The sequence below is a fragment of the Mycobacterium sp. ENV421 genome (assembly GCF_002887815.1).
In the GTDB taxonomy this organism is placed as follows: Bacteria; Actinomycetota; Actinomycetes; order Mycobacteriales; family Mycobacteriaceae; genus Mycobacterium.
The window spans coordinates 55585-284625 of the sequence record NZ_PDHO01000002.1 but is presented as its reverse complement, the minus strand read 5'-3'; the positions used below and the strand labels follow the sequence as shown (position 1 = coordinate 284625).

213 protein-coding genes, 3 tRNA genes, 1 other RNA gene and 2 pseudogenes (2 of these 219 cut by a window edge) are annotated in these 229041 nt (G+C 67.4%); 117 read left to right on the top strand and 102 right to left on the bottom strand.

The genetic code is table 11. The annotated features are described in order from the left end of the window. Nucleotides 1-1231, top strand: partial view of a sensor histidine kinase gene (locus tag CRM90_RS03605; RefSeq protein WP_233209144.1) — the 3' portion only. It extends 305 nt beyond the left edge of the window; only the last 1231 of its 1536 coding nucleotides appear in the window; the start codon falls outside the window, past its left edge; it ends in the stop codon at nt 1229-1231. Here CRM90_RS03605 and CRM90_RS03600 read toward each other — a convergent pair. Further along, a complete protein-coding gene (locus tag CRM90_RS03600) occupies nt 1186-1509 on the bottom strand; it encodes a type II toxin-antitoxin system VapB family antitoxin (protein ID WP_102805617.1) in 324 nt (107 codons plus the stop codon). The genes CRM90_RS03605 and CRM90_RS03600 overlap by 46 nt on opposite strands. Before the next feature lie 184 nt (nt 1510-1693). On the opposite strand from CRM90_RS03600, the gene hrcA reads away from it, so the two are divergent. The 3 genes from hrcA to CRM90_RS03585 are packed head-to-tail and all read left to right on the top strand — an operon-like array spanning nt 1694 to nt 4662. After that, entirely contained in the window at nt 1694-2731 is a 1038-nt protein-coding gene (gene hrcA, locus CRM90_RS03595; RefSeq protein WP_036344462.1) for a heat-inducible transcriptional repressor HrcA, read from the top strand. Nucleotides 2732-2757: 26 nt separating this feature from the next. Further along, nucleotides 2758-3900, top strand: a complete 1143-nt coding sequence (dnaJ, locus tag CRM90_RS03590; RefSeq protein WP_102805616.1) for a molecular chaperone DnaJ — start codon at nt 2758-2760, stop codon at nt 3898-3900. 3 nt (nt 3901-3903) lie between these two features. Continuing rightward, nucleotides 3904-4662 (top strand): 16S rRNA (uracil(1498)-N(3))-methyltransferase, encoded by a 759-nt coding sequence (locus CRM90_RS03585; RefSeq protein ID WP_102805615.1) that lies wholly within the window; start codon nt 3904-3906, stop codon nt 4660-4662. 3 nt (nt 4663-4665) lie between these two features. On the opposite strand, the gene CRM90_RS03580 is transcribed toward CRM90_RS03585, so the two are convergent. Then, nucleotides 4666-5817: a LuxR C-terminal-related transcriptional regulator gene (locus CRM90_RS03580; protein WP_502693222.1), complete on the bottom strand. Its 1152-nt coding sequence runs from the start codon at nt 5815-5817 to the stop codon at nt 4666-4668. Between the two features lie 144 nt (nt 5818-5961). On the opposite strand from CRM90_RS03580, the gene CRM90_RS03575 reads away from it, so the two are divergent. The 6 genes from CRM90_RS03575 (at nt 5962) to era (ending at nt 11461) form a co-directional block, all read left to right on the top strand. Then, the gene (locus CRM90_RS03575) at nt 5962-7200 is read left to right on the top strand and encodes a cytochrome P450 (protein WP_102805613.1); all 1239 of its coding nucleotides are present in this window, start codon (nt 5962-5964) and stop codon (nt 7198-7200) included. Then, a complete protein-coding gene (locus tag CRM90_RS03570) occupies nt 7197-7607 on the top strand; it encodes a nuclear transport factor 2 family protein (RefSeq protein ID WP_102805612.1) in 411 nt (136 codons plus the stop codon). The genes CRM90_RS03575 and CRM90_RS03570 overlap by 4 nt, the downstream gene beginning before the upstream one ends. 81 nt (nt 7608-7688) lie before the next feature. Next, complete coding sequence (locus CRM90_RS03565) at nt 7689-8705, top strand: PhoH family protein (protein WP_502693221.1); 1017 nt, start codon at nt 7689-7691, stop codon at nt 8703-8705. 11 nt (nt 8706-8716) lie between these two features. Beyond that, the gene (gene ybeY / locus CRM90_RS03560) at nt 8717-9253 is read left to right on the top strand and encodes an rRNA maturation RNase YbeY (RefSeq protein WP_036344468.1); all 537 of its coding nucleotides are present in this window, start codon (nt 8717-8719) and stop codon (nt 9251-9253) included. After that, complete coding sequence (locus tag CRM90_RS03555; RefSeq protein ID WP_102805611.1) at nt 9250-10542, top strand: hemolysin family protein; 1293 nt, start codon at nt 9250-9252, stop codon at nt 10540-10542. The genes ybeY and CRM90_RS03555 overlap by 4 nt, the downstream gene beginning before the upstream one ends. Beyond that, nucleotides 10535-11461 carry a GTPase Era gene (era, locus tag CRM90_RS03550; RefSeq protein WP_102805610.1) on the top strand — a complete coding sequence of 309 codons (927 nt, stop codon included), beginning with the start codon at nt 10535-10537 and terminating at the stop codon, nt 11459-11461. Before CRM90_RS03555 ends, era begins: the two co-directional genes overlap by 8 nt. Here era and CRM90_RS03545 read toward each other — a convergent pair. After that, entirely contained in the window at nt 11458-12909 is a 1452-nt protein-coding gene (locus tag CRM90_RS03545; protein ID WP_102805609.1) for an amidase, read from the bottom strand. The genes era and CRM90_RS03545 overlap by 4 nt on opposite strands. Nucleotides 12910-12973: 64 nt before the next feature. Between CRM90_RS03545 and recO the strand changes: the two genes are divergently transcribed. The 3 genes from recO to CRM90_RS03530 are packed head-to-tail and all read left to right on the top strand — an operon-like array spanning nt 12974 to nt 15054. Continuing rightward, nucleotides 12974-13795 (top strand): DNA repair protein RecO, encoded by an 822-nt coding sequence (gene recO, locus CRM90_RS03540; RefSeq protein WP_036344473.1) that lies wholly within the window; start codon nt 12974-12976, stop codon nt 13793-13795. Beyond that, the gene (locus CRM90_RS03535) at nt 13761-14669 is read left to right on the top strand and encodes a decaprenyl diphosphate synthase (protein ID WP_051660448.1); all 909 of its coding nucleotides are present in this window, start codon (nt 13761-13763) and stop codon (nt 14667-14669) included. The genes recO and CRM90_RS03535 overlap by 35 nt, the downstream gene beginning before the upstream one ends. Nucleotide 14670: 1 nt before the next feature. Further along, the gene (locus CRM90_RS03530; RefSeq protein ID WP_102805608.1) at nt 14671-15054 is read left to right on the top strand and encodes a hypothetical protein; all 384 of its coding nucleotides are present in this window, start codon (nt 14671-14673) and stop codon (nt 15052-15054) included. 91 nt (nt 15055-15145) lie between these two features. Here CRM90_RS03530 and CRM90_RS03525 read toward each other — a convergent pair whose 3' ends face one another. Then, nucleotides 15146-15553 (bottom strand): Fur family transcriptional regulator, encoded by a 408-nt coding sequence (locus tag CRM90_RS03525; RefSeq protein ID WP_102805774.1) that lies wholly within the window; start codon nt 15551-15553, stop codon nt 15146-15148. An 11-nt stretch (nt 15554-15564) separates the two neighbouring features. Further along, nucleotides 15565-15870 (bottom strand): ArsR/SmtB family transcription factor, encoded by a 306-nt coding sequence (locus CRM90_RS03520; protein WP_102805607.1) that lies wholly within the window; start codon nt 15868-15870, stop codon nt 15565-15567. Nucleotides 15871-15969: 99 nt separating this feature from the next. On the opposite strand from CRM90_RS03520, the gene CRM90_RS03515 reads away from it, so the two are divergent. Next, nucleotides 15970-17394 (top strand): glycine--tRNA ligase, encoded by a 1425-nt coding sequence (locus CRM90_RS03515; RefSeq protein ID WP_199189760.1) that lies wholly within the window; start codon nt 15970-15972, stop codon nt 17392-17394. A 7-nt stretch (nt 17395-17401) separates the two neighbouring features. On the opposite strand, the gene CRM90_RS03510 is transcribed toward CRM90_RS03515, so the two are convergent. Then, nucleotides 17402-19402 carry a TPM domain-containing protein gene (locus tag CRM90_RS03510; RefSeq protein ID WP_102805605.1) on the bottom strand — a complete coding sequence of 667 codons (2001 nt, stop codon included), beginning with the start codon at nt 19400-19402 and terminating at the stop codon, nt 17402-17404. Between the two features lie 44 nt (nt 19403-19446). On the opposite strand from CRM90_RS03510, the gene CRM90_RS03505 reads away from it, so the two are divergent. From CRM90_RS03505 to CRM90_RS03495, 3 genes are read left to right on the top strand one after another with little or no spacing between them, the layout of a single operon-like run. Further along, entirely contained in the window at nt 19447-20715 is a 1269-nt protein-coding gene (locus CRM90_RS03505) for a deoxyguanosinetriphosphate triphosphohydrolase (protein WP_102805773.1), read from the top strand. A 9-nt stretch (nt 20716-20724) separates the two neighbouring features. Beyond that, nucleotides 20725-22653, top strand: a complete 1929-nt coding sequence (gene dnaG, locus CRM90_RS03500) for a DNA primase (RefSeq protein ID WP_102805772.1) — start codon at nt 20725-20727, stop codon at nt 22651-22653. A gap of 55 nt (nt 22654-22708) precedes the next feature. Next, nucleotides 22709-23020: a DUF7155 family protein gene (locus CRM90_RS03495; RefSeq protein ID WP_102805604.1), complete on the top strand. Its 312-nt coding sequence runs from the start codon at nt 22709-22711 to the stop codon at nt 23018-23020. Nucleotides 23021-23099: 79 nt separating this feature from the next. Here the strand turns inward: CRM90_RS03495 and CRM90_RS03490 are convergent, their stop codons facing one another. Further along, a complete protein-coding gene (locus tag CRM90_RS03490; protein ID WP_102805603.1) occupies nt 23100-23348 on the bottom strand; it encodes a hypothetical protein in 249 nt (82 codons plus the stop codon). 151 nt (nt 23349-23499) lie between these two features. Between CRM90_RS03490 and CRM90_RS03485 the strand changes: the two genes are divergently transcribed. Further along, nucleotides 23500-23572 (top strand) — tRNA-Asn (locus CRM90_RS03485). A gap of 729 nt (nt 23573-24301) precedes the next feature. On the opposite strand, the gene CRM90_RS31545 is transcribed toward CRM90_RS03485, so the two are convergent. Next, the gene (locus CRM90_RS31545; RefSeq protein WP_502693220.1) at nt 24302-24595 is read right to left on the bottom strand and encodes a hypothetical protein; all 294 of its coding nucleotides are present in this window, start codon (nt 24593-24595) and stop codon (nt 24302-24304) included. On the opposite strand from CRM90_RS31545, the gene CRM90_RS03480 reads away from it, so the two are divergent. Further along, entirely contained in the window at nt 24573-27326 is a 2754-nt protein-coding gene (locus CRM90_RS03480) for a sensor domain-containing protein (protein ID WP_502693219.1), read from the top strand. The two genes, CRM90_RS31545 and CRM90_RS03480, sit on opposite strands and share 23 nt — an antisense overlap. Here CRM90_RS03480 and CRM90_RS03475 read toward each other — a convergent pair. From CRM90_RS03475 to CRM90_RS03460, 4 genes are all read right to left on the bottom strand, one after another. After that, a complete protein-coding gene (locus CRM90_RS03475; protein ID WP_102805601.1) occupies nt 27226-27489 on the bottom strand; it encodes a cytochrome C oxidase subunit IV family protein in 264 nt (87 codons plus the stop codon). The genes CRM90_RS03480 and CRM90_RS03475 overlap by 101 nt on opposite strands. Further along, a complete protein-coding gene (locus tag CRM90_RS03470; protein WP_102805600.1) occupies nt 27489-28064 on the bottom strand; it encodes a cytochrome c oxidase subunit 3 in 576 nt (191 codons plus the stop codon). The genes CRM90_RS03475 and CRM90_RS03470 overlap by 1 nt, the downstream gene beginning before the upstream one ends. Continuing rightward, nucleotides 28061-28717 (bottom strand): hypothetical protein, encoded by a 657-nt coding sequence (locus tag CRM90_RS03465; protein WP_102805771.1) that lies wholly within the window; start codon nt 28715-28717, stop codon nt 28061-28063. The genes CRM90_RS03470 and CRM90_RS03465 overlap by 4 nt, the downstream gene beginning before the upstream one ends. Before the next feature lie 98 nt (nt 28718-28815). Continuing rightward, on the bottom strand, nt 28816-30732 hold the full coding sequence (locus CRM90_RS03460; protein WP_102805599.1) for an acyl-CoA dehydrogenase family protein: 1917 nt from the start codon (nt 30730-30732) through the stop codon (nt 28816-28818). 102 nt (nt 30733-30834) lie between these two features. Between CRM90_RS03460 and CRM90_RS03455 the strand changes: the two genes are divergently transcribed. After that, nucleotides 30835-31563: a VIT1/CCC1 transporter family protein gene (locus CRM90_RS03455; RefSeq protein WP_102805598.1), complete on the top strand. Its 729-nt coding sequence runs from the start codon at nt 30835-30837 to the stop codon at nt 31561-31563. Between the two features lie 16 nt (nt 31564-31579). Next, nucleotides 31580-32467, top strand: coding sequence for a bestrophin family protein (locus CRM90_RS03450; RefSeq protein ID WP_102805597.1), 888 nt, complete (start codon nt 31580-31582; stop codon nt 32465-32467). 28 nt (nt 32468-32495) lie between these two features. On the opposite strand, the gene CRM90_RS03445 is transcribed toward CRM90_RS03450, so the two are convergent. Both CRM90_RS03445 and CRM90_RS03440 read right to left on the bottom strand, forming a co-directional pair. Continuing rightward, nucleotides 32496-33710 (bottom strand): MFS transporter, encoded by a 1215-nt coding sequence (locus CRM90_RS03445; RefSeq protein WP_102805596.1) that lies wholly within the window; start codon nt 33708-33710, stop codon nt 32496-32498. A 17-nt stretch (nt 33711-33727) separates the two neighbouring features. Next, nucleotides 33728-34204 (bottom strand): MarR family winged helix-turn-helix transcriptional regulator, encoded by a 477-nt coding sequence (locus CRM90_RS03440; RefSeq protein WP_102805770.1) that lies wholly within the window; start codon nt 34202-34204, stop codon nt 33728-33730. Between the two features lie 136 nt (nt 34205-34340). On the opposite strand from CRM90_RS03440, the gene CRM90_RS03435 reads away from it, so the two are divergent. Next, nucleotides 34341-36407, top strand: coding sequence for a DUF2232 domain-containing protein (locus CRM90_RS03435; RefSeq protein ID WP_102805595.1), 2067 nt, complete (start codon nt 34341-34343; stop codon nt 36405-36407). Beyond that, a complete protein-coding gene (locus CRM90_RS03430) occupies nt 36404-37228 on the top strand; it encodes a CbiQ family ECF transporter T component (RefSeq protein ID WP_233209142.1) in 825 nt (274 codons plus the stop codon). The genes CRM90_RS03435 and CRM90_RS03430 overlap by 4 nt, the downstream gene beginning before the upstream one ends. Here the strand turns inward: CRM90_RS03430 and CRM90_RS03425 are convergent. The 3 genes from CRM90_RS03425 to CRM90_RS03415 all read right to left on the bottom strand — a co-directional run bounded on the left by CRM90_RS03425 (nt 37225) and on the right by CRM90_RS03415 (nt 40277). Beyond that, complete coding sequence (locus CRM90_RS03425; RefSeq protein WP_102805594.1) at nt 37225-38499, bottom strand: ABC transporter substrate-binding protein; 1275 nt, start codon at nt 38497-38499, stop codon at nt 37225-37227. The two genes, CRM90_RS03430 and CRM90_RS03425, sit on opposite strands and share 4 nt — an antisense overlap. A 109-nt stretch (nt 38500-38608) precedes the next feature. After that, a complete protein-coding gene (locus tag CRM90_RS03420) occupies nt 38609-39421 on the bottom strand; it encodes a carbohydrate ABC transporter permease (protein WP_199189759.1) in 813 nt (270 codons plus the stop codon). After that, entirely contained in the window at nt 39408-40277 is an 870-nt protein-coding gene (locus CRM90_RS03415) for a carbohydrate ABC transporter permease (RefSeq protein WP_102805767.1), read from the bottom strand. The genes CRM90_RS03420 and CRM90_RS03415 overlap by 14 nt, the downstream gene beginning before the upstream one ends. Nucleotides 40278-40327: 50 nt before the next feature. Here CRM90_RS03415 and CRM90_RS03410 point away from each other — a divergent pair, with 50 nt between their 5' ends. From CRM90_RS03410 to CRM90_RS03400, 3 genes are read left to right on the top strand one after another with little or no spacing between them, the layout of a single operon-like run. Further along, nucleotides 40328-41845 (top strand): TldD/PmbA family protein, encoded by a 1518-nt coding sequence (locus tag CRM90_RS03410; RefSeq protein ID WP_102805593.1) that lies wholly within the window; start codon nt 40328-40330, stop codon nt 41843-41845. Beyond that, complete coding sequence (locus CRM90_RS03405; RefSeq protein WP_102805592.1) at nt 41842-43203, top strand: metallopeptidase TldD-related protein; 1362 nt, start codon at nt 41842-41844, stop codon at nt 43201-43203. Before CRM90_RS03410 ends, CRM90_RS03405 begins: the two co-directional genes overlap by 4 nt. A 7-nt stretch (nt 43204-43210) precedes the next feature. Further along, on the top strand, nt 43211-44053 hold the full coding sequence (locus CRM90_RS03400) for a carboxymuconolactone decarboxylase family protein (protein ID WP_102805591.1): 843 nt from the start codon (nt 43211-43213) through the stop codon (nt 44051-44053). Here the strand turns inward: CRM90_RS03400 and CRM90_RS03395 are convergent. Further along, a complete protein-coding gene (locus CRM90_RS03395; protein WP_102805590.1) occupies nt 44035-45060 on the bottom strand; it encodes a threonine aldolase family protein in 1026 nt (341 codons plus the stop codon). The genes CRM90_RS03400 and CRM90_RS03395 overlap by 19 nt on opposite strands. 76 nt (nt 45061-45136) lie before the next feature. Here CRM90_RS03395 and CRM90_RS03390 point away from each other — a divergent pair, with 76 nt between their 5' ends. Continuing rightward, entirely contained in the window at nt 45137-45634 is a 498-nt protein-coding gene (locus CRM90_RS03390; RefSeq protein ID WP_102805589.1) for a GAF domain-containing protein, read from the top strand. A gap of 56 nt (nt 45635-45690) precedes the next feature. After that, nucleotides 45691-45764: transfer RNA gene (locus CRM90_RS03385), tRNA-Ile, on the top strand. A 120-nt stretch (nt 45765-45884) separates the two neighbouring features. Here CRM90_RS03385 and CRM90_RS03380 read toward each other — a convergent pair. After that, nucleotides 45885-46040, bottom strand: coding sequence for a hypothetical protein (locus CRM90_RS03380; RefSeq protein WP_102805588.1), 156 nt, complete (start codon nt 46038-46040; stop codon nt 45885-45887). 154 nt (nt 46041-46194) lie between these two features. After that, nucleotides 46195-46425 (bottom strand): microaggregate-binding protein 1, encoded by a 231-nt coding sequence (gene mbp1, locus CRM90_RS03375; RefSeq protein ID WP_102805587.1) that lies wholly within the window; start codon nt 46423-46425, stop codon nt 46195-46197. Between the two features lie 182 nt (nt 46426-46607). Here mbp1 and CRM90_RS03370 point away from each other — a divergent pair, with 182 nt between their 5' ends. Continuing rightward, on the top strand, nt 46608-47750 hold the full coding sequence (locus CRM90_RS03370) for a zinc-binding dehydrogenase (protein WP_102805586.1): 1143 nt from the start codon (nt 46608-46610) through the stop codon (nt 47748-47750). A gap of 134 nt (nt 47751-47884) precedes the next feature. Continuing rightward, the gene (locus tag CRM90_RS03365; RefSeq protein WP_102805585.1) at nt 47885-48508 is read left to right on the top strand and encodes a cupin domain-containing protein; all 624 of its coding nucleotides are present in this window, start codon (nt 47885-47887) and stop codon (nt 48506-48508) included. A 64-nt stretch (nt 48509-48572) separates the two neighbouring features. Here CRM90_RS03365 and CRM90_RS03360 read toward each other — a convergent pair whose 3' ends face one another. The 6 genes from CRM90_RS03360 to CRM90_RS03335 all read right to left on the bottom strand — a co-directional run bounded on the left by CRM90_RS03360 (nt 48573) and on the right by CRM90_RS03335 (nt 60649). After that, nucleotides 48573-51944, bottom strand: coding sequence for an ATP-binding protein (locus CRM90_RS03360; protein WP_102805584.1), 3372 nt, complete (start codon nt 51942-51944; stop codon nt 48573-48575). Further along, the gene (locus tag CRM90_RS03355) at nt 51937-52641 is read right to left on the bottom strand and encodes a DUF4194 domain-containing protein (RefSeq protein WP_102805583.1); all 705 of its coding nucleotides are present in this window, start codon (nt 52639-52641) and stop codon (nt 51937-51939) included. The genes CRM90_RS03360 and CRM90_RS03355 overlap by 8 nt, the downstream gene beginning before the upstream one ends. After that, nucleotides 52638-54116, bottom strand: coding sequence for a DUF3375 domain-containing protein (locus tag CRM90_RS03350; protein ID WP_102805766.1), 1479 nt, complete (start codon nt 54114-54116; stop codon nt 52638-52640). The genes CRM90_RS03355 and CRM90_RS03350 overlap by 4 nt, the downstream gene beginning before the upstream one ends. A 218-nt stretch (nt 54117-54334) precedes the next feature. Next, nucleotides 54335-57202 carry an MMPL/RND family transporter gene (locus CRM90_RS03345; protein WP_102805582.1) on the bottom strand — a complete coding sequence of 956 codons (2868 nt, stop codon included), beginning with the start codon at nt 57200-57202 and terminating at the stop codon, nt 54335-54337. Between the two features lie 30 nt (nt 57203-57232). Then, nucleotides 57233-60094 carry an MMPL/RND family transporter gene (locus CRM90_RS03340; RefSeq protein ID WP_102805581.1) on the bottom strand — a complete coding sequence of 954 codons (2862 nt, stop codon included), beginning with the start codon at nt 60092-60094 and terminating at the stop codon, nt 57233-57235. Nucleotides 60095-60262: 168 nt separating this feature from the next. Further along, nucleotides 60263-60649, bottom strand: a complete 387-nt coding sequence (locus tag CRM90_RS03335) for a DUF2237 family protein (RefSeq protein ID WP_102805580.1) — start codon at nt 60647-60649, stop codon at nt 60263-60265. Between the two features lie 88 nt (nt 60650-60737). On the opposite strand from CRM90_RS03335, the gene CRM90_RS03330 reads away from it, so the two are divergent. Beyond that, entirely contained in the window at nt 60738-63440 is a 2703-nt protein-coding gene (locus CRM90_RS03330) for an AAA family ATPase (protein WP_102805579.1), read from the top strand. A 123-nt stretch (nt 63441-63563) separates the two neighbouring features. Then, a complete protein-coding gene (locus CRM90_RS03325; protein ID WP_142391317.1) occupies nt 63564-64709 on the top strand; it encodes a hypothetical protein in 1146 nt (381 codons plus the stop codon). On the opposite strand, the gene CRM90_RS03320 is transcribed toward CRM90_RS03325, so the two are convergent. The 4 genes from CRM90_RS03320 to CRM90_RS03305 all read right to left on the bottom strand — a co-directional run bounded on the left by CRM90_RS03320 (nt 64706) and on the right by CRM90_RS03305 (nt 68479). Beyond that, nucleotides 64706-65434, bottom strand: a complete 729-nt coding sequence (locus CRM90_RS03320) for a TVP38/TMEM64 family protein (RefSeq protein ID WP_102805577.1) — start codon at nt 65432-65434, stop codon at nt 64706-64708. The two genes, CRM90_RS03325 and CRM90_RS03320, sit on opposite strands and share 4 nt — an antisense overlap. Continuing rightward, the gene (locus tag CRM90_RS03315) at nt 65435-66247 is read right to left on the bottom strand and encodes an acyl-CoA thioesterase (RefSeq protein WP_102805576.1); all 813 of its coding nucleotides are present in this window, start codon (nt 66245-66247) and stop codon (nt 65435-65437) included. After that, nucleotides 66244-66735: a winged helix-turn-helix transcriptional regulator gene (locus tag CRM90_RS03310; protein ID WP_102805575.1), complete on the bottom strand. Its 492-nt coding sequence runs from the start codon at nt 66733-66735 to the stop codon at nt 66244-66246. The genes CRM90_RS03315 and CRM90_RS03310 overlap by 4 nt, the downstream gene beginning before the upstream one ends. Nucleotides 66736-66820: 85 nt before the next feature. After that, complete coding sequence (locus CRM90_RS03305; RefSeq protein ID WP_102805574.1) at nt 66821-68479, bottom strand: glycoside hydrolase family 183 protein; 1659 nt, start codon at nt 68477-68479, stop codon at nt 66821-66823. A gap of 321 nt (nt 68480-68800) precedes the next feature. Here CRM90_RS03305 and CRM90_RS03300 point away from each other — a divergent pair, with 321 nt between their 5' ends. After that, the gene (locus CRM90_RS03300; RefSeq protein ID WP_102805573.1) at nt 68801-69085 is read left to right on the top strand and encodes a hypothetical protein; all 285 of its coding nucleotides are present in this window, start codon (nt 68801-68803) and stop codon (nt 69083-69085) included. Here CRM90_RS03300 and CRM90_RS03295 read toward each other — a convergent pair. Next, nucleotides 69069-69542, bottom strand: coding sequence for an SRPBCC family protein (locus tag CRM90_RS03295; RefSeq protein WP_102805572.1), 474 nt, complete (start codon nt 69540-69542; stop codon nt 69069-69071). The genes CRM90_RS03300 and CRM90_RS03295 overlap by 17 nt on opposite strands. Nucleotides 69543-69633: 91 nt before the next feature. On the opposite strand from CRM90_RS03295, the gene CRM90_RS03290 reads away from it, so the two are divergent. Further along, nucleotides 69634-70779, top strand: a complete 1146-nt coding sequence (locus CRM90_RS03290) for a phosphotransferase family protein (RefSeq protein ID WP_102805571.1) — start codon at nt 69634-69636, stop codon at nt 70777-70779. Here the strand turns inward: CRM90_RS03290 and CRM90_RS03285 are convergent. The 3 genes from CRM90_RS03285 to CRM90_RS03275 form a co-directional block, all read right to left on the bottom strand. Continuing rightward, nucleotides 70763-71050 carry a hypothetical protein gene (locus tag CRM90_RS03285; RefSeq protein ID WP_102805570.1) on the bottom strand — a complete coding sequence of 96 codons (288 nt, stop codon included), beginning with the start codon at nt 71048-71050 and terminating at the stop codon, nt 70763-70765. The genes CRM90_RS03290 and CRM90_RS03285 overlap by 17 nt on opposite strands. Nucleotides 71051-71192: 142 nt before the next feature. Beyond that, nucleotides 71193-74081, bottom strand: coding sequence for an MMPL/RND family transporter (locus CRM90_RS03280; RefSeq protein ID WP_102805569.1), 2889 nt, complete (start codon nt 74079-74081; stop codon nt 71193-71195). Continuing rightward, the gene (locus CRM90_RS03275) at nt 74078-74509 is read right to left on the bottom strand and encodes an MmpS family transport accessory protein (RefSeq protein ID WP_102805568.1); all 432 of its coding nucleotides are present in this window, start codon (nt 74507-74509) and stop codon (nt 74078-74080) included. Before CRM90_RS03275 ends, CRM90_RS03280 begins: the two co-directional genes overlap by 4 nt. Nucleotides 74510-74845: 336 nt before the next feature. Between CRM90_RS03275 and CRM90_RS03270 the strand changes: the two genes are divergently transcribed. Together CRM90_RS03270 and CRM90_RS03265 are read left to right on the top strand one after the other, a co-directional pair. Further along, nucleotides 74846-75184, top strand: coding sequence for a DUF732 domain-containing protein (locus CRM90_RS03270; protein WP_199189758.1), 339 nt, complete (start codon nt 74846-74848; stop codon nt 75182-75184). Between the two features lie 5 nt (nt 75185-75189). After that, nucleotides 75190-75645: an SRPBCC family protein gene (locus CRM90_RS03265; RefSeq protein WP_102805566.1), complete on the top strand. Its 456-nt coding sequence runs from the start codon at nt 75190-75192 to the stop codon at nt 75643-75645. Here CRM90_RS03265 and CRM90_RS03260 read toward each other — a convergent pair. The 6 genes from CRM90_RS03260 to CRM90_RS03235 are packed head-to-tail and all read right to left on the bottom strand — an operon-like array spanning nt 75642 to nt 81770. Continuing rightward, nucleotides 75642-76382 (bottom strand): SDR family NAD(P)-dependent oxidoreductase, encoded by a 741-nt coding sequence (locus tag CRM90_RS03260; RefSeq protein ID WP_102805565.1) that lies wholly within the window; start codon nt 76380-76382, stop codon nt 75642-75644. The two genes, CRM90_RS03265 and CRM90_RS03260, sit on opposite strands and share 4 nt — an antisense overlap. Before the next feature lie 15 nt (nt 76383-76397). Further along, nucleotides 76398-76847: a RodZ family helix-turn-helix domain-containing protein gene (locus CRM90_RS03255; protein WP_102805564.1), complete on the bottom strand. Its 450-nt coding sequence runs from the start codon at nt 76845-76847 to the stop codon at nt 76398-76400. A 12-nt stretch (nt 76848-76859) separates the two neighbouring features. Further along, nucleotides 76860-78452, bottom strand: coding sequence for a dipeptide ABC transporter ATP-binding protein (locus CRM90_RS03250; RefSeq protein WP_102805563.1), 1593 nt, complete (start codon nt 78450-78452; stop codon nt 76860-76862). Continuing rightward, nucleotides 78449-79306, bottom strand: coding sequence for an ABC transporter permease (locus tag CRM90_RS03245; protein WP_102805562.1), 858 nt, complete (start codon nt 79304-79306; stop codon nt 78449-78451). The genes CRM90_RS03250 and CRM90_RS03245 overlap by 4 nt, the downstream gene beginning before the upstream one ends. Continuing rightward, nucleotides 79303-80244: an ABC transporter permease gene (locus CRM90_RS03240; RefSeq protein ID WP_502693225.1), complete on the bottom strand. Its 942-nt coding sequence runs from the start codon at nt 80242-80244 to the stop codon at nt 79303-79305. The genes CRM90_RS03245 and CRM90_RS03240 overlap by 4 nt, the downstream gene beginning before the upstream one ends. After that, a complete protein-coding gene (locus CRM90_RS03235; protein ID WP_102805561.1) occupies nt 80244-81770 on the bottom strand; it encodes an ABC transporter substrate-binding protein in 1527 nt (508 codons plus the stop codon). Before CRM90_RS03235 ends, CRM90_RS03240 begins: the two co-directional genes overlap by 1 nt. Nucleotides 81771-82099: 329 nt before the next feature. On the opposite strand from CRM90_RS03235, the gene crtI reads away from it, so the two are divergent. From crtI to CRM90_RS03210, 5 genes are all read left to right on the top strand, one after another. Next, entirely contained in the window at nt 82100-83623 is a 1524-nt protein-coding gene (gene crtI, locus CRM90_RS03230; RefSeq protein ID WP_102805560.1) for a phytoene desaturase family protein, read from the top strand. A 2-nt stretch (nt 83624-83625) separates the two neighbouring features. Further along, the gene (locus CRM90_RS03225) at nt 83626-84546 is read left to right on the top strand and encodes a phytoene/squalene synthase family protein (protein ID WP_102805559.1); all 921 of its coding nucleotides are present in this window, start codon (nt 83626-83628) and stop codon (nt 84544-84546) included. A 129-nt stretch (nt 84547-84675) separates the two neighbouring features. Continuing rightward, nucleotides 84676-85401, top strand: coding sequence for a class I SAM-dependent methyltransferase (locus CRM90_RS03220; protein ID WP_102805558.1), 726 nt, complete (start codon nt 84676-84678; stop codon nt 85399-85401). Further along, the gene (locus tag CRM90_RS03215) at nt 85398-86933 is read left to right on the top strand and encodes an FAD-dependent oxidoreductase (protein WP_102805557.1); all 1536 of its coding nucleotides are present in this window, start codon (nt 85398-85400) and stop codon (nt 86931-86933) included. The genes CRM90_RS03220 and CRM90_RS03215 overlap by 4 nt, the downstream gene beginning before the upstream one ends. Next, on the top strand, nt 86930-87925 hold the full coding sequence (locus tag CRM90_RS03210) for a Rieske (2Fe-2S) protein (RefSeq protein ID WP_102805556.1): 996 nt from the start codon (nt 86930-86932) through the stop codon (nt 87923-87925). The genes CRM90_RS03215 and CRM90_RS03210 overlap by 4 nt, the downstream gene beginning before the upstream one ends. On the opposite strand, the gene CRM90_RS03205 is transcribed toward CRM90_RS03210, so the two are convergent. Next, complete coding sequence (locus CRM90_RS03205) at nt 87922-88857, bottom strand: NADP-dependent oxidoreductase (protein WP_102805555.1); 936 nt, start codon at nt 88855-88857, stop codon at nt 87922-87924. The genes CRM90_RS03210 and CRM90_RS03205 overlap by 4 nt on opposite strands. 93 nt (nt 88858-88950) lie before the next feature. Here CRM90_RS03205 and CRM90_RS03200 point away from each other — a divergent pair, with 93 nt between their 5' ends. The 3 genes from CRM90_RS03200 to CRM90_RS03190 all read left to right on the top strand — a co-directional run bounded on the left by CRM90_RS03200 (nt 88951) and on the right by CRM90_RS03190 (nt 92382). Continuing rightward, the gene (locus CRM90_RS03200; RefSeq protein ID WP_036344552.1) at nt 88951-89445 is read left to right on the top strand and encodes a MarR family winged helix-turn-helix transcriptional regulator; all 495 of its coding nucleotides are present in this window, start codon (nt 88951-88953) and stop codon (nt 89443-89445) included. A 44-nt stretch (nt 89446-89489) separates the two neighbouring features. After that, the gene (locus CRM90_RS03195) at nt 89490-90560 is read left to right on the top strand and encodes an NAD(P)H-dependent amine dehydrogenase family protein (protein WP_102805554.1); all 1071 of its coding nucleotides are present in this window, start codon (nt 89490-89492) and stop codon (nt 90558-90560) included. 97 nt (nt 90561-90657) lie between these two features. Beyond that, on the top strand, nt 90658-92382 hold the full coding sequence (locus tag CRM90_RS03190; protein ID WP_102805553.1) for an Hsp70 family protein: 1725 nt from the start codon (nt 90658-90660) through the stop codon (nt 92380-92382). On the opposite strand, the gene CRM90_RS03185 is transcribed toward CRM90_RS03190, so the two are convergent. Both CRM90_RS03185 and CRM90_RS03180 read right to left on the bottom strand, forming a co-directional pair. Then, nucleotides 92379-93482, bottom strand: coding sequence for a class I SAM-dependent methyltransferase (locus tag CRM90_RS03185; protein WP_102805552.1), 1104 nt, complete (start codon nt 93480-93482; stop codon nt 92379-92381). The two genes, CRM90_RS03190 and CRM90_RS03185, sit on opposite strands and share 4 nt — an antisense overlap. Before the next feature lies 1 nt (nt 93483). Then, on the bottom strand, nt 93484-93723 hold the full coding sequence (locus CRM90_RS03180) for a DUF1049 domain-containing protein (protein ID WP_102805551.1): 240 nt from the start codon (nt 93721-93723) through the stop codon (nt 93484-93486). Nucleotides 93724-93824: 101 nt separating this feature from the next. Between CRM90_RS03180 and CRM90_RS03175 the strand changes: the two genes are divergently transcribed. Further along, nucleotides 93825-94547 carry an SHOCT domain-containing protein gene (locus tag CRM90_RS03175; RefSeq protein WP_233209141.1) on the top strand — a complete coding sequence of 241 codons (723 nt, stop codon included), beginning with the start codon at nt 93825-93827 and terminating at the stop codon, nt 94545-94547. 11 nt (nt 94548-94558) lie between these two features. Beyond that, entirely contained in the window at nt 94559-95713 is a 1155-nt protein-coding gene (locus CRM90_RS03170) for a zinc-binding dehydrogenase (protein WP_102805550.1), read from the top strand. Here CRM90_RS03170 and CRM90_RS03165 read toward each other — a convergent pair. Both CRM90_RS03165 and CRM90_RS03160 read right to left on the bottom strand, forming a co-directional pair. Continuing rightward, entirely contained in the window at nt 95710-96333 is a 624-nt protein-coding gene (locus CRM90_RS03165) for an MBL fold metallo-hydrolase (RefSeq protein ID WP_102805549.1), read from the bottom strand. The two genes, CRM90_RS03170 and CRM90_RS03165, sit on opposite strands and share 4 nt — an antisense overlap. Then, entirely contained in the window at nt 96330-97415 is a 1086-nt protein-coding gene (locus CRM90_RS03160; RefSeq protein ID WP_102805548.1) for an S-(hydroxymethyl)mycothiol dehydrogenase, read from the bottom strand. Before CRM90_RS03160 ends, CRM90_RS03165 begins: the two co-directional genes overlap by 4 nt. 69 nt (nt 97416-97484) lie before the next feature. On the opposite strand from CRM90_RS03160, the gene CRM90_RS03155 reads away from it, so the two are divergent. Further along, nucleotides 97485-98492: a tetratricopeptide repeat protein gene (locus CRM90_RS03155; RefSeq protein WP_142391316.1), complete on the top strand. Its 1008-nt coding sequence runs from the start codon at nt 97485-97487 to the stop codon at nt 98490-98492. Here the strand turns inward: CRM90_RS03155 and CRM90_RS03150 are convergent. Further along, the gene (locus CRM90_RS03150) at nt 98479-99330 is read right to left on the bottom strand and encodes an MBL fold metallo-hydrolase (protein WP_102805546.1); all 852 of its coding nucleotides are present in this window, start codon (nt 99328-99330) and stop codon (nt 98479-98481) included. The two genes, CRM90_RS03155 and CRM90_RS03150, sit on opposite strands and share 14 nt — an antisense overlap. A gap of 70 nt (nt 99331-99400) precedes the next feature. On the opposite strand from CRM90_RS03150, the gene CRM90_RS03145 reads away from it, so the two are divergent. From CRM90_RS03145 to CRM90_RS03135, 3 genes are all read left to right on the top strand, one after another. After that, nucleotides 99401-100003: a TetR/AcrR family transcriptional regulator gene (locus CRM90_RS03145; protein WP_102805545.1), complete on the top strand. Its 603-nt coding sequence runs from the start codon at nt 99401-99403 to the stop codon at nt 100001-100003. 10 nt (nt 100004-100013) lie between these two features. Next, complete coding sequence (locus CRM90_RS03140) at nt 100014-100841, top strand: serine hydrolase domain-containing protein (protein WP_102805544.1); 828 nt, start codon at nt 100014-100016, stop codon at nt 100839-100841. A gap of 108 nt (nt 100842-100949) precedes the next feature. Beyond that, the gene (locus tag CRM90_RS03135) at nt 100950-101462 is read left to right on the top strand and encodes a DUF3145 domain-containing protein (RefSeq protein ID WP_036344566.1); all 513 of its coding nucleotides are present in this window, start codon (nt 100950-100952) and stop codon (nt 101460-101462) included. Between the two features lie 18 nt (nt 101463-101480). On the opposite strand, the gene CRM90_RS03130 is transcribed toward CRM90_RS03135, so the two are convergent. Then, on the bottom strand, nt 101481-102920 hold the full coding sequence (locus tag CRM90_RS03130; RefSeq protein ID WP_233209140.1) for an HNH endonuclease signature motif containing protein: 1440 nt from the start codon (nt 102918-102920) through the stop codon (nt 101481-101483). Between the two features lie 83 nt (nt 102921-103003). Here CRM90_RS03130 and CRM90_RS03125 point away from each other — a divergent pair, with 83 nt between their 5' ends. Further along, nucleotides 103004-103438 (top strand): SRPBCC family protein, encoded by a 435-nt coding sequence (locus CRM90_RS03125; RefSeq protein ID WP_102805542.1) that lies wholly within the window; start codon nt 103004-103006, stop codon nt 103436-103438. Here the strand turns inward: CRM90_RS03125 and CRM90_RS03120 are convergent. Both CRM90_RS03120 and CRM90_RS03115 read right to left on the bottom strand, forming a co-directional pair. Then, nucleotides 103435-104337 (bottom strand): diacylglycerol kinase, encoded by a 903-nt coding sequence (locus CRM90_RS03120; protein WP_102805541.1) that lies wholly within the window; start codon nt 104335-104337, stop codon nt 103435-103437. The two genes, CRM90_RS03125 and CRM90_RS03120, sit on opposite strands and share 4 nt — an antisense overlap. After that, complete coding sequence (locus CRM90_RS03115) at nt 104334-105911, bottom strand: FAD-binding oxidoreductase (RefSeq protein ID WP_102805763.1); 1578 nt, start codon at nt 105909-105911, stop codon at nt 104334-104336. Before CRM90_RS03115 ends, CRM90_RS03120 begins: the two co-directional genes overlap by 4 nt. 50 nt (nt 105912-105961) lie before the next feature. On the opposite strand from CRM90_RS03115, the gene CRM90_RS03110 reads away from it, so the two are divergent. The 3 genes and pseudogenes from CRM90_RS03110 to CRM90_RS03100 form a co-directional block, all read left to right on the top strand. Continuing rightward, on the top strand, nt 105962-106543 hold the full coding sequence (locus CRM90_RS03110; protein WP_102805540.1) for a TetR/AcrR family transcriptional regulator: 582 nt from the start codon (nt 105962-105964) through the stop codon (nt 106541-106543). Continuing rightward, entirely contained in the window at nt 106540-108078 is a 1539-nt protein-coding gene (locus tag CRM90_RS03105; protein WP_102805539.1) for a glycerol-3-phosphate dehydrogenase/oxidase, read from the top strand. The genes CRM90_RS03110 and CRM90_RS03105 overlap by 4 nt, the downstream gene beginning before the upstream one ends. Nucleotides 108079-108156: 78 nt before the next feature. Next, nucleotides 108157-109509, top strand: a pseudogene (locus CRM90_RS03100) (amino acid permease); the annotation flags it as partial. Between the two features lie 119 nt (nt 109510-109628). Here the strand turns inward: CRM90_RS03100 and CRM90_RS03095 are convergent. Next, a complete protein-coding gene (locus CRM90_RS03095; protein ID WP_102805762.1) occupies nt 109629-110711 on the bottom strand; it encodes an aldo/keto reductase in 1083 nt (360 codons plus the stop codon). A 118-nt stretch (nt 110712-110829) separates the two neighbouring features. Here CRM90_RS03095 and CRM90_RS03090 point away from each other — a divergent pair, with 118 nt between their 5' ends. Then, nucleotides 110830-111708 (top strand): AraC family transcriptional regulator, encoded by an 879-nt coding sequence (locus tag CRM90_RS03090; RefSeq protein ID WP_102805537.1) that lies wholly within the window; start codon nt 110830-110832, stop codon nt 111706-111708. On the opposite strand, the gene CRM90_RS03085 is transcribed toward CRM90_RS03090, so the two are convergent. From CRM90_RS03085 to aceE, 7 genes are all read right to left on the bottom strand, one after another. Next, complete coding sequence (locus tag CRM90_RS03085) at nt 111709-113130, bottom strand: acyl-CoA carboxylase subunit beta (protein WP_102805536.1); 1422 nt, start codon at nt 113128-113130, stop codon at nt 111709-111711. It abuts the gene before it with no gap. Nucleotides 113131-113184: 54 nt separating this feature from the next. Next, complete coding sequence (gene kasB, locus CRM90_RS03080) at nt 113185-114447, bottom strand: 3-oxoacyl-ACP synthase KasB (protein ID WP_286145611.1); 1263 nt, start codon at nt 114445-114447, stop codon at nt 113185-113187. 33 nt (nt 114448-114480) lie between these two features. Next, on the bottom strand, nt 114481-115731 hold the full coding sequence (kasA, locus tag CRM90_RS03075) for a 3-oxoacyl-ACP synthase KasA (RefSeq protein ID WP_102805535.1): 1251 nt from the start codon (nt 115729-115731) through the stop codon (nt 114481-114483). Next, nucleotides 115728-116024, bottom strand: a complete 297-nt coding sequence (acpM, locus tag CRM90_RS03070) for a meromycolate extension acyl carrier protein AcpM (RefSeq protein WP_005144687.1) — start codon at nt 116022-116024, stop codon at nt 115728-115730. Before acpM ends, kasA begins: the two co-directional genes overlap by 4 nt. A gap of 109 nt (nt 116025-116133) precedes the next feature. Beyond that, the gene (locus CRM90_RS03065) at nt 116134-117054 is read right to left on the bottom strand and encodes an ACP S-malonyltransferase (protein WP_102805534.1); all 921 of its coding nucleotides are present in this window, start codon (nt 117052-117054) and stop codon (nt 116134-116136) included. 151 nt (nt 117055-117205) lie between these two features. Continuing rightward, nucleotides 117206-118489 (bottom strand): PucR family transcriptional regulator, encoded by a 1284-nt coding sequence (locus CRM90_RS03060; RefSeq protein WP_102805533.1) that lies wholly within the window; start codon nt 118487-118489, stop codon nt 117206-117208. Between the two features lie 63 nt (nt 118490-118552). Next, entirely contained in the window at nt 118553-121342 is a 2790-nt protein-coding gene (gene aceE / locus CRM90_RS03055) for a pyruvate dehydrogenase (acetyl-transferring), homodimeric type (protein ID WP_102805532.1), read from the bottom strand. A 148-nt stretch (nt 121343-121490) separates the two neighbouring features. On the opposite strand from aceE, the gene CRM90_RS03050 reads away from it, so the two are divergent. The 4 genes from CRM90_RS03050 (at nt 121491) to CRM90_RS03035 (ending at nt 123115) form a co-directional block, all read left to right on the top strand. After that, entirely contained in the window at nt 121491-122060 is a 570-nt protein-coding gene (locus CRM90_RS03050) for an Rv2240c family protein (RefSeq protein WP_233209139.1), read from the top strand. An 83-nt stretch (nt 122061-122143) separates the two neighbouring features. Then, nucleotides 122144-122572, top strand: a complete 429-nt coding sequence (locus CRM90_RS03045; RefSeq protein ID WP_102805531.1) for a DUF3052 domain-containing protein — start codon at nt 122144-122146, stop codon at nt 122570-122572. After that, nucleotides 122569-123027 (top strand): peroxiredoxin, encoded by a 459-nt coding sequence (locus CRM90_RS03040; RefSeq protein ID WP_102805530.1) that lies wholly within the window; start codon nt 122569-122571, stop codon nt 123025-123027. Before CRM90_RS03045 ends, CRM90_RS03040 begins: the two co-directional genes overlap by 4 nt. Before the next feature lie 13 nt (nt 123028-123040). Then, a tRNA-Val gene (locus CRM90_RS03035) sits at nt 123041-123115 on the top strand. Nucleotides 123116-123247: 132 nt separating this feature from the next. Here CRM90_RS03035 and CRM90_RS03030 read toward each other — a convergent pair. The 3 genes from CRM90_RS03030 to CRM90_RS03020 form a co-directional block, all read right to left on the bottom strand. Then, a complete protein-coding gene (locus tag CRM90_RS03030) occupies nt 123248-123976 on the bottom strand; it encodes an MBL fold metallo-hydrolase (protein WP_102805529.1) in 729 nt (242 codons plus the stop codon). Further along, the gene (locus CRM90_RS03025) at nt 123973-124800 is read right to left on the bottom strand and encodes an alpha/beta fold hydrolase (protein ID WP_233209138.1); all 828 of its coding nucleotides are present in this window, start codon (nt 124798-124800) and stop codon (nt 123973-123975) included. Before CRM90_RS03025 ends, CRM90_RS03030 begins: the two co-directional genes overlap by 4 nt. Nucleotides 124801-124880: 80 nt before the next feature. Continuing rightward, the gene (locus CRM90_RS03020) at nt 124881-125567 is read right to left on the bottom strand and encodes an HD domain-containing protein (protein WP_102805527.1); all 687 of its coding nucleotides are present in this window, start codon (nt 125565-125567) and stop codon (nt 124881-124883) included. A 100-nt stretch (nt 125568-125667) separates the two neighbouring features. On the opposite strand from CRM90_RS03020, the gene CRM90_RS03015 reads away from it, so the two are divergent. The 3 genes from CRM90_RS03015 (at nt 125668) to CRM90_RS03005 (ending at nt 127919) form a co-directional block, all read left to right on the top strand. Then, complete coding sequence (locus tag CRM90_RS03015) at nt 125668-126627, top strand: GlxA family transcriptional regulator (protein ID WP_102805526.1); 960 nt, start codon at nt 125668-125670, stop codon at nt 126625-126627. Nucleotides 126628-126870: 243 nt separating this feature from the next. After that, nucleotides 126871-127254: a VOC family protein gene (locus CRM90_RS03010; RefSeq protein ID WP_102805759.1), complete on the top strand. Its 384-nt coding sequence runs from the start codon at nt 126871-126873 to the stop codon at nt 127252-127254. A 65-nt stretch (nt 127255-127319) separates the two neighbouring features. Next, complete coding sequence (locus CRM90_RS03005; RefSeq protein WP_102805525.1) at nt 127320-127919, top strand: hypothetical protein; 600 nt, start codon at nt 127320-127322, stop codon at nt 127917-127919. Here CRM90_RS03005 and CRM90_RS03000 read toward each other — a convergent pair. Continuing rightward, nucleotides 127916-128596: a FadR/GntR family transcriptional regulator gene (locus CRM90_RS03000; protein WP_102805524.1), complete on the bottom strand. Its 681-nt coding sequence runs from the start codon at nt 128594-128596 to the stop codon at nt 127916-127918. The genes CRM90_RS03005 and CRM90_RS03000 overlap by 4 nt on opposite strands. Nucleotides 128597-128663: 67 nt before the next feature. Here CRM90_RS03000 and CRM90_RS02995 point away from each other — a divergent pair, with 67 nt between their 5' ends. Together CRM90_RS02995 and CRM90_RS02990 are read left to right on the top strand one after the other, a co-directional pair. After that, complete coding sequence (locus tag CRM90_RS02995; protein ID WP_233209156.1) at nt 128664-129863, top strand: CynX/NimT family MFS transporter; 1200 nt, start codon at nt 128664-128666, stop codon at nt 129861-129863. Nucleotides 129864-129901: 38 nt separating this feature from the next. Beyond that, the gene (locus tag CRM90_RS02990) at nt 129902-130831 is read left to right on the top strand and encodes an NAD(P)H-dependent flavin oxidoreductase (protein WP_102805522.1); all 930 of its coding nucleotides are present in this window, start codon (nt 129902-129904) and stop codon (nt 130829-130831) included. Here the strand turns inward: CRM90_RS02990 and CRM90_RS02985 are convergent. Further along, nucleotides 130818-131921, bottom strand: coding sequence for an NAD(P)H-dependent amine dehydrogenase family protein (locus CRM90_RS02985; RefSeq protein ID WP_102805521.1), 1104 nt, complete (start codon nt 131919-131921; stop codon nt 130818-130820). The two genes, CRM90_RS02990 and CRM90_RS02985, sit on opposite strands and share 14 nt — an antisense overlap. Before the next feature lie 116 nt (nt 131922-132037). Between CRM90_RS02985 and CRM90_RS02980 the strand changes: the two genes are divergently transcribed. From CRM90_RS02980 to CRM90_RS02970, 3 genes are read left to right on the top strand one after another with little or no spacing between them, the layout of a single operon-like run. Beyond that, nucleotides 132038-133018 carry an LLM class flavin-dependent oxidoreductase gene (locus CRM90_RS02980; RefSeq protein ID WP_102805758.1) on the top strand — a complete coding sequence of 327 codons (981 nt, stop codon included), beginning with the start codon at nt 132038-132040 and terminating at the stop codon, nt 133016-133018. Further along, on the top strand, nt 133015-134082 hold the full coding sequence (locus tag CRM90_RS02975; protein ID WP_102805520.1) for an NAD(P)H-dependent amine dehydrogenase family protein: 1068 nt from the start codon (nt 133015-133017) through the stop codon (nt 134080-134082). The genes CRM90_RS02980 and CRM90_RS02975 overlap by 4 nt, the downstream gene beginning before the upstream one ends. Nucleotides 134083-134094: 12 nt before the next feature. Beyond that, complete coding sequence (locus tag CRM90_RS02970; RefSeq protein ID WP_102805519.1) at nt 134095-135291, top strand: cytochrome P450; 1197 nt, start codon at nt 134095-134097, stop codon at nt 135289-135291. A gap of 2 nt (nt 135292-135293) precedes the next feature. Here the strand turns inward: CRM90_RS02970 and CRM90_RS02965 are convergent, their stop codons facing one another. Further along, nucleotides 135294-136523 carry a TetR/AcrR family transcriptional regulator gene (locus tag CRM90_RS02965; RefSeq protein WP_102805518.1) on the bottom strand — a complete coding sequence of 410 codons (1230 nt, stop codon included), beginning with the start codon at nt 136521-136523 and terminating at the stop codon, nt 135294-135296. Between the two features lie 135 nt (nt 136524-136658). Between CRM90_RS02965 and CRM90_RS02960 the strand changes: the two genes are divergently transcribed. The 5 genes from CRM90_RS02960 (at nt 136659) to CRM90_RS02940 (ending at nt 142097) form a co-directional block, all read left to right on the top strand. Beyond that, a complete protein-coding gene (locus tag CRM90_RS02960) occupies nt 136659-137567 on the top strand; it encodes an SDR family oxidoreductase (RefSeq protein ID WP_102805757.1) in 909 nt (302 codons plus the stop codon). 28 nt (nt 137568-137595) lie between these two features. Continuing rightward, entirely contained in the window at nt 137596-139044 is a 1449-nt protein-coding gene (locus CRM90_RS02955; protein ID WP_102805756.1) for an aldehyde dehydrogenase family protein, read from the top strand. A gap of 12 nt (nt 139045-139056) precedes the next feature. Further along, nucleotides 139057-140325, top strand: a complete 1269-nt coding sequence (locus CRM90_RS02950) for a cytochrome P450 (RefSeq protein ID WP_102805517.1) — start codon at nt 139057-139059, stop codon at nt 140323-140325. Continuing rightward, the gene (locus CRM90_RS02945; RefSeq protein WP_102805516.1) at nt 140322-141203 is read left to right on the top strand and encodes a mycofactocin-coupled SDR family oxidoreductase; all 882 of its coding nucleotides are present in this window, start codon (nt 140322-140324) and stop codon (nt 141201-141203) included. Before CRM90_RS02950 ends, CRM90_RS02945 begins: the two co-directional genes overlap by 4 nt. A gap of 129 nt (nt 141204-141332) precedes the next feature. Continuing rightward, a complete protein-coding gene (locus CRM90_RS02940) occupies nt 141333-142097 on the top strand; it encodes a spirocyclase AveC family protein (protein ID WP_102805755.1) in 765 nt (254 codons plus the stop codon). On the opposite strand, the gene CRM90_RS02935 is transcribed toward CRM90_RS02940, so the two are convergent. Beyond that, a complete protein-coding gene (locus CRM90_RS02935; protein ID WP_102805515.1) occupies nt 142085-143530 on the bottom strand; it encodes an aldehyde dehydrogenase in 1446 nt (481 codons plus the stop codon). The two genes, CRM90_RS02940 and CRM90_RS02935, sit on opposite strands and share 13 nt — an antisense overlap. An 89-nt stretch (nt 143531-143619) precedes the next feature. Continuing rightward, nucleotides 143620-143856: a hypothetical protein gene (locus CRM90_RS30195; RefSeq protein WP_142391315.1), complete on the bottom strand. Its 237-nt coding sequence runs from the start codon at nt 143854-143856 to the stop codon at nt 143620-143622. Between CRM90_RS30195 and CRM90_RS02930 the strand changes: the two genes are divergently transcribed. Continuing rightward, the gene (locus CRM90_RS02930; protein ID WP_102805514.1) at nt 143855-145297 is read left to right on the top strand and encodes a glycoside hydrolase family 183 protein; all 1443 of its coding nucleotides are present in this window, start codon (nt 143855-143857) and stop codon (nt 145295-145297) included. The genes CRM90_RS30195 and CRM90_RS02930 overlap by 2 nt on opposite strands. Here the strand turns inward: CRM90_RS02930 and CRM90_RS02925 are convergent. The 3 genes from CRM90_RS02925 to CRM90_RS02915 are packed head-to-tail and all read right to left on the bottom strand — an operon-like array spanning nt 145288 to nt 148255. Then, a complete protein-coding gene (locus CRM90_RS02925; protein WP_102805513.1) occupies nt 145288-145689 on the bottom strand; it encodes a VOC family protein in 402 nt (133 codons plus the stop codon). The two genes, CRM90_RS02930 and CRM90_RS02925, sit on opposite strands and share 10 nt — an antisense overlap. Before the next feature lie 23 nt (nt 145690-145712). Continuing rightward, entirely contained in the window at nt 145713-147422 is a 1710-nt protein-coding gene (locus CRM90_RS02920; protein WP_102805512.1) for an amidohydrolase, read from the bottom strand. A 17-nt stretch (nt 147423-147439) separates the two neighbouring features. Further along, nucleotides 147440-148255 carry an oxygenase MpaB family protein gene (locus CRM90_RS02915; protein ID WP_102805754.1) on the bottom strand — a complete coding sequence of 272 codons (816 nt, stop codon included), beginning with the start codon at nt 148253-148255 and terminating at the stop codon, nt 147440-147442. A gap of 45 nt (nt 148256-148300) precedes the next feature. Here CRM90_RS02915 and CRM90_RS02910 point away from each other — a divergent pair, with 45 nt between their 5' ends. Then, the gene (locus tag CRM90_RS02910; RefSeq protein WP_102805511.1) at nt 148301-149263 is read left to right on the top strand and encodes a cobalamin biosynthesis protein; all 963 of its coding nucleotides are present in this window, start codon (nt 148301-148303) and stop codon (nt 149261-149263) included. On the opposite strand, the gene CRM90_RS02905 is transcribed toward CRM90_RS02910, so the two are convergent. From CRM90_RS02905 to CRM90_RS02895, 3 genes are read right to left on the bottom strand one after another with little or no spacing between them, the layout of a single operon-like run. Continuing rightward, the gene (locus CRM90_RS02905; protein WP_102805510.1) at nt 149217-150035 is read right to left on the bottom strand and encodes an SURF1 family cytochrome oxidase biogenesis protein; all 819 of its coding nucleotides are present in this window, start codon (nt 150033-150035) and stop codon (nt 149217-149219) included. The two genes, CRM90_RS02910 and CRM90_RS02905, sit on opposite strands and share 47 nt — an antisense overlap. Further along, the gene (locus tag CRM90_RS02900) at nt 150035-150535 is read right to left on the bottom strand and encodes a low molecular weight protein-tyrosine-phosphatase (RefSeq protein ID WP_102805509.1); all 501 of its coding nucleotides are present in this window, start codon (nt 150533-150535) and stop codon (nt 150035-150037) included. Before CRM90_RS02900 ends, CRM90_RS02905 begins: the two co-directional genes overlap by 1 nt. After that, complete coding sequence (locus CRM90_RS02895; RefSeq protein ID WP_199189756.1) at nt 150528-151199, bottom strand: HAD-IA family hydrolase; 672 nt, start codon at nt 151197-151199, stop codon at nt 150528-150530. Before CRM90_RS02895 ends, CRM90_RS02900 begins: the two co-directional genes overlap by 8 nt. A gap of 44 nt (nt 151200-151243) precedes the next feature. Between CRM90_RS02895 and CRM90_RS02890 the strand changes: the two genes are divergently transcribed. From CRM90_RS02890 to CRM90_RS02880, 3 genes are read left to right on the top strand one after another with little or no spacing between them, the layout of a single operon-like run. Continuing rightward, nucleotides 151244-152392, top strand: coding sequence for a Nif3-like dinuclear metal center hexameric protein (locus tag CRM90_RS02890; RefSeq protein ID WP_102805753.1), 1149 nt, complete (start codon nt 151244-151246; stop codon nt 152390-152392). Then, nucleotides 152389-153120, top strand: a complete 732-nt coding sequence (locus tag CRM90_RS02885) for a zinc ribbon domain-containing protein (RefSeq protein ID WP_102805507.1) — start codon at nt 152389-152391, stop codon at nt 153118-153120. The genes CRM90_RS02890 and CRM90_RS02885 overlap by 4 nt, the downstream gene beginning before the upstream one ends. A 2-nt stretch (nt 153121-153122) precedes the next feature. Next, nucleotides 153123-154208, top strand: coding sequence for a bifunctional RNase H/acid phosphatase (locus tag CRM90_RS02880; RefSeq protein WP_102805506.1), 1086 nt, complete (start codon nt 153123-153125; stop codon nt 154206-154208). A gap of 1 nt (nt 154209) precedes the next feature. On the opposite strand, the gene CRM90_RS02875 is transcribed toward CRM90_RS02880, so the two are convergent. Then, nucleotides 154210-154779: a helix-turn-helix domain-containing protein gene (locus tag CRM90_RS02875; RefSeq protein ID WP_102805505.1), complete on the bottom strand. Its 570-nt coding sequence runs from the start codon at nt 154777-154779 to the stop codon at nt 154210-154212. Nucleotides 154780-154827: 48 nt separating this feature from the next. On the opposite strand from CRM90_RS02875, the gene CRM90_RS02870 reads away from it, so the two are divergent. Further along, nucleotides 154828-155448, top strand: a complete 621-nt coding sequence (locus CRM90_RS02870; RefSeq protein ID WP_199189755.1) for a class I SAM-dependent methyltransferase — start codon at nt 154828-154830, stop codon at nt 155446-155448. A gap of 19 nt (nt 155449-155467) precedes the next feature. Next, an RNA gene (gene rnpB, locus CRM90_RS02865) (RNase P RNA component class A) lies at nt 155468-155870 on the top strand. Nucleotides 155871-155880: 10 nt separating this feature from the next. On the opposite strand, the gene CRM90_RS02860 is transcribed toward rnpB, so the two are convergent. From CRM90_RS02860 to CRM90_RS02845, 4 genes are read right to left on the bottom strand one after another with little or no spacing between them, the layout of a single operon-like run. Then, a complete protein-coding gene (locus tag CRM90_RS02860) occupies nt 155881-157401 on the bottom strand; it encodes a CYTH and CHAD domain-containing protein (protein WP_102805503.1) in 1521 nt (506 codons plus the stop codon). Nucleotides 157402-157436: 35 nt separating this feature from the next. Next, complete coding sequence (locus tag CRM90_RS02855) at nt 157437-159437, bottom strand: 5-oxoprolinase/urea amidolyase family protein (RefSeq protein ID WP_102805502.1); 2001 nt, start codon at nt 159435-159437, stop codon at nt 157437-157439. Further along, nucleotides 159434-160045, bottom strand: coding sequence for an urea amidolyase associated protein UAAP2 (locus CRM90_RS02850; RefSeq protein WP_102805501.1), 612 nt, complete (start codon nt 160043-160045; stop codon nt 159434-159436). Before CRM90_RS02850 ends, CRM90_RS02855 begins: the two co-directional genes overlap by 4 nt. Continuing rightward, a complete protein-coding gene (locus CRM90_RS02845) occupies nt 160042-160776 on the bottom strand; it encodes a DUF1989 domain-containing protein (protein ID WP_102805500.1) in 735 nt (244 codons plus the stop codon). Before CRM90_RS02845 ends, CRM90_RS02850 begins: the two co-directional genes overlap by 4 nt. 150 nt (nt 160777-160926) lie before the next feature. On the opposite strand from CRM90_RS02845, the gene CRM90_RS02840 reads away from it, so the two are divergent. Both CRM90_RS02840 and CRM90_RS02835 read left to right on the top strand, forming a co-directional pair. After that, nucleotides 160927-161535: a TetR/AcrR family transcriptional regulator gene (locus tag CRM90_RS02840; RefSeq protein ID WP_102805499.1), complete on the top strand. Its 609-nt coding sequence runs from the start codon at nt 160927-160929 to the stop codon at nt 161533-161535. A gap of 10 nt (nt 161536-161545) precedes the next feature. Further along, nucleotides 161546-162328: an enoyl-CoA hydratase/isomerase family protein gene (locus CRM90_RS02835; protein WP_102805498.1), complete on the top strand. Its 783-nt coding sequence runs from the start codon at nt 161546-161548 to the stop codon at nt 162326-162328. Here the strand turns inward: CRM90_RS02835 and panB are convergent. Next, nucleotides 162325-163167: a 3-methyl-2-oxobutanoate hydroxymethyltransferase gene (gene panB / locus CRM90_RS02830; protein WP_102805497.1), complete on the bottom strand. Its 843-nt coding sequence runs from the start codon at nt 163165-163167 to the stop codon at nt 162325-162327. The genes CRM90_RS02835 and panB overlap by 4 nt on opposite strands. A 173-nt stretch (nt 163168-163340) precedes the next feature. Between panB and CRM90_RS02825 the strand changes: the two genes are divergently transcribed. From CRM90_RS02825 to CRM90_RS02795, 7 genes are all read left to right on the top strand, one after another. Further along, nucleotides 163341-164735, top strand: a complete 1395-nt coding sequence (locus CRM90_RS02825; protein WP_102805752.1) for a WS/DGAT/MGAT family O-acyltransferase — start codon at nt 163341-163343, stop codon at nt 164733-164735. 58 nt (nt 164736-164793) lie between these two features. Further along, entirely contained in the window at nt 164794-166338 is a 1545-nt protein-coding gene (locus tag CRM90_RS02820; RefSeq protein WP_102805751.1) for an alpha/beta hydrolase, read from the top strand. Nucleotides 166339-166420: 82 nt separating this feature from the next. Then, nucleotides 166421-167962, top strand: a complete 1542-nt coding sequence (locus CRM90_RS02815; protein ID WP_502693218.1) for an alpha/beta hydrolase — start codon at nt 166421-166423, stop codon at nt 167960-167962. Nucleotides 167963-168020: 58 nt separating this feature from the next. Continuing rightward, nucleotides 168021-169361: a type I glutamate--ammonia ligase gene (gene glnA / locus CRM90_RS02810; RefSeq protein WP_102805496.1), complete on the top strand. Its 1341-nt coding sequence runs from the start codon at nt 168021-168023 to the stop codon at nt 169359-169361. 56 nt (nt 169362-169417) lie between these two features. Further along, a complete protein-coding gene (locus tag CRM90_RS02805; protein WP_102805495.1) occupies nt 169418-172396 on the top strand; it encodes a bifunctional [glutamine synthetase] adenylyltransferase/[glutamine synthetase]-adenylyl-L-tyrosine phosphorylase in 2979 nt (992 codons plus the stop codon). Nucleotides 172397-172422: 26 nt separating this feature from the next. Further along, entirely contained in the window at nt 172423-173049 is a 627-nt protein-coding gene (locus CRM90_RS02800) for a PaaI family thioesterase (protein ID WP_102805494.1), read from the top strand. Further along, nucleotides 173046-173906, top strand: coding sequence for a TIGR03619 family F420-dependent LLM class oxidoreductase (locus CRM90_RS02795; RefSeq protein WP_102805749.1), 861 nt, complete (start codon nt 173046-173048; stop codon nt 173904-173906). Before CRM90_RS02800 ends, CRM90_RS02795 begins: the two co-directional genes overlap by 4 nt. 27 nt (nt 173907-173933) lie before the next feature. Here CRM90_RS02795 and CRM90_RS02790 read toward each other — a convergent pair whose 3' ends face one another. Beyond that, entirely contained in the window at nt 173934-174230 is a 297-nt protein-coding gene (locus CRM90_RS02790) for a helix-turn-helix transcriptional regulator (RefSeq protein WP_102805493.1), read from the bottom strand. Nucleotides 174231-174378: 148 nt separating this feature from the next. On the opposite strand from CRM90_RS02790, the gene CRM90_RS02785 reads away from it, so the two are divergent. The 4 genes from CRM90_RS02785 to CRM90_RS02770 are packed head-to-tail and all read left to right on the top strand — an operon-like array spanning nt 174379 to nt 179386. After that, complete coding sequence (locus CRM90_RS02785) at nt 174379-175863, top strand: proton-conducting transporter transmembrane domain-containing protein (RefSeq protein WP_158248977.1); 1485 nt, start codon at nt 174379-174381, stop codon at nt 175861-175863. Next, the gene (locus CRM90_RS02780) at nt 175860-178424 is read left to right on the top strand and encodes a DUF2309 domain-containing protein (protein WP_102805491.1); all 2565 of its coding nucleotides are present in this window, start codon (nt 175860-175862) and stop codon (nt 178422-178424) included. Before CRM90_RS02785 ends, CRM90_RS02780 begins: the two co-directional genes overlap by 4 nt. Beyond that, nucleotides 178421-178744, top strand: coding sequence for a P-II family nitrogen regulator (locus tag CRM90_RS02775; RefSeq protein WP_102805490.1), 324 nt, complete (start codon nt 178421-178423; stop codon nt 178742-178744). The genes CRM90_RS02780 and CRM90_RS02775 overlap by 4 nt, the downstream gene beginning before the upstream one ends. A 30-nt stretch (nt 178745-178774) precedes the next feature. Then, on the top strand, nt 178775-179386 hold the full coding sequence (locus CRM90_RS02770; RefSeq protein WP_102805489.1) for a carbonic anhydrase: 612 nt from the start codon (nt 178775-178777) through the stop codon (nt 179384-179386). A gap of 4 nt (nt 179387-179390) precedes the next feature. On the opposite strand, the gene CRM90_RS02765 is transcribed toward CRM90_RS02770, so the two are convergent. Together CRM90_RS02765 and glnA (CRM90_RS02760) are read right to left on the bottom strand one after the other, a co-directional pair. Then, on the bottom strand, nt 179391-179822 hold the full coding sequence (locus tag CRM90_RS02765; RefSeq protein WP_102805488.1) for a DoxX family protein: 432 nt from the start codon (nt 179820-179822) through the stop codon (nt 179391-179393). A 122-nt stretch (nt 179823-179944) separates the two neighbouring features. After that, nucleotides 179945-181381 (bottom strand): type I glutamate--ammonia ligase, encoded by a 1437-nt coding sequence (glnA, locus tag CRM90_RS02760; protein ID WP_102805487.1) that lies wholly within the window; start codon nt 181379-181381, stop codon nt 179945-179947. Between the two features lie 179 nt (nt 181382-181560). Here glnA (CRM90_RS02760) and CRM90_RS02755 point away from each other — a divergent pair, with 179 nt between their 5' ends. Together CRM90_RS02755 and CRM90_RS02750 are read left to right on the top strand one after the other, a co-directional pair. Next, nucleotides 181561-182025, top strand: a complete 465-nt coding sequence (locus CRM90_RS02755; RefSeq protein ID WP_102805486.1) for an RDD family protein — start codon at nt 181561-181563, stop codon at nt 182023-182025. 35 nt (nt 182026-182060) lie between these two features. After that, on the top strand, nt 182061-183344 hold the full coding sequence (locus CRM90_RS02750; RefSeq protein WP_102805485.1) for an HNH endonuclease: 1284 nt from the start codon (nt 182061-182063) through the stop codon (nt 183342-183344). Here CRM90_RS02750 and CRM90_RS02745 read toward each other — a convergent pair whose 3' ends face one another. From CRM90_RS02745 to sucB, 6 genes are read right to left on the bottom strand one after another with little or no spacing between them, the layout of a single operon-like run. Then, nucleotides 183345-185141 (bottom strand): amidohydrolase, encoded by a 1797-nt coding sequence (locus CRM90_RS02745; protein ID WP_102805484.1) that lies wholly within the window; start codon nt 185139-185141, stop codon nt 183345-183347. It abuts the gene before it with no gap. Between the two features lie 19 nt (nt 185142-185160). Continuing rightward, nucleotides 185161-185913 carry a DUF4191 domain-containing protein gene (locus CRM90_RS02740; protein WP_102805483.1) on the bottom strand — a complete coding sequence of 251 codons (753 nt, stop codon included), beginning with the start codon at nt 185911-185913 and terminating at the stop codon, nt 185161-185163. A gap of 42 nt (nt 185914-185955) precedes the next feature. After that, on the bottom strand, nt 185956-186888 hold the full coding sequence (gene lipA / locus CRM90_RS02735; RefSeq protein ID WP_102805482.1) for a lipoyl synthase: 933 nt from the start codon (nt 186886-186888) through the stop codon (nt 185956-185958). Beyond that, nucleotides 186885-187544: a lipoyl(octanoyl) transferase LipB gene (gene lipB / locus CRM90_RS02730; RefSeq protein WP_102805481.1), complete on the bottom strand. Its 660-nt coding sequence runs from the start codon at nt 187542-187544 to the stop codon at nt 186885-186887. The genes lipA and lipB overlap by 4 nt, the downstream gene beginning before the upstream one ends. Before the next feature lie 13 nt (nt 187545-187557). After that, entirely contained in the window at nt 187558-188478 is a 921-nt protein-coding gene (locus CRM90_RS02725) for a TIGR01777 family oxidoreductase (RefSeq protein ID WP_102805480.1), read from the bottom strand. 4 nt (nt 188479-188482) lie between these two features. Continuing rightward, nucleotides 188483-190249: a 2-oxoglutarate dehydrogenase, E2 component, dihydrolipoamide succinyltransferase gene (sucB, locus tag CRM90_RS02720; RefSeq protein ID WP_102805479.1), complete on the bottom strand. Its 1767-nt coding sequence runs from the start codon at nt 190247-190249 to the stop codon at nt 188483-188485. A gap of 165 nt (nt 190250-190414) precedes the next feature. On the opposite strand from sucB, the gene CRM90_RS02715 reads away from it, so the two are divergent. Together CRM90_RS02715 and CRM90_RS02710 are read left to right on the top strand one after the other, a co-directional pair. After that, nucleotides 190415-190750 (top strand): oxidoreductase, encoded by a 336-nt coding sequence (locus CRM90_RS02715; protein WP_102805478.1) that lies wholly within the window; start codon nt 190415-190417, stop codon nt 190748-190750. Continuing rightward, entirely contained in the window at nt 190750-192498 is a 1749-nt protein-coding gene (locus tag CRM90_RS02710; RefSeq protein WP_102805477.1) for an SDR family oxidoreductase, read from the top strand. The genes CRM90_RS02715 and CRM90_RS02710 overlap by 1 nt, the downstream gene beginning before the upstream one ends. On the opposite strand, the gene CRM90_RS02705 is transcribed toward CRM90_RS02710, so the two are convergent. Next, entirely contained in the window at nt 192495-194018 is a 1524-nt protein-coding gene (locus CRM90_RS02705) for a leucyl aminopeptidase (protein ID WP_102805476.1), read from the bottom strand. The two genes, CRM90_RS02710 and CRM90_RS02705, sit on opposite strands and share 4 nt — an antisense overlap. Before the next feature lie 40 nt (nt 194019-194058). On the opposite strand from CRM90_RS02705, the gene gcvT reads away from it, so the two are divergent. Together gcvT and CRM90_RS02695 are read left to right on the top strand one after the other, a co-directional pair. After that, entirely contained in the window at nt 194059-195162 is a 1104-nt protein-coding gene (gene gcvT, locus CRM90_RS02700) for a glycine cleavage system aminomethyltransferase GcvT (RefSeq protein WP_199189754.1), read from the top strand. A 23-nt stretch (nt 195163-195185) separates the two neighbouring features. Next, nucleotides 195186-196292 (top strand): branched-chain amino acid aminotransferase, encoded by a 1107-nt coding sequence (locus CRM90_RS02695; RefSeq protein WP_102805474.1) that lies wholly within the window; start codon nt 195186-195188, stop codon nt 196290-196292. Here the strand turns inward: CRM90_RS02695 and CRM90_RS02690 are convergent. From CRM90_RS02690 to CRM90_RS02670, 5 genes are all read right to left on the bottom strand, one after another. Next, a complete protein-coding gene (locus CRM90_RS02690; protein ID WP_199189769.1) occupies nt 196285-198039 on the bottom strand; it encodes a BCCT family transporter in 1755 nt (584 codons plus the stop codon). The two genes, CRM90_RS02695 and CRM90_RS02690, sit on opposite strands and share 8 nt — an antisense overlap. A gap of 155 nt (nt 198040-198194) precedes the next feature. Then, nucleotides 198195-198950 (bottom strand): adenosylcobinamide-GDP ribazoletransferase, encoded by a 756-nt coding sequence (locus tag CRM90_RS02685; RefSeq protein WP_102805472.1) that lies wholly within the window; start codon nt 198948-198950, stop codon nt 198195-198197. 3 nt (nt 198951-198953) lie between these two features. Then, nucleotides 198954-200003: a nicotinate-nucleotide--dimethylbenzimidazole phosphoribosyltransferase gene (gene cobT / locus CRM90_RS02680; RefSeq protein ID WP_102805471.1), complete on the bottom strand. Its 1050-nt coding sequence runs from the start codon at nt 200001-200003 to the stop codon at nt 198954-198956. Then, nucleotides 200003-200530, bottom strand: coding sequence for a bifunctional adenosylcobinamide kinase/adenosylcobinamide-phosphate guanylyltransferase (locus tag CRM90_RS02675; protein ID WP_102805470.1), 528 nt, complete (start codon nt 200528-200530; stop codon nt 200003-200005). Before CRM90_RS02675 ends, cobT begins: the two co-directional genes overlap by 1 nt. Before the next feature lie 13 nt (nt 200531-200543). Beyond that, nucleotides 200544-201197, bottom strand: a complete 654-nt coding sequence (locus tag CRM90_RS02670) for a DUF3043 domain-containing protein (RefSeq protein WP_199189753.1) — start codon at nt 201195-201197, stop codon at nt 200544-200546. Between the two features lie 23 nt (nt 201198-201220). On the opposite strand from CRM90_RS02670, the gene CRM90_RS02665 reads away from it, so the two are divergent. Together CRM90_RS02665 and CRM90_RS02660 are read left to right on the top strand one after the other, a co-directional pair. Then, nucleotides 201221-202276, top strand: coding sequence for a glycerate kinase family protein (locus CRM90_RS02665; protein ID WP_102805468.1), 1056 nt, complete (start codon nt 201221-201223; stop codon nt 202274-202276). Nucleotides 202277-202370: 94 nt separating this feature from the next. After that, nucleotides 202371-202736, top strand: coding sequence for a HesB/IscA family protein (locus CRM90_RS02660; RefSeq protein WP_102805467.1), 366 nt, complete (start codon nt 202371-202373; stop codon nt 202734-202736). A 30-nt stretch (nt 202737-202766) separates the two neighbouring features. Here CRM90_RS02660 and CRM90_RS02655 read toward each other — a convergent pair whose 3' ends face one another. Next, a complete protein-coding gene (locus CRM90_RS02655) occupies nt 202767-203408 on the bottom strand; it encodes an Rv0361 family membrane protein (RefSeq protein ID WP_199189752.1) in 642 nt (213 codons plus the stop codon). Nucleotides 203409-203555: 147 nt separating this feature from the next. Here CRM90_RS02655 and CRM90_RS02650 point away from each other — a divergent pair, with 147 nt between their 5' ends. Next, a complete protein-coding gene (locus CRM90_RS02650) occupies nt 203556-204530 on the top strand; it encodes a carbohydrate kinase family protein (RefSeq protein ID WP_102805747.1) in 975 nt (324 codons plus the stop codon). Here CRM90_RS02650 and asnB read toward each other — a convergent pair. Beyond that, on the bottom strand, nt 204527-206458 hold the full coding sequence (gene asnB, locus CRM90_RS02645; protein ID WP_102805466.1) for an asparagine synthase (glutamine-hydrolyzing): 1932 nt from the start codon (nt 206456-206458) through the stop codon (nt 204527-204529). The genes CRM90_RS02650 and asnB overlap by 4 nt on opposite strands. 103 nt (nt 206459-206561) lie before the next feature. Between asnB and ctaC the strand changes: the two genes are divergently transcribed. The 4 genes from ctaC (at nt 206562) to CRM90_RS02625 (ending at nt 209772) form a co-directional block, all read left to right on the top strand. After that, a complete protein-coding gene (ctaC, locus tag CRM90_RS02640) occupies nt 206562-207647 on the top strand; it encodes an aa3-type cytochrome oxidase subunit II (protein ID WP_051660205.1) in 1086 nt (361 codons plus the stop codon). 10 nt (nt 207648-207657) lie between these two features. Beyond that, nucleotides 207658-208077, top strand: a complete 420-nt coding sequence (locus CRM90_RS02635) for a cytochrome c oxidase subunit 4 (protein ID WP_036344649.1) — start codon at nt 207658-207660, stop codon at nt 208075-208077. A gap of 172 nt (nt 208078-208249) precedes the next feature. Then, on the top strand, nt 208250-209080 hold the full coding sequence (locus CRM90_RS02630) for an MmpS family transport accessory protein (protein WP_102805464.1): 831 nt from the start codon (nt 208250-208252) through the stop codon (nt 209078-209080). Beyond that, entirely contained in the window at nt 209080-209772 is a 693-nt protein-coding gene (locus CRM90_RS02625) for a DUF2561 family protein (protein WP_102805463.1), read from the top strand. The genes CRM90_RS02630 and CRM90_RS02625 overlap by 1 nt, the downstream gene beginning before the upstream one ends. A gap of 162 nt (nt 209773-209934) precedes the next feature. On the opposite strand, the gene qcrB is transcribed toward CRM90_RS02625, so the two are convergent. Genes qcrB through ctaE form a run of 4 tightly spaced genes read right to left on the bottom strand, consistent with a single transcriptional unit; the run spans nt 209935 to nt 214245 of the window. Beyond that, the gene (qcrB, locus tag CRM90_RS02620; protein WP_102805462.1) at nt 209935-211629 is read right to left on the bottom strand and encodes a cytochrome bc1 complex cytochrome b subunit; all 1695 of its coding nucleotides are present in this window, start codon (nt 211627-211629) and stop codon (nt 209935-209937) included. Continuing rightward, entirely contained in the window at nt 211626-212780 is a 1155-nt protein-coding gene (gene qcrA, locus CRM90_RS02615) for a cytochrome bc1 complex Rieske iron-sulfur subunit (RefSeq protein ID WP_102805746.1), read from the bottom strand. Before qcrA ends, qcrB begins: the two co-directional genes overlap by 4 nt. After that, nucleotides 212777-213622: a cytochrome bc1 complex diheme cytochrome c subunit gene (qcrC, locus tag CRM90_RS02610; protein WP_102805461.1), complete on the bottom strand. Its 846-nt coding sequence runs from the start codon at nt 213620-213622 to the stop codon at nt 212777-212779. The genes qcrA and qcrC overlap by 4 nt, the downstream gene beginning before the upstream one ends. 11 nt (nt 213623-213633) lie before the next feature. After that, nucleotides 213634-214245, bottom strand: a complete 612-nt coding sequence (gene ctaE, locus CRM90_RS02605) for an aa3-type cytochrome oxidase subunit III (RefSeq protein WP_036344655.1) — start codon at nt 214243-214245, stop codon at nt 213634-213636. 112 nt (nt 214246-214357) lie between these two features. Here ctaE and trpD point away from each other — a divergent pair, with 112 nt between their 5' ends. Further along, the gene (gene trpD / locus CRM90_RS30870; protein WP_158248976.1) at nt 214358-215440 is read left to right on the top strand and encodes an anthranilate phosphoribosyltransferase; all 1083 of its coding nucleotides are present in this window, start codon (nt 214358-214360) and stop codon (nt 215438-215440) included. On the opposite strand, the pseudogene CRM90_RS02595 reads toward trpD, so the two are convergent. Next, nucleotides 215378-217189: pseudogene (locus CRM90_RS02595) on the bottom strand (DEDD exonuclease domain-containing protein); the annotation flags it as partial. The gene trpD and the pseudogene CRM90_RS02595 sit on opposite strands and share 63 nt — an antisense overlap. Before the next feature lie 138 nt (nt 217190-217327). On the opposite strand from CRM90_RS02595, the gene CRM90_RS02590 reads away from it, so the two are divergent. The 5 genes from CRM90_RS02590 to CRM90_RS02570 all read left to right on the top strand — a co-directional run bounded on the left by CRM90_RS02590 (nt 217328) and on the right by CRM90_RS02570 (nt 221568). Further along, nucleotides 217328-217549: a hypothetical protein gene (locus tag CRM90_RS02590; protein WP_102805459.1), complete on the top strand. Its 222-nt coding sequence runs from the start codon at nt 217328-217330 to the stop codon at nt 217547-217549. 177 nt (nt 217550-217726) lie between these two features. Next, entirely contained in the window at nt 217727-218899 is a 1173-nt protein-coding gene (ripC, locus tag CRM90_RS02585) for a peptidoglycan hydrolase RipC (protein WP_102805458.1), read from the top strand. A gap of 82 nt (nt 218900-218981) precedes the next feature. Next, nucleotides 218982-219746: a basic secretory family protein gene (locus CRM90_RS02580; RefSeq protein WP_233209136.1), complete on the top strand. Its 765-nt coding sequence runs from the start codon at nt 218982-218984 to the stop codon at nt 219744-219746. A gap of 11 nt (nt 219747-219757) precedes the next feature. Further along, nucleotides 219758-220906: a glycosyltransferase family 4 protein gene (locus CRM90_RS02575; protein ID WP_102805456.1), complete on the top strand. Its 1149-nt coding sequence runs from the start codon at nt 219758-219760 to the stop codon at nt 220904-220906. 11 nt (nt 220907-220917) lie between these two features. Next, entirely contained in the window at nt 220918-221568 is a 651-nt protein-coding gene (locus CRM90_RS02570; RefSeq protein ID WP_233209135.1) for a cutinase family protein, read from the top strand. Between the two features lie 120 nt (nt 221569-221688). Here the strand turns inward: CRM90_RS02570 and CRM90_RS02560 are convergent, their stop codons facing one another. Next, nucleotides 221689-222174, bottom strand: a complete 486-nt coding sequence (locus CRM90_RS02560) for a hypothetical protein (protein ID WP_199189749.1) — start codon at nt 222172-222174, stop codon at nt 221689-221691. 36 nt (nt 222175-222210) lie between these two features. Further along, complete coding sequence (locus CRM90_RS02555) at nt 222211-224010, bottom strand: AMP-dependent synthetase/ligase (protein ID WP_102805453.1); 1800 nt, start codon at nt 224008-224010, stop codon at nt 222211-222213. 65 nt (nt 224011-224075) lie between these two features. Here CRM90_RS02555 and CRM90_RS02550 point away from each other — a divergent pair, with 65 nt between their 5' ends. From CRM90_RS02550 to CRM90_RS02530, 5 genes are all read left to right on the top strand, one after another. Next, nucleotides 224076-224465: a polyketide cyclase / dehydrase and lipid transport gene (locus CRM90_RS02550; RefSeq protein ID WP_102805452.1), complete on the top strand. Its 390-nt coding sequence runs from the start codon at nt 224076-224078 to the stop codon at nt 224463-224465. Nucleotides 224466-224559: 94 nt separating this feature from the next. Further along, nucleotides 224560-224994 (top strand): SRPBCC family protein, encoded by a 435-nt coding sequence (locus CRM90_RS02545; protein WP_083122818.1) that lies wholly within the window; start codon nt 224560-224562, stop codon nt 224992-224994. Continuing rightward, complete coding sequence (locus CRM90_RS02540) at nt 224995-226248, top strand: ArsA family ATPase (protein ID WP_102805451.1); 1254 nt, start codon at nt 224995-224997, stop codon at nt 226246-226248. Continuing rightward, nucleotides 226245-226610 (top strand): hypothetical protein, encoded by a 366-nt coding sequence (locus CRM90_RS02535; protein ID WP_102805744.1) that lies wholly within the window; start codon nt 226245-226247, stop codon nt 226608-226610. The genes CRM90_RS02540 and CRM90_RS02535 overlap by 4 nt, the downstream gene beginning before the upstream one ends. Nucleotides 226611-226716: 106 nt before the next feature. Continuing rightward, nucleotides 226717-227460 carry a lysophospholipid acyltransferase family protein gene (locus CRM90_RS02530; RefSeq protein ID WP_102805450.1) on the top strand — a complete coding sequence of 248 codons (744 nt, stop codon included), beginning with the start codon at nt 226717-226719 and terminating at the stop codon, nt 227458-227460. Here the strand turns inward: CRM90_RS02530 and CRM90_RS02525 are convergent. Next, complete coding sequence (locus tag CRM90_RS02525) at nt 227402-228685, bottom strand: glycosyltransferase 87 family protein (protein ID WP_102805449.1); 1284 nt, start codon at nt 228683-228685, stop codon at nt 227402-227404. The two genes, CRM90_RS02530 and CRM90_RS02525, sit on opposite strands and share 59 nt — an antisense overlap. 148 nt (nt 228686-228833) lie before the next feature. Here CRM90_RS02525 and CRM90_RS02520 point away from each other — a divergent pair, with 148 nt between their 5' ends. Further along, on the top strand, nt 228834-229041 hold the 5' end (the start) of the coding sequence (locus CRM90_RS02520; protein WP_233209153.1) for a hypothetical protein. 608 nt of this gene lie beyond the right edge of the window; only the first 208 of its 816 coding nucleotides appear in the window; the start codon lies at nt 228834-228836; its stop codon lies off the right edge, out of view.

The window sequence follows — 229041 nt, the reverse complement described above, 5'->3', positions numbered from 1 at the left end:
GATGCTGCGCGACGACCGGGTGGTGTACGCCAGCGCGTTCACCGATGGTGAACCCGTCCCCGCTCCGCCGGACGCACTGCGCGCGTTGGAGACGATCAACTGGGCCGGCGGCGATCCGCAGACCGTCGAACTCGGCGACATGGGGTCGCATCGGGTCGGGCACCGGGATTTCCCGGGCGGCGAGCGGCTGGTGTCGGCGGTGTCGCTGGATCTGGCGAACAAGACCGTCGCCGGCAAAGGCCTGACCGTGGTGATCCTGGTGGTCGTCGCTGTGGCGCTCACCGCGTTGGGCACGATGATCGTGGTGAACTACGCGTTGCGGCCGTTGCGGCGCGTCGCGGACGTCGCCGCCAAGGTTGCCGCCCTTCCCCTGGATCCCACCGACTACCGGATCACCGCCCGGGTGAGCCCGGCCGACACCGACCGGGCCAGTGAGGTCGGGGTCGTCGGGCATACCCTCAACCGGCTGTTGACCAATGTCGATTCCGCGCTCGGCGATATCGCGGCCTCCGACCGCCGAACCCGCCAATTCCTCACCGACGCCAGCCATGAACTGCGCACACCGCTGGCCGCGATCCTCGGCTACGCCGAACTGACCCGCCAGGACAGCGACTTGCTGCCGCCGACCACCGAGTACGCGCTGGCCCGCATCGAGGCGGAGTCACGCCGGATGGCGTCCCTGGTGGCCGACCTGCTGCTGCTGTCGCGGCTCGACGAGGGCGGTGACCTGGAGCTCGAAGACCTCGACCTGTGCGACGTGGTCGCCGACGCGGTCAACGACGCCGCGGTGAGCGCGCCGGATCATCACTTCATGATCGACCTGCCCGACGAGGCGATCTGGGTTCGCGGCGACCGCGCCCGGTTGCATCAGCTGCTGGCGAACCTGCTCGGCAACGCGCGGGTGCACACCCCGGCGGGAGTCACCGTCAACACATCGCTCACCAGGGGCGGCGACGGGCGGGTGCAGCTTGTCGTCAGCGACGACGGTCCCGGTATTCCCGAGGAGATCATGCCCAACCTGTTCGGCCGGTTCGTCCGGGCGGACAAGTCGCGGTCGCGCGAGCTGGGCTGCAGTGGGTTGGGGCTGGCGATCGTCCTGTCGATCGTGGAAGCACACGGCGGCACGGTGAACGCGCAATCCCGCCCGGGCAGAACTCAATTCACGGTGAGCCTGCCGGCCGCCGGTCAGCTGGCCGAGAACTGGTCGGCGACGCCGTCGTCCATGTCGTAGACCCGGGCGTGCAAGACCGTGCGATTACGCAGCGCGGCCCGGACCGCCCGGTGCAGGCCGTCCTCGAGGTAGATCACGCCGCGCCACCGGACCGCGTGCGGGAAGAGGTCGCCGTAGAACGTCGAGTCCTCGGACAGCAGGCGGTCCAGTGCCAGCACCGTCGTCGTGGTGACCAACTCGTCGAGGCGGATCTGTCGCGGCGGAATCTGCGACCAGTCGCGGTAGGAGAGGTTGTGCTCGGGGTATGGCTTGCCGTCCCGAACGCCTTTGAAGATCATCGGGCCGTCGTCCCTGCCGGCCGACCCCGCACCACCATTCGAGCAAGGCTAGTCGCTGGAGGCCCCAACGTCAGCGGTGGGCGAACATCCGTGCGCGCGGCCCGAGTCGGTGGCACTCCGCGTCCGTGGGTGCTAATTGTGCTGTTGGTGTCCGTAAAATGGAGACGACTTGGAGGTGTACCAGATGGGAAGTGCTGACGACCGTCGCTTCGAGGTGCTCCGTGCGATCGTCGCCGACTTCGTGGCGACCAAGGAACCGATCGGTTCCAAAGCCCTCGTCGACCGCCACAACCTGGGGGTATCCAGCGCAACGGTGCGCAATGACATGGCGGTACTGGAAGCCGAGGGCTACATCACCCAGCCCCACACGAGCTCCGGGCGAGTGCCCACCGAGAAGGGCTACCGCGAGTTCGTCGACCGCATCGACGACGTCAAACCGCTGTCGGGCTCCGAGCGCCGAGCGATCCTCCAGTTCCTGGAATCCGGCGTCGACCTCGATGACGTGCTGCGGCGTGCGGTGAAGCTGTTGGCCCAGCTGACTCGGCAGGTCGCGATCGTCCAGTACCCGACGCTGTCGACCTCGACGGTGCGGCACCTGGAAATCGTGGCGTTGACGCCGGCCCGGCTGCTGATGGTGGTGATCACCGACTCGGGCCGGGTCGACCAGCGCATAGTCGAGTTGGGCGACACCATCGACGACCACCAGCTGTCCCAGTTGCGCGAATTGCTCGGGCAGGCGTTGGAGGGCAAGCGGCTGGCGGCGGCGTCGGTTGCGGTCGCCGACCTGGCTGCGCGGCTGGATGGGTCGGGCGGCCTCGGCGATGCCGTCGGCCGGTCGGCCACGGTGCTCCTCGAGTCGTTGGTGGAGCACAATGAGGAACGTCTGCTGATGGGCGGCACCGCCAACCTGACCCGCAACACCGCCGACTTCGGGGGATCGCTGCGCTCCATCCTCGAAGCCCTCGAGGAACAGGTCGTGGTGCTTCGCCTGCTGGCCGCGTCACAGGAAGCGGGTAAGGTCACGGTGCGCATCGGCCAGGAAACCGAGGCCGAGCAGATGGCCGGAACGTCGGTCATCAGCACGACCTACGGCAGCTCGGGCACCGTGTACGGCGGCATGGGTGTTTTGGGACCCACCAGAATGGACTATCCGGGAACTATCGCCAACGTCGCAGCTGTTGCGATGTACATCGGCGATGTCCTAGGACACCGAGCCGGCTAGCCGGCGGGGAATTCGAAAGGTCAACAGTGGCACGGGATTACTACGGCTTGCTCGGGGTGAGCAAGGGCGCCAGCGATCAGGAGCTCAAGCGCGCCTATCGAAAGCTGGCCCGCGAATACCATCCCGACGTCAACCCTGACGAAGAGGCCCAGCACAAATTCAAGGAGATCAGCGCCGCCTACGAGGTGCTCTCCGATCCGGAGAAGCGGCGCATCGTCGACCTGGGCGGCGACCCGCTGGAGGGCGCCGCGGCGGGAGCCAACGGGTTCAGTGGCTTCGGCGGTCTGGGTGATGTGTTCGAGGCGTTCTTCGGCGGCGGCGGTGCGGCGCGCGGCCCGATCGGCCGGGTGCGGCCCGGTTCGGACTCGCTGCTGCGAATGCGCCTGGATCTGTCGGAGTGCGCGACCGGGGTCACCAAGCAGGTGACCGTTGACACCGCGGTGCTCTGTGATGTGTGCCAGGGCAAGGGAACTCACGGCGACTCCACGCCCGTCGCCTGTGACACCTGCGGCGGACGCGGCGAGGTGCAGACGGTGCAGCGTTCGCTGCTGGGTCAGGTCATGACCTCCCGGCCCTGCCCGACCTGCCGCGGCGTCGGCGAGGTCATTCCCGATCCCTGCCATCGGTGCGCCGGCGACGGACGAGTGCGCGCCCGCCGCGACATCAGCGTGAAGATTCCGGCCGGTGTCGGTGACGGCATGCGGGTTCGGTTGGCCGCACAAGGTGAGGTCGGCCCGGGTGGCGGCCCGGCGGGCGATCTGTACGTCGAGGTCCACGAGCAGCAGCACGACATCTTCGTCCGCGACGGCGACGACCTGCATTGCACCGTGTCGGTGCCGATGGTCGACGCCGCGCTCGGCACCTCCGTCACCGTCGACGGCATCCTCGACGGGCTGACCGAGATCGCCATCGCGCCGGGCACCCAACCCGGTTCGGTGACCACGCTGCGCGGGCACGGTATGCCGCATCTGCGGTCCGGGGTCCGGGGTGACCTGCACGCGCACATCGAGGTGACGGTGCCCGGCAAGCTCGACGCCCGGGCCAAGGAACTACTCACCGAGTTCAAGACCCGCAGCCACGCCGAACCCGAGGTCAAATCCACGCACGCGGTGGCCGGCAACACCGGCGGACTGTTCAGCCGGCTCCGCGAAACATTCAGCGGCCGTTAGGCGTTGGCCGACACACTGTTTTTCGCCGACGCCATTCCGGTGGTGGGGCAGCGTGCTGTCATCGACGGTGACGAGGGTTTCCACGCCGCGACGGTCCGGCGCATCCGGCCCGGCGAAAAGCTCGTCCTGTCCGACGGTGACGGGACGATGGCTCGCTGCGAAGTGGACCAGACCAGCAAGCGCGGGTTCTCGGCCCAGGTGTTGGAGCGCTGGACGCTCCCGCGTCCGCTCCCGCCGGTGACCGTCGCGCAGGGGATTCCGAAATCGGAGCGTTCGGAACTGGCGATCGAGCTGGCCACCGAGGCCGGTGCCGACGACTTCGTCGCCTGGCAGGCCGACCGGTGTGTGGCGCGCTGGGACGGCGAACGGGCTGAGAAGGGCCTACGCCGGTGGCGGGCGGTGGCGCGGTCGGCGGCGCGGCAATCGCGGCGAGGCTACATCCCACCTATCGACGGCCCGGTCGCGACGGCCGCGCTGGCCGACCTGGTCGCCCAGCGGGTCGGGGCCGGCGGACTGGTCCTGGCGCTGCACGAATCGGCCGACCGTCCCCTGGCGGAACTGCCGGTGGCCCAAGCGGATTCGATCATGTTGATCGTGGGTCCCGAAGGTGGGATCAGCGACGCCGAACTCCACAGGCTGGCAGACGCGGGGGCAACCGCGGTCCGGTTGGGTCCGACGGTGCTGCGCACCACGACGGCCGCGGCGGTGGCCCTCGGCGCGTTGGGTGTGCTGACCGGGCGCTGGTCGGATCAGCGTCAGTAGCGGTCAGGCCGGCTCGGGCCGGGCTGCCAAGCGCGCGTAGATCGACGCCGCCTCGGCGCGGTTACTGGCATGCAGCTTCCGAAGTACCCGCTTCACATGGGATTTCACCGTGCCGGGGGTGATCACCAGTTCGTCGGCGATCTGCTGGTTGGTGCGCCCGTCGGCCATCAGTCGCAGCACCTCGGCTTCGCGGCGGGTCAGCATCTCGTGCACCCGCGATTCCACTTCCGCCAGCCGGCGGCTGGCCGTGCTGCGCTCGGCGGGCTCGACTTTGCGCAGTTCCAGGTCGGCGTCCTGGAGGGCTTGGGCGGCCTGCTCGGCGGTGGCCAGCGCGTTACGCACGTCGGCGTGCTGGCGGCGCATCCGCTCCATCAGCACGGTTCGTTCGAAGGCGTAGCCGAATCCCTCGGCGAACGCCCACACGGTGTCGCGGTCGATCTCGTCGACGGTGCGCCCGGAGTACAACCGGTCGGCGTGCAGGAAGCCGATCACCCGTCCGGTCGGCATCACGGGTGCCGCGACGTAGGAGTGGGTCAGCGAGAAGTCGATGATCGGTCGGTTGACGCGGGGATCGTTGCGGGCGTCGCGCACGATTTCCGGTGCGTGCCTGCGGATCATCTGCGTCTCGAGGAGCATGTGGTCCAGCGGCGGGGCGACCGACTGGGCGAACGCGACCATCTTCTCGGCGCCCTCGGCGTCGTCACCGAAGTAGGCCGACTCCATCACCATCTTGCCCTCGTGCACCCGGAACAGGACCGCGCGGTCGAAGCCGCACGACTCGACCAGTTCGCGCGGCGCGCGGTCGACGATCTTGGCGACCTCGTCGATGCCGCGCAGTTTCGACAAGCCTTCCTGCACGCGCAGCAACGCCAGCGTCCGGCGCCGGGCGCTGTCCTCGATCAGCTGGCGCTCCAGCAGGGACAGGTCCAGTACGGCTTCGAGCGCGGCGAGCGCGTGTTCGTCGCCGAGCGCTTCGAGCGCTTCGCGGACCAGGGTGGCCTGCGCGTCGACCGTGTCGGCGACGGCTCGGACCGGGTCGTCGGCAGGTTCGACGATCCCGAGCCGGCAGGCCTCGTCGTAGCGGCGGGAGACCGCACTGACCGGCGGGGCTTTGGATGCCCAACCGGGGTGGTTGCCGTCGGTCAGCGCGGTCACAGGCAGACAGTCGGTGGGAGTGGTCACAGTGAGGCGATGCTCTCACCGCGATCGGGGCCGTGGTGGCAAAACCGCTCGGTCGGGAGCGCAACTGACCTCCATCGGGAGATCGACCAGGCTCATACGAGCAATGAGGCTGTTCGCATGACCTCGACGACCGCCTCTGCCCTGCATCTGCTCACCACCCCGGAGGGGATCGCGAACCCCTACCCGCTCTACGAGCAACTGCGCGATTCCTCGCCGGTGGCGGGGTATCGGGACTGGCCGCCGGGCACGGTGCCCGGCGCCGACGAACCGGTCACCGCGTGGGCGCTGTTCCGCTACGACCAGGTGCTCGCGGCGGCGCGGGACAGCGAGACGTTCTCGTCGCGTGATCCCATCCAGGAGGCGTCGTCGGCTCCGAGCCTGATGCTGGTCAACACCGACGCGCCCGCGCACACCGCCGAACGCAAACTGGTCAGCCAGGCGTTCTCGCCGCGGCGCATCCGGCGGCTCGAGAACTGGCTGGACCAATTGGTGCCGCTTCTGCTCGCCGAGTTCGACGACCGCACCGGCGACGGGGATCGCGACGTGATGGAGTTCGCCGACGAGGTGCCCACCCGGGCGATGGTGCGGCTGCTGGGTCTTCCCGAAGGCGACCACGTCCGATTCAAGAACTGGGCCAACGCGTTCATGCTGTCGTCGACGATGACTCCCGAGGAGCGGATGGCCAGCAACTTCGAGATGGTCACGACGTTCACTGAGCGCGTCACTGAAAAGCTTGCGCACGTTGATGATTCGCAGGACATCGAGGATGCCGAGGACCTGATCTCGGCGCTGCTGCGGGCCGAGCTCGACGGTCAGCGGCTCACCCCGGAGCAGGTGGTGCGGTTCTGCGTCACCCTCGTGGTCGCCGGCAGCGAGACGACGACCTATCTCATCGGCAGCGTTCTCGACGCGATGGCGCGGGAACCCGCGGTCACCGCCAGGCTGCGGGCCGACCGTTCGTTGCTGAGCACGTTCATCGAGGAGGTCGCGCGGCTCACCGGGCCGAACCGGCTGTTCCGCATCGCGACCCGCGACGTCGAGATCGACGGCGCCACGATCCGCAAAGGGGAGTGGGTGGCATTGTTCTTCGGCTCGGCCAACCACGACCCGGCCGTGTTCGAAGATCCGGCACGCCTGGATCTGGACCGGCCCAACATCCGTCAGCATCTGGCGTTCGGCCACGGTCTGCACTTCTGCCTCGGTGCGCCGCTGGCCCGGCTGGAGGTGTTGTCGATCGTCAATGCGGTGCTGGACCGCTACTCGGTGATCGGCCTGTCCGAGGAGCCAGCCGAGCGGCAGACCGCCAGCCTGCTCACCCACGGCTTCGTCCGTCTGCCGATGCAGCTGAGCCGATGAGCGAGACCCTCAACATCGCCACCACCCGGGCCATCTACGCCGCGGTTCCGGCCGGTGACCTGGCGACGGCGCTGAGCCATATGGATCCGGACGTCCGGATCACCTACTACGGCAGTGCCGCCATCCCGTACGCCGGGGACTATCACGGCATCGAGGCTGCGGGAGAATTCTTCAGCACCGTCGGCGCCCACATCGAGATCGTGGCGATGGAGCCGTGGCTGTTCATCGGCGACGGCGACAACCTGGCGGTCTGGGGTCACCAGAAGTTCCTGCGCACGGCCACCGGGCACACCTGGGAGTCGGAGTTCGCCCACATCATCACGCTGCGCGACGGCAAGTGGCTGCACTTCCGCGACTTCATGAACTCGGCGCTGACCCATCAGGCGTTCACCCAGACTGTGGGTTAACCAGTGGGAGGTGCGGCGCTCGGACGGTAAACTGGTGTTTTCGACCTAACCGGAACCCAGGAAGCAGGCTTCGAAGACCACGTGACGCCCCGCGAGACGACCGCTGCCTCGCAAGTGCGCAGCAGCATGACTGTTCCGCCCGACCTCGTCGTGGGCCTGCTGGGTTCCGCTGACGAAAATCTGCGCGCACTCGAACGCAGCCTGTCGGCCGATGTTCATGTCCGAGGCAACACCGTCTCCCTGTCCGGTGAGGCGGCCGACGTCGCGATGGCCGAACGGGTGATCTCCGAACTCATCGCTGTTGTGGCCGGTGGTCAGTCGCTGTCCCCGGACGCGGTCCGTCGCAGCGTCGGGATGCTCGCCGCGGCGGACAACGAGTCACCGGCCGAGGTGCTGACGCTGGACATCCTGTCCCGCCGCGGTAAGACGATTCGGCCCAAGACGCTCAACCAGAAGCGCTACGTCGACGCCATCGACGCCCACACGATCGTGTTCGGCATCGGTCCGGCGGGCACCGGCAAGACCTACCTGGCGATGGCCAAGGCGGTCAACGCGCTGCAGACCAAGCAGGTCACGCGGATCATCCTGACCCGGCCCGCGGTGGAAGCCGGTGAGCGCCTTGGGTTTCTGCCCGGCACGCTGACCGAGAAGATCGACCCGTACCTGCGTCCGCTCTACGACGCGCTGCACGACATGATGGACCCCGCCGCCATCCCGAATCTGCTGAGCACCGGGGTGATCGAGGTCGCGCCGCTGGCATTCATGCGTGGCCGCTCACTCAACGACGCGTTCATCATTCTCGATGAGGCGCAGAACACCACCGCCGAGCAGATGAAGATGTTCCTCACCCGGCTGGGGTTCGGCTCCAAGATCGTGGTCACCGGTGACATCACCCAGGTCGACCTGCCCGGCGGCGCCAAGTCCGGTCTGCGGGCGGCGATGGATGTGCTCGACGGCATCGACGACATCCATTTCGCCGAACTCACCAGCGCCGACGTGGTGCGCCACCGCCTGGTGTCGGAGATCGTCGACGCCTACGCCAAGGCCGAGCAGCCGGCGCTGATGAACCGCTCCCAACGTCGCTCGACGCGGCGCTAGGGGCATCTCACATGACCATCGAGGTATCCAATGAATCCGGCCTCGACGTTTCCGAAGAGGAACTGATCAGCGTCGCGCGCTTCGTGATTCGTCGTATGGACGTCAATCCGGCCGCTGAGCTGTCGATGGTGTTGCTGGACACCAACGCGATGGCCGACCTGCACATGCGCTGGATGGACCTGCCCGGCCCCACCGACGTGATGAGCTTCCCGATGGACGAGCTCGAGCCCGGCGGGCGCCCGGATGCGCCCGAACCGGGGCCGTCAATGCTCGGTGACATCGTGTTGTGCCCGCAGTTCGCCGCCGATCAGGCCACCGCCGCCGGTCACAGCCTCGGTCAGGAACTGGCGCTGTTGACCGTGCACGGCGTGCTGCATCTGTTGGGCTACGACCATGCCGAGCCGGACGAGGAAAAGGAGATGTTCGACCTGCAACGCACCCTGCTCGAAGAGTGGGTGGCCGAGCAGGTCGAGGCATACCACCAGGATCGGCAGATCGAGAAGGACCGTCGACTGCTCGACAAGTCACAGTTCTTCGACGAACCGTGACGGGCTGGAGTGCGCTGCTCGGTGCGATCGCCCTGATAGCGCTGGGCGGTTTGTTCGCCGCGATCGATGCCGCCATCAGCACCGTGTCGATTGCTCGGGTCGAGGAGCTGGTGCGCGACGAGCGACCCGGCGCCCTGCGGCTGGCCAGGATCATGGCCGAGCGGCCGCGGTACATCAATCTCGTTGTGCTGCTGCGCATTGCCTGCGAGGCCGCCGCGACGGTCTTGCTGGTCGCTTTCCTGTGGGATGACCTCGGGCTGACCTGGGGCCTGGTGGCGGCGGCCGGCATCATGACGGTGGCCAGCTTCGTCGCGATGGGGGTGGGCCCGCGCACCATCGGCAGGCAGAACGCCTACACCATTGCATTGACGTCGGCCGTTCCGCTGCAGGCGATCTCGGTTCTGCTCACTCCGATCAGCAGGCTGCTGATCGTGCTCGGCAATGCGCTGACCCCGGGCCGCGGCTTCCGCAACGGACCGTTCGCCTCCGAGATCGAGCTGCGTGAGGTCGTCGACCTGGCTCAGCAGCGCGGCGTGGTGGCCGACGACGAACGCCGAATGATCCAGTCGGTGTTCGAACTCGGCGATACCGCCGCACGTGAGGTGATGGTGCCGCGCACCGAGATGGTGTGGATCGAGAACGACAAGTCCGCCAGCCAGGCGACGTCGCTTGCGGTGCGCAGTGGTTATTCGCGCATCCCGGTGATCGGGGAGAACGTCGACGATGTGGTCGGCGTCGTCTATCTCAAAGATCTTGTGCAGCGCACCTATTACTCCTCGGACAGCGGCCGCGGCACCAAGGTGGCCGACATCATGCGCCCGGCGGTCTTCGTCCCGGACTCCAAACCGCTCGACGAGTTGCTGCGCGAGATGCAGCGCGACCGCAACCACATGGCCTTGCTGGTCGACGAGTACGGCGCCATCGCCGGCCTGGTCACCATCGAGGACGTCCTGGAGGAGATCGTCGGCGAGATCGCCGACGAGTACGACACCCGCGAAGTGGCGCCCGTCGAAGAGTTGGGCGACAACAAGTTCCGGGTGTCGGCCCGCCTGCCGATCGAGGACGTTGGCGAGCTTTACGACATCGAGTTCGCCGACGATCTCGACGTCGACACCGTTGGCGGTCTGCTGGCCCTCGAGCTCGGCAGGGTGCCATTGCCCGGCGCCGAGGTGGTCTCGCATGGGCTGCGTCTGCAGGCTGAAGGTGGCCGCGACCACAGAGGGCGGCTTCGTATCGGCACCGTGCTGGTCAGCCGGATCGAGCCGGAAGGAAGCGACGAGGATGACTGACGCTGCGCAGAGTGAATTCCGGTCCGGCTTCGTCTGCTTCATCGGCAGGCCCAACACCGGCAAGTCGACGCTGACCAATGCGCTCGTCGGCACCAAGGTGGCGATCACCTCCAACCGGCCGCAGACCACCCGGCACACCATTCGCGGCATCGTGCACCGCCCGGCTTTCCAGATCGTTCTGGTCGACACGCCGGGTCTGCACCGCCCGCGCACGCTGCTGGGCAAGCGGCTCAACGACCTGGTCCGCGACACCTACTCCGAAGTGGATGTCATCGGGCTGTGCATTCCCGCCGACGAGAACATCGGGCCGGGTGATCGATGGATCTACGAACAGATCCGCGACGTCGCACCCCGTACAACGCTTGTCGTCATCGTCACCAAGATCGACAAGGTGTCCAAGGAGCGGGTGGCCGAACAGTTGATCGCCGTCCACGAACTGGTCGGCGACACCGCGGCTGAGATCGTGCCGGTGTCGGCGACGAGGGGAGACCAGGTCGACATCCTCATCGATGTGCTGGCCGGCCAGTTGCCGCCCGGCCCGGCGTTCTACCCCGACGGGGAGCTCACCGACGAGCCCGAAGAAGTGTTGATGGCCGAGCTCATTCGCGAGGCCGCACTGGAAGGGGTGCGCGACGAGTTGCCGCACTCCCTGGCGGTGGTGATCGAGGAGATCGAAGAGCGGCCCGACCGCCCGGCGGATGATCCGTTGATCGATGTGCACGCCGTGCTGTATGTCGAGCGGGACAGCCAGAAGGGCATCGTCATCGGCAAGGGTGGCGCTCGGCTCAAAGAGGTTGGGACGGTGGCCCGTACGCAGATCGAGAAGCTGCTCGGCACCAAGGTCTATCTCGATCTGCGGGTCAAGATCGCCAAGAACTGGCAGCGCGACCCCAAACAGCTTGGCCGGCTGGGGTTTTAGCTCTCGGTGGGCACCGGGGTGTTCCACCAGATCTCGGGTTGCTTGCTGGCCCACCCGTTGATGGCTTCCAGCTCGGCTGCCAGGGAGATCAGCAGCGGCTCACTGTTGGCCGGGCCCATCAGCTGCACGCCGATCGGCAGGCCCTCGGAGGTGAAGCCGGCCGGAACACTGATCGACGGCCAACCGAGCAGATTCCACGGGAACGTCACCGGGCACGCCGCGATCATCGCGCGGTCGGTGCCCATGGGTCCGAGGCGGTCGAACGTGCGGGCCGGGGGAGGCGGCTGCGCAGTCGTCGGTGCCAGCACGACGTCGACGGAGCGGAAGATCTGCCCGACGCGGCGGTGCAGCTTCGGCTCGCTGGCGCGGGCTCGGCGCAGCATCGAGCCAGACAGCAGCCGGCCCATCCGCATGTTGGACTCGGTGCGGGGGTCGAAGGCGACATCGTCACCAAGGCGGTCGGCCCACTCCAGCAGTCCGGCGGTGGACCGGGGCAGGAACGTCAGCGGCAGCCGCAAGCCGTAGTTGGGGTTGCCCGCCATCACGGTGTGGCCCAGCAGGCCCAGCTGCTCGGCGATCCCGCTGAGCGCGACCCTGATCTCGGGATGCAGCCTGGCGGGAAAGAAGGTGAACGGAAAGCGGGTCGACAGCGCGATCTTCAACGGACCCGGCGCGGCCCCGACGGAGTCGGTCATCCGTACCGGCGGTGGCTTGAACGGGTCGTCTTCGTGGTTCCCGGAGGCGGCGTCGAGCACGAGCGCGGCGTCGGCGACCGTCCGGGCCAAAACCCCGTTGACGGTGATCCCGTTGAACGGGTCATGGACCGGCCAGGTCGAGATGCGGCCGCGCTGCGGCTTGATGCCCACCAGGTGGGTCCAGGCGGCCGGCACCCGGACGCTGCCCGCGCCGTCGGATCCGATGGCCGCGGCGACCAGGCCTGCCGCGACGGCGGCGGCGCTGCCGCCCGACGAGCCACCGGGAGTGTGCTTCCGCGACCAGGGGTTACGGGTATGGCCGAAGGCGGGGCCGCTGGTGAACGGCCATTGGCCCAGTTCGCAGCAGTTGGTCTTGCCGACGATCACCGCGCCCGCCTCGCGCAGCCGGCGGACCACTTCGGAGTCGTGTGTCGCGGGGCGCACTGGTCCGGCGGTTCCGAAGGAGGTCGGCACCCCGGCGATGTCGACGTCGTCCTTGACTGCGATGGGAATGCCCAGCAGCGGGGCCTGCTCCCCGGCGGCGCGCCGTCGATCGGCGTCGGCGGCATCGGCGAGTGCCGATTCGGTCAGCACCACCCGGAAGGCGTTGAGCGTGGATTGGCTGGCGGTGATCGCACGCAGCGACCGGCGGGCCAGTTCGGTGGACGTGACCGTGCCGCTGGCCAACTGATAGAGCTGCTCACCGATGGTCGGAAACCGCGGTGGCCTGCCCAGACTCCGGTGAGCTGTCATGGCGACGTCGAGACTAACGGCGCGCGTCCGCGGTTATGTCGCAATGCGGTGGGAAACTAGTCGGATGCGGTTGTATCGGGATCGGGCGGTCGTGCTGCGCCAGCACAAGCTCGGTGAAGCCGACCGCATCGTCACCTTGCTGACCCGCGATCACGGTCTGGTCCGCGCGGTTGCCAAGGGCGTGCGCCGTACCCGCAGCAAATTCGGTTCCCGGCTGGAGCCGTTCGCCCACATCGATGTGCAGCTGCACCCCGGTCGCAACCTGGACATCGTCACCCAGGTGGTGTCGATCGACGCCTTCGCCACCGACATCGTCAGCGACTACGGCCGCTACACCAGCGCCTGCGCGGTCCTGGAGACCGCCGAGCGGCTCGCCGGAGAGGAACGCGCCCCGGCGCCGGCGCTGCACCGGCTCACAGTCGGGGCGTTGCGGGCGGTGGCCGACGGTGCCCGCAGCCGCGAGCTGGTCCTGGACGCCTACCTGCTGCGGGCCATGGGGATCGCCGGCTGGGCGCCGTCACTGACCGAATGTGCCCGCTGCGCGGCGCCGGGACCGCATCGAGCGTTCCACATCGCCGCTGGTGGCAGCGTCTGCATGCATTGCCGTCCGTCCGGCTCGACGACGCCGCCGCAGGCGGTGCTGGATCTGATGTCGGCGCTGCACGACGGCGATTGGGAACTTGCGGAGGCCTCGACGCCGTCGCATCGCAGCCACGCCAGCGGCTTGGTGGCTGCGCATCTGCAGTGGCATCTGGAACGCCAGCTGCGCACTTTGCCGCTGGTGGAGCGTGTCTACCGGCGGGCCGCTGACCACGGGATGGAGATGTTCAGGCAGGATGAGCCATATGGCGATGAACCGGGTGACCAGCTCGTGGCGGGGGGCTGAGCGCAGGCGGAAAGAGACCTTTCCGCAGCTGCCCCCGGCGCCCGACGACTACCCGATGTTCCCGGACACCTCTGTGTGGCCGGTCGTGTTTCCCGAGCTGCCGCCCGCGCCGGACGGCGGCCCGCGCCGGCCGCCCCAGCACACCTCCAAGGCCGTGCCGCCGGCGATCCCGGCCACCCAGATGCCCAAGCACGTGGCTGTCGTGATGGACGGCAACGGGCGATGGGCCACGCAGCGCGGGTTGAGCCGCACCGAGGGCCACAAGATGGGCGAGGCGGTGCTGATCGACATCACCTGCGGAGCCATCGAGATCGGTATCCAGCACCTGTCGGTGTACGCGTTCTCCACGGAGAACTGGCGGCGCAGTACCGAAGAGGTGCGGTTCCTGATGGGCTTCAATCGCGAGGTGGTGCGCCGGCGCCGGGAGAACCTGGATGCCATGGGCGTCAACATGCGCTGGGTGGGGTCGCGGGCGCGGATGTGGCGCAGCGTGATCAAGGAATTCGATATCGCCGAGAACATGACGGTCGGCAATGACGTCATCACGGTGAACTACTGCGTGAATTACGGCGGGCGGGCCGAAATCGCCGAAGCGGCAAAGCAAATCGCGCGTGATGCGGTCGCCGGCCGGGTCGACCCGGAACGGGTGAACGAGGCCACGATCACCGAGCACCTACACCGGCCCGACATTCCTGACGTCGACCTGTTCATCAGGACGTCGGGGGAGCAGCGGGCAAGCAACTTCATGCTGTGGCAGGCCGCGTACGCCGAGTACGTGTTCCAGGACAAACTGTGGCCCGATTACGACCGCCGCGACCTGTGGGCGGCGTGCGAGGAGTACGCCGAACGCAACCGGCGTTTCGGCCGGGCCTGAGATGGGACTCGACACCCGGTTGGCCGATGCACTGAGCGCGGTCGTGCCGGTCGAGGTGGAGCCGGACGGTGCGCTGACGGTGCGCTATGAAGGGACCTTCGCCTCGCTGCGGACGGTCACCATTGCCGAGGACATCGAGATGGTGTCGGTGACGCAGGTGCTCGGGTGGGATCTGCCGGCGACTGCCGACCTTCGCAAACATGTTGCCGCGCAAGCACAGTCGACGATGCTGGGGACGGTGACGCTCGTTGAGTCCGGCAAAAAGGGCGACATCATGCTGCGCTACAACTTTCCCGGCGATGGCCTGGCGGACCATGCGCTGCAGACTCTGGTGCTGATGGTGCTCGCCGGCGGGGCTGATGCCCGTCGCGCGCTCGTCGACTAGGTGTCAGGCGCCCTGCCGAGATCGACACCAGCGCGGGAAAGTTCGAGTAGGTCCCACGCTGACGTCGATGTCGGCGCGCTCGTCCACTAGCTCAGCCGCGGCACTGCTCGCAGGTGCCGAACAACTCGATTGTGTGGCTGACGTCTGAAAAGCCATGCTCGGCAGCCACTTCCGCAGCCCAGGCTTCGACTTCGCGACCACTGACCTCCACCGCCGCACCGCAACTGCGGCACACCAGGTGATGATGATGGTCCGCGCCGGCGCAGCGCCGGTAGACCGACTCCCCGTTATCGGTGCGCACCATGTCCACCAGATCGGCCGCCGACAGTGACTGCAGCGTCCGGTACACCGTGGTCAGCCCGATGTTCTCGCCCCGGCGGCGCAGCTCGTCGTGCAACTCCTGCGCCGAGCGGAACTCGTCGACGGTGTCGAGCAGCGCGATGATGGACGCCCGCTGTCGAGTGGCGCGCACCCCGCCCGCGCCGGCGCGCGGACGGATGTCTGCCCCGGTCACGAGTGCTCCTCGCCGGCGTGGCTGATGGCGGCGACGATGATCTCGGCCAGGTGCTCATCGACCAGCCGGTACATCACTTCCCGCCCGGATCGCTCGCCGGCGACCACTCCCGCGGCCTTGAGGATTCGCAGGTGCTGGCTGACGAGAGGCTGCGGGACGTCGAGGGCGTCGACGAGCTCGTGCACGCACCGTCGGGATTCCCGCAATTGCAGGACGATCGCTATACGCACCGGGGCGGCCAGCGCGCGCAGCAGCTCACCGGCACGTTCCAGCAGCGCGGCATGGTCGGTGGCGGTGGTCATGGAACACCTCCCCGTTATTGGAAACCATTTCCAGTTGGCTCATACTTTTCCATGCACGATCACGCATGTCAAAAGGTTCGGTGCTGAGGTCGCTAGGCTATGGGGCTGTTGTCCGTTCACAGAACAGGAGTCGCACCCACCGTGGCGTCCATCATCGATTCCGTCGTCAACCTGGCCAAGCGTCGTGGCTTGGTCTATCCAGCCGGCGAGATCTACGGCGGGACCAAATCGGCCTGGGACTACGGCCCACTGGGTGTGGAGCTCAAGGAGAACATCAAGCGGCAGTGGTGGAGGTCGGTGGTGACCGGCCGCGACGACGTCGTCGGTCTGGACAGTTCGATCATCCTGCCGCGCGAGGTGTGGGTCGCCTCCGGTCACGTTGAGGTGTTCAACGATCCGCTCATCGAGTGCCTCAACTGCCACAAGCGTCACCGCCAGGATCACCTGCAGGAGGCGTACGCGGAGAAGAAGGGCATAGCGGACCCCGAATCGGTTGCCATGACCGAGATCGTCTGCCCGGACTGCGGCACAAAGGGCCAGTGGACCGAGCCCCGCGAATTCAACATGATGCTGAAGACCTACCTCGGGCCGATCGAAGCCGAGGAGGGCATGCACTACCTGCGCCCGGAAACCGCGCAGGGCATCTTCGTGAACTTCGCCAACGTGGTGACCACCTCGCGTAAGAAGCCGCCGTTCGGCATCGGCCAGATCGGCAAGAGCTTCCGCAACGAGATCACCCCCGGCAACTTCATCTTCCGCACCCGCGAGTTCGAGCAGATGGAGATGGAGTTCTTCGTCGAGCCGGCCACCGCACCCGAGTGGCACCAGTACTGGATCGACACCCGGCTGCAGTGGTACATCGACCTCGGCATCAACCGCGACAACCTGAGGCTCTTCGAGCACCCCAAGGAGAAGCTGTCGCACTACTCGGCGGGCACCACCGACATCGAGTACAAGTTCGGCTTCCAGGGCAACCCGTGGGGTGAGCTCGAAGGCATCGCCAACCGCACCGACTTCGACCTCAAGACGCACTCGCAGCATTCCGGCACCGACCTGTCGTTCTACGACCAGGCCGCCGACACCCGCTACGTCCCGTACGTCATCGAACCCGCAGCGGGACTTACCCGTTCGTTCATGGCGTTCCTGGTCGACGCGTACGCCGAGGACGAGGCGCCGAACGCCAAGGGCGGGGTCGACAAGCGCACGGTGCTGCGGCTGGACCCGCGGCTGGCGCCGGTGAAGGCCGCGGTACTACCGCTGTCGCGGCACGCCGACCTCAGCCCGAAGGCCAAGGATCTGGCCGCGGAATTGCGCAAGAACTGGAACATCGAGTTCGACGACGCCGGTGCGATCGGCCGCCGCTATCGCCGCCAGGACGAGATCGGCACGCCGTACTGCGTGACGGTCGACTTCGATTCTCTGGAGGATCACGCGGTGACCGTCCGCGAGCGCGACCAGATGACGCAGGAGCGCATCGGGATCGACTCGGTGGTCGACTACCTGGCCACCCGGTTGAAGGGCTAGAAGCGGCCTAGAAACGGCCGCCGCCGCCCAGCATCCCGCCGCCGTCGGAGCCGCCTGACGATCCGCCGAAGGTCGTCGACGACCATCCGCCGCCACCGCCGAAGCCGCCGCGCATACCGCCGGACAGGATGTTGCCGAGGATGATGCCGCCGATGACGGCGCCCATGTTCGACGAACCGCCAACGCCGCCATAGTGATTCATATAGGTGCGCTGCGCCGACTGCACATCGTTGTTGGCCAGTTGCTGAGCTTGGGCAGCCAGCATCGACGCACCATTGGCATGCGCGATCGCCTCGGCGACGTTGGTCTTCCGTTTGGCCTGTGCGGCCTCGAGTTGACGCACCGCCTCGTTGAGGCGGGTGCGCGCCTCGGGCCCGACGCTGCCGCGGCGGGTGTCGACGTAGTCCGCCACCGAACGCACCCGCGACTGCGCGGTGAACAGCGCCTGGTCGTAGGACCGGCCCAGCCGTTCGGCGTTCTCGCGTTCCTCTGCCACGCTCGCCAGTAGCCGGTCCAGATCGGCGTCGGCCTGGGTCAGCTGGGTGAACGCCCCCAACGGGTCGGCAGATCCGTTGGTCTGTGCCGCGGCCACCGCCGCGACCGCGGCGTCGCGGGCGGCCGTCAGCTCGGCGGTGTTGGACAGTCCGCCCTGGGTCAGCTGAGCCACGGCCTGGTTGATGCCCTGCTGGGTGTCGGCGATCGCCGCCGGCAAGGTCGCGACCGCACGCCTGATGTCGCTGGCCGCGCTGTCGACCGCGTCGAGCATCGAACTGGCCTGCTGCAGAGCGGCTTCCGCGCCGCGCACGCAATCGACCAATTCGATCTGCTCGCCGGCGACCGGTTTGGCCACCAGCTCGCGGGCCCGGCTGATCGAGTGGTCGGCGAAGTCCAGCCGTTCCTTGGCGGCAGCAGCGTTGCGCGCCACCGAAGCCAGCGCCGACTCGGCGAACTCGGTGTGCAGCTGGGTCAATGTGCCCTCGGCGGGATCGATGCGGGCGCTGACGTCGACCAGCTTCTGGGTCAGTATGTCCAGCCGGTCGGGCGCGTTGATGACGAGATCGCGCAGCTGATGGAACGCCTGGTTCTGGGCGTCCAGCTCGCGGTTGGCCCGCGCGGCGGCGACGACCACCCGGGTGAGCAGATCGCGGCGCTGGGCCGGGGTTTCGGGCACCGCGTCGTCGAGTTGCTGGCGCACGTTGAACGCCTGCTGCAGGGTGGCCTTGGCGTTCTCGACGGCGCGAACGAATGGTTGCGTCTGCTGCTCACCGAATTCCTCTTGCGCCAAGGTCAATTCGTTGGAGCTGGTGCGCACGGCATTGTCGACGTCGACGACGATCGAGCGGGACAACTCGTCGAGGGCGTCGAGTGGAACCGAGGCCAGGGCATTCGGATCGGTGGGGTCGACCCTCTTGGCGGCGGCCACCTCGGCCTCGTGCCGCTTGCGCCGGCGCTGTCGGCTCCACACCAGCAAGACCACGACCGCCAGCACGATGACGCCCAGGATGATCACCAGCGGCAGTAGCGAGGAGCCGCCGGCGCCGGTGGTGGTCTTGGCCGCCAGGCCGTCGGCCGCCGCGATCGCGGCGCCCGCCCAGTCGCCGTTGTGCAGGGCGGGCTCGATCTTGTCGTGGCGCAGGTCGTCGATCTTCGCGCCGCCGGCCGCCGCGGTGGGTACCAGGAAGGCGTAGGAGCGCTGCCCGGTCGCGACCGCCAGGATCGCGTCCTGGTTGCTCAGATCGCTGGCCTGGCGGGTTTCCTCGGTCCAGCCCACCGCGCTCTTGGGGGCGAAGGAGTCGACGAAGACCACCCACAGCCGCACGTTCCGCTCGCGGTAGAGGGTGTCGACGGCGTTCTGCACGCTGGCCAGTTGGCCGCCGGCCAGGACGCCGGCGTTGTCGGTGACGTAGTCCGGCAGCCGGAACGGTGGCTCGGCCGTCGCGGCGGGTGCCACCAGAGCGGCGGTGGCCAGGATGGCCGCGAGCAGGCTGAACAGACGAGCGAGGCGCATGACCGTCAAATGTAGTAGGGCCGGTGCTGGCAGACTGTGCGTCGGTGACGACGAATGAGCACGGCCACTACGACGAGGCCGACCGTGAGCGGGTGGTGCACGAGCCGCCGAAGACTGCCGGGCTACCCGGCACGTCGACGGAGCACCGCACCGACTTCGCTCGCGACCGTGCGCGCGTACTGCACTGTGCCGCTCTTCGCAGGCTGGCCGACAAGACTCAGGTGGTCGGTCCGCGGGAGAGTGAAAACCCGCGCACCAGGCTGACGCATTCGTTGGAGGTCGCCCAGATCGGGCGGGGGATGGCGCTGCCGCTGGGATGCGACGCCGACCTGGTGGACATGGCCGGCCTGGCGCACGACATCGGCCATCCGCCGTACGGCCACAACGGGGAACGCGCGCTCGACGAGTTCGCGGCCGCCTGCGGCGGCTTCGAAGGCAACGCCCAAAACTTCCGCATCCTGACCCGCATCGAGCCGAAAGTGCTTGATGGACACGGTCGCAGCGTCGGGCTGAACCTGACCCGCGCGGGCCTGGACGCCGTCACCAAGTATCCGTGGTTCCGTGAACCGGGCGTGCGCAAATTCGGCTTCTACGAAGACGACCGGGCGCTCGCCGAGTGGGTGCGGGGCGCCGCGCCGTCGCGACGACCGTGCCTGGAATCCCAGGTGATGGACTGGGCCGACGACGTGGCCTACTCCGTGCACGATGTCGAAGACGGAGTGGTGTCGGGCCGCATCGACCTGCGGGTGCTGGCCGATTCCGACGCCGCGGCCGCGCTGGGCGCGCTGGGGAAGTCCAGCACGATCGCCGCCGCCGACCTCGAGGCTGCTGCCCAGCGGTTGTCCCAGCTGCCGGTGGTCGCCGGCGTCGGTAAATATGACGGCACGCTCGGGGCCTCGGTGGCACTCAAACGGCTGACCAGTGAACTGGTCGGCCGGTTCGCCTCGGCGGCAGTTCGGCTGACCCACGAGGTCGCCGGGCCGCAGCCGCTGGTGCGCTACCAGGCCGATCTGCAGGTGCCCGCGACGGTCCGCGCCGAGGTTGCGCTGCTCAAGACGCTGGCGCTGCAGTTCATCATGTCCGACCCGCGGCACCTGGAACTGCAGGCGCAGCAACGGGAACGGATCCACCGGGTGGCGAGCTGGCTGCTCGACGGCGCGCCGGCGACACTCGATCCGGTGTTCGCTCCGGAGTTCACCGCTGCCGCTGACGACGCGGCGCGGATGCGTGTCATCGTCGACCAGCTCGCCTCGTACACCGAAGGCCGGGTGGAGCGCATCGACGCGCACATCGCCGGTGGACCCGCGTCCTAGACTGTGCCGATGACGACAGCGGTGAGCGGAGGTGGAGACCGCAAGGGTCGGATCTCCGACCGCGACATCGCCGCGATCCGTGACCAGGTCCGCATCGAAGACGTCGTCGGCGACTACGTGCAGCTGCGCCGGGCCGGTGCCGATTCGATGAAGGGCCTGTGCCCGTTCCACGACGAGAAGTCGCCGTCGTTCCATGTGCGGCCCAATCACGGTCATTTCCACTGCTTCGGCTGCGGCGAGGGCGGCGACGCCTACGCCTTCATCCAGAAGATCGAGCACGTCAGCTTCGTCGAGGCCGTGGAAATGCTCGCCGACCGCGTCGGCTACACGGTGACCTACAGCGGCGGCGGAACCAGTGTGCAGCGCGATCGTGGCAGCCGGAGCCGGCTGATCGCCGCCAACGCCGCCGCGCAGGAATTCTATGCTGCCGCACTGGAATCCGAGGAAGCGGCGCCCGCGCGGCAGTACCTCACCGAGCGCAATTTCGATGCCGCGTCGGCCCGCCAGTTCGGCTGCGGGTTCGCGCCGTCGGGCTGGGATTCGCTGACCAAGCATCTGATCCGCAAGGGCTTCGAATTCAAGGAGCTCGAAGCCGCCGGGCTGTCGCGGGAGGGCCGACGCGGGCCGATGGACCGCTTCCACCGCAGGCTGTTGTGGCCGATCCGCACCGCCAGTGGCGAGACCGTCGGCTTCGGCGCCCGCCGGATCTTCGCCGACGACCAGATGGAAGCCAAGTACGTCAACACCCCCGAGACCGTGCTCTACAAGAAGTCGAATGTGTTGTTCGGCATCGACCTGGCCAAGCGCGATATCGCCAAGGGACATCAGGCCGTCGTCGTCGAGGGCTACACCGACGTGATGGCCATGCACCTGGCCGGTGTCACCACCGCGGTCGCGTCCTGCGGCACCGCGTTCGGCGACGAACACCTGTCGATGTTGCGGCGGCTGATGATGGACGACAAGTTCTTTCGCGGCGAGCTGATCTACGTCTTCGACGGTGACGCGGCCGGCCGCGCGGCCGCGCTCAAGGCGTTCGCCGGCGAGCAGAACCTCGCCGGGCAGAGCTTCGTGGCGGTTGCTGCCGACGGAATGGACCCGTGTGATCTGAGGCTGGCGCAGGGCGACGGCGCGCTGCGCGACCTGGTGGCGCGGCGCACGCCGCTGTTCGAGTTCGCGATCCGCACGGCACTGGCCGAGCTCGATCTGGAATCCGCCGAGGGCCGGGTGGCGGCGTTGCGCCGCTGCGTGCCGATGGTCGCCCAGATCAAGGACCCCACGCTGCGCGACGAGTACGCCCGTCAGCTCGCCGGCTGGGTCGGTTGGGACGACGTCGCCCAGGTGATCGCACGGGTGCGGGAGGAAGCCGGTCACAAACCGGGGGGCCGCGACAACAAACGCGCCGCTCCCGCCCGCACCAAGGTCACCGAAGCCGGGGCCCGGCGTCCTGACCCGCGCGACCCGACGCTGTGGCCGCAGCGTGAGGCGCTCAAAGCCGCCCTGCAGTACCCGGCGCTGGCCGGCCCGGTGTTCGACTCGCTGACCGTGGAGAGTTTCACCCACCCCGGCTACGCGGCGGTGCGGATCGCGATCGAGGCCGCCGGGGGCACCTCGTCGGGCATCGTCGGCGGCCAGTGGATCGATACCGTGCGCGAACGGGCCGGCGCGCCGCTGACCGAAGGCTTGATCACCGAGCTCGGAGTCGAGGCGATCCGGGTCGAGGAGGAAGAGAAACTGCCGCGGTACGTCGGCAGCGTCCTGGCCCGGCTGCAGGAGGTCTGGGTGGGCCGTCAGGTCGCCGAGGTCAAGTCCAAGCTGCAGCGAATGTCGCCGGTGGAGCAGGGCGACGAATACCACGCATTGTTCGGCGACCTGGTCGCGTTGGAGGCGTATCGGCGCAGCCTGCTCGAACAAGCCAGCGGTGATGACCTCACTGCGTGAAAACTCACCTCGGGTTATGGTTAACGTGCTGCCTGTCTCCGGCGAAAGGTCAAATATGACTACCGCGAACTCTCGTGCCCGGCGTATCGCCACCTTCGGTGCGCTTGCCGTGGCTGCGGCAGCGGTGCCGGCATTGGCCGCTCTGACTGCCCCGACCGCTTCGGCGAACCCCGGCGGCACCTGCCTGGCCTGGTTCGGTTCGCGCGGCGACGGGCAGTGCCTGTCGTACTCGAACAACAACGTCAGCATCGGCACGCCGCAGTTCGGTGTCTACGGTCCTGACGCGGGCTCGATGCCCGGTGGCGGAATCGGTGTGAGCACCGGCCCGCTGCTGCCGGGTCAGACCATCAGCATCCCGCTGGGCTGAGCGCCACGTCAGGTCGCGAGATCGACCTGAGGGCTGTGATTTTTCGCGATTGATGACCGTGAGGTCTATGTCGTCGTGCCTACTTCTCCGACCGCTGTGGTTCCACCACGGTGGTGTTGGCGTCGATCTCGGTGAGCGTGACCATCTTCGGGTCCGGATCCGGTGACACCCGGTCGGCGAGCTTGCGGCGGCCTGCGTCGAGCACAGTTTTGGTGGCGGGATTCTCGGTGATGGCGCGGTAGGTGCCGACGATCTGCTCGTAGCGCTTACGGCCCGCTTTGGTGCCCAACACATAACCCACGCCGAGCACGGCCAGATACTGGATCACTGCATTCCCTTCCTGAATCCTCGCGCCTCCATCCTGCCTGACGTACCTGTGTTGGCGCTCGCCCGCCGGTTTGGCATCCGGGGTCCCCGGTAAGCTAGAGTCACTCTCCGGTCCGCATCAGCGCGCAAGCGTTCACGCGGGCAGCAGATAGTCCCCTGTAGCTCAATTGGCAGAGCTTCCGACTGTTAATCGGACGGTTCTTGGTTCGAGTCCAAGCGGGGGAGCAGAGTTTGGCCCCAACTCCGCAGGCATACGCGGTAGGCCTTTCGTTTCCGGGCAGTTCCTCGCTGTGCTTGCGAGTGTGCCTCAGCTGCAAGCAGATTCACTAGTTCGTTGGGTAGCGGCAGCCCACGTCGCGACCCGGCATGCCGAACCGAACGGATATTTGCCATCCGGCCGTCGGTGTCGGAGTATCCGCGGGGCTGGGGTGCGGGCGAATACCGCCTATTGATCTGCAAGTTCTGATCCGAATAGCGGCCCGTGGCTGCATGCTTGATGGGGGGATTGGTCATAGGGGGTGCGATGGCTCGAGTTGTGCGATCCGCGGCAGTCCTCTGCGTGTTTGCTGTCGCATATGCCATGTCGGTTTTGCTCGGTCGTGCCACACGGGTGGGCGGTGAAGTCTCGCTGTTGTGGCCGGCTGCGGCCGTGGCGATCATCTGGTTGCTCGCAGCACGCAAATACGGGCGGCGTGCCTGTCTGTTGAATGTCGCGATGCTGGGTGTCGCGAACTTCGGCACCAATATGGCGACCGGCGCCACGTTCGAGCTCAGCCTCTGGTTCGTGGTGGTCAACATTGTGTTAGGTGTGGTGACGGCCGCGATCCTGAGCCATGGGCGCGATGAGGTCGTCCTCCGTGACCCCGCCGATCTCGCACGACTGGTCGTGGCGGTCACTTGCGGAACCATCTCCGCGGCCGCGGTGGCCACCGTGTACATGGCAGCCGTCATGCATCAACCGACACTGCAGACTTTTGCTCTCTTCGCGGTGCGTAACGGCGCCACGGCGCTGCTGGGCGTGGCCATCTGGCTGCGAGTGCGTGACGTCACCTGGACACGGCCGCGCTGGTCGCTGGTCGGCGTGGTGGAGGCACTGCTGGTCGGGATTGGTGTGGTGGGTGTCTTCGTATGGACCTTCTGGACGAATAGCGGCGTGCCACTGGCTTTCTTGACTCTGCTGCCCGCGGTGTGGGTGGCGTTGCGATACAGCACCACGACGAGCACCGTGTTCCTGCTGCTTGCCGGCATCTGGATCGTCTACGCCACACTTCTCGACCGAGGCGTTTTCATCGTCCCGAACATTCAGACACGTGCCTTGCTGGCTCAGGCGCTGGTCGGCAGCCTCACAACGGTGGTGCTGGCGTTGGCGCTGTACCGCGACTCGCGCGTGCGCCTCATCTCGCAACTGGAGGTCGCGCGTGATCAGGCGGATAGCGACTCCGAACTGTTCGGCGCCGTGTTGGACAGCATTCACGACGGCGTACTGCTGATCGATCCTTCGGGCGAGGTCGTTTTGGAGAATGCGCGGGCGTCCAATTCGGGCATCGTCGGCGAGGTCGTCGCTGCGGCTCGGGTCGGCACCATCGGCCAAAAAGGGAACCTCGGCGCGGTGGGCTGCGAGCCCCGTGACGTGGTGGTCGCCGCCGAAGAATCCCGAGTGGTCGAGCTCACCACGGCCCCTCTGGTGCGACGGTCGCTGTTTCAGGTCGTCGCTTTTCGGGACGTGACCGAAGAACGGACGAATGCGCGGTCGCTTGCCGAGGCGCGCGACCTGTTTGCCGGAGTCCTGGACGCGGCGTCCGAGCAAGCAATCATCGGTACCGATCCGGATGGGCACATCACCGTCTTCAACAACGGCGCGGAGCGGCTGCTGGGGTGGACCGAATCGGAGATGCTCGGTCGCACGCCGATGGATTTCCACTACGTCCCTGAAGTCCGTGCCAGGGCTGCCGAACTCGGGATCCCAATGGGTTTCCAGGTGTTCGTGCGCAACGTCACGCCCGAGCACGCGGAGATTCGCGAATGGACATACGTGCGACGTGATGGCCGCACGGTGACCGTCAGCCTGGCCGTTTCACAAATGGTCAACGAGGATGGCGGCTGCGGGGGATACATCGGCGTGGCTACCGACATAACCGAACAGAAAGCCGCCAAGCAGGCGCTTGGTGAAAGTGAGGAGCGGTTCCGGCTGGCGTTCGACACCGCCCCGATGGGCATGTTCATGTTCGAAATCACACCGCGGCGCGATGGACGTATCACCCGATGCAATCAGGCGATGGCGGACTTCCTCGGCCGCTCGACGGCCGAGGTGCTTGAGACCGCGGTGACCGACCTGATCGAAGACCAGCGCACCGCCGGGGCGCCCGGACTGGGATCACTACTCGCGATGCGTGCCGGCCAGCAGTTCGAAGCCGAGACTGCATTCCGGCGGGCGGACGGCGCAACAGTGTGGGGCGCGATCTCGGCGTCGGTCATCGGGCCCGCGGGGTCTGGCTCGTACGGGATGTGCTTGGTCGAAGACATCACCAGCCGCAAGCGGGTTGAGGCTGAATTGCAGTACCTAGCTCTGCACGACCAGTTGACCGGACTGGCCAATCGAGCGTTGTTCGTGGATCAGGTAGAGCAGGCTCTGGCGGCGGTGGACGGCACTGCTTCCAGCCGGGTGGGGCTGATATTTCTCGACCTGGACGGGTTCAAGACTGTCAACGACACCTGGGGTCATGCGCAGGGTGACAACGTGCTGAAGAAGGTGGCAGGGCGGATTGCGGCCTCCATCCGGCGGGGGGATGTCGCCGCGAGACTCGGTGGCGACGAGTTCGCTGTGCTGTGTCCGGGCGTTGCCGACGTCACAGAGCTCGACGAGGTGGGTAAACGCATCCGAGAGAGCCTGCACCAGCCCCTTGGATTGGCCGACGGCACGAGTTACGACCAGCTCTCGCTGAGCGCCGGCGCGGTGATCGCCCAGCCGGGATGCACCGCAGAATCGCTTCTTCAGCGCGCCGATCTGATGATGTACCAAGCAAAGAGGTCGGGCAAGGATCGGGTGGCGATCGGTGACCCGTTACAGGAGGCAGCCATACTGCGCAGCCTTCAGCTGACGCGCGACCTCGAGCAAGCCCTCCATCTGGAGCAGTTCGAAGTTCATTTCCAGCCGATTGTGAACCTTGGTAGTGGCGAACGCGTTGCCGCCGAGGCCCTTCTGCGCTGGAAGCATCCGCGCTGGGGGTTGCTCACTCCGGAGGTGTTCTTGGATCTTGCCGAAACATCCAGTCACATGCCGGCGATCGGGCGTTATGTCCTCAACGAGGCGTGCTCGCAGGCGGCCGGATGGTCGGGGGGGATGGCCGCCGCCGCCGTCCACGTCAATGTCTCGCCCCGAGAACTGGCGGACGGTAACTTCCGGGTGGGCGTGATTGATGCGCTGCGCAAGAGTGGACTCGCTCCGCAACGGCTCGTTCTCGAACTGACCGAGAGCCACGCGGGGCAAATCGCCGAGTCAGCCAAAGCCGATCTGGAGGACCTTCGCCGAGTCGGTATGCGCATCGCGATTGACGATGTCGGCACCGGGTTCAGCAGTCTTGCCAGGATCGTCGCCCTGCCACTGGACATCCTCAAGATCGACAAGCAATTCACCGTTGGGCTCCTTGAAGACCTGCGCTGCGAGGCAATCACCAGAGCGGTGGTCGGCCTCGGCAAGAGTCTGGGCCTCGACGTGATCGCCGAGGGCATCGAGCGATGGGAACAACGCGATGCACTCGTGGAGTGGGGGTGCGAGCTGGGTCAGGGATTCTTGTTCGGAGATCTCGACACCACACCTGGCTGCGAAGCAAGCGTCCGACTCGTGAGCGGACGAGGTGCGATTGAGCCGGAATGCAGCATCACAGCCACAGATACAGGCCGGACAGCAGCGCCCACAACGCCACGCAGTAGACCTCGAAGGCCACCCGCAGCGGGATCGGGGCGTGCCGCAATTCCATGAAGTCCAGGCCCACCAGCCGCACCTTGATCGCCGCGATCGCCAGCACCGCGACAGCCACCAGCGAGCCGGTGCCGTGGTCGGCCCCCAGCGCGAACGACGCCAGCGTGGCGGCGACCAAAATCAGCCAGCTCACGCCTGCCCGGTTACGCATCAACTGCAGCATCAGCTCACCAGGTACAGGAGCGGGAACAGGACGATCCACAGCAGGTCGACCAGGTGCCAGAAGCAGCCGCCGCCCTCGATGACGGCCAGCCGGGTCGCCGACAGCTCATCGCGGCGCGTCTGGGTGAACATCAGTGCCAGCACCAGGATGCCGATGCAGACGTGCAGCAGGTGCAGTCCGGTCAGGATGAAGTAGTACAGGTAGAAGTGGTTGACGCCCGCGGTGTGCCCGTCGTGCACCAGCAGGACGTACTCGGTCACCTTCAGCGCCACGAACACCACACCGCACCCGGCCGCGATCACCAGTGCCCGCGCGGCGACGGCACGAGCCCCGGTGCGCAGACCGCCGATCGCCGCCACCACGAACAGCGAGCTGGTCAGCAACACCAGGGTGTTGACCAGTCCGATGTTGACGTGCAACGTCTTGCGGGCCGCGTCGAAAACCTCTGGCGCTTTTGATCTTTCGACCATGAACGTGGCGAAGAAGGCGGCGAACACCAGCATGTCGCCGAGCAGGAAGACCCAGGTGCCCTGTTCGCCAGGGATGCGACGGCTGGCGGTAGAGCCCGCCGTCATGCTTGTTCGGCGCGTTGCTGCGCCTTTATCCCACGGTTCAGCACGTAGGTGGTGCTGAACATCCACACCGTCAGCGCCAGTCCCGGGATGTAGAACGCGAACACCCCGTGCCAGGCCAGCGGGCCGTCGTTGAACACCACGACAACGCAACCCGGCAGCGACAGCAGCGCCACCCACAGGTTGAGGTAGCCGTACCAGCGGGGAAACGTCTGCGGTTCGGTGCTGTCGATGAACGACGCGATCGCCAGTGTGATGTTCTGCATGATGATCGTGCCGACGATGCCGATGAACATCAGCCAGAACACGTCGTTGAGCGCCTGGGTGATCTCCGGCGACCTGCTCTCGGGCCGAAATGCCGCTGCGGCCAGCACGAGGAACGGGAACAGCAGGGCGGGAACGAATATCGTCGCCGCGAACAACTGCGTCATCGACAACATGCCCCAGCGTCCTTCGACGCGGCGGATCCGCAGCACGATGGTGGCCAGGAACGGCAGGGCGATCACCGACGTCAGCAGGCAGCCGGCGATACCGATGCGGATCCAGATCTTGTGGTCGGTGAAGAAGTCGGCGACCTCCGTCGGCGACCACACCGGCGAGATCGGCGGGAACAGCCGCGCCAACCCCGACATGCAGGTGCCATACAGCACGATCATGATCGTTCCGCACCATGCGCCGATGCGCTGCAGCGTGAGCTCCACGGCCGCGACCTTACCGAGTCACACCCGCGGTTTTGTCAAAAATGTCAAAACTGTTAGTCGAGGATGTTCTCCGGGTGCAGCATCTCCGCGTACCGCAGCTGTTCGGGAATCCCGAATCCGTCCACCAGCAGCTCGGCGTGCGGTCGAAGATCGCGGCAGCGTTGGTTGATGCCGCGGGTCACGGCCTTGGCCCGTTCGGTGGACAGGAACCGGTGCTCGATGAACCACGCCTTGTCGTCCTCGATCACCGACAGGGCGTACAGGTCGCACACCATGCCGAGGATGTTGCGGGCGTCCTCGTCCTCGCAGGCGTCGATACCGGCGACGAAGGCCTCGAGCACGATCCGGTCGATGTGCGCCTTGGCGGTGTGCAGCACATGATCCTGCACGGAATTGAAGGCGTCGAACGCCGACATCTCCTTGGATTTGCGTTGCAGCCGGCGTGCCACCGATGCGAGCAGGTACTCCTCGCGGTCCTCGAACATCTTGACCTGGGTGCCGCGGTTGAACAGGCTGCCTTCCTCCTCGTTGTCCTGGCGGGAATCGAGGATGGTCTGCATGATCGTCTCGGCCGCAGTCCTTTTCAGCACGCGGTCGCCGGCGAAGTTGGCGGCGAAGCGCACCCACTCCACCGGGCTCATACCCTTGATGTCATCGGCGTAGGCGGTCAGCAGTTCCTTGGCGACCAGTTGGGTCAGCACATGGTTGTCGCCTTCAAAGGTGGTGAAGACGTCGGTGTCCGCGCGCAGCGCGATCAGCCGGTTCTCCGCGAGATAGCCTGCGCCACCGCATGCTTCGCGGGCCTCCTGGATGGCGGTGCTGGTGTGCCAGGTGTTGGCCGCCTTGAGCCCGGCCGCCCGGGATTCGAGCTCGCGCTGCTCCTCGGCGTCGGGGTTGTCCGAGGTCTGCAGGTCGTGCAACCGGGCCACCAACTCATTCTGGGCGAACTGCAACGCATAGGAGCGGGCGATCAGCGGGAACAACCGGCGCTGGTGCACCAGGTAATCCATGATCAGCACTTCGCCGTCGTCATCGGGTGCGCTGAACTGCTTGCGCTGCAAGGCATATCGCACCGCGATATCCAGGGCCACCCGGCCGGCGGCCGCCGCGCTGCCGCCGACGGTGACCCGGCCGCGGATCAGGGTGCCCAACATGGTGAAGAAACGCCGGTTCACGTTCTCGATGGGGGAGGAGTAGGTGCCGTCCGCGGCGACGTCACCGTATTTGTTCAGCAGGTTGTCGCGCGGGATGCGCACGTTGTCGAACATGATGCGGCCGTTGTCGACGCCGGGGAGGCCGCCCTTGTAGTGGCAATCCGAGGTGGTGATGCCGGGCAGGTCGTTGCCGTCCTCGTCCCGAAGCGGAACGACGAAACAGTGCACACCGTGTGATTCGCCTCCTGTGATCAGCTGCGCGAAAACCGCTGATACTTTGGCGGTTTCGGCCGCGCCCCCGATGTAGTCCTTGCGCGACGTCGGCGTGGGGGAGTTGATCACGAACTCTTGGGTCGCCGGATCGTAGGTGGCGGTGGTCTCCAACGCCTGGACATCACTGCCGTGCCCGGTCTCGGTCATGCCGAAGCACCCCATCAGGTCCAGGTCGATGATGCGCTGCACGTAGGCCTTGTGGTGGCGTTCGGTGCCGAGGTTCTCGACGGCGCCGCCGAACAGGCCCCACTGCACGCCCGCCTTCACCATCAGTGACAGGTCGGACATCGCGAGCATCTCGATGCGAGTGACGGCTGCTCCCACATCACCGTTGCCGCCGTGCTCCTTGCGGAAGCCGTCTTCAGCGGCGCCCTTGGCTGCCATGATCTTCATCTGCTCAGCCACCTTCGCGCGGGCGATGGCGGTGTTGGGCGTGTAGTGCGGCCGGAAGACTTCGGTGGAAAGTTCGCCTCGCACGGCGTTCTTGACGTCTCGCCAACGGCCGTCGAGCGCGTTCCGGAGGTGCTCCGCAGTGGTGGTCATGGCATGAAGGTATCCGCGCAGCGCATTTGGCAAACGCGGATGTGGCAAACACAGGCCAACCTCAGTGGATGTGACTCGAGGGGCTGGCGTTCAATGGCGCGTATGACCGAGTCCGAGGGGGTCCCCGCATCGGGACACCTGCCCCACGACATCGATCACTCCCATCCCGACGTCACCGGAGGCTGGCTGCGTGCGGCGACCTTCGGGGCGATGGACGGATTGGTCTCCAACAGCGCGCTGATCGCCGGCGTCGCGGCCGGCGCCGGGGCGCACACCGTGGTGCTCAGCGGCGTCGCCGGATTGCTCGCGGGCGCATTTTCGATGGCGCTGGGCGAATATACGTCCGTCACCACCGCCAACGAACAGATCGACTCCCAGGTCCGCATCGAACGGCGCTCGTTCGAGCGGCATCCGCACGCCGAACGGGACGAACTGGTGTCGATGTTGATGGACATGGGGATGTCGGAGGCCACCGCGCGGCAGGCCACCGAGGAGATTCATCGCGATGAGGACCAGGCGGTGCACTTCCACCTGTCCCAGGAGCTCGGCGTCGACCCGCGGGATAAGCCGTCCCCGGTGATCGCGGCGGTCTCCTCGTTCGTGATGTTCGCCCTGGGTGCGATCGTCCCGCTGCTTCCGTATCTGTTCGGTTCGGAGAAGTTGTGGCTGGGTCTGGTGTGCAGTGCAGTCGGCCTGTTGGTGGCCGGTGCGGTGGCCGCAAAATTCACCAAGGGCTCGATGTGGCTCGGCGCCGGACGACAATTGGCGTTCGGTGCCATCGCGATCGCCGCCACCTATGCGGTCGGAAATCTCGTCGAAGCCGCCTTGTGAGCAATACGCTGACGCGGTGATTCGTAGCGTCGGGAAGCTCGGCCCACTGAAGGTCTCCGGCCTGGTGTGGTGGCAGATGCGCTGGGATCTGCTGGCGATCATCGTGGTGGCCGCGATCTTGATCCCCATTCCCGACCCCACCCAGATCGATTACGCCGCGGCGGTGCTGTCGGTGTTGGGTATCGGTGCTTCGGTGTTCATCGGTTTCCGCAACACCACCGCCTACAACCGGTGGTGGGAGGCCCGAACGCTGTGGGGCAACGTCATCATCAACTCGCGTGCCACCGACAACACGCTGTGCTCGGTGGACTCCGGCTCCCCGGAGATGGCGGATGTGCTGAGCCGGATGCGTCGTCGGCAGGTGCGTTATGCCTGGCAGCTCGCCGCGGATCTGCGCAAGATTCCAGCGGTGGCGGGCGTCGCTGATCTGACACCGGAAGATCCCGCCGACATCGGCGCCACCGAATTGATGACCCGCCAGGCGGTCGACATCCAAACCCTTTCGGCGAACGGACATATCGACAACCAGGCCCGCGTGATGCTGATGAGCGTCAACACCGCTCTGGTGGCTGCCCAGAGCGGCCTGGAACGCATCCGCAATGAGCCGATCCCGCTGCAATACGAGGTCTTCGTCCGCGGACTGGCCTGGTTCTTCGCGATCATGGCGTTCAGCAGGCTGGACGGCTCGTCACACCCCTACGCGGGGGTGATCATCGGCCTGCTGCTGATGGCGGTCTTCATCGGCGCCGAACGCCTCGGGCACTTCATCGAGCAGCCCATGCAGAACGGAATCTTCGACATCTCGATGTACCGGTTCTGCGGCGTCATCACCGGCGACCTGTTGGGCAGGGACCATTCGCTGGCTCAGCCCAGGGAAAGCGCGAAGGCCACCATCTGGATGTGAGCGCCCACGGCGTTGAGCGACAACGGTTTCAGCTGTCGCTGCCGATGGTCACCGCGGTGGCCTGCTCGGTGATCTCCTCGACGTCATCTTCGCCGGAAGCGTCGATCCCACTCAGGTGGCGTGCGGTCAGCGCCAGCACCCCGGCGCCGAGCAGCACCGCGCCGGCGCCGACCCAGAACGGCAGGTGCACGCTGACCCGCTCACCGAGCACGCCGGCCAGCCACGGTGCGACGGCGGCGCCGCCGAACCGCATGAAGCTGTAGGCGGCCGAGGCGACACCGCGTTCGACGGGCGCAGCCTTCATGACCGTTTCGGTGATCAGCGTGTTGTTGATGCCGATGAACAGGCCGGCGATGACCACACAGGTGGCCAGGATGGCCTTGTTGTCGGTGCCGACGGCCATCACGACCAGCAGCGCCGAGAAACACAGCAGATTCAGCAGCAGCACCCGGACGGTGCCGAAACGGTGCTGCAACCGGGGTGCCACCACCACCGAGGTGAAGGCGAGGCACAGACCCCAGCCGAAGAAGATGAGCCCGATCTCGTGCGCGTTCATGTCGAGTGGGAACGGGGTGAACGCCAGCAGCGTGAAGAAGCCGAAGTTATACAGAAGCGCGGTGACCGCGACCCCGAGCAGGCCCCGGTGCCGCAGCGCGCGGAACGGGTCGGCCAGCGTCGTCATGCGCTGCGGGCGGGGCGTCTCGGGCAACAGCAGCGCCGTCACCACCAGGGCGATGGCCATCAGCACCGACACCCCGAAAAATGGTCCACGCCAAGAGATTCCACCCAACACGCCACCGACCAGTGGGCCAACCGCGATGCCGAGCCCCAGTGCGGCTTCGTAAAGGATGATCGCCTGGGCAACCGAGCCGCGCGCGGAGTTGACGATGGTGGCCAGCGCGGTCGCGATGAACAGCGCATTGCCCAGTCCCCACAGTGCGCGCCAGCCGACGATGCCCATCACGGTGTCGCTCATCCCGGCGAGTCCGGCGCCGGCGATGATGATCACCAGACCGAGCAGCAGCGTGCGCTTCGGGCCGATACGGCTTGACACCACGCCGGTGACCAGCATCGCCACACCCATGACGGCCATGTAGCTGGTGAACAGCAGCGACACCTGCGACGGTGTGGCATTGAGATTGTCGGCGATCGGTTTCAGGATCGGATCGACGAGTCCGATTCCCATGAACGCGACGACGGATGCGAACGCAACGGCCCAGACGGCCTTGGGTTGGCGCCACATGAGTGGCTCACTCCTAACTACTTCGGTGACGTGTCGAGGTCGTCGAGCAGGCGATGCAATGCACCGACGGCAGTCGACAGGATTTCGCGGTCCTCGTCCGAGAGGCGCTCGATGCGCGGATCGATCACCGCGGCGCGGTCGGCGCGGACCTGGGTGAGCATTGTCTTGCCCTCAGGGGTGATGCGAATACGGACCGCACGCGCATCGTCGGGATCGGGGGTGCGGGCCACCAAGCCGGCATCCTCGAGACGACGGACCTGCGTGGTCATCGTCGGCTGCGAGCAGTGGTCGAGCTCGGCCAGATCGGAGATGCGGGCCTCGCCCTGGTCGTCGATCGTGCTGAGCAGCCGGGCCTGCGCCCACGGCAGCGGCAGCCGGATCCGCTGGGTGGCCAGCCGGTTGAGCCGGGCGACGACGGTGAGCAGCTCAGACCCCAAGCCCGTGTGCGACGTGGACGCGGCGCCGGGGTGCTCCTGGGTGGGCGTCGGACTCATACCGACCATATTTACATAGAAATACTATGTTGTCGCCCGGCCGGCCGGTGTCATTTCTCACAGCTTTCCCACAGGCGGCCCTGGCCGCGGCAGGCCGAGACCCCGAGCAGCCCCAGGCGGCTGGCAGAATCAGGTGATGACCGCGACGAGACCGGAGGCCCCTGCGCAGCAGCCCTCCCGCCCGTCGCTCGATGGCCGTCGAACAGGATCGCTGTCACCCGTCGAGATGGCGCAAGCCTCCGTGATGGCCGCGCTGGCCGCCGCCTTGGCGATCATCTCCGTCGTCGTGCCGTTCGCCGGGGGACTCTCGCTTCTCACCACAGTGCCGATGGGACTGCTGGGTTACCGGTACCGCCTGCGGGTGTTGGTCGCGTCGACGGTCGCGGCGAGTGTCGTCGCCTTCCTCATCGCCGGTGTCAGCGGGCTCATGGTGGTGGTCAACTGCGCCTACGTCGGTGGGTTGGCCGGCATCATGAAGCGCCGCGGGCGGGGCACCCCGACGGTGATCGCGGTGGGCCTGGTGGCCGGTGTGGTGTTCGGTCTTTTCATCATCGCCGCATTGACCGTGCTGGTACGGCTGCGCACGCTGACGTTCGAGGCGATGACGGCCAACTTCGACGGCGTGGTGTCGGTGATGTCGCGCTTCGAGCCGTTCCGGCCTGCCGCCGAGGACGCGCGGCACATGTTCGGCGTCGCCCTGCAGTATTGGCCGGCACTGCTGATGGTCTACGCGATGTTCTCGATCATGGTCGTCACCCTGGTCGGGTGGTGGGCGCTGTCGCGGGTGCTGGACCGCTTGCGCGGCATCCCCGATGTGCACAAGCTCGAGCCGCCCGACGAATCCGGGCCGGTCGCACCGGTTCCGGTGCGCCTGGTCGACGCCGGGTTCCGGTACCCCAACGCCGCGCGCGACGCGCTGCGGCCCGTGAGCTTGTCGGTCGACGTCGGCGAGCACGTGGCGATCACCGGCGCCAACGGCTCCGGCAAGACCACGCTGATGCTGCTGCTGGCCGGACGGAACCCCACCTCCGGCGTGATCGAGCGGCCCGGTGCGATCGGACTGGGTAAACCGGGCGGGACTGCGGTGATCCTGCAGCACCCCGAAAGTCAGGTCCTGGGAACGCGAGTCGCCGACGACGTGGTGTTCGGACTGCCGCCGGGGACGCACACCGATATTCCGGCGCTGCTCGACGAAGTCGGCCTGACGGGCATGGAGGAGCGCGACACCGGCGGACTGTCCGGCGGCGAGTTGCAGCGGCTCGCGGTGGCCGCCGCGCTGGCCCGCACGCCGTCGATGCTGATCGCCGACGAGGTCACCAGCATGGTGGACCAGCGCGGCCGGGAGGCATTGCTGAACGTGCTGTCCGGTCTGACCGAACGCCACCGGATGGCGTTGGTGGCGATCACCCATTACAACAACGAAGCCGATACCGCCGACCGGATCGTCGATCTCACCGAGTCGCTGGACAACACCAACATGGTCGAAAGCGCCGCCGCGCCGACGGCGACGACCAGTGCTGCACCGCGCGCCGCGGAACCGGTGTTGCAGCTCGACCATGTCAGCCACGAATACGCTGCGGGTACACCGTGGGCCAAGCCCGCGCTGACCGATGTCAACTTCACCGTCCACGAGGGCGACGGCCTTCTCATCCACGGCGGCAACGGTTCTGGCAAGTCGACCCTGGCCTGGATCATGGCGGGCCTGACCACGCCGACGTCCGGCGCGTGCCTGGTGCGTGGGCGCCCGGCACCCGAGTGTGTCGGCGAGGTGGCGATCGCTTTCCAGGCCGCCCGGCTGCAGCTGATGCGCAGTCGTGTCGACCTGGAAGTTGCGTCCGCAGCCGGCTTTTCGCCCCGCGACACAGCCCGGGTGCACGCCGCGCTGGCCAAGGTCGGCCTGGATGCCTCATTGGCCGGGCGTCGCATCGACCAGCTCTCGGGCGGACAGATGCGCCGAGTGGTGATCGCCGGGCTGCTGGCGCGCTCGCCGCAGGCACTGATTCTCGACGAGCCGCTGGCCGGCCTCGACGCGGCCAGCCAGCGCGGGCTGCTGCGGCTGCTGAGCGATCTGCGCCGCAACAGCGGATTGACCGTCGTGGTGATCTCACATGATTTCGTGGGCCTCGAGGAGCTGTGCCCACGCACTCTGCACCTGCGCGACGGTGTGCTCACCACCGCGCCGACCGCGGAGGAAGTGTCGTGACGACCGCGCGCCAGCCCCGCCCGGTGGTGCTGTTGCGTCCGGTGCCGGGCACGTCACCGATCCACGAGCTGTGGGCCGGCACCAAACTGGTTGTGGTCCTCGGTTTCTCGGCACTGTTGGCGTTCTATCCGGATTGGGTGCCGATCGCTCTGGTCGCGATCCTCATCGGCACCGCGATCCGGATGGCCCGCATCCCGCGCGGTGTGCTGCCGTCAGTACCCAAGTGGCTGTGGTTATTGCTGCTGCTCGGCGCGGTGACCGCGACGCTGGGTGGTGGAGCGCCGGTGCTGCATCTGGCGTCCCACGCCTTTGAACTCGGTGGGCTGCTGAAGTTCGTGCGCATCACCGTGGTGGCGATCGTGCTGCTGGCGTTGGGGATGATGGTGTCGTGGACGACGAACGTCGCCGATATCGCGCCAGCGGTGGCGCGACTGGGCAGGCCGCTGAAATTCTTCCGCATCCCGGTTGACGACTGGGCGGTGGCTCTTGCCTTGTCGCTGCGGGCATTTCCGATGCTGCTCGACGAGTTCCGGTTGCTCTACGCCGCGCGACGGCTGCGGCCCCGCCCGGTGCTGACCAGTCGGCGGGCCCGGCGCCGGCGGTGGGCCATCGAGATGGTGGACCTGATGTCGGCGGGCGTCACAGTGGCGCTTCGGCGCGCTGACGAGATGGGTGACGCGATCACTGCGCGCGGCGGGACCGGCACGATCTCGGCGGCGCCGTCGGGGCCCAAGCGCGCCGACTGGGTGGTCTTGGCGATCTCCGCGCTGGTGTGCGTGGTGTCGGTCGGCCTGCAGGTGACGGTGCTCGCCGCTATCTAGCGCGACGCCGCGGTGTTGGCCGCCTCCTGGGCGCCGGCCAGTGCATCCGCGACGGGTGTTCTGCCCAGGAACATTTGGTCGAAGTACGGCTTGATCGCCTGATACCCGGCGGCGAAGCCCGATCCGCCCGGCGCGGCGATGCGCGGGCCGTCGAGCACCCGGAAGAACGGCGTCACGTCAACGCCCTTCGCTGACCAGTAGTCGAAGTACTCCTGCTGGGCCGGCAGCACCGCCGGGATGGCGGCGCCGTGGCGGCCGACATAGGAGTTGCCGCGTTCGCTGCCCAGCCAGGCCAGTACCTCGCGCACCGCGTCGGGGTGACGGCTGACGGGATTGCCCGCGGCGACAATGCCGTTGGTCACGCTGACCCGTCCCGCCGGTCCGGCCGGCAACATCGCCACGCCCCAGCGGAACGTCGCCCGCTCGGCGACCTGGGCCAGGTTGTAAGTGCCCGACTGGAACAGCGCCATCCGCCCGGATAGAAACTGGTTGCGGGAGAAGTCGCCGTTGTCGTTGGTGTCCGACGCGGGCGGGGCGACCCGATCGGTGTTGATCAGCCCGACGACATAGCGGAACGCGGTGGCGGCCTGCGGGTTGTCGAAGGCGAACCGGTCGCCGTCGGAGAACACCCCGCCCGCCGAGCCGATGTAGTTGAGGTAGATGGCCTGTAAGTCGTTGGCGGCGTTGTACGCCCACTGCCTGCCGTGGGTGAGGCGCTTGAGTAGGGGCCGCAGGGTGTCGACGCTCGGGTCGGGATCCCAGCGCAGCGAGTTCAGTGCGGCGGTGTCGACGCCGTCGGCGACCAGCAGATCGGCGTTGTAGTACAGGGCGATTCCGGCGTCGGTCAGTTGCGGCACGCCCCACAGTGCGCCGCCCCGGGTGAATTGAGCGGTGACCGACCGGTCCCAGTCCGGGCTCGGCGTCACCGACATCAGCCGGTGGTTGTCGGCGTATTCGGCGAAGTTCGCGTTGTTGAGCCAGAAGATGTCGTCGGCGCCGCCGCCTGCGACGTCGGTCCGCAGGGTGGTGAAGTAACTGGCGTAGGGGACGACGTTGGTGCGCACCTCGATGTCCGGGTGTGTACGGCTGAATTCGGTGAAGGACTCGGCGTAGGCGGCCGCCACCTGCGGATCCCAGAGTCGCACGGTGACCACGGTCGTGCCCGACGGTTCGCCTGTGCGGCCCAGCACCAGGGCCGCGGAGACCAGCACCACGGCGACCGCGATCAGCCCGGCCAGCATTCGGGTGGAGAACCGTGGCGGCCAGCTCATTTGGTCACACCCTCGTCGAGATCGACACCAGGGTTGTGAAATCGGCTCGACCGCAGCCATGACGTCGATCTCGGCGGGTGGGGCCATCTCATTGGCGAGGGCGGCCAGCTCATTTCAGCCCGGTGACGACGATCGAGCGGACGATCTGGCGTTGGAACGCCAGGAACAGCGCGATCAGCGGAACGATCGCCACCGTCGTCGCCGCCATCACCAGCGTCCACTGGGCGTTGTACTGGGTCTGCAACCCCGCGGTCGCGACGGTGAGCACCCGCCAGGTGCCGCCGCTGGTGATGACCAGCGGCCACATGAACGAATTCCATTGACTGACAACGGTGATCAGGGTCAGGGTCACCAGGATCGGCTTGCTAGCCGGCAACACCACGTGTACAAGGACGTCGAGGGTGTTGGCCCCGTCCAGCCGGGCGGCGTTGACCAGGTCGGCGGGGATGCCGCGAAAGTACTCGCGCAGCAGGAAGATCGCGTAGGGGGAGCCGAACACGAACGGCAACACCAACGCCCAGAACGTGTTCCGCAAGCCCAGCTCGGCCATCATCAGATACAGCGGCACCACGGTCACCGTGCCGGGGACCATCAGCGTCGCGATGTAGATCCAGAACATGGCGTCGCGGCCGGTGAACTCCAGGCGGGCGAATGCGTAAGCGGCCAGGACCGAGAACGTCAGCTGCGCCAGTGTGATGATGGCCGTCATCAGCGCTGTCACCGCCAACGCCCGGCCGAATCCGGCATCGCCCAACGCGCTGTAGTTGGCCAACGTCGGCGGGCTCGGTAGCGATAGCGGAGTGCCGGTGGCGAACTGCTGCGCCGAGGTGAACGACGTCAACAGGCCCAGCCCGAACGGGGCCAGGGTGATCACTGCACCGGCCAGCAGACCCAGGTAGATCAACGCGTTACGTGAGGTCATAGCTGATCCGCCGCCGGAAGTAGAGGTGCTGGACGATCGTTGCGCCGACCAGGATGACGAACAGCACCAGCGCCATCACCGCTGCCCGGCCGATCGCGGCGGCGCCGAACGCCTCGGCATAGATTCGGTGCGCCACCAGATCGGTGCGCCCGGCGGGCCCGCCACCGGTCAGCGCGTACACCGTGTCGAACACCTGCGCCGCGCTGACGACGCCGGTCACCGAGACGAAGAACAATGTCGGTCGCAGCATCGGCAGCGTGATGTGCCAGAACCGCTGCCAGCTCGTCGCGCCGTCGAGGCGGGCCGCGGCGTGGATTTGCGGCGGAATCGCCAGGATCCCGGCCAGGAAGAACAGCGTCACGTAGCCGACGTTCATCCACACCGTCACCGCGGAGACGACCGGCAACGCCAGCCCGGGATCGGTCAGCCACTCGACGCGATGCCCCAACACGGTGCTGACGGCTCCGTCGGTCGGCGCCAGGATCCAATGCCACAGCACCGCGACCGCCAGCGGCGAGCACACCCACGGCACCACGTACACGGTGCGGAACACGCCGCTACCCGGCAGCTCGCGGGACAACAGCGCCGCGGCGACCAGACCCAGCACGATCTGCACCGGAACCACGATCGCAATGAACGCCAGCGTCACCAGCAGGGAGTTGCCGAAGCCGGCGTCGGTGAGCACCGAACGCCAATTGTCCAGCCCCACATAGCGGATGGGCCCCAGCAGATCCCAGCGGTGCAGGCTCAGCCACACCACCACCAGCATGGGCAGCAACAGGAAGCAGACGACCCCGAACAGGCTCGGTGCGAGCAGCGCGTACCCCAGCAGGGTCGAGCGCACACGCCGAGTCATCACCTTGGCCATTAAAGCGGGTCACCGAGCCGCCCGTTACCGTGTAGCACGTGAGTCCTCGCGACGTTGACGCCGACTTTCTGGCCCTGCCGCGCCATGCGCTGGCCGACGCTGCCCTGTCGGCGGCTCGTGCCGCCGGCGCCAGCTACGCCGATCTGCGGATCCACGCGATCACCAGCGAGGTGGTCCAGCTGCGCGACGGCGAGCTGCAGAGCGCGGTCACCGACCGCGAGATCGGGCTGGCTGTGCGGGTGATCGTCGACGGAACCTGGGGGTTCGCCTCGCACGCCGAGCTTGCGCCCGAGGTCGCCGCGGACACCGCACGCCGCGCAGTCCAGGTCGCCACCACGCTTGCGCTGCTGAACGCCGAGCGCATCGAGTTGGCGGCCGAACCGGTCTACAGCGATGTGACGTGGGTGTCGAATTACGGAATCGACCCGTTCACCGTGCCGACCGCCGACAAGATCGCTCTGCTGGGGGAGTACTCGGGTCGTTTAATGGCGTCGGACGGGGTGGATCACGTCTCGGCGATGGTGATGACCGTCAAGGAGCAGACGTTCTACGCTGACACCTTCGGCTCGTCGATCACCCAGCAGCGGGTGCGGCTGCAGCCGGCGCTGGACGCGGTGGCCGTCGACGCGGCGGCCGGCAGCTTCGAGTCGATGCGCACGCTGGCCCCGCCGACCGCCCGCGGCTGGGAGGCGGTGGCCGGCGACGAGGTCTGGAACTGGAGTACCGAACTGGCCGAGCTGCCCAGCCTGCTCGCCGAGAAGACCAAGGCGCCGACGGTGGTGGCGGGGCCGACCGATCTGGTGATCGACCCCACCAACCTGTGGCTGACCATTCACGAATCCATCGGCCACGCCACCGAATACGACCGAGCGATCGGCTACGAAGCCGCCTACGCGGGTACCTCGTTCGCCACCCCGGACAAGCTGAACACGATGCGCTACGGCTCGCCGGTGATGACGGTGACCGCTGATCGCACTGTCGAATACGGTTTGGCCACAATTGGATACGACGACGAGGGAGTGGCCGCCCAGAGCTGGGATCTGGTGCGCGACGGCATCTTCGTCGGCTACCAACTCGACCGGGTGTTCGCGCCGCGGCTGGGCCACGCCCGGTCCAACGGCTGCAGCTATGCCGACTCCCCACACCACGTCCCGATCCAGCGGATGGCCAACGTCTCGCTGCAGCCCGGCGCCGAGGATCTGAGCACCGAGGACCTGATCTCCCGGGTCTCGGACGGCATCTACATCGTCGGCGACAAGTCCTGGTCGATCGACATGCAGCGCTACAACTTCCAGTTCACCGGCCAGCGGTTCTACCGGATCCGCGACGGACGGCTGGACGGCCAGCTGCGCGACGTGGCGTATCAGGCCACCACCACCGATTTCTGGAATTCGATGGAAGCCGTTGGCGGGCCGCAGACTTGGCGTCTCGGCGGGGCGTTCAACTGCGGCAAGGCCCAGCCCGGTCAGGTGGCCGCCGTCAGCCACGGCTGCCCGTCGGCGTTGTTCCGCGGGGTGAACGTGCTCAACACGCGCGAGGAAGCGGGCCACGCATGATCCCCGCCCAGCAGGTCGTCGAGTTGGCATTGCAGGCCGCCACCGTCGACGAGACGATCGTCATCGTCACCGATCGGGCCGAGGCCTCGCTGCGGTGGGCGGGGAACTCGATGACCACCAACGGTGTCTCGACCACCCGGTCGACCACCGTGATTTCGATTGTCCGCAAAGGTGATACGTCGCATACCGGCGCGGTCCGCAGCAGCGACGTCAACCCCGCGGCGATCGCGATGTTGGTGGCCGCCGCCGAACACGCCGCCCACGCCGCTCCCGACGCCCGCGACAGTGCGCCGCTGCTGACCGGCAGCGGCACCCCGGACGACTGGAACGAGTCGATTGCGGAGACCGGGGCCGAGGTGTTCGCCGATGTCGCCGAATCACTGTCGGGCGGGTTCGGGCGCACCGACCGGTTGTACGGCTACGCCCACCACGTCGTCGAGACGACGTTTCTGGCCACCTCGACCGGGATCCGCCGCCGCTTCACCCAGCCCACCGGAACCGTCGAGATCAACGCCAAACGCGACGGTGCCAGCGCGTGGGCGGGCATCAGCACGCCATGGTTCACCGAGGTGCCCACCGACACGCTGCTCGACGATCTGGCGATGCGACTCGGCTGGGCCAATCGGACCGTCGAGCTGCCGGCCGGCCGCTACGAAACCCTGATGCCGCCGTCCGCGGTGGCCGACATGATGATCTACCTCGGCTGGTCGATGGACGGTCGCGGCGCCCAGGAGGGCCGGACGGCGTTGTCGGCTCCCGGCGGTGGAACGCGGGTCGGGGAGCGGCTCACCGAACTGCCGCTGACGATGTACTCCGATCCGTTCGCACCGGGACTGGAGTGCGCGCCGTTCGTCGCGGCCACCAGCGGTTCGGAGACGATCTCGGTCTTCGACAACGGGCTCGACATCGGGCGGGTGGACTGGATCCGCGACGGCGTCATCAACGCGCTGGCCTACCCGCGGGCGGCGGCCGCCGAGTTCGGGACGTCGGTCGCGGTGCCGGCCGACAACCTGCTGATGACCGGCGGCAGCGCCGACTTGGCGGACATGGTGGCATCCACCGAGCGCGGGCTGCTGCTGACCACGCTGTGGTACATCCGCACCGTCGATCCGACCACCCTGCTGCTGACCGGGTTGACCCGCGACGGGGTGTACCTGATCGAGGACGGCGAAGTCACCGGGGCGGTCAACAATTTCCGCTTCAACGAGAGCCCGCTGGATCTGCTGCGGCGCGCCACCGAGGCCGGGGTGCCCGAGCAGACGTTGCCCCGCGAGTGGGGCGACTGGGCGACCCGCGCGGTGATGCCGACGCTGCGAATCCCCGACTTCCACATGTCGTCGGTGAGCCAGGCGCAATAATCGGCAGATGGCCGATGATCTCGACGCTGTCCTGACCCAGCTGGTGGTGCAATCACCGGCCGACCTGCAGCGGCTGGTGGGGTTGATCCGCACCACCTGTGGGGACACCCTCTCGCTGACTCCGCTGCCCGCGCAAACCCCGCTGAGCGCGCCCGAGTCGGACGCCGAGAAGGTGGTGGCCGAGTTCGCCGAGCAGTTCAGCGTCGATGTGTCGGCGATCTCCGATCGCCAGCGGGAGGCGTTGACCGGTGCGCTGGGTGCGGCGAGCTTCGCGGCGGTGATCCAGATGTTCTTCGCCGATTTCCTGCCGCGGGTGCGCACCGGGTTGGAGGTGCTCGGGTTGCCGGTCGGCTGGGTGCCCGACGTACCGGTGTGGGATCCGAGCATCGACGCCGGTGACGTGTTGTTCAACCAGCTGCTGCCCGGGGTGGCGCGGCTGCGGTCGCTGGACCCGGTCACCACCGAGGTGGTGCGGCTACGCGGAGCTGTCGCGCACAACTGCCGGCTGTGCAAATCGCTGCGGGAGAGCAAGGCCCTGGACGCCGGTGGCAGCGAATCGATGTACGACGACATCGAGCACTTCGAGTCTTCCGAGCTGCTGACCGATGCGCACAAGGCGGCGCTGCGCTACGCCGACGCGCTGATCTGGTCGCCGGCGCGGATCAGTCCGGCGGTGGCTTCCGGTGTGCGGGAGCACTTCTCGCAGGAGCAGGCCCGCGAGCTGACGCTGGACGTGATGCGCAATGCCAGCAACAAGATCGCGGTGTCGTTGAAAGCCGATCAGGCCCGCGTCGAGGAGGGCACCGAGCGCTACCTCATCGACGAGGACGGTCAGACCGTCTTCGCCTGAGCAAGCGCCGCCAAGGCCGCATCGACGTCGGTGTCGGTGGTCGCCCACGAACAGACGAACCGGGCGGCGGGCTTGTGCGGGTCGGGGACGTGCACGGCGAAGTGTTGTCGCACGGCCGCCAACGCGTCGGCGGGCAGGTCGACGAACACTTCATTGGCATCGGTGGCCGACGCCAGGCGCAGGCCGAGTGCGGTCAAGCCTGAACTGAGCTTGCCGGCCATGGCATTCGCGTGGGCGGCCGTGTCGAGCCAGGCGCCGTCGGTCAGCATGGCCTCGAATTGCGCTGCGACATAGCGGTGTTTGCTGGCCAGGTGGCCGATCTGCTTCTGGACGAACTCGATACCGGTGAAGTGTTCGGGGCGTCGCACCAAGACCGCGTCGCCGAACAGCATGCCGTTCTTGGTACCGCCCACCGTGACGATGTCGGCGTCACCGACAGCATCCAGCGGCGAGACATTCAGGGCTGCAATCGCATTGGCAACTCGGGAGCCGTCAACATGGACCAGCAGGTCGAGGTCGTGCGCGTGGTCGACGAACTCTGCGATCGCCTCGGGCTGCCAGACGCGGCCGTTCTCGGTGGACTGGGTGATGGTGACGATGCGTGGTTGGGAGTGGTGCACCTCGCCGCGGCGGGTGATGCGGCGATCCAGGAGTGCCGGGTCGATGAGGCCGTCCTCGCTGGGCAGCGCGACGAGGCTGGCGCCGGACACCCGCACCGGACCGCCGGCCTCGTCGAGCAGGCTGTGGGCGACGTCGCTGCAGAGGATTTCATGCCAGGGCCGTACGGCGGCCGTCAGCGCGATGATGTTCGCGCCGGTGCCGGTGAAGGTGAAAAGTACATCGGCGCCGGGGGAGTCGAAGACGTCCCGGATCCGCTCGGCCGCGCGGTGAGTGATGGGGTCACCGCCGTAGGACATGACAGCGCCGTCATTGGCGGCCTGGATCGCCTCGAGCGCCCGAGGGTGTGCGGGAGCGGCGTTGTCGGAGGCGAAAGCGCTGGAAGGCATCGGCACAGTACCCATCGTGCACCTCGCCGTGAGTGAAAGTGTTGCCGCCCGCTGCGCGCGCCGGGAGACTGGTGCCATGTCTGATGCCGAACCCCACAAGACGGACACCACCGCGGGGCTCTCACCGCTGGCCGGTCAACTGGAAAAGATCGCTGAGCAGCTCGGGGTGAAGTCGGTTCTGGTGATGCGCTCCGAGCCCGATTCGATGGTGGTGGCGGCGACTGCCGGTGAGGCCACCAAGCACTACACGGTGGGGGCGGCCGGCAAGAAGGCCCGTGACGATGGTTCCCGGGTGCCGCTGTACTGCGAGAAGGTGGTCGACGCTGACAGCCCGCTGTTCGTGCGCGATTCGCGCGAGGATGCGACGTTCGCCGGCAATGAGGACGAGACGGAGTTCGGCCTGCACAACTATCTGGGCCTGCCGGTGCACGACGCGTCGGGGACTGTGGTGGGCACGGTCTGCGTGCTCGACGATTCCTCGCGCGAGTACACCGACGAGCAGCGCGAGCAGCTCGCGGCGTTCCGCGGTGATGTCGAAGCGGTACTGCGCAACGACGGCACCGCACTGGGCTGAGGCCGACCAATCTGCCTCGGAGCGAGGCGGACATGCGACGATAGGGTCCGCACCAGGGGGCGGTAGCTCAGTTGGTTAGAGCCGTGGACTCATAATCCATTGGTCGCGGGTTCGAGCCCCGCCCGCCCTACTTCAGTAAGTGCCTTGACATGACGATGTCCCGAGACACCCGTCAAAGGTGTCTCGGGACATCAGAAGTCATTCAGTGCCTCCGGATTACCGGCGGCTCGAAAGGCGCCGCGATGCGGCGCTAGAACCAGACTTTTCGTCCCCCGACCGGGCGCCCGACTGCTCCGAGGATCCACAGCACGAGGCCGACTACGACGAGGATGCCACCGATTGTGTAGAGGATCGATAGGCCGGTGAAGTAGCCGATCAGAAGGAGGATGATGCCGAGGATAATCATGTTTCATCCGTTCATAGAGCGTGTGTAGCGATGTAGTACTGCGCCTAGGGAATTGCCGGATCTGTCATTTTCAAACCGGGCGCCCAAACAGCCGTCGGGGATGCGTTGTGCGGCAAACCTCGGCGGCACAACGCATCCCCGCGTCACAGCTGAATTACTCGGCGGCCTTCTGGCGAGCCTCGGCGGCCTGCTCCGCGGTGCGGGCGGCCTCGGCTTCGGCTTCCTTCTTGGCTACATCGCGCGCGGCATCGGCTTTGTCCTGCTGAGCGCGGCCTTCTTCACGCAGATCGTCCTTGTCGGTGACGATGCCGATGACTTCCTTGGCCTTGCCCTTGACGTCTTCGACGACGCCTTTGACGGCTTCTTCGGGTCCGCTGTCGCCCATAATCGTTCCTTCCGTTCAGGTCAGGTGTACAGCGCTGTGTACCCGCCATCAGCGAAGGTTCAATCGTCAACTTCTGTGACGCCGCGCACCGTCGTGATCGTGAATCGGCGGAAGGTTCCGGCCGGCGTTGGACGTTCCTATGATCTGAACCGTTGATCGTCACCAGAAAAGAGGCACCCCTAATGGTCGAAAATCTGCCCGACAAAGCTCTCGAGCTGCGTTCGCTGGTGACGTCCGACGGCAAACTCGAACTCTCGTTGCAGGACGTCGACGTCCCGTCGCCCGGCGACAACCAGGTGCTCGTGCGGGTCGAGGCCGCGCCGATCAACCCGTCAGACTTGGGCCTGCTGATCGCGACCGCGGACATGAGCACCGCGGCCGTGACCGGCACACCAGAACGTCCCGTCGTCACCGCATCACTACCGGAGCGCTCCCTTGCCGGCCTGGCCGCGCGACTCGACAAGTCCCTCCCGGTGGGCAATGAGGGCGCGGGCACCGTGGTGGCCGCCGGGTCATCCGAAGCGGCTCAAGCCCTCATCGGCAAAACCGTCGGCGTCGCGGGCGGCGCGATGTACTCCCAGTATCGAGTGGTGGACGCACCGATGTGTCTGGTCCTGCCCGACGGTGCCACGGCGCGTGACGGGGCGTCGTCGTTCGTCAACCCGCTTACGGCGCTCGGAATGACGGAAACCATGCGGCGCGAAGGACATTCGGCACTCGTGCACACCGCGGCCGCATCAAACCTGGGGCAGATGCTGGTCAAGATCTGCCAGAAAGACGGCATCCCACTGGTCAACATCGTCCGTAAGCCCGAGCAGGAACAGCTACTTACCTCGCTCGGCGCCGAGTACGTCCTCAACTCGACGTCGCCGTCGTTCACCACCGATCTGGTGGAGGCACTCAAGGCGACCTCGGCGACCCTGGCGTTCGATGCCACCGGCGGCGGGACGCTCGCGAGCGACATCCTCAACGCCATGGAGGCGTCGGCGAGCGCGAAAGCGGGCGAATACTCCCGGTACGGATCGGATGTCCACAAGCAGGTCTATATCTACGGCGCACTCGACACCAGTCCGACCGTGCTGACGCGAAACTTCGGGATGTCGTGGGGGATCGGTGGCTGGCTGCTGACCCCGTTTCTCGCCACCGCCGGCGCCGAGACGATCGGCCGGTTACGCGCACGGGTGGCCGCGGAGCTCACCACAACTTTCGCCAGCAGCTACACCCGTGAGGTGTCACTCGCCGGAATGCTCCAGCCGGACGCGTTCACCGAATACGTCAAGCGGGCGACGGGGGAGAAGTTCCTGGTAACCCCACACAACGGCTGATCCCTAACGAATAAGTCAAATAATCGCAGGCCGGCGGTCAGGCTCGTTTAGGCTGCCCTTTGGCCCTCCGCCGGGGTGTGGCCGGAGGGGAGTTCGCTGTCATGGACCCTGTACGCACGCGAGCAATCGTCCGAGTGACGGCAGCCGCCGTGGCGCTCGGACTGGTTGTCGCCGGATGCGGTAAGGATGAGGAGAAGTCGTCGCCGACGACGAGCACCACGACATCCACGACGACGTCGACCACCACCGCTGCCGAAACGACCAGTGCTGAAGCCACCACGCCGGCCGGTACCCCGGACTACGCGACGCTGCTGGTGAAGCCGGCCGACATCCCGCAGGTGGGCAACACCCCGTGGGCCGGTGACGCACCCAAGGTGACGCTGACGCCGGCGCCGCTGGACGTCTCGCAGACCTACACCTCCGGTACCGACGCCATCAACATCTCGGTGATCGTCAGTGACAACCCCTCACAGGCCGCGACCGGTTTGACCGGCGCCGCGAACAGCGTGCCCAGTCAGGTGACCGGCTCCCCGGTGCCGCTGCCCGCGGTCACCCCGGATGCCACCGTCACGATCGGCACCTCGGTGGACGGCAAGTCGGCGATGGCCGCCCTGCTCTTCACGGTCGAGCGCACCGTCGTGGTGGCGATCTTCAGCAGCGCACCGGGTGACCTCAACCCGGTGCCGCAGGACTTCGTTGAAGCCGTGGGCAAGGCTCAGGTCGCGGCGATCCAGGAGAACCTGCCCAACCTGAAGTAACTCAGCACCAACGGCAAAGAGGTCAGGGGCGTTGCGCCCCTGACCTTTTTGCGGGCCGCGACCGCTACACCCCGGCCGGCACCCGGTCACGCGCGGCCGAACTCCGCATCTCGGCACGCAAGGTCGTGAAGTCCGAGATCGTCTTGGACACCACGGTCGCCACCGGGCGGGCGTTGCGGCTGGTGGCCTCGGTCTTGGACACCATGATCACGCTGTCGATGTAGGGCTGAATCGTGGTGGCGTTCTGCACCGTGGCCACGATGACGAGCTGGAAACCGAACTTGCGAAAGGCCTGCAGCGCCTGCTGGGCGAACTGCGGGTCCGACTTCGAGAAGGCCTCGTCGAGCATCAACTGCGCGAAAACCGGCTTGTTGTCCGAACTCTCAGGGCTCGCCAGGTTGAAGCTCAGTGCCCCGGCGAGACAGAACGCCATCAGCTTCTCCTGCTCGCCGCCGGAGTTGTCGCCGGCGTTGCTGTGCGTGCGGATCAGCTCCTCGGTGCGGACATCCCACTCAGCGCAGTCGAAGGTGAACCGGTTGCGGACGTCCAGCGCGTCGCGGGTCCACGCCTTGTCCTCCGGCGCCGTCGACGCCAGTCGGTTGCGCAGCCGCAAGATATCGGCGTACTGATCCAGGATCGCCTGCTTGTCACCCAGGCCCACCTCGGCGATGCGCCGCGAGATCGCCCGAACGATTTCGGTCAGCTCTGCCACCGCGGTCAGGCTGCGTGGCGTGGCCCGCAGCGTCAGCCGGGTACCGCTGTTGAACTCGACCGCGCCCAGGCCGGTGTTGACCCGGTCGATCTGCTCGCTGATCCGCCGGGCCTCCTGCTCGGCCACCCGGTGCAGCGTGAGGATCGCGTCAGGCGCCTGCTCGGTGACCAAGCGCATCATCCGCTCGTAAGCATCGGGCAGTTCGCGCTCGTCGATGTGCCGGCACAGCGCCACGTAGTCGTGCACCCGCTCGTCGAACACGTCGCTGTCGTTGGGAATGGCATCGGGGAACGCGGTGTCGAAGGTGTTCAGGATGCGAGCCAGCTCATCGTATGAGCGCCTGCGACTTTCGCGCAGCTGCTCGCGCTCACGGCGAATCGTGTTGAACACGGCCTCGCGGTGCGGCTCGGGATTGAGCACCTCCAAGGCCACCGGCACGAGGGCGGCGTAGCGGTTCAGCAGCTCGGTCAGCGGTTCGGAGACGAACGCGGGCGCCAGCCGGTCCTGTAGTTCCAGCAGCTGGGTGCGCCGGGCGTCCAGATCGTCGCGGCGGGTCTGAATGGCCCCGCGACGCGTCATCAGCGTCTGGATCTCCTCCCAGCACTCGTCGGCGCGCGCGGTCAGCGCCTCGATGTCCGGGTTGTCCGCTAGTAGGAGCTCGAACTGCTCGCGCAGCCGGTCGGCGTGCCCGTCGGCGGTATCGCTGTCGACCTGGTTCCACTGCGGGAACTGCTCGCAGATCGCCTTGCACGCCGCTGCCCGATCCCGCCACTGCTGACGCTGCGCGGCGATCTCGTCGGCCTTGCGGCGCGCCTGTTGGTACAGCTCTTCGGCATTGGCGAGGTCGACGGTCAGCGCGTCGATCTTCGCCCGAACGTCGCCCTGGTAGATGTAGTCGGCCTGTTTGAGCGGACGACGGTCATCCTTGATGGCCAGCCGCTCGGAGTCCTTGTACAGGCCGGTGTCAGTGACCGCGCGGCGGAACCGGGAGAACACATCCGGGGTGTCCACGCAGATGTGGTCGCCCGCGGCGGCGATGACGTCGGCGGCCTCGGCCGCGCACGGATGCGTCGGATCGACCACGAATAGCTTGCCGGCCAACGTGTTCGGCTCGGCGTCAACCGGTTCGGCGCCGACCAGCGAGGCGCGGACGTGGTGCAGCTGCAGCCGTCCGCCCATGTTGGTTTCGTTGACGAATCGCAGCACCGCCGAATACCGGTCATCGGGCACCAGCAGCCGCAGACCCACCCCGCGCAGCACCTTTTCCACGGCCACTCGCCACCGGCTCTGATCGGGACGCAGATCCATCAGCTCGGCGATGTACGGCAGCTCGCCGGGGTCGACACCGACTGCAGCGCAAATGTGTTCACGCATGGTGATCGCAAACTCCGGCAGCGCCGAGCCGACGTGTTCGACGCGCTTGAGCTCCTTGGCGGCGTCATCGCGGGCGATGCGGGCGGCCTTCTGCGCGTATTCGGCATCGGTGGAGGCTTCCCGGCCCCGGTCGAGTTTGGCCAGCAGCTCGGTGACCTCGGTGGCGAGTTCCTCACGCAGATTCCAGAATTCGTCGGCGGTGTCCGGGACGTCGATGTCCTGGGCGGCCAGCATCGCCTCGTAGGCCGCCCGGCGCCGCGACACCTGTTCGGCCTGTGCCTCCGCGCCGGCCACCTGGGACTGCAACGGTCCCAGGCTGGCGCTGGATCCGCTGATCTGCGCATTGAGCGAATCACCCTCGGCCTTGGCGAGATTCAGCTGGCGGGTGACGTCCTCGTACTCGTTGCCGAGCTGGTCGATGGTGGCGTCCAGCGACTGGATCTGCGGCCTGCATTGCGTGAGCCGGACATGGTCGGTGTAGGCGCGGACCATCGGCTGATCCACCAGATCGATGATGCCCAGATCGGACGACTCCGAGGCGTAGCGCTGCTGGATCTTCTCGATGTCGCCGAGGATCTTGCGCTTCTTCTGGGCGACGGCCAGCAGCTCGCGGGCCTCCACCAGCGGGTCGATCTGCTTGAGTGCCTCGGGTAGCCGGGTCAGACTGCTTGGTTCGTCGAGCATGAATTCGCGCACGAACTGTTCCAGGCCGCCAACGCTTTTCAGCGATTTCGCCTTGCCGAGCAGCTGCTGAGCGGCGTCGGAGGCGCGGATGCCGATCGTGGCGTACAGCTGGGCGAGGTATTGCGACTCCACCTTGGTGGAGAATCGCCACTCGTCGTCCTTGAACACTCCGGAGTCGAAACGCCCTGCCGCCCAGCGGTTACAGACGTCCTCGATGTCGCGGTCGCCGTCGGCCAGCACGAACCGGCTCGACGAGTCCGAGCGGGACTCCCCGGTCAGCCATTTCAGTACCAGGCCGGTGACCGTGCGCCCGGTGTTGCTGCGGTAGCTGACGGCGATGGCCGACCATGCCGTGCCGTCGCCGCGTAAGTACATCACCTTGCTGGCGCCGCCGTCGCTGCGCTGACCCCACGCCCCGCGCACATACTTGTCGACCGTGCGCCGGCCCGCGCTGGATCCGGCCGCGGTGTTGTCGCCGGAAGCGTTGAAATTACGCCGGTTGAACGGCAGGAAGCCCAGCGAAATCGCATCCAGCAGTGAGGACTTCCCACTTCCGGACGCTCCGGCGATCAACGCGCCGCCTTCGCTGAACGGGATGTCGTGGTAGCCGTCGAACACACCCCAGTTGATGACCTGCAGCCGCGACAAGTGGAACTGTTCAGCCATCGAGCGCGGTCTCCTGTTCATCGCGGTCCGGGGATGCGCCGCCGGATAGCAGCATCTCGAACTGCTGCTGCAGTTCGGCGATCACCGATGCGGTCATCACGGCATTGATCACCGGGCTGACGGTATAGCTGTCTTCGTCATCGCGGGTCTTGCGCAGGATCTCCAGTCCGGCCAGGCGCGCGATGGCGGCGTCGATGCGGGCGGTGAAGGTGACGGTGTCGCGGTCCACGTCGTTGAGGACACCGGAGAACAGCCCGTGCACCTCCTCGCGGCTGATCAACACGGCTTGGCCACCCGTGGCTCGTGACATCTGCGCCAGGTGCAGCGCCAGGATCGAGTCGTAGGTACCCAGCGGCTCGCGACGCAAAAGCTTGGCGCCCCTGGCGGATTCGTACCGGGCCTGCTCGACGAACGCGACGTCAGCACCCTCGACCACGCGCAGCATCAGGTCGAGCTCAGACAGCCGAACCGACAGTTGCGCACGGTATTCCAGCACCCAGCTGTAGAGATCGGCGTCGCCTTCGGCGCTGATGTAGCGGCGGGTCAGCAGCTGCTGCAGCGCCCAACAAGCCCGGTCGGGCAGCTCGCTCACGTCGCCGTCGAAGCGTGGGCGCCGCTGATGCGGGGTGCGCGCGGTCTGGTCGACCTGGGGGAGTGAGCTGAAGGCCGTGATGTCCAGGTCGGCTGTGTCCGTCATGCGCTGGCTCCCAACAGGCTGGAGATCGGTTCGGTGAAGACCAGGTGGGGGACCTCCATCTCGCGGTCCCGTCCGTCCAGCGACTGGAATCGGACGGTCACCGGTGTGTTCGAGGCTGGGTCTGTCTGTGATGGTTGTTTGAGCGCCCACGACCACAGCACGATGACGTGACCCAGGTACGCCGCGTCGAGCATCTGCACCGCGTCCGGCAGCGACACCGGGCCGGTATCCAGGGCGGTGTTGATCATCTCCGACATCGCCGGGGCGTCGACCTGGGTGGTCAGCGCGGCGAAGCTGGTCAGGTCCAGCTCGCCTTCGGAAGCCTGAGCCGGCCTGGGCGATGACAGGTCACCGATCCGGAAGCTCAGTGCGCCAACCGAACTGATGGCGTGACGGGCCAGGGGGAGTTCGATGTCGAGCCGCGAGTCGGTCAGCGAGCTCTTGAGCAGGGCGCGGGCGGCGCCGATCGCGTCGCTCAGCTGACGGGCCACACCGCGGCTTTGCTCCAGCGTCCCGAACGCGGTGAAGCGCTTGACCCGCTGCGCGCAGCGCTGCTGGATGCGCTCCACCTCGTCGATCTGCTGTCCGACGAGCTCGAAGAACCCCGCCATCACCTTGCGCAGCGCCGGATCGAGGGCGGGCAGCGCGTGGGCGACGGCGGCCACATCGGCCTCGAACTCCGCGCGCTGGTCCGGGTCGTTGATCATCCGGAGGAAGGCGCGGTGCGAATCGCGGCCCTGGGAGTCCCAGGCGGCCTGGTAGTCGGCGTACATCTGGCGCTGCCGGTCGCGGTAGGCCAGGTTGCTGTCGATGGGCTCGTCGAGGGCGGCGGTGGCCCGCTCGATCATCGTCCCGTATTGGCCGATGTCGGTGATCAGCCGTTCCATCTGCAACGCGATGGCGTGGGCCTCGTCGTACATGTCGGTCATGTCGACGTCGGCGGAGCGGTCCAGCTCTTCACCGCGTTCCAGCGCATCCAGTTCGGCGTGCAGGGCGGCGATCTCGGCCTGGATGCCGGCGCGGATGCGGACCGGGTCGTTGCCGACGCGCAGGGCGATCTGCTTGAGGCGCGCGGCGATGCCGTTGATCGACCCGCCGGTGGCGATGGTGTCCTGGCGGCGCAGCCCGCGCAGGAAGTCCAGCGCTCGGCGGGCGTCCTGGGTGAGGTAGCAGAGGTTGCGTTCGATGCCGCTGCGCTGGTCGGCGACCCGATGCAGCCAGCCCTGGCTGGCCCAGCTCTTGATCAGGCCCAAGCCGGACTGTTCGCCACCGGGCCGGCCCAGCTCGTCGAGGTCACGCTCGAGTCGCACGACCAGCTCGGTCTCGCTGATCTCGCCCTCGCTGAGGTGGCGCTCCATCAGGGTGGCGTAACCCCCCAGGTTGAGCGCGGCCAGCAGCCGGATCGTGGGGGAGCCCTGGATCTCGCGGTTGATGTCGAGGAGGTCGACGGCTGACAAGCCGGTCTCGTCCTCCACGCTGTTTCCCCCTCGATGAAGTTGGTTGGACGGTCCAAGATAGGCGATCGCGGGGACATCGGACGACGCCATCTCCGGGGTGTCGGACGGCCGCCTGAAAAGGTACGTCACACGTGTCTCAGAGGCCTCGGTGGCCACACCTCTTACCCTGTCGAGTGTGCGCTTCGATACGCCTGCGGCGGCGTGTTGCGTACGAAACCGCACGCTCGCGACAGCCGCTACCGCAGCAACTGACCACTCGGCCGCGTGGACAGCGGCCGTGATCGCACGACGCGCGGCCACCAGAACCACCGGCCGAGCAGTGCCGCGATCGCCGGCGTCATGAATGCCCGGATCACCAGGGTGTCGAACATCAGGCCGAGTCCGATCGTCGTGCCGACCTGCGCGATGACTTTCATGCTGCTGACGGACATCGCCATCATGGTGAAGGCGAACACCAGGCCGGCCGCGGTGACCACCGATCCGCTGCCGCCCATCGCGCGGATGATGCCGGTGTTGATGCCGGCCGGTATCTCTTCTTTCATCCGGGCGACCAGCAGCAGGTTGTAGTCGGCGCCGACCGCCAACAGGATGATGACCGCCATCGCGATCACGATGAACTGCAGCGGCATCCCGAGGATGTGCTGCCAGAGCAAGATCGACAATCCGTAGGACGCGCCGAGTGACAGCACCACGGTGCCGACGATCACGGCCGCCGCGACCAGAGCCCGGGTGATCAGCAGCATGATGATGAAGATCAGCGACAGCGCCGCCAGTCCGGCGATCAGCAGGTCGTAGGAGTTGCCTTCCTCCATATCCTTGAACGCCGAAGCGGTACCGCCGAGATAGACCTTCGAACCCTCCAGGGGCGTGCCCTTGATGGCTTCGAAGACGGCGTTCTTGATGGCGTCGATCCGGCGGATGCCCTCGGCCGACATCGGGTCCTGCTCGTGGGAGATGATGAACCGGGCCGCATGACCATTGGGGGAGATGAAGTTCCTCATGCCGCGCTTGATCTCGTCATTGTCGAAGATCTCCGGCGGCGCGTAGAACGTGTCGTCGTTCAGGGAGTCGTTGAATGCGGCAGCCATGGCCGACGAGCCGTCGTTCAACGCGGCGATCTGATCCTGCATGCCGGACTGGGTGGACTGCAGCGTCAGCATCATGATGCGCATCCGCTTCATCGACTCGATGGACGAGCGCATCAGCGGAATCATCTGCGGCATAATGGAATCTAGGTCGCGGAGATCGGGTACCAACCGCGCGATGTCGTCGGTCATGGTGTCGACGCCGTCGAGAGCCTCGAAGGTCGACCGAACCGCCCAGCACATCGGAATGTCGAAGCAGTGCGGCTCCCAGTACAGGTAGCTGCGGATCGGGCGGAAGAAGTCGTCGAAGTCGGAGATGTGATCCCGGAGCTCGGCGATATCCTGGGCGGTCTTGTCGGTCTTGCCGACCATGTCGTGCGTGGTGGCGCTGAGTTGCTCCATCAAACCGATCATCTGGGTCATCGTGTTGATGGTGTTCTGCATGTCCTGACCCTGCACCAGCATGTCGGCCATGCGGTCTTCCAGGTAGGACCGGTTCAACGTCTGCACCGAGCCGCTGATACTCATCTGAGCCGGAATGGTGCTGTATTTCAACGGTTTTCCGTCGGGTCGCGTAATGGACTGCACCCGGCCGATGCCGGGAACCTTCGTGACGGCCTTGGCGATCCGCTCGAGTACCAGGAAGTCGGCCGGGTTGCGCAGGTCTTGATCGGTCTCGACGAGCAACAGTTCCGGGTTCATCCGGGCGACGGGGAAGTGCCGCTCAGCTGCCGCGAAACCCTCGTTGGCCGGCAGGTCGGCGGGCAGGTATTTGCGGTCGTCGTAGTTGGGCCGGTAGCCGGGCAGTGCGATCAGCCCGATCAACGCGATGAACACGGTGAGAAACAGCACCCACCCCGGCCAGCGCACCACCACCGCACCGATCCTGCGCCAGAACCGAATTCGCATCGCCCGCTTGGATTCCAGCAGCCCGAACCGGCTGGCCACCGTCACGATCGACGGCCCGAGTGTCAGCGCGGAGAACACCGCCACCACCATGCCGACGGCAAGCGGGATGCCCAGCGTGTGGAAGTACGGCAGCCGGGTGAACGTCAGGCAGCACGTCGCGCCGGCAATCGTCATGCCGGACGCCAACACCACATGCGCGGTACCCCGAAACATGGTGTAATAGGCCGACTCTCGGTCCTGCCCGGCCACGCGGGCTTCTTGGTAACGGCCGATGAGGAAGATGGCATAGTCTGTCGTCGCGGCGAGCGCCAGCGGTACCAGGATCTGCGTGACGAACGTCGTCAAGCCAATCAGGTTGTGATAGGCCAGGAATGCCACTGCGCCCTGGGTCACCGACAGCCCCATGACGAGCATCACCAGGACGATTCCTACCGTGGTGATCGACCGGTAGAAGAACAGCAGCATGCAGATGATGACGGCGACGGTGGCGATCTTCACCACCTGGATGCTGCGGCCGCCTTCTTTCTGTTGGTCGGTCTGCATGGCCGAGCCGCCGGTCACGAATGTCTTGACGCCCGGCGGCGCAGGCAGGTCTTTCACGATCTTCTGGACCGCCGCGACCGACGCGTTGCCCAGCGACTCGCCCATGTTTCCGGCGAGTGCCACCTGCACGTAGACGGCTTTCCCGTCGGAGCTGAGCGCGCCGGACTCGGTGAGCGGATCGCCCCAGAAGTCTTGAATGTGCTGCACGTGCGTGGTGTCCGCGCGCAGCGTGGTGATCAGCTCGTCGTAATACTCGCGGGCCGCCGCGTCGAGGGGGCGCTGCCCCTCCAGGACGATCATCACGGCGTTGTCGGAATCGGACTCCTCGAAAACCTGGCCGCTGCGCATCAGGGCGATCACCGACGGGGATTCCTTCGGCGACAACGACACCGCCCGCATCTCACCGACGACGTCTAATGGGGGCACGAAGATGGTCAGCGCGCCGATGACAGCGAGCCAGCCGAGGATGATCGGTATCGCCAGGCGCCGGATCCAGCGGGCCACCCCGGGTTTCGGCTCGACGGAGGCCTCACCCCGCCGGTGCGGTACCTCGGTCTGAGTCCCCACGGCGTCCAGTCATAGCAGAACCGGCGACAGCTAGCGCAGCAATTGACCGTGCGGACGTTTCGACAGCGGTTTGGGCCGTACGATTTGCGGCCACCAGAACCACGGCCCCATCAACGCTGCGATCGCCGGCGTCATGAATGCCCGCACCACCAGGGTGTCGAACAGCAGGCCCAGTCCGATCGTCGTGCCCACCTGAGCCACCACCACCATGGCGCTCACCGACATCGAGATCATGGTGAAGGCAAACACCAGGCCGGCCGCGGTGACCACCGATCCGCTGCCGCCCATCGCGCGGATGATGCCGGTGTTGATGCCGGCCGGTATCTCTTCTTTCATCCGGGCGACCAGCAGCAGGTTGTAGTCGGCGCCGACGGCCAACAAGATGATCACGGCCATCGCCATGACCATGAACTGCAGCTCGATACCCAGGATGTGCTGCCACAGCAGCACCGAAAGCCCGAACGACGCTCCGAGCGATAGCACGACGGTGCCGACGATCACCGCCGCGGCCACAATGGCCCGGGTGATCAGCAGCATGATGATGAAGATCAGCGACAGTGCCGCCACACCGGCGATCAACAGGTCGTACTTGTTGCCTTCCTGCATGTCCTTGAAGGCCGATGCGGTGCCACCGAGGTAGACCTTCGAACCTTCCAGGGGGGTGCCTTTGATGGCTTCGAAGACGGCGTTCTTGATGGCGTCGATGCGGTTGATGCCGTCAGCCGAGAGCGGGTCGTCCTCATGGGAGATGATGAACCGGACGGCGTGGCCGTTCGGGGAGATGAAATTCTTTATGCCGCGCTTGAATTCGTCGTTGTCGAAGATCTCCGGCGGCAGGTAGAACGTGTCGTCGTTCAGCGAATCATTGAAGGCGGCACCCATCGCCGCCTGGTTTTCGCTCAAGGCGGCCTGCTGATCCTGCTGGCCGGCCTGGGTGGCCTGCTGGGTCAGCATCATGATGCGCATCCGCTTCATCGACTCGATTGACGAGTTCATCAGCGGAATCATCTGCGGCATGACGGCATCGAGCGCATGCATGTCCGGCAACAGCTGCTGGATGTCGTCGGTCATCTTGTCCACGCCGTCGAGAGTGTCGAAGACCGATCGAGTCGACCAGCACAGCGGGATGTCGTAGCAGTGCGGCTCCCAGTACAGGTAGCTGCGGATCGGGCGGAAGAAGTCGTCGAAGTCGGAAATGTGGTCTCGGAGCTCGGCGATATCCTGGGCGGTCTTGTCGGTCTTGCCCACCATGTCGTGAGTGACGCCGCTCAATTCCTGCATCAACCCGATCATCTGCGTCATCGTGTTGATGGTGTTCTGCATGTCCTGACCCTGCACCAGCATGTCGGCCATCCGGTCCTGCATGTATGACCGGTTCATCGTCTGACTGGTGCTACCCATGCTCATCTGGGACGGAATGGTGCTGTATTTCAACGGTTTACCGGCAGGGCGGGTGATCGACTGAACCCGGCCGATGCCGGGCACCTTGGCGATCGCCTTGCTGATCTTCTCGATCACCAGGAAATCGGCCGAGTTGCGCACGTCCTGGTCGGTTTCCAACAGCAGCATCTCGGGGTTCATCCGAGCGATGGGGAAGTGCCGCTCGGCGGCGGCGAAGCCCTCGTTTGCAGGCAGGTCGGCAGGCAGATACTTCCGGTCGTTGTAGTTCGGCTGGTAACCCGGCAGCGTGATCAACCCGATCAGCGCGATCATCACCGTCGAGAACAAGATGGCCGCGGGCCAGCGCACCACGGCCGCACCGAGGCGGCGCCAGAATCGAATCCGCATCGCCCGCTTGGGTTCGAGCAGCCCGAACCGGCTGGCCACCGTGACGATGGCCGCGCCCAGCGTCAACGCCGACACCACTGCGACCACCATGCCGACGGCCAGCGGAACACCGAGCGACTTGAAGTACGGCAATCGGGTGAAGGACAGGCAGAACGTCGCGCCGGCGATCGTCATGCCCGAACCGAGCACCACGTGCGCGGTGCCGTGGTACATCGTGTAGTAGGCGTCCTCGCGGCTTTCGCCGACCGATCTGGCCTCTTGATATCGCCCGATCAGGAAGATCGCGTAGTCCGTTGTCGCTGCTATCGCCAACGTCACCAACAGCTGGGTCGCGAACGGCGATAGGCCTATGAGGTTGTGATAGCCGAGGAAGGCGACGGCGCCACGGGTCACCGTCAGGCCCAGGATCAGCATCACCAGGACCAGCCCGACCGTGATGAACGATCGGTAGAAGAACAGCAGCATGATGACGATCACGCCGATGGTGGTCATCTCGATGATCCGGATGCTCTTGTCACCGGCATGCTGCTGGTCGGCCTGCAATGCGGGGCCGCCGGTCACGAAGACCTTGACGCCCGGCGGCGGTGACAAGCCCTTGACGATCTTCTGGACTGCCTCCACCGAATCGTTGCCCAGCGTCTCGCCCATGTTTCCGGCGAGCGCCACCTGCACGTAGACGGCCTTCGAGTCGGCGCTCAACGCCCCGGCTTCGGTGAGCGGATCGCCCCAGAAGTCCTGGATGTGCTGCACGTGCGTGGTGTCGGCCCGCAGCGCGGTGATCATCTCGTTGTAGAAGCGGTGCGCGTCATCGCCGAGGGGCTGGTCGCCTTCCAGCACGATCATCGCCGAACTGTCGGAGTCGGACTCCTCGAAGACCTTGCCTGAGCGCATCATCGCGATGACCGACGGCGCCTCTTTCGGCGACATCGACACCGCTCGCAGCTTGCCGACTTCTTCCAGCTGTGGAACCGAGACGTTCAGCACCACGATCAGCCCGAGCCAGCCAAGGATGATCGGCACGGCCAGGCGGCGGATCCACTTGGCCAGCGCCGCGCGCTGCGGCGGCTCGGTGTGGACCACGCGTTCTTCGATGGGGGTGCTCACCAGGCCCCCTTCGGCTCAACGCCCCAGCTGGGCACCTCGGTGCTAATCCTCCCGTGCGGCAAAAATACTTAGATAGTCATACCAGACTGCGGGCTTCCTGTGTGAGGTCGGTAACGGCGTTCCAGGCGCGCTGGGAGTGACCCGCCGGCATACAAGGGCGCACGCGCGCTACAGCGCCCCCAGATCGTCGGGCACGTCGACGGCGTACTCCTGCAGAGTCTCCAGCGGCACCACATCCAGGGTCCGCTCGTGAGTGCAGGCCAGCACCACGGGCGCGGCGTGCCCGTCGGTGTGGGCCCGCAGCCAGTTCAGCGCTGTGACACACCACCGGTCGCCGGGCGTCAGGCCGGGGAATCGATACTGCGGCATCGGGGTGGACAGATCGTTGCCTATGGAGCGCTGATGGGCGAGGAACTCGGCGGTCACCACCGCGCAGATGGTGTGCCGGCCGGCGTCCTCCGGGCCGGTCGAACAACAGCCGTCTCGGTAAAAACCCGTCATCGGATCGGTTCCGCACGGTTCGAGTGGGCCGCCCAGGACGTTGCGATCAGCCATGTGAGCCAGTATTCCGTGGCGCGGGATGCGATGCGGCTTGTCGGGAGTTGTTAACAGAAATGACTAGTTGCACCGGGTCGGGCCGTCGATGGCACGACCCGTCCTGAGAGGCCGGAACGCCGAACTGGCTGCCGTGGCGACGTTGCTGCGGCGGACCCGTGACGTGCGGCAAGGCTGTGTGATCCGGCTGCGCGGCGAGCCTGGCATCGGCAAGAGCACGATGCTGCACGCGGTCGCGCGGCACGCGGCCGCGGCCGGTTTCGCCGTCGGTTTCGGCAAGGCCGAGGAACTGGATCAGATCTCGGCATGCGCCCCCCTGCTGGTCGCGTTGCGGTCCGGCTCGAAGCCGTTGCTGGACGCCGACACCTTCGCGGGTCTCGCGCCGCTTCATCACCAGCCGGTGTGGCTCATCGACCGCATCGCTTCGCTGCTTGCCGAGATCTCGGCCCGAAGCCCCGTTCTGATCGTCGTCGACGACGCTCAGTGGGCGGACCCGGTAACCCGATTCGCCCTCGAGACATTGCCGGCCCGTCTCGCCGAAGCGCCGGTGGTCTGGCTGACTGCCAGCCGTGACGTCGGTACCGAGCCCGCCGGTGCGCTCGACGACATCGACCGGCACGACGTGGTGCTGGGGCCGCTGACCGATGCCGAGCTGGATGCACTGGCGCGCGACTACCTGGGTGGCCCCGCCGAGGGGCTTACACATCGACGCCTACATGCGTTGGGCGGCAACCCTTTTCTGGCGGTGCAGCTGTTGTCGGGAGTTGCCGCGGCTCGCAGTGCCGGGGCGGAGACCGACGACATCCCGCCGGCGTTCGCCGACGCGATCGCCAGCCGCCTGCGTTCGCTCCATCCAGGCACCGCCGAGCTGGTCGAACTCGCGGCCGTCTGGGGCCGGCCGCTCGACCTCTCCGACGCCGCCGAGTTGCTCGGCGGCCCGTCCGTGGTGGCGATCACGGCGCAGCGGCGCGAAGCGCACGGGCGCGGCCTGCTGGCCGAGGATCGCGACCACATCGCGTTCGCCCACGACCTGATCCGGGAAGCGGTCTACGAGACCGTGCCCGCAGCGGTTCGCCGCGCTCTGCACCTGCGGTGCGCCAGATATCTGGTGGCATCGGGCAAGGGCGTGGTCGCGGCAGCGCCGCACGCCCGCGCCGGCGCCCGCTCGGGTGATTACGAGGCGGTGGACATCCTCCGTGGTGCCGCCGCGCAGACGTCGCTGACCATGCCCGCGGTTGCCGCGCCACTGATCGTCGAGGCATTCGGATTGCTCGATGCCGAGGATCCGCGGCGTCTGGAGATCGGCGAACAGTGCGCCGAAGTTCTGATTCGCGCGCAGCGCGGCAACGACGCTGTCACGATCATCGATTCGCTACTGATGGAGACATCCGACACCGAGGCGCGGGCTCGCCTGCAATCGCTTGCCGCCCAGGCGCTTTGGCTGATGGGCCAGCTCGGCGAGATCGATCGCCGAATCGTCGAGGTGCAGGGCCGTCCTCCGGCGTCGTCGCGACTACAGGCCCGCCTCGGCGCGGTCGAGGCTTTGATGCTCACCCGCGCCGGGACGGCCATGGCGGCCACCGAAGCCGCCGAGGCAGCGCTGGCCCGCGGGCGCGCACTGGGCGATGAGCGAACTCAACTCCTGGCCCTCGAGGCCCTCGCCGAGGCCGACACCGCCGAGGGCCGGCACGGGTCGGCCCGCAGACATTTTCGCGCACTGCGCGCCCTGGGCGGGACGACCTACCTGGCCGGTGAGGTCCTGGCGTTACAGCAACTCGACCGCTTCGAGGAGGCCGAGGAACTGCTCGCTCGGGTACATCAGCGCCACGACCATAGTCTGCCGTCGCTCGTGTTCGCCCAACTCCTGCAGGACTTCAAGCTCGGACGCTTCGCCGAGGCCGAAGCCGGCGCCATGACGATGGTCCGCCTCTGCGACGAAATGGGCACCTACGTCCACAAATTCGAGGCCTGGCTGATCGGCAGTGTCGTCGCGGTGATCCGCGGTGACCTGGCGCTGGCCCGGGAACGGCTTCGGCCTGCCGAGGAAACCAGGCAGGCTGACGACGCCTTCCGCAAGGCTCCGACGTTGTTGATCAAAGGGCGGATAGCCGGAGCCGAAGGCCGATTCGAGGACAGTGTGCGAATCCTCAAGCCGCTGATGGACTCATTGGCGCAGTCGAGGTCGTGGTGGCCGAGGAGCCCCGAGCTGCTCCGTGTGCAAGCGGGTATCGCCGTCGCCGCTGCCGACGACGAATTCGCCTGGCAGACAGTCGAACGGGCGAGGACCGCTGCCGAACGCAACCCCGGCGTCGCCAGCTTCGAGGGCGTGGCGCTGCAAGTCGAGGGATTCGTCACCGGCGACGCGGGGACGCTACGCAGCGCGGTCAAGATCCTTCGTGAGTCACCGCGCTCGTTCTTGTTGGCGGGGGCGCTGGCCGACTACGGTGCCGTACTGGTCGACCAGGGCGACCGACACACCGCGGTGGCGGCGCTGTCCGAAGCGTGGGACCTCTATGCCGAGCTCGGCGCGAACTTCTATCTGCCCGGTGTGGAGCGCAACTTGAGCAGGGCCGGTGCACCCACCGGCAGCGGGGAGAGCCTGACGAAGGCCGAGGAGCGGGTCGCCCAGCTGGTGAGTGAGGGTCACACCAACCAATCCGTGGCGTCCACTCTTGGCGTGTCGGTCCATACGGTGAACACCCATCTACGTGCGGTGTTCCGCAAGATGGGGGTTCGTTCGCGGGTGCAGCTCGCCAACGTGATGAATTCCAAGGCGATTCGACGCAACTGATTCCGTAGGCACAGCCCGGCCGGCTCCCGCTGACGATCTCATCAATTTGTGCGATGGTCAGCCAAACTTACCCGGCAGTAGGTTCCCGAATGTCAGTACAACCTCAACATCTCGGGATTCCTCATGCAACGTGCTGTTCGTTCCTCCGTCATGGCGAGTGTGGCGCTGCTCGGCGCCGGCGTCATCGCCGCCTCGCCGATCGCCCCACCGGTGCCGGATCTCCATCTGCCCGCAATCCACCTGGACGCAACGACGCTCGCGGCTGCGGTCAGCCCCATCGACACCTACAAGCAGGTATTCGCAACCGCGACCGCCAACCTGCAAGCCCTCGTCGACGCCGCCGATCCCGGTGAGGTGCTCAAGCAGATCGTGGCCAATCAGGTGGCGAGCTTCACCGGCCTCGGCACGGCGCTGGGCGCCAGCGGCAGCGAGTTGTTCACAGCGCTGACGAAGACGGCTCCGGATTCGCTGCGGATCGCGTTGACCGCGCTCGCGGCCGGCGATGTCGAAACCGCCACCAACGCACTGCTGTTCGTTCCGCTGGCGGCGGCGCAGCCGATCATCAACTTGCTGCCTGCCCTTGAGAAGTTTTACACCCAGCCCGTCCAGAATCTCATCAACGTCGCCAAGGTCTTCGCCGACCCCGTCGGCGACGCGATGATTGCCGTCGGCCTGCTCAGCCCAGTCATCGAGGGTCTGGCCGCGTCCGGTACCGCGATCCAGAACGTCATCGACGCGACCCGCACCGGTGACGCGCAGCAGATCGCCAACGCGATCCTCACCGGCCCGGCGACCATCATCGACGGCGTCCTCAACGGTGGGTACGGTCCGGATCTCGGCCCGCTGGTCGGCGGCGGTATCACGGTGTTCGCCGGTGGACTTCTGAGCCAGGCGGGCGTGGTGTTCGATGCGAGCGGCAACTTCTTCATCAAACTGGGCGGTCCGATCAACACCCTTCAGACGCTGGCGCATCAGATCGCCACCGCGCTCAAGCCGCCGGCCACAACGACTGCTGCCGCGGTCAAAGCCCTACCCGCGGCATCGGCCGCAGCAGCCGACAAGCCGACCCCAGTGGCGGCGGCCACGGCCGAGGGGCCGGCCAAGGCCGAAGAATCGGCCACGCACGCCGCGCCCCAGACTGCGGCAAAAGCGGTGCGGCACAAGGCGGCATCGGCTTCGGCGGGTAAGAGCGGCGACGGTAAGTCCAACTCGGCCGGCGGGGCCAAGGGGCCGCACAAGGCGGGTGGCCGCGGACACAGCGGCCGCTAATCGGGAGTGGGTCTCTCCTCACCCCCGGGGAGGGGCCCACCCTCGCGCCGCCCACGCCAGCCGCGATACCCGCGATGGGCGGCGAACGCCCCGATGATCGCGGTGATGCACCACACCGCGATCGCGGTATAGCCCAGCGGCGACGACAGGTCCGAAATCGACGCGCCCAAGGCGGTATACACGAATGCGCGTGGCGCAGATCCGACGAATGCTCCAACCGCCATCTGCCACAACGGCATTCCGAACGCGCCGAATGCGTAGGACGCCAGTGCATCGGAGATGCCCGGCACGAACCGCTGACCGACCACCGCCCACAGGCCGCGGCGCTGGATCTGTGAGTCGATGCGGGGCGACCAGTCGGGGCCGAGCAGAGCCCGGGCGCTGTCGCGGCCGGCTCGCCTGCCCAGCAGAGCGGCGATGACCGCCGTCAGGACCGTCGAACCGAGAGTGACGAACGTGCCCAGCAGCGGGCCGAACAACACGCCACTGCCTGCGGCCAGCAGCGGGCCCGGAACGAACACGGCGGCCAATCCCGCGGACACCACGACGTAGACCAGGGGAGCGGCGGGACCCGTCGCCGATACCGCGGCGCGCACACCCGCCGGATCGATGACCTTGGACACCGCAACGAGGTAGAACAGTGTCAGCAGGGCCGCGACGAACAGCACGAGCCGCAGCACGTGCGGCCACCGCCGGGGTGCGGGCTGTTCGGGATCGTCGGCCATTCAGTCTTTGTAGTAGACGATCTGGTGACTGGTGGCCAGCAGGGTCCCGGTGCGGCCCCAGATCTGCGCGGTCTGATCGAAGTATCCGCGGGCGAACCGCTGGGCGTGCGCAGTGGCCAGAACGAAGTCGGAACCCTGCTCGGTGAGTTCGGTGCTGTCGACGTGGAAGTAGGTGGTCAGCGAGATGGTGCCGGCCGGCAGCATCCGGCCGCGGCGCAGGAACACGCGCGGGTAGAAGACATCGGTGAGCGCGCTCAGCGCCGGGAAATCCAGCCCGCGGACCGGGCGTTGTCGCACCCACAGCGTCGTCGTCGACGACGAAATTTCCGCCGCGTCCGTCGGCACCCCTCCCTCGACGTAGTGCATGTCGTAGTTGCGCATCCACGGGACCGGTCCGGGAACTGTTGTGTGCGCGATGCTTTCGGGATCGGGGGCGTCGGGCATGGTCGCTTCGGTGTCGGACCAAGCATCCCGGCGCAGCCCGAAGACGGCGGTGGCGGTCGTGGTGATGCCGTTCTCCTGGGTCACCTCGGCGGTCCAGTGCTGGTTGGTCCGGTTGGTGCGAACGGCGCGCACCTCGACATCGAAGGAGCCGTCGGTGACCGCGGCGAGATAGTTGACGGTCAGCGCGACGGGTTCGCCGATCCGATCCGGGTGCCGCTCGATCGCACGCACGATTGCAGCGGCCGTCACTCCACCGAACGGGCCCACCATGTTCGCGTAGTCCGGCGTGGTCTGGCCGACATAGCTCCCATTGGCGTTGTCAGACAGGCTGATCGCGGTGTCAAAAGGGTGCGTGGTGGTCGTGGTCATCGACTCGTCCTTCCGGTCGTGGCTGGGCGGGCGCCGGGACCCGGCCGCGGCTCGGTGTCGTGGGCGGTCAGCGGGGCGTGGTCGTCGCGACATCGCAGAACCAGTTCGACGGGATGGCCGCACTCCCGGTGCACGACCTCGACCGGTGGACCGGCCGCGTCGGCCTCCCACTTGTCGCCCCAGTGCATCAGCGCGATCACGGCCGGCAGCAGGTCGCGGCCCTTCTCGGTCAGCCGGTACTCGTGACGCTCCCGCTGGCCGGGCTCCTGATATGGCACCTTCCGCAACACGCCCGCCGCGACGAGGGTATTCAGGCGGTCGGTGAGAACCTGACGGGGACAGCCGATGCGGCTCTGGAACCGCTCGAAGCGCCGGGCGCCGTACAACGCCTCCCGCAGCACCAACAGAGTCCACTTCTCGCCGACGATGTCCAGTGCTCGCTTGACCGAACAGTTTTCGGCACTGATCAGGTCGCGGTCGATGGGCATAGCACCGAGACTAGCAGAGTCTGAATTTTGGACTCAGAGGGCGACGCCGAACGTCACACCGGCGACGTTGGTTGGGCGGGTGGCCTCAGACCAGAGTGGCCTTCAGCGAGGACAGGTCGGTCTTCATCAGCACGACGTTGTAGTTGCCCCACAGCGACATGTTCCAGTACAGCGTGCTGTCGTCGGGATTTCCGTTGCTGTCGACCAGCTTTCCGGTGCCCGACCACGGATGGATCATCGGCGCGTACAGGCCCGGATACGTCGCCGACGTCGCAACGGTGATCGGTGCCGACCATGCATCCTCGGGGGAGTCGGCGTAGCGCATCTTGACGTTGTTGTTGCCGTCGGCGTACATCATCACGTACTTGCCCAGATAGTCGTTGTACTGAACCGACATCTCGCTGACGTTGCCACCCGTCTTGGCGCCGAACAGGCCACCGAGCATTCCACCAAGCACGTTGGGGTTGTTGGCCCAGTCGATGACGGGTCCGAAAAGCCCGGCGGAGCGGGTGGAATCGCCGATGATCGGCGTGGCCGCGACGGGCTTGCCGGTAACCCAGGTGCTCGTGGTCGCGTTCCAGTACTGATACTTGGCCAGGTTGTTCACGTCGTCGACCGAGACCCGCGACAGATAGGCCGAACCGGCGCGACCCGACGGGGTGCCGAATGCGTAGAGGTACTGGGTGTCGCCCTCGGCGACCTGATCGGCGGGCTGCAGGACATACGCCGCCTGCTGGAAGTTCTGGTTACCGGGCACGTAGGGCTTCGTCGAGCCGAACCAGCTCGCCGAGCGGATGGTCGACCGCTGCAGCACCCACTTGTCCGTGGCCGGGTCGTACATCGAGATCGCCGAGTAGTTGGTGGTCCACCGGCCCGGGGTGTCCCAGGACTTGACCGACATGTAGTTGACGTACTGCTCGTTGTTCACCGAGATGGCCGACGTCGGGATGACCGTCACCTCGGAGCCGAGGAACGGGAACAGGACGCCGGAATTGCGCGGGATGAACTGGTAGGCGTAGCCGGTCTGTAGCAGGGTCAGGCCATTGGTCAGGTTCTTGTCCTGGCTGAGCAGCAGCACATTGGAGCGCCAGTCGCCGGTCATGCCCGGCGCGCTGAAGGTGTCGCCGAACGCCAGCTGGATGTTGCCGGTCAGCCCGTTCTCCCACATGATGCCGAGGTCGGTGCCGTAGATCCCGAAGCCCTTGGTGTTGTTCGTCTGCGGCCATCCGATGCCGGGGTAGGCGTTGTTGGCCTGCCCGGTCACCCAGCCGACCGGATACGACGGGATGGTGGTGGGTGCGGTCGGCACGGCTGCGGTCGACACCGCCGCGCTGGCGACGGCCGCACGTTGGGAGGTGGCCACACCGGTGGTGCCGGTCGTCACGCCGACTGCGGAGAGCAGCCCGGTGACGATCTTGGGTGCGGTGGGCTTGGCCGCGGCGTCGACCGCGCTGGTCTTTGGTGTGGCGGCGGCCTGGGGGGCCTTGTTGGCGCTGCGCGCGGTGAGCTTGTTCGTCGTGCGGGCCGACGATGCGGTGGTCTTGGGCTTCGACGGTCCGGACGAGCCGGTGCTGGACGAGCTGTGCGAAGCCGAGCTGTGCGACGACGAGCCCGAATCGCCCGACCCGGACCCCTCCGCCCACGCCGCGCCGGCGCCGGCGAGGATGGCCACCCCGACACCCAATCCCACTGCCAGGCCGCCGATGCGGCCCACATATGCCGAGGCATTATTCGTCGAACCCATTACTGCTTCCCCTTAGAAAACACTGAGAAGACGGTACCGCACCCGGCAAACCTCGTGGAGGACTCGGAGTCACAAGTCTGCAAACAAAATCACCGGGCATGCAATGACGAGAAGCCGGTCAGCTTGGGTGATCACGGCATACAGCCGAATGGTCCGGCGAACCCGCCGGCCCGCGTCGCGGAGCCGCGAGGAAACAACACCCTCGGCACGAATGTTTGCCAATTCCGGCAGTCCGTGGCAAGATCTCCGCTTGAACAGGCATTCAGGCCTATCTAAGGCCCCCGGCGAGGGCGAGATCGCCGCCTTCGGTAAAGGATTTTCATGAATTCGCCCTCTGTTTCTGCCCGTCTCGCTGCGGTCGTCGGCGGTGCCGCACTCGTTGCCATGGCGTCGTTTGTCGCCTCCTGCAGCAAGAACGAGAACCCGGCTCCGGCGCCGTCGGTCTCGACCACGACGTCCTCGACGTCACCGAGCCCGTCGGCGACGCCCACCGAGAAGGGGCTCAACCCGTCGAACCCCAACAAGTTCAGCCCGACGGTGATCGCTCCGCCGGCGCCGACCGACTCGGGCGGCAATCACCACCACGGACTCAACGGGATTGGCTGAGCTCCCGCGCGATAGCGGCGTGGTACCGGTCGATATTGGCCGGGTTGACGATTCGGAAGAAGCCGTCGGGCATCGGCGCGTCCTTGGGCGCCTCGATGGTCATCGTGCGGGTGAACAGCGTGATGTCCGGGCCGGGCGTGGTGAAGTGGTACTGGACGGTGATCCGTCCGTCCATTCCGCCATTGCCCTCCCGGTCGTGGCCCAGCCGGCCCACCGACGTGAACACCCACAGTTTCGGTCGCACGGCGATCGCCAAATGCCACGTGAAGATCCGGTCCCCGTCGGGCCCGCCCTCTTCCCACGTGTCGCCCACGGCCAGCGGTAGCTTGTCCAGCTTCCCCACGTAATTGCTGCCGGGGTAGGTCTTGGTCCAGTTGGCGGGATTGGTGACGAAGTCGTAGATCGTCTCCGGTGATTGGCTGAAGGCCGTCTCCGAGCTGGTGGTCACGATGCCCAATTGCCTTGCCTTTCATGTCGGCTGTGCGCGCAGTTTACACTTCCTCTCCAATTTGTAACTACGCGCGCCGCGGTGGCGGTATGGTCCACCGGTGCGATCAGCTGCACGCTTCGGCGTCCATCTCGGCCGCGGTGTGCGGCGTCTCGCTCTCGACGGTGCCCTCGGCGGCAGGCGGTCCTTTCCGCGCCGGATCGCCGACCTCACGCCGGCCGCGTTGTCCGCGATCATCGGCCGACCCGTCGACTCGGTGGCCGTTCTGGACGGCGCGGCCGGCACGTCGAGTCGTGCCCGTCTCGGCCTCACCGGCGCCGGCGTGCCGTCATCGGTGTTCGTGAAGATGACCGCCGCCACCGCCGCAATCCGAATGCTGGGGGAGCTGGCCGGACTCGGGGAGACCGAGGCCCGGTTCTACCGTGAGCTGGCGCCTGAACTCGGAGCGGGGATTCCGCGGTCATACGGCTCGGCGTTCGACGCGCTGACGGGTCGGTATGTGATCGTGCTGGAGGACATGTCGCGCACGCCATGCGAATTCCCCGACACCCTGCACCCACTGTCCACCGACCAGATGGCTCAAGTCGTCGAAGCGCTGGCCGGACTGCACGCGACATTCTGGGGCCGGTTACCGCAAAGGTCCGGTGGCGGTGGCCAATTCGGCTGGCTGCTGGCCCCGTCCGGTGACCCGGCCAATCTCATCACACCCACGGTGATGCGCGCCTCCGCGCGCCGGCTGGCCGGCTCGACGACGATACCCGTGCACGCCGGTCGCTATATCTGGGAGAACTTTCCCGCCGTCGCCGAACTGATCGACAGCGGCCCGCACACCGTCTTGCACGGCGACTCCCATCCCGGAAACACGTTCTTCCGCAACGGACATGCCGGATTGCTGGACTGGCAGGTGGTGCGCCGCGGTCATCCGTCGCGCGATCTTGCCTACGCGATCGTCCTCGGCACCCCCGTCGCCGACCGCGGCACTGTGGAGCGCGACCTACTCGATACGTATCGGAATGCACTGACGGACCGTGGCGGCCCGAACTTCGACCGTGACGAATTATGGACGCGATACCGGCAAGCCGTTGTGCACCCGTATCTTTCGGCGCTTGGCACTGCGGGCCTCGGTGGCATGCAGTCCGAAGGCATTGCCCTGGAGGGTCTGCGGCGGGCGGTGACGGCACTCGAGGAGCTCGAGACCGTCGAGGCGCTTCAACGCGGGCGCGCTGAGCCTACTTGGGGCAGTTGATGGTGATGTAGGCGAGGCCCTGGCTGCCCGCCGATCCCGTCGTGTTGATGTCGGTCACTGTGCACTGCGACAGCGGAGACAGCGGAGCGCCGTTCTCGTACTGCAACTGCACGTCGTAACCTGCTGCGTCGAGGTCCCGGATGGTCGCGGCGGCCGACTCCGATCCCGGCTCCGGGATGCTCGGGGGATCGGCAACAGCCAACGGGGCCAGCACAATCGACGTACCGACACCAATCAGCAGCGTCGCGAAGCAGCGCAGTTCGAGCGACATCGGAGTCCTTTCATCGGTGGCCGGTCTTCAGGGCTGCCGTCAAGGATGACAGCAAAGTCATGGCCGGACTTACCGATGTGCGAACGGCGGTTGAACAGGTGCCGAACAGCCGACGACTCGCCAGGTGAGCTCGCCGCGCTGATCAGGTCGAGCCGCCGGGCGCGTTCGCGTCCGCGGGCCGCCGGTCCGCCGCCTCCTGCGGCGTCGGCCATGACTCCGGCAGCGGGCGCTGGCGCACCCGCTGCGGCCACCAGAACCACCGACCCAGCAGGGCCGCGATCGACGGCGTCATGAACGACCGAATCACCAAGGTGTCGAACAACAGGCCCAAGGCGATCGTCGTACCCACCTGGCCGCCGACCCGAAGGGGACTGACCGCCATCGAGGCCATCGTGAAAGCAAAGACCAGGCCGGCCGACGTCACCACCGATCCACTGCCGCCCATCGCCCGGATGATGCCGGTGTTGAGGCCGGCGTGGATCTCCTCCTTGAACCGCGCGACCAGAAGCAGGTTGTAGTCCGATCCCACCGCCAACAGGATGATCACCGCCATCGCGATGACCAGCCAGTGCAATGGCTGACCCAGAATGTGTTGCCACAGTAGGACTGACAGCCCGAACGACGCACCGAGCGACAGCACCACCGTGCCGACGATCACCGCCGCCGCCACCACGCTTCGGGTGATCACCAACATGATGATGAAGATCAGACACAGCGCCGCGATACCGGCGATCATCAGGTCGTAGTTCGCGCCCTCCTGCATGTCCTTGTAGACCGACGCGGTGCCGCCGAGATAGACCCTCGAGCCCTCCAGTGGGGTGCCCTTGATCGCTTCGAAAGCGGCGTTCTTGATCTTGTCGATGTGTGAGATGCCTTCCGGCGTCGCGGGATCTCCTTCGTGGGAGATGATGAACCGCACCGCTTTTCCGTCCGGCGAGACGAACATCTTCAGGCCGCGCTTGAACTCCGGGTTGTCGAACACCTCGGGCGGCAGATAGAAGGAGTCGTCGTTCTTCGAGGCGTCGTACGCCTGGCCCAATGCCGTGGCATTCTGCTGCATGGCGTCCATCTGATCCTGCAGCCCACCCATGGTCGACTGCATGGTCAGCATCGTGGTCTTCATGGTCTTCATGGTCGCGATCATCGGCGGCATGACCTCGAGCATCTTGGGCATCAGGACGTCGAGCCTGTCCATGTCGACCACCAATGCCCCGAGATCGTCACTGAGCGTGTCGATTCCGTCGAGGGAGTCGAAGATCGACCGCATCGACCAGCAGATCGGGATGTCGAAGCAGTGCGGCTCCCAATAGAGGTAATTGCGGATCGGCCGGAAGAAGTCGTCGAAATCGGAGATGTTGTCCCGGATTTCGTTGGTGTCGGCCACCATCTGCTTGGTCTTGCCCACCATGCTGTGGGTGATCCCGACCATCTCTTTGGTCAGCGCCAGCATGCGCTCCATGGTGTCGATGGTGACCTGCAGCTCGTCACCCATCTTCAGCATGTCCTTCATGCGGTCCTGCAGATAGGACATGTTCATCGTCTGGTTGGTGCCCTGCATGCTGATGATGAACGGGATCGAGGTGTGCTCGATCGGGGTGCCGAGTGGGCGCGTGATCGTCTGCACCCGACCGATGCCCGGAATGTGGAAGACGGTCTTGGCGATGCGGTCGATGACGAGCATGTCGGCCGGGTTGCGCACATCGTGGTCGGTTTCGATCAGCAGGAGCTCGGGATTCATCCGGGCCTGCGGGAAGTGCCGGTCGGCGGCCGCGTAACCCTGGTTGGCGGGGATGCTGCCGGGCAGGTAATAGCGATCGTTGTAATTGGTCTTGTACGACGGCAGCGCCAGCAGTCCGATCAACGACAGCGCGATCGAGGCGACCAGGATCGGTCCGGGCCAGCGAACCACCGCGGCGCCGACACGTCGCCAGGTACGGGTGTTCATCTTCCGCTTGGGCTCGAACAGGCCGAACCGCCCGCCGATCGAGATGACGGCCGCGCCGAGGGTCAGCGCCGCGATGACGACGACGAGCATGCCTATGGCCAGCGGGAAGCCCAGCGATTGGAAGTACGGCAGCCGGGTGAAGTGCAGGCAGAATGTCGCGCCGGCGATGGTCAGGCCCGAACCCAGGATCACATGCGACGTGCCGTGATACATGGAGTAGAAGGCCGTCTCGCGGTCCTCACCGGCCAGTCTTGCCTCGTGATAACGGCCGATCAGGAATATCGCGTAGTCGGTCGCGGCGGCGATGGCCAAGGTGGCGAGCAGGTTCACCGCGAACGTCGACAGGCCGATGAGTTCGTAGTGGCCGAGGAAGGCGATGACCCCCCTGGCCGCGGTGAGCTCGGTGAACACCATCACGAGCACGAGGATCACCGTCGTGATCGATCGGTAGACCAGCAGCAGCATCACGAAGATGACGCCGATCGTGATGGCCTCGATCAGTTTGACCGCCGAGTCGCCGGCGTTGTGTTGGTCGTGGCTCAACGCCGTCGGTCCGGTGACGTAGACCTTTATCCCCGCGGGCGGGGGATTGTCGTCGACGATCTTGCTGACCGCGTCGATCGATTCGTTGGCCAGCGCCTCGCCCTGGTTGCCTGCCAGGTAGACCTGGACGTAGGCGGCTTTGCCGTCCGCGCTCTGGGATCCGGCGGCGGTCAGCGGATCACCCCAGAAGTCCTGGATGTGCTCGACGTGCTTGGTGTCCGCCCGCAGCTTCTGCATCAAGCCGTCGTAGTAGTGGTGCGCCTCGGGGCCCAGCTGGTGATCGCTTTCGAGCAGCACCATCGCACTGCTGTTGGAGTCGAACTCCTGAAAGTCCTTGCCAACCTTCTTCATCGCCTTCATCGACGGCGCGTCCTCGGGAGCCAGCGAGACCGTGTGCTCCTGGCTCACCTGTTCCAGCGAGGGAACCGCGACACTGAGGACGACGACCAAGCCCAGCCACAGCAGGACGATCGGCACCGAGAACGCCCGGACGAACCGGGGGATCAACGGATTCTTCTTGGGCGGGGTCTGCAGGTCGATCATGCGGACTTCACCAGGCAGAAGGTCTGGGCATTGACTCCGGTGGAGGTCTTCTCGTCCTTGAGCACGCCGTCGACGAGGATGCGGCACCCGATCGTGTCGGTGTCGCCCTGGGCGACGATGTTGGCGCTGGCGGCCGGGGCGGTCGTGGTGAGCGTCAACGACCAGGGCAGCGTGATGTCACGGGCGATCTGCGGTTGCGCGTCCAGGTCGAGATAGTTGATGGTTGCCACAGCGCCTTCGGGGCCAAAGATCTGATAGGTCACTTGCTTGGGGTTGAACGGCTTGGTGTCGTTGGCCAGGCCGCTACCGGGACGGGTGAGCTCGGTCTTGCCGAAGACACCGTGCAGGCGGACGACGCCGAACGCGGCGATGGCGACCACAACCACGATGAGCAGCGGTATCCACGCCCGCCTGAGTGCCTTGACCATAGGATTTCCCGACGAAACTACGACGCCGGCACGGACAGCGCGGTGACTCCTTCGGCGCCGTTCGTGAGCGCGGCCGTCCGTCCCATCTCAACCCCGATTTCTTGTATGTCGCGATAGCTTAGCTGACTTAACGTAAGAGATTAGCTCACTTAATTGATCGGACGATACCCCCCGGTAACGGCTGTAATCGATTCTCCCTCGGCGTTCGTGCCCGAGGTCACATCGCCGACCGCAGTCGGCTGTGGTCACACCCGCGGAGGGCCGATTTCACCGTCGTGCGGCCAATTGTGCGGGATGGCTCGTGCAGCAGTGTTTAGCTGTCCTACAATCTTGGCCATGAACGTTACGAGGCTTGCCATGGCCGCCGTTGCGGCCGTTGCGGCGCCGATTGTGCTGGCCGCGCCGTCGCACGCCGACCCCGACACCGATTTCGCCAATCAGTTGCACACGTTCGGGATCTACGGGCCTCGTGACTACAACGCATGGATCGGCAAGATCACCTGCAAGCGGCTGGCCACCGGCCTGGACAAGGACGCGTACGCCTCGGCGAAGTTCCTGGTGACCAACCTGCCGCTGGGTACCACCCAGGGCCAGGCTCTGCAGTTCCTCGGCGCTGCGATCGGCACTTATTGCCCGGACCAGGTCGGCGTTCTGCAGGCAGTCGCCGTCCAGTAGTCGGCGTGGCAGGTCCCGTCGACCGGGTCGTCGCACAGGACGTGCCCGGCGCACCCGATGCGGTGCGCGCGCACTACGTCGATCTGAACAACATCAAGGACGTGCACCCGCTGGTGGTGTCTGTCGAAACGCTGTCGCACACGGTCAACGACGACGGCTACGTCCACGTCTACCGGGTTCGTGACCGCATCCCGCTCGGCATCGCGAGCCTTCCGATCACCTATACGGCCCGACTCGAGGTTCCTGAGTCCGGTCCGGTTCGCACCGAGGCCCGCCAGTTCCCGGCCGTTCGGCTGGACTCGGTGGTGTCCTTCGATCCGATACCCGTCGGCACCCGGCTGACCGAACGCATCCGGTTCACCGCGCCGTGGCCGCTGCTCGGTATCACCGTGCGGCAGGCGGTTGACGCCCACGAGGAGATGCTGGCCGGCATTCGCCGCCACTTCGAGGCCTCGGGTTAGCCCGCCGTCTTGCCGTTGTCGACGTTGTAGACCGCGCCGTGGATGGTCGTCGCATCGTCGCTCGCCAGGAACGCGATCACCTTCGCCACATCGGCAGGCGCCATCATCCCGCGGGGAGCGGCGATGCGCATGATCAGATCCCAGTCCGCGTCCTCGGGGGTCTTGAACTCGGTCACCTGCGGGGTGAGCATGCCGCCCGGGCAGATGACGTTCACCCGCAGCTGTTCCTTGGTGTATTCGATCGCCAGGGCCTTCGTCATTCCGACCAGCCCGTGCTTGGCCGCGCAGTACGCAGCTGAATACACCTCACCCTCGATGCCGGCGATCGAGGCGACATTGACGATGTTGCCGCCCACCTCCAGCAGCTTCGGCAGCGCCGCGCGGGTCAGATAGAACGGGCCGTTCAGGTTGACGGCGAGGTCGTAATCCCAGTCCTCGTCGGTGACCGACGTGGTGCGCCGCATCTGGTGAAAACCCGCCGCGTTCACCAGCACGTCGAGCCGCCCGAACTTTTCGACGCACTGCGCGACCGCGTCCTGGCAGGCCTGTGCGCTGGTGATGTCGACCGACGAATAGGCGCCGCCGGGAACAGATTCGAACACCGTCGCCATCCGCTCGGCGTCTCGCGCGATGCCGAAGACCGATGCACCGCGCTCGGCGAACACCTGCGCCGTCGCAGCCCCGAGGCCCGACGACGCGCCGGTCACCAGGGCGACCTTTCCGTCCAGCTGTGTCATAACCCGACCCTTCGCTCAAGCGTGTACGTCGCGAAGTCCCTTCGCGTTGCGTAGTCCCGAGCAGTTGTAGCACCCAACGCAGCCGACGCAGTCGGTGCATCTCACACAGCCGACGCAGGCGGTGCAACCCCGGCATGCGACGCACGCCAGGCACGCCACGCATTTGCGGAGCCGCACCGAGAACACCGAGAGCACGCTGCCGGCGATCAGCGCGCTGCCCGAGGTGGCCACCGAGCCGACAACGAGGGCGCTGCCCGCGGTGGCGATGGATCCGACGACGGCGGCGCTGCCCGCCGTCGCAATCGAGGCGTTGACCACCGCGCTGCCGACGGTGGCGATGGACCCGGCGACGACTGCGCTGCTGATGGTGCTGACTGATCCGGCCACGACCGCGCTGTCGGTGGTGGCGACCGAGCCGGCGACGGTGGCCGCCTCGGAGGGTTCGATGACGGCGAGTGTTTTCACGCCACGAGCATGTCAGCCTGCGCGCGGTCGTGCTGGCGGTACGGCCGCCAAGAGGGCGCGGGTGTACTCCTGCTCGGGCGTCGCGAGTAGGTCGGCGGCGGGCCGGTATTCGACGGTGGCGCCACCGCGCAGCACCAGCACGTCGTGGCTCATCCGTTCCACGACCGCCAGGTCGTGCGAGATGAACAGGTAGGTCAGTCCGAGGTCGCGCTGCAGGTCGGCGAGCAGATCCAGAACCCGGGACTGGACCGAGACGTCGAGGGATGCTGTTGCCTCGTCGAGAATGACCAGTTCCGGTTCGGCAGCGAGCGCCCGGGCGATGCTGACCCGCTGCCGCTGGCCCCCGGACAGTTCATGCGGATAGCGCGACGCGAACTCGCCCGGTAGGCCGACCAGCTCCAGCAGTTCGGCCACCCGCGCGCTGCGAGCGGACTTACCGCGCCGAATGCGATGCACAGCAAGGGGTTCGGCGATCGCCGAACCGATGCGGGAGCGCGGGTCGAGTGCCGCGAACGGGTCCTGCAGCACCAGGCTGATCCGGCGTCGCAGCGCCTTCTCGTCCGCGCCGCGCACCCCGAGAATGTCCACCCCGTCCAGCGTCGCCGTGCCAGACGTGGGGGTGACCAGTCCGGTCAGGGCACCGGCCACCGTCGACTTACCGGACCCGGATTCGCCGACCAGACCCAGGGTGGTGCCGCGGCGGATCTGGAATGAGAGGTCGTCGACGGCCGTGATCCCGCCGAATCGCACATGAAGCCTCTCGACGTCCAGCAGGACAGCGGCATCGGCCGGCGCGGGCGGTGGCCCGCCGGCGCCGATCAGGGGTCGAGCGTCGAGCAGTTCACGGGTGTAGGGATGACTCGGGGAGTCGAAGATGTCCAGGATCGGTGCCTGTTCCACCGACACCCCGTCCTGCAGCACCGTGACGGTGTCGGCCACCTGCCCGACGAGGCCCAGATCGTGGCTGATCCACACCACCGCGGCGCCGAAATCGCGCTGCAGATCCTTGATCAGGGCGACGATCTGCGCCTGCGTGGTCACGTCCAGGGCAGTGGTCGGTTCGTCGGCGACCAGAAGTTCGGGGTCGCAGGCCAGCGCGATCGCCACCATGACCCGTTGTCGCTGACCGCCCGAGAGCTGATGCGGGTAACTGTCCAGGCGCCGTTCCGCCTCGGGCAGCCCGACGGCCTCCAGCAGTTCGAGGGCGCGCTGCCGGGCACCGCGCCGGGTCAGGTTCTTGTGTGCCTGAAGGGATTCGGTGATCTGCCGCTCCAGCGTCAGCAGCGGATTGAGTGACGTACCGGGGTCCTGGAACACGAAGCCGATACGCCCGCCGTGCACGCTGCGCAGCACCCGGGGTTTCGCACCCACCAGCTGAATCGTGCGCGAATCATCATTGGGCGCAAGCAGACTCGAGCCGGTTGTGACCGCGCCCGGGGTGTCCAGCAAACCGGTGGCTGCCAGTGCCGTCATCGTCTTGCCGGAGCCGGATTCGCCGACAATCCCCAATGTCTGCTCAGGCTCGACATCGAATGAGATGCCCCGCACGATCTCTCGGCGACCGAGCCGCACGTGCAGATCGCGCACACTGAGCACGGGAGTCATGAGCCCCGCCCGGCTTCGGTGGACGTGCGCTGCTTGGGATCCAGGACGTCGCGGAGCCCGTCGCCCAGCAGGTTGAACGCCAGCACGATCACGAAGATCGCCGCGCCGGGGAACACCGCCACCCACCACGCCAGCGTGACGAACCCCTGCGAGTCGAAGATCATCCGGCCCAGGGACGGCTGCGGCGGTTGCAGTCCCAGCCCGAGGAACGACAGCGCAGCCTCGGAGAGGATCGCGAACGCCAGCGACAGCGACGTCTGCACGATCAGCGGCCCGGCGATGTTGGGAAGTATGTGGTGAGCCAGGATGTAGCGGTGCGGGCTGCCCATCGAACGTGACACCGCCACATACGGTTCCACTCGTACACCCAGTGTGCTGGCCCGGGCAACCCGGGCGAAGATCGGCGTATACACCACGCCGATGGCCAGCATGGTGGTGGTCAGCCCCGGGCCGAGGACGGCGACGATCGCCAACGCCAGCAACAGAACCGGGAACGCGAACATCACGTCGACGCATCTCATCAACACCGTGTCCGCCCAGCCGCCCCGGTACCCGGCGAACAAGCCAATGCTCACCCCCACGACAAGAGCGAACGCGACGCTGACGACCGCGACCTCCAGCGACGCCCGAGTCGCGACCAGTACCCGGGAGGCGATGTCGCGGCCGAGCTCGTCGGTGCCGAACCAGTGTGCGCCGCCGGGAGCCTGCAGGGCATTCGGCACATCCACATCGTTGACTCCAGACGGGGCCAACCACGGTGCGCCGAGGGCCGCGACGACGATGGCCAGCAGCAGTATCGCACTGATCAAGGCGACCGGATTACCAAGCAGCAAGCGCCAATTCGACACTCTCATGACAGCCGGATCCGTGGATCGGCCACCCCGTACAGCACGTCGACGATCAGGTTGATCAGCAGGAACAACGCGGCGATCAGCAGCACCGCACCCTGGATCACCGGATAGTCGCGGGCGGCGACCGCGTTGAAGGTCAGCCGCCCCAATCCGGGCCACGCGAAGACCACCTCGACGACGATCACGCCGCCGAGGATCGTCGCCAGCTGAATACCGGTGATGGTCAACACCGGAACCAGCGCGTTGCGCACGATGTGCCGCGACGTGATCACCATGGGTGCAAGTCCTTTGGACCGGGCGGTTCGCACGTAGCCGGCCTCGGCGACCTCCAGCACCGCGGACCGGACATACCGGGTCATGATCGCTCCGGCCACCAATCCGACCGTGAGGCCGGGCAATACGATGTGGCGCAGCCATCCGCCAGGGTCCTGCAACAGCGGCCGGTACCCGGATGTGGGCAACCAGCCCAGGGTCGAGGCGAACAGGCCGATCAGCAGGATCGCCATCCAGAAGTCTGGGATCGAGACACCGAATTGGCTTGCCACCCGGATGATTCCGTCACCCGGCCGACCGCGGTGCAGAGCCGAATAGATGCCCGCGGGCACCGCGATCAGGAGCGCGATCAGGATGCCGACCAGGGCAAGGGACACCGTGGCGGGCAGCCGCTCGAGCAGTGTCGCGGTCACCGGTTCGCCGTTGCGGAAGCTGACCCCGAGGTCGCCGGTCAGCGCCGAGCCGGCGTAGGAGAAGAACTGTGTGATCAGCGGGCGGTCGAGACCGCTGGCCGAGCGCAGGGCTTGGTAGGCCTCCGGTGTGTAGCGGGTGCCCAATGCGATGCGCACCGGGTCGCCGGGCACCAGGTGCACCAACGCGAACACCACGACAAGCACACCGAACATCACCACCGCCGAGTACAGCAGGCGTCGCAGAAGAAACGCGATCACGCCGCACCACCCCTCGTCAGGTAGGCCGAGCGAAACCTCACGGCCCCGTCGCGGCGGGCGTCATATCCGGCCAGGCTGGTCGACCACGCCTGAATGACCGAGGGGTTGTAGAGGTAGATGTAGCTGGCCTTGTCGGCGATGATCGTCGCGGCGCGGGCGTACTCGTCGTGGCGGCGCGCACGGTCGGTCTCCTCGCGCGCGGCGTCCAGTAGTCGGTCGACAACCGGATCGGAGAACTTCTGCGCATTGCTCGAGCCGCCGGTGTGGTGCTGGGCGTAGTAGAAGTCGTCGGGATCGATGTTGCCGAGCCACCCCATCATCAGCATGTCGAAGTGGCCGCTGTTCTGTTCGTCGAGCCAGGTCGCGAAGTCGACGGTGCGGATGCTGACGTCGATGCCTATCCCCGCGAGGTTGTCGGCGATGATCTGCGCCGCGGTGACCGTCTCCGGGTACTCGCTGGTCACCAGCATGTCCAACTTCTGGTTGCCGATCCCGGCCTGCCGGAGAAGATCCCGGGCCCGGTCTTCGTCGTGGCGGTAGCGGTCGTACGGCGTGTACCACGGGTTACCTGCGGGAATCGCAAGCTGATTCGCAGTGGCGGTCCCGTAGCTGGTGGCTTGCACGATCGACGCCCGGTCGATGCCGTAGGCGATGGCCTGCCGTACCCGTTCGTCATTCCACGGAGCGCGTGCCTCGTTGAGCGCCAGATACCAGTAGTCGTTGGACGGCGTGACGGCCAAGTGGATCGAGTCGTCGCCCTTCAACTGCTCGACACGCTGCGGCGGAATCGCGTCGGTCCAGTCGATCTCACCGGCCTGCAGTGCCGACAACGCCGTCGACGGTTCGGAGATGAACCGGAACGTCACCCCCGGAACCTTCGGGGCGCCGCCCCAGTAGCTCTTGTTCGCGGTCAGGGTGATCGAGTCACCGCTCTTGCGTCCGGTGAAGGCGAACGGTCCGGTGCCCACCGGATGCGTTGCGATCTGGCCGCTTTCGACGTTGCGACGCTGCACGATCGCCATCCCTTTGAAGCCGCCGAGGTTCGTCAGCAGGTTCGGGGTGGGGTGCCGGACGTCGATGACGACCGTCTGCGGATCCGGTGCGCGCACGTCGCGAACCGCGCTGAGCTTGTCGACGTTGGCGAGTTTCTCATCGATGATCCGCCGGTAGGAGTAGACGACATCGGAAGCGCGCAGTGGCGAACCGTCGTGCCAGCTGACGCCGGGGCGCAGGTGAAAGGTCCAGCTGAGTTGGTCGGGGGAGACCTCCCAGGATTCGGCGAGTGCCGGTCGCATCTCGAGGTTCTCGTCGGGCTCGACCAGGGTGTCGAAGACATTCTCCAGCACCTCGAAGGAGAAGTACGCGGTGCTGCGCTGGGGATCGAGCTGGTCTGGTTCGCCGGCGATCGCAGCCGTGATGTTGCCCGCCGAGGCGCCGCCCAGATCGACCCGCGAGCCCATCGAACACGCCGCCAGCAACCCGATCATTACGAGGGCAGCGGTCAATACCGCTGGTCGTCTCATGATGGGATGCGAGTTTCCCGAACCGTTGATAGGTAAACGCCGTCGCTGCGATAATCGGCCGGGGTGGGGAAACCGAAGCCGCATTACGTCCGCCACCTGGACCAACTCGCCGATGTGCGTGCCGGTCTGCTCGGTCGGGACCTGCCGCCGGAGACCCGGGAGGAAAATTACGCGTGCGTGACAAACGCCCGTGACCGCAGCATGGCGACCGCAACTCGCATTGAATGGAGGCCAGACCGCAGCCAGTTGATTGCACGTGCATCCGGCGGGGTATCGCCTAGGGGCTCGGCCGGGGCGAACCCAGCCCTCGGCGTGGAGAGGAGCGAGAGATGCGTACCGTCCCGGGCGCCACAGATCATGTCGTGGTGGTGGGTGCGGGCCTGTCAGGGCTGTCGGCAGCGATGCAATTGGCCGGTCGCGGACGCTCCGTCACCGTGGTCGAGCGTTACCCGTTCCCCGGCGGCCGGATGGGGCAGGCCGACATCGCCGGCTACCGCATCGATACCGGGCCGACCGTGCTGACGATGCCGGACATCATCGAGGACGCGTTCGCCGCCGTCGGTGCGTCGATGACCGACCATGTGGACCTCGTGCAGGTCGCCCCCGCCTACCGGGCCACCTTCGCCGATGGCCGCTCGCTGGATGTACACCCCGACGCCGCAGCGATGACGGCCGCCATCGAGGAGTTCGCCGGCCCGGATCAGGCCGCCGGCTATCAACGCCTGCGTACCTGGCTCACCGAGCTCTACCGGTTGGAGTTCGACGGCTTCATCGCGTCCAACTTCTCCTCCCCGCTGTCGCTGCTGACCCCGCAGTTGGCCCGGCTGGCCGCGATCGGCGGATTCCGCGGCTGGGAACGCATGGTCGGCCGGTTCATCACCGACGAGCGCGTCCAGCGGCTGTTCACCTTCCAAGCGCTCTACGCCGGTGTCCCGCCGCAGCAGGCGCTGGCCGCCTATGCGGTGATCGCATACATGGATACCGTTGCGGGCGTGTACTTCCCGCGCGGCGGCATGCGCGCGGTTCCCGAGGCGATGGCCGCCGCGGCCGAAGCGGCCGGTGTGCAGTTCCGTTACGGGTCGACCGTGGACGCGCTCGAACGCAGCGGCTCACGAGTGACTGCGGTGCGGACCGGCGACGGTGAGCGGATCGCTTGTGACGCTGTGGTACTCACCACCGAACTGCCGCTGACCTATCAGCTTCTCGGCCGCACACCGCGGCGTCCGATCAAGGTGCGGCCCGCGCCCTCCGCAGTCGTCGTGCACGTCGGAGTGCCCACGGTCGGTGAGCGCCTGCTCCACCACAACATCAGCTTCGGGCATCAATGGGCTCGCACATTCGACGAGATCATCCGGGATGGCTCGCTGATGAGCGACCCGTCGCTGCTGGTGACCAGGCCCACCGCGGGCGACCCGAGTCTCGCGCCGCCCGGCCGTGATCTGCTCTATGTTCTGGCCCCCGCGCCGAATCTCGAAGTGGGCAAGGTCGATTGGAGCTCGACCGGGGACAGCTACGCGCGCGAGGTGGTGGCCACTGCCGCCGAACGGCTCATGCCCGGGCTCGCCGACGATGCCGAGATCCTGGACGTCGTCACCCCCGCCGACTGGGCCGCGCAGGGCATGGCCGCCGGCTCGCCGTTCGCGCTGGCACACACCTTCGCCCAGACCGGGCCGTTCCGGCCGGCCAACATGGTCCGCGGCATCGACAACGCCGTGTTGGCCGGCGGGTCGACCGTGCCCGGTGTCGGCATCCCGACCGCGATGATCTCCGGGCGGCTGGCCGCCGACCGCGTCACCGGGGCCGTCGACGACCCGTCCGCCAAACGCACTATCGTCGGGTCGGGAAGCAGGTAGCGATGATCCACACCGAGTTGCATGCCGCAGGCATCGACGATTCGCGACTGGTCGAGTCCTACCGCTACTGCCGGCGCCTCAACGCCCAGCACGGCCGGACCTACTTCCTGGCCACCCGGCTGCTCGCCCCGTCGCAGCGCCCGCCGGTGCACGCCCTCTACGGGTTCGCCCGCTATGCCGACGACATCCTCGACGACATGGACATCGACGCCAGCACCGCCGACCGTGAGCGGCGCCTCGACGAGCTGTCGGACAAGTTCTTCAACGGCGACGAGACGGAGCCGGTGCTGGCCGCCGTGCTGCACACCGCGCAGACCTACCAGATTCCGCGTGATCTGTTCGACGACTTCCTGACCTCCATGCGGATGGATCTCACCGTCACCGACTATCCGGATCGTCCCGCGCTGAACCACTACATGCGTGGCTCGGCCGCGGTCATCGGCCTGCAGATGCTGCCGATCCTCGGCACCGTCGGGCCTGCCGAGGAGGCTGCGCCGTACGCCGAGGCGCTGGGCAATGCCTTCCAGCTGACCAACTTCCTGCGGGACGTCGACGAGGACCTCGCGCGCGACCGCATCTATCTACCCGCCGACGAGCTCGCCGCCTTCGGCGTGGACCGCGACGTGCTGACCTGGTGCCACCAGAACCGCCGCACCGATCCCAAGGTGCGTCGCGCGCTGGCCGCCCAGCACGACATCGCCCGCGGTGTGTACCGGCAGGCGCGCAAGGGGATCGCCCTGCTCGCCCCGCAGTCGCGGCCCTGCGTGACGACCGCGTTCACGCTGTACTCGGAGATTCTCGATCGCATCGAAGCCATCGACTTCGCCGTGTTCAGCCGGCGTGCCTCGGTGTCCATCGGACGACGACTGCAGGTGTTCGCGTCCGGATTGGTCCGGGCCCACCACGCCCGTGGCGCCGCCTGATGGATGGCAGGACCTGCTCCCGTGGGACATCTCGATGAAAGACGTCGTGTTGGGTTGGGTGATGGTCGCCGCTGTGCTGTTGTTATGGGTAGAGCAGCGGCCCCTTCGCGATGATCCAGGAGATCTATCATGACCGTAACCAACCGCGGCCTGGATCGCGCCGAGGTGCCCGGCGCCTTCGACATCGGCGCGCACGCCTACGACAAACTGGTCGGCGCCAATCCGGGCTACCACGACCACCTGCGGATCTCCGCGCGACGGATGCGGATTCCGGGCGGCGGGCGGGGATTGCGTCTGCTGGACGCGGGCTGCGGCACGGGTGCCTCCACGGCCGCGCTTCTGGAGGCCGCCCCGCATGCCGAGATCGTCGCCGTCGACGCGTCGGCGGGCATGCTGGCGGAGGCCAGTGTGAAGTCCTGGCCGGATTCGGTCCGCTTTGTGCACAGCCCGATCGAGAAGATCGCCGACGCCGGCGTCGACGGTCCGTTCGACGGCATCCTCGCGGCATACCTGTTGCGCAACCTTGCCGATCCGGACGCGCAGTTGCGGACGTTCCGCGAGATGCTGCGGCCCGGCGGAACGCTGGCCGTGCACGAGTACTCGGTGCGTGATTCCCGGGCGGCGTCCGCGATCTGGGACGCGGTGTGCTGGGGCATCATCATCCCGTCCGGCTGGCGGCAGACCCGCAATGCCACCCTGTATCGGCACCTGTGGCGCAGCGTGAAAACGTTCGACGGGGCGGCTGCCTTCCAGCGACGGCTGACGGCAGCGGGTTTCGCCGGCGTGCACAGCGAGACGATGCCCGGCTGGCAGCGTGACATCGTGCACACCTTCTTGGCGGACGCACCGCGATGATCGACCCGCGCCGCGTCGCCCACCCCGCGATCACCGGGGTGCCGCACGCCCACGCGCTGCCCTCGACTCCACACGTCGTCGTGGTCGGCGGCGGGATCGCCGGCCTGTCGGCTGCCACCGGCCTGGCCGAACGTGGTGTCTCCGTTGACCTTCTGGAGTCTCAGCACTATCTGGGCGGGCGGGTCGGCGGCTGGACCGAGCAACTTCCCGACGGCTCCCAGGTGGCGAACAATCGCGGCTTCCACGCGTTCTTCCGGCAGTACTACAACCTGCGATGGTTGTTGCGCCGAACCGATCCCGAGCTCGAGCGGCTGCAAGCGGTCGAAGACTATCCGCTGGTCGACGGCGAAGGCCGGCGCGATACCTTCCGCGGCCTGCCGAAGGCCCCGCCGTGGAACGCACTGGCCTTCGCGCTGCGCAGCCCCACTTTCCGGATGCGGGACCTGATGCGGCTCAACGCCGTTGCCGCGGCCCCGCTGGCCGCGGTGTCGGTACCGGACATCTATGAACAGCTCGACGGACTCGACGCGGGCACCTTCCTGACCGACATCAACTTTCCCGTCGCCGCCCGCCACCTCGCCTTCGAGGTGTTCGCCCGCAGCTTCTTCGCCAGGCCGGAGCGGCTCTCGGCGGCTGAACTGGCGACGATGTTCCACATCTACTTCCTGGGCTCCAGTGAGGGATTGGTCTTCGACGTCGCCGCGTCGAATTTCGACACCGCGCTGTGGGAACCGTTGGGCCGGTATCTGATCGAACACGGTGTTCGGGTACGTCGGGGAGTGGCGGTGGAATCGGTGACCCGCGGCAGCGCCAAGGCGCTGCAGGTGGGCGATTCCACCGGAGCCACGACCGACGCCGACGGCGTGGTGCTGGCCACCGATGTCGCTGCCCTGCAACGAATCGTGGCCGCCTCGCCGGGCCTCGGCGACGAGGGCTGGCGTCACAACGTGGCACAGATGCAGACCGCGCCTCCGTTCATGGTGCAGCGACTCTGGCTGGACCGTCCGGTGAACTCCGACCGGCCGGCCTTCCTGGGTACCGGCGGCCTCGACCCTGTCGACAACATCAGCGTGGTCAGCAGCTACGAAAGTCAGGCCGCCGAATGGGCTCGCGCACATCATGGTTCGGTCGTGGAAGTGCATTCGTACTCGGTGGGTGAGGAGCCTGACGTCGACGACGTCCGTGAGCGCATGCTGGCCCGGCTGCACCAGCTCTACCCGGAGACCGCGGCGGCCGGCATCGTCAAGGAGACACTGCTGGTCCGCGACGACTGCCCGTTGTTCTCCCCGGGTTCCTTCGCGAACCGGCCGACGGTCAACACCCCGGTCCCCGGCCTGATGCTGGCCGGCGACGGCATTCGCATCGATCTGCCGGTCGCGCTCATGGAGCGTGCCGCCACCACCGGATGGACGGCCGCCAACCAACTGCTGGCCGGCTGGGGGATCTCCGGGCACACCCTGCACACCGTGCCGGTGCACGGACGCTCTCCGCTACTTCGGCGGCTGGCCGGCCGGGAAAGGCGTGCGTCATGAGCTTCCGGTCGCGGATGAAATCGATTCCGCTGCAAGTGATCCCGAAAGCGAACTGGGCGGGTCAGCGACCCACCTATCAGGACGCCCAGCCGGCGCTGATCGCCGCCGCGCTGCGCCGTGCCGAGGGCCGGCCCAGCGGCAACTGGTATGTCTTCGGCGCCAGCACCGACATTCGGGCCAACCGGCCGTTCGGTACCCGAGTCGGTGGACTCGACATCGTGGCGTGGCGGGATCAGCAGCGCCGCTTGCACGTCGGGCCCGCAGCCTGCCCCCACCTGGGCGCCGACCTTGCGACCGGAAAAGTGGAGTGTGGCGGCCTGATCTGCCCATGGCACGGACTGCGGCTCGAGGGTGGCCGCGAATTCGGCTGGAAGCCGCTGCCCGCCTACGACGACGGAGTCCTGGTCTGGGTCCGGCTGGACCGGGTGGGCGGCGAAGCGCCGCTCGACGCACCGGTGATCCCGGTCCGTCCCCGCGGGCCGCGGCTGGCCGCGGTGACCCGCCTGGACGGCGTGTGCGAACCGTCGGACATCATCGCCAACCGGCTCGACCCCTGGCACGGCGCCTGGTTCCATCCGTACTCGTTCACTCAATTGGAGGTGCTGAGCGCCCCGGCGGTCGACGCCGACGAGGACGCCGACCGATTCCTGGTGGCCGTGACATTCCGGATGGGACGTCTCGGTGTCCCGGTGATCGCGGAATTCACCGCCCCGGAGCCGCGCACCATCGTCATGCGGATCGTGGACGGCGAGGGTACGGGCAGCGTCGTCGAAACCCACGCAACACCGATGGGGCCGGGGCGCGACGGGCGCCCACGCACAGCGGTGATCGAAGCCGTTGTCGCACAATCTGATCGCACCGGCTTCCATTACTCGCTGCGCGTGGCACCGCTCATCACCCCATTCATGCGCCTGGCGGCCACCCGGCTGTGGCGTGACGACCTCGCCTATGCCGAGCGGCTCTACGCCCTGCGCGACAACACCTCCGGCTAGGCAGGCGTCAGGATCGTCTTGCCGGGCAGCCGGCCGGCGTCGGCATCGGCGTGCACCGCGGCGATCTCGGCCAGTGGTCGGCGATCGGCGACGTCGACCGTCAGTTGTCCGGCATCGACGCGGCCGACCAGATCGGCGAGTTGGGCTGCGTCGCTGCGGACGAACACCCGTTGGCTGCGCAACCCACGCCGCGGAGTCTCCGGCCCCGAGGTCATGGTGCCGACGTAATGCCCGCCGTCGGCCACCAGGCCCGCCAGTGCCTCGGTTTCCTCGACCGTCGTGCCGATCAGATTGAGCACCACGTCGAACGGCGCTCCGTCGGCGACCGGGGTGGCCGTGTAGTCGAGGTAGCCGATCAGGTGGTCGGCTCCATAGCCGCGGAGCCGTTCGGCTGCAGCCACTTTCGCGGTCGCGGTGACCACGGCACCGGCCTGCTTGGCGAGCTGGACCGCGTAGCCGCCGACCGCTCCGCCCGCGCCGTTGATCAGGATCGTCTGCCCGGCCGTCAGGCCGGCCACCTCGAACAAGGCCTGCCAGGCGGTGAGAGCGACGGTCGGCAGGGCGGCGGCATCGGCCAGCGGCACCGACTCCGGCGCGGCGGCCAGTGCCTCGGCCGGTGCGACCACGTACTCGGCGGCCGCGCCGCGGGCAATCATGGGCAGCAAGCCCACGACTGCGTCGCCGACCTGCCACCCGCTGACCCCGGAGCCGAGTTCGGCGATCCTGCCCGCCACGTCGATACCCGGCACGTGCGGGAAGGTGATCGGAAAGACGTCCGACAGGTAGCCGCCGCGGATCCCGGCATCGACCGGGTTGAACGAGGTCCCGGCGACCCTCACCAGGACCTCGCCGGGGCCGGGTGCAGGCCGCTCGATGTCCCCGTACTGCAGAACGTCGCTGTCGCCGCACCGGTGGTAAAACGCTGCCTTCATGGTGGTCTCCTCGGTTAGTTGCTTCGAACTCGAAGCAGTTACACACGCGATAACTTGCTTCGAGTTCGAAACATTCCCGGGTAGGATCGTTCAATGGCCGAGGCGCTCCACCCGTCGCAGATGCGCACCTACTTCGCGCTCACCGAAGCGGCGAGCCTGCTGCAGTACGCCGTGCAGCAGCAGCTGCAGGCCGAGGGCGGATTGAGCTACGTCCAGTTCGAGATCCTGGCCAAGCTCGTCGATGCCGGCCGGCCGCTGACGATGACCGAACTGGCCGACGGCGTGGTCTACAGCCGCAGCGGGCTGACCCATCAGGCCGGAGTACTCGAGGCCGACGGGCTGATCACCCGTGCGCCCAGCACCGTCGATCAGCGCGCGACCGTCGTGACCATCACCAAGGCGGGCCGCCGCCGACTCGACAAGGTCCTTCCCGGCCACATCGACGTCGTGCGCGGACTGCTGTTCGACACCCTGTCGGCGCAGGACGTCCGCACCCTGGGCAACCTCATGACGCGCGTCCGCGACCACATGCGGGAGCAGCCGCCCCGGTCCGCCGCGCCGCGCAAGAGCCGCGGGTCCGCGCACTGAGACAACGGCCCTGACGCCGGCGACAACCGGGCTAGCCTCCGTACATGGCCAAGCGCGTGGTGATCTGGGGTACGGGTTTCGTCGGCCGGATGGTCATTCCAGAAGTGCTGGATCATCCCGACTTCGAACTCGTCGGTGTCGGCGTCAGCAACCCGGCCAAGGTGGGTGTCGACGTGGGGGAGATCTGCGGCATCCCCCCCGTGGGCATCGCGGCCACCGACGATGTCGACGCGCTGATCGCACTCAAGCCGGACGCGCTGGTGCATTACGGCCCGACCGCGGCGCAGGCCGACGCCAACATCGACCTGATCGGCCGCTTCCTGCAGGCCGGCATCGACGTCTGCTCGACCGCGATGACGCCGTGGGTGTGGCCGAAGATGCACCTCAATCCGCCCAACTGGATCGACCCCATCACCCGGGCGTGCGAAGCGGGCCAGTCGTCATGCTTCACCACGGGCATCGACCCCGGCTTCGCCAACGATCTGTTCCCGATGACGCTGATGGGCCTGACCTCCCAGATCACGTTGGTCCGCGCCTCCGAGTTGCTGGACTACACCAACTACGAGGGTGACTACGAGTTCGAGATGGGCATCGGCCGCGAACCGGAGTTCAAGCCGCTGCTGCAGAACTCCGACATCCTGGTGTTCGCCTGGGGCGCGACGGTGCCGATGATCGCCTACGCCGCCGGCATCGAGCTCGACGAGATCACCACCACCTGGGACAAGTGGGTCACCCCCACCGAGCGCAAGACCGTCAAGGGCGTCATCCCGGCCGGCCACGTCGCGGCGGTCCGCTTCACGATCAACGGCGTCTACAAGGGCGAGACCCGCATCCAACTCGAGCACGTCAACCGCATCGGTCAGGATGCCGCCCCGGATTGGCCGTCGGGCACCCAGGACGACGTCTACCGCGTCGACATCCAGGGCACTCCCAGCATCTTCCAGGAGACTGCGTTCAGGTTCACCGACGGTTCCGGGCGCGACGCCGCGACCGCGGGCTGCCTGTCCACCGGGCTGCGCGCGCTCAACGCCGTACCGGCCGTCAATGACCTGCCCCCGGGCTGGGTCACCCCGCTGGACCTGCCCCTGATTCCGGGCCGCGGCACCATTCGCTGAGTAACGTCCAGCGGCTTCGGATCGACATCTTTGATGAATCCGAAGACTGGAGGAGCCCGCCTGCTCACGTTGCAGGCTGGTGCCCGGATTGGACGACATGACAGACCCAACACGGCCGGCGGTCGGCCTGTCGGTCGGTGCTACCACACTGGCCGCTGTCACCCCGGATAACGCCGTCACCGGCCCTGCCGTTGTGACGCTGCCCAGCGGCGTCGTGATCACCGACTTCGTCGACCGGGTCGGCGACCCGGTCGGGATCGTGGCGCCTGACGGCTCGGTGCATCACGCAGAGCTTTTGCTGGCCGATGCGCTGAGGTCACTGGCCTACGCCGCCACGAGTGGCCGGCCGCTGCCGCCGGCCGCCGCGATCACCCACCCGGCGCACTGGCGGCAAGCCGCCGTCGACGGGTTGCGGCGCGCGATCCGGCAGGTTCCCGAGTGGGCGGCCGAAGAGCCCCTGCTCATCCCCGACACCACTGCCGCGCTGACCGCGCTGGCCGCCAATCCCGGGCTGCCGACCCGCGGTGTGATCGCGTTGTGCGATTTCGGTGGCACCGGCACGTCGATCACCCTCGTCGACGGCGCGACCTCTGCGCCGATCGCACCGACCGTGCGGCACCTCGACTTCTCCGGCGACCTGATCGACCAGGGCCTGCTGGCACACGTGATCGCGGAACTGTCAGCAGGTGGGACGCTCGACGTCACCGGCACATCGGCGATCGGATCGCTGACCAGGCTGCGGGCCCAGTGCCGAGCGGCGAAGGAGCGGCTGTCGACCGTCACGGTCACCGCCTTACCCGCCGAGCTGCCCAACTTCCGGGGCGACGTCCGGCTCACCCGCACCGAGCTCGACGGAGCGATGGGCAATGCGCTGAACGACTTCGTCGCGGTCCTGCAGGACACCCTGGTCAGGAACGGAGTGCGGCCGAGCCACTTGGCAGCGGTGGCCTCGACCGGCGGCGGCGCGGCCATTCCGGTGATCACCACGACCCTGTCCGAGCACCTGCGCGTTCCGGTGATCACCACTGCCCGCCCGGCCCTCACCGGCGCCATCGGCGGCGCACTGCGAGCCGCGCGGGGGCCTGCCGACGACAGCGCCACCGCGCTGGCCCCGGCGGCCCCGGTCGTTCCGGCCGCCCCGTTCGAACCGGCGCCCGGCCCGGCCACCGGTGCCGCGCTGGCCTGGTCGGAGGCGCCCGACGGGCCGGACCTCGAGTCGGCGGTCGACCCGGTGCCGCAACCCGTCGCCGGTCCGCTACTGGATTTCGAGCCGGACCCCGAACCTGAGGGGACTGCGGCCGCCACGCCCGCGTGGTACCGGCGCCCGATGCCCGTGGTCGCCGCCGCGCTGCTGGTGATCCTGATGGCCGGCGCGGGAACGGCGGTCGCGCTGAGCGCCGACAGCAGTCCCGACCCGGTGACCCCCACCCCGAGCGTGACCACCACTCCGCAGGCCGCGCCCGCTCCGGCGCCCACCGGCGACCCGACGTCGGCGCCGGTGCAGAACCAGGCAGTCCAGCAGGCCCCGGCGCCACAGACGGCGGTGCAGCAGGCACCCGCACCGGTGACCGTGGTGCAGCAGGCGCCAGCTCCGCCGCCGGTCACGACCGAGGCGCCGCCACCGCCGCCGGTGACCGAGACGCAGACGACGACCGTCGTCACCACCGAGGTGTCCACGCCGCCGCCGGTGACGCAGACCGAGACACAGACTGTTGCGCCACCGACGCAGCAGCCCCAACAGCCGCCGCGCTTCATCCCGACGATTCCGCCGATCCCGACGATTCCCGGTCTGCCGCAGATCTTCGTGCAGCCGCCGGCCTAGGCTGAGCGACGCCGCTTCTCCAGCACGACGAGCCCCAGCGGGATGGACATCCGCGCCGGTGCCGCCGCCAGCTGAGCAGCCAGGGCGGAATGCAACTGGTCGACGAATTCGCGCCGCCGCGCACTGCGCCGGTCACCGCTCGCCCCCTCGGCGTCGACCGCGGCGGCAAGCGTCGGAAACATCGAACCGCGAAGGAAATCAGCCCAATTCGCGCCGAAGGCGTCGGGGTCCTTTTCGCTTTGGAACTGCGACCAGAACCGGTCTTCGCCGTTGAACAGCTCCACGTCCTCGATCGAGAGACCTTCGAATCGCCCGGACGGGTGGAACGGCGCCCGAAAGTCCTTCTCGTCGCGGCCCGTCGACGGGATGGACATCCGACGCATCTCCTCGGCGGTGATCAGGCCGTCGCGGACGAACTGGTGCAGGGCCGTCATGATGGCGTCGAAGGCGGCTTCGAATCCTGACGTGCCATCCGGCTTGAGGCCGACGGTCAGCACCAGCAGCCGCCCCCCGGGCGCCAGCTCCCGACCGCGGAAGGCGACGAAGTCGCGCCAGTCCTCGGCGGCTTGGCGGGCGTAGGCGCGACGGGCTTCCTCGTCGGCGCTGTAGGAGATCTCGACGTGATCGGCGATGGGTACGGGCACCCGGCGCAGCCAGTGAATGGCCCACGAACTCCAGCCCAGCGCGATGCTGTCCGATGGCAGGATCTGGCTGTAGAACGAGCGGCCCACCACCGAGGCGTAGGTGGCTGAGTCCTTCTTCAGATAGCTGTCCTGATCGTCGGCCAGCGTGCTGAACAAGGTGGTGAAGTCGTTTCCCGGCACGTCGGTGTGGGCCACCAGGATGGCGTGGTCGGAGCGGGTGCGCTTGCGGATGACGCTGATCGCCGCGCCGATCGGGAGCAGCGAGTTGTACCCCGTTGCCGCGCCGTAGTCGACGATCGCGATGGGCTGCGGCGCCCGGGGAATCGCGACGATGCGCGCGGCCGCCTCGAATCGTGCTGTCGCGGTGCGTAATCCGGCGGCCTGCAGGCGCGAGGACTCAGTATAGGTGTGGCTGCCCATCGGCTGCGGGCGCACCACGATGCTCGACTCGCGCACGTCAGTTCCTGCGGCGGCGGTGCAACAGCAGCCCCACCACAAGACCCACGACCGCCATCGCGGTCAGCAACAGCCACATCGGCGATTCGACAGTGATCCACAGGACGTGCACCCGCTGGCGGTCGCGATTCTGGGCGATGAAGACTGCCGCCAGGACCACCAGGATGATGGCCAGCCAGTAGCGCAGAGCGAACCGCCGCACCACACCGCCGGCGGGCTTACCGTCGTCCTCCCTGGACATCGCAACCTCCCCGTTGTGTCAGAAGCTTGACGTTAGTCGCTGGTCGCGGATTCGGCGGAGAAGTCCGGCCGGTGCGCTTGCGGCGTGACACACTTTCCGCCATGGCCGGCACCAAGACTGTGTCCCGCATCCTGATGACCTCGGGGATTCTGATGATGGTGGTCGGCGCCATCGGCTTCTTCGTCACGATGATGCTCAATGCTTTCGTGCTCGACGAATTCGATGCCTACGGTGAGGTGCCCATTCCGGGGTCGGGTCAGGTGCAGCTGCCGGCCGGGCAGGCGCAGATCAGCTTTCACACCTCGGTGACCGGTTCGCCGTCGAGCGGATTCCCGCTGCCCACCCTGCGACTGAACATCGTGCCGCCGGCAGGTGTCCCCGACCCGGTGCTGACCGAAGATCACGGCACCTTGACGACGGTCAACAGTGACACCCACATCCGCATCTGGACAGCCGAGATTCCCGCCGCAGGCACCTACCAGATCCGCACCGAGGGCCAGGTGAACGGCTACATCAACCCGCGGCTGGCCTTCGGCAAGGAAAGCGGCTCCGGTTACCTGGCGTGGGTCTTCGCCGGCGTGTTCGGGCTGGGCCTGGTGGACCTGATCGTCTCGTTGTTCCTGCGTAGACGACGAGTTGCCGACCCGTCGTTCGCCTTCGTCGCCGACGCCCCGCCGGAGTCCTTCATCCCCACCGGTCACTACACTCCCTCAGACCAGGGCGTGCGCCTCGAGCAGCTGAAAACTCTCGCGGCACTGCGGGATTCCGGTGCGCTGACCCAAGCCGAGTTCGACACGGAGAAGCGCCGGATTCTCGGCGAGTAGGCTCGGACGCCGTGAAGGCTGTCAGCTGTGTGCACGGAAACCTGTCGGTGGTCGACCTACCCGCACCCGAACCGGCCGACGGCCAACTGGTGCTCAACGTCGCCAGCTGTGGCATCTGCGGGTCGGATCTGCATGCCAAGGACCATGCCGACGAGGTGAGTCGCAATACGCAGGAGATGGGCTACCACCACTTCATGCGCAGCGACACTCCGGTGGTGATGGGCCACGAGTTCGCCGGGGAGGTCGCCGAACGTGGCCGCAAGACGCCGAAGGCGTTCAAGGTCGGAACGCGGGTGGTGTCCTTCCCGCTGGTCCGTTCCCACGGCGGCGTGCACTTGACCGGGCTGTCCCCGCTGGCGCCCGGCGGGTATGCCGAGCAGGTTCTGGTGCAGGCGGCGATGACCTTCGCAGTGCCCAACGGGCTGTCCCTGGATATCGCGTCGCTCACCGAGCCGATGGCGGTCGCGCTGCACGCGGTTCGCCGAAGCGAGATCAAGAAGCGCGACAGTGCCGTTGTGATCGGTTGCGGGCCAGTCGGTTTGGGTATCATCTGCCAGCTCAAAACGTTGGGGGTGAGCACGATCGTCGCCAGCGATTTCTCGGCGGGGCGGCGGGAGTTGGCTGCCCGCTGTGGTGCGCATATCGTGGTCGACCCGAGGGTGGAGTCGCCGTACGAGAAGGCCGGATCGGCGGGCCTGACCGATGCCACGGCCCTGTATGAGATGGGCATGGGCGCCATGGAGAAGCTGCGGAAGCTACCCGGCTGGCAGCACGTCTACCGCGTTGCCGACGCAGTGGGCGCGGCGGGGCCCAAGCGTCCGGTGGTCTTTGAATGTGTTGGTGTGCCCGGTGTGCTCGACGGGATCATCGGCGCGGCCCCGTTGAACTCGCGGGTGGTGGTGGCCGGGGTGTGCATGGGCACGGATCAGTTGCGGCCGTCGATGGCCAACGCCAAAGAGATCGACCTCAGGTTCGTATTCGCCTACACGCCACTGGAATTCCGCGACACCCTGCACATGCTGGCCGACGGCAAGCTCGACGCGTCCGCTCTGGTCACCGGCAAGGTCGGGCTCGACGGAGTTGCGGCGGCCTTCGACGCGCTGGGCGACCCTGAGGTGCATGCGAAGATCCTCGTCGATCCCCGCAGCACGGTGACGGCTCCTTAGGAGCCGTTCTTGACCCAGTCGTCGTAGTTCACCAGCTCGTCGCCGATCCGCGTGGTGTCGCCGTGGCCGGTGTAGACGACGGTGTCGGCGGGCAGCTTGCCGAGCTTGTCCTTGATCGACCCCAGGATGGTCGGGAAGTCGGAGAACGAGCGACCGGTCGCGCCGGGTCCGCCTTGGAAGAGGGTGTCGCCGGAGAACACCGCGCCCAGGGCCGGGGCGTAGAGGCAGGTGGAGCCGGGGGAGTGTCCCGGGGTCGCGATCGCGTGCAGCTCGATGCCGTCGGCCTTGAGTACCTGACCGTCCTCCAGGGTGTCGAACTGCTTGTCGCCGTGCGTCATCCGCCACAGCATGTCGTCGGCCGGATTCAGCAGAATCGGCGCGTCGAGGTCGGTCGACAACTGCGGCGCGACGGTGATGTGGTCATTGTGGCCGTGGGTGCACACCACCGCGACCACGTGGCGGTTGCCGACGGCGTCTTCGATGGCCTTGGCGTTGTGGGCGGCGTCGATGACGATGACCTCGGAGGAGTCACCGACGATCCAGATGTTGTTGTCGACTTCCCAACTGCCGCCGTCGAGTTCGAAGGTGCCGTGGGTGACCACCCGCTCGATGCCGCTCACAGGATCACCACCGAACGCAGGACTTCGCCGGCATGCATTTTGTGGAAGGCGTCTTCGATGGCATCGAGGCCGATGCGTTCGGACACGAATTTGTCCAGCGGCAGGCGGCCCTCGCGGTAGAGGCTGATCAGGGTGGGGAAGTCCCGTTCGGGCAGGCAGTCGCCGTACCAGGACGACTTGAGCGATCCGCCTCGGGAGAAGAAGTCCACCAGGGGCATGTCGAGGCGCATATCCGGGGTCGGAACACCCACCAACACAACGGTTCCCGCGAGATCGCGGGCGTAGAAGGCCTGCTTCCAGGTTTCCGGGCGCCCGACGGCGTCGATGACCACGTCGGCGCCGAAGCCGTCTGTCAGGTCCTGGATGGTCTCGACCGGGTCGAGATCCTTGGCGTTGATGGTGTGGGTGGCGCCGAACTCGCGCGCCCACTCCAGCTTCTTGTTGTCGGTGTCGACGGCGATGATCTTCTTCGCGCCGACCAGAGCGGCGCCTGCGATCGCGGCATCACCGACACCGCCGCACCCGATGACCGCGACGGTGTCGTCGCGGCCGACGTTGCCGGTGTTGACCGCCGCGCCGAGTCCGGCCATCACGCCGCAGCCGAGCAGGCCCCCCACGGCGGGGTCGGCCTCGGGATCGACTTTGGTGCACTGTCCTTCGTGGACCAGCGTTTTGTCGGCGAAGGCGCCGATACCGAGCGCGGGGGTCAGTTCGGTGCCGTCGGTCAGCGTCATCTTCTGGGCGGCGTTGTGGGTGTTGAAGCAGTACCAGGGGCGGCCGCGCTTGCAGGCGCGGCACTGCCCGCACACCGCGCGCCAGTTCAGGATCACGAAGTCGCCGGGTTCGACGTTGGTGACTCCGGCGCCGACCGACTCCACGGTGCCGGCGGCCTCATGGCCGAGCAGGAACGGGTACTCGTCGTTGATCCCGCCTTCGCGGTAGGTCAGATCGGTGTGGCAGACGCCGCAGGCGATGACATCGACGACCACCTCGCCGGGGCCCGGGTCGGGGATCACGATGTCCACCAACTCGACGGGCTGCTTCTTCGACCGGGAGATCACCCCGCGCACTGTCTGACTCATGGGCCAAACACTAGCGCGGCGGATGCCGAATGCGCCGTGTGTGTCCCGTTGGGGAGCTACGGTGAAGACTTGTTCACCGCGATCCGTCAAACCCGGTCCGACCTGCTGGTCACCGCCCGCGCCGCGTACCGCGGCGGCGATTTCGAGACCAGTTATGCGAGCTTTTCCCGGGCCGGTGCGGTCGGCCCGCTGACCCTGGACGATCTCGATGCGATGGCCACCTCGGCGGGGCGGTTGGGGCACGGCCGCGAGGCGATGCGGATGGGCGAACTCGTCTTCCTACGGCTGGTGCGGACCGACCCTAATGCGGCGGCGGGCAAGGCGGTCGAGCTCGGCATGGCGTGGTTGTCGAACGGTGAGGTGGCCGTCGGTGAAACATGGATTCGCCGGGCACGCGGACTGCTCGCCGATGCGTCGCAGGGTGCCGTGTCTGCCCGGCTGGCCCATCTGGAAGCCGTGCTGACGGCGCTCGGTGACGATGCCGATCTTGCCGCGGAACGGTCGGCGGTCCTGCGGGAGATGGCACTGGAGCCCGGGACGTCGGTCATGGGGCAGGCGTACCACCGGCTCGGTGATATTCGGCGCCGCCGCGGTGACGTGGATGGGGCGTTCGCGGCGTACGCCCGAGCGCTCGAATCCGGCGTGGTGCCTCAGCCGGGAGAAGCGTTATTGCGCTGCGCGCTGGGGGATGTGGACACCGCGAGAGCCCAGGTGCGGGCGGCGATCGCGACGGCTGCCACGCGGGAGCTGCCGCGGCTGCTGCGCGGAGGGATCGAGATTGCCTTGGCTGCAGGCGAAGTGGATGAGGCTGAGGGTTACCTGCGTGAGCTGGAGATGGCCGACGGCGACGACACGGTGTTACGCGGGGCGGTGCTGGTGCGCCGCGGCCGGTATCGCGAGGCACTGACCGTGTTGCGGGCGGCGCTGCGCGAGTACCGGCTGCGCGGTTCGCAGCACCAGGCCGCCGAGGCCTATCGCTGGATGGCCGCGGCGCACCGCGGGTTGGGGGCGGACGGCCTGGCGGCAGCAGACGAGGCCGCTGCCGGCCTGCACGAGACCGGGCTCACGCCGCTGTGAGGCGATCGGGGACCCCCGAATCGTGAGACGGAAGGAGCAGGCCTGCGTCGCGTAGGCGGGCCTGCAGGTTCCGTACCTGGCGCATGTCGGAGTGGATTCCCGCGGTCGGCGCGGCTGGATCCATACCAGCCGCGGTGAAAGCTGTGTCGCCGGTGAACCAGATGTCTGTCTGATCGGTGCGCAGTCGGACGGTCACCGAGCCCGGAGTATGCCCTGGGGTATGGACGGCCGTCAGGGCGCCGTCGCCTGTGAGAGCCACGGTGAGTCCGAGGTCTCCTGGTGATCCCTCGACGTCGACGTATCGGACTCGCGTCGAGCTGTCCCTCCAGCGCCAGTGCAGCGCGCCGATCCGGTTGGCGGCAGTGTCCTCGGCGTGGGTGGTCCAGATGTCGGTCTGGAAGTCGGGGATGGTGCCGGTGTGGTCGATGTGTTGGTGCGTCAGGACGACGCCGCGGACGGCGCTCGGCGCGAGCCCGGCGTCCACCAGCCGGTCGGGCAGGGTCTGCCCGGTGCAGACATCGAGCTTGATGAACGACCTGATCAACGCCGCTGTGCGCGGATCCCGATGCCAGGTCTGGGCGTCGTTATACGACGGAGACGCGCCGGCATCGACGACGAACACGCCGTCGGGGTGTTCGACGGCATAGCACCAAATCGGCATCGGTTCGGCAAAGCGGCGGTCGGCCAGTATGGCGAGAAACCGCAGCAGACTGGGTGTCCGCTCCGGCAGGCAGCAGGTGGCGTGGCAGCGCTTGATCGTCACCGTTCCGCAGTGCAGGGCATGAACTGTCACGCTGCGACCTGCGACGGTGAAATCCGCTTTGGCGTGGTAGCGCATGAGCCTCTCTTTTCCTGTGTTGAACGATGTTTATCTTGACCTATATGTTTAACACTGTCAATCTCAAGCGGTGTCGCGATCTGTTGGGCAGCACCACGGCGATCTGCGCCGTGCCCTCATCGGTGCAGCCCTCGAGCTCGTAGCGGAATCGGATACCGCGGGCGTCACCCTCCGGGCAGTAGCCAGGCGGGCGGGTGTCTCCGCGGCCGCGCCCTACCACCACTTCGCCGACAAGGACGCGCTTCTGGCCGCTGTGGCCAGGGATGGGTTCGACGCACTGTCGGACGTTCAACGTGCGGTGCTGAGCGGGCCGGGGTCGGCTCAGGACCGGCTCCAGGAAATGGTCGAGCAATACGTGCTGTTCGCGCTGAGTCATCGGACGCACTACCGCCTGATGTTTCGGACGCTCCCCACAGAAGTCGCAGGTGGCGAGGGCGAGGCTCTCCGGGATGCAGCGATGTCCGCATTTGGCCGTCTTGTCGAAGCGATACAGGCGGCGAACCCCCCGTTGTCTGTCGAGGAGGCTGGGCGTCGTGCAATCGTGGCCTGGTCCTTGGCGCATGGAGCCGTCGATGTCGCCCGTTGGGGGCAGGCGCTGCGCCCTGGGCTCGATGGCGAGGCCTTGGCTGCCGACGCCGGCCGTGCGGCCGGTCAACTAGCTGTCGACCATTAGGCTCACCGCTGTGCCTGCGCCACTCGACTCGATTGCTGACTGGCCGGTTTCGGCCGCCGCCGCCGCCGTGGTTGGCGCGACCGGGGTGCTGGCCGAGTACGGCGACGTCACGCACCAATTCCGGCTCGCATCGGTGACCAAGCCGCTCTCGGCGCGCGCAGCGCAAGTAGCGATCGAAGAGGGCGTGGTTGAGCTGGACACCCCGGCGGGCCCACCCGGCAGCACGGTGCGGCACCTGCTGTCGCACGCCTCGGGGCTGGCGATGCATTCGGCGGAGGTGATGGCCGAACCCGGCAAGCGCCGGGTCTACTCGAACTACGGCTTCCAGGTGCTGGCCGAGACGATCGAACAGAACTCGGAGATCGAGTTCGGCCGGTATCTGGCCGAGGCTGTCTTCGAGCCGCTCGGCATGACGGCGTCGCGACTGGAGGGCGGCGCGGAGGCGGCCGGCTACGGCGCGGTGTCGACGGTGGCTGACCTGGAGGCGTTCGCGGCGGATCTACTGGCTCCGAAGACAGTGTCGGCGCAACTGCACGAGCAGGCGATCAGCGTGCAGTTCCCGGGCCTGACCGGGGTGTTGCCCGGGTTCGGGGTGCAGCGGCCCAACGACTGGGGGCTGGGTTTCGAGATTCGGGACAAAAAGTCACCGCACTGGACCGGCTTCGCGAACTCGCCGCGGACGTTCGGCCATTTCGGCCAGACCGGCACCTTCATCTGGGTGGAACCGGAACTGGCATTGTCGCTGGTAGTGCTCACGGATCGGGATTTCGACGAGTGGGCCAAACCGGTCTGGCGGGCGATCTCTGATGAAGTTCTGAGAGTGTACGGAGCGCACTAGCGCAACACAGGCCCCACAAGGCACAATAGACACGCACGACACTATTGCAACTCGGTCACACCAGGTCGTTGGGGAAGACGTCCCTCGTAGAGCCGAAGGAGCAAGGTGATGCGTGCGTCGAACCAGTTCGCCGATGCGACGACTGGCGTGGTGTACATCCACGCCTCTCCCGCAGCGGTGTGCCCACATGTCGAGTGGGCGCTGTCGTCGACCCTGAATGCCAGGGCGAATTTGAAGTGGACCCCACAGCCGGCGATGCCTGGGCAGCTGCGGGCGGTGACCAACTGGGTTGGTCCCGTCGGCACCGGTGCCCGGCTGGCGAACGCGCTGCGCTCGTGGTCGGTCCTGCGGTTCGAGGTCACCGAGGATCCCAGTGCCGGCGTGGACGGCGAGCGGTTCTGCCATACGCCGCAACTCGGTCTGTGGGCCGGCACGATGAGCGCCAACGGCGACATCATGGTCGGCGAGATGCGCTTGCGGACCCTGATGGCATCGGGCGCCGACACGCTGGCGTCCGAGTTGGACTCGGTGCTCGGCACGGCCTGGGATGAAGCACTCGAGCCGTATCGCGATGGCGGTGACGGCGGCGAGGTCAGCTGGCTGAGCAGGGGTGTCGGCTAGTACGTGACGCTTGCCCGGCTAAAAGGGTGGGGGCCGGTTGCGTTCGGTGACGTGGGCGTCGTTGAGTTTGCGTTCTGCCGTGATGCGGTGGGCGCGCTGCGCGGCCCGGGCTTGTCGTCGGGTGGGCATCATGATGCCGACGGTGGGCGGGGGTTCGCCTTTCGGCGGTGGCAGCGTGGCGGTGGTGGTGTTCCAGGTCGGCATCAGCAGGTGGCTGCCGGGTCGGGTGGTGTAGGCGTGTCCGGTGGGTGAGGTCCAGGTGATGGTGGCGTCGGGGTGTTGACGGCTTGACCAGCCGGCCCAGAAGGTTTTGAGCAGGTGGTGTTTTCGGCACGCACAGGCCAGGTTGGATGGGTGGGTGGGCCCGAAGGGCCACGCGATGGTGTGGTCGATGTCGCAATACTCGGCGGGCATGTCGCAATTCGGGAACCGGCATGTCATGTCGCGCAGGCGAATCCACTCGTCCAGAGCGTTGGAGGGCCGGTAGTGCGGTTCCGGAGCATCCGTGGGCCGACGCAGGTGTCGGACCGTGGCGCCGGCGCGGATGAGTTCGGCCAGCAGCGAGGCGGGCACGATGCCCCGGTTGCCGGTCAGCACTGCGCCGCCGGCCCGTGAAGGTTCGGATGTCACATCGGGTTTCTCGCCGTGCATGGCGGGATCCGTTTCGGCGGCAATCACATCGGCGTCGGCGAGCACGTGCACGACCACGCTGGCTGCGCGGCTGTCCTCGCCGGCGGCGGGGCAGTCCGGGTTGCCACATAGGCACGCCAGCCGGTGGGCTCCGGCGCCCAGTGCGCCCATGGCGTCAGCGCGGCGCTGGGCGATGGTGCGCGGATCGTCCTCGCACACCTCATGCGCCATCTGGGTGAGCCGGCGATCTACTACCGCGGCGTCGGTGAGGCCAAGTCGACCCCAAATCTCGGCCACGCCATCACGAGCGTCGCGGAGGCCGATGCCGATCTCGCGATCGCGGCTGCGGGCCCGCGTCTGACGCACCGCTCCCGGATCGTAGCGATCTACCCAGGCGTCGATCGCGCGCTGCAGCTTCAGCGTCGACAACGTACCCCAGCCCACCGCGTCGTGGGCAATGGTCTTGTCCACCAACGCCAAGGCCGCTCGGTCCTGGATCAGGTAGGTGCGGTCGGTGATCGCCTCACATACCCGGTAGCTCACCGTGCCGGCCAGGAACAGCTCGGCGACCCGCGGCAGCCGATGCCGCAGCGACATCGCCATCAGCATCTCACTCGACGCCCGACCCGCGGTGACACCCAGTGCCGCCGATACTTCGGCCGTGGCGGAATCCCAGTCATCGCAGGCCCACTGCGCGTGCTCGTCATCGGCGCACCGGCGCGCGACCAATTCGGCGACCGCGGCGAGCCGCCGCGCGGCGTTCTGTGCCTCGATCCGCGCGAAATCGCCGATGGCCTCCACCACCGCCGCATCGCTCGCCGTTCTCAACCCACTATCGAACACGTGTTCGAGTATGCCACCGGGGTATGACACGTCATTCGCTGCGCACTCAGACGCCTAACCTGAGTCGCATGGTTCATCTGCACGTCGAGAAGACGATCGCCGCACCGCCCGACAAGGTCTTCGCCTGGTTGGCCGACCCGGTCAACTTGAAGACCGCTCCGCTGATCGTCACGGCCGAGTGGGCGCGGGATTCACCGCCTCCGGGTCTGGGTGCAATTCGGACGGGCTTCGCGATCGGCTTGTGGTTTCGCGAGGAGATCGTGGCCTACGATCCGCCGCACAGCTACACGTATCTGATCGTCGGATCGGTTCCCGCGTTCGACCATGAGGGCGGCACGCTGACGTTCACGCCCGAGGGTGCGGGCACTCATGTCGATTGGGTGAGCACCTACACCCACCCCGTTCGTGGCGGCGGCAAGGCGATGGAGGCGCTCACCGCGAAGCTGCTGCCATGGAACTTCTCTGCTGTCCTCGACGCGTGTGCGAAGGTGCTGGAACGCTAGACGGGTTCGGGGACAATGAGTTTGAGAGCAGCGGGCACCGCCGAAATCTCGGCTGGTAGCGGGCACACGTAGTCGCCGTCGGCGTAGGCGTTGATGCCGGGGGAGTCGACCGTGATTGTGCGGGCCCGGTAGGTGCTCACCTCGTCGAGGTTCACGTGCGTGCCTTTGAACACCGTGGGAAACAACCGAATCAGCTTGGTGCGTGAGGATGCGCGCACGATCGTGATGTCCAGAAGTCCATCCGAGTGATCAGCACCTGGGCAGATGAGCATGCCGCCGCCGTAGCTCCGGGTGTTGCCGAACGCGGCCAACGTCAGATCGGCGACGATCTCGCGCTCGCCGTCGAGCACCAGCCGAAAAGGCAACGGCCGCAACTGGGAAATCTCTGCCACCAGCGCGACGTTGTACCGCATCCGGCCGTGCGGCCAGCTCATCCGGTTCACTCGATCGCTGACCAACGAGTCGAAGCCCGTCGCGGCGACCGTGCCGAACCACGTACTGGACTCGTCGGCACCCTTGATGTGCCCGAGATCGACGGTCTCGGTGTGCCCGGCGGCGATCACGTCGACCGCAGCCACCGGGTCTGCCATCGGCAACCGGTACTCGCGGGCATGGTCGTTGCCGGTGCCGGCCGGCACGATGCCGAGCGGAATATCGGTGCGCGCCAACGCCTGGATCGCCAGGCGGATGACACCGTCGCCGCCGATCACCACCAGCGCGTCGGTGTCACGGGTCAGGGCCTCGTCGACCAGCCGACGTGCGTGGGCGGCGTCACGCCCGACGATTCCGGTCACGTCGATCCCGAGTTCCTGGAAGCGGGCGACCGCCAATTCCCCGGCGTGGGGCGCATTGCCGTGACCGGACTTGGGATTCGTCAGGACCGTGACGCGAGAGATCATGGAATCAGCTTGCCCGGATTCAGGATTCCCGCCGGGTCGACGGCCTGCTTGACCGCCCGCAGCACCTTCGCGCCCAGCTCACCGATCTCCGCGCCCATCCACGGCCGATGGTCCGCGCCGACGGCATGGTGATGGGTGATGGTGCCGCCGGTCCGCGAAATCGCATCAGAGGCAGCGACTTTGGCCGCAAGCCATTGCTGGGCGACGTCGCCGCGCTGGCCCGCGACCACGGTGAAGTAGAGCGACGCGCCGGTGGGATACACATGCGAAATGTGGCACATCACCAATGCCGGTGTCCCGCTTTCGGCGAGGGAAGTTGTCAGCGCCTCGGTGACCGCCGCCTTCAGCGCCGACAGGTTGGACCATGTGGTCGCCGTCTCCAGTGTCTCGCACAAGGCTCCCGCCGCCAGAAGTGAGTCCCGCAGATACGGTGCGTCGAAACGGCCATGCTCCCACGCGCGCGCAGGAGCCTCGCCCAGGGAGGTGCCGCCCTGGGCCTCCAGGACCGCGCGGGTCTCGGCATGTCGGCTCTCGGTGTGTGCGGCGCTCCCTTCGAACAACGTGATGCCCAGGCAGCCGCCGGTGATGCTCTGCTCGCCGATGCTCCCGGTGGTGGCCAGGTTCACGCCGGTCTCGGCTTCATCGGACAACCGCACGACGGTGGGCCCGGTGCCGATCTGGGTGACCGCGCGCAGTGCGGCTGCGCCGGTGGCGAAGTCAGGGAACGACCACGCCTCGTAGCGCACCGTTTCCGGTGTCGGATGGACTCGCAGGCGCACCCGAGTGATCACACCGAAGACACCCTCGGAACCGGAGAACAACTCCCGAAGATCGGGTCCGGCCGCGGTTTCCGGCGCCCGGCCGAGGTCGAGAACGCCCACCGGGGTCACCACCGTAAGCCCCCGGATCATGTCGTTGAACCGGCCGTAACCAGCGGAGTCCTGCCCCGAGGACCGGGTCGCGGCGTAACCGCCTATCGTGGCGAACCGGAAGCTCTGCGGAAAGTGCCCGAGCGAGAAACCGTGTTCGCCGAGCAGTCGCTCGGCGTCCGGTCCGGTCACCCCGGCGCCCAGTTCGGCCTGCATCGAGGTCTGGTCCAGCGAGTGCAACGCGTTCAGTCGGCGCAGGTCCAGTGTGATGACGGCGGTGAAGTCGCCGCGGATCGGGTCCAGTCCGCCGACCACGCTGGTGCCGCCGCCGAACGGCACCACGGCGATGCCGTGCGCAGAGCAATAGCGCAGGACGGTGGCGATCTCGTCCTCGGTGCCGGGAAGTAGTACGGCGTCGGGTGCATCCTGGTGGGTTTGCTTGCGGCGCAACAGGTCCAGCGTGGACTTTCCGCCCGCGTACAACAGCCGGCCGTGGTCGTCGGTACGCAGGTAGTCGGCCCCGACAAACTCTGCGAGCGCATCTCGGTGCGCCTCCGGCAACGTCGACGGGCGCACCTCCACCTCATCGATCGACGGCGCGGGGATCTCACTCGCGGTCACGCCGAGCGCCTGCTCGAGCAGCGCCTTGATGCCGTCGGAGAGGGGCTTGGCCGCTGCGGGGTCGCCCCAGGCATTCCAGGCCATCGGGGGAACAAGGGTGCGGGCGTCATCGCTCATGCGTTACAGTATTACAGATGCTGTCAATCAGTAACGATGAATCGGTGGACATCGGCGACCGGATCATGGCCGCCGCCGCCAGCTGTGTCCGTGACTTCGGGGTCGAGCGGGTTACGCTCGCCGAAATCGCGCGACGTGCCGGTGTCAGCCGACCGACGGTGTATCGCCGCTGGCCAGACACCCGCACCATCGTGGCGTCCCTGCTCACCGAGCGGATCACCGGTACTTGGCGCGCCGTCGCGCCGAGGGCGCCCGGCCGCAGCGGCCTCGTCGAGCGGATTGTCGAGGTGGCCCGTCGCCTACGGGACGACGAACTGATCACCTCGGTGCTGCGATCAGCCCCGGACTTGGCGATGACGTACATCGCCGGACGGCTGGGCACCAGCCAGCAGATCCTCATCGACCTGCTCGTCGACGCACTGCGGGAAGCCCAGGCCGACGGCAGTGTGCGAGCCGGCGATGTCCGCCAGTTGTCGGCGATGGTCCTGCTTATCGGCCAGTCCGCGATCCAGTCCGCCCAGATCGTCGAACCCATCCTCGACGCCGACGCCCTGGGTGCCGAGCTGTCGCACGCCCTGAACGGATACCTCGCCCCATGAGTGACCTCACCGCCCTCAACGCCGGCCGCCGAATTGCCGACCTGGCCGAACTCGGCGACGGCGCCCACGTCGACATCGTCGTGATCGGCGGCGGCATCACCGGGACCGGCATCGCGCTCGACGCCGCCAGCCGCGGCCTGTCCGTGGTGCTGGTCGAAAAGCACGACTTGGCATTCGGCACCAGCCGGTGGAGCTCCAAGCTCGTGCACGGCGGGCTGCGGTACCTGGCCACCGGCAACGTCGGCATCGCGCGGCGCAGCGCCATCGAGCGCGGCATCCTGATGACCCGTAACGCCCCGCACCTGGTGAGCGCCATGCCGCAGCTCGTTCCGTTGCTGCCGTCGATGGGACGCGGTCAACGGGCCTTGATTCGAACAGGTTTCGTGGCCGGCGATGCGTTGCGGATCTTGGCGGGCACCAAGTCGTCGACTCTGCCTCGATCACGGCGCGTTGGTGTGACGCAGGCGTTGGAGATGGTCCCGACGATTCGGCGGGAAGGTCTCGACGGCGGACTGTTGGCCTATGACGGTCAGCTGATCGACGATGCCCGGTTGGTGGTCGCCGTGGCGCGCACCGCCGCCCAGAACGGTGCACGGATCTTGACCCGCGTGTCGGCGGCCGCCGCCAGCGGCACCTCGGTCCGGTTGGTGGATGAACTCACCGGCGAATCGCTGGATGTGAAGGCGCGCGCGGTGATCAACGCCACGGGAGTATGGGCCGGCGAAGTGGACGCGGCAATCAAGCTGCGGCCGAGCCGGGGAACGCATCTGGTGTTCGACGCCGCCTCCTTCGGTAATCCGACTGCGGCGCTGACGATTCCGATTCCCGGCGAGGTCAACCGATTCGTGTTCGCGATGCCCGAACAGCTCGGTCGCGTCTATCTCGGACTGACCGACGAGGATGCGCCGGGCCCGATTCCCGATGTGCCCGAACCGACTCCGGGTGAGATCCGCTTCCTGCTCGACACGGTCAACACCGCGCTCGGGACAGCGTTGACGACCGCAGACGTCAAGGGCTCCTACGCGGGATTGCGTCCGCTGATTGACACGGGAGAGGGCCGGACATCGGATCTATCCCGTGACCACGCTGTCATCGAGTCATCGAACGGCGTGTTCAGTGTCGTCGGTGGCAAGCTCACCGAATACCGGCACATGGCCGAGGATGTCCTCGACCGCGCCCTGGCGGCACGTGAGATGACCGCGCAGCCGTGCCGGACCCGGAACCTGCCTTTGGTGGGAGCTGCCGCCAATCCGGTTGCGACGCTGCGGACAACCAGCGATCTGCCGGGCTCGCTGGTGGCCCGCTACGGCGCGGAATCGCCCAATGTCATCGCGTCGGCGCGGTGCAGCAGGCCCACAGACCAGGTAGCCGACGGAATCGACGTCACCCGTGCGGAATTCGAGTTCGCGGTTGCTCACGAGGGCGCGCTGAGTGCCGACGACATCCTCGACCGGCGCACCCGGATCGGCCTGGTGGAGGCCGACCGGAACCGCGCGCTCGCCGCCGCGCAGGAGTTCCTGGCCAGCGCCCACTGAGGGCCGCGGATAACCGACGCATAAACGGACTCGTAAGTGGGCATTCAACGTCCATCAAACGAAGCCGGAGGATGCGCCATGGCAGCGACACCAGCCTTGAAAAAGGCCCTCAACCAGCGGCAGTTACGGATGATCGCGATCGGCGGCGTGATCGGCGCTGGCCTGTTCGTGGGATCCGGCGTAGTGATCGGAGATACCGGACCGGGCGCGTTCATCACCTATGCACTGTCCGGGGTGCTGATCGTCATGGTCATGCGGATGCTGGCCGAAATGGCGGTGGCCAACCCGTCGACGGGCTCGTTCGCCGACTACTCCCGTGACGCTCTGGGGCATTGGGCGGGATTCTCGGTGGGCTGGCTCTACTGGTACTTCTGGGTGATCGTCGTCGGGTTCGAGGCGATTGCCGGCGCCAAGATCATCCAGTACTGGGTGGACGTCCCACTGTGGTTGTGTGCGTTGATCTTCATGGTGCTGATGACGGCGACGAACCTGTTCTCGGTGAAGTCCTACGGCGAGTTCGAGTTCTGGTTCGCCGGTATCAAGGTGGCAGCGATCCTCGCCTTCATCGCCATCGGGGCGTGCTTCGTCTTTGGCTTGTGGCCCAACAAGTCGGTGGACTTCTCGAACCTCACCAGCCACGGCGGTTTCATGCCGATGGGGGCCGGGGTCATCACCGTGGGGATCGTGACGGTGATCTTCTCCATGGTCGGGCCCGAGATCGCCACCATCGCCGCCGCCGAGTCGTCGGATCCCGAGAAAGCCGTTGCCCGAGCGTCCAATTCGGTGGTCATGCGGATCCTGGTGTTCTACGTGCTGGCGGTGTTCCTGGTCGTGGCGATCGTGCCGTGGAACGACAAGAACCTGGCCGCCTCCCCGTTCGTGGCGGCGTTCACCAAGATGGGCATTCCCTACGCCGACCACATCATGAACGCGGTGGTGCTGACTGCGGTGCTGAGTTGCCTCAACTCCGGGATGTACACCGCATCGCGGATGCTGTTCGTGCTGGCCGCCCGCCGCGAAGCTCCCAAGCTTCTGGTGAAGCTGACACCACGCGGTGTGCCGGCCAACGCGATCCTCTTCTCGTCGGTCGTCGGCTTCGCCTGCGTCATCGCCGCTGCGTTCGCCGAGAAGACGATCTTCGCGTTCCTGCTCAACTCCAGTGGCGCGATCATCCTGTTCGTCTATCTGCTGATCGCGATCTCGCAGATCGTGCTGCGCTACCGCCACCGCGACGCAAAACTACGACTCAAGATGTGGCTGTTCCCGGTGCTGTCCATCCTCACCGTGGTGGCGATGCTGGCCATCCTGGTGCAGATGTACCTGGACGACAAGCTGCGCTCGCAGCTGGTGCTGAGCCTGCTGTCGTGGGGCGTCGTCCTGGTGCTGTACTTCGTCACCCGACGGTTCAACCGCAATCGCCCTCAGGAAGAGCAGCCCGCAGTCGAAGCCGAGGTGGCGCGGACCTGAGCTCGCGCCTGGGCTACAGCGGGATGTTCTTGTGGCGCCCGCGACCGCGCCTGGCGCAGAGGAACTCCTGACCCGCGCGTGACTCAGTACCGAACGGCACTCTGCACCAGCGGGGGATAGACCGTCGAAGGCTCACCGTCCACCGTGGTCCCGGCGAACTGCAGCATCGAACGCGTCGTCCCGTTCACAGCGGCGGGATAATTCAGTGTCGGTGTGGACACCTCGTCGAGGCGGCGCAGCTGTTCGGCGGTCAATGTCACGTCGACGGCGGCCAGGTTGTCCTCGAGGTGGCTCATCCGCCGCGCGCCGAGGATCGGTACCACCGTGCCGGGTCGCGCTCGCAGCCAGGACAATGCCACCGCGGCCGACGTGGCGCCGATCTCGTCGGCGACGGCGGTGACCGCGTCGATGACCACGAACTCGTCGTCACTGGGACCGCCGACGTACGCGGCGCGGACCGAATCGTCGACGACCGCGCCGCGACGGTATTTGCCGGACAGGAATCCGTTCTTCAGCGGGCTCCACGGCACCAAGGCCATGCCCTGGTCGAGTGCCAGCGGCGCCAGCTCGCCTTCCACGGTGCGCGCCAGCAGCGAGTACTCCACTTGCAGCGCCACCAGCGGTGTCCAGTCACGCAGCATCGCCATGGTCTGTGCCTGAGCAGTCACCCATGCCGGGGTGTTGGAGAACCCGATGTAGCGAATCGTGCCTGCCCGAACCAGGTCGTCGAGGGTGCGCATGGTCTCTTCGATGGGTGTGTTGCGGTCCCAGTTGTGCAGCCAGTACAGATCGAGATAGTCGGTTTGCATGCGCCGCAGCGTTTCTCGCAGCTGCGCGTGGATGGCGGAACGACCCGCGCCGCCGCCGTTGGGGTCGCCGGGGTGGAGATTGGCGAAGAACTTGGACGCGAGCACGACCCGGTCACGTCGGCCCGAACGGGCGGCGAACCAGTCCCCGAGGATCTTTTCCGAGTGTCCGTTGGTGTAGAAGTTCGCGGTGTCGATGAAGTTGCCGCCGCGGTCCAGGTAGGTCTCCAGGATCCGCTTCGACTCCTCGACGCTGGAGCCCGCGCCGCCGGCGTCTTCACCGAAAGTCATCGCACCGAGCGCGAACGGGCTGACCCGCAGCCCGGACCGGCCGAGAGTGACGTAGTGATCGAGTGGCATGAATCGCTCCTTCAAGGTCGTATCTGTCATCTCCCATCAAACCGACCGTCGCAGCTCAGAGGTATATCGATGCGACGCAGTCCTTGCATAATCCGCTCACTCTTGATGTGATCGAGCGATGGATCGTCTGTCTGAGCTTCGCGCGCTGATCGCGGCACACGCCCAGCCGGACATGCGGACGCCGATCGACGGGCTCCTGCTATCGGTGGAGGCCGCTTCGGAGACGCCGGACTACTCGCTGACAGAGCCGCTCGTCGTGGTGCTGGCACAGGGCGGTAAGCGCCTGCTTCTCGGCGACGACGTCTACGAATACCGCGCGGGTCAATGCCTCGTGGTGACGGCTGATCTCCCAGTCACCGGCCACTTCATCGACACCGGCGACGGTCTGCCGTCGCTCGGGATGGCGCTGGTGCTGCGGCCCGCGGTGGTCGCCGAGTTGGTTCTGCAGGCGCCGTTCGTCCGGCGGGTGCGCAACTCGGGAAACGCGGCGATGTCGACCGCCGATGCCGACGAGGAACTGCTGGACGCGGTGGTCCGGCTGGTCCGATTAATCGAGAAGCCATCTGACGCAGGAATTCTCGCGCCGCTGATCGAGCGCGAAATCATCTGGCGATTGCTGACCGGACCCCAGGGCGAGACCGTGCGACAGATCGGCATGGCCGACAGCAATCTGACCTATGTCAGCCGGGCCATCGGATGGATTCGCCAGAACTATGCCGAACCGATGCGCATCGAGGAACTCGCCCAGCTGGCGGGGATGAGCCCCTCGACGTTCCATCGACACTTCCGTGCAGTTACGGCCATGAGCCCGTTACAGTTTCAGAAACGCATTCGGCTGCAGGAAGCGCGCTCCATGCTCGTCACCGCACCCGGCGACATCGCAGGCGTCGGGCATCGCGTCGGATACGACAGCCCCTCGCAATTCACCCGCGAGTACCGCAGGCTCTTCGGCGCACCGCCGGGACAGGACGCCCTGCGGTTGCGGCAGAGCGCTTAGCTACAGCGGGATGTTCTTGTGGCGTCCGCGCCGGGCGGGTGCCTCGGCGAGCGCCTGCGTCAGCTTGCTGCGGGTGTGGGCCGGGTCGATCTTCTCGTCGACCACGCCGATCTCGACCGCACTGTCCACGCCGCCGGCGATCCGCTCATGCTCGGCCGCCAATTCCTCGTGCAGCGCTTCGCGTTCGTGATCCGGCGTGGCGGCCAGCTTCTTCTTGTGCAGGATGCCGACAGCGGCCTTGGCGCCCATGACCGCGACCTCGGCGTCCGGCCAGGCGAACACCTTGGTGGCGCCCAGCGAGCGCGAGTTCATCGCAATGTAGGCCCCGCCGTAGATCTTTCGCGTCACCAGCGTCACCCGGGGAACTGTTGCCTCACCGAAGGCGTGCAGCAGCTTCGCGCCGCGGCGGACCACGCCACCCCACTCCTGGTCCACACCGGGCAGGTAGCCGGGCACGTCGACCACCACGACCAGCGGGATGCCGAAGGCATCGCACAGCCGGACGAAACGCGCTGACTTCTCGGCGCTTTCGGAGTTCAGGCAGCCACCGAGGCGCAGCGGGTTGTTGGCGATGACGCCGACGGTGCGGCCCGACAACCGGCCCAGGCCGACGACGATCGACGGTGCCCACTTGCCCTGGAATTCTTCGAACGGGGTGTCCGCATCGAGCAGTGCCTCGACGAGCGGGTGCACGTCGTAGGCGCGGCGGGCCGATTCGGGCAGCAGCGCGTGCAGGTCGGTGTCACCGGCTTCGGCCTTGCTGCGGTCGAAATGTCCCTGCTGGGAGAACAATCCGACCAACCGGCGACCGCGCTCGTAGGCGTCGAGTTCGGAGTCGGCGACGATGTGGCACACGCCGGACTTCTTGTGGTGGGTGTCGGGGCCGCCGAGGGAGGCCATGTCGACATCCTCGCCGGTCACGCTGCGCACCACGTCGGGTCCGGTGACGAACACCCGGCCCTCCTGGGCCATGATGACGATGTCGGTCAGGGCGGGGCCGTAGGCCGCGCCGCCCGCGGCGAAGCCGACCACGACCGAAATCTGGGGGATGTAGCCCGAGGCGCGGATCATGGCTTCGAAGACCAGGCCCACCGCGTGCAGCGCTTTGACGCCCTCAGCCAGTCGCGCACCGCCGGAGTGCCAGATGCCCACGATCGGGCTCTGCTCTTCGATGGCGGTGTCGTAGGCGGTGACGATGTGCTGGCAGCCCTCCACGCCCATGGCGCCACCCATGACGGTGCCGTCGGTGCAGAAGGCGATCGTGCGCACACCGTTGACGGTCCCGGCCGCGGCCAGCACACCGGAGCGGTCACGCTCGTGCAGCAGCTGCACGCTGCCGTCGTCGAAGAACGTGGACAGCCGCAGCAGCGGGTCGCGAGGGTCGAGGGATTCGCCGACCGTCTCAGGGGCCATGATCGTCATCTAAACCTCCATAGTGCGCGGATGTCGGTCAACGCTGTCGAGAGTCACTGGATTTCAGTACTTCCCGAAGGCGATCGCGACGTTGTGACCACCGAATCCGAACGAGTTGTTGATCGCGTACTGGTAGTTGCCTGGCCGGGGTTCACCGGCCACCACGTCCAGATCGATCTCCGGATCGAGGTTCCGCAGGTTGAGCGTGGGCGGCACGACGCCGTCCCGCAGCGCCAACACGGTGAGGATCGACTCCACCGCGCCGACGGCGCCCACCGAGTGGCCCAGCGCCGATTTGGGCGCGTAGACGGCCGGCCGGTGCTTGCCGAGCGCATTGTTGATCGCCTTGCCTTCCGCGACGTCACCCACCTGGGTGCCTGTCGCATGGGCGTTGATGTGATCGATGTCGGACGGCTCGAGACCCGCGAGCTGGATTGCCCGGGTGATCGCGTGTCCCGCCTGCTCACCGTTCGGGTCGGGCGCCACGATGTGGTAGCCGTCCGAGGTGATGCCTGCCCCCATGATGCGCGCGAGGATGTTGGCCCCGCGGGCCTTGGCGTGCTCCTCGGTCTCGATGACCAGGAGCGCACCGCCCTCACCGAAGACGAACCCGTTGCGGTCCTTGTCGAACGGGCGGCATGCGCCGGCCGGGTCGTCGTTGGTGGTGGACAAGACAATTCGCATTTGAGCGAAGCCGGCGATCGGCACGGCCTCGATCTTGGTCTCGACGCCACCGCACACCGCGATGTCGGCTTCGCCGAGAACGATCTGTCGCCATGCCTGGGCGATTCCCTCGGACCCCGACGCACAGGCCGAGACCGGGGTGATGACCCCGGCCTTGGCCTTGAGTTCGAGGCCGACGGCCGCGGCGGCCGCGTTGGGCATGTACATCTGGACCGCAAGCGGCGACACCGCTTTGAGGCCTTTGGCGCGCATCCCGTCATAGGCGAACACCAATTCCTCGGTGGATCCCATGCCGGTGCCGATCGACACCATCAGCCGCTTCGGATCCACCTCGGGTGAACCGGCGTTCTGCCACACGCGCCGACTGAGCACCGTGGACATCTTCTGCAGATAGGACAGCCGACGAAGTTCGACGCGAGTCAGCTCACCGTCGAACTCCTCGACCAGATGCCCCCCGATGCGGACAGGCAGGTCGTACTTCTCGACGAATTCGTCATTGAGAAGCCGGATCCCGCTCTGCCCGTCCAACAGCCGCTTCCACGTGCTGTCGGCATCGGATGCCAGGGCGGTCGTCATCGCAACACCGGTGACGACCACGTTGGGGAAACCGTTCCCCGTTGACAAACGCGTCAACCCTGCCATTGCTTCTGCTAATCCTTTCCCCCCGGATCGGTGTCAGTACCGCCCGAAGGCGAGCGCGACGTTATGCCCTCCGAATCCGAACGAGTTGTTGATCGCATACTGGTAGTCGCCGTAACGCGGTTCTCCCGCAACGACATCCAGGTCGACCTCCGGATCCGGCGTTTCGTAGTTCAGCGTCGGCGGGATGACGCCGTCGCGCAGGCTCAGCACCGTGAGAGCCGATTCCAAGGCGCCGACGGCGCCGATGGAATGGCCGAGCGCTGACTTCGGCGCGTAGACGGCGGCATGCTCGCACCCGGCGACCCGGATAGCAGTTGCCTCGGCGGTGTCACCGATCGGGGTGGCCGTTCCGTGTGCGTTGATGTGGTCGATGTCCTTGGGGGACAAGCCCGCCGTCTCCATCGCCCGCTTCATCGCGGCGCCTGCGCGCAGACCGTCTGGTGACGGAGCCACCATGTGGAAGGCATCCGAGGTGATGCCCGCACCCATGAGCCGGGCCAGCGGCTTGGCGCCACGGGCTTTGGCGTGCTCCTCGGTCTCGATGATCATCATGCAGCCGGCTTCGCCGAAGACGAATCCGTCGCGATCCTTGTCGAACGGGCGCGACGCACCTTGGGGATCATCGTTGCGCGTCGACATGGCGCGCATCATCGAGAACGCCGCGATCGGCAGCGCCTCGATGGTGCCCTCGACACCGCCGACGACCGCGAAGTCCGCGTCGCCCATGACGATCTGCCGCCACCCGTGGGCGATGGCCTCCGACCCGGACGAGCACGCCGACACCGGGGTGATGACCCCGGCGCGGGCGCCCAGTTCCAGGCCGGCGACCGCGGCCGCACCGTTCGGCATGACCATCTGAACGGCCAGCGGCGAAACCTTGCGGATTCCGCCCTCGTTCATCGCGTCGTAGGTCTCGACGATCTTCTCGCCGCCACCCAGGCCCGTGCCGATGACCACCGTGAAGCGGTCCGGGTCGACCTCGGGCTTACCCGAGTTCTCCCACAGCCGTCGGGATAGCACCAGAGACATGCGTTGCACGTAGGAATTGCGACGCAGTTCGACACGGGTGAGGTGGCTGTCCATGTCCTCGACGAGGTGGCCGCCGATACGAACCGGCAGGTCCCACTTGTCGACGAAGTCGTCGGTGAGCTCGCGAATACCGCTGTCGCCTGCCAACAAGCCCTTCCACGTGCTCTCGATATCCGTGGCGAGCGCCGTGGTGGCCTCGACGGCGGTCACGACAACGCTAGGGAAACCGCCGTTAGCAGTGGAAGGCCTGCTCATTCGCCCGCGAACTTCTCGCGCAGGGCGGCAGCAGCCTCCGGGTTCTCTTCCTCGAGCTTCTGGATGTAGGAGACGACGTCACCGACGGTGCGCAGACCGGCGAGGTCTTCGTCGGGGATCTTCACGCCGTACTTGTCCTCGGTCTGAACGGCGATCTCCACCATCGACAGCGAGTCGATGTCCAGGTCGTCGACGAACGACTTCTCCGGGGTGACCTCAGACGGCTCGATGCCGGTCACTTCTTCGATGATCTCGGCGAGACCGGCGATGATTTCATCCTGAGAGGCGGGCACTGTGGCTCCTTCGTAATCGGTTGTGCTACTTGGGTTCTTGATTTGGTGGTTCTTGATTTGGTTTGTTACTTCGTAACGGGCTTGCTATGCGGTTGTCCCGGACGGGGGGTTAGAGCTCGGTGAGTCCGTCCAGGTCTGCGGGGGTCTTGATCGCACGGTTGGCGACTCCCCGAAGTTCTCGTTTGGCGATTCCGGCCAGAGTGCCCGCGGGCGGGAACTCGACGATCGCTGAGCCCTCTGCGTTTTCAAAGAGCCGGCGCATGGTGTCGGTGCACAGATCCCAGCGCACCGGGCGGGTGAGCTGCGCGACGAGCTTGTCCATCGCGTCTTGCGCAGACGCTACCGGCTGACCGTCGGCATTGCTCAGCAGCGTGGTGGTGGGCTCGTTGGTGGCGACCTCGGCGGCCGCGGCGGCGTAGCCATCGAGCGCGGACGCCATGTAGTGGGTGTGGAACGCGCCTGCGGTGGCCAGCTGGCGTACGCGCGCCTTGGCCGGCGGATCCTCGGCCAGCTTCTCCAAGGCCGCGACGGCGCCGGCGGCCACGATCTGTCCTGCGGCGTTGCGGTTGGCGGGGATCAGGTCGAGCGCCTCCAGGCGGGCCAGTACCTCGGCCTCGTCGCCGCCCAGGATCGCCGACATGCCGGTCGGTTCGATGGCGCAGGCCTTGGCCATCTCAGACCCGCGGACAGCGGCCAGTTTGACCGCGTCGTCGGGGGAGATGACGCCTGCGATGGCGTAGGCCGCGATCTCGCCGACGGAGTGACCTGCGACGACGGTCTTACGCCCGGCCAGCGTGCCGCGCTTGACCAGCTCGCCGTTGGCAAGCAGGGTCGCCGCGACGACCAACGGCTGGGTGACCGCGGTGTCGGTGATCTCGTCAGCAGTTGCCGTGGTGCCCAGGCGGGCAAGGTCCAGACCGGCGATGTCCGACCAGGTCTTGATCTGATCGGCAGCGCCGGGCAGCTCCAGCCAGGGCTCGAGCATGCCGGGGGTCTGCGAGCCCTGTCCGGGCGCCAGCAATGCGATCACGGGTTCATGAGGCACTCTTTAAGAGAACCTTGTGAAAGCGGTTTTGCACGGTGTAAGAGATTATGAACCTCGTCTTAGGTTTTTGTGGAAGTCCTACAAAAGTGCATGTGATGCGACGTCCCCGATACCTGGCCGCGATCTACCGCCCTTATCAGACGTTGCCCGCACTTCCGACCAACGGCGGTGTGAGTTGTGCGACAGAACTGTTTGCCGTGGTGTTGGGGCGCGCAGGATAGCCGAGGCGTCCCACTGTGGACGCCACCCGCAGGACATACGCGTCGCGCGGCACGGTGGGATCACGGCCGGTGAAGTCGGCGATCCGCTTGAGTCGGTAGCGGACCGTGTTTGGATGAACGAACAATTTTCTCGCACAAGCTTCGATTGCGCCGCCGCTGTCGAGGTAGGCATCGAGGGTCTCCGACAGTGCCGGTCCGGCGTCGGCCAGGGGTCGCATGATGTCGGCGTGCAGCGCCGCGACTGCCGAGGTGTCGCCGAGAAGGGCTCGCTCTGGCAGTAATTCGCGGGCCAGCACCGGACGCGGCGCGCCGGTCCACCCCACGACGGCGTTCATCCCGGAGATGGCCTCGCGTGCGCTGTGATAGGCCGCGGTGAGCATCGGCGCGGTCGGCCCGATCACCACCGGACTGTCGGAGTAGGCGTTGATCAGGTCTTTGAAGAACTTGTCGGTGGGTCCGAGCGGACCGGAGATGATGCCGATGAGCCAGGTGCCGTGCACGTCGGCCAGGGCCGCCCGGTTGTGCCGTGCGGCGATCTCGCGGACATCCTCGCTGGCCAACTCCTCCCGGCCGGGCGGTGGGGTGCCGACCACCACCGTCGCGGGCGCGGTGGTGTCCCAGTTCAGCGCTGCCGCCCGGGACAGCAGTTCCTGACCGGTGTCGCCGCGGACGACGGCATCGACGACGCTGGCCTCCATCCGGCTGTCCCAGGACCCGCGGGCCTCGGCAGCGTCGGCGTACGAGGCTGCTGCGGCGAATGCCAGATCGCGGCTATAGCGCAGGATGCCGACCGCCAGCGCGGTGCGCTGCTCGTCGTTGCGGCCCAGCGCGGGAACGGCGAGCTCGAAGTACTGCATGCTGACGCGAACCATGTCGACGGTCTGGGCCAGCGCGATCCGGCGGGTCAGCTCCTGCGGAACCAGGGCGAATGCATCGGCGGTGTAGCCCACGTTGCTGAGCGGGTTGCGGATCCATTCGGCGAAGTTGACCACCGCGGTCTGCAGGACCAGCTGGACGCTGGCGCGCTGGGAGGCTTCCAGCTCGCCGAAGAAGGGCAGGTGCTCGTGCATGGCCTGCATGGCCTGGGTGGCCAGCCGGCCGGAGTACTGCTTGAGCCGGCGCAGCGTCGAATCCGGCACGTTTTCGAGCAACTCCAGTGCCGACGGCGGCAGAGGCTCGAGCAGCGGGTTGTCACTCACCCCTAAAAGCTACGCCGCGTTTCTGGACGTTCCCACCAAACGCGCAGGTGCGCGGGCGCCGGACTATGCGCTGCCGGTGTCCACGAACGAGACCTCCGCGGCCATCACGTCATCGATCCGGTACTCCCGCGCCGCGGCGATCGGGACCGACGGGTCGATCTCGCCGTCGCGAGCCAGTGCCTCGAGCACCGCCACCACCACGGACTCGGCGTCGGTGTTGAAGTACCGGCGCGCGGCCGGCCGGGTGTCGGAGAAGCCGAACCCGTCGGTGCCCAGCGTGACGTAGGTGTTGGGCACCCACGGGCGGATCTGCTCGGGCACCGCGCGCATCCAGTCCGACACCGCGACGGCGGGGCCCGCGGTATCGGCCAGCGCCTGCGTCACGTACGGCGTCCGGGCGGTGCGGTCCGGGTGGCGCAGCAGCTCCTTCTCGACCCCGACGCCGTCGCGGTTGAGTTCACCCCAACTGGTCACCGACCAGACGTCGGCAGCGACGTCCCAGCGCTCGGACAGCATGTCGGCGGCCCGCAGGGCCTCGGGCATCGCCACCCCCGACGCCAGAATCTGCGCGACGTTGGATCGGGACTGTTGCGCTTTCCGATACCGGTACATGCCGCGCAACAGGCCCTCGGGGTCGAAGTGCTCCGGCTCCGCCGGCTGAGCGTAGGGCTCGTTGTAGATCGTCATGTAGAAGTAGACGTTCTCCGGGTCCTCGCCGTACATCCGGGCCAGACCGCTTTCCACGATGTAGGCGATCTCGTAGGCGAACGCCGGGTCGTAGGCCACCACCGCGGGGTTGGTCGACGCCAGCAGCAGCGAGTGCCCGTCGGCGTGCTGCAGGCCTTCGCCGGTCAGAGTGGTGCGCCCGGCCGTCGCGCCGAGCACGAATCCGCGGGCCATCTGGTCGGCGGCCGCCCACAGCCCGTCTCCGGTGCGCTGGAACCCGAACATCGAGTAGAAGATGTAGATCGGGATCATCGGCTCGTTGTGGGTGGAGTACGAGGTGCCGACTGCGGTGAACGACGCCGTCGAGCCGGCCTCGTTGATGCCCTCGTGCAGGATCTGGCCGATTTCACTTTCCTTGTACGCCAGCATCAACTCGGCGTCGACGGCGGTGTACAGCTGGCCGTTGCGGTTGTAGATCTTCAGGCTCGGGAACCAGGAGTCCATGCCGAAGGTACGAGCCTCGTCGGGAATGATCGGGACGATTCGATGCCCGATCTCCTTGTCCCGCAACAGTTCTTTGAACGTGCGCACGGTGGCCATGGTGGTTGCGACCTGCTGGTGGCCAGAGCCCTTCTTCAGCGCCTTGTACACATCGCGCGGCGGCAGGGTCAGCACCTTGGCCTTGTTGCGGCGCTCGGGCAGGAAGCCGCCCAGGGCGCGACGGCGGTCGATGAGGTAGCGGATCTCCGGCGCCTCGGGCCCGGGGTGGTAGTACGGCGGCAGGTAGGGGTTCTCCTCGAGCTGTTCGTCCGACACCGGGATGCGGATGGCGTCACGGAAGTCCCGAAGATCTTGCAGCGCAAGCTTTTTCATCTGATGGGTGGCGTTGCGGCCCTGGAAGTGGGCGCCGAGCGAGTAACCCTTGATGGTCTTGGCGAGGATCACCGTGGGTTGGCCCTTGTGCTCCATGGCCGCCCGATAGGCGGCGTAGACCTTGCGGTAGTCGTGACCGCCGCGCTTGAGGTTCCAGATCTCGCTGTCGCTCATGTCGGCCACCAGCGCCTTGGTCCGCGGGTCGCGGCCGAAGAAGTGGTCCCGCACGTAGGCGCCGTCGTTGGCCTTATACGTCTGGTAGTCACCGTCGGGGGTGGTGTTCATCAGGTTCACCAGCGCGCCGTCTTTGTCGGCATGCAGCAGCGCATCCCACTCGCGGCCCCACACCACCTTGATGACGTTCCAGCCGGCGCCGCGGAAGAAGGACTCGAGTTCCTGGATGATCTTGCCGTTGCCGCGCACCGGTCCGTCCAGGCGCTGCAGGTTGCAGTTCACCACGAAGGTCAGGTTGTCCAGCGCCTCGTTGGCGGCGACCTGGATCAGGCCCCGGCTCTCCGGCTCGTCCATCTCGCCGTCGCCGAGGAAGGCCCAGACGTGCTGTTCGGAGGTGTCCTTGATGCCGCGGTCAGTCAGGTAGTGGTTGAACCGCGCCTGGAAGATCGCGTTCATCGGGCCCAGGCCCATCGACACGGTCGGGAACTCCCAGAAGTCGGGCATCAGCCGCGGGTGCGGGTAGGACGGCAATCCGCCGCCGGGGTGGCTGTGCTCCTGGCGGAAGCCATCGAGCTGGTCGGCGGTGAGCCGCCCCTCGAGAAATGCGCGGGCGTAGATGCCGGGGGAGGCGTGGCCCTGGATGAAGATCTGGTCGCCACCGCCGGGGTGGGCCTTACCGCGGAAGAAGTGGTTGAAGCCGACCTCGTACAGCGCGGCCGACGAGGCATAGGTGGAGATGTGCCCACCCACGCCGACCCCGGGGCGCTGCGCGCGGTGCACCATGACCGCGGCGTTCCACCGGATCCAGGCGCGGTAGCGGCGCTCGACGTCCTCGTCACCGGGGAACCAGGGCTCCAGCTCGGTGGGAATGGTGTTGACGTAGTCGGTGGAGGTCAGCGCGGGGATCGCGACGCGCTGCTCACCGGCGCGCTCCAGCAGTCGCAGCATCAGGTAGCGCGCGCGGGCCGGGCCCGAACGGGCCAGCAGGTCGTCGAACGACTCCAGCCATTCCGAGGTCTCCTCGGCGTCGATATCCGGCAGATACGACGCGACACCTTCGCGGATAACCCGTACTCGATCGGAATCACTTGGGCTGCTTGAGTTTTGAGCCAGATCGTGGCGCGCGAACTCGGTGGTCAACTTCAGCTCCTTAGTAGGAGGTGCAGGTTTTGCACCGTCCGCCTTCTATCGTGCCGCAATCGGGGCAGTACCGACGAGTAGTCAACCCAGGGGTTGGTGAATTTCTCGCACTGCGCCGAGCAGGGCCGTTACCCGGTAACCTGCCGGGGTGCTGATCAGACACGCGCGCAGACTGCGGATCGGCGGGTTGCTGGTCGGCAGTGCGGCGGCCGTGCTGGCCGGCGTGGTGGGCTGCACCAGCGTCACCGGCGGCGAGCCGTCGGCCAACGGACGCGACGCCCCTGCCTTCCGGACCTCGATGTCGGTATCGGTCTCGGAGTCGGCCGCCTCGTCGAGCGCCCGGGAATCCGAACGGCAGGCCTCACTGACCACCCAGGCCATGCACGACACCTGCGAGACGCTGTCCACCTCCAGCGCCGACGCGATCGACGCGGTCAACGCCTACGTGAGCGCGTTCAACCAAGCCACTCCCGATATCGCGGCGACCGAGGGTCCGGCGGTCGATGCGCTGAACAAAAGCGCCGACGCCGTCGCCGCCAGCATCACCGACGCGATCCCGGCCGAGCTGAAAAGCGCGTTCAAGGAATGGGTCGACGGGGCACACTCCACAGCGAGCGCAATCACCGGACACGCAGGTCCGGCAGAGTTCAACCAGACCATTCAGGACCTGAACGACACCAGGTCGAACGCATTGAGCTTGTGCGACGCGACGTACTGATTCCGACCGCACGGCGAGTAATCGTCGTCGTCGTGCGACGATAGGCCTAGACAGCCGACCCTGATTCCAAGGAGGTTCCGACGGTGGTCGCGGAGGGTGGCCCCCCGAGCTACGCCCAGAAGCTGGGCATCCAAAAAAATCAGGTCGTGCAGGAGCTGGGCTGGGACGAGGACACCGACGACGACATCAGAGTCGACGTCGAGGACGCCAGCGGCGCGGAACTGCTCGACGAGGATGCCGACGAGGTCGTTGACGTGGTCCTGCTGTGGTGGCGGGACGGCGACGGCGACCTGGTGGATCGGCTGATGGATGCGATCGCGCCGTTGGCCGATGACGGCATCATCTGGGTGGTGACACCCAAGACCGGCCAGCCGGGCCATGTTCAGCCCGCTGAGATCGCCGAATCGGCGCCCACCGCGGGATTGATGCAGACCAGCTCGGCCAACCTGGGGGACTGGATCGCCAGCCGGCTGGTGCAGCCGAAATCGAAGGCGGCCGGGAGGCACTCGTGACAGTTGGGGTCGGATCCGACGCCCCTGACTTCACGCTCAAGGACCAGAACGGCCAGCCCGTCACGCTTCATGACTTCCGCGGCGCAAAAAACGTGCTGCTGGTGTTCTTCCCGCTGGCGTTCACCGGTATCTGCCAGGGGGAGCTGGACTACGTTCGCGACCATCTGGACGAGTTCGACAACGACGACACCGCCACCCTGACGATCTCCGTGGGCCCGCCGCCGACGCACAAGGTCTGGGCCACCCAGAGCGGTTTTGGTTTCCCGGTGCTCGCCGACTTCTGGCCGCACGGTGCGGTGGCGCAGGCGTACGGGGTGTTCAACGCCGACGCCGGCTTTGCCAACCGGGGCACCTTCGCGATCGACCGCGGCGGCGTCGTCCGGTTTGCCGAATGCAAGGAGCCTGGCGAGGCGCGCGATCCATCGGTTTGGACGCAGGCGCTGGCGGCCGTGTAACCTGCCCGGGCACGGGCGCGTAGCTCAGTGGTAGAGCTCTGGTTTTACACACCAGCGGTCGGCGGTTCGATACCGTCCGCGCCCACCAAGATTTCGTAGCATCCGCACCATGCGGCCCGACCGCATTGTGCTGATGCCGAGGTGACAGCAGGCACCCTGAACTCAGGGAGCTCGGCGAGAGCGGGCGGTATCGGTGCGTCCGCTGCGCCGGCGTCCAAACTCATGCCGAGTGCTTTCGAGGTTTTGCTCGCCGATTCGGCTGACGATCGAGCCAGCGTTGGACATCACTAGCGGGCATCGGGCCGCCATGTCCGATGTGGAGGGTATGGGGTCCGAGGTTCAGCGCTGCCTGCAGGCTGTCAAGTGCTTGTTCGGGGTCATCGTGGAACGGGGGATTGGAGGGGCGATACTGCAGCAGGCCCAGGAAACCGCCGGTGAGCATGTCGCCTGCAATCAGGTCGCCCTGGTCCAGGAGAACCGACACCGACCCGGGGGTGTGTCCCGGGGTATGGATGATGCGGGCGTCGACGCCGTGACGTTCGAGTTCGTATTCGCCGCTCAGAATGAGGTCTGGGTGCAGAGGTCGGGTGACTTCGTTCGGTGGGGGAGTGCGCGTGAAGATGTGTCCGAAGACACCGATGGGCTGGCGCCTGGTTCGATCGGAGTGTCCGGCCAGATACGTCTCCAGGTCGGCCTCGTGCGCCGCGACCGGAGCGCCTGTGCGGGTCTGAAGTTCCGCGGCGGCCCCAAAGTGGTCGACATGACCATGGGTGATGATGATCATCTCCAGATCGGTGGGATCGACACCGGCGGCGGTGACGCCCTCCCAGATGCGGTCGCCGCTGCTCGGCATGCCGCAGTCAACCAGAATGGGGCGTCGTCCGATCAAGAGGTACGTGTTCACGAGGTGGTCACCGAGGACCGGTATCTTGACGATCTTCGTTTTCATTTCGCGGAGCTCCTTTGCGGATCAACAGTTTTCAGTTCAGCAGTTGCCCCAACATGCGACCCCGTGGCCTCGAGGCCGAAGTTGCTCGGCTGAGAAGCCCCAAGCCGCGGACGGAGATCGACTCGGTGGCGCTCCAATTGGTCAGCAAGTGCCTTGGGTGCTTCGAGAGGGATCAGATGACCAGACTCGATGACAACGTGTGTGCGCGCAGTCACGATGAACGGCTCGAGATGCTCGCGTAAGACTTCGACCGGTTCCACGAGGTCCTTGCTTCCGGCGACGACGACAGTGTCGACGGAGATTCGCCCTGCGGCTGCGGTGATGTCTTCGGCAATGCCATGAAGTGGCCATTCCGTTCGGGCCGCCGCCGCACTGGCGAGGCTGTCTTCGATGGCTGCCGCACGCACCGCGGCCGTCAGCGGGTTTGCGGTCAGGACGTGATCGACGACGCCGGCCACTGTTTCTGGGTTGTCGTAGGCGGTGGAAAGCTCTCGCTGGAACTGCGGAGTGATCGTGGACGGCGGTTCGGGCGGCGCGGGTGCGACCAGGATCAAACCCTTAACTGTCACAAGGTTTTCAGCTGCGACCAGTTGGGCAACTTTTCCGCCCATCGAATGCCCGACGAGCACCACGTCGGCGGCGAGTGCATTCACGACGGCGATTGCGTCTTCGGTCAGCTGCGCCAGATCGAAGCGTCCGGGCAAGGTGTTGGAGCGCCCCCAGCCGCGGTGGTCGTAGGACGCCACTGGCGTGCGCGAGTCGAGGTGGGCGAGCACCGGTTCCCACGTCCGGGCGCTGCCTCCCCAGTAGTGCAGAAACAACAACGTCGGTCCCTGGCCGGATCGGTGGTGCACCGTCAACGATCCGCCTGCCACCGGCACCTGCAACTCGTCGAGTGCGGGAGTCATGACTGGCTCTCGCGGACCGCGACGGGTTGGTCGTTCCAGCCAGCTGCGTCGACGAGGTCGAGCCAGGTAACCGAAGGCTTTGCGGGATACATCAATTCGTGCAGGTGTGCAGGGAAGCTCATCGGTGGGGCCTTGGCCGGATTTCGATGTGCGTGCTCGGCGACGACCGAGGCCAGGGCATAGCCAAGACCGTGGCGTGGCCACGCCGCGTGCACGCGGTCGGCGAATCCGTGTGGCAACTGCTGACGGTGAGTGCCGAGGATGTCGGTCCCAATGCCCATTTGCGCCAAGGCAGCGATGGGTCCGAACCGGTGGGCCAGGCCGACGCTGGTGTGCAACGCGATCGCCGTCCATGCAGTGTCGATCCGGGCGACGTCTACCCCTTGTCCTTCAAGGAATTTCGCGGCGGCGTCTGCGCCGTCCATCTCGAACCGTTGATCGGTGTTTGCGTACTCGGTGGCGCCGAGGTCGTGCAGAACGCATGTGAGGAAGAGCAACTCGTCGTCATTGTGATCAGGGGCTTCTTCGAGCGCTGACAGTTCGCGTGCGAACAGGTAGCTGCGCACAGCGTGGTTGTAGACGAACTCGGGAGAGACGTCGTACGCAAACCGGCGGGCAGCAGAGGCGGTCGGAGAATCCGGGATTCCGAATCGTGCAGCAGCGGCATCGTCGGGGGTGGTCATGGGTCTGGCCCTTCTTTGATCGAGCGGTATCCGTCAACTCTGCGCCGGCGGGACCGAGCACACTAGTGGCCAGGTAGACAGGTATCGCTAAGATCTGGCCATGATCGTTGGTGTGTTGGGGTGCGACCAGGTGTTGGGCTTCGAACTGATGGTCGCCGGGCAGGTCTTTGGAATGGCCAACGCGTCGTTGGCGGAGACGGGCCACGACGCGCGGTACGACGTGCGTGTCTGTGCCGCCAACCGAGTTACGACCACCACCCTGGAGTGGGGCGCCGTCGAGATCCGTACCCCGTTCGGCCTTGACGAGGTCGTGGCGGCGGACGTCGTGATCGTCCCCGGTAAGCAGGACTTCCTCGTACCGCCCCACCCCGACGTGATCGGTGTCTTGCGTGCGGCCTACGCCGCCGGTGCACGTATCGGGTCCATTTGTGTTGGAGCGTTCGTTCTGGCCGCCAGCGGGTTGCTGGACGGCAGGACGGTCACCACCCATTGGCAGTGGGCCGACTCGCTGAGGCGGCGGTATCCCGCCGTCGAGGTCGATCCTTCCGCGATGTTTATCGACGACGGACAAGTCTTGACCTCAGCCGGGGTGGCCGCGGGCCTCGATCTGTGTCTGCACCTGATCAGGCAGGACGCTGGGCCCGATCTGGCAGATCGAACCGCGCGGCGACTCGTTTTGCCGAGTTGGCGCGAAGGTGGTCAGGCGCCATACATCGAATCGACTCGGCCCGAAGATGATTCACTGCAGGGGATCGTCGAATGGATGGAGGACAACGCGCTCGAGCCATTAGATCTCGGCAGCATCGCCCGGCACGCGTCGATGAGCGTACGAAGCCTCAACCGCCACTTCCGCGCGCGTCTTGGTACGACGCCGACGCAGCTTCTGCTGCAGATGCGTATCGAGCGTGCACGCCGATTACTGGAGTCCACCCATCTAGCGATGGACAGGATCGCCGAGCAGTCCGGGTTCGCGACGCAGGCGTCACTTCGCTACCACTTCGTCCGCACCGTCGGTGTCCCGCCTCAGACCTACCGCAACAATTACCGCCACCATCCATGACAACGTCGGCGTGGTGGCCCCCCGAGTCGACCCCGCACTGTCATCGACCGAACATTCCGACCAGTCGCACAGGTGAACCCCGTGCCCCCGTCGCCGTGAAACAGCTGCATTGCGCTGAACTGCGTAGATCCGCATTCAACAGATCACACGAGACACCACGAACACATCAAAACCAGCTGCACACCAGCGGTCGGCGGTTCGATACCGTCCGTGCCCACCAACATTTTCCGTAGCATCCGCATCATGCGTCTCGACCACGTGGTGCTGTGGACCAAGGACCCCGCCGTCGCCATGGACTTCTACACCCGCGTTGTCGGACTGGAGCCGGTGCGCTTCGACGAGTTCCGCACCGGCGAGGCGCCATTCCCGAGTGTGCGGGTCTCGGCCGACTCGATCCTCGACCTGTCGCCGGAGGACAACGGCGGTATCCAGCACCGCGTCAATCATGTGTGCCTGGCGATGACCAAAGCAGAATACGACGCCCTCGATCAACGGCTGCGGGCCGAAGGCATCGACACCAGCGACCGGCTGGCGCCGACGTTCGGCGCTCGCGGCTGGGGACCGGAAGGGATGTACTTCCCGGATCCGGACGGCAATGTCATCGAAGCCCGCTACTACGACGACTAGTTGTGATGTTCAGGACGCCGAAGTTCGTACATATACGGTTACGGTCGGGAAAGGAGAACGGACGCATGGCGATTGCTCCGAGAACTACGGCCGGTGTGGGCGCAGCCGTGGCGCTGGTGGTGTTGGCAACTGGCTGTAGCGGCAACTCGAGTTCGCCGCCGCACACGTCGGGCTCATCCTCGTCGGCAACAAGTAGCACTGCGGCGCCGAATCCGGCGCAACCGGTCGATTACACGAAACTCTTGATCAAGCCGACCGACATCGAGGCGCCGATGACGTTTACCGCCACGCCGCCCATTTCGAACCCGGATGGCCGGCCCGGGGCGGCGATCACGTTCAGCGGACCGGAGAACTCCCGGGTCATCACCGACACCGTCCTGGTCTTCGCGGATCCCGCCGCCGCGGCCAATGCCTTGGATTCAGCCAAGAACGCACTGGGCAGCTCGGTAAAGGGGACACCCAAACCTGTCGACGTCGGCACTGGAGGTACGACAGTCGAGGGGAACTCACCCGACAAATCCAGAGGGAAGACGGTGTTGCTCTTCACCGAGGGAAGAGCCTTCGTCACGATCGACTTCGATGCGCCCGCCGACTTCTTCCCACCCTCGGACTTCGTCACCCAACTGGGACAAAAACAAGCCGCAGCCATCAAGAACGGTCTCTAGCGATTCGAAATGCCTTGGGTCGGAAGCTCACCGATGAGTTCGTCGAGGAAGTGCCCGGCTTCGGTTCCGGCCCGATCGGTGTCCTGCTCGGCAATGGCCTCGATCAGTGCGGCGTGGCCGACGTGCGGGTCCATCGTGCTGGTGATGGCAACACTGTCGGTGACTACCTCGGTCAATCCTCGGTACAGCTCGATGAGAACCGCGTTGTGTGACGCGCGGACGACCGCGAAATGCAACTGCGCGTCGGCCCGGGAGAATTCGGCCCGATCGGCGCCGCCGTGCAGAGCATCACCCCGCGCGAGCAATTCCTGAAGCTCGGCGAGGTCGTCGCCGGTCCGGGCAGCGGCGGCCAGTCGCGCCCCCTCGACCTCGAGGCACCGGCGCACCTGCAGAACCTCACGCAGCTTCGACCCGCACAGCCGGCTCAGGGCGCCGGAGATCTCGCTGGTGGCCCGAACGTAGGTCCCGTCGCCTCGACGGACTTCGAGGATGCCGCTGTGGGCCAGTGCGCGGACTGCTTCCCGCACGGTGTTGCGGCCGACGCCGAGCGCCGTCGCCAAGTTCGGTTCGGTGGGGATCCGTGTTCCGACCGGCCATTCACCGGTCGTGATCGACTGTCGCAGCTGGTCGATGGCATGGTCGACCAGCCCGGCGGGGCGCGCGGCGGCTAACGGCATTGAAAACCTTTTCATCCGATCATGGGATGTATGACACGATAGCGCGGTGAGCCGCTACGAGCACGACCTGAGCCTCGAACTGGACGGCGCTTGCGAAGTGCCGCCCGTCGGGCGGGTCGCCGGGGGTGCGGTCCTCATCGTCGCGGTCATCCTCACCGCGCTCAATCTGCGTCCCGCGGTCACCAGCATCGGGCCGGTGCTCGGCGACATGCAGCGCGCCCTCGGTGCGTCTGCGGTGTGGGCGGGCGTGCTGACCACGCTGCCCGGATTGTGCTTCGCCGGAGCGGGATTGGCGTCCGCGGCGCTGTCCCGCCGGTTCGGCCTCGGTCGATCCATCAGCCTGGCCCTGGCCACGCTGATCGTCGGACTGGTGGTCCGCGTCCTCGACGGACCGTACGTGGTCATCGGCGGAACCCTGGTCGCGACCGCGGGCATCGCCGTTATCAACGTCTTGATCCCGGTGGTGATCAAGACGTCGTTCCCGGCCCAGCTCGGGTTGATGACCGGCATCTATACCGCAGCGTTGCAGGGCGGCGGCGCGCTGGGCTCCGCCGTCACTCCACCTCTGGAGAACATCTCCGGCGGATGGCGCCCGGCGTTGGGCGCGTGGGCCGTATTGGCTGTTGTGGCTTTGGTGATGTGGCTGATTGCCGCGCGCCGGGTCGAGAGTCCCGCCAACTCGACCGAGTCCGGCGGCCGTCGGTCACTGATCCGGAATCCCTTGGCCTGGACGGTGACGCTGTTCTTCGGCACCCAGTCGCTATTGGCCTACATCATGATGGGCTGGTTGCCCGAGGTGTTCATCGACAGCGGGGTGAGTAAGACCTCGGCGGGTCTGCTCGTCGGGCTGCTCTCGGTGATCGCCGTGCCGATCAGCCTCGTCCTCGCGCCGATGGCGGCGCGAGCCACCCACCAGAGCGGCTGGATCGCCGGCCTCGGTGTGTGCGGTTTCGCCGGCGTTGTCGGGTTGCTGATCGCGCCGGACTTCAGCCCGCTGCTGTGGAGTGTGCTCGTCGGCATCGGTATGAGCGTGTTCTCGTTGGCCCTGACCGTGATTGCGTTGCGCGCGCGTACCCCAGAGGACACCGTGCAGCTCTCGGCCATGGCGCAGGGCATCGGGTATCTGCTGGCCGGTATCGGCCCGTTCCTGTTCGGCACGCTCCATGACGTGACCGGTGGCTGGACGGTGCCGTGGCTCATGGTGCTGGGTGTGTACGTGGTACAGATCACGCTGGGTGTGCTGGCCGGTCGAAACCGCTACGTCTGAGGAGATGCGCAGTGCTGTCGACGGCCTGGTCCCGGGCGATGGGAATCGCCGTGCCGATCGTCAACGCCCCGATGGGCGGCGCCGCCGGTGGCGCCCTTGCGGCTGCGGTATCCCGAGCCGGCGGCCTCGGCATGATCGGGATGGGAAGCTCGGCCACCGCCGAGAAGCTCGCGGTCGAACTTTCGCACGTGTCAAACCTGTACCGGCCCTTCGGCATTGGCTTGGTCGACTGGGTGGCCGCCGACCATCCCGACCTGCTGGATACTGCGCTGGCCGCCCAGCCCGCGTTGCTGAGCGTCAGCTTCGGTGACCGGTGGGAGTGGGTGAGTCGTGCGCACGACGCAGGCGTGCTGACCGCAACCCAGGTGCCCGACCTGACCACCGCACAGCGTGCGGTCGACGCCGGCGTCGATGTGGTGATCGCGCGCGGGGCTGAAGGTGGCGGGCACGGCCAGCCGCTCATCGGCATGTTGCCGTTGTTGACCGAACTGCTCGACCACCTGACGGTGCCGGTGCTGGCGGCCGGTGGGATCTCGTCGGGCCGCGGGTTGGCCGCCGTGCTGGCGGCGGGTGCGTCGGCGGCGTGGCTCGGCACCGCGTTCACGGCGTGCACCGAGTCGCTGCTGTCCGATGCGACGCGAGCCCGGCTGTTGGCGGCTGACGGAACCGACACCGTCACTACCCGGGTGTTCGACATCGCGCTGGGCTACGCGTGGCCGCCTTCGCTTCCAGAACGTGTGTTGCGCAACGCCTTCAGCGATCGGTGGGACGGTGACGAAGGCTCACTCGGCGCCGAAGCGGCCGCGGAACTGGCCCAGGCCATCGCTGCCGAGGACTTCACCCGGTCGCCGATCAATGCCGGCCAGGGCGTCGGGGCGCTGACCGCGGTCCGGACCGCCGCCGACGTGATCGGCCAGCTCGGTAGCGAAGCGGCCGAGTTGCTGTCGCGCTGGGCTATGCCGGATTGAACGCCTCGCGGGGGATGGTCAGCGGCAGATCGACCGAGCTGACCAGACCCGGCTCCGCCTCGACGACATAGGGGATGGCGTTGACCACCCGCATCGCGGTGGCCACCATCGCGCCGGCTCCCGAGGTCATCGATTCGATACCGGCCTTCTTGCGGTCCCGCAGTGTCACGTCGAACGTGCAGTCGATGTCCGGCGTTCCGGTGATCACCACGCGATAGCCCAGCGCGTTCGGCAGTGTCGGCCAGTGCGGCGCGACGCCGGGAGCCAGCCGCGTGACATGCTCGATGACGATCGCGTCCCTGCCGTCGACAATGCCGATCGCCTGCATACGCAGCGCGCCGCAGGTACCCGCCTCGACGGTGCCCATGGCCACCTCCAGCGTCCGCTCCGTCACCGCGCGGTCGAATGTCTCACGCACCGACTGCAATTCGACGCCGAGCGCGTCGGCGACCATGCGGAGCTGGCCGTGCCATTCGCCCGCGATCGCGCCGGGGAAACTGATCCACGGTTGATACTCCAGTGGCCTGCCGAAGCCCAGCGCATCGCTCATGATGTCCGGCACGCCGTAGTCGTCGTACAGCCCGATCTCGTAGGAATGGATCTTCTCGATCCGCGATGACTGGGTCGAGAGCACGAGCGGAAGGTAGTCGGCGGCGAAGCCGGGCTCGATGCCGGACGCGTAGAGCGTCACCTGACCCTGCTTGGCCGCGGCGGCGATCTGGTCGCGCCATTCGGCCGGCTCGTAGGCGTGCGGGTTGACCAGCCGGGTGGTGCTGGTCGTGACGACATTGATGCCCGCGCCGAGCAGCTTCACGTAATCAGGGATCGCCAACGCGTCACGCTCCGGCCCGCTGGCGGCATACACGACACAGTCCGGCTTGAGCGCGATCAACGCGTCGGCGTCGGTGGTGACCGCCAGGCCGATCGGCTCGCCGTTGGCCAGCTCGCCGGCATCGCGACCGTCCTTCTCCGCCGAGTGCACCCAGACGCCGACCAGGTCGAGGTTGGGGCGCTCCTGGATGGCGCGGATCGCGATGGACCCGATACCGCCGGTGGACCACACGACCACCCGATAGCTGCCACCAGCCATGACTGCCTCCAAAAACCTAACCTTTGATCCGGAACGTAACAGCCGCTCATCGGCATGGTCAAGGAACCGGGCAAAGCGAAGCAGGAAGGAACAAAGTTTAGGTTATGGTGACGCTGATGTTCACGTTGCGGTTCGACATGCGCGCACCGGCGGGCTCGGCACCGACGGCCGATCTCTATGCGGCCGCGGTCGACATGTGCGAGTGGGCCGAAGACCGCGGGGCCGTCATCGCCGTGCTGTCCGAACATCACGGCACCGATGACGGCCATCTACCGGCGCCGCAGCTGCTGGCTGCGGCTATCGCCGCGCGGACCAAGCACCTGGCGATCCTGCTGGCCGCGGTCCCCATCACCTTCTGGGATCCGGTCCGTCTGGCCGAAGAGATCAGCGTTCTGGACATCATCAGTAAGGGCCGGGTCTCCTACGCGCTCGGCATCGGGCACCGGGTCGAGGAGTACGAGCACTTCGGCATCGATCCGCACGGCCGCGGAAAGCGCGCTGATGAGTTACTCGATCTGCTGCGCAGACTGCTGCGCGGGGCGCCGGTCGACCACGGCGGTCGACGGGTCCGGGTGACGCCGTCGCCATTCACACCCGACGGTCCGACCCTGGTGATCGCCGGTGGCAGCACGGCCGCGGCCCGTCGCGCGGCCCGACACGGCCTCGGTCTCATCTCTCAGGTCGCCGCACCGGATCTCCGTGCGCTCTACGAAACCGAATGCCGGGCCAACGGATTCGAACCCGGCATGGCACAGTTCCCGGTCGACGGCGTCCCGACAACGGTCTTCGTTGCCGACGACACCGATGCCGCGTGGCACGAACTCGGCCCGTATCTCCTTCACGACGCGATGACCGCGGCGTCCTATCGGCACGACGATGACTCGGTCGCCAGCATCTGCCACGCGTCGACGGTGCCCGAACTGCGCGACGCCGGTGGTCCCTACCGGATCTTCACCACCGACGAGGCGGCCGAGTACATCCGCGGCGGCAGGCTGCTGCCGCTGTTGCCGTTGTGCGGTGGTCTGCCATCGGATACGGCGTGGCGATATCTCGACCAGGCCGTGATCGCGAGCCGCAACGCCCAGGAGCGGTCATGACATTGCGAGTCGTCGTCTGGGCGACGGGCGGTGTCGGGTCGATCGCCATCGACGCGATCCGGGGCCGGTCCGATCTGGAGCTGGTCGGGGTGTGGGTGCATTCCGCAGCGAAGGTCGGCAAGGACGCGGGGGAGTTGGCCGGAGGCGGTCCGATCGGTGTCGCGGCGACCAGCGACGCTGCCGAACTCATTGCGCTACAGCCTGATTGCGTGGTGTACACCGCCAGCGGACCGGATCGCGACGCCGGCGCGATGCCGCACTACCTGATGCTGCTCGAGGCGGGCATCAATGTGGTGTCGACCTCGTCGACCAGCCTGGTCTACCCGCCGGCCTATTACTCGCCCGAGTGGCGCGGTCAGCTGGAACGGGCCGCCGGCGCGGGAGATGCCTCGTTCTACGCATCAGGAATCTTCCCGGGATTCGGATCTGATCAGCTCGCGCTGCTGCTGTCGACGCAATCCAAAACGATCCGCACCGTGACAGTCAGCGAGGTCGCACTCAACGACCACTATCCCGTCGCCGACGTGATGATGAACGGGATGGGCTTCGGCCATCCGCTCGAATTCGAGCCGCTTCTCCAGACGCCCGGCTTCATCGAGATGGCCTGGCGGGCACCGATTCACCTCATCGCCGCCGGGCTGGGTATCGAGATCGAGGAAGTGCGGGGAACTCTCGACCGCCGCCTCACCGACCGCAACATCGAGGTGGCCTTCGGGACCATCACGGCAGGCACGTGCGGCGCGGTCAGGACCCGAGCGGCCGGGGTGGTCAACGGTCGCGAAGCCATCGTCGTGGAGCACATCATCCGGATGGCGCGTGACGTCGCTCCCGACTGGCCGTCATCGGAATTCGACGCCGACTACCGCGTCGACATCGAGGGCGACCCGGACATCCACTGCGCCATGAACGTCGGAGCCGCCGAAGGACATCGCGCCGGCCATGCCGCGATGACCGCCACCGCGATGCGGGTCGTCAACGCGGTTCCCTACGTCGTGGCGGCGCCGACCGGCCTGCTCAGCTCTCTCGACCTGCCCACCACCCTGCCGCGCAATGCGATCGACTGACAGGAGAAACGAATGACCGGCGCCAGTGCCGTGGACCTGTACTACGACCCGTTCGACTTCGCGATCGACGACGACCCGTACCCGATCTGGAAGCGGATGCGCGACGAGGCGCCGCTCTATGTCAACGAGAAGTACAACTTCTATGCGTTGAGCCGGTACGACGACGTCAGCCGGGAACTGCACAACTGGGAGACCTACCGGTCGGGACGCGGCACCACGATCGACGTCATCATGAGCGGTCTCGAGGTGCCGCCTGGTGTCATTTTGTTCGAGGATCCGCCGCTGCACGATCTGCACCGGCGGTTGCTGTCGAAGGTGTTCACGCCGCGGCGGATGGAAGCGATCGAAGACCGGGTGCGGGGATTCTGCGTGCGGGCCCTGGATGCGCTGGCCGGCGCCGAACGGTTCGACGTGATCGCGGATTTCGGCGCTCTGATCCCGATGCGGACGATCGGCTACCTGCTGGGCATCCCCGAAGAAGGCCAGCAACACATCCGGGACAGCACGAACGCCGAGATCGGCCTGAAAGACGGCGCGTTTCAATCGGTGTCGGCCAGCGCGTTCGAGAACGCATACCAACTGTTCGCCGACTACATCGAGTGGCGGGCCGAGCACCCCTCCGACGATCTGATGACCCAGCTGCTCAACGCGGAGGTGGCAGAGGACGGTCAGCTGCGACCACTGACCCGTCTGGAGGTGCTGACCTACACCAGCATGATCGCCGGCGCCGGCAACGAGACCACCACGCGCCTGATCGGTTTCATCGCCCAACTTTTGGCACAGCACCCCGATCAGCGCCGCGAACTGGTGGCGGACCACTCCCTGATCCCCGGGGCGATCGAAGAGGTGCTGCGCTACCAGGCGCCGTCACCGGTGCAAGCCCGCTACGTCGCGTGCGACACCGAACAGCACGGCCAGCGCATTCCCGAAGGATCGATCATGTTGCTGCTCAACGGCTCGGCCAACCGAGACGAGCGGCACTATCCCCGCGGTGAGGAGTTCGACATCCACCGCACCGGCGCGCACCTCTCGTTCGGGCAGGGGTTGCACTTCTGCCTCGGCTCGTCGCTGGCGCGGATGCAGGCCCGGGTCGCGCTCGAGGAGATGCTCAGGCGCTGGCCGCAGTGGGATGTCGACCTGGAGAACGCCGCGATGGCGCACACCTCCAGCGTTCGGGGCTGGGGCACGCTGCCGATGATCGTCGGCTGATCTCAGTCGCTGCGCGTCGCGACGCCGCGCAGCGAGGTGTCGCGAATGTGGATGAGTGCCGCTCGCGTCCCGATGTCACGCAGGATGTTCTCCGGGATCCAGCCGAGGCCGATCACGGCGCGCGCGAGCATCTCGGTCGACGGACCGTCGATCGTGAGCTCGCCGGAGTTGATCCCCTCGGCGAGAAGCGTTTCCATCTGACCGACCCGCGTCGAGAACAACCAGCCGGGATCCCGGGTGTCCGGCGGTGACTGCCGCATCCACGCCAACTGGATGCGGAACTCGTCGCCGAACCGGTCCAGCACGTTGGTGTGGATCCAGGACACGGCGTCGAGCTTCTCCAGCGGTGACGAGTCCGAGCTCAGGACGCCGGTCCACCCCGGCTCCATCTTCTCGCCGAACGCCCGCATGATGTCGGTCAGCAGTTGATCTTTGGACCCGATCAGCCGGTACACCGTTCCGGTTCCCATGCCCGCCGCGGCGGCGATGTCCCGGATCGACGTGAATTCATAGCCCTTGCGGCCGAACTCGGCCCGGGCGACCGCCCGGACGCGGGCGGCGTCGTCGTCCGGGGCGTCAGCTGTCTGCCAGGACCGCACCACCTCGTCGGCGGCGCGGAATGCGGCCGATGCGTCGAGCTCGGCATCGCTGACCGCACGAGTGGCAAGGCCTTGCAGCATGATCGTGCACAGCAGCGCGGCGACCTTGTCGGGTCCGGCGTCGTTTCGGATGACGTCGAGGCCGACGTGCAGCATGGTCTGGACGAAGCGGTCGGCGAGGATCGCGATGTCGACGTGCGATCCGATGTGACCGCTCCAGCGGGCGGCCCGCAGCGTCTGCAGGGTGGCCTGCAAGGTGGCAGAGGGACGCTGCCGGGCGAGGGCCGTCAGATCCGGGTCGTCGGACGGGAACTCGTAGAACGTCATCTGCAACGCCGCCCGGTGGGTCACCGCGCACTGGGCAATCACCGAACCGAGGTCGACCAGTCGGTCGAATGCCGATGTTGATCCGGCGTCGTCGAGCCGCTGCTCAGCCTGCCGGGCGATCTGATCGAGATCGTCGTGATAACGCCGCAGCAACTCGACGAAGATCGCTTCTTTCGATTCGAAGTGGTGGTAGAGGCTTCCGGGCAGAATGCCTGCGGCGTCGGCGATCTCCTGCAGCGACGTCCGCAGTCCCGAGGTGGCGATCAGCGCGGCGGCGGACTGAAGTATGTCGCTACGCCTGCTCACGGCACCTCCAATCCGGACCGGATGTTTGGTAACGGTAGCAGAAGTGCGTGGCCCGGCATCGTTGACGAGGAGTTTGCGGCTGGGTACTGTCTGAACAAAAGTTAGGTTTCACGGCTACATGTCCGAGTGGGGTCCATGTCGAGCACGTCGATGTCGGGTGAACGCCGCAGTGTCGTCATCACCGGCGCTTCCCGCGGGCTCGGTCTGGCGTCGGCGGCGAATCTCTACCGGCGGGGTTGGCGTGTGGTCGCGGCGATGCGCTCGGTGGACACCGGTATGAAGGTGTTGCGAAAGGCAACGGGGGCCGGCGACGACGATCCGAGACTCGTCGGCGTCAGCCTCGACCTGACCGATCCGGGTTCGGTGACCGCCGCGGCGCGGACCATCGAGGATGCGGTGGGCGCACCGTACGGGCTGGTGCACAACGCCGGCATCTCGGCGGCGGGCATGGTCGAGGAGACGCCGACCGAACTCTGGGAGCGAATGTTCGCGACCACGATCTTCGGCCCGGTGTTGCTGACCAAGGAGCTGCTGCCGTCGATGCGCCGAGCCGGCGCCGGCCGCATCGTCCTGGTGTCCAGCCAGGGCGGAGTTCGCGGAATGCCGGCTACCGCAGCGTATTCCGCGGTCAAAGGTGCCCTGGAGAGGTGGGGGGAGTCGATGGCCGGGGAGATCGCACCGTTCGGCATCGGTGTGACGGTCGTCGTCACCGGCACCTACGACACCGAGATCATCACCGATGCGGGCACCACCGACTGCCGTGACCTGCAGGGCGTGTACGCCCGCCACCACCAGACCATGGACAAACGAGGCCGCGCCGCGATGAAGATGGCGGCGCGTTCCCCGGACAAGTTCGCCGCGGGCCTGGCCAAGGCGCTCGACGGCAGGAAGCCCTTCGTCAAGACAGCGATCGGTCCGGACGCGCGAATGTTGTTGATCGTCAACCGGATATTGCCGTCGGCCGGACTGCACCAGATGACCCGGTTGATGATGGGTATTCCGCGGTTCGGCGCCATGAGATCAGGAGATACCCAGAGTGGCTGACAGCGCAGGCGTCCGCTTCGAAACCAAGATGATGATCGACGGCGCCCTGGTCGACGGTCAGGCGGGGACCTTCACCAACATCAACCCGGCCACCGAAGAGATACTCGGCGAGGTCGCCGACGCGTCGAAAGCCGACATGCGCCGGGCCATCGACGCCGCGCGGCGCGCGTTCGACCAGACGGACTGGTCGACCGATCATGCTTTCCGGCAACGGTGCCTGCTGCAATTGCAGGAGGCGCTGGAATCCGAACAGGAGGAGCTGCGCGAGGAACTGATCCTCGAGGTGGGCTGTCCGCGCGCCATCACCCACGGTCCCCAGCTCGACGCCCCGCTGGCCGACGGGCTGCGCTACCCGGCCAAGCTGATCGACGAATATCCCTGGGAGACATCCCTGGGCGACACGGTGGTGTCGGTCACGGGGGTGAACACCACCCGCAAGGTCTGGCGCGAGCCGGTCGGCGTGGTCGGTGCGATCGTCCCGTGGAACTTCCCGTTCGAGGTCGCCATCCACAAGATCGGCCAGGCACTGGCGACGGGAAACACCGTCGTCCTCAAGCCCGCGCCCGATACGCCGTACAACGCGACCCGGCTGGGCCGGCTGATCGCCGAGAACACCGACATCCCAGCGGGTGTGGTGAACGTCGTCACCGCGTTGGACCACCTCGTCGGTGAAGAGCTCACGCTGTCGCCGAAGGTCGACCTGATCTCGTTCACCGGTTCGACGGTCGTCGGGCAGCGGATCATGGAGAAGGGCGCCGCCACCATGAAGCGGCTGTTCCTCGAGCTCGGTGGGAAATCGGCGACGATCGTTCTCGAGGACGCGGACTTCGCGCTCGGCTGCATGATGGGCATCGCTCCGTGCATGCACGCCGGCCAGGGCTGCGCCAACCCCACCCGATTGCTGCTGCCGCGCTCCCGCTACGACGAGGGCGTCGAAATCCTGCGCGGCATCTATGCGGGTGTCTCCGCGGGCGACCCGCAGGACCCCGGCACGCTGTGCGGCCCGGTCATCTCCGACCGCCAACGCAGCCGCATCCGCGGCTACATCCAGAAAGGCGTCGAGGAAGGTGCCACGCTGCTCGTCGGCGGGGCCGAGGCGCCCGCCGGGATGGACAAGGGATTCTTCGTCAGGCCAACGCTATTCGTGAACGTCGACAACTCGATGACGATTGCGCAGGAGGAGATCTTCGGCCCAGTCTTGTCGGTGATTCCCTTCGACGACGAGGACGACGCGGTGCGCATCGCCAACGACAGCCCCTATGGTCTGGCCGGCAATGTGATGGCGGGCTCGCTGGACCGGGCCCTGTCGGTGGCCAGGCGGCTGCGGGCCGGCTTCATCGGTCTGAACGGCACCGCAGGCTACGGCGCCGACACCCCGTTCGGCGGATACAAGGCCAGTGGTGTGGGCCGACAGAACGGCGTCGCCGGATTCGACCAGTACACCGAGATTAAATCGGTTGCCTACCCAGCGAATTGAGGAGTCTGTGTTGTGACCGATTTCGACGTGGTGGACTTCTTCACCGATCAGTCCCTGGTGCCTGACCCATACCCCTACTTCGACCATCTGCGGGCGAGATGCCCGGTGACCCCGGCCACGGCTTTCAACGTGCTGGCCGTCACCGGATACGACGCCGCGCTGAGTGTGTACCGGAACCCGGCATTCTCGTCGTGCGTCTCGGTGTCGGGACCGTTCTCCGGCATGCCCATCACCCCGGGCGAGAGCGACGACGTATCGGATCTGATCGATCAGCACGGTCCCAGTGCGCCGATGTCCGAACACATCGCGGTGCAAGATCCACCGCGGCACACCCGCACCCGCAGCCTGATGAACACACTGCTCACCCCCAAACGCCTCAAGGAGAACGAAGACTTCATGTGGCGGCTGGCCGATCAGCAGCTGGACACCTTCCTGGCCAAGGGTGAGTGCGAATTCCTCGCCGACTACGCAAAACCGTTCTCGCTGTTGGTCATCGCCGATCTGCTGGGTGTGCCGGCCGAGGATCACGAGGAGTTCACGCTCGTCTTCGCCGATCAGCTCGTCGGCGAGGTGGGCAAGGAGGCGACGACGTCCCACAATCCGCTGGAGTGGCTGAACGAGAGGTTCTACCGCTACCTCGACGAACGCCGGCGCGCCCCGCGCGAGGACGTGCTCACCGGACTGGCGCTGGCCAAATACGAGGACGGATCGACACCCGATCTTGACGATGTGGTGAACCTGTCGACGTTCCTGTTCGCCGCCGGTAGCGAGACCACGACGAAGCTGGTCAGCTCCGCGGTCCGGTTCATCGGCGACAATCCGGGAGTCGAAGAGTCGTTACGCAACGACCGCAGCAAGATTCCGGCCTTCTGCGAAGAGACGTTGCGAATGGAAAGCCCTGTCAAGGCGCACTTCCGGATGGCCCGCACCACCACCACGATCGGCGACGTCAAGGTCCCGGCCGGAACGGTCGTGATGCTGCTGCCGGGTGCGAGCAACCGCGATGCGAGCAAGTTCGAGAACCCGCACGAGTTCCGGGCCGACCGGCCGAATGTCCGCGAGCACATCGCGTTCATCCGCGGTGTGCACTCGTGCCCCGGCGCGCCGCTGGCGCGGGCGGAAGGCCGGATCTCGCTGAACCGGATCCTCGATCGCATGACCGGCATCACGGTCTCGGAAGCCCACCACGGCCCCGCCGGGAACCGGCATTACAGCTACGAGCCGACGTTCATGATGCGCGGGCTCAGCGCATTGCACATCACCTTCGAGGAGAACCGATGACCGGAAAGCTGGACGGCAAGGTCGCTTTCATCACCGGGGCGGCCCGCGGCCAGGGCCGCGCGCATGCGATCGCGATGGCCCGGGAGGGTGCCGACATCATCGCCGTGGACATCTGCCGGGACATTCCGTCGAACCCCTATCCGTTGGCCACCCCGGACGACCTGTCGGAGACCGAACGCTCCATCAAGGAGACCGGCCGCCGGGTGCTGGCCCGGGTGGCCGACGTCCGTGAGCGCCACGAGTTGCGCGACGCGGTCGAGGCGTGTGTGGCCGACTTCGGCGCGATCGACATCGTCGTCGCCAACGCAGGCATCCTGCCGATGGCCATGGGGCGCCCGCACGATGCGATGTCGTTCGTCGACGCCAGCGATGTGGATCTGCTCGGCGTGATGAACACCGTCGCGGTCACCGTGCCGCACCTGCCCAACGGGGCGTCGGTTATCGTCACCGGCTCGACGGCAGGCATGATCCGCGGCACCACCGACAACCCGAACATGGGACCCGGCGGACGGGGCTACGGGTGGAGCAAGCGGGTCATCATCGAGTACGTCGAAGAGATGGCGATCGCGCTGGCGGACAGGATGATTCGGGTCAACGCCATACACCCGACGAACTGCAACACCCATCTGCTGCAAAACGACGGGATGTACAGCATGTTCCGGCCCGACCTGACCCAGGCGGGCCGGCAGGCGACCCGCGAGGACGCCGAGCCGTTGTTCACGATCTTCCAGGCGATGCCGATCCCGTACATCGAGCCGGAAGACATGGCCAACCTCGGGGTGTTCCTCGCCAGCGACGACAGTCGCTACATCACCGGACAACAGATCCGGGTGGACGCCGGCTCGCTGCTCAAGTGGCCCAACGGCCCAGGGGGATGAGAGCACAGGGGATAGGAGCACACCGATGGGTGCGGTAATCATGCTCGGCACGCTGTTCGGTCTGATCGTGCTGATCTTCGGACTGGTCATCTACCTCGACCCGGAAGCCCGCGACCGGTGACGCCGGTGATGATCGCCGGCCAGACCTTCGCCTACGTCGGCGGATTCGTCTTACTGGCCGTCGGTGTCTTCCTCAGCGTGCGTCGCGGGCGCATTCACCCCCTGCTGCTGGTGTCGATCTCGGCGATCTCGTTCTCTTGGATCGAGGCGCCCTACGACTGGGCAATGTATGCCCAATTCCCGCCCGCGCTGCCACGCATGCCGTCGTGGTGGCCGATGAACATGACCTGGGGTGGCGGGCTGCCGTCCGCGGTGCCCATCGGGTACATCTCGTACTTCGTGTTCCCCGCGCTGATCGGCGCCGCCATCGGCCGGTGGCTGGTCAAGAGGTTCGGGTGGCGCAGACCGCAGACGCTTCTGATCACCGGTTTCGGCGTCGGGTTCTGCTGGGCGCTGTTCTTCAACGCGGTGATCGGCGCCCAACTCGGGGTCTTCTACTACGGTTACGTGATTCCGGGGCTGGCGATCTTCGAGGGCACCAAGCACCAGTATCCGATCTACGACTCGGTCGCGATGGGCGTGCAGATGATGGTGTTCGCCTACCTGCTGGGCCGCACTGATGACCAGGGACGCAACGTGATCGAGGCGTGGGCCGACAAGCGGTCGCCGAGCAAGGTCGGCGCGGGTGTCCTGTCGGTGGTGGCGGTGATCGTCGTGGGACATCTCCTGTACGGGGCGGTGTTCGCGCCGCACCTCGTCACGAAGCTCGCCGGCTACGTCACCGTCGGTCCGACCGAGCAACTGTTCCCCGGCGTGCCGAATCAGCCGCGATAGATGGACTTGATCTCCTGATAGGCGGCCAGTCCCTCGGGCCCGAGTTCCCGCCCGAGCCCACTGGCCTTGACGCCGCCGAACGGTGCTGTCGGATCGGGCAGATAGTGGTTGATCCCCACCGTTCCCGACCGCACGCCGCGGGCGACGGCAAGGCCGCGCTCCGGGTCGGTGGTCCACACCGACCCGCCGAGGCCGTAGGCGTTGAAATTCGCGATCCGCACCGCGTCGTCATCGTCGTCGTAGCCGATGATCGTCAGCACCGGGCCGAAGATCTCCTCCCGGGCGATCGCGTCATCGTTGTCGACGTCGGCGAAAACCGTTGGCGCGACGAACCACCCGGTATCGCGCCCCGGCGGCCTGGTGCCACCCGTGGTCAACCGCACCCCGCGGTGTGCGGCGGCGGCAATCGCGGACTCGACACGGTCACGCTGGCGGGCGCTGACCAGCGGACCGATCTGGGTGGCCGGATCCAGGGAATCACCGACGGTCAACGACGCGGCCAGTGCGGTGACGGTGTCGACGACGTCGGCGTAGCGGCTTCGAGGCGCGAGTATCCGAGTCCCGATGAAGCAGGTCTGGCCATTGTTGAGCAATGTTGCGGCGAAGAGCTTTTCGCCGATCACCCCCAGATCGAGGTCGGCGTCGTCAAGGATGATCGCCGCCGACTTACCGCCGAGTTCCAGCGTCACCGGGCGCAACAGCCCGCCGCACACCCGGGCTATCTCACGGCCGACGTGCGTCGAGCCCGTGAACGCCACCTTGTCGACACCGGGATGCGCAACCAGGTGGGCGCCGGTGCGGCTGCCGCCTGGCACCACGTTGATCACACCGGGCGGGATGTCGGACTCGGCGACGGCCTCGGCGAACAGGGCGGCGTCGAACACCGTCTCCGGTGCCGGCTTGATGACGAACGTGCAACCCGCCGCGAGACCCGGCGCGTATTTGAACGCGCTCAGCACCTGCGGGAAATTCCACGGCACGATCGCGGCCACCACACCGACCGGTGTCCGGGTGATGGTCGTCGAACCGCCCAGCAGGCCAGGGCGTTCGGTGTCGGACTGCTCGGCGCACAGTTGTGCGTAGTACCTCAACAGTACCGAGGGGAAGACCGCCTCGAGTTGGCCCGCGATCGCGATGGGCATGCCGTTCTGGGCGCTGACGGCGTGAGCGAGCTCTCCGCTGCGGCGGTCGAGGGCGTCGGCCAGGGATTCCATCGCCGCGGCCCGTTTGTCTGCCGGCCAGTTCGGCCAGCCGTCGCCGGCGTCGAACGCCGCGCGGGCTGCGTAGACCGCCGCGTCGATGTCGGCCTCGACACCGGCGGCGACGGCGCCCAGTCGCTGTTCGTCGTTGGGGGAGACCACAACGATCTCTTCGTTGGAGCTCGGTGTGGTCCACCGGCCCCCGATCAGGAAAGTGCCGTGGTGGGTGCTCATGCGGCACAAGGTATTGACCTGCGCCAGGCGCTGGTGCGACCTTGTGCCGCAATGAGCCCCATCGAGCGTCGGAATTATCCCTTCCGGGGTTACGGCGCGTAGCAGCGTTCGTCGTTGTTGACGTTGATCCAGCAGTTGGGGCTGATGAAGTGCGCGTTGGGGCCGGGCACATTCAGCACGCAGTTGGGGCCGTCCAGGTGGTAGCCGATTCCGCAGCCGTCGGCTGCGCTTGCGGTGGGGGACGCGGCCTCGTCAGTTCGGCGTAAATCCCCCCACTCGGCCGCCGACCGGCAAATACTGGACGGGCAACGACAGGGGGACGCCATGCGCGCAGCGGCGTATATCGGGGGAATCGGCGGCTTCGCCGTGGCGTTGGGAGTCGGCGCCGCAGTGACAGCGGGATGTGGTGTCGCCTCGGCCGACTCTGCGGAGTCCGGATCCTCGGCCACCCACTCGTCGTCAGCTACCCGCTCGGCAGTCGGTCATCCGCAGCGGACCAAACCCAAAGCAATCGCCGCGTCCCGGCTGTCAAAGCCGCTGCCGGCCAAACAAACTCGAGCCGTCACGGTACGAACGAGCGCGGCCGCCGTCACCACAGCGCCAGTCACCACCAAGGTCGGCTGGGTGACCGGGCCCAACACCTCCACCCCCGGCAGATTTGGCGTCTACGGCACCGACGTCGGCATCATGTGGGACAACGGGATGGCCGGGGACAGGCGTCAGGTGCTGATGATCTTCGGCGACACCTTCAGCGGCCCCAACATGACCGGCAACTGGCGCTCCAACGTACTGCTGCGCACCACTGATCCCATCAACCGTGTGTTCGCACCCGGTTCGGCCACGGATCCGTTCGCCGGATCGCCACTGGCATCGCCGGGGATGTCCAAGCAGGTGATCGCCGGCAGTGCCCGCAATCTTGGGCCGTTCGGTTCCCAGGTGACCGTCATTCCGACCGCCGCCATCTCAGTGCCGTACGACAATCAGTACGGCGCAAGGCAATACGTTAACTTCATGTCGGTGCGATCGTGGGACTTCGGCGGCGCCTGGACCACCAACTACTCCGCGATCGCCTACTCCGATGACAACGGTCAGAACTGGACGGTGGCGCCGCAAACCGTCCGGGCCGCGAGCTGGCTGCGCTCGTCCACCCCATTCGTCTACGGAAATCAGAACTTTCAGCAGGGCGCCTTCGTGAAGCCGCCCGCGGACTCGCCGGACGCGGGCTACGTGTTCTCCTACGGCACACCGTCGGGTCGGCTCGGCTCGGCCTACCTGTCCCGGGTCAGCGAAGCCGACATCCTCGATCTGACGAAATACCAGTACTGGAACGGCACCGACTGGGTGACAGGCAAGCCCGGCGCCGCGGTGCCGATCCTGCCGACCACCCGAAGCAACCAGTACGCCGGCGGAATCCTGGGCCAGCTGGGGTTGTTCTTCGGCAGCTGGGTGGCGGGCATCTTCGGGGTGGGCGGCCCCAGCGGACATGTCAGCGAGCTGTCGGTGCAGTACAACACCTACCTCAACAAATACGTGGCGATGTACTCGAGCAGCGTCGGCAGCGTGATCATCCGCACCGCCGACACTCCGCAGGGCACCTGGTCGGCACCCACCACGCTCGTCACGTCGGCGCAATATCCCGGGCTCTACGCACCGATGATGGATCCGTGGTCCACCGGCCAGGACATCTACTGGAACATGTCGGTCTGGGGCAGCTACAACGTGCTGCTGATGAAGACGACGCTGGGCGGCGCCGCGGTTCAGGCCTGAGCCGCCGGCGCGAAGAACTCCAGCGTGATGCCGTCGGGATCGCGGAAGCTCAGCCCGGAACCGTAGTGTGCGTCCACGATTCCGCCGTGGCTGATGCCCAGCTCGTCGAGTCGGGCTTGCCAGCGCTCGAGGTCGGCGCGCTCCGCGCAGCCGAAACCGACGTGATCCAGGCCGACGTTGTGCTCGCTGAACGGCTGATCCGACGGGGCAGTGGTGTGTTGGTGCAACCCGAACAGGGTGCCGTTGTCCAGCAGGAACACCGAGTGATGGAAGCCGGCGGCGGTGTCCTCGTCGAGCACCGGATCCGAGCCGATGAGCGCTCGGTACCAGGGCACGCTCACTGACAGGTCACGCACGGTGACCGCGATGTGGGCAAGAGTGGGAAACGACATGGGACACCCTTCTGATGGTGGGGCTAACAACACGTATGACGGGGATGGTCCGCCAAATGTTCATGCGGACCCGGATCGGTGCCGCTGACCGCGGCGACGAACGTGCCCAGATCGATACGCTCGCCGCTCAGCCAGGTGCCGTTCACCGTGGCCTTGTCCGCCAGTTCGGCGGGGTCCACCGCGTAGGGGTCGGCGGCCAGCTCCACGAAATCGGCGAGCTTACCCACCTCGAGCGAGCCGATCAGATTGTCGCGGTGCAGGGTCCGGGCGGCGTTGATGGTGTGCGCCCGCAGGGCGTGGTCGAGGCTGATGCATTGCTCGGCACCGTGAACGCTGCCGGCCCGGGTGCGCCGGGTCACCGCGGTCGCGATGTTGAGCACCGGGGTCGGCGGCGACACGGACCCGTCGTTGTGCAGCGAGACCACCGCGCCCGAGGCCACCGCGTCGGCGAAGGCCCCCCACGTGCTGCCGTGCTCGTGATCGAAGATCTGCCCGTCCAGCAGATCGCCCCAGTAGTAGTACTGGAACGGAGCCATCGAGACGTGCACGCCGAGGCGCGCTGCCCGGTCGAACTGCTTGCGGGTGCCCGCCCCGAGATGCTCCAGACGCCAACGATGGTCGCTGCCTTGGAGATTGTGGCGATTCAGTGCGCCCTCATAGGCGTCCAGCGCCAACTCGATGGCGAGATCGCCGTTGGCGTGGAAGGCCATCTGCCACCCGGAGGGAGCCGCGACGTCCAGCACGGAGTCGAGCTGCTCGAGGGTGTAGTTCATCGACTGGGGGCCACCGGCCACCGCCGGGTCGATACCGGCCGTTCTGGTCGTCTCGGTACTCAGATAGGGAAAGGAGATCGCGATGTTGCCGATCCATGGGGAGCCGTCAGTCCACAGCTTGACACCCTGCTTGACCAGGAGTTGCTCAGCGACATTGAAGGTTTCGGCGTTGTTGTAGGTGTCGGTGGTCGACATCTCCCACATGCTCACCCGAAGCGGGCAGGACGGCGCCGTCGCCAGCGCTTCGTAGGCGCCCTTGAATTTCGGGTCGTAGGTCATGTCGGAGGTCGAGGTGTACCCGCCGCGCGACATCCAGGCGTAGTACTCGGCCGCACTGATCAGCGGGTTGCCCAGCTGGGACAGGATCGGCCCGGCTACGGCGAGCAGCACCGCGGTCTCGAATCCCTGGCCGTTGAGGCTGCCGTCGGGATTTCGGCCGAAGTGAGCGCCGACCGGATCGGCAGGCGGATTGACATTCCAGCCCCGCTGCTTCATCACGGCGGTATTGAAATACGCGCCGTGGCCGGAATTGTCGGTGACAACGGCGATTCGGTCGCCGAAGATACGGTCGAGCTCGGGGGCCTTCGGGGAGGGGCGCTTGTGCAGCAGCGCGTCGAAGCCGGCGAACAACAGCGGGGTGGCCGGGTCTGTGGTGGCGATCGCATCGGCGAAGATCTTCTCGACGTCCTGCCAGGTCGGTGCGTCCCACGGTGCGATCGAGCGGGCCGGCGGCTGGGTGGCGACACCGCTCATCACCGGATGGCTATGCGGTTCAACGAAACCCGGTAACAGTGCGGCCGCGCCGGTGTCGATCACCTCGGCGTCCGGGCACCGCGCCTGGCATTGCGCCAATGACCCGACCGCCGCGATCCGCCCGTCGGTGACGGCGACGGCCTCCGCGCGCGGCTGATCGGGATCCATCGTGATGACCGTTGCGGCGGTGAGGATTGTGCTGGACATGAGACCCCTTGCTGCTATCAGACGATGCGCTGTCCGCGGCGCGCCCTGGCTCGCATGTCCCAGAGGTACAGCTGGTACCCGAGAATCCAGGCCTGGTGCGGGATCAGCCGGTCGGCGAGCCGCAGTGCGGCCAGCAACCACTCGAAACGGCGTTGCTGCCCGGCGCTCCACGGCAGCCGCATCATCGACCGGAATTCGGACGGCAGGAAACCGACGGTGGCGAACAGGTTGAACCGGCCCAGCGTCTCCCGGATCGGGAACGGCATGAATGCCATTCCCGCAACACCTTTCAGATGCTCGCGGACCGGCGGGTCGATGGACAACTCGTCCAGTGACCGCTGCCAGTACTCGTCGAAGGCGGCGCGGTCGGCCGGCCACATCCCCTCGCGCACCTGCAGTGTGGTGCCGAGCCGGCTGGCGTCGGCATAGACCGCGTCGGCGGCGGCGTCGTCGAGCGGGCCGTAGAGGAACTCGTGCTGGTCGACGTAGTAGCGGTACAGGCAGGCCGCCACCCACAGCTGAAGCTTCGGGTCGAAGGCGCGGTAGGACACCGGGCTCGACGCGGTGGAGCGGACCTTGGCGTGCGCGGTGTCCACCGCCGAGCGGATGAGGGCTCGGTCGGCGTCGGTGCCGATGGTGGCCGCCGCGAGATAGGTGCCCGTGGTGCGGGCCCGCTTGATCGGATGCTTGTACACGTTGCCGCTGTCCACCGGGGACTCGAGAACGCCGTAACCGACGCCGGGGTGGGCCAGTTGCATGATGACGTTGGCGGCGGGCGCCAGCACCGCGGCCGGGTTGAGCAAGTCCGAGACCCGCGTCGGGGGTCGCGTCATCGCGGCCTCATCAGGGCAGTACATCACGTGTGAGAGAGTGCCGGGGTGTTTGCGCGCAGACGGTACCGCGGTGTCGGCATCCTGACGGCCCAGCTGGCGGATCTGGCTTTCGGCGACCCCGTCCACGGCCATCCGGTGGCGGGGTTCGGTTGGTGTGCAGCCGCACTCGAAAAGCTGACCTACCGCGACAGCCGGGTGGCGGGCGCGGTGCACACCGGTGTACTGCTGGGCGGGCTGGCCGTGGCCGGAACGCTGCTGCAGCGCGGTACCCGCGGCCCGGCGCTGGCGGCCGTCACCGCCGCCGCCACCTGGGCCTCCCTCGGCGGAACGACGCTGGGGCGGACCGGCGAGAAACTGGCCGATCTCCTGGCGGCCGGTGACATCGACGGTGCCCGGGCGCTGCTGCCGTCGTTGTGCGGACGCGACCCGTCGGCGCTGGACACCGACGGACTGGCCCGGGCGGCTCTGGAGTCGGTGGCCGAGAACACCTCCGACGCGCACGTCGCGCCGCTGCTCTGGGCGGCGGCCGGGGGAGTACCCGGTGTGCTGGTCTACCGCGGAGTCAACACACTGGATGCGATGATCGGGCATCGCTCGCCGCGCTATACCCGATTCGGTTGGGCGGCAGCACGTCTGGATGACGTTGCGAACTTCGGGGCGGCGCGGGCGGCCGGCGTACTGGTGGTGATGTGCGCACCACTGGTCGGCGGCTCACCGGCCGGGGCGCTGCGGGCGTGGCGCCGCGACGCGGCCCGGCACCCCAGTCCGAACGCCGGCGTGGTGGAAGCGACATTCGCCGGCGCGCTGGGTGTGCGCCTCGGCGGCCCCACCCAATATCACCACCAGCTGGAGATCCGCCCGACCCTCGGTGAGGGTCGCGTCCCGGGCATCGACGACCTTCGCCGCTCGGTGCGCTTGTCCCGGGTCGTTCAGCTCGCCGCCGCGGTTCTCGCGGTCGGGCTCACTGCCGCCGGCCGTAACGGTCGGCCAGCTTGTCCTCGACGGTGACCGGTGCCGCCTTCGTCGCGGTGGCCGCCGCGGCCTCGCGACGGCGGGCTTTGATCTCCGAATAGGCGAAGTAGCCCAGGCCGATCGGGGCCACGATGCCGAACGCGATCCACTGGATGCCGTAGGACAGGAACGGGCCCGGGTCCAGATGCGGTAGCTCGGCGATGCCGAGCCCGCCCGGTTGGTTCTCCACCAACTGCAGATACGAGCCGGCCACCGGCACCCCGGTGGTCGCCGCGGCCTGGGCGGTGTCGATCGCGTAGAGCTGTGTGAAGCCGCCTTCGCGGAACGGCGGTTTGTCGGGGGGTGCGGTCTCCGAATCGCGTAGCCGCGCTGTGATGCTCACCGTGCCTGTGGGCACCGGTGCGATGTCGGGCACTTTCGAACCCTGGACGGCGAGCACATAGCCGCGGTCGACCAAGACCGTCGGACCACCGTCGACGGTGAACGGCACCAGGACTTCGAATGCCGGCGCGCCACCGACCACCCGCAGCCTGGCGAGCACCTCGGCGGACGGCACGTAGCGCCCGGTCGCGGTCACGCGCCGCCACTGATCCTCGGGCGCCGACGAATCCTGTTGCGGCAGAAACGTTGTCACCGGAACCGGCTCGGCGTTGAGCGAGGACGCGATCTGATTGTTCTCGCGCGATGTCTTGGTGTTCTTGCCCAGCTGCCACGGTGCCAGCACGGTGAAGCAGAGATAGGCGAACGCGACGACCACCAGCGCCAGGGCAATCCAGCCCGGGCGCAGCAGGAACGTCCAGCGCTTCATCAGCCGGCCAGACCCTCGCCGGCCAGCCGTCGGTCAACCCAGGCATGCAGACCCGGCAGCGCCGCGTCGATGACGGTGAACGTCTCCTCGAAATCCGTCGGGCCGCCGTAGTACGGGTCGTCGACGTCGTCGGCATGCGCACCTGAGCGAGGGTCGAACGAGCGCAACAGCCGAACCCGCTCGGGTTCCACCCCGAGGTGGGTCAGCATCCGCAGATGGTTGCGCCCGAGCGCGACGACGAGATCGGCGGCCAAGTGGTCGTCGCCGACCTGCGCCGCGCTGTGCTCGGTCGGATAGCCGTGCGCTCGCAGGACGGTGTTGGCGCGTTCGTCGGCCGGATCGCCGGCATGCCAGTCGCCGGTGCCGCCGCTGGTCACCCTTACGAGGTGGCCCAGGCCACGCTGCTCGATCTGGTGGGCGAACATCTTCTCGGCCATCGGCGAGCGGCAGATGTTGCCCGAGCAGACGAACGTCACGTGGACAAGGCGAGTATCAGACACCGAGCACCTCGCGCAGGGCGGTCACGGTCGGAACATGAGCGGCCGCGGCCTCGGCCAGCTGCGGTTCGCGGAAGTCCTCGGCGCCATAGCCCCAGCCCACCACGACCGTGTCGATGCCGTGCTCGGCGGCACCTTCCACGTCGTGGGCGCGGTCGCCGACCATGATGACCCGCTCCGGCAGCGGCTGGAGTTGACCCAGCGCGTGGGCGAGCACGTCGGCCTTGCTGGACCGGGCCCCGTCGACACTGGCGCCGGCGATCACGTCGAAGTAGTCGGACAGCTCGAAGTGCTCGAGGATCCGCTGCGCGGTGGGCTCGGCCTTCGAGGTCGCCACCGCCAGGCGCACGCCGGCCGCCCGCAGGTCGGCCAACAGCTGCGGAATGCCGTCGAACAGGCTGTTCATCGCCCAGCCCCGGCTGGTGTAGTCGGCCCGGTACGCCGCGATCGCCTCGTCGGCGCGCTCGCCGAGGCCGAGCCCGCCCAACGTCTGATGCATCGGGGGCCCGACGATCCGACCGGTCAGATCGCCGCCGGGCGCCTCGGCCCCGACTGCGGCAAGCGCGTGACGGAAGCTGGCCACGATGCCCTCTGCCGAGTCGGTGAGGGTGCCGTCGAGGTCGAAGATCACCAACTGCGGGCGGGTGTCGGAAGCCGTGCTCGTCACCGGTCCATTGTGGCCGATCGCTGCGCACTACTGTTCTTGGCGTGGTGGAACACACGGCGACGGGCGTCAAACTGGCCGAGATCATCGCCGTGCTCGACGACGCCTACCCGCCCGGTCTCGCGCAGAGCTGGGACTCCGTCGGCCTGGTGTGCGGCGATCCCGACGACGTCGTCGACTCGGTGACGGTGGCCGTGGACGCCACCGCCGAGGTGGCCGCGACGGTGGGTGCGCGCGGGTTGTTGCTGGCACACCATCCGTTGCTGCTGCGCGGGGTGGACACCGTGGCGGCCAGCACGCCCAAGGGCGGGCTGATCCACCAGCTCATCCGGACCGGTGCCGCGCTGTTCACCGCACATACCAACGCCGATTCGGCCAATCCGGGAGTGTCCGACGCGCTGGCCGAGGTCCTGGGGCTGACGGTCGACGGTGTGCTCGACCCGATCAGCGCGGGCTCCGACATCGACAAATGGGTGATCTTCGTCCCGACCGCCGACGCCGAAACCGTCCGCTCGGCGATGTTCGCCGCCGGTGCCGGCCACATCGGCGACTATTCGCACTGCAGCTGGAGCGTGGCGGGCGCCGGACAGTTCCTGCCACTCGACGGCGCCGCGCCTGCCATCGGAAGGATCGGGTCCCTCGAGCGGGTGGCCGAGGACCGCGTCGAGATGGTGGCGCCGGTCCGGCTGCGATCCCAGGTGCTGGCCGCTGTTCGCGCGTCCCACCCGTACGAGGAACCGGCGTTCGACGTGCTGCCGCTGGCCGCCCTGCCCACCGGGGTGGGTATCGGCCGGATCGGGACGCTGGCCGAACCGCTGCGGTTCGCCGATTTCGTCGCCCGCGTAGGCGCGGTACTGCCGCAGACGACGTGGGGGGTCCGGGCGGCGGGGGATCCCGACGCCCCGGTGACCCGGGTGGCGGTGTGCGGGGGAGCCGGCGACTCACTGCTGGGCGCCGCCGCCTCCGCGGGAGTGGACGCCTACGTCACCGCCGACCTGCGCCACCATCCCGCCGACGAGCACCGCCGTGGCAGTGATGTCGCGTTGGTCGATGTCGCGCACTGGGCCAGCGAGTATCCGTGGTGTGCGCAGGCCGCCGGGGTGCTGCACGACCATTTCGGGGCTGCGCTCCCGGTCCGCGTCTGCGACCTGCGCACCGACCCGTGGAACATCACATCACCGAAAGGCATTTCGTGAAAGCTGAACTGGCACAGCAACGGTCGCTTCTGGAGCTGGCCGAGCTCGATGCCGAGATGGGGCGGCTGACCCATCGGGCGGCCAACCTGCCCGAGCAACAGGAGTACGACACCGCCCTGGGTGAGCAGCGGGCGTCCGCCGACCGGCTGGCGGCCCTGGCGATCGCGATCGAGGACATCGACGGCCAGGTGGCCCGATTCGAGTCAGAGATCGACGGTGTGCGCCAGCGTGAGGACCGCGACCGCAAACTCCTCGACTCCGGCACCGTCAACCCCAAGCAGCTCGAGGAACTGCAGCACGAACTCGACACGCTCGAGCGCAGGCAGGCCAGCCTGGAGGATTCGCTGCTCGAGGTGATGGAGCGGCGCGAGCAGCTGGCCGGTGAGCAGTCCGAGGAGCAGGCGAAAGCCGGAGCGCTGCAAGCCAATCTGACCACTGCCGGACACAACCGCGACGAAGCACTGTCCGACGTCGAACGGGTGCGCGGCGAGCGTGGGGCCCGGCGTGACGCGATCGTGGCCGGGCTCGACCCGGGCCTGGTGGCGCTCTACGAGCGGCAGCGGACCACATCGGGTGTCGGCGCCGCACGGCTGCTGGGCCGTCGCTGCGGAGCATGCCGCATCGAGCTGGATCGCGGTGAGCTGGCCAGGATTTCGGCGGCGCCGGAGGACGAGGTGATCCGCTGCCCCGAGTGCCAGGCGATCCTGCTGCGCATCGGCGGGCTGTAGCCGTGCGCGTTCTCATCGAGGCCGACGGCGGGTCCCGCGGCAACCCCGGGCCGGCGGGCTACGGCTGTGTCGTGTGGTCGGCCGACCACCAGACCGTGCTGGCCGAGCACGGCCAGGCGATCGGCATCACCACCAACAATGTCGCCGAATACCGTGGGCTGATCGCAGCTCTGGAGGAGGCCCGCCGGCTCGGGGCCGACGAGGTTGCCGTCTCGATGGACTCGAAGCTCGTCGTGGAGCAGATGTCCGGCCGCTGGAAGGTCAAGCACGCCGCGATGGCCGAGCTGCACCAGCAGGCGCGCGCGCTGGCCTCGACGTTCGATTCGGTTACCTACCAATGGATTCCACGCGAGCAGAACTCCTACGCAGACCGGCTGGCCAACGAGGCGATGGACCGTGAACAGCAGTCCACCGTGGCCGATCCGCCGGCTGGTGCGGTCGCGGTTCCGCCCGCGGCGTGGACAGGCAACCAGGGCGCCCCGACCCGCATGCTGCTGTTGAGGCACGGCCAGACCGAATTCTCCCGGCAGCGAAGGTATTCGGGTCGCGGCAACCCCGAACTCACCGACACCGGCCGGCGTCAGGCCGAGGCGGCGGCCAAATACCTGGCCGGGGGCGGTGGCGTCGACGTGGTGATCAGCTCGCCGTTGCAGCGCGCCTACGACACCGCGTCGGCCGCCGCCGCGGCGCTGGGGCTGACGGTGACGGTCGACGATGACCTGATCGAGACGGACTTCGGCGCGTGGGAAGGCCTGACGTTCGCCGAGGCCAGGGAGCGCGATCCGGAGTTGCACGGCCGTTGGTTGCGGGACACCGGTCTGCGTCCGCCGGACGGGGAGAGCTTCGTCGACGTCGAAGAACGGATCCAGCGGGTCCGGGCCCGCATCATCGCCGAGAATCCCGGCGCCACCGTGCTGGTGGTCTCGCACGTGACGCCGATCAAGACACTGCTGCGGCTGGCGCTCGACGCCGGGCCGAGCATCCTGCACCGGTTGCACCTGGACCTCGCGTCGCTGAGCATCGCGGAGTTCTATCCCGACGGCGGCGCCTCGGTGCGGCTGGTGAACCAGACGTCGTACCTGGCCTGAGCTAATCCCGCATGTGCACGCGTTCGCCGTGCGGGCCGAACAGGATGATGGCCTCCACCGGGCCGTCGACGGCGCCGAACCAATGCGGTGTCCAGGTGCTGAACTCCACGGCCTCACCGGGCTCGATCACGAAATTCTGCTCGCCGAGGATCAGCTGCAGGCGTCCGGAGAGCACGTAAAGCCATTCCTGCCCTTCATGGGTGGGCAAGTCGGCCGGTGGGGTACGCCGGCGCGGGTTGATGCGGATCTTGAAGGCCTGCGGCCCGCCCGCCCCGCTGTGGCGGGTCAGCGGCCAGTACGTGACCAGGTGCCTGGTGTGCGACGCCGCCCGCACCCGGGGGTCGGCGGCCGGGGGTGCGCCGAGCAGCTCGTCGGCGCTGACCGACAGCGCTGCGGCCAGCCGGGGCAGGTGATCGAGGGCCAGCCGGCGCTTGCCCGATTCCAGCCGGCTCAGCGTGGAGACGTCGATACCGGCCCGGGACGCGACGTCCTCCAGTGTCAGACCGAGCCGGCCGCGCAGTTCCCGCAGCCGCCTGCGCACCCGCAGATCGACGTCATCGTTTGCCTGCATGGCAAAAGACATTGCCACTTCTGGGGCGGCACCGGCAAGCTGATGAGCATGACTACTGATCACCACACCCACTGGGAGACGCGCTACGCGGAGAAGCCACGGATCTGGAGTGGGCGCCCCAACGCGCGTCTCGCCGAAATCGTCGAACCGCTGACCGGTTCGCGCGCACTGGATCTGGGCTGCGGCGAGGGCGGCGACGCCATGTGGCTGGCCGAGCACGGCTGGCACGTCGTCGCCGTCGACGTGTCCACCACCGCCCTGGCCCGCGCGGCGGAAGACGCTGCGGCGCGAGGAGTGTTGGAGCGCATCGACTTTCAGCAACACGACCTGACCCGGACGCTGCCCGAGGGGCCCTTCGACCTGGTGTCGGCGCACTTCTTCCACACCACCCTCGAAATGGACCGGCCCGCGATCCTGCGCCGCGCGGCGGCGACCGTGGCGCCCGGCGGAACGCTGCTGATCGTCGACCACGGTGGTGCGCCGCCATGGGCGCCGGAAGAGGTCCAGCACCACGAATTCCCGGCGCCTGACGAGGTGCTGGCCGGCCTGGCCCTCGACGACACCGAGTGGGAGAGGGTCCGGGTGGGGACCGCCCAGCGCGACGTGGCCGGGCCCGAGGGTCAGCCCGCCACCCTGGACGACAACATCATCCAGCTGCGCCGCAAATGAGCTACCGTGTTCAGGCGAACGAGTTGGCCGGGCGGCCGCGACGTTAGTCGAGGAAAGTCCGGACTTCACAGAGCAGGGTGATTGCTAACGGCAATCCGAGGTGACTCGCGGGACAGTGCCACAGAAAACAGACCGCCGCCACGCCTGAAGGATTAGGTGGGGCGGTAAGGGTGAAACGGTGCGGTAAGAGCGCACCAGCATTCCGGGTGACCGGGATGGCTTGGTAAACCCCACCCGAAGCAAGGCCAAGAGGCCGCACCTGGTGCGGCTGCGCAGGCGATCGAGGGCTGCTCGCCCGAGCCTGCGGGTAGGCCGCTCGAGGTACCCGGTGACGGTGTGCCCAGATGGATGGTCGCCGCCGTCCTGCCCCGGTCAGCCGGGGCGGGACGGGACAGAATCCGGCTTAGAGGCCAACTCGTTCGCTCACCGCAGCTAGTGCGATTTCTTGAATGTCTTGCGCAGTGCGCTCAGCGCATCGTCGAGCTGTTCGCGGCAGCGGTTCGCGAGGTCATCCTCCTGCTGATACAGCAGGCCGTAGGTGAAGGTGTCCTCGCCCGCGGCGTGCGCCGCAAGCGACTGCTGGGCCAGATGCGTGCGGCTGACCACACTGTCCTGGTGATCGCCGAGCAGAGTCTGGATGGTCTTGGCCCGGTCCGACACCTTGGGCTCGCCGGTGGCCGCAGCGACATACCGGAGTCGCTTGGCGCCCTTGCGAATTCGGTGCAACGCCTCATCGCGGTCCTCGGTGGCCCGGGCGGCGTTCTTGGCCGCCTTGTTCACCCGCTTGTACGCCGAGTCGATGCTGACCGGCTTGGGTTCCTCGCCCGGTGCCGCAGGCGGCGGCTGCGCGGCCACCAGCGCCTCCAGCGCGTCGAGTAGCCGGAAGTACCGGGTCGACCGCATCGCGGCCAGCGAGCGCCGCAAGCCGGCCTGATAGCTGCGCTGAGCCCCGGACACCAGACGCTCATACACCGGGCCGCGGATCAAGTCGGCCGGCAGTGCCGTCAGCGCGGCCTCATACCGTTCGGCGAGCACCTCGGCATCGCGGGCGACACCCAGCACACCGGCAAGCTGGCGCAGCTCGTCGAGGATCCAGGCGTCATCGCTCAACCCGAAGGCGTCCTCGGAGGCCTGCAACAAGCTGCGGATCTTGCGGCTGGTGACCCGCATCTGATGGACCGAGTCGTAGGTGTCCGCGCGCACCGCGCGGTCCCACACCAGCAGCTCGCCGACCTGCTCGGCGACCGCCTGATGCACCGGGTCGCGGGACGCCTCGTTCTCGTCGGGCACCTCCGCCGCCGTACCCGCCGTCTCCAGCACCTTCGCCAGCTTTGATCCGTGGCCGGCCGGCACGGCTCCGGCGTCGAGCAGCCGATTCCCCAGCCGCTTCAGCAGGTCGCGCCCGCCGTCGATCTCGCCGTCGACCAGCTCCAGCTCCCACTCGTGCCAACGCTGTTCCTCCCCGGTCTCGCCGCCGCTCCCGAGCGCCCACGCACTCACCTCGTCGTCGCAGAACTCGGCCAGCGCCGCGCCGTCTCCGTCGTAGAGCATCACCACGTTGCGGGTCGTCGAGATCCGGGCCACCGGGGCCAGTGGGCGGTCCCGCACCACGGCGAGCACGATGTCCAGCAGATCGGTGGGTACCGAGTCTCCGCCCTCGGGGGAGCTGTCCAGCGGCGCGTGCACCTCAGTTCGGGCGTCCGGCCCGGCGGGCAGCTTCAGGTGCCAGCCCGCATCGGGGCCGCCGGTGCGGCGGCGCAGCGTGATCCGATGGGCGTTGAGATCGCGATCCGGGGTGTCGAAATACACCGCGTCGAGCGATTGCGCGGGCTGCCGCTCCACGCGTGCCACCGCCGAGAGCCCGTCGAACGACGGCAGCGTCGCCCCGCCGGGGACGTCGAACTTGCGCTCCACCTCGACATGGCGATTTTTGCCCGCAGTACCCGAACCCATGCCGCTCAGGGTGTCATATCCAGGTGAACACGAGGTCAGCTGGCCAGCTGACCGGCGAACTCGCCGGCCTGATCCCAGGCCCGGCGTTCGGCGGTGAACGCCTCGGCCTGCTGGGCCCGGAACTCGGCGATGCCGTCGGCGTTCAGTGTCAGGAAGCGCTGATAATCCGGCATCGAGAACGTGCCGTCGACGATGTCGACGCAACCGCGGCCCGCAGCCATGTCGGCGCGCAGGTCCAGCAATTCCTCGGCGCTGACCGGATAGAAGCTGATCCGGTCGAAATAACGCAGCAGCCACGGTGTTCCGGGCTCGAACGAGCGCGAGTCCTGCGGATGGCGGTGGTTCCACACCTGCGTGGTGCGGCCGACGAACTGGTAGCCGCCCGGACCCTCCATGCCGTAGATGCACAGATAGGCCCCACCGATCCCGACGGCGTTCTCCGGTGTCCAGGTGCGTGCCGGGTTGTACTTGGTCGTCACCAGCCGGTGGCGGGGATCCAGCGGGGTGGCCACCGGTGCGCCGAGGTAGACGTCGCCGAGGCCCAGCACCAGATACTGGGCGTCGTAGACGGTGTCGTGCACCCGCTGCACATCGGCCAAACCGTTGATACGCCGGATGAATTCGATGTTCCACGGGCACCACGGGGCGTCGGCGCGCACACCATGCATATAGCGCTGAATAGCCTCGTGGGTGGCGGGGTCGTCCCATGACAGCGGCAGACGTACGGTGCGGCTGGGCACCACCAGCTGGTCGGTGGCGGGCAGGGTTTCCTCGGTTCGGGCCAGCAGATCGACCAACTCCGGCGCGCTCAGCACGGCCGGGTCGAACTGAACCTGCAGCGATCGCACGCCAGGGGTCAGTTCGGTGACGCCGGGAACCGCGCTGGCCGACAGTGATTCGTACAGCACGTGGACCCGGGCGCGCATGGCCAGGTCCAGCACCATGGGCCCGTATTCGACGAGGACACCGCCGTCGCCGTCACGGCGGACGGTCACGTCGGTGCCCTCGGCGCCGACGAATCGGGTCAGCACACCGTCGTCGGCGTCGCTGGAGGTCGAGATCACCAGCGGCATCGACGCCCGTCGGTCGGCGCCGATACTGCCCAGTGATGGAGCCCGGTCGGCGCGCACCGGGACGAAGCGCACGGTGTCGCCGGGTGCCATCTGTCCGAGCTTCCAGCGGTCGCCGCGCACGACGGTGACCGGGCAGACGAATCCGCCGAGGCTTGGGCCGTCCGGGCCGAGCAGGATCGGGGTGTCGCCGGTGAAGTCCAAAGTTCCTACGCAGTAGGCATTGTCGTGGATGTTCGACGGGTGCAAACCGGCTTCGCCACCGTCGGTGCGGGCCCACTGCGGCTTCGGGCCCACGAGGCGGACACCGGTGCGATCGGAGTTGAAGTGCACGGTGTAGTCCGTGCCGACGATCGTCGCCATGTCGGCGCGGGTGAAGAATTCCGGTGCGCCGTGCGGGCCTTCGGTGACTGCAAGTTGCCAGCGGTGACCGATCGCGGGCTGCTCGTCGATGGCGGCGCGGGCCGGCCGTGCCGTGGCAGGTCCGGGATCGTCACCGATGGTCAGCCTGTCGCCGGCGCGCAGCGGGCGACCGTCGTGGCCACCAAAGCAACCCAGCGTGAACGTTGCTGTGCTGCCCAGGTATTCGTCCTCGCACACACCGCCGGCGATCAGCACGTAGCAGCGCATGCCGGGGCCGTCGACCACTCCGATGTCCAGCACCCCACCAGGCGGCACCGGTACCGACTGCCACTGCGGCACCGGCTCGCCGTTGACGGTGACCGGAGCTGCCGCCCCCGTGACACACACCCGGGCACCGTTCGGGAAGCTCAGCGCGGGACCGGCTTTCGTGCATTCGAGGCCTGCGGCACCTTCGGGGTTGCCGAGCACCCGGTTGCCGACGCGGAAGGACAGATCATCCATCGGCCCCGACGGCGGCACGCCGACATTCCAGTAGCCGACGCGGCCGGGCCAATCCTGGACGGTGGTCAGGAGGCCAGCCCGCTGTACTTCGAGGGTGGTCATGAGTCGGTGATCACCATCCGCACCGGGGTGGGGTCGAATCCGTTGCAGGGGTTGTTGATCTGCGGGCAGTTCGACACCAGCACCAGGGTGTCGGTGTCGGCGCGCACCGTCAGCGACTTGCCCGGCGCCGACAGTCCGTCGACGATGCCCAGGGTGCCGTCGGCTTCGACGGGCACGTTCATGAAGAAGTTGACGTTGGAGACGATGTCGCGCTTGCCCATGCCCCACTTGGCGGCTTCGGCGAGGAAGTTCTCGGCGCAGGCATGCTGATGCACGGTGTGATGGCCGTAGCGCAAGGTGTTCGATTCCTTGGAACAGGCGCCGGCGATGGTGTCGTGGTTGCCCACCTCGTCGGCAATGATCGTCACCAACGGCCTGCCGTCGGCGGCCCGCAGCACCGAGCCGGTGGTCAGGAAGATGTTGCGCTGCGCGGCGATGGTGGCCTGCGCGCTGTACCGCCCGGCCGGATCGACCCGGTCACCGGTGACGCCGTAGAACAGGGTGTCCACCGCCTGGTTGCCGTGCAGATCGATGATCTGCAGGCACTGGCCGGCCCGCAGGATGGCCGACCACGGTGCGCACGCCGCGACGATCTCGTCGAGAATCATTGTGCTGCCGCCCAGGTGGTTTCGGTGTTGAACAGAGCTCGGAGGTATTCGGGATCTGTGTTCACCGGGGTGGTCAGCTCCTCGTCGGCACGCCAGGCCAGGATGTCGAGTCCGGTCACCTCGGGCTGTGGATCCAAGGGGTGTGCGGTGTTGACCACGGCGACGATGACGGGCAGATGGATCAGCAGCTCCACGGCCGTGCCTGGGCCCGCCGATCCGGTGAATGTCAGTGCTCCGGTGTCCTCGACTCGAACACCCTTGAACAGCGTCGCCGACGGTGCCACGTCGCGAATGTCCATTCCGTGCTTGATCGCGGCCAGCAGCATCGCGGGCTGTCCGGCGGCAGGCAATCCGCACAGCAGGTCGTGGTGGCCGGAACTGTCGGCGACGACCGTCGCCAGCACGCGACCCTGATCGGACAACAGCGGATGGCCCACGCCGAGGTAGGCCTGCCACGGGACCTTCATGGTGTCGGCGACGTTGAGCCGCTCCCAGGAGGCGTCGGCCCGGAACAGCAGCAGGTGCGCGCAGGCGCCGCCGTCGGGATCGGCCAGGCGCAGGCGGGTACCGCGGCCGAGCACCCGGCTGGCGTAGGACTCCGCGGGCACGGACTCGGCCCAGAGCAGCCGGGTGCCGTCCACTCCGTCGGGCAGGACGGGCACCCGCATGGTGGCGTCGTTCGCTTGGGAACGCGCGTGTGAGCGGGCGCCGTCGGTCGACGCGGTTGTCATCGTGGCACTCCTGAGTTGGCCGATTACCTGTCAAGTGAAAGTTTTCTCACGTGCCGTTCCCGGGGAATGTCGCCGGTGTAACGACTGGGTTGACTGCATTTCGATCAAATGACAGGTATTCGCCGACGACGCCGAGTGCCAGAATGGCGTATGCGCAGCCAGGGCCATGACGGGCGCGGCCGGCCCCGGCTCGAACAGTCCCGCCGGCCCGGCAACACCGCCCGCGAGGAGATCCTGGACGCCGCCGCCGAGCTCTTCACCACGATCGGGTACGCCGGGACGTCGACCAGGCGGATCGCCGACGCGGTGGGTATCCGCCAGGCATCGCTCTACCACCACTTCGCCACCAAGGACGACATCCTCGAGGCATTGCTGGCCGGAACGGTCGACGAGGCGCTGCGGCTGGCCGGCGACCTGCTGACCGGTGCCGGGCCGGCCAAGACCAGACTGCGCGCCCTGGTGATCGCGGACTGCTCGCAGCTGTGCGCCAGCCGCTGGAACCTCGGCGCGCTCTACCTGCTGCCGGAACTGCGCATCGAGCGGTTCGCGCAGTTTCGCGCCAGCCGTGAGGAGTTGCGGCGCCGGTACCGTGCGCTCGCGGCGCAGGTGATTTCCGAGTGCGACGGGATCGCCGAAGCCGACGACCTTCCGTTCCGCGTTGTCGAGTCGGTGATCAACCGGCGCTCCGACAATGAGGAGTGCACGCCCGAAACGCCCGCTGTGATTGCCGATGCCGCCCTGCGAATCCTCGGTTGCTAACGTTCCGGCCGTGAGCGACTACCAGACGTTGTCCTTCGATCAGGCCGGTCCGATCGCGCGGATCGCGCTGAACCGGCCCGAGGCCGCCAACGGTATGAACGACGTGATGACCGCCGAACTCGCGCAGGTCGCCGTTCGCTGCGACGTGGCGGAGGTCAAGGCCGTCGTGCTCACCGGAGCCGGCCGGTTCTTCTGCGCCGGGGGAGACCTCAAGGCGATGGCGGCATCCCCGTTGGGTCCGGGCCGATTCGTCAAGGGCATCGCCGACGATCTGCACCGCGCGATCTCGACGCTGGCCCGGATGGATGCCGTGGTGATCACGGCGGTCAACGGCGTGGCCGCGGGCGCCGGGTTCAGCCTTGCGGTGGCGGGGGATCTGGTGCTGGCCGCCGACACCGCATCGTTCACCATGGCCTACACCAAAGCCGGGCTGAGCCCCGACGGCAGCTCCTCGTACTTCCTGCCCCGCATCATCGGCGTGCGCCGCACCCAGGAGCTGATGCTCACCAACCGGACGTTGACGGCGGCCGAAGCCGCCGACTGGGGTCTGGTCACCGAAGTGGTCCCCGCCGACGATCTGGAGGCTCGGGCTCAGGTGCTGGCCGAGCAGATCGCTTCTGCGGCAAAGGGTTCCGGTGCGGCTGTCAAGAAGCTGATGCTGACCACGTTCGGCAGTGGGCTCGAGGAGCAAATGGAGCTGGAGGGCCGGCTGATCGCGGCGTGTGCCGACAGTGCCGACGGCCGCGAGGGCATCGACGCCTTCCTCAACAAGCGCGCGCCCCAGTTCAGCTAGAAGCTGTGCTCCTCGGCCGGGAACGCACCTGTCGCCACTTCTTCGGCGTATTGCGTTGCCGCGCGGCGTAATTCGCCGCCGACATCACCGAATCGCTTGACAAACTTGGCTGTCTTGCCGCTGGTGAGTCCGGCCATGTCCTGCCAGACCAGCACCTGCGCATCGCAGTTGGGCCCGGCGCCGATGCCGATGGTCGGGATCGTCAGCTTGCCGGTGATCTGGGTGGCCAGCTCGGCGGGCACCATCTCCATCACCACGGCGATGGCACCGGCCTCCTGGACCGCGATCGCGTCGTGAATGGTCTGCTCGGCGGCGTCGCCGCGGCCCTGGACGCGAAACCCGCCCAGCCCGTTGACGCTCTGCGGGGTGAACCCGATATGGGCGACCACCGGAATTCCCGCGGCGCTCAAGGTTGCGATCTGCTCGGCGACCCGCTCGCCGCCCTCGAGCTTCACCGCGTGGGCACCCGTCTCCTTCATGAAGCGGGTCGCGGTGCGCAGGGCCTGGGTGGGCCCTTCCTCGTAGCTGCCGAACGGCAGATCAGCGACGACGAGCGCGTGCTCCGCGCCGCGGACGACGCCCCGAACCAGCGGGATCAACTCGTCGACCGAAACCTGCACGGTGGTGTCGTAGCCGTAGACGACGTTGGCCGCGGAATCGCCGACCAGCAGCACGGGGATGCCGGCTTCGTCAAAGGCGCGGGCAGTGGAGTAGTCGTAGACGGTGAGCATCGCCCACTTGTGACCTTCGGACTTCCACTTCAGCAGGTGGTGAGTACGGACCTTGGTACGCGAAACAGGCGACGAGGAAGCGCCGCCGTAGACAGTCTGTTCAGACATCTTTGTCCCTAGTGATCGTCTTTGCCGATCCTCGAGGCCCATCCGGGTCCCCGGGTTCGCTTGACGCCCTCAAGTGTGCCACCACCGCACACAAAGGTGAACGAACAGTGAAGTGGACTTTCTCACACCTGTTCTCGCTGCACCGGCATACGATCGCGGGCATGGTGCAACACCTGCAGCGACTCAGCGGCCTCGATGCCAGCTTCCTCTATCTCGAAACCCCCTCACAGCCCCTGCATGTGTGTTCGATCCTGGAGCTCGACGCGTCCACGATCCCCGGCGGTTACAGCTTCGAGCGACTTCGCGACGAATTGGCCTTGCGGGTCAAGGCAATTCCGAGTTTCCGCGAACGACTCGCCAACAGCTTCCTCAATCTCGACCATCCGGTGTGGGTGGAAGACGAGCACTTCGATATCGACCGCCATCTGCACCGCATCGGCCTGCCCGCACCCGGCGGCCGGGTCGAGCTGGGCGAGATCTGCGGCCATCTGGCCTCGCTGCCGCTGGATCGCCGCCACCCGCTGTGGGAGACCTGGGTCATCGAGGGTGTCGGCGGTACCGACGCCCGCAACGGCGGACGGCTCGCCGTGCTCACGAAGGTCCACCATGCCGCGGTCGACGGGGTTACCGGTGCCAATCTGATGTCGCAGCTGTGCAGCACCGAACCCGACGCCCCGCCGCCGGACCCGGTCGACGGACAGGGCGACACCAACCAGCTGCGCATCGCGCTCGGCGGGCTGGGCCGGTTCGCCACCCGGCCCCTGACGCTGGCCACCAAGGTGCTGCCCGGCACGGTCACGACCGTCATCGACACCATCCAGCGCGCGGTCGGCGGCCGGGCGATGGCGGCGCCGTTCGCCGCACCGCAGACCAAGTTCAACGCCAGCGTCACCGCCCATCGCAATGTCGCGTTCGCCGAACTGGACTTCGAGGACATCAAGACCGTCAAGAACCACTTCGGGGTCAAGGTCAACGATGTGGTGATGGCCCTGGTCGCCGGGGTGCTGCGGCAGTTCCTGCTGGACCGAGACGAACTTCCCGAGGCGTCGCTGGTGGCCATGGTCCCGGTGTCGGTGCACGACCGCTCGGATCGGCCGGGCCGCAACCAGGTATCCGGCATGTTCACCAAGCTGGAGACCCACATCGCCGATCCGGCCGAACGGCTGAAGGCTATCGCCGAGGCGAATACCACCGCCAAGGAACACAGCTCGGCGATCGGGGCGACCCTGCTGCAGGACTGGAGCCAGTTCGCCGGCCCGGCCGTCTTCGGCATCGCGATGCGGGTGTACGCCCGAAGCAGCTTGACCGAGTCCCGCCCGGTGCACAACCTCGTGGTGTCCAACGTGCCCGGCCCGCAGATTCCGCTGTACTTCCTGGGCGCCGAAGTCAGCGCGATGTATCCGCTGGGGCCGATCTTCCACGGCTCCGGATTGAACATCACGGTGATGTCGCTCAACGGCAAACTCGACGTCGGATTGATCAGCTGCCCCGAGCTCCTACCGGATCTCTGGGACCTGGCCGACGACTTCGCCGTCGGCATGAAGGAACTGCTCGACGCGACCAGATGAGCTGCCCGGGCGGGTCGGTGTGCAAGGCACCCCCGCCGAGCATGGCAGCATGTTTGCCATGAGGCTTGACAGGAGATCACGCGCTGTCCGCGCCGCCCTGGTGCTCCCCGCCGTGGCCACGCTCGTCGTGAGTGCCGGCTGCAGCTCCACGGTGTCGGGCATGGCCGTGCTCGCCGGACCGCAGATCGGGCAACCCGTGCAGTGGGGCCCGTGCCGGGTGGCCGGTGGCGGCGGCGGCAACGCGTTGCCGATCCCGGCCGGGGCCGAGTGCGGCAAGATCGCCGTGCCCGTGGACTACGCCAAGCCGGACGGCCCGGCGGCGACGCTGGCTCTGATCCGCTTCCCGGCAACCGGCCAGAAGATCGGCTCGCTCATCATCAACCCGGGCGGCCCGGGCGAGTCCGGCATCGAGGCCGCATCCAGCATCGTGGAGAACCTGCCCAGTTCGGTACGGCAGGGCTTCGACATGGTCGGCTTCGACCCGCGCGGCGTGGGCTCGTCGACCCCGGCGCTGTGGTGCAACTCCGACGCCGACAACGATCGCCTCCGGGCCGATCCCCAGGTCGACTACAGCCCCAAGGGCGTTGAACACATCGAGAACGAGACCAAGGCCTTTGTCCAGCGCTGCGTCGACAAGATGGGCAAGGACTTCCTGGAGAACGTCGGCACCGCCAATGTCGCCAAGGATCTCGATGCGTTGCGTGCCGCCGTCGGCGACGACAAGCTCACCTATCTCGGCTACTCCTATGGCACCCGGATCGGCTCGGCGTACGCCGAGGCGTACCCGGACAAGGTGCGCGCGATGATCCTCGACGGCGCCGTCGATCCCAACGCCGACCCGATCCAGGCCGACATCGATCAGGCCGCGGCATTCCAGCAGGCTTTCAACGACTATGCCGCCGACTGCGTGAAGGATCCGAGTTGCCCGTTGGGCAACGACGCCGACAAGGCCGTCGACGTCTACCGCAGCCTGGTCGACCCGTTGGTGGACAGGCCACTGCCGACCTCCGACCCGCGCGGGCTGGGCTACAGCGACGCGATCATCGGCACGATCATGGCGCTCTATTCGCCGAATCTGTGGCGGCACCTGACCCAGGGCCTGACCGAGATGACGAGGGGCCGCGGTGACACCATGCTGGCGCTGGCCGACATGTACATGCGCCGGGATGCCAGGGGCCACTACACCAACGCCACCGACGCGCGTATCGCGGTGAACTGCGTGGACCAGCCGCCGATCACCGACCGGCAGAAGGTGATCGCGGAAGACAAGAAGATGCGCGAGGTCGCGCCGTTCATGAGCTACGGCGACTTCACCGGGCACGCCCCGCTGAGCACCTGCGCCTTCTGGCCGGTGCCGCCGACCAGCACGCCGCATGCGGTCAAAGCGCCAGGGCTGCCCCCGGTGCTGGTGGTTTCGACGACCAACGATCCGGCGACGCCGTATCAGGCGGGAGTCGACCTGGCCAAGCAGCTCGGCGGAGCGCTGCTGACCTTCAAAGGAACTCAGCACACGGTGGTCTTCCAGGGCAACACCTGCGTCGACAACTACGCCGCCGCCTACCTCGTCGACCTGAAGCTGCCCCCGCCCGGCGCCACGTGCTGACGCGAATCACCGGCTGTTCGACCGCATCTGAGATCGGAGTGTGACCGGCTCGCGGTCATACCGACCGCGCGGCCGTGGGACGATGATCGCCATGCGACGCACGAGCCGGCTCGGCTCGGCTGCGTTCTTGGGTTCACTCTGTGTTTCACTGGCGGCCGGTGTCATGGCCCCGCCGGTTGTTGCCGCCCCGAACCCCGGAGCCGGTCAGACGACAGCGCCACAAGTTACGTGGGGAAGCTGCCAGCGCTTCCTGGGCGACAACGCCCAGGACCTCCCGAGTGCGCAGTGCACCGCCGTACCCGTGCCGATCACCGCCGCCGATCCCACTGGGCCACAAGCACAGTTGGCGGTCATCAAGGTCCCGGCCAGCGGCCAGCGCATCGGCGCGCTGTTCGTCAACCCGGGTGGACCCGGCGCCTCGGCGGTCGACTCGGCCGCCGGGATGGCGTTCGCGTTGGCCGGTAGCCCGATCGCCGAGCACTTCGACATCGTTGGATTCGACCCGCGCGGGGTGGGCTACTCGACGCCGTCCGTGCGCTGCCGCACAGACGCCCAGTTCGACGCCTGGCGCAGGAACCCGATGGTCGACTACAGCCCCGCCGGGGTTGCCGCGATCGAACAGATCAACCGCGACTACGTCAAGGAATGCGCGGACAAGATGGGCACCGCATTCCTGGCCGGCGTCGGAACCGATTCGGCCGCAAAGGATATGGACACAGTTCGCCAGGTCCTCGGCGACGACCGGATCAACTACCTCGGGTTCAGCTACGGCACCGAGCTGGGTACCGCGTACCTGGAGAAGTTCCCTGACCGGGTTCGCACGATGGTTCTCGACGGGGCGATCGATCCCGCGCAGAACACGGTCGACTCGATCATCGAGCAGATGACCGGCTTTCAGGTGGCGTTCAACGACTACGCCGCCGACTGCGCCAAATCGGCGGGCTGCCCGCTCGGCACCGATCCGGCGCACTGGGTGGACCGGTATCACCAGCTGATCGATCCGCTGGTGACCAAGCCGGCCAAGACATCCGATCCGCGAGGCCTGAGCTATCAGGACGCCATCACCGGTACCTTCAACGCGCTGTACACCCCGCAGTACTGGAAATTCCTCACCAGCGGTCTGTTGGGACTGCAACGCAAGACCGACGCCGGTGATCTGCTGATGCTGGCCGACGAATACGACGGCCGCGATCCGTACGGCCACTACAGCAACGGGCAGGACGCGTTCAACGCCGTGCGCTGCGTCGATAGCCCCACTCCGACCGATCCGGCGACATGGGCCGACATCGACCGCCGCACTCGCGAGCTGGCGCCGTTCCAGGCCTACGGTCAGTTCACCGGTCTGGCGCCCCGCGACATCTGCGCGTTCTGGCCGGTGCCGCCCACCTCGGCACCGCATCCCGCCACTCCCGCGCCGCCCGGCAGCGTCGTCGTCGTCTCCACGACGCACGACCCCGCCACGCCGTACGAGGCCGGGGTCAACCTGGCCCGAGAACTCAACGCACCGTTGATCACCTTCGACGGCACTCAGCACACCGCCGTGTTCAACGGCAACCTGTGCGTCGACTCGGCGATCGTGAACTACTTCGTCGACCAGACGGTGCCGGGCAATCTGCGCTGTTGATGACGACTGCAGCAGCGCCGTAACACGGAATTAACACCCGCTGCATACGCTCGCATTCATGGACCGCCAGAAGGAATTTGTGCTGCGCACGCTGGAGGAACGCGATATCCGGTTCGTCCGGCTGTGGTTCACCGACGTGCTCGGTTTCCTCAAGTCGGTCGCGATCGCGCCCGCCGAGCTGGAAGGCGCGTTCGAAGAGGGGATCGGGTTCGACGGATCGTCGATCGAGGGCTTCGCCCGGGTCTTCGAATCCGACACCGTCGCGCGCCCGGATCCGTCGACCTTCCAGGTGCTGCCGTGGACGACGAGCGCGGGCCAGCATCACTCGGCGCGGATGTTCTGCGACATCACGATGCCCGACGGCTCGCCGTCCTGGGCCGACAGCCGCCATGTGCTGCGCCGTCAGCTCGCCAAGGCCAGCGACCTCGGCTTCTCCTGCTATGTGCACCCCGAGATCGAGTTCTTCCTGCTCGAGCCCGGCCCCTACGACGGCTCGGTGCCCGTCCCCGCCGACAACGGCGGCTACTTCGACCAGGCCGTGCACGATTCGGCGCCGAACTTCCGCCGCCACGCCATCGACGCGCTGGAGCAGATGGGCATCTCGGTGGAATTCAGCCACCACGAGGGCGCGCCCGGCCAGCAGGAGATCGACCTGCGCTACGCCGACGCGCTGTCGATGGCCGACAACGTGATGACGTTCCGCTACCTCGTCAAAGAGGTGGCACTCGGCGAGGGCGTGCGGGCGTCGTTCATGCCCAAGCCGTTCGCCGAATATCCGGGCTCGGCGATGCACACCCATATGAGCCTGTTCGAGGGTGAGACAAACGCCTTCCACAGTCCCGACGATCCGCTGCAGCTCTCCGACGTCGCGAAGTCGTTCATCGCCGGGATCCTCGAGCACGCCAGCGAGATCAGCGCGATCACCAACCAGTGGGTCAACTCCTACAAACGGCTGGTGCACGGTGGCGAGGCGCCGACCGCGGCGTCGTGGGGCGCGTCCAACCGTTCCGCGCTGGTGCGGGTGCCGATGTACACCCCGAGCAAGGCGTCCTCGCGGCGCATCGAGGTACGCAGCCCCGACTCCGCCTGCAACCCGTATCTGGCGTTCGCGGTGCTGCTGGCGGCCGGGCTGCGCGGTATCGAGAAGAACTACGTCCTGGGGCCACAGGCCGAGGACAACGTGTGGACGCTGACCCCTGAGGAGCGCCGCGCGATGGGTTATCGCGAGCTGCCGTCCAGCCTTGGCATTGCCCTGCAGGAGATGGAGAGCTCCGAGCTGGTCGCCGAGGCGTTGGGCGAGCACGTCTTCGACTACTTCCTGCGCAACAAGCGCGCGGAGTGGGAGGAGTACCGCAGCAACGTCACACCGTACGAGCTGAAGGCGTACCTGTCGCTGTAGGCCGTTCCGGAGGGTAGGAGCGTCGCGACGCCGGCAATCGCTGTTGCGATACCGTCGTGCACGTGGCCAAACCAGCGACGACGCGCCCGCGCGTACCCAGTGTGGGCCGGCTCGGTCTGGTCGAGCCATCCGCCGCTGCCGACCTGGCCAGGTTGGGCTGGGACACCGATGACCATGTCGAGCTGTTGTGGTCGCTGTCGCGTGCACCCGACTCCGACTCCGCCTTGCAGACGATGGTCCGGCTGGCCGATTCGCTGGATGACGACTGGCCACAGCTCAATTCCGCGCTGCTGAAGGATCGCGGTCTGCGCGGCCGGTTGTTCGCGGCGATCGGCTCGTCGCTGGCCCTGGGTGATCACCTGGTGGCCAACCCCCAGTCGTGGCATCTGCTCTCCGGTGACGTCACGCTGCCCGATCCCGCCGAGCTGCGGCGGCTGTTCGACGACTGCATCGCCGAATTCGGCACGGAACCAATGACGGTCATGCCGGCGCTGCGTGTCCTGTACCGGGATCGGGTGCTGGTCCTGGCCGCCCTCGACACGGCCTCCACGGTGGAGAACGAGCCGGTGCCGGCGTTCTCCACGATCGGTGAACATCTCGCCGACATCGCCGACGCCGCCATGGGTGCGGCGTTGAAGGTGGCCAGCGCGACGGTATGCAAGGAAGGTGCTGAGCCACTGCGGCTCGCGGTCATCGCGATGGGCAAATGCGGTGCGCGCGAACTGAACTACGTCAGCGACGTCGACGTCATCTTCGTCGGTGAGGTCGCCGATTCGGTGAGCACTCGGGTCGCGGGGGAGATGGTCCGGCTGGCGTCGGACACCTTCTTCGAGGTCGACGCCGGCCTGCGTCCGGAAGGCAAGCAGGGTGCCCTGGTGCGGACCCTGGAGTCGCACCTCGCCTACTACCAGCGATGGGCCAAGACCTGGGAGTTCCAGGCACTGCTCAAAGCCCGCCCGGCGGTCGGGGACGCCGAGCTGGGGGAGCAGTACATGGCGGCGATCATGCCGATGGTGTGGAGCGCCTGCGAGCGTGAGGATTTCGTGCCCGAGGTGCAGGCCATGCGCCGGCGGGTGGAGGCGCTGGTGCCTGCCGACCTCCGCGACCGCGAGATCAAGCTCGGGACGGGCGGGCTGCGCGACGTCGAATTCGCGGTCCAGCTCTTGCAATTGGTGCACGGACGCACCGACGAGTCGCTGCACGTCTCCTCGACCGTCCCCGCCCTGGCGGCGCTGGCGGCCGGTGGCTATGTCGGGCGCGATGATGCCGCCAACCTGACCGCATCCTACGAATTCCTGCGGCTGCTCGAACATCGACTGCAATTGCAGCGCCTCAAGCGAACTCACACGCTGCCGCCGCCCGACGACGAGGAGTCGCTGCGGTGGCTGGCGCGGGCGGCCCATATCCGGCCCGACGGCACCCACGACTCGCTGGGCGTGCTGCGCGAGGAGCTCAAACGCCAGAACGTTCGGGTGTCGCGGTTGCACGCCAAGCTGTTCTATCAGCCGCTGCTCGAATCGGTCGGTCCGTCGGTGGAAGGCCTTGCGGCAGGGTTGAGCCCGGAGGCCGCCGAACGGCAGCTGGCCGCCCTGGGATACGAGGGCCCGCAGACCGCGTTGACCCACCTCAGTGCGCTGGTCAACCAGAGCGGCCGACGCGGCCGGGTGCAGTCGGTGCTGTTGCCGCGGCTGCTGGACTGGCTGTCGGACACCCCCGATCCGGACCGTGGGCTGCTGGCCTATCGGCGGATCAGCGAAGCGATGGCCGAACAGCGTTGGTATCTGGCCACTCTGCGTGACGAGAGCGCGGTGGCCAAACGCTTGATGCGGGTGCTGGGCACGTCGGCCTACGTGCCGGAACTGCTGATGCGGGCACCGGAGGTCATCCAGCAGTACGCCGACGGTCCCTCCGGTCCCAAGCTGCTCGACGTCGACCCGGAGGTTGTCGGCCGGGCGTTGGTTGCCTCGAGTGGCCGCCATGTCGATCCGATGCGGGCGATCGCGGCGGCGCGCACCCTTCGGCGCCGAGAGCTGGCGCGGGTGGCCTCCGCCGATCTGCTCGGCATGCTCGAAGTCCGCGACGTCTGTGCGGCGTTGACCTCGGTGTGGGTGGCGGTGCTGCAGTCGGCGCTCGAAGCGGTGATCCGGGCGAACACCCGCGACGGCGGTGAGGTGCCGGCCAAGATCGCGGTGATCGGGATGGGCCGGCTCGGCGGCAGGGAGCTGGGTTACGGCTCCGACGCCGACGTGATGTTCGTCTGCGAGCCCAGTCCCGGCGTCGAGGAGTCCCGTGCCCTCAAATGGTCGGTGCTGATCGCCGAGCAGGTGCGCGCGTTGCTCGGAACCCCCAGCGCCGACCCGCCTTTGGAGGTCGACACCAACCTCCGGCCGGAAGGGCGTCAGGGTCCGCTGGTGCGCACCCTGTCCTCGTATGAGGCTTACTACGAGCAGTGGGCGCAGCCGTGGGAGGTCCAGGCGCTGCTGCGCGCGCATCCGGTCGCCGGTGATCAGGATCTGGGACTGCGCTTTGTGTTGATGTCAGACAAGACGCGTTACCCGGCCGGCGGGGTGTCGGCCGAAGCGGTGCAGGAGATTCGGCGGGTCAAGGCGCGGGTGGACGCCGAACGGCTGCCGCGGGGCGCCGACCCCAACACTCACACCAAGCTCGGCCGCGGTGGCCTTGCCGATGTCGAATGGACCGTGCAGCTTCTCCAGTTGCGCCACGCCCACGAGGTGCCGTCGCTGCACAACACCTCGACGCTGGAGACGCTGGACGCGATCGGCGCCGCCGAACTGCTTGGCGAGGACGACGTCGACCTGTTACGGCAGGCCTGGCTGACGGCGACCGCTGCCCGCAACGCGCTGGTTCTGGTCCGCGGCAAGCCGACCGACCAGCTGCCCGGGCCCGGGCGGCAGCTCAACGCGGTCGCGGTGGCCGCGGGCTGGCACAACGATGACGGCGGCGAGTTTCTGGACAACTACCTGCGGGTGACACGGCGCGCAAAAGCCGTGGTGCTCAGGGTCTTCGGAAGTTAAGGGTCTGGGACATTAAGGGTCTGGGGATGGATTTTGAGTTTGGCGTGATCAGCGCCGACGAGTACGAGCGGGTGAAGGCGGTGCACGAACCGCTGGCGGAGGCGTTGCGCAGGCTCATCGATGCCAGCCTGCACAGCGGCGCCGACGCCGAGACCATCGCGCAGGCGCGCCAGACCATCGACGAGGTGAGCGAGACCCTCGAACGCACCCCGACCGACCGGCCGCGGATACTGCGCCACGAGGAGTCCGGTCTTCCGGTGGTGTGGCGCAATCCGGCTGTGGGGCGGCACAATCCGCTCGCCCCGCCGATGATCACCCATCACGAGGACGGCCGGTGCTGGACCGAGTTCACCCTCGGACCGGTATACGAGGGGCCGCCCGGATTGGTGCACGGCGGAATTTCTGCGTTGCTGCTCGACCAGCTCCTGGGCGAGGCGGCCACCAGTCAGCTCAGCAAGCCGAAGTTCACCGGCACGATCACGCTGAAGTACCTGCGGGGAACACCGCTGGGTCCGTTGCGCGGTGAGGCGTGGCTCGAGCGAACCGAAGGCTACAAGACCTACGCGCGCGGATTCCTCAGCGACGCGCAAGGACCGACCGTAGAAGCAGAAGGAGTCTTCATCATGCCGGCGTGGGCGAGGGATGCACAGTGAAATTCTATGTGAGCGTTGCGTTTCTGGAGACCCGCGAGGTCGTCGAGATCGCGAAGGCCGCCGATGACCTTGGCTATGAGGGCCTCGGCATCCCCGACCATGTGGTGAATCTGGAAACGCTGTCCACGCCGTACCCGTACACGAAGAACGGCGAGCGGCGCTGGCAGCCGTTCACCGACTGGCCCGACCCGTGGGTGCTGGTGGGTGCGCTGGCACAGGCCACGCAACAGATCAAATTCGTGACGACGGTGTACATCCCCGGGATGCGCGATCCATATTCGGCGGCGAAATCCATTGGGACTGCCGCGTATCTGGCTGACGGCAGGGTGGAACTCGGCATCGGCGTCGGCTGGTGCGAAGAAGAGTTCACCCTGATGGGTCAGCAGTTCGCCAAGCGCGGCAAGCGAACCGACGAGATGATCGAGCTGATGCGCGCGCTGTGGCAGCCGGGCTGGACCGAGTTCGACGGCGAGTTCTACAAGACTCCGAGACTGGAGATGATGCCGACGCCGCCGCACATCCCGATCTACAGCGGGGGATTGTCCGACATCGCGCTGCGCCGAGCTGCCCGGCTCGACGGCTGGATCGGTGACCTGATCAGCCTGGACCAGGCGATTCTGCGCGTCGACAAGCTGCGCGAGCTGCGTGCCGAAAAGGGGCTCGGCATGGACGGTTACGAGATCCTGACGCCGCTGACCGATGCGTTCACGATCCCGCATTACGAGCGCGCCGCGGCGGCGGGCATCACCGGCATCGTGACGATGCCGTGGATGTTCTACTCCGGGCCCGACGCCTCGACCGCCGACAAGATCGACGGGATGCGCCGGTTCCGTAAGGATTTGGCGCTGGACGCCTGATATCGGCGTGAGCGTTGGTGCTGCTGTTCAGCTCGACCCGTCGGGGTCCTTCGGCTCATGCAGCACCGCCAGGATCTCGCCGACGCGATAGCCGCGCTCGACCGGATGTCTCAGCGGCCGATCCGCGCGGATGCGGTAGTAGTTCCGCCGACCTTCGCGCAGCCTGTCCAGGTACCCGGCCTCGACCAGGTCGCTGACGATGCGCTGTGCGGCGCGTTCGGTCACGCCGACGCGTTCGGCGACGTCCCGTAGACGGATCCCGGGGTCGCGGGCGATGCACAGCAGAGTGTGAGCGTGGTTGGTCAAGAACGTCCACTCCGCCATGCGCGAATTCTAGTTCGGCATTAACAAGACCCGAAATCTCCCGCGCCTGTTCAGGCGGCCCAAATGCGACTCGATCTAACGACACATGTTTCACGAAGCTTGACAGACGTATTGCAATACACGTAATTTGTGTCGCATGTTGGTCGACATGAGCGCGCTTCTTCTCGCAGTGACAGTGACACCGGGGCTGTTCGCACTGGTCGCAGCCCTGCTGGCCGGGCGGCGGTACCGCTGGCTCGAGTACGCCGGGGCGCTCATCGCCGGAGCCGGCTTCCTCATCGCCGGCGTGCTGGCCGTGGTCGCCGGTCGCGGGATGGGCGTCGACCGGGTGTCCGCGGTTCTGCTGCTCCTCGTCTTCGGCGTGAGCACGGTCGTCCAGGCGTTCGCGATCCGCTACCTCGCCGGCGATCCGCGGGCAGGCAGGTTCACCGCGGGGGCGTCCCTGCTGACATCCGCCTCTGCCGGGATGGTCACCGCGACGACGCTGCCCGGGCTCGCGGTGGGCTGGACCCTGGCAGGTGTCGCACTCTGCCTGCTGCTGGGGATGTACTGGCATCTGCCCGCCGCCCGGGACGGGGTTCGGCGGACCGCCATCGCGTTCCTCATCGGTGACCTGGCCCTGTGGGGTGCGGTCGTGATCGTCACCGCGCGATGGGGTGTCTCAGACCTGCGTGCGCTTGCCGATGAGTCGTTATCCGGACCGCTGGTTCCTGTCGTCGGCTGCCTCGCGGTGGTCGCCGCCCTTTCCCGCTCGGCTCAGGTGCCCTTCCACAGGTGGCTGCCGGCCACCTTGGCGGCGCCGACGCCGGTCTCTGCCTTGCTGCATGCGGGTGTCGTCAACGCCGGCGGCATCCTCCTGCTTCGCCTCGCCCCGCTGGTTTCCGGCGATGCGGCGCGCGCACTGACGATCGTGGCGGGTGCCACCACCCTGGTGTACGGGGCGGTCATCATGCTGGTGAAACCCGATATCAAAGGGGCGCTTGCGAATTCGACGATGGCACAGATGGGCTTCATGATCCTCACCTGCGGCCTGGGATTGTGGGCCGCGACGATCTTCCACCTGCTCGCCCACGGGTTCTACAAGGCGACCCTGTTCCTGTCCTCCGGATCCGCCGTCGCCCAACGTCGGCGCGCGGCCGCCCATCCGCGCCCATCAGAGATGACCGCTCGCCGGCGCCTACTCAATGCGGTGCTCGCGACCGTTCTGCCCGGCGCCGCGCTCTATGCGGCGACGATGGTCATCCCCATATCGGCCGGCGGGCAGCACGCCGAGCAGGCGCTGCTGGTCTTCGCCTGGGTTACCGGCGCCGCCGTCACGTGGGGTTGGCTGAGATACCGCAGTGGCCCGGCCGGCCCCGTCACGGTCATGGTGGTGCTGCCTCCCATGGCGATCACCTACCTCGGACTGATTTCAGCCGCAACGCATTACCTCGCTCCCGCCCTGCCCGCCGCGACGCCGTCGGCGGCCCTGTCCTGGCCCGTCCTGGCCGCCCTGGCCACCACCCTCGCCGCGGTGGCGGCGGTGCGCTGGTCGCCGGGAACGTCGCTGCACCGTGCCATATACGCCAGAGCGCTCAGCGCCGGATACATCACCTCGCCACTGCCCGCCCAGCCGAGAGGAGCACGTTCGTGACCGCCACGGAATCGACCACCATCGAGGCCCGTCGGGCCCGCCTCCGCAGTGATGTCGCACTCGCTGCCCGGGTGTTGCCCACTCACTACCCGCTGGAGACGTTCATCGCGGTGAACCCGCTCTCAGGGCTGGAGAACATGCCCTTCGAGCAGGCGATCCGGCGCGCCGGCGACGTGTATGGCACGCCAGGAACATTGCGCATCAAGGACTTCCGGCAGATGCACAGCGCTGGTCGGGTCACTGACGCCGACCTCGATGCCGCGCTGAGTCGCCGCTATCCCAATCTCGCGGGCGCCGAGCCGCTGCGGTTCGGGGGGCGCGACCTGAGCCCACTCGAATTGATGAGAGCCGATCTGCTGCACGGCGTGGGCTGCCTCGAGCCGGTGCGCCGCTACCGGACTCGCTCTGAGGAACTCGCCCCACAGCTCACCGATACCGTCGACGCGCAGACGGCCAAGTGGTGCACGGCTTTCTTCGGTGCGGGTGCGTGGCCGATGCCGGGCCGGGAGAACGGTTTCTACTCGGCATGGCGGGCGTTGGCTCCCGGTGATCCTTCCTTGAAGCGTGCGGTGCGAGCGCGACTTCGCCGGACATCTGAGCGTGCGGAAGACGCCGCGCTGACGGCACTGGAGGTGCTCGGGATAGGTGACGACAAGCGCATTGCCTACCTGCAGGCGCATCTCTCCCGGCTGCCCGGATGGGCCGCGCACATTCACTGGGGCAGCGGCAAGTCGGTGGGAATCGATCTCACCGCCTACGTCGCCATGCGACTGGCATACGAGAGCGCACTGCTCGCCGTCGATCGCCCGGACCGCCCGGCGGATCGCCCGGTCGCGACACCGCCGTCGGCGCGGGAACGGGCCGACCACATCGCCTCGGTCCTGGGACTCGTCGGAGTCAGTGACGACGAACTATCGGTGGCCGCACGGGTACTCGCGGCGATGCCGGTGACGGCGCGAGAGCCCCTCTGGCAGAGTGCCTTTGAGTCCCACTATCGCGACAGGCTGCTGCGCGCGCTGGACTGTGCCGCGCGGGATCCGCACCGTGAGCACATCCACACCCAGGTGGTGACCTGCATCGACACCCGCTCTGAGGGGTTGCGCCGTCACCTGGAGTCGCTGGGCGGATATCAGACGCTGGGGTTCGCGGGGTTCTTCGCTGCCGCTATCCGTTTCACCGATCTGATGGGCGGAGCCGCCAGCGATCTGTGCCCCGTCCTCATCGCGCCCAGCCACGAAATCTCCGAGCTCGCAGCTGCCGACGGTGCGCACCAAGCGGAGCGCCGGATATCAGGTGCGCGGCGCCTGGCGGGGGCCGAAGCAGCGTTCCACGCCGCCAAAGAGGCTGTGGCAGCGCCCTTTACTCTCGCCGAAGCCGCCGGTTGGGCGGCAGCCCCACTGGCCGCGGCGAAGACGCTGACGCCTGCGGTCAGCGGTACCATCCGCCGGCATCTACATACCCTGGCGGTGCCGGAAGCGGCGACGGTGCTCAGCGTGGACGCGATACCGCCGGCCGAGCGCGTCCTGTTCGCCAACGTCGCGCTCACCACGATGGGTTTGGTCGACGACTTCGGCAGGCTGGTGGTGTTCTGTGCACACGGGAGCTCATCGGAGAACAACCCATACCAAGCAGCCCTGGACTGTGGGGCGTGCGGGGGACAGGCGGGCGGACCCAACGCCCGGACCGCGGTGGCGCTACTCAACGAACCCGAGGTGCGCCGGGAACTGCGTGGCATGGGAATCGACATCCCGGACCAAACCTGGTTCGTCGCAGCCCAACACGATACGACCACGGACCGGATCCAGATCCTGGACCGCCACCTGATTCCGGCGACGCACCACGAGGACGTCGCGCGATTGGACGTCGACCTCGCCCGGGCCGGAGCCGCATTGGCAGCCGAACGCTGCGCGACGCTTCCCGGTGCGCGCCGCACCCGCACCCGGGCGCGGGCGGTCCGTCACGTCAGCACCAGATCGGTTGACTGGGCTCAGGTTTACCCCGAATGGGGGCTGGCCGACAATGCCGCGTTCATCGTCGGTCCCCGGGATATCTCGGCCGGCCTCGACCTCCAACGGCGGACGTTCCTGCACTCCTACGACGCCGAGGTCGACGCGGACGGCAGTGCTCTGGAAACCATCATGACCGCCCCGCTCGTCGTCGCCCAATGGATCAACTGCCAGTACTACTTCTCGGCCGTCGCACCCGATGTCTTCGGGGCCGGCACCAAGACCGTCCACAACGTGGTCGGTGGGGCCGGCGTGATCAGTGGGCACAACGGTGATCTACGACTGGGACTGCCCTGGCAATCCATTGCCGACGGCAGCCGGCTGAGGCACGAGCCGATGCGGCTGCTCGCGGTGATCCAGGCCCCGCTGTCGAGGATCGACACCATCATCGACCGCAACCCAATCCTGCAGCGGTTGTTCGGAAATGAGTGGGTCAGCCTTGCCGCCAGGCCGAGCGCGGAAGCTCCGTGGCAGCAGTGGACCCGCACCGGATGGCGGTCCTGGTTCGAATCAGATTCCCTACCAATGGTTCTCGATGAAGAGAGGGTCTCATGACTACATCAGCACTCACCAAGATGATCAAGGTCGAGGTGGTGGTTCCCGGCAGCGACGCCGCTGCTGTTCGGGAACTGATCCAAAGCGTCGGCGCCACCGGGTACACCAGCGTGTCCGGTGTCTCGGGACTCGGGCACCACGGCTACCGGCAGGGCAAGCTGCTGTTCAACCAGCAGGCGGCGCTGGAACTTCTGATCACCGTGGTCCCGGACGGGAAGGCGGACGCGTTGCTGGCCGGGCTGCGCTCTCTGCTCGACGCCTCGCCTGGAGTCATGTTCGTGACAGAGACCTATGTCAGCCGACCCGAGTACTTCTGCTGAATCCGTATCACCCCAAGAAAGGATCACACCATGTCCAACCCACTGAACACCTGGCAGCGTCTGCGGGCCGGCAACGAGAAGTTCTTCGTCCCGGTTCGAGGCGGCCAGCGCGAGCCTGCCCTTCAGGCCCCGATCGCTGCGGTATTCCGTTGCGCGGATGCAGCTGTCGGCAGCGAGATGATTCTCGGTCAGAGTTGGGGCTCGCTGGTCGATGTGAGTACCTGGGGGCACGTCATCGACGACGGGGTCTTGGCCACCATGGAGTGCGCCGTGGAAACGCTGGAAGTACCGCTGATCGTGGTGCTTGGGCACGCGGACTGCCGCGCCATGCATGCCGCGATGAGGGCCTGGGACGATGCGGTGATTCCCGAGGGCGCAACCCGTATTGCCGTGCAGCAGGCACTGTCGTCCATCGTCCGCCGGGGTGCCAGCGCGGAGTCCGTGGATGGGGTCACCGCCGCGCACATCGTCGAAACCGGCGTGGCGCTGATGGAACGATCTCCCATCATCTCCCAGCGGATCGACGCGGGGAAGTGCGGGATAATCTGCGCGACAACCGATCCGGTGAGCGGTCAGCTGCGCACCTACGCAACAATCGGACCGGTGGGTGAGGTGCCGGACACGCTACTGGAATGCGTGTGACGGGCTACGCCGAACGTCGGCCGCGGATCGCGTCCACTGCGTAGGCGCCGCCGCCGGTGAAGACGAGCAGCAAGAATCCGAAGCACAGTGCGACAGCCAATTCGCCGCCGTTGACGACGGGCCAGAAGCCACCGCCGGGTGCATTCTTCGGGTTCTGGCCGAGATGCTGGGTGAAGTAGGCAACGGCCATCTGCCCGCATGCGATGAACGCGGCGACCCGGGTGAACAGACCGATCGTGATCAAGGTGCCCAGAATCAGTTCCAGGATTCCGGCGTACCAGACCGGCCACGAGCCCGTCGGCACCGAATATTGTGCGGGCCAGTCGAAGACCTTCGACAGGCCTTCGAACAGGAAGAGTAGTCCGAAGAAGATCCGGAACACGCTGAGGGCGGTGGGCTGGTAGCGGTCGATGCGAGCGTCGAGTCTCTGCGTCATGGCCCAACCATACTATTCGGACTACGGTCCGGATGGGCGTCCCCTGTGAACTCTGAACGAGGGAGCCCACCCACCCCGTGAAGGGGTGAGTGGGCTCCGTCGGCCTTTAACGCGGCGTCGATTTAGACGTCGTAGTACAGCGCGAACTCGTACGGGTGAGGCCGGATCTGAACGGGCATGATCTCGTTCTCACGCTTGTAGGAGATCCACGTCTCGATCAGGTCGGTCGTGAAAACGCCTCCCTCGGTGAGGTATTCGTGATCAGCTTCGAGACGGTCGATGACCGCAGACAGGGACGTCGGCGCCTGCGGGATGTTGGCGGCCTCTTCCGGCGGGAGCTCGTAGAGGTCCTTGTCGACCGGAGTCTGCGGCTCGATCTTCTTCTTGATGCCGTCCAGGCCGGCCATCATCATCGCCGCGAACGCCAGGTACGGGTTGCCCGAGCTGTCCGGTGCGCGGAACTCGAGGCGCTTGGCCTTCGGGTTGTTGCCGGTGATCGGGATACGCACCGCGGCCGACCGGTTGCGCTGGCTGTACACCAGGTTGATCGGGGCCTCGTAGCCCGGCACCAGGCGCTTGTAGGAGTTCACCGTGGGGTTGGTGAACGCCAGCAACGACGGCGCGTGGTGCAGGATGCCGCCGATGTAGTGACGTGCGATGTCCGACAGGCCGGCGTAGCCCGACTCGTCGTGGAACAACGGCTTGCCGTCCTTCCACAGCGACTGGTGGACGTGCATGCCCGAACCGTTGTCGCCGAACAGCGGCTTCGGCATGAACGTGACGGTCTTGCCGGCCGCCCACGCCGTGTTCTTGACGATGTACTTGAACAGCAGCACGTCGTCGGCCGCATGCAGCAGCGTGTTGAACTTGTAGTTGATCTCGGCCTGGCCGGCGGTGCCCACCTCGTGGTGGCCGCGCTCGATCGTGAAGCCGGCGTTCTGCAGGTTGGTGGTGATGTCGTCGCGCAGGTCGACGTAGTGGTCGTACGGGGCCACCGGGAAGTAGCCGCCCTTCTGACGCACCTTGTAGCCGCGGTTCGCCGAGCCGTCGGCCTCGAAGGGCTCACCGGTGTTCCACCAGCCGGACTCGGAGTCGACCTCGTAGAAAGTGCCGTTGATCTTCGAGTCGAAGCTCACCGAGTCGAAGATGTAGAACTCGGCCTCGGCACCGAAGTAGGCGGTGTCGGCGATGCCGGTGCTGATCAGGTAGTTCTCCGCCTTGCGGGCCACGTTGCGCGGGTCGCGCGAGTAGGCCTCACGGGTGAAGGGATCATGCACGAAGAAGTTGAGGTTGAGCGTCTTGGCGGCACGGAACGGGTCGATGCGTGCGGTGACGGGGTCCGGGAGCAGCAGCATGTCGGACTCGTGGATCGACTGGAAACCGCGCACCGACGAACCGTCGAACGCCAGGCCGTCCTCGAAAACGCTCTCGTCGAACGCTGAGGCGGGGATCGAGAAGTGCTGGACCACGCCAGGCAGATCGCAGAACCGGATGTCGACGTACTCGACTTTTTGGTCCTTGATCAGCTTGAACAGGTCGTCAGCTGTCTTTTCTGCCACTTACTAACTCCTTCGGTGCAGCCGGTTTGACGCAGATATCGGCACGTGGGTTTGTTAACCCGCGGCTGACGCTATGGATCTGATGTTGCACGGTCGTCAAGCTCATGTTGCGCCGACGTTACGCAATGGACCTGCGGCGCTGGACAGGGGGATGCCGGAGGTCCGCATATCCTGGGGCCATGGCACGCGAACTCGGATCCTGGCTGTCCGGACCGGAACCGGTGAAGCCGGGTGACGACGCCGGGTGGCCGGGCCAAGAGTTGGGTCTGCCGGAATCCGGGCCTCGTTCGCTGGCACGGATGGGCCGGCGTTTCCTGGCACTGCTGATCGACTGGCTGATCGGTTACGGCCTGGCGGCGCTCGGGATGTCGTTGGGGCTGATCAGTATCTCGGTGCTGTCCACTGCCGTCCTGGCGATCTGGTTCGTGCTGGGCGTGCTGTCGGTCCGACTGTTCGGATTCACTCCGGGGCAGTACGCGCTCGGGTTGATGGTGATCCCGGTCGACAACCGCCAGCATGTCGGCAGTGGCCGGGCGATCGCCCGAGGCCTGCTGCTCGCCCTGGTGATCCCGGGACTGTTCACCGACGCCGACGGGCGCGGACTGCAGGACCGGCTGACGATGACGGCCGTCGTTCGGCGCTGACTCTTCTGTCGGGGTCGAGTGGCATACTCGAACATATGTTCGATGAATTGTTGGATGTCGACCTGACTGCCGCGGAGTCGGAGCTGGTCGAACGCATTGCGGCGATAGAGCGGCTGAAGTCCGCCGCCGCTGCGGCGCAGGCGCGGTTGACGGCCGCACTCGACAGCGGGCGGCGTGCCGCGGAGGCGGCGGCCGGGGTTCCTGCCGCCCGGCGGGGTCGCGGGGTGGCGGCCGAGGTGGCGCTGGCCCGGCGGGATTCGCCCACTCGGGGAAACCGGCATCTGGGATTCGCCAAGGCGCTGGTGTACGAGATGCCGCACACGCTGGCCGCTTTGGAGAGCGGGGCGCTCTCCGAGTGGCGGGCCACGATTGTCGTGCGTGAGTCGGCCTGCCTCGATGTCGACGATCGACGTCGGCTCGATGCCGAATTGTGTTCGGATCCGGCCGCTTTGGAGGGCGTGGGGGATAGCGCGTTGGCCGCCGATGCCAAGGCGATCGCCTACCGGCTCGACCCGCACGCAGTGGTGGAAAGGGCGGCGAAGGCGGAGACCGAGCGCAACGTCACCATCCGCCCGGCGCCGGACACGATGACCTACGTGACTGCGCTACTGCCGGTGGCTCACGGAGTGTCGGTGTACGCCGCGCTCAAGCGAGAAGCCGACGCCTGCTGCGATGCTCGCTCGCGCGGCCAGGTGATGGCCGACACGCTGGTCGAGCGGGTGACCGGCCGGCCGGCCGATCAGCCGGTCCCCGTGGCGGTCAACATGGTGATCTCCGATCAGGCGCTGCTCGGCGCGGACCAGGGCGCGGCGGTGATCGCCGGTTACGGTCCGGTGCCCTCGGCGGTGGCGCAGAAGATGATCCTGGACACGGTGGCCGATGCGCGCTCGCGAGCCACGCTGCGCCGGCTGTACGCCAGTCCGGCCAGCGGCGCGCTGGTTGCTCTGGAATCGCGGTCGCGGCTGTTCCCCAAGGGGCTGGCCGCCTTCATCGAGCTGCGGGATCAGCGCTGCCGCACCCCGTATTGCGATGCGCCGGTACGGCATCGCGATCATGCCAGGCCGCACCGGGGTGGCGGCGCGACGTGCGCGGAGAACGGGTTGGGCACATGCGAGGCGTGCAACTACACCAAGGAAGCCCCCGGTTGGCGGGTGATCGCCGGGACCGCGGAAACTGGCAGGCACGCAGCAGAATTCATCACACCGACCGGAGCGCACTATCACTCGGCGGCGCCGCCGATGCCCGGCACGCCGAAGGTGCCGCTGAGTCAGGCCGAGCTCTACCTCAACGGTGAGCTGGTGCGGGTGATCGCCGCCTGACTAGACCTGGTGGCGGACCTGTCCGTTCATCATCGTCATCGTCACGGTCGCACGGTGGATGTCGTGCGGGTCGATCTCGAAGATGTTGGAATCCAACACGATCAGATCGGCGCGCTTGCCCACCTCGACCGACCCGACTTTGTCGTCGAGCCGGATCTGGTAAGCGGCGCCCATCGTGTTGGCGTGCACGGCCTCGGCGACGGTGAGCTTCTGATCTGCCGGCGCCAGCACGGGCGCATCGGGCTGGCCGATCAGCTGGCGGGTCACCCCGATCTGGATGGAATCGAGCGGCTTGTAGGTGGAGAAGTAGCCGGCCGCGGGCCAATCAGTGCCCAGCGAAACCCGTCCGCCGGACCGCAGGATGTCCTGCACGCGATAGAACAGCTCCTGACGGGGTTGGCCGTATCGTGCTGCCATGTTCTGCATGGTGTCCGGATCGGCCGACATCCAGTTGGCCGAAAACTGGCCGGTCACACCGAGTTTGCCGAACCGCTGGCTGTCGGGATCCTGGACGTAGACCAGATGGGCGATGGTGTGCCTGCGGTCGCGCGGCGGGTTGACCGCGATCGCCGCCTCGATCGAATCCAACGCCGTGCGCGCGGTGTGCTCACCGCAGGCGTGCACATGGACATCGAAGCCGGCCGCGTCGACCTCGCGTATCAGCTGGCGCCATTGTTCCTCGGTGAACGGCGACCCGCCGATCGAATCCGGTTTGTCCGCATACGGCTCGATCAGCCACGCGGTGTATCCGCCCTGGGTGCCGTCGCCGATGATCTTCACCGCGCCGACGGTCACAAGTTCGGTCGAGACCCGGTTGCGGATATCGGTCAGCTTCGCCACCGCGTCGTCGACCGGCGGGGCCTTCACGCTGTAAGAGGCCACGACCCGGAACGGCAACCCACCACGCCGCTCCAAATCGGTGTACAGGGCGATCACTGCGCCCTGATCTTCGCCGATCGGCGGTACCCCGGCATCGAAGACCGAGGTGATCCCGGCCGCCGAGGCCTTCGGCAGCCACGTCTCCAGCAGCGTCTGCATCGAGTGCGGCGAGATCGGATCGACGGCGTTCACCAGGCTCAGCACCGCGTCGACTTCGAGGAGATACCCGGTCGGGTCGCCGTGCTCGTCGCGGACGTAGTAACTGAACCCGGGAATCGGGTCCGGGGTGTCGCGGCCGACGCCGGCGATCTGCAGCGCCTTGCTGTTGGCCCACATGCTGTGGCCGTCAATGGCGAAGAAGAACCCGGGCCGGTCCGGCAGCACCCGGTCCAGCTCTTGCCGGGTGGGCCCGTCCGGCCCGAACATGTCGACGCGCCAACCGAATCCGCGCACCGGGCCGTCCGGATGCTGCGCCGCATACGCGGCGATCGCGGCGAGGGCGTCCGCACCGGTGGGCACCTGCAGGTCGACGCCACTGGTCAGAAACGAGCCGAGGAACGGATGGATGTGGCCCTCGACGAACCCCGGCAGCATCAGGTTGCCCTTGAGGTCGACGACGCGGGTGTCCGGGCCCTCCAGCGCCGCCGCGCCGGCGTCGTCGCCCACATAGGAGATGGTGTTGCCCGTGACCGCCACCGCCTGCGCCCACGGCTGCGCGGGGGACACGGTGTGGATCCGGCCACCCCGGAACACCACATCGGCGAACGTCGTCGCGCCCGTCGCGGGTTGTTTACCGCCACAGGCGGCCGCGGCCGTCGCGGCCGCTGTCACCGCAGCAGCACGCAGCGCCGTCCGACGCGTCAGAACCCCGGACCCCAAGGCGCTGAAATGCGGCGCCCACTCACAAGCAGTACAGATGACATCCCCCCGAAATTGGTCAGCGCCTGCGGACGGTGCGTTGCACGCCCTTCATCTTGGCCTGTGCGGGCAGCGGGCCCTTGGGCATCGCGGCCGGACCCATCCGGGAACCCAGCGCGACGAGCTTGGACTCCAGCGAGTCCATCTGCTTGACGGTGATGTTGGCAGGCAGCTTGGTCAGATGTCGCTCCAGCTTCGCCAGCGGCACCTCGTCCTCGCCATTGCCGACGATCACGTCGTAGATCGGGATGTCGCCGATCAGTCGCGCGGTGCGCTTCTTCTCCTGAGCCAGCAGCGGCCGCACCCGAGCCGCGGAACCCTCGGCAACGAAGATCACGCCCGGTCGGCCGATCACCCGGTGCACGGCGTCGAAGTGGCCGGTGGCCGCAACCCCCGGCGTCACCCGCCACTTGCCGCGCAGGTTGTCCAGTGCCCAGGCGGCGGCACCCGTCTGCCCCTCGGCCTTGCGGAACACCGACTTCTGCGCGCGCCGCCCGAAGATGATGAACGCCACCAGGGCGCCAAGCACGACACCGAGCACGATCAGCAGGTAGAGGGTGATCCCGCCGGCCAGCACGCCGGCGACCGCCGACGCGGCCACGATCAACACAAACGCGCCGATCATGTAGGGGAGCAGCCGCTTGTCTTCCTTGCGCTGCATCTGGAACGCCTGCCACAACTGGCTGCGGCGCTGCTTGGCTGCGGCCTTGCTGGCGGCTTTCGCCTCGGCCTTGGCTGCCTTGTTCTCGGCAGCGTTACGGGTTTTCGCCATAACTACCAAGAATACGGAACGGCGATCAGCGGTAAGCCGCGGTCACCGGGATAGCTTGTGCGCATCCGCGGCCTGCTGGTACAGCCGGCCGGCCCGATAGGAGGACCGGACCAACGGGCCGGACAGAACCCCGGCGAAACCCAGCCCCTCGGCGTATTCGGCCAGCGCGACGAACTCCTCCGGCTTGACCCAGCGCTCCACCGGATGATGACGCACCGACGGCCGCAGGTACTGGGTGATCGTCACGATGTCGCAGCCCGCGCCGTGCAGGTCGGCCAGCGCGGTGTGCACCTCGTCGATGGTTTCGCCCATACCGAGGATGAGGTTGCTCTTGGTGACCAGACCCGCCGCGCGGGCAGCAGTCAGGACATTGAGGCTGCGCTGGTAGCGGAACGCCGGGCGGATCCTCTTGAAGATCCGTGGCACCGTTTCCACGTTGTGCGCGAACACTTCTGGGCGCGAATCGAATACCTCACGCAGCAAGGCGGGCTCGCCGTTGAAGTCCGGGGCCAGTAGTTCGACGCCGGTGGCCGGGTTGAGTTCCTTGATGGCGCGCACCGTCTCCGCGTACAGCCATGCCCCGCCGTCGGGCAGGTCGTCGCGGGCCACGCCCGTCACCGTCGCGTAGCGCAGCCCCATCGCGGCCACACTCTCGGCCACCCGGCGTGGCTCGTCGCGATCCAGTTCAGCGGGCTTGCCAGTGTCGATCTGGCAGAAATCGCAGCGGCGTGTGCACTGCTCGCCACCGATCAGGAACGTCGCTTCCCGGTCTTCCCAGCACTCGAAGATGTTGGGACAGCCCGCTTCCTCACACACGGTGTGCAGTCCCTCTCGGCGCACCAGGCTCTTCAGCGCGGTGTACTCCGGACCCATGCGCGCACGGGTCTTGATCCACGGCGGCTTGCGCTCGATCGGGGTCTCGGCATTGCGGACCTCCAGGCGCAGCAGCTTGCGGCCTTCTGGAGTGACTGTCACGTTCTCAAGCTTACGGGCAGGCGGCCGTCGAGGGCGTCACACACCGCGTCGGCCACCCGGGTGCGGACGTCGTCGACGCCGACGTGGCGGCCCAGTTCAGCCGTCAGCGAAGTCACCCCGGCATCGGTGATTCCGCACGGCACGATCGCGGAGTACGCGCCCAGATCGCAGTCGCAGTTCAGCGCGAAGCCGTGCAGTGTGGTGCCGCGGGCCACCCGGATTCCGATCGCGGCGATCTTGCGGTTTCCTTCCACCCAGACGCCGGAGCGACCTTCGACCCGGCCGGTCTCCAGGCCCAGTCCGGCGCATACCGAGATCAACGATTCCTCAAGCCGCCGAACATAATTCACCACATCCAGCGGCTCGGCCAGCCCGATGACCGGATAGCCGACCAGCTGGCCTGGGCCGTGCCAGGTGATCTTGCCGCCACGATCGGTGTCGACCACGGGTGTGCCATCCATCGGCCGTTCGTGGGCTTCGGTGCGCTTACCGGCGGTGTACACCGCCGGGTGTTCCAGCAGCAGCATCGTGTCGGGGCCGCCGGCCACTCGGGCATCGGCCAGCTCGCGCTGCAACTGCCAGGCGTCCTGGTAGTCGACGGTGCCCAGCTGGCGGACCTGCATGCCCGCTGAGCTCGATCGAATGGATTCCCGCACCCAATCGACGCTACTACCCCTGAGCGGACGTCGTGGCGTAGGCCAGCGCCTCGCCGATGGTGTTGTGGTGGAAGACGAACCCGGCCCGTTCCAGGGCGGCGGGGATCGCCCGCTGGCCGTCGATCAGGCCCTCGTCGGCGAACTCGCCCAGCAGGGTGCGCAGGGCGAACCCGGGCACCATCAACGGCGTCGGCCGGTTCAACGCCCGGCCCAGTGCGGCGGTGAACTCCGAATTGGTCACCGGAGCGGGTCCGGTGAAGTTCACCGGACCCGACAGGTCGCTGTTGTTGATCGCGAACAGCAGCGCGCGGACCTCGTCCTCCAGGCTGATCCACGGCATGTACTGCCTGCCGTTGCCGATCCGGGCGCCGAGCCCCAGGCTGAACAGCGGCCGCAGCCGGGCGAGCACACCGCCGCCGGGGGAGAGCACCAGGCCGGAACGGGCCAGCACCACCCGGGCGCCGGCATCCTCGGCGGCCAGCGCCGCAGCCTCCCAGTCCAGGCAGAGCCGGGACAGGAATCCGCCTCCGGCAGTGGCGGTTTCGTCGACGACCCGGCTTCCGGTGTTGCCGTAGTACCCCACCGCGCTGGCGTTGATCAGCGTCGGTACCCCGGCGTCGGCGACCGCCGCGGCGATCACCTCGGTGGGGCCGATGCGGCTGTCGCGCAGGCTCTGTTTGAACGAACCCGACCACCGTTTGTCGCCGACGCCGACACCGCAGAGGTTGATCACCGCGTCGACGCCCGCCAGCCCGGCCGGGTCGAACTCGCCGCTGTCGGGATTCCAGTGCAGTTCGTCGCCGTTGGCCGGCGCCCGGCGCACGATGCGCAGCACGCGGTGGTCGGCGGCGCGCAGCGCCGACACCAGTGCCGAGCCGATCAGGCCGGACGAACCGGCGATCGCGACGACGAGCCCGCCCGTTGGTTGGCTCATGGCGTCACAACCCCAGGTCGGCCTCGAATGCCCCTTCTTCGAGACGCCGCTTGACGGTGGTCAGGAATCGGCCGGCATCCGCGCCGTCGATCAGCCGGTGATCGTAGGTCAGCGGTAGGTAGCAGATGGAGCGCACGCCGATCGACTCGTTGCCGAGCTCGTCGACGATCACCCGGGGCCGCTTGACGATCGCACCGGTGCCCAGCATCGCCGCCTGTGGCGGCACCAGAATCGGGGTGTCGAACAGGGCGCCCTGGCTGCCGATGTTGGTGATCGTGAACGTGCCGCCGGACAGCTCGTCGGGCTTGAGGTTGCCGCTGCGGGCCCGGTCGGCGATGTCGTGGATGGCGCGCGCCAGCCCGGCCAGCGAGAGATCGCCCGCGTTGTGCACGACCGGCGAGAGCAGGCCCTGCTCGGTGTCCACCGCGAAGCCGAGGTTCTCGGCGTCGTAGTAGGTGATCTCCTTGGTGTCCTCGTTGTAGCTGGCGTTGATGTTCGGGTGCGCCTTCAGCGAGTCGATCACCGCGCGGGCGATGAACGGCAGGTAGGTCAGGTTGACCCCTTCGCGCTCGGCGAAGCTCGTCTTCGCCTTGGCTCGCAGCGCCACGATCTTGGTCATGTCGACCTCGTGGGTCTGCGTCAGCTGTGCGGTGGTCTGCAGCGATTCGCGGGTCTTCTTGGCGGTGATCTGCCGGATCCGGTTCGCCTTCTGTGTCGTGCCGCGCAGATGTGCCAGCGGTGACGGTGCCGCCGCGGCGGCGGCCGCGGCCGGTGCCTTGGCGGGAGCCGCGGCGGGCTGCTCGGGCTTCGACGTCTTGGCCTCAGCGGCAGCCAGCACATCCTGCTTGCGGATGCGGCCGCCGACACCGGTGCCCTTGACGCTGGCGAGGTCGATCCCGTTCTCGGCAGCCAGCTTTCGCACCAGGGGAGTGACGTAGGGGCTGCCGTCGGACGCGTCGCCATCCTCGGCGGCGGCCGGTGCGGGGGCCTGCTTGGGCTCGGGCTTCGGCTCCGGTTTCGGCTCGGGCTTGGGTTCGGCCTTCGGCTCGGGCTTGGGGTCGGCCTTCGGCTCCGGCTTGGGTTCGGGCTTCGACTCGGCCTGCGGCGCGGCGCCGGCATCCCCGATCTTGCCCAGTTCGCCACCGACGGCGACGGTGTCGTCCTCCTCGGCCGTGATGGACAGCAGCGTCCCGGCCACCGGTGACGGGATCTCGGTGTCGACCTTGTCGGTGGACACCTCGACCAGCGGCTCATCGACCTCGACCGAGTCGCCGACCTTCTTCAGCCACCGGGTCACGGTTCCCTCGGTGACGGACTCGCCGAGTTCGGGCATCAGCACCGGCGTCGCCGACCCTGACGACTCCGAGGATCCCGACGACTGCGCGGGTTCGGGTTCCGGCTCAGGTTCTGGTTCTGGTTCTGGTTCTGGTTCTGGTTCTGGCTCCGCCTGGGTCTCCTCGGCCGGGGCCTGGGTCTCCTCGGCCGGGGCCTCAGACGACTCGGCCGGGGCCGCCGACGACTCGGACTCCTCACCGGCGTCACCGATCACCGCGAGCTCGCCGCCGACCTCGACGGTGTCGTCCTCCTGCGCAACGATCTTCGTCAGCACACCGGATGCGGGAGCGGGAATCTCCGTGTCGACCTTGTCGGTCGACACCTCAAGCAGAGGCTCGTCGACCTCGACGGTGTCGCCCTCTTGCTTCAGCCACCGGGTGACGGTCCCCTCGGTGACGCTCTCACCGAGTGCCGGCATCTGGACGGAGACGGCCATTGTGTTGACTCCCTCGAACGGTCAGTCGTGCGGGTCGGACTTCTGGCATACCACAGCGTCGTGTACCCATCCTGTCATTGCCGGGCCACCCGCACGCACTCAGGGCGACGTGTGATTTCTCTGGCACCATCGAAGGGAAGGACCGCCGGAAGGAGTGCATCGGAGTTGGGGCTGTTCGACAGGTTCCGGTCTACCCGCCGGGCTGATTCCGCGCTCGCCGCCGATCGGCGGCACCTGCACGAATGGGCTGCGCAGCGCACCGGGGTGGAGGCCTACGTCGAGCCCGAGACCAGCGTGACCCCGATGACCGTCGTGCTCGTGGCCGCCGACGGTGAATGGACCCGTCGCCCTGCCGACGGTCCGGCCGGTGCCCGCCGACTCGGTGAAGAGCTCGGAATTCCTGTCTATGACGTGCAGAAAGTCGGGTATCCGCAGCGGATGCGCGACTATGACGCTCGGCGGCGGATCGAACGCCGCCGCCAACGAGACCTGGAGTTGTGATGACCATGCGCTATGTCGACAGCACCGACGGGACCCGCCTGGCGGTCTACGAGGAGGGCAATCCCGACGGCCCGACCGTCGTGCTCGTGCACGGCTACCCCGATTCGCACGTGGTGTGGGACGCGGTCGTGCCGCTACTGGCCGACACGTTCCGGGTGGTCCGCTACGACAGCCGCGCCGCCGGAGCGTCCACGGGGCCGAAATCGTTCTCGAAGTACACGATGCCCAACTTCGCCGACGACTTCGACGCCGTCGTTGCCGAATTCAGTCCCGGCCAACCCGTGCACGTGCTCGGCCACGACTGGGGCTCGGTCGGCATGTGGGAGTACCTCGGTCGGGCCGGTGCCGGTGACCGGGTGGCGTCGTTCACCTCCGTGTCGGGACCGAGTCTGCACCACCTCATCCGCTACGTGCGCGACGGGCTGAAGAAGCCGTACCGGCCAAAGTTGTTCGTGCGCGCGCTCTCTCAGCTGCTACATGTCACCTACACGGCCGCGCTGTCGGTTCCGGTGCTGGCGCCCGCGGCCATGCGGCTGGGCTCCGGGGTCATGCGCGCCGGACTCACCCGCGGCATTCCGAAGGATCTCGTGCATTACGGCGGGACGTTCGCCGACGACGCCGCCAGGGGCACAAAGATCTACCGGGCCAACGCTCTGCCCGCGCTGATCCACCGTCCGCTGGACTTCCACGTCGACGTTCCCGTGCAGCTGATCGTCAACCTCGACGATCCGTTCGTGCTGCCCCACGTCTACGACGACACCGCTCGGTGGGTGCCTCGGCTGTGGCGCCGCGACCTGCGCGCCAAGCACTGGTCGCCATTCACCCATCCACAGGTGCTGGCCGCCGCGGTCACCGAACTGGCCGAGCACCTGGACGGCAAACCGGCCGCCCGTGCACTGTTGCGGGCCCAGGTCGGCCGGCCGCAGAAGGACTTCGGCGACACCCTGGTCTCGGTCACCGGAGCCGGCAGCGGCATCGGCCGTGAAACCGCGCTGGCCTTCGCCCGGGACGGCGCTGAGTTGGTGATCAGCGATATCGACGAGGCCGGCCTCAAGGACACCGCGGCCAAGATCGGCGCACTCGGCGCGATCGCGCATCCCTATGTGCTCGACGTGTCCGACGCCGAGGCCGTCGAGCGATTCGCCGACGAGGTGTGCGCCGCCCATGGCGTGCCCGACATCGTCGTCAACAACGCCGGCATCGGGGTGGCCGGAGCCTTCCTGGACACTCCCGCAGAGCAATTCGACCGCGTGCTGGACGTCAACCTCGGCGGCGTCGTCAACGGCTGCCGCGCGTTCGCCCGCAGGCTCGTCGAGCGCGGCACCGGCGGCCACATCGTCAACGTGGCGTCCATGGCGGCCTACTCACCGCTGAAGGGGCTGAACGCCTACTGCACGTCCAAGGCGGCGGTGTACATGTTCTCCGACTGCCTGCGTGCCGAATTGTCCTCCGCAGGAATCGGATTGACCACGATCTGCCCCGGCATCATCAACACCAACATCGTGTCGGCCACCGAGATGATCGCACCATCGGGCAAGCGGGCCGCCGTCGCGACCCGGCGCGCGCAGCTGGAGAACATGTTCGACCGGCGGGGTTACGGGCCGGACAAGGTGGCCAAGGCCATCGTCTCCGCGGTGAAGAAGGACAAGCCGATCCGGCCGGTCACCCCCGAGGCATACCTGCTCTACGGCACGTCGAAGGTGCTGCCGCAGGGGATGCGCAGCATCGCCCGCGCCGGCGTGGTCTAGCCGTTCGCGGCGATGTCCTCCAGGACGGCGAACATCGTCCGGGTCGGCACCCCGGTGCCGCCCTTGGGCGTGTAGCCCCACGGGCCGGACGTGTTGTACGCCGGCCCGGCGATGTCGATATGAGCCCACTGCACGCCGTCGGCGACGAACTCCCGCAGGTACACCCCGGCGACCAGCATGCCGGCGAAGCGCTGCGAGCTGACGTTCGCCAGATCGGCGACAGTCGACTTCAGATCGTCCTTCAACTCGTCGGGCAGCGGCATCGGCCAGGCGTTCTCGCCCTCGGCCTGTGAGATCCGGGCCACCCGGTCGCGGAAGTCCTCGCTGCCCATCACGCCCGGGGTGCGGCCACCCAGCGCGACGGTCTGCGCGCCCGTCAGCGTCGAGGTCTCGATCAGGTAGTCGGGCTGGTCCTCGCAGGCCCGCACGATCGCGTCGGCCAGGATCAGCCGGCCCTCGGCGTCGGTGTTGAGCACCTCGACGGTGATGCCGCCGTACTGGGTCAGCACGTCACCGGGGCGTTGCGCGGTCGACGACGGCATGTTCTCGGCCATCGGCACTGTCGCGATCACATCGATCGGCAACCCCTGCTTGGCGGCCAGCACCACCGTGGCGATCACCGCTGCGGCGCCACCCATGTCGGAGGTCATGTGGTGCATCGACGCGGCCGGCTTGATCGAGATGCCGCCAGTGTCGAAGGTGACACCCTTGCCCACCAGGGCGACGGTCTTAGCGCCCTTGCCCTTGGCGCCGCGATAGGCCAGCCGCACCAGCCGCGGCGGGCGCGACGACCCCTTGCCCACCCCGATGATGCCGCCGTAACCGGCCTTGGCGAGCGCCTTCTCGTCGAGCACCTCGACCTTCAATCCGGCGGCTTCACCCAAAGCCTCTGCCCGCTTGGCGAATTCGCCGGGGAACAGGTGGCTGGGCGGGGTGTTCACGAAATCGCGTGCGGTGGCCACCGCGGTGGCGATCGCGGTGGCCCGGGCGGCGTCCTTCTTGGCGCCCGCCGCAGTGCTCAGCGCGATGATCTTGCTCAGCGCGGCTTCCTTCGGCGCCGTCTTCGCGCTGCGGAACTCGGTGAACCGGTAGCTACCCAGGATCAGGCCCTCGATCGCGGCCTCCAGGTCCAGCTCGGTCAGCGTGGTGATGACGGTGTCGACCCCGGACAGCGAGCGGGCGGCCACCCCGGCCGCACGACGGATGACATCGGCCGGCCACTCGTCGCGCGGGGCGCCGAGCCCGACGGCCAGCACACTGCCGACCGCGAGCGACGGCACGTGCAGGCGGGTGACCTGCTCGGCGCCGCCCTTGGCGCCCAGCGCACGCAAGGCCACACCGATCTCACCGATTGCCTCGGCGTCCAGAAACGGGCCGCCGACGACGGTGGGGGAGCCGTCACCGGCTTCCCCTCCCAGGCCGGTGACGACCGGGACGATCAGCACCGACGACTGCGCGCGCTTGGGCAGCGAGGTCGCGACGGTGACAGTGGGGGCGGCGTATCCAGGTTCGGTGCTCACGAGGATTCACAGTAGACGCGGGGCACTAGTGTTGTTGGCCGTGACCGACACATCGGAACTCCTGTACGGCCCGCTCGACAGCCAGCACCGCGAACTGGGCGCCACCTTCGCGCCGTTCGGCGGCTGGCTGATGCCGGTGTCCTACGCCGGCACGGTCGGTGAGCACACCGCCACCCGCGAGGCGGTCGGGCTCTTCGACGTCAGCCATCTGGGCAAAGCTCTGGTGGCCGGCCCGGGCGCGGCGGAGTTCATCAACTCCACGCTGACCAACGACCTCCGCCGGATCGGTCCGGGCAAGGCGCAGTACACCCTGTGCTGCACCCCCGAGGGCGGGGTGATCGACGACCTGATCGCCTACTACGTCAGCGACGACGAGATCTTCCTGGTGCCCAACGCCGCCAACACCGCTGCTGTCGTCGCAGCACTGCAAGCGGCTGCGCCAGAAGGTATTTCGATCACCGATCAGCACCGCTCGTATGCCGTGCTGGCCGTTCAGGGCCCGCGGTCCGCCGACGTGCTCGCCGCGCTGGGGCTGCCCACCGACATGGACTACATGGGCTACGCCGACGCCACGTACTCCGGTGTGCCGGTACGGGTATGCCGCACCGGATACACCGGTGAGCACGGGTATGAGCTGTTGCCGCCGTGGGACTCCGCACCCGTGGTGTTCGACGCGCTCGTCGCCGAGGTGCAGTCCGCAGGCGGACAACTCGCCGGCCTGGGTGCCCGCGACACCCTGCGCACCGAGATGGGTTACCCGCTGCACGGACACGAGCTGTCACTGGACATTTCGCCGCTGCAGGCCCGCTGCGGCTGGGCGATCGGCTGGAAGAAGGACGCGTTCTTCGGCCGCGACGCACTGCTGGCCGAGAAGGCGGCCGGCCCGCGCCGGCTGCTTCGCGGCCTCCGGGCCACCGGCCGCGGCGTGCTGCGTCCGGACCTGACCGTGTTGAACGGCGCACTGCCGGTGGGGGTCACGACGTCGGGCACGTTCTCGCCGTCGCTGAAAGTCGGTATCGCCCTTGCCCTCATCGACACCGACGCCGGGATCGAGGACGGCGCGCTGGTCACCGTCGACGTGCGCGGGCGTCCCCTGGAGTGCGAAGTGGTCAAACCGCCGTTCGTTGAGGTCAAAACTCGCTAGCGGCCCCGGTCTACAATCGCCGTATGACCAACGGCCCCCTCGAGTTCACGGTTGAGCACAACGCGAATCCGGCGACCGACGAGGTACGGGCTCAGATTCTGGCCGACCCCGGCTTCGGGCGATTCCACACCGACCACATGGTGTCGGTGCTCTACACCGACGAACTGGGTTGGCACGACGCCCGCGTCGTGCCGTACGGCCCGATCGAACTCGACCCGTCGGCCATCGTCCTGCACTACGCGCAGGAGATCTTCGAAGGGCTCAAGGCTTACCGGTGGGCGGACGGCTCGATCGTGTCGTTCCGTCCCGAGGCCAACGCCGCGCGGTTGCGCGCGTCCGCTCGCCGGCTCGCCATCCCCGAGCTGCCCGAGGAGCTGTTCGTCGAATCGCTGCGCCAGCTGATCGCCGTCGACAACCAGTGGGTGCCGCCCGCCGGTGGCGAGGCGTCGCTCTATCTGCGGCCGTTCGTGATCGCGACCGAACCCGGCTTGGGCGTGCGGCCGGCCTCCGAATATCGCTACCTGGTGATCGCCTCGCCGGCCGGCGCCTACTTCAAGGGCGGGATCAAACCGGTCAGCGTCTGGCTGTCCACCGAATACGTGCGGGCCAGCCCGGGCGGCACCGGCGCGGCGAAGTTCGGCGGCAACTACGCCGCCTCGCTGCTGGCGCAGGCCGAGGCCGCCGAGCACGGGTGCGATCAGGTGGTCTGGCTCGACGCGATCGAACGCCGCTACATCGAGGAGATGGGCGGGATGAACCTGTTCTTCGTCTTCGGCAGCGGCGGGTCGGCGCGGCTGGTCACCCCGGAACTGTCCGGCTCACTGCTGCCGGGCATCACGCGCGATTCGCTGCTGCAACTGGCCGGCGACGCCGGGTTCGCCGTCGAGGAACGCAAGATCGACGTCGAGGAGTGGCGCAAGGGCGTGGCCGCCGGCGAGATCACCGAGGTGTTCGCCTGCGGCACGGCCGCGGTGATCACCCCGGTCTCGCACGTCAAGTTCGGTGACGGCGAGTTCACCATCGCCGACGGACAGCCGGGCGAGGTGACGATGGCGTTGCGGGACACCCTGACCGGCATCCAGCGCGGCACCTTCGCCGACACGCACGGCTGGATGGCCCGGCTCAGCTAGGCCGATGTGCCTGCCGAGTCAGCTGCTCGGCAGCCTCCAGTTCCGCCTCGGTGACCTCAGCATTCGGTTCCAGCGGGTCGATCGGGTCGTTGATCGTCAGCGCACCGGTCTGCTCGTGCACCTCGCAGGTGTCGATTGGGATTGCGCGCACCGCGACCAACCCGGCCAACGTCGCGGAGACGTCGCGGCGGCGGTCTCCGTCGGCGGTCAGCTCATCGGCCAATTGATCGGGTGCGGACACGTGCAGCAATCGCGGCGTGGTCGCCAGGTCGTAGCGGAAAGCACGGATCATCGCCACGCACGCCGCCACCATCACCAGGGAGAAGGGCAGCGCGGTGGCGATCGACGCGGTCTGCAGCGCCGTCAGCGAGCCGGCTCCGCCGACCAGCAGCAGCACCGCGGCCGCCACGCCTTCGAGAGTGGCCCAGTACACCCGGGTCGGCTTCGGCGGATCCAGGTCCCCACCCGAGGACAGAATGTCGATGACCAGTGATCCCGAATCGGAGGAGGTGACGAAGAAGAACACGATCACTGCCACCGCGACCAGGCTGGTCACCACGCCCAGGGGCAGACCGTCCAGCAGCCGGAACAGTGACGTGTTGGTGTCCACCGAGCCGTCGACGAGCATGTCGCCGTGGTTGCGCTGACGCAGGATCCCCGATTCACCGAAAATCGTGAACCACAGCGATCCGATCACAGTCGGGACCAGCAACACCGCCGCCACGAACTCCCGGATGGTGCGACCCCGGGATATCCGTGCGATGAACATGCCGACGAAGGGCGCCCAGCTGATCCACCAGCCCCAGTAGAAAATGGTCCAGTTCGACAACCACTTGCCGTCGGTGAACGGGCCCGTGCGCAACGCCAATTGCGGCAGTGACTGCACGTAGATGCCCATGTTCTGCACCCAGGCCTGCAGCAGGAACAGGGTGGGGCCGAGCAGCAACACGAACCCGGCCAGTGCTGCGGCCAGCGCCATGTTGATGTTGGACAACCATTTCAGGCCCTTGCTGACACCGCTGACCACCGATGCCGTCGCGATGGCGGTGATAGCGGCGATCATGGCCACGATCCACCAGTTGTTCACCGTGATCCAGCCCAAATACTCCAAGCCGGCGGCGATCTGGGTGATTCCGAAGCCCAACGAGGTTGCCACCCCGAACAGCGTGCCGACGACGGCGATGACGTCGACAGTGTGGCCGATCACCCCTTCGACACGGCGCCGTCCGATCAGCGGCTCCAACAGCCACCGCACCGACAGCGGGCGCCCGCGCCGATACGTCATGTACGCCATGCCCAGCCCGACGACCACGTAGATGGCCCAGGCGTGCAGCCCCCAGTGGAACAGCGTCAGCGCCATCGCCTGGTTGGCGGCGGCGTCGGTCGAGCCGTCAACACCGAGCGACGGCGGGGGGTCGACGTAGTGGGTGAGCGGCTCGGCTACCCCGTAGAACACCAGCCCGATTCCCATGCCGGCGCTGAACAACATCGCCAGCCACGCCCAGAAGCTGAACTCCGGCTTTTCGATGTCGCGGCCGAGCCGAATCGTCCCGACTCGGGACAACCCACAGTAGAGCGCGAATAGCACGAAGCCGGTGGTCACCAGGATGTACCACCAGCCGACGCTGCTGGTTATCGCGTCGTTGAGCTGGCCGAAGGCGTTGCTCGCCGTGGAGGCGTAGACGACGGCGAAGACGATCAGCCCGATGATCACCACCGACGCCGGGATGAACACCGGCAGGTGCATACTTCGCCACGCGGATCTCAGTGGCCCCGGAGTCTCGGCTTCGGTGGTCTCGGGCATGGGCGAACTCACAGTGCCTCCCCAATGTTGTCGTCGTTTCGTGTGCCAGGAAGATCTGGTCGGATGGAGGGTCGTGTGCTGGTGACCCTACCTCGGCGCTAACTCAGGGCCGCCAGCAGAACCGCGGTCACGGTCGTCGTCAGCGCGACGACCGCGCCGAGAACATCGCCGGTGATCCCACCGAATCGGCGTACACAGTGCGCGACGAGCACTGCCGACGACGTCAACCCGGCCAACACGGCCACCGGGCCCGGCCACATCGCCGGAGTGATCAGGACCGCGGCGGCGAGAACCACCAGCGTCCAGACCACCACCACCGACAGTGGCTGAGTGCCGGCCACCAGGCGGCCGAGAGTGCTGCCCTGCGCCGCCGGAATTCCGGTCCGGCAAGCCAGCACCACGGCGACTCGTCCAGCGGTGACCGCGACGGCCACCGCCAGCGCACCCCGCCAACCACCCGGACTGGCCAGCACGGTGGTGAACGCGAATGCAGACAGGCCGATCGCCATCACCACGGCGGCGACGCCGAGAGGGCCCGCAGTCCCGTCCCGCATCACCTGAAGTGCCCGCTCAGGCGGTCCGTAGCAGCCGAGCGCGTCCACCGTGTCCGACAGCCCGTCGGCGTGCAGTCCGCGAGTCAGCAACAGCAGCGCCGCCACTGCCAGTAGGCCGGCCAACCCGTTGCCGGCACCGAACACCGCCGTCGATGCCCAGCACACCCCGGCCGCCGTCACGCCCAGCGCCACGCCCACGACCGGCAACGCCGTCAACACACCACGGCCCGGTGCTGCCGTCAAGCCGGGCGACGGTGCCACGGTGGCGAAGGCGAAAGCGCCTGCCAGCGAACGGAACACGGTTCAGTCCGCGGCGCGATCGGAGACGCCGGCGTCGGAGAAGGTGGCCATCGAGGCCAGTGTCGCGACGGCCGCCCGCAGCAGCGGCAGGGCCACCGCCGCGCCGGTGCCCTCACCGAGGCGCAAACCGAGGTCGATGATCGGAATCAACTCCAGGTGGGCCAGCGCCAGCGTGTGCGCGGGCTCCGTCGACCGGTGTCCGGCCTGCCACCAGGCCCGCGCGCCGGGGGCCATCCGGTCGGCGACCAGAGCTGCCGCCGTCACCACGACGCCGTCGAGGAGCAGCGGTGTGCGTCGCACCGCGGCCTGCGCGCAGAAGCCGGCCATCGCCGCCAGATCCGCACCGCCACAGGTGCGCAGCAGCCCGACCGGGTCGGGCCGGAACTGGCGACCGCGGAACATGGCATCGCGCACCGCCGCGACTTTGCGAGCCCACGCGTCGTCGTCGATGCCGGTGCCGCGCCCCACCACCGCCACCGGCTCGGTGTCGGTCAGCGTGGCGATCAATGCTGTTGCGGCCGTGGTGTTTCCGATGCCCATGTCGCCCGCTATCAGCAGGTCGGCGCCGGCGTCCACCTCGTCGTCAGCGAGTCGGCGTCCCGCCTCAACGGCGGCCACCACCTCGTCGGCGCTCAGCGCATCCTCGACCGCGATGTTGCCGCTGGAGCGGCGGACCTTGTGCGCGCCGATCTCGCCGGTCAGCGGCTGCTCGCAGTCCACCGCGATATCGACGACCCGCACCGACGCGCCCGCCACCCCGGACAGTACGTTGATCGCCGCGCCGCCGGCATCGATGTTGGCCACCATCTGCGCGGTGACTTCCGGCGGATATGCCGACACCCCGGTCCGGGCGACGCCGTGGTCGCCGGCGAACACCACCACCCGGGCTCGCTCGAATTGCCTAGGCGGACAAGCTCCTTGGCACGCGGACACCCAGACCGACAGATCCTCCAGGCGGCCCAGCGCGCCCGTGGGTTTGGTGAGAATGTCCTGGCGACGCTTGGCCGCCGCGGCGGCACGGGAATCTGGCGGGGAGACCGCGGGGAAATCCATCAGCTCAACGCTTTCGTCGGTTTGACCCAGACCGGGAATCCCGCAACCACCAGGACCACCTGGTCACAGCACAGGGCGAGTCGTTGATTGAGTGTGCCGAGTTCGTCTGTGAAGCGCCTGCCAGAAGCAGTCGCCGCCACCACGGTCAACCCGACCTCGGGGCTGACCAATGCCAGCCGCCCGGTGAACGTCTCGACCGCGCCGACGAGCTCGTCGACGTCGGGTCTCACCGATCCGCCGTCCCAGCCGCGGCGATCGAACGTGGCGGTCAGCCAGCCGCCCAGATCGTCGACCAGGGTGGCCGTGGCCGGGCCGTCGCGCAAAACGGCTGCCACATCGGCGGTTTCGACGGTGCGCCAGGAAGCCGGCCGACGCTCGCGGTGCGCAGCCACCCGGCGCGCCCAGGACGGGTCGGAATCGGCGGCCGCACCGGTGGCGACGTAGCGGACCTCGGATTCATCGGCCAGCGCCGTCTCGGCCCAGCGTGACTTGCCCGACCGGATTCCGCCGAGCACCAGAGTGCGCACCGCCTGGCGGGACTCAGACAACCTTGGCGCCGCGCTCGACCTGCGGTCGCGGCGCGCGCATACGGCGGATCTGGGAAGCCCGGCCCGCGGCGTACATCCCGAGCTTGAAGGCGCCTTCGTCGTTGTCCGGGAACTTCGCGTCGACGGCCTTCTTCACCTTGCGGCCCAACAGGATTCCGTCGATCGCCATGACCGCCATCAAGACCAGCATCGCGGGGGAGATGAACAGCTGGACCTGCGGCACCGCCAGCATCACGAAGATCAAGCCCAGCGCGGACGGCATGAACAGCCCCAGCACATTGCGACGGGCGTCGACGATGTCGCGCGCATACCGGCGCACCGGTCCCTGGTCGCGGGCCAGCAGGTAAGCCTCGTCGCCGGCCATCATCCGCTCACGGCGATCGTTCATCGCCGTGCGGCGCTGATCCTTCTCGGCGCGACGCTCCTCTTTGGTGAGGGTGGCGCGCATCTCCTTGCGGCGCTTGCGCGCCTCGGCGGAGGTCATCGGTGCGGGGGCGACCGGCCCGCGGCGCTTGGCCGTGGCACTGCGCTTCGGGGTCGGCTTGCCCTTGGGCGCGGTGGTGCCGGCCACCGCGGCAGACTCATCGACCTCCACCGGTTCGGCCTTGGCGGCACCTTCGTCGTTCTTGCGGCCCAGCAGCTTCACGCCTGCCAGGTTACCCTGCACGAATGCGGGTGCTGATCGCGCCGGACTGCTACGGCGACAGCCTGACCGCCGTCGAAGCCGCCCAGTCCATCGCGGCCGGCTGGCGTGACGCCAGGCCCTCCGACGAACTCGTCCTGGCGCCGCAATCCGACGGCGGCCCCGGCTTCGTCGGCGTGCTGGCCGGGAGGCTCGGCGAGGTTCGTCACACCCGGGTGTCCGGGCCGCTCGATGAGGACGTCGACGCCGAATGGGTCGACGATCGCGCCGCGTCGGCCGCCTACATCGAATGCGCCCAGGCCTGCGGCCTGACGCTGCTTCCCGGTCCGCCCACGCCGGACAGTGCGGTCGCCGCCCACAGCCGCGGAGTCGGCCAGCTGATCGACGCCGCGCTGCAGGCCGGCGCCCGCACGATCATCGTCGGCCTGGGCGGCAGCTCCTGCACCGATGGCGGCCGCGGGATGATCGAGGCGCTCGGCGGCCCGGAACAGGCCAGGGTCAAGCTGGCACAGGTCGATCTGATCGCTGCCACGGACGTGGAACACCCGCTGCTGGGTCCGATGGGGGCGGCGCGGGTCTTCGGCCCCCAGAAGGGCGCCGATCCGGACACCGTGGCGAGGCTCGAGCAGCGGATGACGGCGTGGGCTGTCACGCTCGATGCGCTGGCAGGGATGACGATCAGCCCACTGCCCGGCGCGGGCGCGGCCGGGGGACTGGGGGCCGCGCTGCTGGCCCTGGGCGCACGCCGCGAATCCGGAGCGGCCGTCATCGCCGAGCACACCGGGCTGGCCGCCGACGTCGCGGCCGCCGACGTGATCGTCACCGGGGAAGGCCGCTTCGACGACCAATCGCTGCACGGCAAGGTGGTCAGCGCACTCGCCGGCGGCGCGCGGGCCCGCGGTGTTCCGGTGATCGTGCTGGCCGGCCAGGTCACCCTGCCGCCAGCGGAGTTGACCGCGGCGGGAATCACCGCGGCGCACGCGATCGCCGACTACGCCGGGTCGGTGCAGGTCGCCATCGACGACGCCGCCGCTCAGCTCACCGGCCTGGCCCGCCGGACCGCCGCCGACCTGGTCGGCTGAGGACGGGCCCATCGACTCGGGAATAGCGCCCGGACAAGGTACCGTTGACGAAGTGGGTAAAGCCCGCAAAGACATCTGCTTGTAGGGAGACGCAATGACTGTTTCCGATCAGTCGACCGAGACCACGACCGAGACCCACGGCGCGATTCTGACCGAGGCCGCGGCCGCTAAGGCCAAGTCGCTGCTGGACCAGGAAGGCCGCGACGACCTGGCGCTGCGGATCGCCGTTCAGCCGGGTGGCTGCGCCGGCCTGCGCTACAACCTGTTCTTCGACGATCGCACCCTCGACGGTGACCTGGTCAGCGAGTTCGGCGGGGTCAATCTGACCGTCGACCGGATGAGCGCGCCGTACATCCAGGGCGCGACCATCGACTTCGTCGACACCATCGAGAAGCAGGGCTTCACGATCGACAACCCGAACGCCACCGGCTCGTGCGCCTGCGGCGATTCGTTCAACTAACCAAGCTTCAACCGCAACGGCCGTCCAGTCTCAGTACTGGGCGGCCGTTCGCAATAGATACGAGCACACCAGCAGCTGGTTGCCCTGGCGGAGCAGCTGAGCCACGCCTTGTTCCTCGCCGCGGTTGCCGCGGCTACCGGAGGACGCCACCTTCATGGTGAACAACACCTGCGCCTGATAGTTCGACCACGGGACGATCGAATCGATCGAGGTCACCTCGGCGCCGGCGAACTGCCTGCGAAACGCGTCGCTGGCCAGCTTGGCCAGCGCCAGGTCGGATTTGCGGTCCTTCACCCCGTCGTACATGCCGCACAGGTTGTTGCGCGCGATGGTCTCGGTGTCGCCCTTGGACAGCGCGGTCAGGTAGCTCGATATCGACGACTTGGCTGCGGCCTCGCTGAACCCGCCCGCGGCCGTGGTGGACTCCCCGGTGCGGATCGTCAGGACCGCGGCCACCACGGCGGCCACGACGACCACGGTCAGCAAGCCCAGCCACAGCGCCGTACGGCGCTTACGCGGCGCCGGCGGGTAGGCCACCGGCGGCGGAAGGGCGCCGGGGTAGACGCCGGGATAGGGCACCGGCGGGATCCCGCCCGGCGGGCCGAACGGCTGCTCCGGGTACGGCTCGCCCTCGGCCCCGGCCTGCTGATGCGGCGGAATCGGGCCAGCCATCGATAAGTCTCCTGCGGTCGGTGGAGGCCAAAACTTCAAGCACCCGCCGCGGCGGGGCCGATGCCGGGCCATATAGTCGGCTCTTGTACGCAGGCTAGCGCACGGCCTCGGTGCTAGTCCCATTAGCGAATGAAGGGCGGACACAACGTGGCGATCGCGGTGACCGGATCCATTGCCACCGACCACCTGATGCGGTTTCCCGGGCGGTTCTCCGAACAACTCCTCGCCGAGCACCTGCAGAAGGTGTCGCTGAGCTTCCTGGTCGACGATCTGGTCGTCCACCGCGGCGGCGTCGCGGGAAACATGGCCTACGCGATGGGCCTGCTGGGCGGCAACCCGCTGCTGGTGGGTGCCGTCGGCTCGGACTTCGACGAGTACCGGCAGTGGCTGGAAGCCCACGGTGTGGACACCAGTGGCGTGCTGGTCTCGAAGACCGCCTACACCGCCCGGTTCGTCTGCACCACCGACGAGGACATGGCCCAGATCGCGTCGTTCTACCCGGGCGCAATGTCGGAAGCCCGTGACATCAAGCTCGCTGACCTCGTAGAGCGAAGCGGCGCACCGGAATTGGTGATCATCGGCGCCAACGATCCGGAGGCGATGTTCCTGCACACCGAAGAGTGCCGCACGCTCGGTCTGGCGTTCGCGGCCGACCCCAGCCAGCAGTTGGCCCGGCTCTCCGGTGACGAGATCCGCCGACTCATCGACGGCGCCACCTACCTGTTCACCAACGACTACGAGTGGGATCTGCTGCTGCAGAAGTCCGGCTGGTCCGAAGCCGAGGTGATGAACCAGATCCAGCTGCGCGTCACCACGCTCGGCCCCAACGGCGTCGACCTCGTCGGCCGCGACGGCACCTTCATCCACGTCGACGTCGTTCCCGAGACCCAGAAGGACGACCCGACCGGTATCGGCGACGCCTTCCGCGCCGGATTCCTGACCGGCCGTGGCGCCGGCTTGAGCCTGGAACGTGCCGCGCAACTCGCCTCGATGGTCGCCACACTGGTGCTGGAAGCGCCGGGCCCGCAGGAATGGACGTGGGATCGCGACGCCGCGATCGCGCGCATCAAGGGCGCCTATGGCCCGGAAGCCGCCGACGAGATCGCGCAGGCGCTGGGCTAGAGCTGCACCGGGTAGTGCGGTTCGCCGATCACCGGCACCACGCTCTGCTCGACAAAGATCGCGTGCCACAGCATGAAGATCAGCACCGTCCACAGCCGCCGGCTGTGATCGCCCTCGCCGGCGCGGTGCGCGTCGAGCATGGCGCGGACGGCCGTGCGGTCCACCAGATGATCGGCCTGCGAGGCCTCGATCATCCCGTACGCCCAGTCCATCAACTCACCGGAGCGCAACCAGTGCCGGATCGGTACCGGGAAGCCGAGTTTGGCGCGGTTGAGCACATGCGCGGGCACGATCGGCTCCAGCGCGCGGCGCAGCGCGTACTTGGTGGTGGTGCGGGTGATCTTCTGATCGAACGGCAGCCGGGAGGCGACCGCGAACACCTCGGGATCCAGGAACGGCACCCGCAGCTCCAGTGAGTTGGCCATCGTCATCTTGTCGGCCTTCACCAGAATGTCGCCGCGTAGCCAGGTGAACAGATCGATGTGCTGCATCCGGGCGACCGGATCCCAGGCGTGCGACTCGGCGTAGATGGGCGCGGTGACGTCGGTGTGCGTCCAGTCCGGGCGGAAGCCGGGCAGCACCGCGCGCAGCTGCTCGTCGGAGAAGCTGCGGGCGTTGCCGTAATACCGCTGTTCCAGCGTCAGCGAGCCCCGATGCAGCAGGCTCTTGCCGCGCATACCGTCCGGAAGCGGCTTCGACGCCCGGCCCAGTGACTTGCGGACCGGCCGGGGAAGGTAGTCGAAAGGCTTGAGCGACAACGGTTCCCGGTAAATCGTGTAGCCGCCGAACAGTTCGTCGGCGCCCTCGCCGCTCAGCACCACCTTGACGTGCTTGCGCGCCTCGCGGGCGATGAAGAACAACGGCACCAGGGCCGGATCGGCCACAGGTTCGTCGAGATACCAGACGATTTCGGGCAGCGCGGCCACGAACTCGGCCTGGCTGACCACCTTGGCCACGTGCCGCGCGCCGATCGCCTCGGCCGAGGCGACCGCGACGTCGACCTCGGAGAAGCCTTCCCGCTCGAAGCCAGTGGTGAAGGTGATCAGGCGTGGGTTGTGCCGGATGGCCAGCGCGGCGATCGCGGTCGAGTCGATACCGCCGGACAGGAACGCCCCGACTGTCACGTCGGCGCGCATGTGCTTGGCCACCGAGTCCTCCAGGACCGCGGTGATCTCGTCGTAGCGGGCCTGCTCACCGCCTGCCGTGAACGCGGCCGAGCTGAACCGCGGCACGAAGTAGCGGCTCACCCGCGGCTGCCCGCCGGGGCGGATGACCGCGTAACAGCCCGACTCGAGCCGGCGCACCCCGCGGTGCAGCGTCTCGGGCTCCGGGACGTACTGCAACACCGTGTAGTGCTGCAGCGCGCGGACGTCCAGCCCGTCGTCGAACCCGATCTCCGCGGCCAGGCCGAGTAGACACTTCTTCTCGCTGGCGACCGCGGTGCCCGCCGACCCGGTCGCCATGAACAGCGGCTTGATCCCGAAGGGGTCGCGCGCGCAGAACAGCTCACGGCTCTTGGTGTCCCACAGCGCGAACGCGAACATGCCGCGAAGCCGACCGAGCGCCTCGGTGCCCCAGTGGTGGTACGCGGCCACGATCGCCTCGCCGTCACCGTCGGTGGCGAAGACGGCGCCGAATTCGGCGCTCAGCGCCTCACGCAGCTCGAGGTAGTTGTAGATCTCGCCGTTGAACACCAACACGTAGCGGTCGGGTTCTCCCGGCGGACCCCAGCGCAACGGCTGGTGGGAGTGGGCGATGTCGATGATCGAGAGCCGGTTGAAGCCCAGCACCACCTGATCATCGGACCACGTGCCCGGTTCGTCGGGCCCCCGGTGGCGCATCAGGTGCGACGCGCCCGCCACCGCCTCGACGCTTGCTTCGGTGACAGGGCTTGCAGGGTCCGTAACCAGGGCAAGCAGTCCACACACCGGCCCCAGTATGCCGTAACTCGCGGATGTGTCGGGCTGGGTGTTCGGGCGTGGTCTACGCTGCGTAGTATTCGATGCGCGGAAAGTTCCCGCGACGACGAAAATGCGGTGTGGGCCCCAGTCCCCAGTATCAGGAGGCGCCAACGTGAAGACCCGCGGTTCCCGGTTCCGGGTGCTGGCGCTAGCCGTCACCTTTGGTGCGCTGGCGCTGACCCTCAGCGGGTGCAGCTGGCAAGAAGTGTTCGGTCTGGGCTGGCCCAAGGGCATCACCCCGGAGGCGCACACCAACCGCGACCTCTGGGTCTGGTCGGTCATCAGCGCCTTCGTCGTCGGCATCATCGTGTGGGGCCTGACCTTCTGGGCGATGGCATTCCATCGCAAGAAGAAGAACACCCCCGACGATGCGCCGCTGCCGCGCCAGTTCGGCTACAACATGCCGCTGGAGCTCGTGCTCACGGTCGTCCCGTTCCTGATCATCTCGGTGCTCTTCTACTTCACCGTCGTGGTGCAGGAGAAGATGATGCACCGCGACCCCAACCCTGAGGTCGTCATCGACGTCACCGCCTTCCAGTGGAACTGGAAGTTCGGCTACCAGAAGGTCGACTTCAAGGACGGCACGCTCAACTACGAGGGTGCCGACCCGGCGCGCAAGGCCGCGATGGTCTCCAAGCCCGAGGGCGTCGACGAACACGGCGAGGAGAAGGTCGGCGCGGTGCGCGGCCTCAACCCGCAGGACCGCACCTACCTGAACTTCGACAAGGTCGAGACCGAGGGCACCAGCAACGAGATCCCGGTGCTCGTGCTGCCGGCCGGCAAGCGGATCGAGTTCCAGGTCGCCTCGGCCGACGTCATCCACTCGTTCTGGGTGCCGGAGTTCCTGTTCAAGCGTGACGTCTTCCCGAACCCGGAAGCCAACCACACCGAGAACAAGTTCCAGATCTCCGAGATCACCGAGACCGGAGCGTTCGTCGGGCGCTGCGCCGAGATGTGCGGCACGTACCACTCGATGATGAACTTCGAGGTCAGGGTGGTCTCGCCCAATGACTTCAAGGCCTACCTGCAGCAACGCATCGCGGGCAAGACCAACGCCGAGGCGCTGCAGTCGATCAACCAGCCACCGTTGGCGACCACCACGCACCCGTTCGACACCCGTCGGGGGCAGCAAGTGATCCCGCAGGCGAGCAAGTAGGGGACCGCAGATGCATATTGAAGCCAGGCTCTTCGAAATCCTGACCGCGTTCTTCGTCCTCGCCGCTGTCGTCTACGGCACGCTGACCGCGATCTTCCAGTACGGCGGCATCGAGTGGGCCGGCACCACCGCACTGGTGCTCACCGCGGGTCTGTCGCTGATCACCGGAACGTTCTTCCGGTTCGTCGCGCGCCGCCTCGACACTCGCCCCGAGGACTACGAGGACGCTGAAATCAGCGATGGCGCAGGGGAGTTGGGCTTCTACGCGCCGCACAGCTGGTGGCCGATCCTGATCGCGCTGGCCTTCTCGACCGCTGCCGTCGGCGCCGCGCTGTGGTTGCCGTGGCTGATCGCGGCCGGCGTCGTCTTCGTGATGGCCGCCGTGTGCGGTCTGGTGTTCGAGTACTACATCGGCCCCGAGAAGCACTGAGCCGACGCGAAGGTCACAATCGAGACATCACGTGGCTCTTCAGGCGCGCTACGTCGTATCCGGCCCGGCGGTTGGGTAGGGTTTTGCCAGGGCAACGGGAGCCGTCGGCGCGCTGTGTGTCAATCCTTGGCCCGCGTGCCGCGGTGATGTAGTCGAAAGAGGACAGGCGAGCATGAGCGGGCCGAATCCGCCGGATGAGGAGTCGGGCGAGGTGGGTGAAACACCCACCGGTACAGGCTTTGAGGCCTATTCTGCGCCCGAGTCCGAGCAGTACACGGCAGGGCCATTCATCGCCCCGGATCCCGCACTGTACGACTACGACAGCTACGAGGCGGCTACCGAATACGTCGAGGATCCGCAGCCGCCGCGGTGGCCATGGGTCGTCGGCATCACCGCCATCGTCGCCGCCATCGCGTTGGTGGTGTCGGTCTCGCTGTTGGTGACCAGCACCGACACCAACAAGCTGGCGACCCCGGCGACGACGACGACCGTCAAGCCGCCCCCGGTCCAGGACGAGATCACCACCACCACGCCGCCGCCCCCGCCGCCGCCCCCGCCGACCACCACGGAGCCGCCGCCCCCGCCGCCCCCCGAGACGGTGACGGTGACATCGGAACCGCCGCCGCCACCCCCGCCACCACCACCCCCGCCAGCGACGACGGAGGCACCACCGCCCGTGACCACAACGACAGCGCCGCCGGCACCGGCCACCACGTCGACACCGCCGCCCGGTCCGCGTCAGGTCACCTACTCGGTGACCGGCACCAAGGCGCCCGGTGACATCATCTCGGTGACCTACGTGGACGCCTCCGGCCGCCAGCGCACCCAGCGCAACGTCTACATTCCGTGGTCGCTGACCGTGACACCGATCTCGCAGTCCGACGTCGGCTCGGTACAGGCCTCCAGCCTGTTCCTGGTGAGCCGGCTGAACTGTTCGATCACCACCAGCGACGGCGTGGTGCTGTCGTCGAACCAAAACAACGCCGCGCAGACGAGTTGCTGATGACTACAGACACAGACACAGAAGACCGCCGCTCACCGGAGACCGTGGACCGGCTGCTGGTCGGGGTGTGCGGCGCGATCTGGCTGGTGCTGCTTGCGGTCACGGTGATCGCGATCGTGGCGCTGGTCGACATGAGTCGCGGCCATTCCGCGAACGCGGGCGGCTCCGACACCCCCTGGCTGCTCTACAGCATCATCATCGTGTCGGCGGTGATCATCGTCGGTGCGATCCCGCTGCTGATCCGGGCCCGTCGTACCGCGCTGAATGATTCGCGCCCGACGCCGGAGCCGGCCAAGGCCGCACCACCACGGCCCGCGTCCGCGCCGGCGGCCCCGGCACGCGGCACCGAGGCGCCCACCGAGAAGCTGAAGGTGTTCGGCTCGACCGTGGACCCCTACGAGCGGTACCAGCCGGACTTCGCCCAGTCGTCGGCGTCGCGACGGGCCGATCCGCTGATTCCAGCCACCGAATTGGACCGGCTGTGGCTGCGCTGCACGGTCATGCTGGCCGGCGCGATCGGCCTTGCGCTGGTCGGGGTGTCGACCGCGACGTACCTGATGGCGGTGGACAACGACACCGCGGCGTGGGTGGCACTCGGCCTTGCCGGGGTCATCACCATCGCGATGCCGGCGATCCCCGTGACGTATCTGCGGCAGCTGCACGGCGCGGTGGAAGAGGCTGTGCCGGCCTAGTTTTGCCGCGTTCGCTGGGATGAGGCGTGTGCACGCCCTCGTTGGCACGCCCTCCTTGAGTGAGCGTTGAGCTCTCATCCAGACGCGCCAGGTGAGACGTGAGCGCTCACTGAACCGAGAGAACCCCGGGCCCTGTGGACCCGGGGTTCTCTCGGTTGGAGCCTAGTGGTGGTGGCCGTTGCCACTTCCGTTGCCATTGCCATTCCCGTTGCCGCCGTACTCGCTGTCCTGCCATTCGCGCAGGGCGGTGAGTGTGCGGTGCTCGGCGGCGTGTGCGGCCTCGTTGAGCGCCGCATCCTCGGACGCCGGATCGGCGGTGAGGAAGCTGCCGTGGCCAGTTCGGCCGCCGGAGCCCAACTTGTTCATCCGCTTGGGCAGAGCCGCTCCCTGGTACTCCAGGGGGAGCGGGTGACCGTGCTCGTCGACCGGGCCGAGCGGCTGGTGCAGCTCGACGTAGGCACCGTGCGGCAGGCGCTTGAGGATGCCCGTCTCGATGCCGTGCTCCAGCACATCACGGTCGCTGCGCTGCAGGCCGACCGCCCAGCGGTAGGCGATGAAGAACACCAGCGGAGGCAGCACCAACGAACCGATGCGACCGATCCACGTCGTCGCGTTCAGCGAGATGTGGAACTTCAGCGCGATGATGTCGTTCATCGCGGCCAGCGTCCAGACCATGTACAGCGCGATGGCCATCGCACCGATCGCAGTCCGCGTCGGAGCGTCACGCGGGCGCTGCAGCAGGTTGTGGTGCGCGGTGTCCCCGGTGAACTTCTTCTCCAGGAACGGGTAAGCGATCAGCAGCCCGAACACCAGACCCATGACCAGCGCGACCCAGAACGCCGCCGGGATGGTGTGATGGCCGAGGTAGAGCTCCCACGGCGGGAAGATACGGGCCAGGCCTTCGGTCCACATCATGTAGAAGTCGGGCTGGCTGCCTGCCGACACCTGAGACGGCTTGTAGGGGCCGAGCTGCCAGATCGGGTTGATCTGCAGCAGGCCACCCATCAGGCCCAGGATGCCGACGGTCACCGCGAAGAACGCACCCGACTTCACCGCGAAGACCGGCATGACGCGCACGCCGACGACGTTCTTCTCGGTGCGGCCGGGGCCGGGGAACTGGGTGTGCTTCTGGAACCACACCAGCGCCAGGTGAACACCGATGAGCGCCAAGATGATTCCGGGGATCAGCAGGATGTGCAGTGCGTACATCCGGGGGAGCAGGGTGCCCACCGCGCTGCACTGGTAGCCCAGCCCACCGCAGGGGAAGTCACCGCCGAAGAGCGCCCAGTGCAACCAGGTTCCGACGATCGGCACGCTCATGGTGATCGACGACAGCGCCGCACGAAGGCCGATGCCGGACAGCAGGTCGTCGGGCAGCGAGTAGCCGAAGTACCCCTCGAACATGGCCAGGATCAGCAGCAGCGAACCGATGACCCAGTTGGCCTCACGTGGCCTGCGGAAGGCGCCGGTGAAGAAGATGCGCGCCAGGTGCACCATGATCGCCGCGGCGAACAGCAGCGCGGCCCAGTGGTGGATCTGGCGGACGAACAGGCCACCGCGCACCTCGAAGCTGATGTCGAGCGCCGAGGCGAACGCCTTCGACATCTCGACGCCCCGAAGCGGTTGGTACACACCCTGATACGTCACCTCGGCCATCGACGGGTCGAAGAACAGCGTCAGGTACACGCCGGTGAGCAGCAGCACGATGAAGCTGTACATCGCGATCTCACCCAGCAGGAACGACCAATGCGTGGGGAAGACCTTGTTCAGCTGTCGTCGAACCGCGGCCGACGGGTGGTAACGGGAGTCGATGGCGTCGCCCTGCTTGGCCAGGGCATCGTTGAGTTTCGGACTCATGATGTGCGCTCCCAGAATGCGGGTCCGACGGGCTCGGCGAAGTCGCCGTTGGCGACCAGATACCCGTCCTTGTCAATGGTGATCGGCAACTGCGCCAACGCGCGCGCAGCCGGACCGAAGATCGGCCGTGCGAAATGCAGTGCGTCGAACTGCGATTGGTGGCACGGACACAGGATGCGATAGGTCTGCTGTTCGTACAGCGAGGCCGGGCAGCCCAGGTGCGAACAGACCTTGGTGTAGGCGAACAGGTCACCGAAGTTGAAGCTCTCCTGGCCTGCACGCTTGACGACCTTGGACATGTCGGCCGGCTTGATGCGGATCAGCATCACCGGATTGCGCACGCCCATCGCGATTTCGCTCAGTCGCTCGTGGCTTTCGACGGTGGTGCCGTCGCCGTCGCTCTCACGCCACGGGAACACCGTCTCCATGCCGCCGGCGTCGATGTCCTCGGGTCGCAACTTCACGAACGGCGACTCGCCCGGCAGGCCGGTGGCGCGCGCCAGGAAGATGGTCTCGCCGGTGAACCGCGGGGTCCATCCCGAGGTCCACAGCACCGCCTTCTTGCCTTCGGCGGTGGGAACCACCGGCTTCCACGGGTTCTTGATCAGACCGCCGATGAACGCCACCAGCGTGCCTGCGCCGAACGCGCCCATCCCGATCCCGAGCGACAGCCCAACCAGCTTGCGCCGCTTGATCGTCGATTCCTCGAGAGCGTCGGTGAGGTTGGCGACGACGGTCTTGCGCTGGATCAGCGGCGAGGCGCCGTCGTGGCGCTCCTGGACCGAGATCTCCTCGGGGATGAACTTCTTCTGGTAGAGCACCGCGCCGATGCCGATCGCCAGGATCGACATGCCGAAGGTCAACCCGTAGAGCGGGGTGGCCAGCTCGGACAGGGAGCGCTCGTTCGAGCCGTCCCACTGCCACGGCCAGAACAGGAAGACCAGCAGCAGCGCCAAACCGAACAGGCCGCCGAGCAGCAGCCAGATCGACACCAGACGCGCTGCGCGCTTCTCGGCCTTGGTGCCCTCGACCGGCCAGCGCGGGTCCTTGACGATGGTCTCGACGCCGTCCATCCGGCCGCCGAGTTCGACCAACTCCTCGCGCGACATCCCAGCGAGTTGCTCGTCGGTGGGCTGATTTACGTCACTCATGAAGATCTCGCTCCGATCCACAGCGCCGCCGCGATGACGGCGACCATGCCGATGATCCAGGCCGCCATGCCCTCAGATGAGGGTCCGAACCCGCCGAGGCCGTAGCCGCCGGGGTCCGGCGCGCGAGTCGCCATGCGCACGTAGGCGATGATGTCCTTCTTCTCCTCAGGAGAAAGCTGGCGGTCGCCGAACTTGGGCATGTTCTGCGGGCCGGTCAGCATCGCGGTGTAGATCTGGGCCGGGGTGGCCGGCTCGAGGTCGGGTGCGTACTTACCCGACGACAGGGCGCCGCCCTTGCCGGTGAAGTTGTGGCATGAGGCGCAGTTGAGCCGGAACAGGTCGCCGCCGCGGGCGAGGTCGTTGCCGAGCAGCGAGTGGTCGGCGATCTGGCCGTTGGCGTCGCGGGGGACCAGCGGTCCGCCGCCGTTGGCCTGAACGTAGGCGCCGAGCGCGTCGATCTGGGCCTCGTCGAAGATCGGGTCCTTGCGCGGAGCCTGGGCTTCGCCGCGCATCGCCGGCATGCGGCCGGTCGACACCTGGAAGTACACCGCCGCCTCGCCGACGCCGATCAGGCTGGGGCCGCGGCCCTCGACGCCCTGGAGGTTGGCGCCGTGGCAGGTGACACACGAGGTGTCGAACAGCTGCTTGCCGGTGCGCAGCAGTGCGGACTGCGATTCGTCGGCCACCGCTACCTGCGGTGTGGGTGTCAGCGTGGCGGCCAGGCCACCCGCGACACCGAGCCCGACCAGCAGCAGTACTGCACCGGTCAGACGGCGACGAAGCCGGCGACGCGACTTGTCACGCGTCGCCGAAGACTCCACCCGCGCCGATCTCTTGAGCATCGAACCCCTTCTCATCGGATGAAGTAGATCGTCGCGAACAGGGCGATCCACACGATGTCGACGAAGTGCCAGTAGTAGGACACGACGATCGCGGCCGTCGCCTGCGCAGGCGTGAACTTGCTCATCGTGGTCCGCAGCAGAAGCAGGACGAATGCGACGAGCCCGCCGATCACGTGCAGGCCGTGGAAACCGGTCGCGAGGTAGAACACGCTGCCGTAGGAGCTGCCCGCGATGGTCGTGCCGTGAGTGACCAGGTGGTAGTACTCGTAGCCCTGTCCGAGGACGAAGAACAGTCCCATCAGGAAGGTGATCACGTACCAACGGCGGAGCCCGTAGACGTCACCGCGCTCGGCCGCGAACACACCCATCTGGCAGGTGAACGACGATGCGATCAGCACCAGCGTCACCGGAACCGCCTGATACAGGTTCAGTTCGGTGGGCGGTGGCGGCCATACCCCGCCGGCCTGAGCACGGGCAGTGAAGTACATCGCGAACAGTCCAGCAAAGAACATCAGCTCACTGGAAAGCCATACGATGGTGCCAACACTGACCATATTCGGCCGGTTCAGCGAATGTACGCGCGATGTGATCGCAGTTCCCGAAGTGCCAACAGCGCTCGTCACAACAAGAAGTATGACGCTTTGTAGTTGTCGAGGTACAGCCAGGGGGCCAATTGGTCACATCTGTCTGAAAACTGACGTGTGGACATGCCCTGCGGCATGGGAACATCGGCCCGTGACTCACCCCCATTCCCCGCCCGGCGCAGGCTCGCCGGATACGTCATGGCCGCAGGTCCTGGACCGGTTGACGGCCAGCCTGGAACTCGAGCCGGGGCAGGCGAGTTGGGCGATGGACCAGATCATGAGCGGCGTCGCGACGCCGGCTCAGATCGCCGCCTTCGGCGTGTCGATGAAGATGAAGCGCCCGACCGCCGCCGAAGTACGTGAATTGGCCGACACCATGCTCGGCTACGCGCGCATGGTGCCCACCGACAAGATCGGCACCGACACCGTCGACATCGTTGGCACCGGTGGCGACCGCGCCAACACCGTGAACCTGTCGACGATGGCGGCGATCGTGGTTGCCGCCGCCGGGATCCCCGTCGTCAAACACGGCAACCGGGCGGCGTCGTCCAAGAGTGGCGGCGCCGACATGCTCGAGGCCCTCGGGGTGCGCATCGACCTCGGTCCCGACGAGGTGGCCCGCTGCGTGGCCGAAGTCGGCATCGGGTTCTGCTTCGCGCCGGTCTTCCACCCGTCGTACAAATTCGCCGGGCCGCCGCGCCGCGAGATAGGGACCCCGACGGTCTTCAATCTGCTTGGGCCGCTGACCAATCCGGCCAGCCCGCGGGCCGGCCTGATCGGGTGCGCGTTCGGCGATCTGGCCGAGGTGATGGCCGGGGTGTTCGCCGCCCGCCGCAGCAGTGTGCTCGTGGTGCACGGCGACGACGGCCTGGACGAACTGACCACCACGACCACCAGCACGATCTGGCGGGTACAGGCCGGCACCATCGACAAGCTCACCTTCGACCCGATGGGATTCGGTTTCGCCCGGGCCCGCATCGAGGAGCTGGTCGGCGGCGAGGCCGAGGAGAACGCCCAGGAAGCGCGCGAGGTGCTCGGAGGCGCCAAGGGAGCCGTGCGCGATGCGGTGATCCTCAACGCGGCCGGGGCGATGGTCGCCCACGGCGGGCTATCCAGCCACGCCGAATGGCTGCCGTGCTGGGAGGACGGGCTGGCCCGCGCCGCGGAAGCGATCGACTCCGGGGCGGCCGAACAGCTCTTGGCGCGTTGGGTGCGGTTCAGCCAGCAGCTCTGAGTCCGGCCGCTGCGCCTGTTCGGCGGCCAACCGTGCCGAGCGTGCCGCCGCGGCCCACTGCGCCCACGGTCCGGCAGAGGCCAGCGGTGACGTCAAACCCGTTGTGGCACTGACGATTCGGACGCCCGCGCTGTTCATCCAGCGGGCGATCAGGGCGGTCTCTTCGACCAGCGCGCCGCCCAGTGGCGCCGGCCGCGGGAGCACCACCTGCGCGCCTGCCCGGAGGGCATCGACCACGGGCATCGGGGGAACCCGACGCGGCGCGATGCCTGCCGCGGCGAGTTGCCCATGCCGGATCACCGCCAGCTGCCAGCCGCCCGCACCGTCCGGCGCGGCGGCGACGAGTTCTTCGACGGCACTGAGCGACCGCAGGCGCTGCCCCCGCCACAGCACGTCGACGGCCACGGCGATGTGGTCACGCAGTCGCGCCGCGCTTTCGTAGCGGGACTTCTGCGCCAGTGCGCCGACCTGGTCGACGGCCGCACCGAGCGCGGCGTTGTCCAGACCTTCGATCAGTGCGGCCGCCAGCTGCGGAGCCGCCGCATACTGCTCGGCGGTGATGCCGCGCGGCGCGGGACAGGGGGAGACCTCGCGCTCGGGACAGGATGGTCCGTGCTCGGCCGCGCGGCCGATACGGCTGGTACAGGTGCGCACACCGGTGAACCGGGCGATCAGGGCCGCGGTGTCGAGGGCGTCGGCCCGCGACCGGAACGGGCCGATCGCGCGGTCGTGTCGCGGCTCGCGGACCACCGAGAGACGCGGGAACGCCTCGTCGGTGAGCGTCACCCACCACCAGCGATGCGGAAAGCGGGACCGGCGGTTGTACGGCGGCGCATGCGCGGCCAGCAGCCGAAGCTCACGCACCCCGGCTTCCAGCGCGTGGGCGCATTCGACATGGTCGACCGCTGTCGCCAGCGCCACCATCTCCTTCATCCGGCCGCGCGGGTCGGCGCCGTTGAAGTACTGGCCAACCCGGCGGCGCAGATCGGTGGCGGTGCCGACGTAGAGCACTTCGCGAGCCGGCCCGCGGAACAGGTACACCCCGGGACGGTGCGGCAGGGTGCGGGCCAAAACTCGTTTGCTCCGTTGGGCGTTCGAGATGTTGGGCAGATACCCGCGCAGATCGGTGTAGGTGTGCACGCCCTGATTGCCGACCCGCTCGATCAGCGCGTGCAGCACGTCGACGGTGGCGCGGGCGTCATCGAGCGCCCGGTGGGTCGGCTTGGTGGCCGAGCCGACCAGCGCGGCCAGTGTGGACAGCCGCACGCTGGGCGCCTCCTCGCGGGTCAGCACGCGCCGGGCCAGCCGCACCGTGCACAGCACCGGCGGCCGGGGCCAGGGGATGCCGCACTGTTCGGCGGCGGACTTCAGGAAGCCGATGTCGAAGCCGGCGTTGTGGGCGACCAGCACGGCGCCACGGGCGAACTCGAGGAACATCGGCAGTACGGCGGCGATGGTCGGCGCGTCGTGGACCATCGCGGTGGTGATCCCGGTGAGCTGAACGATCTGCGGCGGGATGGACCGCTGCGGGTCCACCAGGGTGGCGAATTCGCCGAGCACCTCACCGCCGCGGACCCGGACCGCACCGATCTCGGTGATCGCGTCGCGGGAGCCGTCGGCCGATGCGGTGGCCCGGCCGCCGGTGGTCTCCAGGTCGACCACCACGAATGTGGTCTCCCGCAGCGAGACGTCGGCCGCGGGGTCGACGTCGGCGAAGCTCAGCTGCGCATCGATCGGTGTGGCCGGCACAGCACTTGACGGTAGGCAGACCCACCGACAACGGCGGTGTGCCACTCCGCGACCGATCGGCTTTCCGGTGGCGGGACGGGCGGACTTGTCGGTACCCGGCGATAGCGTGCGGGCCAACTCGATAGAAGGAGTCCCGAGATGGGAATGGAGCCAGCCGAACCGGTCGTCATCGACTGCGACGACTGTGCGGTGCGCGGCCCTGGTTGTCGCGACTGTGTGGTGAGCGTATTGCTCGGTGTCCCGGAAACTTTGCTGGAAGACGAACGGGCGGCCCTCGAAGTGCTTGCTGAGGCGGGCTTGGCGCCGAAGTTGCGGCTGGTGCCGATCCACCGCACCGGGGGGCGGGGGCTCGCAAGCTAGCGCCGAGGCCGCGTCCTGCTAGGTTGGTTGGCAGGTTGTGACTGGTGTGGCTTGGGTGGCTGAGAGTCTGCTGAATTTCCGTCCCACGTTTGGACAACGCCGATGCCATTTCGTAACCTGTTCGAGACCTAAGGCACTCGATGCATCAACGTCGACGGCACTTAAAGGAACGCAATTTTGAGCTCTGACCGCAGATACCTGACTAAACGCGTTCTCAAACGCCATCTAGTTGGTGGAATTGCGGGCTTCATGGTCCTGTCCGCCGTTATCTCCGGCGCCTCGCACGCCGACCCCGCCGAAGACGGTGTGGCCAAGCTGAACGAACTGTCACGACAGGCAGAACAGCTCACCGAGTCGATGCATTCCGCTCAGCTCGATCTTGACAAGAAGCTGCAGGCGGAGAGCGTTGCGGAGAAGAAGCACACCGACGACCTCGCCGCAGCTGACAGCGCAAAGGCCCAGTTGGCGACCTACCAGGGTGCGGTCGATAAATTTGCTGCCGCGGTTTACATGGGTGGCCGCACCGACGGCCTCAATGCCATCCTGACCGCCGAGTCGCCGCAGGGCCTGATCGACAAGATGGCCGTGCAGCGAGTGATGGCCACCGAGATGGCCGCCCAGATGCAGAGCTACCGCCAGGTGAACGAGCAGCTGCGCCAGGCCGAGGCCGAGTCCGCCAAGTCGGCGGACGCGGCCAAGACGGCCGCCGAGCAGGCCGCCGCTGTCCGCGCCGACCTGCAGCGCAAGCAGTCTCAGCTGCAGGTGCAGATCTCGGTTGTGAAGTCGCGGTACCAGACGCTCACCCCGGAGCAGCGCACCGCGCTGGCCGCCCCCGGACCGGTGCCGCCGGCCGACATCCTGGCCGCTCCCGCGCCTGCGGGCCTGCCGCCGCTCAACGATGTGCCGCCGCCCGACGCCCTCCCGCCGGCACCGGACGCCCCGCCGCCGCCGGACGCCGCCCAGGTCACCCCGATGGCCGCCGTACCGTCACCCGGCGCCGGTGGCGAACAGGGCGCAGTCGCCGTGCAGGCGGCGCTGACCCGGATCGGTGACCCGTACGTCTGGGGTGGATCTGGTCCCAACCAGTTCGACTGCTCCGGTCTGGTGATGTGGGCCTTCCAGCAGGCCGGCATCTTCCTGCCGCACTCCAGCCAGGCGCTGGCCGCAGGTGGTCAGCCCGTCTCGATGGACCAGATGCAGCCCGGCGACGTCGTGAACTACTACTCCGACGCCTCGCACTCGGCGATCTACATCGGCGACGGAATGATGGTTCACGCCTCGACGTTCGGCCGGCCGGTGATGATCGCTCCGGTCAACAACGCCCCGATCTATAACGTCCGTCGCTACTGACGCACCCCGGCGGCGCGCGCTCGCGGCCGTCCTGGCCGTTGTTCTCATCACCGAATTGCTCGGTGGCTCGGCACTGGTAGCAGTGCCGTCGGCGACTCCGCCGTCGCCGCGCTCCGCAGTCCCCGCACCGTCGCCCCTGGTCGTCGGCGACGGTCGCACCGTGCGACTGATCAGCCTCGGTGGAGACCGCACCGACGGCCTGCTCACCCGCATCGCCGGGGACATCGGTGCCGCCGTCGCCGCCGTCGAGAACTTCTGGGGCACCGACTGGGATCGCGAGATCGTCATCATCGCCACCGGCTCGCAGCAGGAATTCCTCACCCAAGCCGGCCTGGATCCGCGCGGCCAGTGGCAGGACATCGCCGCGGTCTCGGTCGCCGACCAGGTCGATTTCGCGCACCATCGGGCCAGTGGGCAGCGCATGGTGTTCGCCCCGGGTGCCGTCGCGATGAACGATCAGTCGCTGCGAATCGTGTTGACCCACGAGCTGTTTCACCTCGCCGCTCGCGCCGACACCGCCCTGGACGCGCCGCGCTGGCTGGTCGAAGGGGTGGCCGACTTCGTCGCCCGGCCGCCCACGCCGCTACCGCCGGGTGCTGCCGCTGATACCGCGCTGCCCGCCGACGCCGACCTGGACGCCGCCGGTCCGCAGCGTGTGCACGGCTACGACCGGGCCTGGTGGTTCGCCCGGTTCGTGGCCGACACCTACGGCGTCGATGCCTTGCGAAGGCTCTACACCGAGGCGTGCGGGCCCGGCCACGGGGACTTCGCGACGGCCGTGCGTCGCGCGCTGAACACCGACACCACCGGGCTACGCGCCCGCTGGGCCCAGTGGTTGACCGGCTAGCGTGTACCGCGATGACGCGAGTCCTGCTGGTCACCAATGACTTTCCACCCCGTCGGGGCGGTATCCAGTCCTACTTGGAGCAGTTCGTCGGACGGCTCGCGGACAGCGGCGAACACCAGATCACCGTCTACGCCCCAGCGTGGAAAGACGCCCAGGCCTACGACCAGGCGGCCGGTTACCGCATCGTGCGCCACCCCGGCACGTTGATGCTGCCCGAGCCCGGGGTGGACCGCCGGATGCGCGAGCTGATCCGTGAGCACGACATCGACACGGTGTGGTTCGGGGCCGCCGCCCCCCTGGCGCTGCTCGCCGGCCGGGCCCGCGGCGCAGGCGCGCGCCGGGTGGTGGCCAGCACCCACGGCCACGAGGTGGGCTGGTCGATGCTGCCGGTCGCGCGTTCCGCGCTGCGCCGCATCGGCGACACCACCGACGTCGTGACGTTCGTCAGTCACTACACCCGCGGCCGGTTCGCCTCGGCGTTCGGGCCGAACGCCGCACTGGAACACCTGCCGCCCGGCGTCGATGCCGACCGCTTCCGTACAGACCCCGCGGCCCGGGCCAACCTGCGTTGCCGCTACGGCCTTGGCGAGCGGCCCACCGTGGTCTGCCTGTCGCGGCTGGTGCCGCGCAAAGGCCAGGACATGCTGATCAAGGCGCTGCCCCGTATCCGCCGCCGGGTGCCCGACGCCGTGCTGGTGATCGTCGGCAACGGCCCCTACGCCGACGACCTGCACAAGCTCGCCGCGCAGGTGGGCGTCACCGACGATGTGGTGTTCACCGGGTCGGTGCCCAGCGCCGAGCTGGCGGCCCACTACGCGATGGCTGACGTCTTTGCAATGCCCTGTCGCACAAGGGGTTCCGGGCTGGATGTGGAGGGTCTCGGCATCGTCTTCCTGGAGGCGTCGGCCGCGGGCGTGCCGGTGGTGGCCGGGAACTCCGGAGGTGCGCCCGAGACCGTGAAAGACGGCGAAACCGGACGGGTGGTGGACGGGCGTTCGGTCGAGGAGATCGCCGAGGCCGTCTCCGGCATCCTCGACGACCCCGCCCTCGGTGCGCGGATGGGGGAGGCCGGCAGGCGATGGGTCGAGAAGGACTGGAACTGGGCGGCGCACACCGCGCGGCTTTCCGAACTCCTGCGCGTGGCCGACCACGCCGTGTGACGATGCTCAAGATGAGCAGAACCCGGGTCGCCGCGTTCGGTGCCGTTCTGGCCGCAGGTGCAACCCTGGTCGGCTCGGTCGGCGCCGCGACGGCCGACGACTGCCCCGACGTCGAGGTGATCTTCGCCCGCGGCACCGGTGAGCCGCCCGGCCTCGGGCGGGTGGGGCAGGCCTTCGCCGACGCGCTCGCGCCCCGCCTGGGCGGGCGCAGCATGGGCACCTACGCGGTGAACTACCCGGCGAGCTTCAACTTCCTCGCCGCGGCGTCCGGCGCTGACGACGCGGCCGCCCGCATCGCGGACATGGGGGCGCGCTGCCCGCAGACCACCCTGGTGCTCGGTGGGTTCTCCCAAGGGGCGGCGGCGGTGTCCATGCTGGCCGGTGTCCCGCCGGTGGGGCAGCGGATCGGCAGTATCGGCTCGGCCCCACCGCTGCCGCCGGCCGCCGCCGGTCAGATCGCGGCCGTTGCGGTGTTCGGCAACCCGGGGGCCCGGTTCGGCTCCCCGCTGTCGAGCACCGGCCAGTTCGCCGGCCGCGCCATCGACATCTGCAGCGGCGGCGACCCGATCTGCTCGCCCGGCCTCGACCGTGCCGCCCACAGCAACTACGAGCTGCCGCCGTACCCCGGCCAGGCGGCAGGCTTCGTGGCCGGCCTGCTCTGACGGGTACCCTCGCCGGTTTCCTGCTGTTTCGCCCGTGGGTGACCGCGGTGGCCGCCGGCACGCCTGCACCGTCGACGCGGGCCTACGCGCAGCGGCGGCTGCGCCGGCTCACCGGGGTCGCTACGTGCCGGTGCCCGGGCAGCCGTCGAACGCGTTGCCTGTCCACGTGGGATGGGCCTTCATGTTCTCGGCGCACCATGCGGCGCCGTCCTCGGTCGTGCTCTTCCACTCATAGGCCTGCTCGTCCTTGAGCGCCTGCTGCCCCTCTGGACTGGCTGCCGAGTTGCCGGGCTTGCCTGCTGTCGCGACGGCGGCGTTGCAGTTCAGGAACAGCAGCACCGTGTTGTTGGTCTGCTGGAAGTTGTCGCCCTTGACCCAGGGTGCCTTCTGCGAACGTGTCACGATGCACTGATCCGTCGGCAACTCCGAGCCGACCCGCCCGGCCACGACGGCCGTCAAGCCTGACCCGCTCAGTGCGCTGGCGGCATCGCCGTAGGTCTCGCCTGCGTAGCTGTCGGCCGACGCGACCGGGGACCCGACCATCGCCGTTGACACCATGATCGCGCCGGCGACAGCGGTCACGCCGGCAGGAAGTTTGCTCACCATGTTCGTACCTTTACCTGCATCGGGCGCGCTGCGGGGCTACTTCGCATAGATCGCTCCGATCTCGTCGGCGAACTTTTCCGCAACCACATTGCGCTTGACCTTCAGCGTCGGGGTCAGTTCACCGGTCTGCACCGTGAAGTCCTCGGGCAGTATTCGGAACTTGCGGATCGATTCGGCATGGGAGACATGCTGATTCGCGTCCTTGACGGCCAACTCGATCTCGGCGACCAGATCCGGATCCGTCCGCAGATCACCCACCGAGGCGCCGGCGGCCTTGCTGTGCTGGGTCTTCCACCCCTCGAACGACTCAGGGTCGATGGCGATCAGGGCACCGATGAACGGCTGGTTGTCGCCGACGGCCATCGCCTGGCTGATCAGGGGATGGGCCCGCAGGGCGTCTTCGAGCACGGCAGGGGCGACGTTCTTGCCGCCCGCGGTGACGATGATCTCCTTCTTGCGGCCGGTGATCGACACGAAACCGTCGGCGTCGATGCTGGCCAGATCCCCGGTATGGAACCAGCCGTCGACGATCGCCTCGCCGGTCGCCTTCTCGTTGTGCCAGTAGCCGTCGAACACGACGCCACCCTTGACCAGCAGCTCGCCGTCTTCGGCGAGCGCCATGCTGTTGCCCGGCACCAACTTTCCGACCGTGCCCACCTTGAGCTCACCGATGCGGTTCACCGTGATCGCCGCGCTGGTCTCGGTCAGTCCGTAGCCCTCGTAGATCGACAGGCCGGCGCCGCGGTAGAAGTGACCGAGCCGCTTGCCCAACGGCGCGCCGCCCGAGATCGCGGCGTGGCAGTCACCGCCAAGGGCGGCCCGCAGCTTGCTGTACACCAGCCGGTCGAAGACGGCGTGGCCGAGCTTCAGCAGCAGGTTGGGGCCATTGTCGGCCAGTGCCTCGCTGTAGGCGATCGCGGTCTTGGCGGCCAGCTCGAAAACGGCGCCCCGGCCGCTGTTGCGGGCATTCAATTCGGCTGTGTTGTAAACCTTTTCGAACACTCGGGGCACTGACACCACAATCGTCGGCTTGAAGGACTGCAGCATCGGCACGAGGTTCTTGATGTCGCTGGTGTAGCCGAGCGTCACCTTGTTGGCGAACGCGGTCATCGACAAGGCGCGCGCCAGCACATGCGCCAACGGCAAAAAGACCAGCAACCGCTCGTGCTGGCGCAGCAGAGTCGGGAAACATGTTGTGGTGCCGCGGGTTTCGAACAGCAGGTTGGCGTGCGTGAGCTGCACGCCCTTGGGTCGGCCGGTGGTGCCCGAGGTGTAGATCAATGTCGCCGGGTCGGCCGAACGCAGCGCCGCCAGCCGGCGCTCCAGCTCTGCGGGGTCCGCGCCGGCGGCGGCCTTGGCCAGCTCGTCGAGCGCGGTGGGGCCCGAGGACTCGATCCGCAGGGCCTTGCGAAGGTCCGGCAGCTCGTCCTGGAGTTCCTTGACCATCTGAGCGTGGGACTCGGTCTCGGTGAACACCAGCACCGCCCCCGAGTCCTGGAGCACCCAGCGGACCTGGTCGGTCGAGGACGTCTCGTAGATGGGCACCGTCACCCCGCCGACCGAGAGGATCGCGTAATCGAGGATCACCCACTCGTAGCGGGTCGCCGACAGGATCGCCACCCGGTCGCCGGCCTGCACGCCCTCGGCGATCAATCCCAGCGCCGCCGAGCGGATCTGGGCGGCGACCTCGGCGCACGTCACGTCGGTCCAACCGCCCTCGACCTGCCGCTGCACAATCACGTAGCTCGGATCGGTGCGCTCGTGGTCGTACACCGAGCTGACGACATTGTCATGCTCTCCGACGGTGAACGACGCCGGAACGTTGTACTCACGCATGTCAACAGCGTAGTCACCGGCAGCCGGGCGCCCTGCCCGTGGACCCGATATGTGAAGCTGTTGGCATGAACAGCATCCAGGTCGCCGACGAGACGTTTGTCGCGGCAGATCCGGCGGCGGTCGGGCGCGCGGTCGCGGACCGGGCGAGCTGGCGGCGGTGGTGGCCGGACCTGCGGCTCGAGGTCGTCGAGGACCGTGCCGACAAGGGCGTGCGATGGACGGTGACCGGCCCGCTGACCGGGACCATGGAGATCTGGCTGGAGCCGGTACTCGACGGGGTGCTGCTGCATTACTTTCTGCACGCCGAACCCTCGGGGGTCGCGGCCTGGCAGCTGGCCAAGATGAACCTCGCGAAGCTCACCCATCAGCGCCGGGTGGCCGGTAAACGGATGGCGTTCGAGGTGAAATCGACGCTGGAGGCGTCCCGCCCGGTGGGCGTCGCACCCGCCACCTGATATCAGGTCAGACCCTCGGGCGGGAGGGTACCTTTGTGGCCGAGGGAGCGGACCCTGTCGGGTCACGCAGCGCAAGCGATGGGAATTGGCAACAGTGGCTGACAAGACGGCGCAGACCATCTACATCGACGCGGACCCCCGCACCGTGATGGATGTCATCGCCGATATCGGGTCGTACCCGCAGTGGGTTTCCGAATACAAGGAGACCGAGGTCATCGAGTCCGACGACGCCGGTTACCCGCTGGTCGCGCGCCTGGTTCTGGACGCCGCCGTTCTGAAAGACACCATGGTGCTGGCTTACGAGTGGCCGGCCGACCGCAAGTCGGTGCGCTGGTCATTGGTTTCAAGCTCGCTCTTGCGCGCACTCGACGGCGCATACACGTTGCAACCCAAAGGTTCTGGAACCGATGTCACCTACGAGTTGTCGGTGGATCTGATGATCCCGATGATCGGCCTGCTCAAGCGCAAGGCCGAGCGCAGGCTGACCGACACCGCGCTCAAGGACCTGAAGAAATGGGTCGAGGGCTGAGTGACTGATCGGGTCCGGATCAGTTTCTTCGTCGGCAAAGGCGGCGTCGGCAAGTCGACGCTGGCCTCGGCGACGGCGGTCCGGGCGGCGCTGGCCGGGCAGCGGGTGCTGGCCGTGTCCACCGATCAGGCCCACTCGCTCGGCGATGTTCTCGGGGTGGTGGTCGCGCCGACTGGGGCCCGCGAGCCGGTGCGGATCCTCACCGAGGAGGACACCGACGACACCGCCGGCGGTCACCTCGACGCGCTGGCGCTGGACACCCTGGCCCTGCTCGCGGACAGATGGCGGGCCGTCGCGCCGGTGCTGGCCGCCAGATTTCCGGAGTCTGACATCAAAGACGTTGCCCCGGAGGAGCTTTCCGCTCTGCCTGGCATTCAGGAGGTATTAGGGCTGGCCGAGGTCGCCGCGCTGGCCGACTCCGGCCGGTGGGACTACGTCGTGGTCGACTGCGCCTCGACGGCCGATGCGATGCGGATGCTGACGCTGCCTGCCGCCTTCGCGATGTACATCGAGCGGGCGTGGCCACGGCATCGCCGGCTCAGCGCAGCCGTCGACGGCATGCACGCTGCGGCCACCGTCGCCGTGGTCGAGGGCATCAGTGGGGCCGTCGAAGGGTTGTCCGCCCTGCTCACCGATGCCGAGCGGGTCAGTGCCCACCTGGTGCTCACCGCTGAGCGGGTGGTGGCCGCCGAGGCGGTCCGCACCCTGGGCTCGCTGGTGCTGATGGGTGTGCAGGTCGCCGAATTGATCGTCAATCAGGTTCTTGTCCAAGATGATTCGTACGAGTACCGCAATCTTCCGGACCATCCGGCGTTCGGCTGGTACGCCGAGCGGATCTCCGAACAGCAATCGGTGCTCGACGAGCTCGCCGCCACCATCGGCGACGTTCAACTGGTGCTGGCGCCCCACCTGGCTGGTGAGCCGATCGGCCCCAAGGCGCTCGGACAATTACTCGACAGCGTCCGGCGACGGGACGGGTCCGCGCCGCCAGGGCCACTGAAGCCGGTGGTGGACCGCGAATCGGGCTCAGGGATCGATGCCGTCTACCGGATGCGGCTAGAGTTGCCGCAAATCGATCCGGGCACGCTGACGCTGGGCCGGGTCGACGACGACCTGATCATCGGCGCCGCGGGGATGCGGCGCCGGGTACGACTGGCGTCGGTGCTGCGGCGGTGCATCGTGATGGATGCGGCCCTGCGCGGTACCGAGCTGACCGTGCGCTTTCGACCCAATCCGGAGGTGTGGCCCGCGTGAACGGCCAGCACCCCGACCTGGGGCCCGAACTGCGCGCCCTGGCCCAGGCGATCCTCGACCGGCTCGACCCGGCCGTGCGGGCCGGTGCCGCAATGGCATCCGGTGGCGGGCAGGGCAAGTGCCAGCAGGTGTGGTGCCCGGTGTGCGCGCTGGCAGCGCTGGTCAACGGCGAACAACATCCGCTGCTGACCGTGGTCGCCGAGCACAGCGTGGCGCTGGTGACGGTGATCCGGACGATCATCGCCGAGGACGGCACGAGCCCGCCCGATCCGGACCGCACACCCCCGGATCGGCCGAGCCCGGATTCGCCGGAGCGCCCCGGCAGCCGCTACCAACACATTCCGGTCAGCGTCGAGGACTGACGCTGGCCGCGCCCTGATGATCCGGTGAGAACCGGGTGCGACCTGTGGTCGGTGTCCGCGGACCTGGGTAGAGTTGCACGAAAGCGTGCGGTGATCGGGAGGCTCCATGTGGTACTGGCTGTTCAAGTACATCTTCATGGGCCCGTTGCTGGCTCTGTTAGGTAGGCCGAAAGTCGAAGGGCTGGAACATCTTCCAGACAACGGCCCGGCAATCCTGGCCAGCAACCACCTGGCGGTGGCGGACAGTTTCTACCTCCCGCTGGTGGTCCGGCGACGGATCACGTTCCTGGCCAAGTCCGAATACTTCACCGGCACCGGCATCAAGGGCTGGTTGACCCGGTGGTTCTACACCGTGGCCGGCCAGGTCCCGATCGATCGCACCGACGCCGACGCCGCGCAGGCGGCGCTGACCACCGCCGAGCGACTGCTGTCGCAGGGCAAGCTGATGGGGATGTATCCGGAGGGCACCCGCTCCCCGGACGGCCGGCTGTACAAGGGCAAGACCGGACTGGCGCGCCTCGCGCTCGAGACGCAGGTCCCGGTGATTCCGGTCGCGATGATCGGAACCGACGTCGTGAACCCGCCCGGATCCAAGATGTGGCGCTTCGGCCGGGTGACGGTGCGCTTCGGCAAGCCGATGGACTTCTCCCGGTTCGACGGTCTGGCGGGCAACCGCTTCATCGAGCGGGCCGTCATCGACGAGGTCATGTACGAGCTGATGGAGCTGTCCGGTCAGGAGTACGTCGACATCTACGCCGCGACGTTGAAGAACAGCGAGGAACCCGGGGGCCCTAAGCAGGGTGGACCAGATCAGCCACCGGCGCGGATCCCGGAGTCCGCCGCAGGTTAGCGATCGGCGTGGTCACCGTCAGCCTCGCGACGACGATCACTGCCAAGGCCCACCAGACATAGGACATCCCGAGCAGCTGTCGCCACCACGACGCCGACTCCTCGTGATGCTGGGGCAGCAACTCCAGCGGAATCCACACCATCAACGCCACCCCGGCACCGGTCACCACGCCGAGCGCTATGTTGCGCCGTCGGTAGGCGGCCACCGTCGCCGTGATCACCGTCGGCAACGCCCAGACCCAGTGGTGTGACCACGACACCGGCGAGACCATCAGCCCGAACAGGGCGACACACATCAGCGCCAGCGTCGGTTCGCCAGCGGCCAGCACCCGGCGCACCGCCCAGATGGTCAGGCCCAGGACGGCGAAGCAGGCCAGCGTCCAGAGGATGAAGTGGGTGCTCTTGTCCAGGCCCAGGCGGGCCAGTGCGCCCGCGATGTTCTGGTTGGTGTTGAGCGCCGCACTGCCGATCCGGTCGGTGTGGCGGATCGTGGTGGTCCAGTACTCCAGCGAATCGCGCCAGGCCAACGCACAGCCCAGCAGGCTGGCCGCGACGAACGTGCCGGCCGCGGTCATCGCGGCGCGACCATCGCGGCGCAGCAGGAGATACAGCAGGAAGACCGCCGGGGTCAGCTTCAGCGCGATCGCCACCCCGAGCAGCATCCCGCGCGGCCAGGGAGTGCGGCGCGGCACGCAATCGGCGATCACCAACGTCATCAGCACAACGTTGATCTGGCCGAACGCGAAGTTGGCGTCGATGGGTTCCAGATACATCACCGCCAGCGCCACGAGGCCCGCCGACAACCAAGCCCGGCGCAGCCACGCCGGCTCCCGGGTCAGCGCCGAGGCCGGCCACACCGCCAGGCGGGTCAGCACGATCCAGGTGGACACCAGCAGCAGGACCAGCGTGATCACGGTGATGATCACGCTCGCCACCGACAGCGACACCCAGGCGAACGGACTGAACACGATGGCCGCCAGCGGGGGATAGGTGAACGGCAGACCGAGCCCGATCGTGGTGCGGAACGTCGCATCACCGGCGTAGAGGGACTGGCCGTGCAGCCACGCCTGGCCGCCCATCCGGTAGACCTCGATGTCGATCCGGTAGGGGATATGCCCGAACAGCAGCCAGCCGGCGTAGACCAGGAGCGCGACGATCGCGACCTGCGTCACCCGCCACCCGGCGACCAACCAGGGCCGCGCCGAACTGCCCACGTCGCTACTCATCTCGCAAACCAGACTATCTCCGGCGCCGCGACGCGCCGGGGGGTATCCCGGCCGTGCCGGGCCCATGGGCGCCCGTCGGCGCGTATCTTCACGTCCCGTGTCCTACCACCTGCACTTCGACGTCGTCGCTCCCGGGCGCGTGCCGTTGATGTGGTGTTTGATCGCGTTCATCCTCACGTTCTTCGTGACGCGCACGATCGTCCGCTACATCCGGCACAACGCCGACAGCGACGCTCCCCGCAAATGGTGGCAGCCGCGCAACATCTCCGGCCACGGCGGCCTGCACATCCACCACGCGGTGTTCGGCATCATCCTGGTGATGATCTCCGGAGTCGCCATGGTGACGATGGCCACCG

Bases quoted from the DNA above. Each gene is read 5' to 3' on its own strand.
- CRM90_RS02740 (WP_102805483.1), bottom strand. From the start codon at position 185,913: ATGGCGAAAACCCGTAACGCTGCCGAGAACAAGGCAGCCAAGGCCGAG.
- CRM90_RS03435 (WP_102805595.1), top strand. From the start codon at position 34,341: ATGACCGCGACGAGACCGGAGGCCCCTGCGCAGCAGCCCTCCCGCCCG.
- CRM90_RS30195 (WP_142391315.1), bottom strand. From the start codon at position 143,856: ATGGCGTCCCCCTGTCGTTGCCCGTCCAGTATTTGCCGGTCGGCGGCC.
- CRM90_RS03320 (WP_102805577.1), bottom strand. From the start codon at position 65,434: ATGGCCGACGATCCCGAACAGCCCGCACCCCGGCGGTGGCCGCACGTG.
- CRM90_RS03005 (WP_102805525.1), top strand. From the start codon at position 127,320: ATGGCGATTGCTCCGAGAACTACGGCCGGTGTGGGCGCAGCCGTGGCG.
- CRM90_RS02625 (WP_102805463.1), top strand. From the start codon at position 209,080: ATGACTACAGACACAGACACAGAAGACCGCCGCTCACCGGAGACCGTG.
- CRM90_RS03125 (WP_102805542.1), top strand. From the start codon at position 103,004: ATGGTTCATCTGCACGTCGAGAAGACGATCGCCGCACCGCCCGACAAG.
- CRM90_RS03575 (WP_102805613.1), top strand. From the start codon at position 5,962: ATGACCTCGACGACCGCCTCTGCCCTGCATCTGCTCACCACCCCGGAG.
- CRM90_RS03120 (WP_102805541.1), bottom strand. From the start codon at position 104,337: ATGATCTCTCGCGTCACGGTCCTGACGAATCCCAAGTCCGGTCACGGC.
- CRM90_RS03000 (WP_102805524.1), bottom strand. From the start codon at position 128,596: ATGCCGTTAGCCGCCGCGCGCCCCGCCGGGCTGGTCGACCATGCCATC.
- CRM90_RS02725 (WP_102805480.1), bottom strand. From the start codon at position 188,478: ATGAGCCAACCAACGGGCGGGCTCGTCGTCGCGATCGCCGGTTCGTCC.
- CRM90_RS02845 (WP_102805500.1), bottom strand. From the start codon at position 160,776: ATGACAACCGCGTCGACCGACGGCGCCCGCTCACACGCGCGTTCCCAA.
- CRM90_RS03215 (WP_102805557.1), top strand. From the start codon at position 85,398: ATGATCGACCCGCGCCGCGTCGCCCACCCCGCGATCACCGGGGTGCCG.
- CRM90_RS31545 (WP_502693220.1), bottom strand. From the start codon at position 24,595: ATGCCGGCAAGCAGCAGGAACACGGTGCTCGTCGTGGTGCTGTATCGC.
- recO (WP_036344473.1), top strand. From the start codon at position 12,974: ATGCGGTTGTATCGGGATCGGGCGGTCGTGCTGCGCCAGCACAAGCTC.
- kasA (WP_102805535.1), bottom strand. From the start codon at position 115,731: ATGAGCAGGCCTTCCACTGCTAACGGCGGTTTCCCTAGCGTTGTCGTG.
- CRM90_RS02985 (WP_102805521.1), bottom strand. From the start codon at position 131,921: ATGGCTGGTGGCAGCTATCGGGTGGTCGTGTGGTCCACCGGCGGTATC.
- CRM90_RS02755 (WP_102805486.1), top strand. From the start codon at position 181,561: ATGGCACGCGAACTCGGATCCTGGCTGTCCGGACCGGAACCGGTGAAG.
- CRM90_RS02590 (WP_102805459.1), top strand. From the start codon at position 217,328: ATGGGAATGGAGCCAGCCGAACCGGTCGTCATCGACTGCGACGACTGT.
- CRM90_RS02915 (WP_102805754.1), bottom strand. From the start codon at position 148,255: ATGACGCGACCCCCGACGCGGGTCTCGGACTTGCTCAACCCGGCCGCG.
- CRM90_RS03325 (WP_142391317.1), top strand. From the start codon at position 63,564: ATGCAACGTGCTGTTCGTTCCTCCGTCATGGCGAGTGTGGCGCTGCTC.
- CRM90_RS03390 (WP_102805589.1), top strand. From the start codon at position 45,137: ATGTCTGATGCCGAACCCCACAAGACGGACACCACCGCGGGGCTCTCA.
- CRM90_RS03395 (WP_102805590.1), bottom strand. From the start codon at position 45,060: ATGCCTTCCAGCGCTTTCGCCTCCGACAACGCCGCTCCCGCACACCCT.
- CRM90_RS02855 (WP_102805502.1), bottom strand. From the start codon at position 159,437: ATGACCACCCTCGAAGTACAGCGGGCTGGCCTCCTGACCACCGTCCAG.
- CRM90_RS02955 (WP_102805756.1), top strand. From the start codon at position 137,596: ATGATGATCGACGGCGCCCTGGTCGACGGTCAGGCGGGGACCTTCACC.
- CRM90_RS02570 (WP_233209135.1), top strand. From the start codon at position 220,918: ATGAGCAGAACCCGGGTCGCCGCGTTCGGTGCCGTTCTGGCCGCAGGT.
- CRM90_RS02575 (WP_102805456.1), top strand. From the start codon at position 219,758: ATGACGCGAGTCCTGCTGGTCACCAATGACTTTCCACCCCGTCGGGGC.
- dnaG (WP_102805772.1), top strand. From the start codon at position 20,725: ATGACGACAGCGGTGAGCGGAGGTGGAGACCGCAAGGGTCGGATCTCC.
- CRM90_RS03015 (WP_102805526.1), top strand. From the start codon at position 125,668: ATGATCGTTGGTGTGTTGGGGTGCGACCAGGTGTTGGGCTTCGAACTG.
- era (WP_102805610.1), top strand. From the start codon at position 10,535: ATGACTGACGCTGCGCAGAGTGAATTCCGGTCCGGCTTCGTCTGCTTC.
- CRM90_RS03535 (WP_051660448.1), top strand. From the start codon at position 13,761: ATGAACCGGGTGACCAGCTCGTGGCGGGGGGCTGAGCGCAGGCGGAAA.
- CRM90_RS03095 (WP_102805762.1), bottom strand. From the start codon at position 110,711: ATGCCACTCGATCACTACGTCACTCTCGGCCGGTCCGGGCTGCGGGTC.
- sucB (WP_102805479.1), bottom strand. From the start codon at position 190,249: ATGGCCGTCTCCGTCCAGATGCCGGCACTCGGTGAGAGCGTCACCGAG.
- CRM90_RS02930 (WP_102805514.1), top strand. From the start codon at position 143,855: ATGCGCGCAGCGGCGTATATCGGGGGAATCGGCGGCTTCGCCGTGGCG.
- CRM90_RS03105 (WP_102805539.1), top strand. From the start codon at position 106,540: ATGAGTGACCTCACCGCCCTCAACGCCGGCCGCCGAATTGCCGACCTG.
- CRM90_RS03310 (WP_102805575.1), bottom strand. From the start codon at position 66,735: ATGCCCATCGACCGCGACCTGATCAGTGCCGAAAACTGTTCGGTCAAG.
- CRM90_RS03260 (WP_102805565.1), bottom strand. From the start codon at position 76,382: ATGACACAGCTGGACGGAAAGGTCGCCCTGGTGACCGGCGCGTCGTCG.
- CRM90_RS03305 (WP_102805574.1), bottom strand. From the start codon at position 68,479: ATGGGTTCGACGAATAATGCCTCGGCATATGTGGGCCGCATCGGCGGC.
- CRM90_RS03275 (WP_102805568.1), bottom strand. From the start codon at position 74,509: ATGGTCAAGGCACTCAGGCGGGCGTGGATACCGCTGCTCATCGTGGTT.
- CRM90_RS02785 (WP_158248977.1), top strand. From the start codon at position 174,379: ATGAGCGCGCTTCTTCTCGCAGTGACAGTGACACCGGGGCTGTTCGCA.
- CRM90_RS03200 (WP_036344552.1), top strand. From the start codon at position 88,951: ATGGCCGAGGCGCTCCACCCGTCGCAGATGCGCACCTACTTCGCGCTC.
- cobT (WP_102805471.1), bottom strand. From the start codon at position 200,003: ATGGATTTCCCCGCGGTCTCCCCGCCAGATTCCCGTGCCGCCGCGGCG.
- qcrC (WP_102805461.1), bottom strand. From the start codon at position 213,622: ATGCTCAAGAGATCGGCGCGGGTGGAGTCTTCGGCGACGCGTGACAAG.
- CRM90_RS03010 (WP_102805759.1), top strand. From the start codon at position 126,871: ATGCGTCTCGACCACGTGGTGCTGTGGACCAAGGACCCCGCCGTCGCC.
- CRM90_RS02920 (WP_102805512.1), bottom strand. From the start codon at position 147,422: ATGTCCAGCACAATCCTCACCGCCGCAACGGTCATCACGATGGATCCC.
- CRM90_RS02975 (WP_102805520.1), top strand. From the start codon at position 133,015: ATGACATTGCGAGTCGTCGTCTGGGCGACGGGCGGTGTCGGGTCGATC.
- CRM90_RS03510 (WP_102805605.1), bottom strand. From the start codon at position 19,402: ATGCGCCTCGCTCGTCTGTTCAGCCTGCTCGCGGCCATCCTGGCCACC.
- CRM90_RS03160 (WP_102805548.1), bottom strand. From the start codon at position 97,415: ATGAGTCAGACAGTGCGCGGGGTGATCTCCCGGTCGAAGAAGCAGCCC.
- CRM90_RS02820 (WP_102805751.1), top strand. From the start codon at position 164,794: ATGAGGCTTGACAGGAGATCACGCGCTGTCCGCGCCGCCCTGGTGCTC.
- CRM90_RS02935 (WP_102805515.1), bottom strand. From the start codon at position 143,530: ATGAGCACCCACCACGGCACTTTCCTGATCGGGGGCCGGTGGACCACA.
- CRM90_RS02925 (WP_102805513.1), bottom strand. From the start codon at position 145,689: ATGTCGTTTCCCACTCTTGCCCACATCGCGGTCACCGTGCGTGACCTG.
- panB (WP_102805497.1), bottom strand. From the start codon at position 163,167: ATGTCTGAACAGACTGTCTACGGCGGCGCTTCCTCGTCGCCTGTTTCG.
- CRM90_RS03085 (WP_102805536.1), bottom strand. From the start codon at position 113,130: ATGACGATCATGGCCCCTGAGACGGTCGGCGAATCCCTCGACCCTCGC.
- CRM90_RS03330 (WP_102805579.1), top strand. From the start codon at position 60,738: ATGGCACGACCCGTCCTGAGAGGCCGGAACGCCGAACTGGCTGCCGTG.
- CRM90_RS02860 (WP_102805503.1), bottom strand. From the start codon at position 157,401: ATGGGTTCGGGTACTGCGGGCAAAAATCGCCATGTCGAGGTGGAGCGC.
- ctaC (WP_051660205.1), top strand. From the start codon at position 206,562: ATGCGGTGTGGGCCCCAGTCCCCAGTATCAGGAGGCGCCAACGTGAAG.
- CRM90_RS02905 (WP_102805510.1), bottom strand. From the start codon at position 150,035: ATGAAGCGCTGGACGTTCCTGCTGCGCCCGGGCTGGATTGCCCTGGCG.
- CRM90_RS02875 (WP_102805505.1), bottom strand. From the start codon at position 154,779: ATGCAGGCAAACGATGACGTCGATCTGCGGGTGCGCAGGCGGCTGCGG.
- CRM90_RS02960 (WP_102805757.1), top strand. From the start codon at position 136,659: ATGTCGAGCACGTCGATGTCGGGTGAACGCCGCAGTGTCGTCATCACC.
- CRM90_RS02770 (WP_102805489.1), top strand. From the start codon at position 178,775: ATGTCCAACCCACTGAACACCTGGCAGCGTCTGCGGGCCGGCAACGAG.
- CRM90_RS03455 (WP_102805598.1), top strand. From the start codon at position 30,835: ATGACCGAGTCCGAGGGGGTCCCCGCATCGGGACACCTGCCCCACGAC.
- CRM90_RS03415 (WP_102805767.1), bottom strand. From the start codon at position 40,277: ATGACTCGGCGTGTGCGCTCGACCCTGCTGGGGTACGCGCTGCTCGCA.
- CRM90_RS02635 (WP_036344649.1), top strand. From the start codon at position 207,658: ATGCATATTGAAGCCAGGCTCTTCGAAATCCTGACCGCGTTCTTCGTC.
- CRM90_RS03405 (WP_102805592.1), top strand. From the start codon at position 41,842: ATGATCCCCGCCCAGCAGGTCGTCGAGTTGGCATTGCAGGCCGCCACC.
- CRM90_RS02970 (WP_102805519.1), top strand. From the start codon at position 134,095: ATGACCGGCGCCAGTGCCGTGGACCTGTACTACGACCCGTTCGACTTC.
- CRM90_RS02990 (WP_102805522.1), top strand. From the start codon at position 129,902: ATGGGAATCGCCGTGCCGATCGTCAACGCCCCGATGGGCGGCGCCGCC.
- qcrA (WP_102805746.1), bottom strand. From the start codon at position 212,780: ATGAGTGACGTAAATCAGCCCACCGACGAGCAACTCGCTGGGATGTCG.
- CRM90_RS03420 (WP_199189759.1), bottom strand. From the start codon at position 39,421: ATGACCTCACGTAACGCGTTGATCTACCTGGGTCTGCTGGCCGGTGCA.
- CRM90_RS03020 (WP_102805527.1), bottom strand. From the start codon at position 125,567: ATGACCACCCCCGACGATGCCGCTGCTGCACGATTCGGAATCCCGGAT.
- CRM90_RS02750 (WP_102805485.1), top strand. From the start codon at position 182,061: ATGTTCGATGAATTGTTGGATGTCGACCTGACTGCCGCGGAGTCGGAG.
- CRM90_RS02765 (WP_102805488.1), bottom strand. From the start codon at position 179,822: ATGACGCAGAGACTCGACGCTCGCATCGACCGCTACCAGCCCACCGCC.
- CRM90_RS03220 (WP_102805558.1), top strand. From the start codon at position 84,676: ATGACCGTAACCAACCGCGGCCTGGATCGCGCCGAGGTGCCCGGCGCC.
- CRM90_RS02850 (WP_102805501.1), bottom strand. From the start codon at position 160,045: ATGATTCTCGACGAGATCGTCGCGGCGTGCGCACCGTGGTCGGCCATC.
- CRM90_RS03190 (WP_102805553.1), top strand. From the start codon at position 90,658: ATGACAGACCCAACACGGCCGGCGGTCGGCCTGTCGGTCGGTGCTACC.
- CRM90_RS02945 (WP_102805516.1), top strand. From the start codon at position 140,322: ATGACCGGAAAGCTGGACGGCAAGGTCGCTTTCATCACCGGGGCGGCC.
- CRM90_RS03440 (WP_102805770.1), bottom strand. From the start codon at position 34,204: ATGAGTCCGACGCCCACCCAGGAGCACCCCGGCGCCGCGTCCACGTCG.
- CRM90_RS02710 (WP_102805477.1), top strand. From the start codon at position 190,750: ATGACCATGCGCTATGTCGACAGCACCGACGGGACCCGCCTGGCGGTC.
- CRM90_RS03110 (WP_102805540.1), top strand. From the start codon at position 105,962: ATGCTGTCAATCAGTAACGATGAATCGGTGGACATCGGCGACCGGATC.
- CRM90_RS03445 (WP_102805596.1), bottom strand. From the start codon at position 33,710: ATGTGGCGCCAACCCAAGGCCGTCTGGGCCGTTGCGTTCGCATCCGTC.
- CRM90_RS03300 (WP_102805573.1), top strand. From the start codon at position 68,801: ATGAATTCGCCCTCTGTTTCTGCCCGTCTCGCTGCGGTCGTCGGCGGT.
- CRM90_RS02940 (WP_102805755.1), top strand. From the start codon at position 141,333: ATGATCGCCGGCCAGACCTTCGCCTACGTCGGCGGATTCGTCTTACTG.
- CRM90_RS03270 (WP_199189758.1), top strand. From the start codon at position 74,846: ATGAACGTTACGAGGCTTGCCATGGCCGCCGTTGCGGCCGTTGCGGCG.
- CRM90_RS02695 (WP_102805474.1), top strand. From the start codon at position 195,186: ATGACCAACGGCCCCCTCGAGTTCACGGTTGAGCACAACGCGAATCCG.
- CRM90_RS02525 (WP_102805449.1), bottom strand. From the start codon at position 228,685: ATGAGTAGCGACGTGGGCAGTTCGGCGCGGCCCTGGTTGGTCGCCGGG.
- CRM90_RS03090 (WP_102805537.1), top strand. From the start codon at position 110,830: ATGGATCGTCTGTCTGAGCTTCGCGCGCTGATCGCGGCACACGCCCAG.
- CRM90_RS03225 (WP_102805559.1), top strand. From the start codon at position 83,626: ATGATCCACACCGAGTTGCATGCCGCAGGCATCGACGATTCGCGACTG.
- CRM90_RS02775 (WP_102805490.1), top strand. From the start codon at position 178,421: ATGACTACATCAGCACTCACCAAGATGATCAAGGTCGAGGTGGTGGTT.
- CRM90_RS03285 (WP_102805570.1), bottom strand. From the start codon at position 71,050: ATGTCGCTCGAACTGCGCTGCTTCGCGACGCTGCTGATTGGTGTCGGT.
- CRM90_RS02690 (WP_199189769.1), bottom strand. From the start codon at position 198,039: ATGCACCTGCCGGTGTTCATCCCGGCGTCGGTGGTGATCATCGGGCTG.
- CRM90_RS03195 (WP_102805554.1), top strand. From the start codon at position 89,490: ATGGCCAAGCGCGTGGTGATCTGGGGTACGGGTTTCGTCGGCCGGATG.
- CRM90_RS02530 (WP_102805450.1), top strand. From the start codon at position 226,717: ATGTGGTACTGGCTGTTCAAGTACATCTTCATGGGCCCGTTGCTGGCT.
- kasB (WP_286145611.1), bottom strand. From the start codon at position 114,447: ATGGCAGGGTTGACGCGTTTGTCAACGGGGAACGGTTTCCCCAACGTG.
- CRM90_RS03180 (WP_102805551.1), bottom strand. From the start codon at position 93,723: ATGTCCAGGGAGGACGACGGTAAGCCCGCCGGCGGTGTGGTGCGGCGG.
- CRM90_RS03570 (WP_102805612.1), top strand. From the start codon at position 7,197: ATGAGCGAGACCCTCAACATCGCCACCACCCGGGCCATCTACGCCGCG.
- CRM90_RS03545 (WP_102805609.1), bottom strand. From the start codon at position 12,909: ATGACAGCTCACCGGAGTCTGGGCAGGCCACCGCGGTTTCCGACCATC.
- CRM90_RS03030 (WP_102805529.1), bottom strand. From the start codon at position 123,976: ATGAAAACGAAGATCGTCAAGATACCGGTCCTCGGTGACCACCTCGTG.
- CRM90_RS03115 (WP_102805763.1), bottom strand. From the start codon at position 105,911: ATGGCCTGGAATGCCTGGGGCGACCCCGCAGCGGCCAAGCCCCTCTCC.
- CRM90_RS03425 (WP_102805594.1), bottom strand. From the start codon at position 38,499: ATGAGCTGGCCGCCACGGTTCTCCACCCGAATGCTGGCCGGGCTGATC.
- CRM90_RS02555 (WP_102805453.1), bottom strand. From the start codon at position 224,010: ATGCGTGAGTACAACGTTCCGGCGTCGTTCACCGTCGGAGAGCATGAC.
- CRM90_RS02630 (WP_102805464.1), top strand. From the start codon at position 208,250: ATGAGCGGGCCGAATCCGCCGGATGAGGAGTCGGGCGAGGTGGGTGAA.
- CRM90_RS03315 (WP_102805576.1), bottom strand. From the start codon at position 66,247: ATGACCACGACCACCACGCACCCTTTTGACACCGCGATCAGCCTGTCT.
- CRM90_RS03210 (WP_102805556.1), top strand. From the start codon at position 86,930: ATGAGCTTCCGGTCGCGGATGAAATCGATTCCGCTGCAAGTGATCCCG.
- CRM90_RS03520 (WP_102805607.1), bottom strand. From the start codon at position 15,870: ATGACCACCGCCACCGACCATGCCGCGCTGCTGGAACGTGCCGGTGAG.
- CRM90_RS03175 (WP_233209141.1), top strand. From the start codon at position 93,825: ATGGCCGGCACCAAGACTGTGTCCCGCATCCTGATGACCTCGGGGATT.
- CRM90_RS02660 (WP_102805467.1), top strand. From the start codon at position 202,371: ATGACTGTTTCCGATCAGTCGACCGAGACCACGACCGAGACCCACGGC.
- CRM90_RS03370 (WP_102805586.1), top strand. From the start codon at position 46,608: ATGGTCGAAAATCTGCCCGACAAAGCTCTCGAGCTGCGTTCGCTGGTG.
- CRM90_RS03460 (WP_102805599.1), bottom strand. From the start codon at position 30,732: ATGACCACCACTGCGGAGCACCTCCGGAACGCGCTCGACGGCCGTTGG.
- CRM90_RS03205 (WP_102805555.1), bottom strand. From the start codon at position 88,857: ATGAAGGCAGCGTTTTACCACCGGTGCGGCGACAGCGACGTTCTGCAG.
- CRM90_RS03530 (WP_102805608.1), top strand. From the start codon at position 14,671: ATGGGACTCGACACCCGGTTGGCCGATGCACTGAGCGCGGTCGTGCCG.
- CRM90_RS03135 (WP_036344566.1), top strand. From the start codon at position 100,950: ATGCGTGCGTCGAACCAGTTCGCCGATGCGACGACTGGCGTGGTGTAC.
- CRM90_RS03335 (WP_102805580.1), bottom strand. From the start codon at position 60,649: ATGGCTGATCGCAACGTCCTGGGCGGCCCACTCGAACCGTGCGGAACC.
- CRM90_RS02800 (WP_102805494.1), top strand. From the start codon at position 172,423: ATGGATTTTGAGTTTGGCGTGATCAGCGCCGACGAGTACGAGCGGGTG.
- mbp1 (WP_102805587.1), bottom strand. From the start codon at position 46,425: ATGGGCGACAGCGGACCCGAAGAAGCCGTCAAAGGCGTCGTCGAAGAC.
- CRM90_RS02550 (WP_102805452.1), top strand. From the start codon at position 224,076: ATGAACAGCATCCAGGTCGCCGACGAGACGTTTGTCGCGGCAGATCCG.
- crtI (WP_102805560.1), top strand. From the start codon at position 82,100: ATGCGTACCGTCCCGGGCGCCACAGATCATGTCGTGGTGGTGGGTGCG.
- CRM90_RS02815 (WP_502693218.1), top strand. From the start codon at position 166,421: ATGATCGCCATGCGACGCACGAGCCGGCTCGGCTCGGCTGCGTTCTTG.
- CRM90_RS03360 (WP_102805584.1), bottom strand. From the start codon at position 51,944: ATGGCTGAACAGTTCCACTTGTCGCGGCTGCAGGTCATCAACTGGGGT.
- CRM90_RS02870 (WP_199189755.1), top strand. From the start codon at position 154,828: ATGACTACTGATCACCACACCCACTGGGAGACGCGCTACGCGGAGAAG.
- hrcA (WP_036344462.1), top strand. From the start codon at position 1,694: ATGGGAAGTGCTGACGACCGTCGCTTCGAGGTGCTCCGTGCGATCGTC.
- CRM90_RS03150 (WP_102805546.1), bottom strand. From the start codon at position 99,330: ATGCGCTACCACGCCAAAGCGGATTTCACCGTCGCAGGTCGCAGCGTG.
- CRM90_RS03495 (WP_102805604.1), top strand. From the start codon at position 22,709: ATGACTACCGCGAACTCTCGTGCCCGGCGTATCGCCACCTTCGGTGCG.
- CRM90_RS03475 (WP_102805601.1), bottom strand. From the start codon at position 27,489: ATGCTGCAGTTGATGCGTAACCGGGCAGGCGTGAGCTGGCTGATTTTG.
- CRM90_RS03380 (WP_102805588.1), bottom strand. From the start codon at position 46,040: ATGATTATCCTCGGCATCATCCTCCTTCTGATCGGCTACTTCACCGGC.
- CRM90_RS03470 (WP_102805600.1), bottom strand. From the start codon at position 28,064: ATGACGGCGGGCTCTACCGCCAGCCGTCGCATCCCTGGCGAACAGGGC.
- CRM90_RS03235 (WP_102805561.1), bottom strand. From the start codon at position 81,770: ATGAGACGACCAGCGGTATTGACCGCTGCCCTCGTAATGATCGGGTTG.
- CRM90_RS03355 (WP_102805583.1), bottom strand. From the start codon at position 52,641: ATGACGGACACAGCCGACCTGGACATCACGGCCTTCAGCTCACTCCCC.
- CRM90_RS02560 (WP_199189749.1), bottom strand. From the start codon at position 222,174: ATGGTGAGCAAACTTCCTGCCGGCGTGACCGCTGTCGCCGGCGCGATC.
- CRM90_RS03280 (WP_102805569.1), bottom strand. From the start codon at position 74,081: ATGATCGACCTGCAGACCCCGCCCAAGAAGAATCCGTTGATCCCCCGG.
- CRM90_RS03465 (WP_102805771.1), bottom strand. From the start codon at position 28,717: ATGATCGTGCTGTATGGCACCTGCATGTCGGGGTTGGCGCGGCTGTTC.
- CRM90_RS02655 (WP_199189752.1), bottom strand. From the start codon at position 203,408: ATGGCTGGCCCGATTCCGCCGCATCAGCAGGCCGGGGCCGAGGGCGAG.
- CRM90_RS03600 (WP_102805617.1), bottom strand. From the start codon at position 1,509: ATGATCTTCAAAGGCGTTCGGGACGGCAAGCCATACCCCGAGCACAAC.
- qcrB (WP_102805462.1), bottom strand. From the start codon at position 211,629: ATGAGTCCGAAACTCAACGATGCCCTGGCCAAGCAGGGCGACGCCATC.
- CRM90_RS02790 (WP_102805493.1), bottom strand. From the start codon at position 174,230: ATGGCGGAGTGGACGTTCTTGACCAACCACGCTCACACTCTGCTGTGC.
- CRM90_RS03245 (WP_102805562.1), bottom strand. From the start codon at position 79,306: ATGAGAGTGTCGAATTGGCGCTTGCTGCTTGGTAATCCGGTCGCCTTG.
- CRM90_RS03400 (WP_102805591.1), top strand. From the start codon at position 43,211: ATGGCCGATGATCTCGACGCTGTCCTGACCCAGCTGGTGGTGCAATCA.
- CRM90_RS03250 (WP_102805563.1), bottom strand. From the start codon at position 78,452: ATGACTCCCGTGCTCAGTGTGCGCGATCTGCACGTGCGGCTCGGTCGC.
- CRM90_RS03515 (WP_199189760.1), top strand. From the start codon at position 15,970: ATGGGGCTGTTGTCCGTTCACAGAACAGGAGTCGCACCCACCGTGGCG.
- CRM90_RS02840 (WP_102805499.1), top strand. From the start codon at position 160,927: ATGCGCAGCCAGGGCCATGACGGGCGCGGCCGGCCCCGGCTCGAACAG.
- CRM90_RS02665 (WP_102805468.1), top strand. From the start codon at position 201,221: ATGCGGGTGCTGATCGCGCCGGACTGCTACGGCGACAGCCTGACCGCC.
- ybeY (WP_036344468.1), top strand. From the start codon at position 8,717: ATGACCATCGAGGTATCCAATGAATCCGGCCTCGACGTTTCCGAAGAG.
- glnA (WP_102805496.1), top strand. From the start codon at position 168,021: ATGGACCGCCAGAAGGAATTTGTGCTGCGCACGCTGGAGGAACGCGAT.
- CRM90_RS02980 (WP_102805758.1), top strand. From the start codon at position 132,038: ATGTTCACGTTGCGGTTCGACATGCGCGCACCGGCGGGCTCGGCACCG.